Source organism: Methyloversatilis sp. RAC08 (assembly GCF_001713355.1).
GTDB lineage: Bacteria > Pseudomonadota > Gammaproteobacteria > Burkholderiales > Rhodocyclaceae > Methyloversatilis.
This window is the reverse complement of sequence record NZ_CP016448.1, coordinates 2,666,904-2,897,589: the sequence shown is the minus strand read 5'-3', so window position 1 is coordinate 2,897,589 and position 230,686 is coordinate 2,666,904. Positions and strand designations below refer to the sequence as shown.

At 64.9% G+C, this 230,686-nt stretch carries 200 protein-coding genes and 1 pseudogene (1 of these 201 running past the window's edge); 79 read left to right on the top strand and 122 right to left on the bottom strand.

Annotated features, from left to right (window positions below; genetic code table 11):
* Positions 1-50: 50 nt before the first annotated feature.
* The 11 genes and pseudogenes from BSY238_RS13300 to BSY238_RS13250 all read right to left on the bottom strand — a co-directional run bounded on the left by BSY238_RS13300 (position 51) and on the right by BSY238_RS13250 (position 14,098).
* Complete coding sequence (locus tag BSY238_RS13300; protein WP_069039565.1) at positions 51-2,453, bottom strand: methyl-accepting chemotaxis protein; 2,403 nt, start codon at positions 2,451-2,453, stop codon at positions 51-53.
* Positions 2,454-2,461: 8 nt separating this feature from the next.
* Positions 2,462-2,971: a chemotaxis protein CheW gene (locus tag BSY238_RS13295; protein ID WP_069039564.1), complete on the bottom strand. Its 510-nt coding sequence runs from the start codon at positions 2,969-2,971 to the stop codon at positions 2,462-2,464.
* 212 nt (positions 2,972-3,183) lie between these two features.
* Positions 3,184-5,414 (bottom strand): annotated as a pseudogene (locus tag BSY238_RS13290) (chemotaxis protein CheW).
* Between the two features lie 43 nt (positions 5,415-5,457).
* Positions 5,458-5,823 carry a response regulator gene (locus BSY238_RS13285; RefSeq protein ID WP_069039563.1) on the bottom strand — a complete coding sequence of 122 codons (366 nt, stop codon included), beginning with the start codon at positions 5,821-5,823 and terminating at the stop codon, positions 5,458-5,460.
* Positions 5,824-5,835: 12 nt separating this feature from the next.
* Complete coding sequence (locus BSY238_RS13280; protein ID WP_223300135.1) at positions 5,836-7,026, bottom strand: methyl-accepting chemotaxis protein; 1,191 nt, start codon at positions 7,024-7,026, stop codon at positions 5,836-5,838.
* A gap of 84 nt (positions 7,027-7,110) precedes the next feature.
* Positions 7,111-8,052, bottom strand: a complete 942-nt coding sequence (gene motB, locus BSY238_RS13275; protein ID WP_069039562.1) for a flagellar motor protein MotB — start codon at positions 8,050-8,052, stop codon at positions 7,111-7,113.
* A gap of 80 nt (positions 8,053-8,132) precedes the next feature.
* Positions 8,133-8,990: a flagellar motor stator protein MotA gene (motA, locus tag BSY238_RS13270; protein ID WP_069039561.1), complete on the bottom strand. Its 858-nt coding sequence runs from the start codon at positions 8,988-8,990 to the stop codon at positions 8,133-8,135.
* Between the two features lie 226 nt (positions 8,991-9,216).
* Entirely contained in the window at positions 9,217-9,756 is a 540-nt protein-coding gene (gene flhC, locus BSY238_RS13265) for a flagellar transcriptional regulator FlhC (protein WP_069039560.1), read from the bottom strand.
* Between the two features lie 18 nt (positions 9,757-9,774).
* Entirely contained in the window at positions 9,775-10,092 is a 318-nt protein-coding gene (gene flhD, locus BSY238_RS13260) for a flagellar transcriptional regulator FlhD (RefSeq protein WP_069039559.1), read from the bottom strand.
* Positions 10,093-10,296: 204 nt separating this feature from the next.
* Positions 10,297-12,021: a putative bifunctional diguanylate cyclase/phosphodiesterase gene (locus tag BSY238_RS13255; protein WP_223300134.1), complete on the bottom strand. Its 1,725-nt coding sequence runs from the start codon at positions 12,019-12,021 to the stop codon at positions 10,297-10,299.
* 148 nt (positions 12,022-12,169) lie between these two features.
* Positions 12,170-14,098 carry a diguanylate cyclase gene (locus BSY238_RS13250; RefSeq protein ID WP_069040676.1) on the bottom strand — a complete coding sequence of 643 codons (1,929 nt, stop codon included), beginning with the start codon at positions 14,096-14,098 and terminating at the stop codon, positions 12,170-12,172.
* A gap of 166 nt (positions 14,099-14,264) precedes the next feature.
* On the opposite strand from BSY238_RS13250, the gene BSY238_RS13245 reads away from it, so the two are divergent.
* On the top strand, positions 14,265-14,807 hold the full coding sequence (locus tag BSY238_RS13245) for an NUDIX hydrolase (RefSeq protein WP_069039558.1): 543 nt from the start codon (positions 14,265-14,267) through the stop codon (positions 14,805-14,807).
* Here BSY238_RS13245 and BSY238_RS13240 read toward each other — a convergent pair.
* Complete coding sequence (locus tag BSY238_RS13240; RefSeq protein ID WP_223300133.1) at positions 14,779-17,277, bottom strand: MASE1 domain-containing protein; 2,499 nt, start codon at positions 17,275-17,277, stop codon at positions 14,779-14,781. The two genes, BSY238_RS13245 and BSY238_RS13240, sit on opposite strands and share 29 nt — an antisense overlap.
* A gap of 86 nt (positions 17,278-17,363) precedes the next feature.
* On the opposite strand from BSY238_RS13240, the gene BSY238_RS13235 reads away from it, so the two are divergent.
* Positions 17,364-18,062 carry a hypothetical protein gene (locus BSY238_RS13235; protein ID WP_223300132.1) on the top strand — a complete coding sequence of 233 codons (699 nt, stop codon included), beginning with the start codon at positions 17,364-17,366 and terminating at the stop codon, positions 18,060-18,062.
* A gap of 16 nt (positions 18,063-18,078) precedes the next feature.
* On the opposite strand, the gene BSY238_RS13230 is transcribed toward BSY238_RS13235, so the two are convergent.
* Positions 18,079-18,723 (bottom strand): hypothetical protein, encoded by a 645-nt coding sequence (locus tag BSY238_RS13230; protein ID WP_069039557.1) that lies wholly within the window; start codon positions 18,721-18,723, stop codon positions 18,079-18,081.
* Between the two features lie 117 nt (positions 18,724-18,840).
* Here BSY238_RS13230 and BSY238_RS13225 point away from each other — a divergent pair, with 117 nt between their 5' ends.
* Positions 18,841-19,488 carry an HNH endonuclease gene (locus BSY238_RS13225; RefSeq protein WP_223300131.1) on the top strand — a complete coding sequence of 216 codons (648 nt, stop codon included), beginning with the start codon at positions 18,841-18,843 and terminating at the stop codon, positions 19,486-19,488.
* Between the two features lie 75 nt (positions 19,489-19,563).
* Here BSY238_RS13225 and BSY238_RS13220 read toward each other — a convergent pair whose 3' ends face one another.
* Positions 19,564-21,708, bottom strand: coding sequence for an HDOD domain-containing protein (locus tag BSY238_RS13220; protein ID WP_069039556.1), 2,145 nt, complete (start codon positions 21,706-21,708; stop codon positions 19,564-19,566).
* Between the two features lie 327 nt (positions 21,709-22,035).
* On the opposite strand from BSY238_RS13220, the gene BSY238_RS13215 reads away from it, so the two are divergent.
* On the top strand, positions 22,036-22,635 hold the full coding sequence (locus BSY238_RS13215; RefSeq protein ID WP_069039555.1) for a Spy/CpxP family protein refolding chaperone: 600 nt from the start codon (positions 22,036-22,038) through the stop codon (positions 22,633-22,635).
* 18 nt (positions 22,636-22,653) lie between these two features.
* Here BSY238_RS13215 and trpC read toward each other — a convergent pair whose 3' ends face one another.
* The 6 genes from trpC to rpe form a co-directional block, all read right to left on the bottom strand.
* Positions 22,654-23,496 (bottom strand): indole-3-glycerol phosphate synthase TrpC, encoded by an 843-nt coding sequence (gene trpC / locus BSY238_RS13210; RefSeq protein WP_069039554.1) that lies wholly within the window; start codon positions 23,494-23,496, stop codon positions 22,654-22,656.
* Positions 23,497-23,551: 55 nt separating this feature from the next.
* On the bottom strand, positions 23,552-24,583 hold the full coding sequence (trpD, locus tag BSY238_RS13205; RefSeq protein WP_069039553.1) for an anthranilate phosphoribosyltransferase: 1,032 nt from the start codon (positions 24,581-24,583) through the stop codon (positions 23,552-23,554).
* On the bottom strand, positions 24,580-25,158 hold the full coding sequence (locus tag BSY238_RS13200) for an anthranilate synthase component II (protein ID WP_069039552.1): 579 nt from the start codon (positions 25,156-25,158) through the stop codon (positions 24,580-24,582). The genes trpD and BSY238_RS13200 overlap by 4 nt, the downstream gene beginning before the upstream one ends.
* A gap of 1 nt (position 25,159) precedes the next feature.
* Entirely contained in the window at positions 25,160-26,650 is a 1,491-nt protein-coding gene (gene trpE / locus BSY238_RS13195) for an anthranilate synthase component I (RefSeq protein ID WP_069039551.1), read from the bottom strand.
* Positions 26,651-26,819: 169 nt separating this feature from the next.
* Positions 26,820-27,515 (bottom strand): phosphoglycolate phosphatase, encoded by a 696-nt coding sequence (locus BSY238_RS13190; protein ID WP_069039550.1) that lies wholly within the window; start codon positions 27,513-27,515, stop codon positions 26,820-26,822.
* Positions 27,512-28,165, bottom strand: coding sequence for a ribulose-phosphate 3-epimerase (gene rpe, locus BSY238_RS13185; RefSeq protein ID WP_069040672.1), 654 nt, complete (start codon positions 28,163-28,165; stop codon positions 27,512-27,514). The genes BSY238_RS13190 and rpe overlap by 4 nt, the downstream gene beginning before the upstream one ends.
* Before the next feature lie 200 nt (positions 28,166-28,365).
* Between rpe and apaG the strand changes: the two genes are divergently transcribed.
* Together apaG and BSY238_RS13175 are read left to right on the top strand one after the other, a co-directional pair.
* Positions 28,366-28,749 carry a Co2+/Mg2+ efflux protein ApaG gene (gene apaG / locus BSY238_RS13180; protein ID WP_069039549.1) on the top strand — a complete coding sequence of 128 codons (384 nt, stop codon included), beginning with the start codon at positions 28,366-28,368 and terminating at the stop codon, positions 28,747-28,749.
* A gap of 16 nt (positions 28,750-28,765) precedes the next feature.
* The gene (locus BSY238_RS13175) at positions 28,766-29,356 is read left to right on the top strand and encodes a class I SAM-dependent methyltransferase (protein WP_069039548.1); all 591 of its coding nucleotides are present in this window, start codon (positions 28,766-28,768) and stop codon (positions 29,354-29,356) included.
* 155 nt (positions 29,357-29,511) lie between these two features.
* Here the strand turns inward: BSY238_RS13175 and BSY238_RS13170 are convergent, their stop codons facing one another.
* The 5 genes from BSY238_RS13170 to BSY238_RS13150 form a co-directional block, all read right to left on the bottom strand.
* Positions 29,512-30,090 (bottom strand): NAD(P)H-dependent oxidoreductase, encoded by a 579-nt coding sequence (locus tag BSY238_RS13170; RefSeq protein ID WP_069039547.1) that lies wholly within the window; start codon positions 30,088-30,090, stop codon positions 29,512-29,514.
* A gap of 197 nt (positions 30,091-30,287) precedes the next feature.
* Positions 30,288-30,926, bottom strand: coding sequence for a DUF1294 domain-containing protein (locus BSY238_RS13165; RefSeq protein WP_069039546.1), 639 nt, complete (start codon positions 30,924-30,926; stop codon positions 30,288-30,290).
* A gap of 40 nt (positions 30,927-30,966) precedes the next feature.
* Entirely contained in the window at positions 30,967-31,197 is a 231-nt protein-coding gene (locus BSY238_RS13160) for a DUF3565 domain-containing protein (protein WP_069039545.1), read from the bottom strand.
* Positions 31,194-32,030 (bottom strand): DUF4824 family protein, encoded by an 837-nt coding sequence (locus tag BSY238_RS13155; RefSeq protein WP_069039544.1) that lies wholly within the window; start codon positions 32,028-32,030, stop codon positions 31,194-31,196. The genes BSY238_RS13160 and BSY238_RS13155 overlap by 4 nt, the downstream gene beginning before the upstream one ends.
* Complete coding sequence (locus BSY238_RS13150) at positions 32,027-33,091, bottom strand: DUF2157 domain-containing protein (RefSeq protein ID WP_069039543.1); 1,065 nt, start codon at positions 33,089-33,091, stop codon at positions 32,027-32,029. Before BSY238_RS13150 ends, BSY238_RS13155 begins: the two co-directional genes overlap by 4 nt.
* 95 nt (positions 33,092-33,186) lie before the next feature.
* Here BSY238_RS13150 and BSY238_RS13145 point away from each other — a divergent pair, with 95 nt between their 5' ends.
* A complete protein-coding gene (locus tag BSY238_RS13145; protein ID WP_223300129.1) occupies positions 33,187-33,393 on the top strand; it encodes a DUF2970 domain-containing protein in 207 nt (68 codons plus the stop codon).
* A 219-nt stretch (positions 33,394-33,612) separates the two neighbouring features.
* Here the strand turns inward: BSY238_RS13145 and BSY238_RS13140 are convergent, their stop codons facing one another.
* The 4 genes from BSY238_RS13140 to argJ all read right to left on the bottom strand — a co-directional run bounded on the left by BSY238_RS13140 (position 33,613) and on the right by argJ (position 39,516).
* Positions 33,613-34,752: a methyltransferase gene (locus BSY238_RS13140; RefSeq protein WP_069039542.1), complete on the bottom strand. Its 1,140-nt coding sequence runs from the start codon at positions 34,750-34,752 to the stop codon at positions 33,613-33,615.
* Positions 34,753-35,548: 796 nt separating this feature from the next.
* On the bottom strand, positions 35,549-37,195 hold the full coding sequence (locus BSY238_RS13135; RefSeq protein ID WP_069039541.1) for a flavin-containing monooxygenase: 1,647 nt from the start codon (positions 37,193-37,195) through the stop codon (positions 35,549-35,551).
* Between the two features lie 354 nt (positions 37,196-37,549).
* Positions 37,550-38,182 carry a UPF0149 family protein gene (locus BSY238_RS13130; protein WP_236952599.1) on the bottom strand — a complete coding sequence of 211 codons (633 nt, stop codon included), beginning with the start codon at positions 38,180-38,182 and terminating at the stop codon, positions 37,550-37,552.
* Between the two features lie 92 nt (positions 38,183-38,274).
* A complete protein-coding gene (argJ, locus tag BSY238_RS13125) occupies positions 38,275-39,516 on the bottom strand; it encodes a bifunctional glutamate N-acetyltransferase/amino-acid acetyltransferase ArgJ (protein ID WP_069039539.1) in 1,242 nt (413 codons plus the stop codon).
* A gap of 283 nt (positions 39,517-39,799) precedes the next feature.
* Here argJ and BSY238_RS13120 point away from each other — a divergent pair, with 283 nt between their 5' ends.
* The 5 genes from BSY238_RS13120 to BSY238_RS13100 all read left to right on the top strand — a co-directional run bounded on the left by BSY238_RS13120 (position 39,800) and on the right by BSY238_RS13100 (position 46,306).
* On the top strand, positions 39,800-41,053 hold the full coding sequence (locus BSY238_RS13120) for an esterase-like activity of phytase family protein (protein WP_069039538.1): 1,254 nt from the start codon (positions 39,800-39,802) through the stop codon (positions 41,051-41,053).
* 79 nt (positions 41,054-41,132) lie between these two features.
* On the top strand, positions 41,133-42,407 hold the full coding sequence (locus BSY238_RS13115; RefSeq protein WP_069039537.1) for a glycerophosphodiester phosphodiesterase family protein: 1,275 nt from the start codon (positions 41,133-41,135) through the stop codon (positions 42,405-42,407).
* Between the two features lie 66 nt (positions 42,408-42,473).
* Complete coding sequence (locus BSY238_RS13110; protein WP_069039536.1) at positions 42,474-43,691, top strand: glycerophosphodiester phosphodiesterase; 1,218 nt, start codon at positions 42,474-42,476, stop codon at positions 43,689-43,691.
* Positions 43,692-43,709: 18 nt separating this feature from the next.
* A complete protein-coding gene (locus tag BSY238_RS13105) occupies positions 43,710-44,885 on the top strand; it encodes an esterase-like activity of phytase family protein (RefSeq protein WP_069039535.1) in 1,176 nt (391 codons plus the stop codon).
* A gap of 26 nt (positions 44,886-44,911) precedes the next feature.
* Positions 44,912-46,306, top strand: a complete 1,395-nt coding sequence (locus BSY238_RS13100; protein WP_069039534.1) for an endonuclease/exonuclease/phosphatase family protein — start codon at positions 44,912-44,914, stop codon at positions 46,304-46,306.
* 25 nt (positions 46,307-46,331) lie between these two features.
* On the opposite strand, the gene BSY238_RS13095 is transcribed toward BSY238_RS13100, so the two are convergent.
* From BSY238_RS13095 to hemN, 4 genes are all read right to left on the bottom strand, one after another.
* A complete protein-coding gene (locus tag BSY238_RS13095) occupies positions 46,332-47,780 on the bottom strand; it encodes an HDOD domain-containing protein (RefSeq protein WP_069040670.1) in 1,449 nt (482 codons plus the stop codon).
* 122 nt (positions 47,781-47,902) lie between these two features.
* A complete protein-coding gene (locus BSY238_RS13090; protein WP_069039533.1) occupies positions 47,903-48,328 on the bottom strand; it encodes a universal stress protein in 426 nt (141 codons plus the stop codon).
* 28 nt (positions 48,329-48,356) lie between these two features.
* On the bottom strand, positions 48,357-49,082 hold the full coding sequence (locus tag BSY238_RS13085; protein WP_069039532.1) for a sulfite exporter TauE/SafE family protein: 726 nt from the start codon (positions 49,080-49,082) through the stop codon (positions 48,357-48,359).
* Positions 49,083-49,234: 152 nt separating this feature from the next.
* Positions 49,235-50,620, bottom strand: coding sequence for an oxygen-independent coproporphyrinogen III oxidase (gene hemN / locus BSY238_RS13080; RefSeq protein WP_069039531.1), 1,386 nt, complete (start codon positions 50,618-50,620; stop codon positions 49,235-49,237).
* Positions 50,621-50,693: 73 nt separating this feature from the next.
* Here hemN and fnr point away from each other — a divergent pair, with 73 nt between their 5' ends.
* Entirely contained in the window at positions 50,694-51,428 is a 735-nt protein-coding gene (fnr, locus tag BSY238_RS13075; RefSeq protein ID WP_069039530.1) for a fumarate/nitrate reduction transcriptional regulator Fnr, read from the top strand.
* Positions 51,429-51,575: 147 nt separating this feature from the next.
* Here fnr and miaA read toward each other — a convergent pair whose 3' ends face one another.
* Both miaA and mutL read right to left on the bottom strand, forming a co-directional pair.
* Complete coding sequence (gene miaA, locus BSY238_RS13070) at positions 51,576-52,514, bottom strand: tRNA (adenosine(37)-N6)-dimethylallyltransferase MiaA (RefSeq protein ID WP_069039529.1); 939 nt, start codon at positions 52,512-52,514, stop codon at positions 51,576-51,578.
* Between the two features lies 1 nt (position 52,515).
* Positions 52,516-54,273: a DNA mismatch repair endonuclease MutL gene (gene mutL, locus BSY238_RS13065; protein WP_069039528.1), complete on the bottom strand. Its 1,758-nt coding sequence runs from the start codon at positions 54,271-54,273 to the stop codon at positions 52,516-52,518.
* Between the two features lie 89 nt (positions 54,274-54,362).
* On the opposite strand from mutL, the gene BSY238_RS13060 reads away from it, so the two are divergent.
* Positions 54,363-55,019, top strand: a complete 657-nt coding sequence (locus BSY238_RS13060) for a DedA family protein (protein WP_069039527.1) — start codon at positions 54,363-54,365, stop codon at positions 55,017-55,019.
* Here the strand turns inward: BSY238_RS13060 and BSY238_RS13055 are convergent.
* Positions 54,940-55,467: a hypothetical protein gene (locus BSY238_RS13055; RefSeq protein ID WP_069039526.1), complete on the bottom strand. Its 528-nt coding sequence runs from the start codon at positions 55,465-55,467 to the stop codon at positions 54,940-54,942. The genes BSY238_RS13060 and BSY238_RS13055 overlap by 80 nt on opposite strands.
* 211 nt (positions 55,468-55,678) lie before the next feature.
* Here BSY238_RS13055 and BSY238_RS13050 point away from each other — a divergent pair, with 211 nt between their 5' ends.
* The 8 genes from BSY238_RS13050 (at position 55,679) to BSY238_RS13015 (ending at position 63,312) form a co-directional block, all read left to right on the top strand.
* Positions 55,679-56,296: a hypothetical protein gene (locus tag BSY238_RS13050; RefSeq protein WP_069040669.1), complete on the top strand. Its 618-nt coding sequence runs from the start codon at positions 55,679-55,681 to the stop codon at positions 56,294-56,296.
* A gap of 59 nt (positions 56,297-56,355) precedes the next feature.
* Positions 56,356-56,997, top strand: a complete 642-nt coding sequence (gene purN / locus BSY238_RS13045; protein WP_069039525.1) for a phosphoribosylglycinamide formyltransferase — start codon at positions 56,356-56,358, stop codon at positions 56,995-56,997.
* Entirely contained in the window at positions 56,990-58,204 is a 1,215-nt protein-coding gene (locus BSY238_RS13040; RefSeq protein ID WP_069039524.1) for a DUF3108 domain-containing protein, read from the top strand. Before purN ends, BSY238_RS13040 begins: the two co-directional genes overlap by 8 nt.
* Complete coding sequence (locus BSY238_RS13035; RefSeq protein WP_069039523.1) at positions 58,201-59,502, top strand: RsmB/NOP family class I SAM-dependent RNA methyltransferase; 1,302 nt, start codon at positions 58,201-58,203, stop codon at positions 59,500-59,502. The genes BSY238_RS13040 and BSY238_RS13035 overlap by 4 nt, the downstream gene beginning before the upstream one ends.
* Entirely contained in the window at positions 59,492-60,097 is a 606-nt protein-coding gene (locus BSY238_RS13030; RefSeq protein WP_069039522.1) for a phospholipase D family nuclease, read from the top strand. The genes BSY238_RS13035 and BSY238_RS13030 overlap by 11 nt, the downstream gene beginning before the upstream one ends.
* Positions 60,098-60,102: 5 nt before the next feature.
* Positions 60,103-61,419 (top strand): mechanosensitive ion channel family protein, encoded by a 1,317-nt coding sequence (locus BSY238_RS13025; protein WP_069039521.1) that lies wholly within the window; start codon positions 60,103-60,105, stop codon positions 61,417-61,419.
* A gap of 76 nt (positions 61,420-61,495) precedes the next feature.
* A complete protein-coding gene (locus BSY238_RS13020) occupies positions 61,496-62,671 on the top strand; it encodes a DesA family fatty acid desaturase (RefSeq protein WP_069039520.1) in 1,176 nt (391 codons plus the stop codon).
* A 188-nt stretch (positions 62,672-62,859) separates the two neighbouring features.
* Positions 62,860-63,312 (top strand): universal stress protein, encoded by a 453-nt coding sequence (locus tag BSY238_RS13015; protein WP_069039519.1) that lies wholly within the window; start codon positions 62,860-62,862, stop codon positions 63,310-63,312.
* Positions 63,313-63,360: 48 nt separating this feature from the next.
* Here BSY238_RS13015 and BSY238_RS13010 read toward each other — a convergent pair whose 3' ends face one another.
* Genes BSY238_RS13010 through ccoN form a run of 7 tightly spaced genes read right to left on the bottom strand, consistent with a single transcriptional unit; the run spans position 63,361 to position 68,803 of the window.
* Positions 63,361-63,645, bottom strand: a complete 285-nt coding sequence (locus tag BSY238_RS13010; protein WP_069039518.1) for a hypothetical protein — start codon at positions 63,643-63,645, stop codon at positions 63,361-63,363.
* A complete protein-coding gene (locus BSY238_RS13005; protein WP_069039517.1) occupies positions 63,638-64,153 on the bottom strand; it encodes a FixH family protein in 516 nt (171 codons plus the stop codon). The genes BSY238_RS13010 and BSY238_RS13005 overlap by 8 nt, the downstream gene beginning before the upstream one ends.
* Positions 64,154-64,155: 2 nt before the next feature.
* The gene (gene ccoG, locus BSY238_RS13000; protein WP_069039516.1) at positions 64,156-65,565 is read right to left on the bottom strand and encodes a cytochrome c oxidase accessory protein CcoG; all 1,410 of its coding nucleotides are present in this window, start codon (positions 65,563-65,565) and stop codon (positions 64,156-64,158) included.
* A gap of 38 nt (positions 65,566-65,603) precedes the next feature.
* Positions 65,604-66,545, bottom strand: a complete 942-nt coding sequence (gene ccoP, locus BSY238_RS12995) for a cytochrome-c oxidase, cbb3-type subunit III (protein WP_069039515.1) — start codon at positions 66,543-66,545, stop codon at positions 65,604-65,606.
* Positions 66,542-66,718: a CcoQ/FixQ family Cbb3-type cytochrome c oxidase assembly chaperone gene (locus tag BSY238_RS12990; RefSeq protein ID WP_069039514.1), complete on the bottom strand. Its 177-nt coding sequence runs from the start codon at positions 66,716-66,718 to the stop codon at positions 66,542-66,544. Before BSY238_RS12990 ends, ccoP begins: the two co-directional genes overlap by 4 nt.
* 11 nt (positions 66,719-66,729) lie before the next feature.
* Complete coding sequence (ccoO, locus tag BSY238_RS12985; RefSeq protein ID WP_069039513.1) at positions 66,730-67,344, bottom strand: cytochrome-c oxidase, cbb3-type subunit II; 615 nt, start codon at positions 67,342-67,344, stop codon at positions 66,730-66,732.
* Between the two features lie 16 nt (positions 67,345-67,360).
* Positions 67,361-68,803 carry a cytochrome-c oxidase, cbb3-type subunit I gene (ccoN, locus tag BSY238_RS12980; RefSeq protein WP_069039512.1) on the bottom strand — a complete coding sequence of 481 codons (1,443 nt, stop codon included), beginning with the start codon at positions 68,801-68,803 and terminating at the stop codon, positions 67,361-67,363.
* A 358-nt stretch (positions 68,804-69,161) separates the two neighbouring features.
* Between ccoN and BSY238_RS12975 the strand changes: the two genes are divergently transcribed.
* Positions 69,162-69,494 carry an H-NS histone family protein gene (locus BSY238_RS12975; protein WP_069039511.1) on the top strand — a complete coding sequence of 111 codons (333 nt, stop codon included), beginning with the start codon at positions 69,162-69,164 and terminating at the stop codon, positions 69,492-69,494.
* 77 nt (positions 69,495-69,571) lie between these two features.
* On the opposite strand, the gene BSY238_RS12970 is transcribed toward BSY238_RS12975, so the two are convergent.
* The 5 genes from BSY238_RS12970 to fdxA form a co-directional block, all read right to left on the bottom strand.
* Positions 69,572-71,248, bottom strand: a complete 1,677-nt coding sequence (locus BSY238_RS12970) for a long-chain-fatty-acid--CoA ligase (protein ID WP_069039510.1) — start codon at positions 71,246-71,248, stop codon at positions 69,572-69,574.
* A gap of 73 nt (positions 71,249-71,321) precedes the next feature.
* Complete coding sequence (locus tag BSY238_RS12965) at positions 71,322-71,771, bottom strand: CBS domain-containing protein (protein WP_069040668.1); 450 nt, start codon at positions 71,769-71,771, stop codon at positions 71,322-71,324.
* 102 nt (positions 71,772-71,873) lie between these two features.
* Entirely contained in the window at positions 71,874-75,152 is a 3,279-nt protein-coding gene (locus BSY238_RS12960) for a UvrD-helicase domain-containing protein (protein ID WP_069039509.1), read from the bottom strand.
* Positions 75,149-77,806: a PD-(D/E)XK nuclease family protein gene (locus tag BSY238_RS12955; RefSeq protein ID WP_069039508.1), complete on the bottom strand. Its 2,658-nt coding sequence runs from the start codon at positions 77,804-77,806 to the stop codon at positions 75,149-75,151. The genes BSY238_RS12960 and BSY238_RS12955 overlap by 4 nt, the downstream gene beginning before the upstream one ends.
* A 43-nt stretch (positions 77,807-77,849) precedes the next feature.
* Positions 77,850-78,173 (bottom strand): ferredoxin FdxA, encoded by a 324-nt coding sequence (fdxA, locus tag BSY238_RS12950; protein WP_069040667.1) that lies wholly within the window; start codon positions 78,171-78,173, stop codon positions 77,850-77,852.
* Between the two features lie 509 nt (positions 78,174-78,682).
* Between fdxA and trxA the strand changes: the two genes are divergently transcribed.
* Both trxA and rho read left to right on the top strand, forming a co-directional pair.
* Positions 78,683-79,009: a thioredoxin TrxA gene (gene trxA, locus BSY238_RS12945; RefSeq protein WP_069039507.1), complete on the top strand. Its 327-nt coding sequence runs from the start codon at positions 78,683-78,685 to the stop codon at positions 79,007-79,009.
* Between the two features lie 100 nt (positions 79,010-79,109).
* Positions 79,110-80,369, top strand: a complete 1,260-nt coding sequence (rho, locus tag BSY238_RS12940; RefSeq protein WP_069039506.1) for a transcription termination factor Rho — start codon at positions 79,110-79,112, stop codon at positions 80,367-80,369.
* A 565-nt stretch (positions 80,370-80,934) separates the two neighbouring features.
* Here the strand turns inward: rho and BSY238_RS12935 are convergent.
* A complete protein-coding gene (locus tag BSY238_RS12935; RefSeq protein ID WP_223300128.1) occupies positions 80,935-82,008 on the bottom strand; it encodes a substrate-binding domain-containing protein in 1,074 nt (357 codons plus the stop codon).
* 172 nt (positions 82,009-82,180) lie between these two features.
* Here BSY238_RS12935 and BSY238_RS12930 point away from each other — a divergent pair, with 172 nt between their 5' ends.
* Both BSY238_RS12930 and BSY238_RS12925 read left to right on the top strand, forming a co-directional pair.
* Positions 82,181-82,780 (top strand): cysteine hydrolase family protein, encoded by a 600-nt coding sequence (locus BSY238_RS12930; protein ID WP_069039505.1) that lies wholly within the window; start codon positions 82,181-82,183, stop codon positions 82,778-82,780.
* A gap of 212 nt (positions 82,781-82,992) precedes the next feature.
* Positions 82,993-83,454 carry a MarR family winged helix-turn-helix transcriptional regulator gene (locus BSY238_RS12925; protein ID WP_069039504.1) on the top strand — a complete coding sequence of 154 codons (462 nt, stop codon included), beginning with the start codon at positions 82,993-82,995 and terminating at the stop codon, positions 83,452-83,454.
* 116 nt (positions 83,455-83,570) lie between these two features.
* On the opposite strand, the gene BSY238_RS12920 is transcribed toward BSY238_RS12925, so the two are convergent.
* The 3 genes from BSY238_RS12920 to ytfE form a co-directional block, all read right to left on the bottom strand.
* Positions 83,571-83,903: a YegP family protein gene (locus BSY238_RS12920; protein ID WP_069039503.1), complete on the bottom strand. Its 333-nt coding sequence runs from the start codon at positions 83,901-83,903 to the stop codon at positions 83,571-83,573.
* A 155-nt stretch (positions 83,904-84,058) separates the two neighbouring features.
* A complete protein-coding gene (locus tag BSY238_RS12915) occupies positions 84,059-86,344 on the bottom strand; it encodes a nitric-oxide reductase large subunit (protein ID WP_069039502.1) in 2,286 nt (761 codons plus the stop codon).
* Positions 86,337-87,029 carry an iron-sulfur cluster repair protein YtfE gene (gene ytfE, locus BSY238_RS12910; protein ID WP_069039501.1) on the bottom strand — a complete coding sequence of 231 codons (693 nt, stop codon included), beginning with the start codon at positions 87,027-87,029 and terminating at the stop codon, positions 86,337-86,339. The genes BSY238_RS12915 and ytfE overlap by 8 nt, the downstream gene beginning before the upstream one ends.
* Before the next feature lie 154 nt (positions 87,030-87,183).
* On the opposite strand from ytfE, the gene norR reads away from it, so the two are divergent.
* From norR to BSY238_RS12895, 3 genes are all read left to right on the top strand, one after another.
* Positions 87,184-88,710: a nitric oxide reductase transcriptional regulator NorR gene (gene norR, locus BSY238_RS12905; RefSeq protein WP_069040665.1), complete on the top strand. Its 1,527-nt coding sequence runs from the start codon at positions 87,184-87,186 to the stop codon at positions 88,708-88,710.
* Between the two features lie 176 nt (positions 88,711-88,886).
* Positions 88,887-92,264 (top strand): transglutaminase family protein, encoded by a 3,378-nt coding sequence (locus tag BSY238_RS12900; RefSeq protein ID WP_069039500.1) that lies wholly within the window; start codon positions 88,887-88,889, stop codon positions 92,262-92,264.
* Positions 92,265-92,589: 325 nt separating this feature from the next.
* Positions 92,590-92,967 carry a YbaN family protein gene (locus BSY238_RS12895; protein WP_083224043.1) on the top strand — a complete coding sequence of 126 codons (378 nt, stop codon included), beginning with the start codon at positions 92,590-92,592 and terminating at the stop codon, positions 92,965-92,967.
* A gap of 4 nt (positions 92,968-92,971) precedes the next feature.
* On the opposite strand, the gene BSY238_RS12890 is transcribed toward BSY238_RS12895, so the two are convergent.
* Both BSY238_RS12890 and BSY238_RS12885 read right to left on the bottom strand, forming a co-directional pair.
* The gene (locus tag BSY238_RS12890) at positions 92,972-94,066 is read right to left on the bottom strand and encodes an alkene reductase (RefSeq protein ID WP_069039498.1); all 1,095 of its coding nucleotides are present in this window, start codon (positions 94,064-94,066) and stop codon (positions 92,972-92,974) included.
* Between the two features lie 138 nt (positions 94,067-94,204).
* A complete protein-coding gene (locus BSY238_RS12885) occupies positions 94,205-94,468 on the bottom strand; it encodes a hypothetical protein (protein ID WP_150123943.1) in 264 nt (87 codons plus the stop codon).
* A gap of 103 nt (positions 94,469-94,571) precedes the next feature.
* Between BSY238_RS12885 and BSY238_RS12880 the strand changes: the two genes are divergently transcribed.
* Positions 94,572-95,498, top strand: coding sequence for a LysR family transcriptional regulator (locus BSY238_RS12880; RefSeq protein WP_069039496.1), 927 nt, complete (start codon positions 94,572-94,574; stop codon positions 95,496-95,498).
* Here the strand turns inward: BSY238_RS12880 and BSY238_RS12875 are convergent.
* The 5 genes from BSY238_RS12875 to BSY238_RS12855 all read right to left on the bottom strand — a co-directional run bounded on the left by BSY238_RS12875 (position 95,465) and on the right by BSY238_RS12855 (position 98,990).
* The gene (locus BSY238_RS12875) at positions 95,465-95,776 is read right to left on the bottom strand and encodes a DUF3253 domain-containing protein (RefSeq protein ID WP_069039495.1); all 312 of its coding nucleotides are present in this window, start codon (positions 95,774-95,776) and stop codon (positions 95,465-95,467) included. The two genes, BSY238_RS12880 and BSY238_RS12875, sit on opposite strands and share 34 nt — an antisense overlap.
* Positions 95,740-96,573: a sulfurtransferase gene (locus tag BSY238_RS12870; protein ID WP_069039494.1), complete on the bottom strand. Its 834-nt coding sequence runs from the start codon at positions 96,571-96,573 to the stop codon at positions 95,740-95,742. The genes BSY238_RS12875 and BSY238_RS12870 overlap by 37 nt, the downstream gene beginning before the upstream one ends.
* A gap of 5 nt (positions 96,574-96,578) precedes the next feature.
* The gene (locus BSY238_RS12865) at positions 96,579-96,929 is read right to left on the bottom strand and encodes an STAS/SEC14 domain-containing protein (RefSeq protein WP_069039493.1); all 351 of its coding nucleotides are present in this window, start codon (positions 96,927-96,929) and stop codon (positions 96,579-96,581) included.
* 19 nt (positions 96,930-96,948) lie between these two features.
* Positions 96,949-97,797: a DMT family transporter gene (locus BSY238_RS12860; protein WP_069039492.1), complete on the bottom strand. Its 849-nt coding sequence runs from the start codon at positions 97,795-97,797 to the stop codon at positions 96,949-96,951.
* Positions 97,798-97,886: 89 nt separating this feature from the next.
* Positions 97,887-98,990, bottom strand: coding sequence for an aromatic ring-hydroxylating oxygenase subunit alpha (locus BSY238_RS12855; protein ID WP_069039491.1), 1,104 nt, complete (start codon positions 98,988-98,990; stop codon positions 97,887-97,889).
* 193 nt (positions 98,991-99,183) lie between these two features.
* On the opposite strand from BSY238_RS12855, the gene BSY238_RS12850 reads away from it, so the two are divergent.
* From BSY238_RS12850 to dxs, 3 genes are read left to right on the top strand one after another with little or no spacing between them, the layout of a single operon-like run.
* On the top strand, positions 99,184-99,438 hold the full coding sequence (locus BSY238_RS12850; RefSeq protein WP_069039490.1) for an exodeoxyribonuclease VII small subunit: 255 nt from the start codon (positions 99,184-99,186) through the stop codon (positions 99,436-99,438).
* Positions 99,431-100,327: a polyprenyl synthetase family protein gene (locus tag BSY238_RS12845; protein ID WP_069040664.1), complete on the top strand. Its 897-nt coding sequence runs from the start codon at positions 99,431-99,433 to the stop codon at positions 100,325-100,327. The genes BSY238_RS12850 and BSY238_RS12845 overlap by 8 nt, the downstream gene beginning before the upstream one ends.
* A gap of 2 nt (positions 100,328-100,329) precedes the next feature.
* Positions 100,330-102,219 carry a 1-deoxy-D-xylulose-5-phosphate synthase gene (dxs, locus tag BSY238_RS12840; RefSeq protein WP_069039489.1) on the top strand — a complete coding sequence of 630 codons (1,890 nt, stop codon included), beginning with the start codon at positions 100,330-100,332 and terminating at the stop codon, positions 102,217-102,219.
* A gap of 92 nt (positions 102,220-102,311) precedes the next feature.
* On the opposite strand, the gene rplS is transcribed toward dxs, so the two are convergent.
* The 7 genes from rplS to pyrF form a co-directional block, all read right to left on the bottom strand.
* Entirely contained in the window at positions 102,312-102,695 is a 384-nt protein-coding gene (rplS, locus tag BSY238_RS12835; protein WP_069039488.1) for a 50S ribosomal protein L19, read from the bottom strand.
* A 123-nt stretch (positions 102,696-102,818) separates the two neighbouring features.
* Entirely contained in the window at positions 102,819-103,460 is a 642-nt protein-coding gene (gene trmD / locus BSY238_RS12830; RefSeq protein ID WP_236952629.1) for a tRNA (guanosine(37)-N1)-methyltransferase TrmD, read from the bottom strand.
* Between the two features lie 71 nt (positions 103,461-103,531).
* Positions 103,532-104,053, bottom strand: coding sequence for a ribosome maturation factor RimM (rimM, locus tag BSY238_RS12825; RefSeq protein ID WP_069039487.1), 522 nt, complete (start codon positions 104,051-104,053; stop codon positions 103,532-103,534).
* Between the two features lie 20 nt (positions 104,054-104,073).
* On the bottom strand, positions 104,074-104,310 hold the full coding sequence (rpsP, locus tag BSY238_RS12820; protein ID WP_069039486.1) for a 30S ribosomal protein S16: 237 nt from the start codon (positions 104,308-104,310) through the stop codon (positions 104,074-104,076).
* An 88-nt stretch (positions 104,311-104,398) separates the two neighbouring features.
* Positions 104,399-106,324 (bottom strand): ATP-binding protein, encoded by a 1,926-nt coding sequence (locus BSY238_RS12815; protein ID WP_069039485.1) that lies wholly within the window; start codon positions 106,322-106,324, stop codon positions 104,399-104,401.
* Positions 106,321-107,241 (bottom strand): ABC transporter substrate-binding protein, encoded by a 921-nt coding sequence (locus tag BSY238_RS12810; RefSeq protein ID WP_069039484.1) that lies wholly within the window; start codon positions 107,239-107,241, stop codon positions 106,321-106,323. The genes BSY238_RS12815 and BSY238_RS12810 overlap by 4 nt, the downstream gene beginning before the upstream one ends.
* 142 nt (positions 107,242-107,383) lie before the next feature.
* Positions 107,384-108,124: an orotidine-5'-phosphate decarboxylase gene (pyrF, locus tag BSY238_RS12805; RefSeq protein WP_069039483.1), complete on the bottom strand. Its 741-nt coding sequence runs from the start codon at positions 108,122-108,124 to the stop codon at positions 107,384-107,386.
* Positions 108,125-108,287: 163 nt separating this feature from the next.
* On the opposite strand from pyrF, the gene BSY238_RS12800 reads away from it, so the two are divergent.
* Complete coding sequence (locus tag BSY238_RS12800; RefSeq protein ID WP_069039482.1) at positions 108,288-109,739, top strand: hypothetical protein; 1,452 nt, start codon at positions 108,288-108,290, stop codon at positions 109,737-109,739.
* Here the strand turns inward: BSY238_RS12800 and BSY238_RS12795 are convergent.
* A complete protein-coding gene (locus BSY238_RS12795; RefSeq protein WP_069039481.1) occupies positions 109,736-110,581 on the bottom strand; it encodes a YihY/virulence factor BrkB family protein in 846 nt (281 codons plus the stop codon). The two genes, BSY238_RS12800 and BSY238_RS12795, sit on opposite strands and share 4 nt — an antisense overlap.
* A gap of 100 nt (positions 110,582-110,681) precedes the next feature.
* Here BSY238_RS12795 and wrbA point away from each other — a divergent pair, with 100 nt between their 5' ends.
* Together wrbA and BSY238_RS12785 are read left to right on the top strand one after the other, a co-directional pair.
* Positions 110,682-111,275, top strand: coding sequence for an NAD(P)H:quinone oxidoreductase (gene wrbA / locus BSY238_RS12790; protein WP_069039480.1), 594 nt, complete (start codon positions 110,682-110,684; stop codon positions 111,273-111,275).
* A gap of 1 nt (position 111,276) precedes the next feature.
* On the top strand, positions 111,277-111,636 hold the full coding sequence (locus tag BSY238_RS12785; protein WP_069039479.1) for a DUF2069 domain-containing protein: 360 nt from the start codon (positions 111,277-111,279) through the stop codon (positions 111,634-111,636).
* Between the two features lie 33 nt (positions 111,637-111,669).
* On the opposite strand, the gene BSY238_RS12780 is transcribed toward BSY238_RS12785, so the two are convergent.
* The 5 genes from BSY238_RS12780 to BSY238_RS12760 form a co-directional block, all read right to left on the bottom strand.
* Positions 111,670-113,214, bottom strand: a complete 1,545-nt coding sequence (locus BSY238_RS12780) for a 2-isopropylmalate synthase (RefSeq protein ID WP_069040662.1) — start codon at positions 113,212-113,214, stop codon at positions 111,670-111,672.
* A 237-nt stretch (positions 113,215-113,451) separates the two neighbouring features.
* Entirely contained in the window at positions 113,452-114,219 is a 768-nt protein-coding gene (gene pssA, locus BSY238_RS12775) for a CDP-diacylglycerol--serine O-phosphatidyltransferase (RefSeq protein WP_069039478.1), read from the bottom strand.
* Between the two features lie 186 nt (positions 114,220-114,405).
* The gene (gene ilvC / locus BSY238_RS12770) at positions 114,406-115,422 is read right to left on the bottom strand and encodes a ketol-acid reductoisomerase (RefSeq protein ID WP_069039477.1); all 1,017 of its coding nucleotides are present in this window, start codon (positions 115,420-115,422) and stop codon (positions 114,406-114,408) included.
* 71 nt (positions 115,423-115,493) lie between these two features.
* Positions 115,494-115,985 carry an acetolactate synthase small subunit gene (ilvN, locus tag BSY238_RS12765; protein WP_069039476.1) on the bottom strand — a complete coding sequence of 164 codons (492 nt, stop codon included), beginning with the start codon at positions 115,983-115,985 and terminating at the stop codon, positions 115,494-115,496.
* A gap of 152 nt (positions 115,986-116,137) precedes the next feature.
* Positions 116,138-117,847 (bottom strand): acetolactate synthase 3 catalytic subunit, encoded by a 1,710-nt coding sequence (locus BSY238_RS12760; RefSeq protein WP_069039475.1) that lies wholly within the window; start codon positions 117,845-117,847, stop codon positions 116,138-116,140.
* 196 nt (positions 117,848-118,043) lie between these two features.
* Here BSY238_RS12760 and BSY238_RS12755 point away from each other — a divergent pair, with 196 nt between their 5' ends.
* From BSY238_RS12755 to BSY238_RS12740, 4 genes are all read left to right on the top strand, one after another.
* Positions 118,044-118,610 carry an RNA polymerase sigma factor gene (locus tag BSY238_RS12755; RefSeq protein ID WP_069040661.1) on the top strand — a complete coding sequence of 189 codons (567 nt, stop codon included), beginning with the start codon at positions 118,044-118,046 and terminating at the stop codon, positions 118,608-118,610.
* Complete coding sequence (locus BSY238_RS12750) at positions 118,607-119,029, top strand: DUF3619 family protein (protein ID WP_069039474.1); 423 nt, start codon at positions 118,607-118,609, stop codon at positions 119,027-119,029. The genes BSY238_RS12755 and BSY238_RS12750 overlap by 4 nt, the downstream gene beginning before the upstream one ends.
* The gene (locus BSY238_RS12745; RefSeq protein ID WP_069039473.1) at positions 119,029-119,481 is read left to right on the top strand and encodes a DUF3106 domain-containing protein; all 453 of its coding nucleotides are present in this window, start codon (positions 119,029-119,031) and stop codon (positions 119,479-119,481) included. Before BSY238_RS12750 ends, BSY238_RS12745 begins: the two co-directional genes overlap by 1 nt.
* A gap of 86 nt (positions 119,482-119,567) precedes the next feature.
* The gene (locus BSY238_RS12740) at positions 119,568-119,999 is read left to right on the top strand and encodes an RDD family protein (RefSeq protein ID WP_069039472.1); all 432 of its coding nucleotides are present in this window, start codon (positions 119,568-119,570) and stop codon (positions 119,997-119,999) included.
* A gap of 30 nt (positions 120,000-120,029) precedes the next feature.
* Here BSY238_RS12740 and lptG read toward each other — a convergent pair whose 3' ends face one another.
* Both lptG and lptF read right to left on the bottom strand, forming a co-directional pair.
* Positions 120,030-121,103, bottom strand: coding sequence for an LPS export ABC transporter permease LptG (gene lptG / locus BSY238_RS12735; protein WP_069040660.1), 1,074 nt, complete (start codon positions 121,101-121,103; stop codon positions 120,030-120,032).
* Positions 121,104-121,105: 2 nt separating this feature from the next.
* Positions 121,106-122,188 (bottom strand): LPS export ABC transporter permease LptF, encoded by a 1,083-nt coding sequence (gene lptF, locus BSY238_RS12730; protein WP_069039471.1) that lies wholly within the window; start codon positions 122,186-122,188, stop codon positions 121,106-121,108.
* A gap of 127 nt (positions 122,189-122,315) precedes the next feature.
* Between lptF and BSY238_RS12725 the strand changes: the two genes are divergently transcribed.
* From BSY238_RS12725 to BSY238_RS12710, 4 genes are read left to right on the top strand one after another with little or no spacing between them, the layout of a single operon-like run.
* A complete protein-coding gene (locus BSY238_RS12725; protein WP_069039470.1) occupies positions 122,316-123,809 on the top strand; it encodes a leucyl aminopeptidase in 1,494 nt (497 codons plus the stop codon).
* Between the two features lie 4 nt (positions 123,810-123,813).
* Entirely contained in the window at positions 123,814-124,242 is a 429-nt protein-coding gene (locus tag BSY238_RS12720) for a DNA polymerase III subunit chi (RefSeq protein WP_069039469.1), read from the top strand.
* On the top strand, positions 124,239-124,991 hold the full coding sequence (locus BSY238_RS12715) for a hypothetical protein (protein WP_069039468.1): 753 nt from the start codon (positions 124,239-124,241) through the stop codon (positions 124,989-124,991). Before BSY238_RS12720 ends, BSY238_RS12715 begins: the two co-directional genes overlap by 4 nt.
* 29 nt (positions 124,992-125,020) lie before the next feature.
* Positions 125,021-127,996, top strand: a complete 2,976-nt coding sequence (locus BSY238_RS12710) for a valine--tRNA ligase (protein ID WP_069039467.1) — start codon at positions 125,021-125,023, stop codon at positions 127,994-127,996.
* A gap of 324 nt (positions 127,997-128,320) precedes the next feature.
* Here BSY238_RS12710 and BSY238_RS12705 read toward each other — a convergent pair whose 3' ends face one another.
* Entirely contained in the window at positions 128,321-128,548 is a 228-nt protein-coding gene (locus BSY238_RS12705; protein ID WP_069039466.1) for a sulfurtransferase TusA family protein, read from the bottom strand.
* A gap of 68 nt (positions 128,549-128,616) precedes the next feature.
* On the bottom strand, positions 128,617-130,068 hold the full coding sequence (locus BSY238_RS12700; RefSeq protein WP_069039465.1) for a M48 family metalloprotease: 1,452 nt from the start codon (positions 130,066-130,068) through the stop codon (positions 128,617-128,619).
* Between the two features lie 190 nt (positions 130,069-130,258).
* On the opposite strand from BSY238_RS12700, the gene BSY238_RS12695 reads away from it, so the two are divergent.
* The 4 genes from BSY238_RS12695 to BSY238_RS12680 all read left to right on the top strand — a co-directional run bounded on the left by BSY238_RS12695 (position 130,259) and on the right by BSY238_RS12680 (position 133,361).
* On the top strand, positions 130,259-130,729 hold the full coding sequence (locus tag BSY238_RS12695; RefSeq protein ID WP_069039464.1) for a response regulator: 471 nt from the start codon (positions 130,259-130,261) through the stop codon (positions 130,727-130,729).
* Positions 130,730-130,741: 12 nt separating this feature from the next.
* Positions 130,742-131,239, top strand: coding sequence for a cyclic pyranopterin monophosphate synthase MoaC (gene moaC, locus BSY238_RS12690; RefSeq protein ID WP_069039463.1), 498 nt, complete (start codon positions 130,742-130,744; stop codon positions 131,237-131,239).
* A gap of 94 nt (positions 131,240-131,333) precedes the next feature.
* Complete coding sequence (locus tag BSY238_RS12685) at positions 131,334-132,821, top strand: CYTH and CHAD domain-containing protein (RefSeq protein WP_069039462.1); 1,488 nt, start codon at positions 131,334-131,336, stop codon at positions 132,819-132,821.
* A gap of 78 nt (positions 132,822-132,899) precedes the next feature.
* Positions 132,900-133,361, top strand: a complete 462-nt coding sequence (locus tag BSY238_RS12680; protein WP_069039461.1) for a SixA phosphatase family protein — start codon at positions 132,900-132,902, stop codon at positions 133,359-133,361.
* Between the two features lie 217 nt (positions 133,362-133,578).
* Here BSY238_RS12680 and BSY238_RS12675 read toward each other — a convergent pair whose 3' ends face one another.
* The 14 genes from BSY238_RS12675 to BSY238_RS12610 all read right to left on the bottom strand — a co-directional run bounded on the left by BSY238_RS12675 (position 133,579) and on the right by BSY238_RS12610 (position 152,205).
* Complete coding sequence (locus tag BSY238_RS12675; protein ID WP_150123942.1) at positions 133,579-134,967, bottom strand: O-antigen ligase family protein; 1,389 nt, start codon at positions 134,965-134,967, stop codon at positions 133,579-133,581.
* A gap of 4 nt (positions 134,968-134,971) precedes the next feature.
* Complete coding sequence (locus tag BSY238_RS18990) at positions 134,972-135,433, bottom strand: pilin (RefSeq protein WP_069039459.1); 462 nt, start codon at positions 135,431-135,433, stop codon at positions 134,972-134,974.
* A 196-nt stretch (positions 135,434-135,629) separates the two neighbouring features.
* Positions 135,630-137,261 (bottom strand): HD domain-containing phosphohydrolase, encoded by a 1,632-nt coding sequence (locus tag BSY238_RS12665; protein WP_069039458.1) that lies wholly within the window; start codon positions 137,259-137,261, stop codon positions 135,630-135,632.
* Between the two features lie 28 nt (positions 137,262-137,289).
* Positions 137,290-139,665 carry a GspE/PulE family protein gene (locus tag BSY238_RS12660; protein ID WP_069039457.1) on the bottom strand — a complete coding sequence of 792 codons (2,376 nt, stop codon included), beginning with the start codon at positions 139,663-139,665 and terminating at the stop codon, positions 137,290-137,292.
* Between the two features lie 69 nt (positions 139,666-139,734).
* Positions 139,735-140,502, bottom strand: coding sequence for an MBL fold metallo-hydrolase (locus tag BSY238_RS12655; RefSeq protein WP_069039456.1), 768 nt, complete (start codon positions 140,500-140,502; stop codon positions 139,735-139,737).
* Between the two features lie 21 nt (positions 140,503-140,523).
* Entirely contained in the window at positions 140,524-142,761 is a 2,238-nt protein-coding gene (locus tag BSY238_RS12650; RefSeq protein ID WP_069039455.1) for a CHASE2 domain-containing protein, read from the bottom strand.
* Positions 142,762-142,878: 117 nt separating this feature from the next.
* Positions 142,879-143,691 carry an FHA domain-containing protein gene (locus BSY238_RS12645; protein WP_069039454.1) on the bottom strand — a complete coding sequence of 271 codons (813 nt, stop codon included), beginning with the start codon at positions 143,689-143,691 and terminating at the stop codon, positions 142,879-142,881.
* 12 nt (positions 143,692-143,703) lie between these two features.
* Positions 143,704-144,477, bottom strand: coding sequence for a Stp1/IreP family PP2C-type Ser/Thr phosphatase (locus tag BSY238_RS12640; protein ID WP_069040659.1), 774 nt, complete (start codon positions 144,475-144,477; stop codon positions 143,704-143,706).
* A gap of 113 nt (positions 144,478-144,590) precedes the next feature.
* Positions 144,591-147,197 (bottom strand): CHASE2 domain-containing serine/threonine-protein kinase, encoded by a 2,607-nt coding sequence (locus BSY238_RS12635; RefSeq protein WP_069039453.1) that lies wholly within the window; start codon positions 147,195-147,197, stop codon positions 144,591-144,593.
* Positions 147,198-147,410: 213 nt separating this feature from the next.
* Positions 147,411-148,364, bottom strand: coding sequence for an ornithine cyclodeaminase family protein (locus BSY238_RS12630; protein WP_069039452.1), 954 nt, complete (start codon positions 148,362-148,364; stop codon positions 147,411-147,413).
* Between the two features lie 6 nt (positions 148,365-148,370).
* Positions 148,371-149,114 (bottom strand): TerC family protein, encoded by a 744-nt coding sequence (locus BSY238_RS12625; RefSeq protein WP_069039451.1) that lies wholly within the window; start codon positions 149,112-149,114, stop codon positions 148,371-148,373.
* Between the two features lie 127 nt (positions 149,115-149,241).
* Entirely contained in the window at positions 149,242-150,135 is an 894-nt protein-coding gene (gene sucD, locus BSY238_RS12620; RefSeq protein ID WP_069039450.1) for a succinate--CoA ligase subunit alpha, read from the bottom strand.
* Positions 150,136-150,149: 14 nt separating this feature from the next.
* Positions 150,150-151,316, bottom strand: coding sequence for an ADP-forming succinate--CoA ligase subunit beta (sucC, locus tag BSY238_RS12615; RefSeq protein ID WP_069039449.1), 1,167 nt, complete (start codon positions 151,314-151,316; stop codon positions 150,150-150,152).
* Positions 151,317-151,506: 190 nt separating this feature from the next.
* Positions 151,507-152,205 carry a fumarylacetoacetate hydrolase family protein gene (locus BSY238_RS12610; protein WP_069040658.1) on the bottom strand — a complete coding sequence of 233 codons (699 nt, stop codon included), beginning with the start codon at positions 152,203-152,205 and terminating at the stop codon, positions 151,507-151,509.
* A 211-nt stretch (positions 152,206-152,416) separates the two neighbouring features.
* Between BSY238_RS12610 and BSY238_RS12605 the strand changes: the two genes are divergently transcribed.
* Positions 152,417-154,570, top strand: a complete 2,154-nt coding sequence (locus tag BSY238_RS12605; protein ID WP_069039448.1) for a type IV pilus assembly protein FimV — start codon at positions 152,417-152,419, stop codon at positions 154,568-154,570.
* Between the two features lie 16 nt (positions 154,571-154,586).
* On the opposite strand, the gene BSY238_RS12600 is transcribed toward BSY238_RS12605, so the two are convergent.
* Entirely contained in the window at positions 154,587-155,333 is a 747-nt protein-coding gene (locus tag BSY238_RS12600) for a Nif3-like dinuclear metal center hexameric protein (RefSeq protein WP_069039447.1), read from the bottom strand.
* 27 nt (positions 155,334-155,360) lie between these two features.
* Between BSY238_RS12600 and BSY238_RS12595 the strand changes: the two genes are divergently transcribed.
* Entirely contained in the window at positions 155,361-156,563 is a 1,203-nt protein-coding gene (locus BSY238_RS12595) for a Do family serine endopeptidase (protein WP_069039446.1), read from the top strand.
* Here BSY238_RS12595 and tatC read toward each other — a convergent pair whose 3' ends face one another.
* The 10 genes from tatC to hisB form a co-directional block, all read right to left on the bottom strand.
* A complete protein-coding gene (gene tatC, locus BSY238_RS12590) occupies positions 156,564-157,310 on the bottom strand; it encodes a twin-arginine translocase subunit TatC (protein ID WP_069039445.1) in 747 nt (248 codons plus the stop codon).
* A 10-nt stretch (positions 157,311-157,320) separates the two neighbouring features.
* Positions 157,321-157,776 (bottom strand): Sec-independent protein translocase protein TatB, encoded by a 456-nt coding sequence (tatB, locus tag BSY238_RS12585; protein ID WP_069039444.1) that lies wholly within the window; start codon positions 157,774-157,776, stop codon positions 157,321-157,323.
* An 81-nt stretch (positions 157,777-157,857) separates the two neighbouring features.
* Positions 157,858-158,082, bottom strand: a complete 225-nt coding sequence (tatA, locus tag BSY238_RS12580) for a Sec-independent protein translocase subunit TatA (protein WP_069039443.1) — start codon at positions 158,080-158,082, stop codon at positions 157,858-157,860.
* 2 nt (positions 158,083-158,084) lie between these two features.
* Positions 158,085-158,444, bottom strand: a complete 360-nt coding sequence (locus tag BSY238_RS12575) for a histidine triad nucleotide-binding protein (protein WP_069039442.1) — start codon at positions 158,442-158,444, stop codon at positions 158,085-158,087.
* Positions 158,445-158,516: 72 nt separating this feature from the next.
* Positions 158,517-158,840, bottom strand: coding sequence for a phosphoribosyl-ATP diphosphatase (locus tag BSY238_RS12570; RefSeq protein WP_069039441.1), 324 nt, complete (start codon positions 158,838-158,840; stop codon positions 158,517-158,519).
* A complete protein-coding gene (hisI, locus tag BSY238_RS12565) occupies positions 158,837-159,226 on the bottom strand; it encodes a phosphoribosyl-AMP cyclohydrolase (RefSeq protein WP_069039440.1) in 390 nt (129 codons plus the stop codon). The genes BSY238_RS12570 and hisI overlap by 4 nt, the downstream gene beginning before the upstream one ends.
* The gene (gene hisF / locus BSY238_RS12560; protein ID WP_069039439.1) at positions 159,223-159,993 is read right to left on the bottom strand and encodes an imidazole glycerol phosphate synthase subunit HisF; all 771 of its coding nucleotides are present in this window, start codon (positions 159,991-159,993) and stop codon (positions 159,223-159,225) included. Before hisF ends, hisI begins: the two co-directional genes overlap by 4 nt.
* Positions 159,994-160,026: 33 nt before the next feature.
* On the bottom strand, positions 160,027-160,773 hold the full coding sequence (gene hisA / locus BSY238_RS12555; protein ID WP_069039438.1) for a 1-(5-phosphoribosyl)-5-[(5-phosphoribosylamino)methylideneamino]imidazole-4-carboxamide isomerase: 747 nt from the start codon (positions 160,771-160,773) through the stop codon (positions 160,027-160,029).
* 76 nt (positions 160,774-160,849) lie between these two features.
* Entirely contained in the window at positions 160,850-161,485 is a 636-nt protein-coding gene (gene hisH / locus BSY238_RS12550) for an imidazole glycerol phosphate synthase subunit HisH (RefSeq protein WP_069039437.1), read from the bottom strand.
* A gap of 57 nt (positions 161,486-161,542) precedes the next feature.
* Positions 161,543-162,130: an imidazoleglycerol-phosphate dehydratase HisB gene (hisB, locus tag BSY238_RS12545; protein ID WP_069039436.1), complete on the bottom strand. Its 588-nt coding sequence runs from the start codon at positions 162,128-162,130 to the stop codon at positions 161,543-161,545.
* Positions 162,131-162,280: 150 nt separating this feature from the next.
* On the opposite strand from hisB, the gene hisC reads away from it, so the two are divergent.
* The 3 genes from hisC to BSY238_RS12530 all read left to right on the top strand — a co-directional run bounded on the left by hisC (position 162,281) and on the right by BSY238_RS12530 (position 164,953).
* Positions 162,281-163,357: a histidinol-phosphate transaminase gene (hisC, locus tag BSY238_RS12540; RefSeq protein ID WP_069039435.1), complete on the top strand. Its 1,077-nt coding sequence runs from the start codon at positions 162,281-162,283 to the stop codon at positions 163,355-163,357.
* Positions 163,354-164,043 (top strand): hypothetical protein, encoded by a 690-nt coding sequence (locus BSY238_RS12535; protein WP_223300127.1) that lies wholly within the window; start codon positions 163,354-163,356, stop codon positions 164,041-164,043. Before hisC ends, BSY238_RS12535 begins: the two co-directional genes overlap by 4 nt.
* A 181-nt stretch (positions 164,044-164,224) precedes the next feature.
* Positions 164,225-164,953, top strand: coding sequence for a hypothetical protein (locus BSY238_RS12530; RefSeq protein WP_069039433.1), 729 nt, complete (start codon positions 164,225-164,227; stop codon positions 164,951-164,953).
* A 26-nt stretch (positions 164,954-164,979) separates the two neighbouring features.
* Here the strand turns inward: BSY238_RS12530 and BSY238_RS12525 are convergent, their stop codons facing one another.
* From BSY238_RS12525 to BSY238_RS12465, 13 genes are all read right to left on the bottom strand, one after another.
* Positions 164,980-165,789 (bottom strand): DUF2189 domain-containing protein, encoded by an 810-nt coding sequence (locus BSY238_RS12525; RefSeq protein WP_069039432.1) that lies wholly within the window; start codon positions 165,787-165,789, stop codon positions 164,980-164,982.
* Between the two features lie 101 nt (positions 165,790-165,890).
* Positions 165,891-167,195: a histidinol dehydrogenase gene (hisD, locus tag BSY238_RS12520; RefSeq protein ID WP_069039431.1), complete on the bottom strand. Its 1,305-nt coding sequence runs from the start codon at positions 167,193-167,195 to the stop codon at positions 165,891-165,893.
* Complete coding sequence (gene hisG / locus BSY238_RS12515) at positions 167,192-167,833, bottom strand: ATP phosphoribosyltransferase (protein WP_069039430.1); 642 nt, start codon at positions 167,831-167,833, stop codon at positions 167,192-167,194. The genes hisD and hisG overlap by 4 nt, the downstream gene beginning before the upstream one ends.
* A gap of 32 nt (positions 167,834-167,865) precedes the next feature.
* Complete coding sequence (murA, locus tag BSY238_RS12510; protein ID WP_069039429.1) at positions 167,866-169,128, bottom strand: UDP-N-acetylglucosamine 1-carboxyvinyltransferase; 1,263 nt, start codon at positions 169,126-169,128, stop codon at positions 167,866-167,868.
* Positions 169,129-169,135: 7 nt separating this feature from the next.
* Positions 169,136-169,369, bottom strand: a complete 234-nt coding sequence (locus BSY238_RS12505; protein ID WP_069039428.1) for a BolA family protein — start codon at positions 169,367-169,369, stop codon at positions 169,136-169,138.
* 1 nt (position 169,370) lies between these two features.
* Positions 169,371-170,129, bottom strand: a complete 759-nt coding sequence (locus BSY238_RS12500) for an ABC transporter permease (protein ID WP_069039427.1) — start codon at positions 170,127-170,129, stop codon at positions 169,371-169,373.
* Complete coding sequence (locus BSY238_RS12495) at positions 170,126-171,040, bottom strand: ABC transporter ATP-binding protein (RefSeq protein WP_069040657.1); 915 nt, start codon at positions 171,038-171,040, stop codon at positions 170,126-170,128. Before BSY238_RS12495 ends, BSY238_RS12500 begins: the two co-directional genes overlap by 4 nt.
* 48 nt (positions 171,041-171,088) lie before the next feature.
* Positions 171,089-171,385 (bottom strand): STAS domain-containing protein, encoded by a 297-nt coding sequence (locus BSY238_RS12490; protein ID WP_069039426.1) that lies wholly within the window; start codon positions 171,383-171,385, stop codon positions 171,089-171,091.
* Positions 171,382-172,002 carry an MlaC/ttg2D family ABC transporter substrate-binding protein gene (locus BSY238_RS12485; protein WP_069039425.1) on the bottom strand — a complete coding sequence of 207 codons (621 nt, stop codon included), beginning with the start codon at positions 172,000-172,002 and terminating at the stop codon, positions 171,382-171,384. Before BSY238_RS12485 ends, BSY238_RS12490 begins: the two co-directional genes overlap by 4 nt.
* 90 nt (positions 172,003-172,092) lie before the next feature.
* Positions 172,093-172,956 (bottom strand): MlaA family lipoprotein, encoded by an 864-nt coding sequence (locus BSY238_RS12480; RefSeq protein WP_069039424.1) that lies wholly within the window; start codon positions 172,954-172,956, stop codon positions 172,093-172,095.
* 32 nt (positions 172,957-172,988) lie between these two features.
* Positions 172,989-173,465: an outer membrane lipid asymmetry maintenance protein MlaD gene (gene mlaD / locus BSY238_RS12475; protein WP_069039423.1), complete on the bottom strand. Its 477-nt coding sequence runs from the start codon at positions 173,463-173,465 to the stop codon at positions 172,989-172,991.
* Positions 173,462-174,250: a lipid asymmetry maintenance ABC transporter permease subunit MlaE gene (mlaE, locus tag BSY238_RS12470; RefSeq protein WP_069039422.1), complete on the bottom strand. Its 789-nt coding sequence runs from the start codon at positions 174,248-174,250 to the stop codon at positions 173,462-173,464. The genes mlaD and mlaE overlap by 4 nt, the downstream gene beginning before the upstream one ends.
* Positions 174,247-175,068, bottom strand: a complete 822-nt coding sequence (locus tag BSY238_RS12465; RefSeq protein ID WP_069039421.1) for an ABC transporter ATP-binding protein — start codon at positions 175,066-175,068, stop codon at positions 174,247-174,249. Before BSY238_RS12465 ends, mlaE begins: the two co-directional genes overlap by 4 nt.
* Before the next feature lie 104 nt (positions 175,069-175,172).
* Here BSY238_RS12465 and BSY238_RS12460 point away from each other — a divergent pair, with 104 nt between their 5' ends.
* The 13 genes from BSY238_RS12460 (at position 175,173) to BSY238_RS12405 (ending at position 189,642) form a co-directional block, all read left to right on the top strand.
* Positions 175,173-176,624 (top strand): sigma-54-dependent transcriptional regulator, encoded by a 1,452-nt coding sequence (locus BSY238_RS12460; protein WP_069039420.1) that lies wholly within the window; start codon positions 175,173-175,175, stop codon positions 176,622-176,624.
* 1 nt (position 176,625) lies between these two features.
* A complete protein-coding gene (locus tag BSY238_RS12455; protein ID WP_069039419.1) occupies positions 176,626-178,101 on the top strand; it encodes an ExeA family protein in 1,476 nt (491 codons plus the stop codon).
* A 115-nt stretch (positions 178,102-178,216) separates the two neighbouring features.
* Positions 178,217-179,965 (top strand): pilus (MSHA type) biogenesis protein MshL, encoded by a 1,749-nt coding sequence (locus tag BSY238_RS12450; protein WP_069039418.1) that lies wholly within the window; start codon positions 178,217-178,219, stop codon positions 179,963-179,965.
* On the top strand, positions 179,962-180,645 hold the full coding sequence (locus BSY238_RS18810) for a hypothetical protein (protein ID WP_223300126.1): 684 nt from the start codon (positions 179,962-179,964) through the stop codon (positions 180,643-180,645). Before BSY238_RS12450 ends, BSY238_RS18810 begins: the two co-directional genes overlap by 4 nt.
* A 3-nt stretch (positions 180,646-180,648) precedes the next feature.
* The gene (locus BSY238_RS18805; protein ID WP_223300354.1) at positions 180,649-181,206 is read left to right on the top strand and encodes a tetratricopeptide repeat protein; all 558 of its coding nucleotides are present in this window, start codon (positions 180,649-180,651) and stop codon (positions 181,204-181,206) included.
* Positions 181,207-181,210: 4 nt separating this feature from the next.
* Complete coding sequence (locus BSY238_RS12440; RefSeq protein ID WP_150123941.1) at positions 181,211-182,950, top strand: GspE/PulE family protein; 1,740 nt, start codon at positions 181,211-181,213, stop codon at positions 182,948-182,950.
* Between the two features lie 2 nt (positions 182,951-182,952).
* The gene (locus tag BSY238_RS12435; protein ID WP_069039416.1) at positions 182,953-184,155 is read left to right on the top strand and encodes a type II secretion system F family protein; all 1,203 of its coding nucleotides are present in this window, start codon (positions 182,953-182,955) and stop codon (positions 184,153-184,155) included.
* Positions 184,155-185,678, top strand: a complete 1,524-nt coding sequence (locus BSY238_RS12430; RefSeq protein WP_069039415.1) for a hypothetical protein — start codon at positions 184,155-184,157, stop codon at positions 185,676-185,678. The genes BSY238_RS12435 and BSY238_RS12430 overlap by 1 nt, the downstream gene beginning before the upstream one ends.
* Positions 185,675-186,277 carry a hypothetical protein gene (locus tag BSY238_RS12425; RefSeq protein WP_069039414.1) on the top strand — a complete coding sequence of 201 codons (603 nt, stop codon included), beginning with the start codon at positions 185,675-185,677 and terminating at the stop codon, positions 186,275-186,277. Before BSY238_RS12430 ends, BSY238_RS12425 begins: the two co-directional genes overlap by 4 nt.
* Positions 186,274-186,678 carry a hypothetical protein gene (locus tag BSY238_RS12420; protein WP_069039413.1) on the top strand — a complete coding sequence of 135 codons (405 nt, stop codon included), beginning with the start codon at positions 186,274-186,276 and terminating at the stop codon, positions 186,676-186,678. Before BSY238_RS12425 ends, BSY238_RS12420 begins: the two co-directional genes overlap by 4 nt.
* Positions 186,675-187,601 (top strand): hypothetical protein, encoded by a 927-nt coding sequence (locus tag BSY238_RS12415; protein WP_069039412.1) that lies wholly within the window; start codon positions 186,675-186,677, stop codon positions 187,599-187,601. The genes BSY238_RS12420 and BSY238_RS12415 overlap by 4 nt, the downstream gene beginning before the upstream one ends.
* Positions 187,598-188,323 carry a type II secretion system protein gene (locus tag BSY238_RS12410; protein ID WP_069039411.1) on the top strand — a complete coding sequence of 242 codons (726 nt, stop codon included), beginning with the start codon at positions 187,598-187,600 and terminating at the stop codon, positions 188,321-188,323. The genes BSY238_RS12415 and BSY238_RS12410 overlap by 4 nt, the downstream gene beginning before the upstream one ends.
* Positions 188,320-189,642: an adenylate/guanylate cyclase domain-containing protein gene (locus BSY238_RS12405; protein WP_069039410.1), complete on the top strand. Its 1,323-nt coding sequence runs from the start codon at positions 188,320-188,322 to the stop codon at positions 189,640-189,642. Before BSY238_RS12410 ends, BSY238_RS12405 begins: the two co-directional genes overlap by 4 nt.
* Before the next feature lie 43 nt (positions 189,643-189,685).
* Here the strand turns inward: BSY238_RS12405 and BSY238_RS12400 are convergent, their stop codons facing one another.
* From BSY238_RS12400 to folE, 4 genes are all read right to left on the bottom strand, one after another.
* On the bottom strand, positions 189,686-190,084 hold the full coding sequence (locus tag BSY238_RS12400) for a type II toxin-antitoxin system VapC family toxin (protein WP_069039409.1): 399 nt from the start codon (positions 190,082-190,084) through the stop codon (positions 189,686-189,688).
* Complete coding sequence (locus BSY238_RS12395) at positions 190,084-190,308, bottom strand: type II toxin-antitoxin system Phd/YefM family antitoxin (RefSeq protein ID WP_069039408.1); 225 nt, start codon at positions 190,306-190,308, stop codon at positions 190,084-190,086. The genes BSY238_RS12400 and BSY238_RS12395 overlap by 1 nt, the downstream gene beginning before the upstream one ends.
* A 117-nt stretch (positions 190,309-190,425) precedes the next feature.
* On the bottom strand, positions 190,426-191,559 hold the full coding sequence (locus tag BSY238_RS12390) for a porin (protein ID WP_069039407.1): 1,134 nt from the start codon (positions 191,557-191,559) through the stop codon (positions 190,426-190,428).
* 599 nt (positions 191,560-192,158) lie between these two features.
* Positions 192,159-192,764, bottom strand: coding sequence for a GTP cyclohydrolase I FolE (folE, locus tag BSY238_RS12385; protein ID WP_069040656.1), 606 nt, complete (start codon positions 192,762-192,764; stop codon positions 192,159-192,161).
* Between the two features lie 298 nt (positions 192,765-193,062).
* Here folE and BSY238_RS12380 point away from each other — a divergent pair, with 298 nt between their 5' ends.
* Positions 193,063-194,574, top strand: a complete 1,512-nt coding sequence (locus BSY238_RS12380) for a DegQ family serine endoprotease (RefSeq protein ID WP_069039406.1) — start codon at positions 193,063-193,065, stop codon at positions 194,572-194,574.
* A gap of 40 nt (positions 194,575-194,614) precedes the next feature.
* Here the strand turns inward: BSY238_RS12380 and BSY238_RS12375 are convergent, their stop codons facing one another.
* From BSY238_RS12375 to BSY238_RS12360, 4 genes are all read right to left on the bottom strand, one after another.
* Positions 194,615-195,580: an IS110 family transposase gene (locus tag BSY238_RS12375; RefSeq protein ID WP_069039405.1), complete on the bottom strand. Its 966-nt coding sequence runs from the start codon at positions 195,578-195,580 to the stop codon at positions 194,615-194,617.
* Between the two features lie 361 nt (positions 195,581-195,941).
* A complete protein-coding gene (ribD, locus tag BSY238_RS12370) occupies positions 195,942-197,036 on the bottom strand; it encodes a bifunctional diaminohydroxyphosphoribosylaminopyrimidine deaminase/5-amino-6-(5-phosphoribosylamino)uracil reductase RibD (RefSeq protein WP_069039404.1) in 1,095 nt (364 codons plus the stop codon).
* Positions 197,037-197,516 (bottom strand): transcriptional regulator NrdR, encoded by a 480-nt coding sequence (gene nrdR, locus BSY238_RS12365; protein WP_069039403.1) that lies wholly within the window; start codon positions 197,514-197,516, stop codon positions 197,037-197,039.
* An 85-nt stretch (positions 197,517-197,601) separates the two neighbouring features.
* Positions 197,602-198,498 (bottom strand): flagellar brake protein, encoded by an 897-nt coding sequence (locus tag BSY238_RS12360; protein ID WP_069039402.1) that lies wholly within the window; start codon positions 198,496-198,498, stop codon positions 197,602-197,604.
* 383 nt (positions 198,499-198,881) lie between these two features.
* Between BSY238_RS12360 and aceE the strand changes: the two genes are divergently transcribed.
* The 11 genes from aceE to BSY238_RS12310 all read left to right on the top strand — a co-directional run.
* Positions 198,882-201,557 carry a pyruvate dehydrogenase (acetyl-transferring), homodimeric type gene (gene aceE / locus BSY238_RS12355; RefSeq protein ID WP_069039401.1) on the top strand — a complete coding sequence of 892 codons (2,676 nt, stop codon included), beginning with the start codon at positions 198,882-198,884 and terminating at the stop codon, positions 201,555-201,557.
* Between the two features lie 96 nt (positions 201,558-201,653).
* Positions 201,654-202,991: a dihydrolipoyllysine-residue acetyltransferase gene (gene aceF, locus BSY238_RS12350; RefSeq protein ID WP_069039400.1), complete on the top strand. Its 1,338-nt coding sequence runs from the start codon at positions 201,654-201,656 to the stop codon at positions 202,989-202,991.
* Positions 202,992-203,001: 10 nt separating this feature from the next.
* Positions 203,002-204,813: a dihydrolipoyl dehydrogenase gene (lpdA, locus tag BSY238_RS12345; protein ID WP_069039399.1), complete on the top strand. Its 1,812-nt coding sequence runs from the start codon at positions 203,002-203,004 to the stop codon at positions 204,811-204,813.
* Positions 204,814-205,070: 257 nt separating this feature from the next.
* On the top strand, positions 205,071-205,811 hold the full coding sequence (locus BSY238_RS12340) for a hypothetical protein (protein WP_223300125.1): 741 nt from the start codon (positions 205,071-205,073) through the stop codon (positions 205,809-205,811).
* 170 nt (positions 205,812-205,981) lie between these two features.
* Entirely contained in the window at positions 205,982-206,110 is a 129-nt protein-coding gene (locus tag BSY238_RS18935) for a hypothetical protein (RefSeq protein WP_257784846.1), read from the top strand.
* Entirely contained in the window at positions 206,107-207,024 is a 918-nt protein-coding gene (locus BSY238_RS12335; RefSeq protein WP_069039398.1) for an HprK-related kinase A, read from the top strand. The genes BSY238_RS18935 and BSY238_RS12335 overlap by 4 nt, the downstream gene beginning before the upstream one ends.
* Positions 207,021-208,121: a nucleotidyltransferase domain-containing protein gene (locus BSY238_RS12330; protein WP_223300124.1), complete on the top strand. Its 1,101-nt coding sequence runs from the start codon at positions 207,021-207,023 to the stop codon at positions 208,119-208,121. Before BSY238_RS12335 ends, BSY238_RS12330 begins: the two co-directional genes overlap by 4 nt.
* A 68-nt stretch (positions 208,122-208,189) precedes the next feature.
* A complete protein-coding gene (gene rpiA, locus BSY238_RS12325) occupies positions 208,190-208,861 on the top strand; it encodes a ribose-5-phosphate isomerase RpiA (RefSeq protein WP_069039397.1) in 672 nt (223 codons plus the stop codon).
* A gap of 55 nt (positions 208,862-208,916) precedes the next feature.
* Positions 208,917-209,618: a phosphate signaling complex protein PhoU gene (gene phoU, locus BSY238_RS12320; protein ID WP_069039396.1), complete on the top strand. Its 702-nt coding sequence runs from the start codon at positions 208,917-208,919 to the stop codon at positions 209,616-209,618.
* Between the two features lie 322 nt (positions 209,619-209,940).
* A complete protein-coding gene (locus BSY238_RS12315; RefSeq protein ID WP_236952598.1) occupies positions 209,941-211,392 on the top strand; it encodes a ShlB/FhaC/HecB family hemolysin secretion/activation protein in 1,452 nt (483 codons plus the stop codon).
* A 163-nt stretch (positions 211,393-211,555) separates the two neighbouring features.
* Positions 211,556-230,686 carry the 5' portion of a filamentous hemagglutinin N-terminal domain-containing protein gene (locus BSY238_RS12310; RefSeq protein WP_069039395.1) on the top strand. The gene runs 1,524 nt beyond the window's last position, so only the first 19,131 of its 20,655 coding nucleotides appear in the window; it begins with the start codon at positions 211,556-211,558; its stop codon lies off the right edge, out of view.

The following is a 230,686-nucleotide window of genomic DNA, read 5'->3' as shown; positions in this document are numbered from 1 at the left end:
TCTCCAGAAGCTGTGCTGCTGAAAATGTTTTCTGCTTGCGGCCGGGTGGGTCAGAACTCTTCCCACTCTTCCTCGTCGACCGCTGCTGCGGCGGCCGGCTGAACCCGCCTCACCTTGCCCAGTGCGCCACCGCGCGAACGCGGCAGCACCGGCTCGCTGTTCGCCGCCTCGCGCTGCGTCAGCGATGCCCCGTCGAACGCCACCCCACCGCGACCGCTGCCCTCGTCCAGCCTGAACTGGCCCACCGCTCGCATCAGCGAGCGCGCCTGCTCTTCCAGACTTTCCGCCGCCGCCGCCGCCTCTTCCACCAGCGCCGCGTTCTGCTGCGTCACGCCATCCATCTGGCTCACCGCCTGCGTCACCTGCGATATCCCGCTCGCCTGCTCCTGGCTCGCCGATGCGATGTCCGTCACCAGCCCCGTCACCTGCCGGAAGCTGTCGACCACCTGCTCCATCGTCGCCCCCGCCTCGGCAACCAGCTTCGCGCCCCCGTCGACCCGCTCCACCGAGTCGGCGATCAGCCCCTTGATCTCCTTGGCCGCCTGCGCGCTGCGCTGCGCAAGATTCCTCACCTCGCTCGCCACCACCGCAAAGCCCCGGCCCTGCTCGCCCGCTCGCGCCGCTTCCACCGCCGCATTGAGCGCCAGAATGTTCGTCTGGAACGCGATCGAATCGATCACGCCGATGATGTCCGCGATCTTGCGGCTCGAATCCTGGATGTCGCTCATCGTGCTCACCACACGCTTGACCGTCTCCGCTCCGCGCATCACCGCCTCGTTGCTCTGACGACCCAGCTCGTTCGCCTTCAAAGCACTTTCCGCGTTCTGCTTCACCGTCGCGTTCAGCTCTTCCATCGAACTGGCCGTCTCCTCCAGCGAACTCGCCTGCTCTTCCGTGCGCGAACTCAGATCCGAATTACCCGCCGCGATCTCCCGCGCCGCCGTGTTGATCGACTCGCTCGATTCCTTGATCCGCCCTATCACCTCGCGCAGCTTGTCCACCGTCGTGTTCGTGTCTTCCTTCAGACGACCGAACGTGCCCGCGTAATCGCGCTCGATCTTTTCGGTCAGCACACCGCGCGAAATGGCATTCAGTACGCGAGCCGTGTCTTCGAGGCCGCCGGCCACGACCGCGACCAGCTCATTCATGCTGACGGCCAGCGACTTGAAGAAGCCCTGCTTGCCGTGGACATCGATGCGGTGGGTGAAGTCGCCGCTGACGGCGGCCGAGATCATGCTTTCCACCTCACGCTCAACGACAAGTTCCTGCGTGCGCTCGGTCCATTCAGCGACCAGCCCGATGCGCTGTCCGGCGTCATCAAGGATGGGCGTGGTGACGACGTCGAAGGTGCGTGACCCGATGACCAGTTCGCTGTGCTGCACAGTGCCGACCTGTTCGGACCTGCGGACGAATGCGGGGTTGTTGCACAGCGAGGCGACGTTGCTGCCGATGATGCGGTCCACCGAGAACGACGGAACGCTCGCCCTGACATCACCCTCGATCTCGCGCAGCGTCTTCATCATGGTGCGGTTGGCGTAGATCACGTTGCCATCCGAATCGGCGATGCGCACGTTGCGGCTCACGAAATCGAGTGCGGTGCGGACGCGCAGGTTCTCGGCGGACACCGCATGATCAAGCTCAGTGCGCTGCTTCAGGTCGGCGCGCATCTTGTCGAGCGCCTGCAGCAGGTGGCCGATCTCGTCCAGCGCACCGGCGTCGATCGACCGGTCCAGCATGCCTGTCGAGATCGCATCGGCATGGCGTCCGGCGTCACGCAGCCGCGACGCGATGCTGCGCCCGAGCCGTATGCTCGGCACGCCGATCGCAAGCGCAACGACCATCACGCCGAGGACCACCCACAAGGCCTGGTCGAGAATCAGCGCATCGACCTCATCCACATAGATACCGGAGCCAACGATCCAGCCCCAGGGCGCGAAAGCACGTACATACGAAACCTTGGCCACGGGTTCCGTCGAGCCGGGTCGGGGCCACATGTAGTCGACGAAGCCGGCTCCTTCGGCCTTGGCGACAGCCACCATTTCGAGAAACAGGGCCTTGCCGCTCGGATCCTTGGAGCCGCCCAGATCCTTGCCTTCCAGTTCCGGCTTGGTCGGGTGCATCACCATGCGCGGACCGAAGTCATTGATCCAGAAATAGTCCTCGCCGTTGTAGCGCAGGGTGCGCAGCGTCGCGATGGCCTGCCGGCGCGCCTCGTCCTGCGTAAGCTCGCCGGACGCGGCGCGCTTTTCGAAGGATTCGATCACACCCCAGGCGGACTCGACCGCAAAGCGCGCTGCGCTCTTGCGGTCATCCAGCATGTTGTCGCGCATCGCGAACAGCAGTATTGCGGCAAGCGCAACGAAAGCCGCAAGCGTCACGGTAACCATCATCATGAGCCGGCGCTGCACGGTCAGGTTGCTGGAGCCAGACGAAATAATCGATGTCTTTGACATTTTGATTTTCAGTGCAGAGGGTTTTCGACAAGCGCCATGTCGGCCGAAAGCATCAGCTTTTCGATATCGACAACGATGAGCATGCGGTCATCGATCGAGCCGAGGGACTGGATGTAGCGGGTATCCAGGCTGGAAGCGAATTCCGGCGGCTCGCACAGTTGCGCAGGATCGAGCGACAGCACGTCGGACACGGCATCGACCACGATGCCGACGACTCGACCGCCGACATTCAGGATGATCGTGACGGTAAAGGGTGTGTAGTCGACGACACCGACACCGAACTTGATCCGCAGATCGACGATCGGAACGATGATGCCGCGCAGATTGATGACGCCCTTGATGAAAGGCGGGGAGTGGGCAATGCCTGTGACCGCATCGTAGCCACGGATCTCCTGCACCTTGAGAATGTCGATGGCGTATTCTTCACCACCGAGCGTGAAGGTCAGGAATTCCTGGGAGTAACCGCCATCGACGGTACCGCTTTGTTTCGGGTGCGCTGATCGCGCCAGTTGGGTCATTGCGTGCTCCGCAGCGTCTATCACTTTTGCTATATCGGCTGGAACCCTGCCTGCCTTGAGGACGCGCAGCGCCTGAAAGCAAGCTTGTTTGCAAACTGATGTGCGGTATCAGGCGTCGATGCGACCGGACGGCTCCGCACCGGAGGCAGCCGGAAAGCACTGGACGACGTCGTGAACGGCGACGCTGGAAGCGAAGGCTCTGCGACGACCGCCTAAGCGGCCACCGCCATGCCGACGCGGGCCGTTTCGACCAGCGCCTGCACGTCAAGGATCAGTCCGACGTGCCCGTCGCCCATGATGGTTGCACCGGAGATGCCCACCACCTTGCGGTAATTGGCTTCCAGGCTCTTGATGACGACCTGGTGCTGGCCGACCAGGGCATCGACGAACAATGCAATCTTGTCGCCGTCGGATTCGAGCACGACAAGAATGCCGCGCTCCAGATCGGTCGTTCCGCCGGCCAGGCCGAAGGCATCGCGCAGCGTCAGGATGTTCAGAAACTCGTTGCGCACCTGTACCAGGCGAGGCATGCCACCGATGCTCTTGATCATGTCGGCAGCCGGCTGAAGCGACTCGACAACGTAGTTCAGCGGGATGATGTAGGTTTCGTCGCCGACGGCCACCGACATGCCGTCGAGGATGGCGAGCGTCAGCGGCAGACGTACCGTCATGCGCGTGCCGACGCCGGTCATCGATCGATGTCGACGCGGCCACCCATCGCCGAAATGTTTCGCTTGACGACATCCATGCCGACGCCGCGCCCCGACACCTCGGTCACCTGATCGGCGGTCGAGAAACCCGGTTCGAAGATCAGCGCCCACACGTCCTGGTCAGTCATCGAATCGCTCACCGCCAGCCCGCGCTCACGCGCCTTGGACAGGATGCGGTCACGACTGAGGCCGGCACCGTCATCACCGACTTCGATGACGATGTTGCCGCCCTGATGTGAGGCCTTCAGCGTGATCGTGCCTTCTTCCGGCTTGCCGCGCGCCGCCCTTACCTCGGGCGTCTCGACACCATGGTCAAGACTGTTGCGCACGAGATGGGTCAGCGGATCGGCGATGCGTTCGATCAGCCCCTTGTCGAGTTCGGTCGATTCACCCGCCAGTACGAGCCTGACCTTCTTGCCCAGCTTCTGCGACAGGTCGCGCACGACGCGCGGAAAGCGCGAGAACACGGTGGACATCGGCAGCATGCGGATCGACATCACCGATTCCTGCAGGTCGCGCGTATTGCGTTCGAGCTGCTGCACGCCGCTCATCAGGCGTTCGAACTCGACCGGGTCGAGTTTCGACGCGGCCGACATCAGCATGGCCTGCGTGATCACGAGTTCGCCGACCAGATTGATGATCTGGTCGACCTTGTCCACGCCGACGCGTATCGACGTCTCGGCTGCTGCGGCGGGCTTCGCATTACGCGGCGCTGCAGCCTTGGGGGAGTCGCTCGATGCCTCTACCGGTGCATTGACTGCAGACTCCACCGGCGTTGCGGCGACCGGTGACACGATCGACAATCCCGCAGCCTCGCCCGGCGTGTCGATGACAGCCTGCGCGGCAGGCGGCGGATCGAAGAAACCGTAGGAGGGATCGCCCGCCTGGTCGTTGTCGGCTGTCAGCGCAACGGGAACGGCGTCGAACAATCCGAAACTGTCATCGACCGCGTTTGCCGCGACCGGCGACGCCTCGTCGAACAGACCCCACGCGGCATCCCCCTCGACCGATGATTCGGGCATTGCATCGAACAAGCCGTAAGCATCGTCGGCATCGGCATCGGCGTCCGGTACGGTCATCGCGAAGCTGTCGGAGACCGCGACGAAATCGACCAGCTCGCGCAGTGCCTCAGCGTCGACTCGCCCCTCGAACACGCCGTGCCAGCGCCCGTCCGCTCCCAGGGAAAGGTCAAGCAGGCGGCGACCGAGTGCCCCGGCCTCGCGAGCAAGGTTCTCGATCACGCCGGCTACGTCGGCCTGGTCGGAAGAGAGCAGAAAGCTGAAGCGGAAGGTTGATTCGTCTGGCGGCGGCGTTGCTGCATCGGGCGCGCCTGCCGGCTCAACTGCCTCGGAGTACAGGGCCTTGAGCGCGGCGCATACCTGCGCCACACGCTGCAGATCGGCGTCGCCGATGCCACGGTGTGCCGCCACCAGATCGCGCAGCAGATCGCCGGCTTCGAGTGACGCATTGACCATGGCAGGCGTCATGACGACTTCGTGCTTGCGCACGCGATCGAGCAGGGTTTCGAGCTCGTGCGTGACCTGCGCGAGGTCGTTGAAGCCGAAGGTGCCGGCGCTGCCCTTGATCGAGTGGGCGGCGCGGAAGATCGCATTCATCTCTTCGTCATCGATGCTGTCGAGATCGATGTCGAGCAGCATCTGTTCCATGTTCGACAGGTGTTCCGCGGCCTCTTCGAAGAACACCTGGTAGAACTGGCTCAGGTCCATGGTCATGAACGGTCTCCCGATTGCGGATATGGACGCACGTCGCGTGCGCTCAGCCGATCACTTTTTTCACCACCTCGACCAGCTTCTGCGGGTCGAAGGGCTTGACCAGCCAGCCGGTCGCGCCGGCGGCACGGCCCTGTGCCTTCATCGCATCGGACGATTCGGTGGTCAGCATCAGGATCGGCGTCGCCTTGTACTGCGCCAGGCTGCGCAGATTGCGGATCAGCGTCAGTCCGTCCATGCGCGGCATGTTCTGGTCGGTCAGCACGAGGTTGACCGATTTCGACTTCGCCTTGTCCAGGCCGTCCTGTCCGTCCACCGCTTCGATCACGTCGTAGCCGGAGCTTTTCAGGGTGAACGCCACCATCTGGCGGATCGACGCCGAATCGTCAATTGCAAGCACAGTCTTTGCCATTACGTATCTCCTTCAGAACAGTTCAATTTCGCCTTCCCGGAAGGCTTGCTGCGCCACCGGGTTCTTGCTGTCGGCAGCTCGAAGCTGTTCCAGCACCTCATCAACCCGTCGGGCATGACCTTCTGTCGCACGGCCCTGCGCCGCAGCTTCACTCAGCTCGCGCGCCGCCTTCATGACCTCGTCGACATTGCCGATACGCAACTGAACGTGTCCGATCAGCTGCGACGTCATGTCCTGGAACTGCAGGGATGTCACCGCAGTCGCCACCGCGCTATCGACACGTTCAACCGATTCACCCAGCGTCTCGATCGAGCGCTGACGTCGCTGGTGCAGCGTTTCCAGCCCGCGCACCACGCTTTCGACACGCTGCTTCGATTCGAGCGCAAATGTCATGTCCTGACCGGCCAGAGCGGCCAGCGCGTGCTCTGTCAACTTCACGTTGGCCTGTACACGATCGACCAGCGTGACGATTTGCTGGCTGAATTCACTGGTCCGCGACGACAGCGTGCGCACCTCGTCAGCGACGACGGCGAACCCGCGCCCGGCCTCGCCGGCCCGCGCCGCTTCGATGGCGGCATTCAGCGCCAGCAGATTGGTCTGCTTGGAAATGCCACCGATTTCGCCGAGCAGCGAACGCACACTTTCGGTTTCGCGCGCGATGCCTTCGGTCAGTTCGACCAGTTCCATGCCCAGCTTGCTGTTCTGCACGACACTGTCGACGACGCGCTGCATCGTGCCCGACGTTTCCTCGACAAAGATTTCGAAATCGAACTGCCCGTCGCCGCCGCCACTGGTCAGTGCGAGCGCGGTTGTACGCTGATCAGTAGTTTCGGCCTGCATGCTTTGAAAGCTGTTGGTCAGGCCATTGATCGCTTCGTGCGGGAGGGTCTGTACCCGGGACAGCTCCTCGGTCATCTGCCCGCACTGCGAGCTGACCTGAAGCGCACTGCCGGACAGCACGGCGTGGCCCGAATCCGCGTCATGCGTGCGCGCGGCCTGAAGCGTGTCGGCGGACAAAGGTGTCACCCGGCCGCGCAGCAGGACGATGGACGTCATGGTCCAGATGAGCGCCGCGAACAGCCCCAGCGAAAGCAGCGGCGCGATCGCATCGGGCCGGAGTACGACAGCCAGCACCGCACCGAGCACCGTGAGGCTCCATGCGGCGACAAGTGGTATCGAAATGCGATTCATGGCTTCGAGCATTCGGATTCAGGGTAGGAAGTTGAACGGTGTAACGGCGAACGCGATGGAAACTTTACCCATTACTTCTTCACAAATTGATGCGGATCAGGGCTCCGTCGGTTCCGCTTCGCCGCCGACGAGATTTTCGACGTCGACCGACCTGCCATCGGCGAGGAACAGCTCTTCGGTCTGCTTGTTGAGCACGATGATGCTGATGCGACGGTTGATCGGGTTGTACGGATCCTCCTTGTCGAACGACACGATGGACCCCATGCCTACCACGCGCAGCACCTTGTCCGGATCCATGCCGCCGGCGATCAGCTCCCGCCGCGAGGCATTGGCGCGATTGGCCGACAGTTCCCAGTTCGAGAAGCCGCCGATGCCGCCGGCGAATGGCGTGGCGTCGGTGTGACCGGACAGGAAGATGCGATTTTCGACCTGGTTCAGGATCAGACCGATCTCGCGCAGGATGACAGAGGTATAGGGCTGCAGCCGTTCGCTGGCCGATGCGAACATCGGCCGGTTCTGCTCATCGACGATCTGGATGCGCAGACCTTCCGAGGTCACGTCGAGCACCAGTTGATTGCGGAATGGCCGCAGGTCGGGATTGGCTTCGACGCGCGCTTCGATCTGGTTCTTCAGTTCGATCAGCTTGGCGCGTTCGATGCCTTCCGCCCTGGCCTTGGCGTCGTTCTCGGAATCCTTGCTGGCGGTGAGATTGAACGATCGCTTCTTTGCCTCGACCGTGCCGTACTTGACCTGGCCGGTCTGCCGCGTGAGATCGCGACCACCACCCTGGATGATGCTGGAACTGTCACCCGAGCCCGAGCCGCCCTGCTGGGCGACCTTGAGCGGATTTTCGAAGTATTCGGCGATGCCTTCGAGATCGCCTTGCGCGGTCGAGCCAAGCAGCCACATGAGCAGGAAGAAGGCCATCATCGCAGTCACGAAGTCAGCGTAGGCGATCTTCCACGCGCCGCCATGCGCGCCGCCGCCGCCTTTCTTGATCTTCTTGACGATGATGGGCTGCTGGGTATCGTCGGACATGGTTCAGTGATCCGGAACGGGTTTCAGGTCGGCGTTGCGCGGTCGTGACAGGGGAGTCGAGATCAGAACGGTGGTCGGGCCTACTTGCCCTTGCGGTTCTTCACTTCGTCTTCCAGCTCCTTGAAGCTCGGGCGGTCCGGCGAGTACAGCACCTTGCGGCCGAACTCGATCGCCACCTGCGGCGCATAGCCGTTCATGCTGGCCAGCAGCACCACCTTCATGCACTGATAGATCTTGCCGCCCTCTTCCATCTTCTGTTCGAGCTGCGCGGCGATCGGCGCAACGAAGCCGTAGGAAAGCAGAATGCCGAGGAAGGTACCGACCAGTGCGCCGCCGATCATCTTGCCGAGCACCGCCGGCGGCTGACCGACCGAGCCCATCACGTTCACCACGCCCATCACCGCGACGACGATACCGAACGCGGGCACGCTGTCAGCGACTTTGGAGACGCAGTGCACGGCCACGTGCTGCTCCGAGTGGTGGGTGTCGATCTCGGCATCCATCAGGCTTTCGATCTCGAATGCGTTCAGGTTGCCACCCACCATCATGCGCAGGTAGTCGGTCAGGAAATCGACCGCATGGTGATCGGCGAGGAATTTGGGGTACTTCGAAAAGATCGGGCTGGCTTCGGGGTTCTCGACATCGGCCTCGATGGACATCAGGCCTTCCTTGCGCACCTTGGCAAGAATTTCGTACAGCATCGCCAGCACGTCCACATAGAACGCCTTGTTGTACGACGATCCCTTGAACACCGACGGCAGGGCCCCCAGCGTGGCCTTGATTGCAGGCATGCCGTTGCCGGCCACGAAGCCGCCGATCATCAGACCGAAAATGGCCACGTATTCCGCCGGCACCCACAGAGCGGCCAGACTGCCATGAAGGGCGTACGTGCCGATCGAGGCGGCAAGGACGATTACGTAGCCAATGATCAGAAACATGGACTTTCCCTGTGTATGACGGATGTTCGGGGCATCAAGTACCCGGTGCCTGTTGGTGTAACGGCACCGCATTGCGAAACTTGATCGTGATTCCCCGACGACCGGCAACCACCGGAAACCGGCGCCCGTGGCGGCAGTACAAAAAAAAGCCGCCACGGGTTGCCCCGCGGCGGCGAGCCCCTTGCTTTCGCAAGGAGGAGGTCAGACAGGAGAGTAGAACGGGTTGTCAGGCGGCGATCAGGGCCTCGCGCGCGCGCCGTGTCTTGCCGGCGCGTGCCGGGATGTGGCACAGGCCGCAGACATAGCTGGATTTCGGATCGTAGGCATGGGCCACGAATTGGCCGCCGCAGCAGGTGCAGGGCGTACGCTGCAGCAGCTTGGCATCGAAGAATCGCACCAGGGTCCAGGCGCGGGTCAGGCTCAACACCTCTTCCATGTCGTGCGTCTGCACGTGTTCCTGGTACAGGCGGAAGGCCTTGACGATGCAGTCGAGCTGGGAGCGCTCGGTGTTCTGCTTGAAGAAGGAGAAGAAGGACATGAACAGCGAAGCGTGAATGTTCGGCTGCCAGGTCATGAACCAGTCGGTCGAAAAGGGCAGCATGCCCTTGGGCGGCGACACGCCCTTCACTTCCTTGTACAGCTTGAGCAGACGCTCGCGCGACAGGTGGGTTTCGGCCTCCAGCAGCTGCAGGCGTGCGCCCAGTCTGATCAGGTCTGCCGCCAGTGCAATTTCACGGCCTTCCGAAACGATGCTTTTGTTTTTCATGACCTTGAACCCCTTGAATCAGGAAACGGCTTCGACCGGCTGGGCGCAGGCCAGAATCGTGGCATGCAGATGGGACGTCGTTGCGTCGCGGCCGTGGCTCGACAGCAGACCGAGCAGCACGCGGTCGTCGAAGCGCAGGCGGCACAGCATCATGTTCGCGCTGGCCATCTTCAGGACCTGGGCCGGCGACAGCGACTCGATCATGTCAGCCACTTCTTCGCTGACACCGAGGCGGAACATCGCCGCATCGCGGTCTTCACGGATCATCTGCTGGGCAAGCATGAGATAGGAAAGATTCAGTTCTCTGATCTCGTTGAGCAAACCGGTCGTCTTCATCATGCAGTCCCTTCAGTCGGCAGGCACCGTGTGTTTCAGTGCATGGGATGCATTCTGCCCAGCAGGGGGCCATTGCCCAATCAGGACAAGACGTAAGTTTATGTACGTGAAGACGAGCGGATTCCTGTAGGAAGTTTTCCTACATGGCGGGACCGGGGTCGGGTTGTCGCGCCGGCCGACGGGCGCGCGGAGCAGGAAATCCGGCTAGATCAAGAGGGTTCCATCCAGGATGCGCTTGCTGAGCAGGTCGGCTTCCACCGGCCGCGAGAAGAAGTAGCCCTGAAAGCGGTCGCACTGTTCGCGTCGCAGGAAGCCCAGTTGTTCCGGTGTTTCGACCCCTTCTGCCACCGTCGTGAGACGCAGGCTGCGCGCAAGGGAAATGATGACGCGGATGATGGCGGCATCATCCTCGTCGTCATTGATGTCGCGCACGAACGATTTGTCGATCTTGACGATGTCGATCGGAAAGCGCTTCAGATAGGACAGCGACGAATAGCCGGTACCGAAGTCGTCCATAGAAATGCGCACGCCCATGTTCTTCAGCGCCTTGAGCATGCCGATGGTGGTTTCCGCGTCCTTCATCAGCACCGATTCGGTGATTTCGAGCACCAGCTTCTCGGCCGGGAATCCGGTGTCTTCCAGCGTCGTGCGCACTGTTTCCAGCAGGCGCGGCTGGGCGAACTGGACAGCCGACACATTGACCGACATCGACAGGTCCTGCATGCCCTGTTCGTGCCACTTCCTGCCCTGCAGGCAGGCTTCGCGCATGACCCAGGCACCGATCTCGACGATCAGGCCCGATTCATCGGCCAGCGGAATGAAGCGGTCCGGCGGGATGATGCCGCGCTGCGGATGACGCCAGCGCAGCAGCGCCTCGACGCCCGACGTACGGCCGGTCACGCCATTGAGTATCGGCTGGTAATTCAGGAACAGTTCGCCGCGCTGCACGGAGTGGCGCAGATGCGTCTCGAGCACCAGCTTCTCGGCCGAACTGGCGCTCATTTCGTGGGCGTAGAAGCTCAGGCCATTGCCGCCGGCGCGCTTGGCGCTCGACATCGCCGCCTCGGCATTCATGATCAGGGACTGCGCCTCGCTGCCGTCCTCGGGTGTCATCGCCACGCCAAGTGATGCGGTCAGGAACAATTCCAGACCGTCCTTGATCACCGGTGAAGCGAACGCTTCCAGCAAACGGTGCGCGAACACGCGTGCGTCATCGCGCGTGATGCAGGACGGCGCAAATACGCAGAAGCGGTCACCACTCAGGCGCGCAATCATCGCGCCCTGGCCGGCACGCTCGATCAGGCGCGACACCACTTCACGCAACACGACATTGCCGGCGTCATAGCCGAAGCTGGTGTTGATGCGAAGAAAGCGGTCGATGTCGATCACCATCAGCGTTGCATGGCGCGCTTCGGTGCTGCGACGCGCGGTATCGAGCCAGTCGTCGATCTGGGCGCGCAGCAAGGTCTGGTTCGGCAACGCCGAAAGCGTGTCGAAGAAGGCCAGCGCATGAATGCGTGCATCGGCAGTCTGCACCGCCCGGCGCGTTTCAACGCCGCGCAGCTCGCGTTCGATGACCGGCACGAGGCGCGCAATATTGCCCTTCTGAACGTAGTCGGCGACGCCGTTGCGCATGGCCGAGAACGCCATGTGGTCGGAAATCTTGCCGGAGTAGATGATGAACGGGATGTCGCGACCGCTGCGGCGCAGGACTTCCAGCGCGGAGGCGGAATCAAAGCCCGGCATCGCATGATCGGAAATGACCAGATCCCACTCGCGCTCCTCGAGGGCACGTGCGAGCTCGAGCGCACTGTCCACGCGCTCGGAATAGGTTTCGAGGCCGCGTGCGCTCAGCTGCGCATTCAGCAGGAAGACGTCGTCTTCATTGTCCTCGACCATCAACACCTTGATGGTTCTGAACCCTCCCATCCTGTCCGAGTGGCGATCCATCAACTTCATTCCAGGTCGTGTGCACGATCAACGAACCTTAACGACGGCAGGAATGGAGGGAACTTGAGCACCGCGAAACGCGCAGGCGGTAAAAATGCCGTTTCTTGGCCCGAAGGTCGGGGTCGCCTCAGCTGGCTGCGCGCACCCGTCCGCGGCCCGTGCTTTTGGCGCCCATGAGCGCCTGATCGGCCAGCGCAAGCAGCGCGTCTGCGTCCGGCATCGGCGAAAGTCGTTCGGCCACGCCTATGCTGATCGAGCTTTTCAGGCGCAGCTGTCCGGCCTGCAGCGGCACGGCCGCCACGCCGGCGCAAACGCGCTGGGCGCACGCCATGGCCTGTTCCAGCGTAGTGTCCGGGCAGATGATCAGGAATTCATCGCCGCCGGTACGGCACACCACGTCCTGCGCGCGCATGCATTCGCGGATGGCACGTGCCGTTTGTTCCAGCACCTGATCGGCCACGTCGTGCCCATAGGTTTCGTTGATCTGGCGGAAGTAGTCGACGTCGATCAGCATGCACGACAGCGGTCGTTCGCTGCGCAGCGCGATCGCCCATTCCTGTCCGATGCGCGCCATGGCGTAGCGCCGGTTCGGGAATCCGGTCAGCGCGTCGGTCAGCGCGACTTCCTGCAGGCGTCTGTTGCTGACGCCCAGCTCGGCCGCGTAGCGGCGGATTTCCTCACGTTCGGCCTCCAGATCCTTCTGCAGCCGGATCAGCCGCTGACCCGCACGCAGCCGGGCCTCCAGCACCCGCGGCTTGAGCGGCTTCACCATGTAGTCGTCGACACCTGCTTCGAAGGCCTCGACCAGGCGTTCCTCGTCCTCGTGACTGGTCAGCACGATGATGTAGATATTGCGGCCCATGCGGGTCTGGCGCAGCGTGCGCGTCAGCTCCAGCCCGTTCATTTCCGGCATGACCCAGTCGACCACCATGATCTGCGGCTGAAACTCGAGCGCGCGTTCCATGCCCGCCACACCGTTTTCGGCACACGTGACCTGATAGCCACCGCGCAGCAGCAGCGCCTGCAGCGTCATGCGGGTGGCGGCGTCGTCATCCACCACCAGTGCGCGCAGCGCGCCCGGGTCGGGTGCGTCGTTCGCAGCCTCCACCTCGATCGACGCGGGCGCCGGAATGGCCGGTTCGGGCAATGCGACGTCGTTCAGGTTGGGCAATGCATAGGCATCGACCGGCAGTATCTGCGACCAGTCCTTCCACTCGCGCGCGACGTCATCGCACAGGGTGCTGACCTGATCGGGCAGCCACGACATGCGCGCCGCCAGAGCGCGGGCGATGCCCATGTGCAGCGTGCGTTCCGCCTCGTCGCACAGGCAGGCGGCTTCGACCGCACGCGCCAGGCCGAGTGCCAGCGTCAGGCTGTATTCGCGCGATTCGGGCTCGCCCTGCACCGACAATGCAGATTCATGGCCGAGAACGGCGGCGATGAAGAAGCGCGGCATGCCCCAGTCGGCGAGCATGGCGGCGCTCAGTTCGACGTGGGTCATCGCGAATGCCTGTCGCTCGACATCGAGCAGCATTTCCGGCTCGCCACCTCGCACCTCGTCGAGTACGCGCGAGTACTGCGCCGGGAACACGCTGGCCAGCCCGAGCGCGCCGATGCCGGACAGCAGGCCGACGCTGAAGCTTTCCTCCACCCCGGCCGAACGCATCACGGTCATGATCTTCTGCGTTGCGATGGCGCGGATGACCGATCCGGTCCAGAAGCGCGAATACGGAAAACTTCGGCACAAACCCTTGCCATTGCTGGAAATCAGCGAAAAGCCCAGCGCCAGATTGCGTACCGCAGCCATGCCGAGTACCGACAGTGCGTCGCGCAGCGCCACGATGGGCCGCATGCCGGGTGCCAGCGTGCCGTTGGCCGCACAGACAAGGCGCCCGACCAGCGCCGGATCGCCCTGCACCAGGCGGGCGAGTTCGGCCAGCGAGGCGTCACCGCGTTGCGTGACGCGCGCAATCGCCAGCGCAATGCCGCGCGGGGAAGGCAGTTCGCCGGCCGCCTTGATTTCCTCGAACCGGCTTGTATCAATCAGGTCATTCATCGCTTTGCCATCGTCCAGGCCTGAACGGCGCGCCATGCGTCCGTTGCAGAATATGCCTCATGGCATCAGCTTACGGCGCGGGAGACACGGTTCTTGAGGGCAGGTACGCAGGCGACAGGCGGGGCGCTACACTCCGGACTCTTCATTTCGAACAGCCGGTGTACCCATGAATTTCTGCGCTGACTGCGGCAGCAAGGTTGAACAGCGCGTGCCGGTGGGCGACAACCGGCTGCGCCACGTCTGCCCGGCGTGCGGCACCATCCACTATCAGAACCCGCGCATGGTGGTGGGCACACTGCCCATCTGGGAGGGGCAGGTGCTGTTGTGCAGGCGCGCCATCGAGCCGCGCCTGGGTTACTGGACGCTGCCCGCCGGATTTCTCGAAAACGGTGAAAGCGCGGCCGACGGTGCATTGCGCGAAACGCTTGAGGAGGCCTGTGCGCGGGTCGCATTGATTGCGCCCTATACGATGGTCAGCGTGCCGCAGATCGACCAGATGCACATCCTGTTCCGGGCCGAGCTGATCGACACCGACTTCGCGCCCGGCAGCGAATCGCTCGATGTCAGGCTGTTCGACGAAGCCGACATTCCGTGGGACGAACTGGCGTTCCGCAGCGTGTCACTGACCCTGCGCACCTTCTTCGACGAGCGGCGCATGGGCGGCTTCGGCGTGCACCACTTCAGTCTGGACGTACCGGGCCGAAGCTGAAGCTGAAGGTTGCGCCCTGTCCAACCACGCCCTCGGCCGACACATGGCCGCCGTGCAGACGGATCACCCGCTGCACGATCGCCAGACCAATGCCGCTGCCGTCGAATTCGCGATTGTTGTGCAGGCGCTGGAAAGGCGCGAACAGCCGACCGACATAGGCCATGTCGAAGCCGACGCCGTTGTCGCGCACGTAGTACGCCGCCTGGCCCTGCAACTCCGTTTGCCCGATCTCGATGCGCGGCTGCGCCTGCAGACGGGTGAATTTCCATGCGTTGCGCAGCAGGTTTTCGAACACGACGCGCGCCAGTCCGGAATCGGTGTCGGCCCACAGACCTTCCGGAATGACCCAGTGGATGTATCGGTCAGGTGCTTCGGCCGTCAGTTCGCGCACCACGTCGCGCGCGATGTCCGACAGGTTGGTCAGTGAGCGGTGCACCTCGGCACGCGACACGCGCGACAGTTCCAGCAGGTCATCGATCAGTTCGCCCATGCGCTGGCTGTTGCGACGGATGCGCGACAGATACTCGCGCCCCTGTTCGTCGAGCAGATCGCCGTAATCCTCCACCAGCAGGCGTGAGAAGCCGTCCAGTGCGCGCAGCGGCGCCCTCAGATCATGCGACACCGAGTAGCTGAACGCCTCCAGTTCGCGGATCGCCGCTTCAAGCGCTGCAGTGCGCGCACCGACACGGCGCTCCAGCTCGTCGTTGAGTGACTGCACGCCCTGTACATGTTCGGCCTGGATGCGCTCGGCGTCGCGCTGCGCGGTCATGTCGCGCCGCACCGACACGATTCCGTTGAACTGGCCATCATCGTCGGTCAGCGGAATGACGCTGACTTCGAATACCCGCTCCTCGCCATCGGGCATGACGAGACGCTGCTCTTCCCGATGCGGCTTGCAGGACAGCGCCACCGCTTCGGCGATCTTGTGGTCCTGCTTCAGCACGTCGGCCATCGACGGCAGGTGCGCCGCGAGTTCCTCGCTGGTGGCGCCCAGCCAGGCCATCTTCTTCAGCCAGCGCGTATCGAGCAGCGAGCGGTTGGCCAGCCGCCAGCGCAGATGCCTGTCCTGCAGCACGATCAGTTCCGGCAGCGCATCGACCAGCGCGCGCAGTCTGAACTCTTCCTCGCGCAGCGCTTCGCGCGCCTGCATTTCGGCCGTGATGTCCCGACTGACGCCGCGGTAGCCCGAGAACGCGCCATGTGCGTCGAACACCGGCTCGCCGGACGAGGCCAGATAGCGCCAGCGTGAGCCGTCGCGGCGGCGCGACAGGAAGTCGCGGAAGGCATCGTGGCGCTCCAGCGTCTGGCGCAGCAGGCCCCACGGCAGGGTGAGCGCCTCTTCCCCGGCGATTTCCCAGGGTGCGCAGCCGTCCAGCGCGGTGTCGCCGAAATGCACGCCGGTCAGTTGATCCGGCAGGCGGTGGTAGCGCAGGTCGGCGTCGAGTTCCCAGTGCCAGTCGGCCGACAGCAGCGTCAGCGCACGAAAGTGCGACTCGCGTTCGCGCAGCGCCCGCCGCGCCGCCTGCTTCTCGAACATCGCGGCACCGATGAACAGCGCGGTCGCGGCGGTCAGCGTGATGAGCCCGTGCAGCACGAGAATCTGCACGCCCATCGCGTGCTCGTTCAGCAGCGAGAAGCCTTGTGCGGTGCCGGCCAATGCGGTCAGCGATGCGATCAGGAACACCGTCCAGCCGACCCGCGGCGGAAAGCGCAGCGCGATCCAGATCACCAGCGGCAGCGAGGCATAAAGCTGCAGGATGGGTTCGGCCAGCAGGGCGACGCCGAAGAAGGTCGCCGCCAGCATGCCGAGCAGCGTCAGGATGACCAGCACCTGTTCGATCAGCCGACGCGGCGACTGCACCGGCGAGCGATCGGTTGTCCAGGCCAGCAGCGGCAGCATGGACACGACGACGCCCAGTGCGTCGCCGAGCCAGATCGACGCACCGCTATCAAGCCAGCGGGCTGCGGGCAGCTCATGCGCCAGCGCCATGCCGAGGGTGGTGGCTGCGGCACTGATGATAGCCACCGCATAGGCCACCGCCAGCAGCTTGAAGGCGCCGTCGGTACGCTCCAGCAGATGCGCCGGTTCGCTGATCAGATGCCGCAGAATTCGCGCCCCCACCCACGGCGCGATTATCTGTCCGGCCGCGTGCAGCACGGCCATCGGCATGGGCATTTGTGCCAGAGCGGTTCCGGCGATGACGCCGATCAGCACGCCCGGCAGCGCACGGTTGCCGAAGCGCAGCAGGACGAACAGCGCGAGGCCGATCGGCGCCCACATCGGCGTGATGCCCGACGCGTCGCGCAGCTGCAGGTTGGCCGCCACGAGCACGCAGTAGCCAATCGCGATCAGGGCATTCAGCGGTAACGGGCCGGGCAGCGGCAGCGGCGCACCCGGCGGCACGGCTTCGGGCGCCGGCGCGCGGGTCTGCGGGTCTTGTTCGTGCATTTCGTCAACCGGACGGTTCATGTGAGGCACACACCCGCTTGACTATCGCAACAACAGTTTCTAGGTTTCAACGACCGCAGCACAAACCGTCCCTGTGGAGCATGAAAATGGAAAGACGCCACTTCATCGCGACCTGCAGCGCTGCGTGCGGCATGCTCGGGCTGAACCTTCCTGCGCAAGCCCGCATCATGCGAAGCTTTCCGCGCAGCATACTGACCAATAGTGACGGGCAACCGCTGCGAGCAGCCTCGCTTGAACCGGGCGTCAATTATGTTTTCCAGTGGCCCTACCCGGCCACGCCGTGCTTCCTGCTCGATCTCGGCCAGAAGGTGGCGGGCCGGAAAGACATCCGTACTGCGGATGGCCGCCGTTATGACTGGCCGGGCGGCGTCGGCCGGCGCCAATCGGTTGTCGCCTACTCGGCCATATGCTCGCACAAGCTCACCCATCCCACACGCGACATCAGTTTCATCGCCTATCGCGCTGACGCGACTCCACACAATGCGCGCGCCCGGGTCATACACTGCTGTTCCGAGCACAGCCAGTTCGATCCGGCCGCCGGCGCGCAGGTGCTCGAAGGCCCTGCCCCGCAACCGCTGGCCGCGATTGTATTGGAGTACTCCGCCGAGCGCGACGAACTGGCTGCGGTCGCCACCCTGGGCGCCGATGTATTCGATCGCTTCTTCAGCAGTTTCGGCTTCCGGCTTGCGCTCGAACACGGCGGAGACCGCGCCATGCAGCCGGTCGGCGAACGCACGCGGGTCGTTCCGATGGCAGAGTTCTGTCGCCAGCAGGTGCGCTGCTGAGCAGCCGCTCGGCGGTTCAGCCGGACGCGCGCGGTCGCTCATCCTGCCCGGCGTCGTCCTGCCCTGCGTCGTCCGACTCGCCGTCAAGTTCCAGTTCCACCGCGAAGCCGTGCGGCGGCAGATCGACCGACCTGACGGCGGTACTCGCCGCTGCCCTGAATGCAGCCAGCACCCTCGCATCCAGCGCGTCGTGGCCGCTGCTGCGCACGAGCGACACCGCGACGACACGGCGCGCATGCAGCCGCAGCGCGATCACCATGCGTACACCCCTTGCCTGCAGCGGCGCACCATCACGGGCAACGGAGCGCGCGATGGCGTAGCGAAATGCACGCAGCGAGGATTCCGCAACGACGGGTGACAGCGCGCCGCCATCCGGTCCAGGCGGGGCGGCCCGGCCGGCAGCGGTGAGCAGGGGCGACGGACGATCGATCGACAGGCTGGCTTGCGGAGCGGCCGGCAGGTTGCCCGCAACGGCGACCGATGCCGCTGCGGGCAGCGTCGGCACGAGCCGCAGCGCGCCGACCTGAGCAACAGGTCTTTCGGGTATCGAGCGCGGCAGCGGAAGCGGCCAGATCAGCAGCCCGTGCAGTGCCAGCGACAGCCCCGTTGCGGCCAGCAGATTCGGTGATGGAACACGCCGGCGACGCGGTTGCAAATTCATCTTCCTTTGCTAGAGTACGTGCGCGCTGCAGGCGGAAGGCCGTTACACTCGTTCGGCAGATGATCGCCCGCGCGCAAATCTGCGTTTCCGCGTTTCCTGCCTGTCAAGCTGGACACTATGGAGGTTGCCAAGGCCGTGTTCCCGTCGATGGAAGAGCACCCACCGCTGAGCTTAGCGCGGCAACGCCGCCGGCCGGCACATCCGTGGATACTGACGCTGGATGCCAACGGCGTGCCGCATCGCTGGGTGAGCTGGCAGCACGCCGTGTTCTATCACTCGAAGGATCTGGTGGCCTGGGTCGCCGGCAGCCACGAATTCGAAATCCGCGGCGGCATCAACCGGATGACCGGCGAACAGTCCTTCATCCGCACCAACAGCATCATCGCGATCAAGGGTCGCAGCCACGCGCACAAGCTGCAGATGGCCGTGCCGCCGCTGAACAATCGCGAGCTGTTCCACCGCGATCGCTCGATCTGTGCCTACTGCGGCGGTGACTTTTCGGCCCAGAAACTCACGCGCGACCACATCCTGCCGGTGTCGCAGGGCGGCCGCGACCTGTGGATGAATGTGGTCACCTGCTGCCGTCCGTGCAACCAGCGCAAGAGCGGTCGTACGCCCGAGCAGGCGCACATGCAGCTGCTGTACGCGCCCTATGTGCCGAACAAGGCCGAATACCTGATCCTGAGCAACCGCAACATTCTGGTCGACCAGATGGATTTCCTCTCCCAGCACGTGAATGCCAACAGCCGCTGGAAGGCGGCCTGAGCGCGGGTCGCATCTGATCCGCATGTCACGCGTGCAGCCGGCGCGCCGCGTCAGGTGCACACCCTGCGGTTTGCCCTAGGACTGCTCGGCAGCCGGCGCGCGTCGGCGCGTCTGGCGCGGCAGCAGCAGCTGGAATACCGTGCCCTGACCGATCGCGCTCTTGCACGACAGAGAACCACCGAGCGCCCGGATCTGCGCCAGCGCGTGCGCCAGCGTCGGTCTTGCCTGTCCTTCGCCGGCGGTCGAGGCGAACAGCGCGGCCACCCGTGCAGCGTCCATGCCGCGGCCGAAGTCGCGGATGCGGATTTCCGCGTGCAGCACACCGTTCCAGTTCACCCCATCCGCGCTGCTGACGGCGATGCGCCCACCGCTGCCGATCTGTTCGGCACTGACCGTGAGCAGCGCGGCCACGATGTCGCGCATCGCCGACAGCGGCAGGTGCAGCGGCGGCAGCGCCGAATCGAGGTGAAGTTCGGTCGTGATCGAGCGCGCGCGGAACGTCCGCTCGTCGGTCTCGGCCATGATCTGTTCGATCAGCTGGTTGACGTCGGTCCATTGCGCAGCTGCGGTGATGTCCGGCGGGCGGCTTTCGAACTGGTGCAGCACCGTGTCGATGCGGATCACCTGATCGTTGAACACCGACAGCTCGGATTCGAGCATCGAATCGGCGCCCATCTTCAGGCGCATCGACTTCACCTGGTGCTTCAGCAGACCGAGCGGCGTGTTCAGGTCGGCGCGCAGTTGCCGCGAATGCGCGGCGTACTGCTCGACCATGCTGCCGCGCAGCTCACCAAGGTTGCGTGCCTGGACACGCTGCGTGCGCAGCGCGCGTGCGGTCGCGCCGGTCAGTGCGTCGAGTCCGGCAGCGCGCTTGCGCAGGCCTGACAGCGCAGAAACAGGCATGCGATGCAGTGCCAGAGCTTCCACCCGACCGTCGCCGAGCAGCGGCAGCAGCAGGCAGGCTTCACCGCGCGCCGGGCGCAGCAGTCGCTGGACGCTGATCGGCAGGCGCGCCGCCTGCCGGGCATCCTCGCAGTACCAGGGCTGCCCGCGCAGCAATTGCTGCCCGATGTCGCCCAGCCCCGAATGCGCCAGATCGAGCTGGACGCCACCCGGCTCACCGGCCTCGTCAAGCACCGCAAAACGGGTTTCGCCGTGCGCCGGCAGCAGCATCTGCGGCATCGGCAGATCGAGCAGCAGGGCGCCGGCCAGCCGGTAGGCGCGCAGCACGTCGTTGTCCGCTGTGGGTTCGAGCACCTGCGCGAGCAGCCCACTGCGGGCGAGATCGAGCAGCACCGACTGCTGCGGATCAGCGCCGTACGCCGGGTTGAACGAGGGGTCGGGCGACACCTCGAAGAACGGGCGATACGGTGCGCCGGCGATCATCGGCGCCATCGGATCAAGCAGTTGCAGCGCATCCAGCCGGGACTGCGTACGTCGGCAGGCGGTCTGCCAGGCGTCGTTGAGCTGGTCCATCGGCAGGCCGGTCAGCGCATGCGCCAGCGCAGCGTGCTGCATCGCGTCGCCGCTGCCGCCGCCCGACAGCTCTTCGGCCGCGCGCGCGACACGCAGCAATTCAGGCGCATCGTGGAACAGCGCTGCGTCGGCGTGGTGGAAGCGCAAGGCGTCGGCCAAGTCGCCGGCCCACCCCTCTGGCAGCAGATCGGCGGCGAGTTCGGCGTGCGAAACACCCAGCTCGGCAGCTTCGAGGCCTGACAGCGCGGACTCGTCATGGCCTTGCGCCAGCAGGTTCAGGTACGGTGGGTTGTTCGACAGCAGCGGCATCGCCACATCGAGCAGCAGACCTGCAATGTAGGCCTCGTCGGGGTCGCTGTTGCCACAGCGCAGCGACAGTTCGCGCGCGGTTTCGGCGCTCAGCAGCGAATGTGACCAGTAGCGACGGTATCCATCCGGCACAGCACCGAGGCGGGATGACCACTGGTGGGTGTCGAGCAAGGCCGCGCGGATGAGGGCCTGCCCGCCTGCGTCGATCACCGCATCGATGCGACGCGCTGCGCTCAGGCCATTCGAGTGCTCGAGCGCTTCCGAGGCGCGCAGCACGCGCAGCACAAGCACCGGGTCGGCGCGCAGCAACGCCGACAGCGGCTGCGCCTCGCCCTGCTGCGAGCGCAGGCCGAGCGCCGTTCCGGCTATCACCGGAACGGAGGGCGCGCCAGACAGCACGGCACATTCGATCGCGCTTGCAGCGTTGGCTGACATGCTGTGCAGGAAACGGGATACGTCGGGGTGACCCCCGGCGCTGACCTTTTTTGATTGTTTATCGGCCGTTCTGACGGACGGAACCTGGTCGGATAATACCGCAGTGTTTTGGCACAGAACCCGCGCCAACACTGGGAATCATCACATCCCGACCGTTCATTGCAGGTCAGTGTCACCCGTTTCGGCCGCAACGCGAATCCCTGCCTTGAAAATGCCGAAACCCTGCGAATCTTACAAATCGTTACTGCGGTCGCGCAGCGGGTTTACAGCAGCCGCCGACACTGGCTTCGCTGCCGGAGCATTCCGGCAAATCAGAGGAGTCAGATCATGAATCACCCGAACGCTGTCACTGCCCGCCCCCTGCACGCTGCAGCATCCCGCGGCCGCTGGCTGGCTGCGCTCACCGCGGCCGGCGCACTGGCCGCAATGGTTGCCGCCGTTCCGCAGGCTTCCGCCGACGCGGGAGAACAGCGCGCACCGCACGCCATGAAGACCGCAGCGCATCACGGCCACGGTCATATGGAAAAGCGCATGGCAGAGCGTGTCGAACGCGTCTTCAGCAAGGTCGGCGCGACCGACGAGCAGAAGGCACGTGCTCGCGAAATCGTCCAGGCCTCGACCGAACAGATGAAGGCACTGCGCCCTGCCGATGGCGGCGGTCCGAAGGAAATGCTGGCCCTGTTGTCGGCCGAATCGATAGACCGCGACCGGATCGAACAGCTGCGAGCGGCACGCCATGCGCAGATGGACGAACGTTCGAAGCTGATGACGCGCACGCTGGCCGATCTGGCCGAAGTGCTGACGCCTGAACAGCGCAAGGACGCGGCCAAGTCACTGGCCCGTATGGGTGGCGGTCACCCGCACCACGGCAAGCGCCATGGTCATGGCGACGGTCCGCGCGGCGCCGACGGCGCAGTGCGCAGCTGAAGAACGGACTGCCGTGGCTCAGGCCACTGCAGTGCCGAACAGGCGGGCCAGTTCGGCCCCAGGGTCGGCGGCGCGCATGAAGGCTTCGCCGACCAGAAAGGCATGCACGTCGCGGGCCCGCATGGTCGCGACGTTGTCTGCCGTCAGGATGCCGCTCTCGGTGATCACGATGCGCCCGGCCGGAATGCGGTCGAGCTGTGACAGCGTGAAATCGAGCGACACCTCGAAGGTACGCAGGCTGCGGTTGTTGATGCCCATCAGCGGCGTATCCAGTTGCAGCGCCAGATCAAGTTCGCCCGCGTCGTGACTTTCCACCAGCACTGACATGCCCAGCTCTCCCGCGAGGGTTTCCAGGGCGCGCATGTCGGCCACGGCCTTCGCCTGCTGAGCGGCGTCCGCCTCGCCCGACGGCGGCAGGAAGGCTGCCACGATCAGCAGGATGCAGTCGGCGCCCATCGCACGCGCCTCGACCACCTGCCAGGGATCGATGATGAAATCCTTGCGCAGCACCGGCAACCGACAGGCGGCACGCGCCTCGACCAGAAACTCGGGCGCACCCTGAAAATACTGCCGGTCAGTCAACACCGACAGGCAGGCGGCACCGCCCGCCTCGTACGAGCGCGCAATCTCGGCCGGACGGAAGTCGGCGCGCAGCACGCCTTTCGACGGGCTGGCCTTCTTCACCTCGGCGATCACCGCCGGCTGGCGACGCGCCACGCGTTCGCTCAGCGCGGCGACGAAGTTGCGCACCGGCGGCTGGGCTTCGGCCCGGGTACACAGCGCGTCCAGCGTCTGCAATGCTCGGCCGGCGGCAATTTCTTCCCGCTTGGTGGCAAGGATTTTCTGCAGGATGTCGGACATTTCTTCTGACCCCATTGAATGTTTCGGACCTGCAGGGCGGGCGCCTGCAGGATCCTCAAGTGCCGAAGGTGCGCGTCAGCTCGACCAGCGTGTCGACACGCGCCCGCGCGGCGCCGGATTCGACCGCCTCGCGGGCACGGTCCACCCCGTCGCGCAGGCTGTCGGCCACACCCGCCACGTAAAGGCTGGCACCGGCATTAAGCAGCACGATGTCGCGCGCCGGGGCGAATCGGCCATCCAGCGCGGCCAGCAGCATGTCGCGCGAGGCCTGCACATCGGTCACGCGCAGCGTGTCGAGTGCATGCACCGGCAGACCGACGTCTGACGGATGCACCGTGTACTCGCGCACCTCACCGTCGCGCAGCTCGCCCACGAAGGTGTCGCCGCTGATCGACAGTTCGTCCAGCCCGTCGCGGCCATGCACCACCATCACATTGCGCGAGCCCAGCTCCTTCAGCACCCGCGCCAGAATACCGACCAGATCCGCGTGGAACACACCCATCACCTGATTGGCTGCGCCGGCCGGGTTGGTCAGCGGACCGAGGATATTGAACATCGTGCGCACGCCCAGTTCCCTGCGCACCGGTGCGGCGTGCTTCATCGCGCTGTGGTGGTTGGGCGCGAACATGAAGCCGACGCCGGCCTGTTCGATGCACATCGCGACCTGCGCCGGCGTGAGGTTCAGCGTCATGCCGAGCGCTTCCAGCACGTCGGCCGACCCGCTCTGCGATGAACTGGCCCGCCCGCCGTGCTTGGCCACGCGCGCACCGGCGGCCGCAGCGACGAACATCGACGCGGTGGAAATATTGAAGGTGTGCGCACCATCGCCACCGGTGCCGCAGGTGTCGACCAGGGTCTGGGTGTTGCCCACCGGCACCTTCATCGACAGTTCGCGCATCACCATGGCCGCGGCAGCAATCTCGCCCACGGTTTCCTTCTTCACCCGCAGACCGATCAGGATGGCGGCGATCAGCGTCGGCGACACCTCGCCGGTCATGATCTGGCGCATCAGCGCCGTCATTTCTTCGTGGAAGATTTCGCGGTGCTCGATGACCCGCTCGAGCGCCTGTTTCGGTGTGAAAGTCATGCGCCCACCCTCCACTCGTCGAGGAAGTTCTTCAGCATCTGGTGACCGTGTTCGGTCAGGATGGATTCGGGGTGGAACTGCACACCCTCGACCGCCAGTGTCTTGTGCCGCATGCCCATGATTTCGCCGTCATCCGTCCACGCGGTCACCTCCAGACAATCCGGCAAGGTGTCGCGCGACACCGCCAGCGAGTGGTAGCGGATGGCCGTGAACGGATTTGGCAGACCGCGGAACATGCCCTTGTCGGCATGGTGGATCGCCGCCGTCTTGCCGTGCATCACCACCTTGGCGTGCACCACGTCGCCGCCGAACGCCGCACCGATGCTCTGGTGGCCGAGGCACACGCCCAGAATCGGGTACTTGCCGGCGAAGGCAGTGATCAACGGTACCGATACGCCCGCCTCCTTCGGAGAACACGGCCCGGGCGACACCACGATGTGGTCGGGTTTGAGCGCATCGATCTGGTCGAGCGTGATTTCGTCGTTGCGGAACACGCGAACATCCTCACCCAGCTCGCCGAAGTACTGCACGAGGTTGTAGGTGAAGGAGTCGTAATTGTCGATCATCAATAACATGTCAGTTCCCCCGCCCGTCCGGGCCCGGCACCAGCCCCGCTTCCGCAAGTTCCGCCGCACGCAGCACGGCGCGCGCCTTGTTCAGCGTTTCCTGCCATTCGCCTTCGGGCGTTGAATCCATCACCACGCCGCCACCGGCCTGCGCGTGCAACTGGCCGTCCTTGATCACCGCGGTGCGCAGCGCGATCGCCACGTCCATGCCGCCGTTGAAGCCCAGGTAGCCGACGGCGCCCGAATAGATGCCGCGCTTGACCGGTTCCAGCTCGTCGATGATTTCCATCGCCCTGACCTTGGGCGCGCCACTGACCGTGCCGGCCGGGAAGGTGGCGCGCAGCACGTCCATCGCGGTCAGGCCCGACTTGAGCACGCCTTCGACATTGCTGACGATGTGCATCACGTGCGAATACTTTTCCACCACCATGCGGTCGGTCACCTCCACCGAGCCGATGGCGGCGACCCGGCCCAGATCGTTGCGGCCCAGATCGACCAGCATGATGTGTTCGGCACGTTCCTTCTCGTCCGACAGCAGGTCTTCCGCCAGCGCGCGGTCTTCGTCCGGCGTGGCACCTCGCTTGCGGGTGCCGGCGATCGGCCGCACGGTCACCTTGTCGCCTTCCAGGCGGGCGAGGATTTCCGGGCTGGCGCCGACGATGTGGGTGTCGCCGAGATTGAAGAAATACATGTAGGGCGACGGATTCAGCGCGCGCAGCGCGCGATAGACCGCCATCGGCGTCGTCGCCAGCGGCTTGCTCATGCGCTGCGACGGCACCACCTGCATGATGTCGCCGTCGAAAATGTAGCGCTTGGCGGTGTCGACCGCCGCGCAGTAGGCGTCATGGCCGAAGCCGGACACCGCGTCCACCGACACGCCGCGCGGCGTATCCGGCTCGCGCAGCGGCGATTTCAGTCGCGCCGACAGCGCTTCGAGCCGCAGATGGGCGTTCATCAGCGCGTCCGGCTGCGCCGGATCCGCATAGACGATGAAGGTGAGCCGACCTGACAGGTTGTCGAACACCGCGAGCTCGTCCGACAGCAGCAGATGGATGTCCGGCACGCACAGCGGATCGGCCTTGTTCCAGCCGGCTTCGAGACGGTGTTCGACATAGCGCACCACGTCGTAGCCGAAGTAGCCGACCAGTCCGCCGGAAAAACGCGGCAGGCCGGGCAGGTCGGGCACCCGGTAGCGGCCGATGAACTCCTGCACGAAGGCAAGCGGGTCGGCCGATTCGCAGTGCTCGATCTCGACCTCGTCGCGCAGCACGCGGATGTCGTTGCGACGCACGACGATGCGCGTCTGCGCCGGCAGGCCGAGTATCGAATAACGACCCCAGCGCTCGCCGCCCTGCACCGATTCGAGCAGATAGGAATACGGCGCGTCGGCCAGCTTCAGATAGGCGGACAGCGGCGTGTCGAGATCGGCCAGCGCCTGGCGCGCGACCGGAATGCGGTTGTAGCCGGCGCGTACGAGCGCCTCGAATTGATCGTGATTCATGGACAGACCGGAGTGCAGGATTTGAACGGGCGCCGCGGTGTCACCGCCTGCGCCGGACCGGAAGCGGACTCAGGCGGCTCGCCACAGGTACCCGTGCAGGGGCGCGGGCGCGCAGCTGCGGGCGGGTCTCTCCTTGGAAGTCGGGCTGTCCATTTTTTTGTCGGTACGCTCAGGGTTGATCGATCCGGTGGCCGGTCGACAGCATGACCCGATCGAGCAGGTCAGGGAGCGACGATAGTAGCCCATCGCAATCTTTTGCGTCCAGCACGCGCCCTTCGCAATAGCCCCAGGGCACGCCGAACACCGCCACCCCTGCGGCGCGGGCGCAATCGATGTCGTTGTACGAGTCGCCTATATGCAACAGCACGCCCGGTGCGCAGCCCAGTTGCGCGGCCGCGTAGTGCAGCGGCGCAGGGTCGGGCTTCTTCTGCGGCAGCGTGTCGCCGCTGACAACGCAATCGAAGTACTGGCGCATCTTCATCCGTTCGAGCAGCGGCTCCGTGAAGTCGGCCGGCTTGTTGGTGACGCAGGCCAGCCGGAAACCGGCGGTCTGCAAGGCGGCCAGCGTGTCGTGCGCGCCCGGGTAGGCGGTCGCATGCTCACCATTGCGCAGGCAGTAGCCGCGCCGGAACGCGTCAATCGCCTGCGCGAGCAATGCGGCGTCCTGCGCACGTTCGCCCAGGCAGCGTTTGACCAGGTCCGGAATGCCCCGGCCGACGAACATCCGTACCTCGTCCTCGCACCGCACCGGCAGGCCCAGTTCGAGCGCCATGTCGCGCGCGGCGGCGGCGAGATCGGGCACGGTATCGAGCAGCGTGCCATCGAGGTCGAAGCTGATCGCGGCGACCGCGCGCCGTGCCCTCATGCCGCGACGGTCGCGAGCTGGGCGCGCAGCGCGCCGATCACGCTGTCGTAGCGGTTCGGGTCGGTGTCGAGCCCGGCGCCGAACACGGCCGAGCCGGCGACGAAGGTGTCGGCGCCAGCGCGCGCGATGTCGGCGATGTTGTCCACCTTCACGCCGCCGTCGATCTCCAGCCGGATGCGCCGGCCGGTCCGCGCTTCATACTCGTCCAGCTTCGCGCGCGCGGCGCGCAGCTTGTTCAGCGTTTCCGGAATGAAGCTCTGGCCGCCGAAGCCCGGGTTCACCGACATCAGCAGCACGAGGTCGAGCCGATCCATCACATGGTCGAGATGGTGCAGCGGCGTGGCCGGGTTGAATACCAGACCGGCACGACAGCCATGGTCACGGATCAGCGCGAGCGAACGATCGATGTGTTCCGAAGCCTCCGGATGGAAGGTGATCACGTTGGCGCCGGCCTTCGCGAAGTCCGGAATGATGCGGTCGACCGGCTTCACCATCAGATGCACGTCGATCACCGCATCGGTGTGCGGGCGCAGCGCCTGGCACACCAGCGGCCCGATGGTCAGATTGGGCACGTAGTGGTTGTCCATCACGTCGAAGTGGATCCAGTCGGCACCCGAATCGATGACGTTGCGCACCTCCTGCCCGAGCATGGCGAAATCGGCCGACAGCAGGCTGGGCGCGATCAGGAAATCGGATGCGGATGAAGGGCGTACGGGCGAGTGGCTCACGGGCGTGCTCCGGATGGCAGGAACGCAATTGTATCGGCTCCCGTGCGCGGCCCCGATCATTGCCGGCTGTGTCGAGGCGGCTGCTGCTTGCCGCCCTGAAGGACTTCGGTTAAAAAGCTGCCATGGCCGAAGCGAAAAAACATGAAATCACGGTGTCGGTGCAGACACGCTATGTCGAAGAGCAGTCCGATCCCGACGAATCGCGTTTCGTCTTCGCCTATACGGTGACGATCGCCAATACCGGTAACGTGCCGGCGCAGCTGATCAGCCGGCACTGGGTCATCCGCGACGCCGCCGATTCCGAGCAGGAAGTGCGCGGCCTCGGCGTCGTCGGTCAGCAACCGCTGCTCAAGCCGGACGAGAAGTTCGAATACACCAGCGGCTGCGCGCTGACCACCCCGGTCGGTACCATGGGTGGCAGCTACCAGATGGTGGCCGAAGACGGCACGCAGTTCGAAGCCGTCATTCCCGAATTCACGCTCGCCATGCCGCGCGTGCTGCACTGAGGTCCGGGGCGGCGCGGTGTCACTCGACGCCTCCTATACCCGTCTCGCGCCGCTGTACGACGCGGTCGTCGATCTCGCCTCGCGCGGCGCGCGACGCGCCAGCCTGGACGCCCTGCCGCGTTCGCCGTCGGACATCCTGCTGTGCGGCATTGGCACTGGCCTCGACCTGCCCTGTCTGCCGCCCGATCACCGCTACACCGGACTCGACTTCAACAGCGCCATGCTGGCGCGCAGCCTGCCGCGCGCCGAGGGGCTCGATTACGCCGCGGTGCGCGGCGACGCGATGCGGCTACCGTTCCGCGACGCGAGCTTCGACTGCGTCGTGCTGCACCTCATCGTCGCCGTCGTGCCCGATGGCGCCGCCTGCCTGCGCGAAGCCGCACGCGTGCTGAAGTCCGGCGGCGCGGCATTGCTGCTCGACAAATTCCTGCCCGCCGGTCGACCGGCGCCGTTGCGCCGCCTGCTGTCGCCGATCGCGGGACGCATCGCCACCCGGCTCGACCTGGTCCTCGAAGACGCGCTGAAAGATCTGCCCTTCGGCGTGGTCAGCGACGAACCGGCCGCCTTCGGGGGCTGGTTCAGGCGAGTGCGCCTGCTGCGCGTCTAGGGTGCGACCCCCGGGAGCGGCGCGGATTTGTGGGAGCGGCGGCCTCGCCGCGATCAGTGCGGCGATGGTCGATGATCAACGCGCAGATCGCGGCGAGGCCGCCGCTCCCACAGGCCGCCGCTCCCACAGGCCGCCGCTCCCACAGCGCAGCCCCTTCAGCGGGCGGCGCGACCGAGGCTGCGCATCTGCGCATGGCAGCGGGCGCGTGCAGCGTCGTCCATGCTGTCCACGCTGCCGATCAGCGTCGTACGCACCGGCCGGATGCCGACGAAATTCAGTGCATTGCGTTCGAAGCTCTTCACGCCATGCGCAAGGTAGATCAGGCGGAACATCAAGGCCGGCATGCCCATGGTCACGATCAGCCGCGCCGAACGACCCTTCAGCAGCGGCTTGAACGGGTTCAGCCCGGTGCCTTCGCCGATCGCGAAACCCGGCCGGAGGATCTGCTCGAAAAAGGCCTTGAGCAGCGCCGGCAATGTGCCCAGCCACAGCGGGAAGAACACCGCGACATGCTGTGCCGCGGCCATCGCTGCCTGCGCGTGCGCGACATCGCCGTCGGCAGCGGCAGACCAGGCCGCCTTGTCGCGCAGCAGCGGAAAGTCGAGCCGGGTCACGTCGATCACCTCGACGTCGTGCCCGGCCGCCCGCGCACCTTCGACATAGCTGTCGGCCAGTGCGCGCAGCAGCCCCGCGCGCGTTTCGGGGTGCCCCTGGATAACGACGATGCGGCCCATGTCCGGACTCCTGCCATGCAAGTACGCCCATCCTGATCAAAGCCTGGGGCACGCACCTTGAGCGGGATCATCCGCCCGTGCATTTCGGGGGCGTGATCGCCGGTGCAACCGAGCGCACCGCGACTCCCGTCACGGCGGCGCCGTGCGATACCGCGGCTGCGCGGGGCGCGTGGCTTTGGCTGTGGGAGCGGCGATCCCTACCCCAGCCAGTGCGCGACGAGCGGCCGGCCGAGCGGGCTGGTGACGAACAGGAAAATCAGCACATTCAGCGCCACGGTGATCCAGAAGCCGCGCCGAAACGAGGCCTTCACCGACTTGTGGCGCAGGAACTGCTGCGCCAGCAGGCCACCTGGCCAGCCGCCGACCAGCGCCAGCAGATGCAGCCGGGCTTCGGGCACGCGCATGCCGTTGTTTGCAGCCTGCGCCTTGTCGACCGCATACAGCCCGAAGGTGACGACGCTCAACCCGAGATAGAGCAGGAACCAGCCGGCCGGCACCTGCCACAGCCAGGCCGCGACCAGCATGACGACGAGAAAGGCCGGAATGACGAACAGCGTGGCGCCGCCCCATTGCGCAGGGTGAGTATCGTCGCGACCCTGCGCGCGCGGGCGCGCCGTCTTGAGCGGCACGCCGTCGAGCAGCACCTGCTTTGCACAGCGCCGCCCCGTGCGGTCAGTGCCGACTGCGAAGCTCACGCGGTCGCCCGCCGACGGCCGGCGACCTTCGGCATTCACTTCGCTGATGTGGGCGAACAATTCATCGCCGCCGTCATCCGGCACGATGAAGCCGAAGCCCTTGTCATCCTTCCACGTCCTGATGCGGCCTGCGCTGCGCATGTCGTCTCCCTGAAATACGGGAGCGGAAGATAGCACCGCTTCAGTCGCGGCGCCCGGCCTGCGCGACGATGTGGTCCGGCCACTCGAAGGCATCGCAGCGCGGGCAGTCGAGCAGCGTGCCGAGATGGGCCGCACGACCTTGTTCCGTCACCACCCAGGCGCGGTTGATGAAAGGCGGCTGGTGGCGCACGTGCTGCCGATGCCCGCACGCCAGCCGGGCGACCCAGTCGCCTTCGTCGTCGGTGAGGTAACCGGTGATCGGCTGCTTCATCGGGCAACCGGCGCGAGCGTGCGCGCACGTACCGCCGTGATCCACGGCTCGAAGCGCCGGCCCCACGCAACATCAATGTCGAAGGCGGCGCGCCCGCTGTCGAGCGCCATGCGATCTACACCGTCCATCGCTCCGCGCAGCGCGTACGGCATGCTGATGCGGGCGACCGACGGTTCGCCGATGTGGCCGCTGAAGGTGGTCTGCTTGTCGATCACTGTCACCGACGGCGTCACCGTCGCCGCGACGATGGCGTAACGGCGCGGGTCGGGATGGCGCTGGCGCAGGGCAGCCGCATCCCGCCCGGCATCGACGGCGAACAGGCGCGACGCCTTGTCCTGTTCGTACTTCAGGGCCTCCTGCGCCGCCTTCAGCGCGTCGGCGTCCTGCTTGTCGGCGCTGCCGCGGGCGAGTGCGCGGTCCAGCCGGCGCTGCGCCTGGGACAGCGCGCGCTGCCAGGCCTCGCCAGCCAGTTCGAGCACGACGTACACCTCGCGCTTCTCGCGGTAGGCATCGCGCTCGTCCTTCAGGTCGAAACCCAGCTCGCGCAGCTTGTCGGCTCCCAGCCAGTCAGGACCACGGCCGTAGTGCATGTCATATGACGCATCCGCGTTGTCGTCACGCATCGGTGCGCGCCACAGCAGCGCCACGTCGATGCCGCCGCGCTCGCCGTCGAAGCCGAAGGCATAGGGCAGGCTCAGTTCGCGCTGCGTCAGCGTGAGCGCGCTGCCGGGCGCGCCCGAACGGTTCCAGGCCACGCCCGCCAGCACGAAGGCATTCACCGCAACGATGAGTGCCACGCCGCCCGCCAGCAGGACTTTCTGCGCGCGCCTCATTGCCCGCCTTCCACCGGTACGACCGCGCGCAGCCGCTTCAGCACCAGAATGACCAGCAGCGCCACCAGTCCGAGCACGAGGAAGAACAGGAACTTCGGCATCACCATCCACCACCAGTCGAACAGCTTGGTGTAGAGAAAGATGACGAAGAACACGACCGCGGTGTTCATCACTTCCGGCCAGCCGCGGCGCGCACCGAGCCAGGTCAGCAGGCCGCCGGCAACGAAGCCACCCACCTGATACAGGCCTTCGACCGCGTCTGCTTCGAACGGCAGGTAGCTCGCGCGGCCCCAGTTCGCCAGCACCAGCATGGGCAGGAACAGCGCGAGCAGCGCAACCAGCCGCCAGGTGGCATCGAAGCCCGGATGCCGCCGGTGATCAACGAAGAAGGGAACGCAGAACATGAGCAGCGCCGCCGGAAAGAAATGCTCCGGCCGCTCGCCCACGCTGAGCCAGTACATGCCCGACCAGCTGCCGACGCGAGCGGCGATGAAGCCGGTGACGCAGACCAGCCCGGCTACCAGCAAAAGACGCAGTTCGCAGGTGTAGGCGAGCAGCAGCGCGAAGGCCGCCCACGGCAGCAGCGCCTTGTCCGACGGGGTGATGTTGAAGCTCGCACCAAGCAGGCTCAGGTTCAGCACGAAGCAGGCGAAGGCCACCAGCGCCGCCAGCTTGGTGAAGTAGCCGGAAGCGTCGCGCCCGTGCAGCCAGGAAGTCAGCGCCAGCGTGCCGAGCGAGGCGCCGGCCAGCACGATCACCTGCACCGCCTCGGGAAACAGCGGCCAGTACTGACGGAAAAGGAAGAACACGCTGGCCGCCAGCGCGAGCGCACCGAGAAAGGAGGCGATGCGCAGGCCGAGCGTGAGCTGGCGCGCGCGCTGCGTGGTGTCGACGTCCGGACGCGCGGCGAGGCGCGTCAGCAGCGCATCGTGGTGCGCCCGGATCGCCGCCGCATCGGCCGTCGCCAGCCCGTCGGCCGCGAGTCGCGCCTGTTCGCGGCGGAAGGCATGGATGTCGTCGGCGCGTTGCTGCGCATCAGTGCGTGACAGGCTGTCGTCCATCGCTTCGTTTCCGGATGTCATCGCTGCATGATGCCACGGCCGTACCGGGCTGCCGACGGCCAGCGCAGCGCGGGCCGGTGAGGCACAATCGGGCGATGGATCAAGCCCCCGTCCCGCTGCTGCGCGGCAGCCTGCGCGCCCTCAAGATCATCCTGCTCACCTTCACCGGCATCGGTCGCACGCGCATGATCAACCGCACCACCGAAGGGCTCGGCCCGCAGCACTTCCTGCTCGGCGGCCTGTTCGCGGCGATCCTGGTCAATGTCGTGCTGATCAGCCTTGTGCTGTGGGCAACACGCTGAATCGTCCGGCAGCGGCGACTCACAGCCCAAGGGTGTGAGCCAGGCCTGTTGGCTTGGGCTGTGGGCTTGGGCCTGGGCTGTGGGAGTGATGAAGGTTTTGTGGGAGCGGCGGCCTCGCCGCGATCAGCACGCTGATCAACGATCATCGCTGCTCTGATCGCGGCGAGGCCGCCGCTCCCACAGGCCGCTGCTCCCGCAGGTTCCGCTCCCGCACAACCCTCAAGCGCCCTCTTTCGCCGCCAGCCGCCACAGTCGGGTCACTTCCTGCGAGCGTGCGGCGTGCAGCGGGTCGGACTCGTCACTCGCCTTGGGGTGACGCGGGCGGGCATCGAGGTGGCCGAGCACCTTCAGACCTGCGGCGTCGATCCAGCCCTGCAGTTCTTCCGCGGTGCGCAGGCCGAGGTGTTCGGCAAAGTCGGACAGAATGAGCCAGCCCTCGCCGTCCGGCCCGAGGTGTTCCGCCAGCCCCGACAGAAAGCCGCGCAGCATGCGGCTGTCCGGGTCGTACACAGCGTGTTCCAGCGGCGACGCCGGGCGGGCCGGCAGCCAGGGCGGGTTGCACACGATGAGCGGCGCGCGGCCATCGGGGAACAGGTCGGCCGCACGCACGTCGATCTGCGATTCGAGCCCGAGGCGGGCGACGTTGTCGCGCGCGCAGGCCAGCGCCCGCTCGTCACTGTCGGTGGCGACGATCTTCGACACCCCGCGCTTAGCCAGTACGGCCGCCAGCACGCCGGTACCGGTGCCGATGTCGAAGGCGCGCGACGCCTTCTTCAGCACTGCCGGCAGCGGTGCCTTCGCTACCAGATCGACATATTCGCCGCGCACCGGCGAAAACACGCCGTAGTGCGGGTGGATGCGCGCTTCGAGCGCCGGCACCTCGACGCCGTTGCGCCGCCATTCGTAGGCGCTGATCACACCCAGCAGCTCGCGCAGCGAGCACACATAGCCTTCGCGCGCCTCGCCGTGCGCCTGCGTGCAGGCCTCGGCCACATCGGGCGCGCGACGCAGCGGAATGACATGGCCGGCGTCGAACGGAATCAGCAGCATGCCCAGCGTGCGCGCACGTTGCGACTGCGCCAGCCGGTGCTGGTTGAAGGCATCGCGCATCGTGGCCGCCGGCTTGCGCGGCTTGCGATCCACCCGCCGCACCAGCGCCTGCAGCAGTTGCCGCGCGTTCTGGAAGTCGCTGCGCCACAACAGCGCCGTGCCTTCGCTCGCGAGGCGGAAGGCGCTGTCGGCACTCAGCGTGTCGTCGGCCACCACCACGCGCCTGGGCGGTGGCAGCCCGGCTTCGGATTGCCAGCGCAGGCTGCGCTCCGCATCACCTTCGGAAAAAACAAGTCTCGGGTCAGTCAAGGTTCGGGTACCGGGTAAGTCTGTGGTGCATATATATAGGTAAAAGCGATGGCGAGCCGGTCAGGACGCGCAGCTGCGGATGGCGGCGCATCGCGGGCAGGACCCGCCGGTCGGGTTCTCGACCACCGGAAGCCTGCTGGTTGACCGGTCACCGGAGAGGCAGCGGGCAGCACCTTGATCGATCGCTCCGCACCGGAACACGCTCGACAAGTCCCTCCGCAACCGTGTGCCGCGACGTCGCAGTCCGCGCCGGCGCAGCGCAGCACGCTGTCGCACCGCTCAGCACGCATCAGCGCCGAATACTATGACGTAGCGCGCAGACCTGCAGTGCGTCCGAAGCCTGTCGCGGGTTCTCGCGCGTCAAGCCATTGTCTTCTTGAGCTTTTTTTGCCGGGCGCATCGGGTTGCATGCGCATCCCCCATCCGCGCCGATGTTCATGCGATGAGAGCGCCGAACGATGACCGATGGCCGCACGCTGCACGGGCAGTCGCCCGACTCAGGCATGCCGCATCGACATGGAAATCACTTTCAGGCGCTGAAGCGCACCCGCCGGAGCACGCCCCCATGAGGTCGATGTGCGCCTTCAGAAAGGGGACGGGGTAAGGTCGGGACGGAATCGGGGACGTGACTGCAGGCAGGCAGCTGCCGCAGAACCGCACGCATGCCTGGAGATGAAGGAATTTGCCGACGCAGGATCCGGAATCGCTATCCGACGCCTGCCCGGCGGCCGCTCGGCCCGGCTCCACCGCTTCGGTGGAGCCGGGCACGACGGCCTGCGGTCAGGCCAATCGTCGTTCAGGCGAACGTGAAGCCGCTGTAGCCGCTGGCTGCGACGTCTGCACATTTCTGACGGTAGGTGCCGACGCCGCCGATGTAGGACAGCAGGCGACGCGGCTTGCCGCTCACGTTGGAGCCCATGTACCAGGAGTCGGTCTTCACCACGAGCGTCTTGTTGGCGATCTCGTCGTGATGGGCAACCCACTGATCCTGAATCTCCTTTGACGCTTCGATGACCTTCAATCCCTTTTCCCGCATGTCGCGGATGCAGTCGGATATCCAGCCGACCTGCTGCTGCAGGCAGGTGGTCATGTTGCACAGCGCAGCTGACGGCGCCAGCGGAGCACCGGTGGTGAAGAGGTTCGGGTAGCCGTGCACCTGCAGACCCATCGCGGTGCGGACTTCCTGGCCCCATTCTTCCTTCAGCGAGCGGCCGTCGCGGCCGCGGATGTCGATTCGGGTCAGCGCGCCGGTGCCGGCGTCGAAGCCGGTGGCGAGCACCAGAATGTCGAGTTCGTGCACCGTGCCATCGGCGGTCATCACGCCTTCGGGCACGATGCGCACGATGGGTGATGCCTTGACGTCGACGATCTCGACGTTGGGCTGGAGGAACGCCTCCAGATAGTTGCTTTCCAGCGGCACGCGATGTGTGCCGAAGCCGTAGCTGGTCGGAATGAGCTTCGCGCACAGCTCCGGATCCTTGATGCGCGCGCGCATTTTTTCGCGCACGAATTCGGACACCACGTCATTCACCTTCTCGTCGAAGAACATTTCGGCAAAGGAGGAGAGCCACAGCGCCAGCGAACCGTCTGCCCACAGGCGTTCCAGCACTTCGGTGCGCTGCGCCGGCGTGAGGTCGGCCCAGACGCCATTGTCGAAGTCGTATTCGAAGCCGGAGAAGGTGCCCTGCACGCGGTCACGGATCTCGCTGAATCGCTTGCCCTGCTGCGCCCAGTCCGCCGGGGTGTATTTCGGGTTGCGCATCGGAATGATGTACTGCGGCGTACGAAGGAACACCTTCAAGTGCCCGACCTGCGGCGCGATAGTCTGGATGACCTGGATGCCGGTCGCGCCCGTGCCCACGACGCCCACGCGCTTGCCGACGAACTCGACCCGTTCCTTCGGCCAGCGTGCCGTGTGGAAAATCTGGCCCTTGAAGCTCTCCTGGCCTTCGAAAATATTGCTCAGCGGCGCCGACAGCATGCCGGTGCAGCAGATCAGGAAGCGTGCGGTGACCGTGTCGCCGCGATCGGTTTCAACCCGCCACTGCTGTCCCGCTTCGTCATAGTGCGCAGCGGTCACGCGCGTATCGAAGCAGTAGTACTTGCGCAGGTCGGTGCGGTCAGCCACGTAGTTCAGCCAGCGCTCGGTTTCCGGCTGGGCCGGAAAGCGTTCCGTCGGCTGCCAGTTCTTGAACATGGCCTCGTCGAACCAGTACTGGTAGATCTCCGCTTCCGAATCGAAGCGCGCACCGGGGTAACGATTCCAGTACCAGGTGCCGCCCACGCCGGAGCCGGCTTCGATGCCAAGGACCGACATGCCCATCTCACGCAGGCGATAGACCTGATAAAGCCCCGCCACGCCCGCCCCGATCACGATCGCGTCATACGTCTTTGCGCTCCCGGTCGCCCCCGCCGCTTTCGCAGCCACAGATGCTTCGCTCATTTGTTTCCTCCGTTGTCGTATTTGAATGAATCCGCCACCGTCCCGGTCTCGCGGCAGCACACATGGCGACCGACGGCAACACACGGGCCAGACTCTAGGGAAGCGGGGAAACGGAGGCTTGAACGAACAGGGCGATCTTTTGTACGAATCGGGCGCGCGAAAACCTTAACCGACGAGCACGCGACAATCCTGCTCCGTGCTGCAGACTGAGCGACCCTGCCCGGGCCACCAGGCAATCAACGCGCTCTGAAATGATGAGACTTTCGACGGCAACGGCGTCCGGAGCAACCCGGATACCCTGCTGGCCTTGGCGTTTCAGCGTGCTCCGAGCGCACTGCGCCGGTCCTGCACACATCATTGCAACGACCGGTCCGCCGCGCCGCAGCACCTCTTGAACTTCTTTCCGCTGCCGCACGGACAGGCGTCGTTGCGGCCGATCTTCGGCTCCGGACGCACGTAAGGTTCGGCGGGCGCGTCATCGTCGACAGCGCCTTCGTAGCCGCTATCGAGCGCCGAGGTGCGCGCCTGCAGCCAGATTTCATGAATGGCGACAAGCATCGGCTGGACCAGCTTCATCCAGACCTCGGTTTCGCCGGCCTCGCGGATCATCGCTCGACCTTCGTCGGTTGCCAGGCGCATCAGGGGTGCGAACAGTGTGGGCTCCTCTTCCCACAGAGCTGCCCATTCGGCATCGCAGAACGCGGTGCCGGCCAGAAAGCCTTCACACCATTCCGGGGCACCTCGCTGTTCCCGCTGCCAGAAGATGGGCTGGAAAGCGCCCGGATCGTTCAGGAAGGTGTCTGCGATGCCATTCATGAAACGCATCAGCAGCGTGGTGATGCGCGCGGCCTGTCCGGCGTCGACGAAGGCGGGCGTCACGGATGCGTCGTACCGGTCCCACACCCGGGGCAGCCATTCGCCGGGCGTCACCATGTGCGGTCCGATGACGATGGCGGTCAGATAGCCCTCCAGCATCGGCACGTCCATCGACGTTTCCTGCAGATTCGCGGACGCGAGGAAGTTTTCGAGTGCGTCGAGCTCGGACTGCGACAGCGGCTGGTTCAACGCGTCCATCCGGGCTAGCTGCGGTAGTCCGCGTTGATCTTCACGTAGTCGTAGCTGAAGTCGCAGGTCCAGCAGGTGGCCTGCGCGGTGCCGCGGCCCAGTGCCACGCGGATCGCGATCTCGGACGGGGCCATGGCCGAGGCACCCTGTTCTTCGCGGTAGGCGGGGTTGCGGCCACCGTCCTTGGCGACCAGGAAGTCGCCGATCCACAGGCTGACTTTCGAGGTGTCGAGGTCTTCCAGCGGCGGGTGGTTCTGCGCGGCGTTGCCGACGGCGGCGAGGATGCGGCCGAGGTTGGGGTCTGAGGCGAAGAAGGCGGTTTTCACCAGCGGCGAGTGGGCGATGGCGTAGCCGACGGCCTTGCATTCGGCCACGTCGCGGCCGCCTTCGATGGCTATGGTGATGAATTTGGTCGCGCCCTCGCCGTCGCGCACGATGGCCTGGGCCAGTTCGGCGGCGAGCGAGGTCACGGCGTCGGCCAGTGCGGCGCCGGCTTCGCTGTCGAGCGCGGTGATTTCGGCGTTGCCGGCGGTGCCGGACGCGATCAGGATGAAGGAGTCGTTGGTCGAGGTGTCGCCATCGACCGTGATGCAGTTGAACGATCGGTCGGCGGCGTGCTTCACCATCGCCTCCAGCGCGGCCTGCGACACGGCGGCGTCGGTCGCCATGAAACCCAGCATGGTGGCCATATTGGGTTTGATCATGCCGGCGCCCTTGCTGATGCCGCTCAGCGTGACGGTGCGGCCATCGATCTGCACGGTGCGCGACGCCACTTTGGCGACGGTGTCGGTGGTCATGATGGCGTGCGCGGCGGCGTGCCAGTTGCCTTCGTCGAGATCGTCCATGCAGGCGGGCAGGCCGCGCTCGATGCGGTCGACCGGCAGCGGCTCCATGATGACGCCGGTGGAAAATGGCAGCACCTGCTCCGGTGCCACGCCGAGCACGCGGGCGACGGCGATGCAGGTGGCGTGCGCGGCGACCAGGCCGGGTTCGCCGGTACCGGCGTTGGCGATGCCGGTGTTGATGACCAGCGCGCGGATGTCGCTGCGCGACAGGTGGTCGCGGCACACCTGCACCGGCGCGGCGCAGAAGCGATTCACCGTGAACACGCCCGCCACGCGGGCGCCCGGCACCAGCGAAATCAGGCACAGGTCGCGCCGGTTGGCCTTGCGGATGCCGGCCTGGGCGATGCCGAGACGTACGCCGGCAACCGGCAGGATGGATTCGGCGGGCGGCGTCTGGTAATTCACGGGCATGGCGGGGTCTCGCGGCGGAAAAATGCGCAGTCTACCCGCGCCGGCGGATCGGCGGCAGCTGCCTCATGCTGCGGCGCCCGCGCACCGCGCGCACCCGGCTGCGGCAGGACGCCATTTGCATTGCACACACAGCAAAGCGGGCGACGGAAGCGGCCTCGATCAGGGTGCAGGCATCGATAGTCCATTCGGCGCAAACCCCTTCACGGCCTTGTCATTGCTGCGATCTAGCCTGCGGACCAGCGTCGGACCTTCGTCCGCACCCATCGTCAGACAGGGAGATCCCATGAAGCTTTCATCGCATACCCGCCCGCTCGCGCTTGCCTTCGCACTGTCGCTGATCAGCATTGGCGCACAGGCGGCCGCGCCGTTCCAGCTCGACTACATCGGCCAGCAGATCGTGCCCACGGGCACGCAGTTCGCCGGCACCACGGTCGGCGGCCTGTCGTCGATCGATTACGTGTCGGCCAGCGGCCGCTACATCGCGATCAGCGATGACCGCTCGGCGTTCAACCCGGCGCGCTTCTACGAACTGTCGCTCGACCTGAACGCCTTCACGCGCTCGGCCACACCGGGCATGGCCGGCGTGGGTTTCACAGGTGTGACCACGCTGCTCGACACGACCGGCCTGCCCTTCGCCACCAATCAGGTCGACCCGGAAGGCATGCGTTACGACGCGACGCGCAACCAGCTGTACTGGAGCAACGAAGGTCAGCGCTCGGGCGCGGGCTTCCAGAACCCGACGGTGCGCGCCGCCAATATCGATGGCAGCCACGTGCGCGACTTCGCGGTGCCGGCGCGCTACAACCCGGTCGGCAGCAACAGCGGGCTCGCAGCCGGTGACAGCGGCGTCTACAACAACCTCGCGTTCGAAAACCTCGCAATCTCGACCGACGGCAACACGCTGTACGCCGCCACCGAAAACGCACTCGCGCAGGACAGCCTGCCGGCGACGGCGTTCAACGGTTCGCGCAGTCGCATCGTGTCGTTCGACATCGACAGCGGCGCCGCCGGTGCGGAATTCATCTACGACGTGAGCCCGGTGGTGTTCGCGCCGAACCCGGCGAATGGTTTCGCAACCAACGGCCTGACCGACTTCATCGTCGTCGGTGACCGCCAGTTCATCACCATCGAACGCTCGTTCTCGCTCGGCACCCCCGCGAATGGCATTCCGGCGACCGGCAACACGATCCGTCTGTTCTACGCCGACGCGCGCAATGCCACCGACGTGTCGTCCTTCGATTCGATCGCCGGACAGACGATCACCGCCGTCAGCAAGACCTTGCTGCTCGATCTGTCGGACCTGAAGAATGACGACGGCTCGACCCTGTCGCTCGACAACATCGAAGGCCTCACCTTCGGACCGGCCTTCAATGGCAAGCAGACGCTGATCCTCGCGTCGGACAACAACTTCGGCGCCACGCAATTCACGCAGCTCATCGCGCTGGAAGTCACTGCCGTACCCGAACCCGAAACCTACGCGATGCTGCTGGCGGGCCTGGGCCTGATCGGCATGGCGGCACGCCGCCGCTTGAACTGAGTACTGCCGGGTCCGTGGGCAACTCTGCCCGCGGACCTGCCCCCCGCTCCGCCCGAAATCCAGCATGGAGGACTCCACGATGAAGCACACTGCCCTGTTTGCCGCACTCGCCGCTGCGCTTGGCGCCGCCCCGCTGCTGACGCCGTCCGACGCGCTGGCCGCTACGCCCTACAACACGCTCAGCGGCGCTGCGCCGCTGGTGATCGGCCACCGTGGCGCGTCCGGCTACCGTCCGGAACACACGATCGAGGCCTACACGCTCGCCATCGAACAGGGCGCCAACTACATCGAGCCCGACCTCGTCATGACGAAGGACGGCGTGCTGATCGCCCGCCATGAGCCGATGCTGGCGCGCGTCAATCTCGATGCCAGCGGCAATATCGTGTTCGGCACCGATGGCAAGCCGGTGCTCAACCGCACCGATACCAGCACCAATGTGTGGGAGCTCGAGAAATACAGCGACCGCCTGACCGTCAAGACGCTGGACGGCACGAAGGTCGGCGGCTGGTGGGCGGAAGACTTCACCGCGGCCGAAATCCGCACCGACATCCGCACCCAGGAACGCCTGCGCGACCTGCGCACCGGCAACAACGCGTTCAACAACCAGTACGTCATTCCGACGCTGCAGGAGGTGATCGATCTGGCCAAGGCGAAGAGCGTCGAAACCGGCCGCACCATCGGCATCTACCCGGAAACCAAGCACCCGACCTACTTCAAGAACTTCACAGACGCGAACGGCCTCACGCGCATGGAAGACACGCTGGTCGCCACGCTGCACGCCAACTACGGCAATACCGCCAGCGCGCCGGTGTACATCCAGTCGTTCGAAGTATCGAACCTGCAGTACGTCAATACGCAGACCGACATCCGCATCGCGCAGCTGCTGAGCAGCGGCGGCCGGCCGTATGACTTCACCGTGGCAGGCGACCTGCGCACCTACGTGCAGCTGGCCGAACTCGACGCCGAAGGTCTGCTGTTCATCGAAGGTTACGCCGACGGCATCGGCGCCAATACCAACCTGCTGATTCCGCTGGTCGGCGGCGTGCTCGGTACACCGACCAGCCTGATCGCCGACGCGCACAGCCTCGGCCTCGAAGTGCACGCCTGGACCTTCCGCGCGGAAAACATCTTCCTGCCGAACGAGTTCGATTCCAGCAGCGACCCGGCCGCCTTCGGTGACATGAAGGGCCAGATTCTGGCTTTTACCGCGCTCGGGCTGGATGGCTTCTTCACCGATCACCCGGACATCGGCGTGGCCGCCGTGGCGTCGATTCCGGAGCCGGAAACCTACGCCATGCTGCTGGCCGGCCTCGCGCTGACCGGATTCATGGCACGCCGCCGCAAGGCTGGCTGAGCCCCGGGGCGCGCTGTACCCGGCGCGCACCTCAGGAAGACCGCTGCATCTCCCGGAGACACACTCATGAAAAATCTGGTCACGCTTCGTCCCGCCCTGCTGTGCGTCGCACTGCTGTCCGCCTTCAACGCACCGGCGGCCTTCGCCTGGAACACGCTGTCCGGCGCCGCCCCGATCGTCATCGGCCACCGTGGCGCATCCGGCTACCTGCCGGAGCACACGCTGGCTTCGTATGCGCTCGCCATCGAACAGGGTGCGCACTTCATCGAACCCGATCTGGTGCTGACGAAGGACGGTCACCTGATCGCCCGCCACGAGCCGATACTGGATGGCACGACCAATGTGTCCAGCATGTTCGACGCCAGCCGCAAAACCACGCGCTTGCTCGACGGTGTGTCGACCACCGCCTACTTCGCCGACACCTTCACGCTGGCCGAGATCAAGACGCTGCGCGCCATCCAGCCGCGCGCCGACCGCGACCAGAGCTTCAACGGGCTGTACGACATCCCGACGCTTGACGAAGTGATCACGCTGGCGCAGTCGAAGGGCGTGGGCATCTATCCGGAACTGAAGCACTCGGTCTACATGAATGCACAGGCCGCGAACAACGGTTTTGCCGCGAATTACTTCGAGGACAAGCTGGTCAGCACGCTGCATGCCGCCTACGGCAACGCGGCCGCCGCGCCGGTGTTCATCCAGTCCTTCGAAGTGTCGAACCTGCAGTACCTGAATGGCAGGACCGACATCCGTCTGGTGCAGTTGATGGATGCCTGGGACGTGAATGCCGACGGCAGCATGGACCTGACGGTGCCGCCGTATGACCGCCCGTTCGACTTCGCCGAAGCGGGTGACCCGCGCACCTTCGGCGACCTGCTGACCCCAGCCGGCCTCGACTTCATCGCCTCCTACGCCGACGGCATCGGCCCGTGGAAGCCCTATCTGCTGAAGACCGTGGCCGACGGCGTCGAGCGCACCGGCGACGGCGTCATCGACGCACGCGACCGGCTGGTCGAAGGCAGCACCGGCATCGTCGAAGCCGCCCACGCACGTGGCCTGCTGGTGCACACCTGGACTTTCCGCGACGACTCGATCGGATACCAGCTTGGCTACGGCACACCGGAAGAGGAATACGCCGCGTTCTACGCCCTGGGCGTCGATGGCGTGTTCTCGGATCACCCGGACACCGCACTGGCTGCGCTGGCCGCCGTACCCGAACCCGAAACCTACGCGATGCTGCTGGCGGGCCTGGGCCTGATCGGCTTCGCCGCCCGTCGTCGCGCCTGATCACCCGGAGTCAACGAGATGAAAAAGACCTTGCTGGTGGCCCTGCTCGCCACCTTTGCCGGCCACGCAATGGCAGCCGACTTTTCGCTGCGCGTCATCGGCGAGCAGCGCATCGCGACCGGCACGCTGTTCGAGGGCGTCGAGTTCGGTGGCATTTCCGGGCTCGACCGCGCCGCCGATGGCCGCTACTGGGCGATTTCGGATGACCGCGGCGGCGAGCGCGGCACGCCGCGCTTCTACAACCTGTCACTGGACTACGACGCGGCCGGCTTCAATAGCGTCACCGTGAACAACCAGACCTTCATGCAGCGGCCGGACGGCTCGACCTTCCCGTCGAATGCGCGCACGGTCGATCCGGAAGGCATCCGGGTGGCGCCGAACGGCAACCTGTACTGGTCGTCGGAGGGCAACTGGAGCGCCAATGCGGCCAGCCGCTACCAGCCCTTCGTGCGGGAAATGACCACTTCGGGCGCCTTCGTGCGCGAGTTCGCCACACCGGCGATGTTCAACTACGTCGACAACGCCACCACCGGCGGGCGCAGCAACAAGCTGTTCGAAGCACTGACGGTGGCGCCGAACGGCACGATCTGGATCGCCAACGAAGACGCGCTGGTGCAGGACGGCCCGCTCACCTCGGTGAGCAACGGCAGCGTGGTGCGCGTCACGGCGATCGATCCGGTCAGCGGCGCATCAGGTGCGCAATATGTATACGCCTTGCCGCCGATTCCGGTCGATGCCGTGCCAGGCGCACCGTTCGGCCCGGACAACGGCCTGCCCGAGCTGCTGGCGATTTCCGACACGCAGTTCATCGCTGTGGAACGCGCCTTCGCCTTCGGGGTCGGCAACACCATCCGCCTCACGCTGGCCGAAATCATGCCTGACACGACCGACGTCAGCAGCTTCGCCAGCCTCACCGGTGCGACCTACACGCCGATGCGCCGCGAGCTGCTGCTCGACATGCCGATCACGTTCAACGGCATCACGCTGGACAACATCGAGGCGATCAGCTGGGGCCACACGCTGGCCAACGGCAACCGCACGCTGGTGCTGGCCGCGGACAACAACTTCAGCGGCACCCAGGTCACCCAGTTCATCGCACTCGAAGTGTCTCCCGTACCCGAACCCACCCGCATCGCGCAGTTTCTCGCCGGCCTCGGCCTGATGACGCTGACGCTGCGCATGCGCCGTCGCTGAGCCGCCCCTCTGAAAGGACACCCGACATGAAATACGCACTCACCCCGATCGCCCTTGCACTGCTGGCCACGGCCGGCGCCGCGCAGGCGGAAACCGTCCGTTTCGCCACCTTCAATGCCTCGCTGAACCGCGACGCCGCGGGTGATCTGCTGTCCGACCTCGCCAACCCGGGCGCGGTCGGCGTCAGCACCATCGTCGCGAATCGCATTCAGCAGGCGCGCAACGTGGCCGAAATCGCCCAACGCGTGCAGGCCGACGTACTGCTGGTGAACGAATTCGACTTCGATCTGAATGGCACACCCACTGCCAGCAGCGTGCCGATGGGCCTCGGTTATTCGAGCGAAGGCGCACGGTTGTTCCAGCAGAACTTCCTGTCGGTCGGCCAGGGCAATGGGGTGCGCGGCCTGACCAGCGGCATCGATTACGCGTATCGCTACACGCCGAACACCAACACGGGTCTGGCGTCCGGCTTCGACCTGAACAATAACGGCGTGATCGGTGGCGGCGACGATGCATTCGGTTTCGGCAACTACGGCGGCCAGTTCGGTTTCACGATCTACTCGAAGTACGAGATCGTCGGCGTGCGCAGCTTCCAGAATTTCCTGTGGAAGGACATGCCGGGCAATCTGCTGACCAATGACCCGACCGCCAATCCGCTCACCGACTTCTACTCTGCAGACGAAATCAATGCGCTGCGCCTGTCGTCGAAGAATCATGTCGATGTGACGGTGCGCATCAACGGTCAGGACGTGCATTTCCTGACCGCCCACCCGACGCCGCCCACCTTCGACGGCGCGGAAGACCGTAACGGCAAGCGCAATCACGACGAAATCCGCTTCTGGGCCGACTACGTCAATGGCGCCGGCTACATCTATGATGATCAGGGTGGCAACGGCGGCCTGGCTGCGGGCGCGAAGTTCGTCATCGCGGGCGACTACAACGCCGACCCGTTCGACGGCGACAGCTATCAGGGTGCGATCAACCAGCTGCTGGGCGACCCGCGGGTGAATACCTCGCTGACCCCGGCGTCGGCCGGCGGTACCGCCGCGGCGACCTACCCCAGCAACAACGGCACGGCGAACCAGTCGCACATCGGCGACCCGCAGTTCGATACCGCCGACTTCAGCGATTCGGCACCGGGCAATCTGCGCGTCGATTACGTGCTGCCGTCGGCCAACCTCGAAATGACCGATGCCGGCATCTTCTGGCCGGTCGATCCGGATACGTCGGTGCCGAACACCACCGGCGACCTGTTCGACCTCGTCGGCACATTCCGCGACCCCAATCTGTACGCCAATCTGGCGAGCTCTGACCACAAGGCGGTGTGGGTGGATGTGACGGTCGTGCCGGAACCCGAAACGTACGCGATGCTGCTGGCCGGTCTGGGTCTGATTGCCGCGGCGTCGCGGCGCCGGAAGTAAGGTGAGCTGACGGGGCGCCGCCCGGTCAGGACTTGCGCGAGGACGCTTCCAGGGCGATGCCGGCAAGCTGGGCGAAGGTCGCGAGCGCGTCCGGCGTGCCGGGCCGCATCGGCGGGCGCGTCGCGGCGCGATCGACGTACAGCACGCCCACGACGTGGCCATGGGCGTTGATCGGCACCAGCACCTGGTGTCGCTGGCCAAGTGCCGAACGCAGGCGTGTGATCGACGGCAATCCGGGGGCGGGCACATGTGACGCCTCGACGTCGATGACGCGTCCGTGATCGACCAGTTCGGTCAGCGCATCGCGCGCCGCGCCGGCCAGCAGGAAATTGAAATGGCGCATGAGTTGCTGCGCGCCGCGGCCGTGCGTGGCCCGGGCGGCGAGCTGCGAGCGGTTGGCGGTGACCAGCGCGAGCACGGCGCGGTCGGCGCCCAGCGAGCGGCCGGCGCCTTCGAGCGCCAGGTCGAGCACCGCGCCTGAAGCCGAGTGCGCGGCGATCAGCGCCACCATGCGGCGCGATATGTCGAACTGCAGCGCCGGATCGGGGTCGGCCAGGATGGCCGGTGCGCCGGTCTCGTCCTCTTCGTCCGGACGCGCCGGCACCGGGATGCGCGCTGCGGCTTCTTCGCAACCGTAAAAGCCAGCCAGGCAGGCCGCTTCGCGCGCGTGTGCGGCGACCACCGGCGCAACGGTCGCCACATCCTGCCGCAACAGTTTCGCGTAGTCGCGCACCGATTCCCGTGCCTTTTCGCTTTGCCATCCGGCTTCGGCAGCACTGGCCAGCCGGTAGCTGGCGATTACCAGCGCTTCGCGGCTGTCTGAGCGCGCGCTGTCCACACAGGCATTCGCCACCAGCCCGGGCAGCGCCCATTCGCGCGCCAGTAACTGGGTGAGCGAGCGCAGACGGAAGCCGAGCACTTCTGATTCGACCTTTTCCGGCACGACACCCGGCTTGCGCAGGGCGCGATCCAACTGCTGACCCGCTTCACCCGAAAAACACCAGAAGGCCAACTCGCCGATGCGCGACAGCAGTGTCGCGATGAACACCTCTTCGGGCGAGGCATCGCCGCGCACCGTGGCGGCATGCTTTGCATGGACGGCCGCGTGGAAGCAGCGCGCCATTTCGGCGCTGACCCGGTCGCGTACGCCGCCGGCCAGAAAGGCGTCGATCAGCGCGACCGAGATCGCGATGTTGCGCACGGTGTCGAAACCGAGCAGCACGATGGCGCGCGAAATGGTGTTGATGCGGCTGCCTTCACCGTGGAAGAACACGGAATTGGCCATGCGCAGCACGCGCGCGGTCATGCCGGCATCGCGCAGGATGATGCGTCCAAGCGCCGACGTCGGACTCGCGTCGTTCTCCGCGACCTCGCCAATGGCGGCCAGCGTCGCGCTGAAGATGGGCATGTCCTGATTGCGCAGCTTGTCCACCCAGACCTGCAGTGGATCGGTGGCAACGGGTGTGGCGCTCATGTGCGTATCCATTGCGGAAAAGTAGGGAACTCTTCCAGCTAACGGCGCGCCGCTGCGATTTCTTGAGCGAGCATAAAGCCCAGCGCAAGGCCCGGCGCGGATCGCAGCCGGGCAGGCAACAGTTATCGGACCAGCAGCACCGGCCGCTTCGAATGATGCAGCACACCGCTGGCGATCGAGCCCAGCGCGAAGCTGGCCAGTGCGCCGTGGCCGCGGCGACCCATGACGATCATTTCGCAGTCGTGCTGTTCCGCATAGCGGGCTATCGTTTCCGCCGGCGGACCGACGTGCAGGTGGAGGATGGGTTCGACCTTGGCATTGCGCAGTGTTTCCAGCGCAATGCGAGTCGCGTCCTCGCCTTCTTCGCGGTAGTAGTCGTTCAGCGCCTCTCGACTCACATGGTGCTGCAGCAGGCCGCTGGGCACTGCTGCGTGCACGAACAACAGGTGGATTTCCGGCACGCTGGTGAAATTGGCCGACAGGCGCAGCACTTCGGCGACGGCGCGCACGCCGTGTTCGGAACCATCGACGGCAAGCAGGATACGCATGGTGAAATCAGTCTCGTTGCAGGGACACTCAAGTATGGCAGATGAGCCCGTTCCACAGCCCATCGCCGAGGGTGGATGCGCGTGCCAGCCCGACCAGACCGAAGCCCAGCACCATCAGGCCGGCCACCCTGCGCAGCGCCGGATTTCGGGTCAGTGCGCGCAACCGGGTCAGCAGCATGCCGGCCAGCAGCAGGTTGGGCAGCGTGCCCAGCCCGAAAGCCAGCATGATCAGCGCGCCGCTGGCCGGCGAGCCGGAAAGCAGGGCCAGCCCGAGCATGCTGTAGACCATGCCGCACGGCAAAAAACCCCACAGCAGGCCGACGCCCAGCGCCTGCGCCGGCGTGCGCGCCGGCAGGAAACGGCCGGCGATGGGCTGGATGCGCGCCCACAACGGGCGGCCGAGCGCCTCGATGGGTGCGAGCACCCGTGTGTAGCCGGTGAGGTACAGACCAAGCGCGATCATCATCACATTGGCCAGCACATACAGCACTGTCTGCAGCGGCAGCGCGCTGCCGGCCAGCAGGCCAACGCCGCCGATGCCGCCGGCAACCGCCCCGGCAAAGGCATAGCTCGTGATGCGGCCGGTGCTGTAGGCAAGGTGCAGCGAGAGAGCTGGCAACTGCGCGCGCCAGCCGGGCTGGCGGACGTGGGGCACGCCGGCGGATATCGCCGATACGATGCCGCCGCACATGCCGGCGCAGTGCACGCCGCCGAGCAGGCCGACCAGAAATATCGCGGCAAGACCGAGACTCATGGGAAATCAATCACTTTTGAACGGGTAGGTGGCGCGATCGTGCGCTTCGCCCCGTGCGCATGCAAGGCGACGCCGCGCGAGTATCTGCTGACGTCACGCCGCTGACGGCATGCGCACCACAGACACGGTGCGCGATTTGAGGAGAACAGACCCTAGACGACCTTCGAGTAGCGAACCGTTTCCGAATCGAGGCGCAGATAGCGGTCGAACACCATGCATACGGCGCGCACCAGCAGGCGACCGCGCGGCGTGATGCCGATCCAGTCCGGCTCGATGGTCAGCAGGCCGGCATCGGCCAGTTCCTGCAGCTCAGCCAGCTCCGGGGCAAAATATTTTTTGAAATCAATTGCGTAACTGCTTTCTATCGCTTCGATGGACAGTTCGAAGTGGCACATCAAGGCGCCGATCACGGCGCTGCGCACGCTGTCGTCGGCCGTCATGTCCAGGCCGCGCATGACCGGCAATTCGCCGTCGTCGATCGATTTGGCCCAGCTTTCGAGGGTGCGGTGGTTCTGCGCAAAACTGGCGCCGACGCGGGAAATGGCCGACACGCCGAGCCCGATAAGGTCACAGCCGGCGTGCGTCGAATAGCCCTGGAAATTGCGCTGCAGCCGGCCGTGGCGTTGCGCCTGCGCGAGTTCGTCGTCCGGGCGGGCGAAGTGGTCCATGCCGACATGCACGTAACCGGCTTCGTGCAGGCGGTCGATCGCCAGCTTCAGCAGCTGCGGGCGCACGCTGACGTCCGGCAGCATGCTTTCGTCGATGCGCCGCTGCGGCATGAACTGCTTCGGCAGGTGGGCATAGTGATAGATGGCGACGCGATCCGGCGCCAGCCGGATCAGGGTGGCCAGCGTGGCGTCGAAACTGTCGAGCGTCTGCCCCGGCAGGCCATAGATCAGGTCGACGCCGGATGACACGAAGCCATTGGCGCGCGCCGCACGCAGCACGACTTCGGTCTCTTCCACGCTCTGCACGCGGTTCACTGCGCGCTGCACCACGGGGTCGAAGTCCTGCACGCCGATGCTGATGCGGTTGAAGCCGAGCGAGCCCAGATGCGCGATGCGGGCGGCGCTGACGCCGCGCGGATCCATTTCGATCGAGCACTGCGCCGATTCGGCGATGCGGAAGTGGCTGCGCAGGCCTTCGAACAGCCGGGTCATCTGCGCGTCGTTCAGGAAGGTCGGCGTGCCGCCACCCAGGTGAAGCTGGGCCACTTCGCGACTGCCCTTGACCAGCGCCGCCTTCATCGCCAGTTCGCGCAGCAGCGTATCGACGTAACTGTCGGCGCGCGCGTGATCCTTGGTAATGATCTTGTTGCAGGCGCAGTAGTAGCAGATCGTGTCGCAGAACGGGATGTGGATGTAGATAGACAACGGCCCGGCCGCCGCATTGCGCGCTTCGAGCCGCGCGCCGTGCGCCCGGGCGTCGTGCGAGAAGTTGAAGCGATCGGCCGTCGGATACGAGGTGTAGCGCGGGCCGGGCACATCAAAACGCCGCATCAGCTGCGGGTCGAACACGAGTTCTTTTGCGACATTCATGATTTCTTGGCACACTTTGCGGTGCGTGCATCATGCAAGCGCGTCCCCCACCGCGCATTGATCGACGTCAATAATGAGCAGCGTCCCGATACCCATCACGTCACACGGTCTTCAAGTAGCCTGTTCGGCCTGCAATCTGCGCGAGCTTTGCATGCCGGTCGGCCTGTCGGAACAGGAAATCGAACGGGTCGATGAACTGGTCGGCGCGCGCCGCAAGGTGGCGCGCGGCATGCCGCTCTACCTGTCCGGTGAGGCCTTTCAGTCGCTGTTCGCCATCCGCACCGGTTTTTTCAAGACCGAAGTCGTGTCGGAAGACGGCCGCGAGCAGGTGACCGGCTTCCAGATGGCGGGCGAACTGATGGGGCTGGACGGCATCGGCACCGGTCAGCACAACTGCGATGCCCGCGCGCTGGAGGACAGCGAGGTGTGCGTCATCCCGTTCAACCGCCTGTCGGAACTGTCGCGCGAGATCGACACCTTGCAGCACCACTTCCACAAGGTGATGAGCCGCGAAATCGTGCGCGACCAGAGCGTGATGATGCTGCTCGGCACGATGCGCGCAGAAGAACGTCTGGCCGCCTTCCTGGTGAATCTGTCGCAGCGTTTCATGTCGCGCGGCTATTCGGCGACCGAATTCAACCTGCGCATGACGCGCGAAGAGATCGGCTCCTATCTCGGCCTCAAGCTCGAAACCGTCAGCCGCGGCCTGTCGCGCCTGCAGGACGAAGGGCTGCTGTCGGTCAGCAACAAGAACATCCGCATCCACAAGCTGGACGACCTGAAGAAGGCGATGAGTCCGCGGTGTTGAGATTCAAGATCCAAGATGCAAGATGAAAGCAAAGGGCGTCGCGAGGCGCCCTTTGCGTTTCGGACGGTTTCAGGTGCGAGCTGCGGACTGCGGCGCTCGTCCGGTTTTCCTTTCATCTTGAATCTTGCGTCCCGGTGCTGGAGACCTTCACCCGCTCACGCGGGCGAAGGTCTCCAGCACCGCGTCCGCCGCGTCGGCGCGACAGCAATCGATGCGCCGGTCGATCGGCATCGAGCGCAGCCAGGTGATCTGCCGCTTGGCGAGCTGGCGGGTGGCGTAGATGCCGGTGTCGCGCATTGCGGTGGCGTCGATGTCGCCTTCGAGGTAGTTCCACACCTGCCGGTAACCGACGCAACGCATCGACGGCATGCCGGCGTCGAGCGCGTACTTTTCGCGCAGCCTGCGCACCTCGTCCACCAGCCCCTGCGCCAGCATCGCATCGAAGCGCGCCTCGATGCGCCGGTGCAGCCAGGCGCGATCCGAAGGTTCGAGCGACAGCACGGTCATCGGCGGCAGCGGCGCATCGACTTCACGCCGGGCATAGCTTTCGGCCAGCGGCCGGCCGGTCAGCGTGACGATTTCCAGCGCGCGCTGGATGCGCTGCGCGTCGTTCGGCTTGAGACGGGCGGCGGCGGCCGGGTCGCACGCGGCCAGCTCGGCGTGCAGCGCCGGCCAGCCCTGTGCGGCGGCACGGCGGTCGATGTCGGCGCGCAGATCGGCATCGGCTTCCGGCAGGTCGGACAAGCCGTCGCGCAGCGCCTTGATGTACAGCATGGTGCCGCCGGCCAGCAGCGGGATGTTGCCGCGACCCTGGATGGCGGCGATAAGCGTGCGCGCGTCGGCGGCAAAGCGCGCGGCCGAATACGCCTCCTGCGGCGACACGATGTCGATCAGGTGGTGCGGGCACAGCGCCCGCTCTTCCGGCGTCGGCTTGGCAGTGCCGATATCCATGTCGCGGAACACCAGCGCCGAATCGACGCTGACCAGTTCGACCGGCAACGCGCCGGCAATGCGGGCGACGGCGGCCGTCTTGCCGCTGGCGGTCGGGCCGAGCAGCACCAGCACGGGTGCGGAGGCGGGCGGCACGTCAGCGGCCGCGCATGAACAGGCGGTCCAGTTCGCCCATGGTCAGCTGCACCCAGGTCGGCCGGCCGTGATTGCACTGGTCGGCGCGCTCGCACGCTTCCATGTCGCGCAGCAGCGCATTCATTTCCGGCAGCGCCAGCAGACGGTTGGCACGCACCGCGCCATGGCAGGCCATCGTCGCGAGCAGTTCGTTGCGCCGCCGCTCGACCACCTGGCTGGCTGGCGCCTCGCGCAGCTCTTCCAGCAGCGCGCGCAACAATGCGGCGGTGTCGGCACGCGCCAGCAGCGCCGGCACGGCACGCACCATCAATTCGTTCGGCCCCGCCTGGCCGACGTCGAAACCGAGCTTGTCGAGCACGTCGGCGTATTCGAAGGCGGTCGCCACTTCGCGCGCGCTCATCGACAGCACGGCCGGAATCAGCAGCCGCTGCACCGCCGGCGCGCCTTCGAGCACCTTCTTCAATTGCTCGTACAGGATGCGTTCGTGCGCTGCATGCATGTCCACCAGCACCAGGCCGGCGCTGTTCTGCGCCAGCACATACACGCCCTGCAACTGGGCGAGCGCGAATCCGAGCGGCGGACCGGACTCGGATGGCGCGTCCGGCAGGCCCGCGGCATCGGGGCGGGCCGCAGCAGGCAGTGCGTCGTGACGGACGAAATCGAAGTAGCGCGCCAGCGGCTGTTCGACGCCCCGGCCCTGCTGCATCGACCAGCCGGTTTGCGAGGGCGGCGACCGGAAGGCATCCGGATCCGCAGTCTGCGACGCAACCGGCTCGGCCGTCTGCGTCGACAGCGCCAGTGCGCGCTCGACCGCGTGGAACACGAACTGGTGAATGCCGCGCGCCTCGCGAAAGCGCACTTCGGTCTTGGCCGGATGCACATTCACATCGACGGCGCGCGGATCGAGTTCAATGAACACGACGTAAGCCGGGTGACGCGCGCCGTGCAGCACGTCGGCGTAGGCCTCGCGCAGCGCGTGCGCCAGCAGGCGGTCGCGCACGAAGCGGCCATTGACGAAGCAGTACTGGGCGTCACGCCCGGCGCGCGAAAACGCCGGCTGGGCGACGAAGCCCGATATCCGGAGCGGGCCGGCGTCGGCCTCGACCGGGCGCGCGTGCTGCATGAATTCGTCGCCCAGCAGTGCGCGCACGCGGCTCGCCATGTCGGCCGCCGGCAGGCGCTGCGTGACGCGGCCGTTGTGCTGCAGTTGGAAGGCGACCTGCGGCACCGACAGCGCGATGCGCCGGAACACGTCGTCGCAGTGGCCATACTCGGTCTGTTCGGTGCGCAGGAACTTGCGCCGGGCCGGGGTGTTGTAATAGAGATCGGCCACGTCCACTACGGTGCCGGCATCAAGTGCGGCCGGTTCCGGCGCGCTGCCGGCATCGATCCGCCAGGCGTGCGGAGAACCGGTCTGCCGGCTGGTGATGACCACCCGGGCCACGCTGGCGATCGACGCCAGCGCCTCGCCGCGGAAACCCATCGTGGCCACCGCTTCGAGGTCATCGAGCGACGCAATCTTCGACGTGGCGTGGCGGGCGAGCGCCAGCGGCAGGTCTTCGGGCGGCATGCCGCAACCGTCGTCGGCCACCCTCAGGCGCTTCACGCCACCGGCTTCGAGCTGCACGCGGATGTCGCGGCTGCCGGCGTCGAGGCTGTTTTCGAGCAATTCCTTCAGCACCGATGCGGGGCGCTCGACCACCTCGCCGGCGGCAATCTGGCTGATCAGCAGGTCGGGCAACAGCTGGATGGAAGGCATGCGCAGGCAGAAAACGGGGGCGGGCGTCGATTTTACGGGCCGTCACAGTCATCCGCTATCATCCGGGCTCGATTTCAGCGCGACCCACCATGGAACTGCTCACCACCTTCATCGACATCATGCTGCACCTGGACAAGCATCTGGCCATGCTGGTGACACAGTACGGCGCCTGGGTCTACGCCATCCTCTTCCTGATCGTGTTCTGCGAAACCGGTCTGGTGGTGACGCCCTTCCTGCCCGGCGATTCGCTGCTGTTCGTCGCCGGCGCGATCGCGGCAGCGGGCGGCATGCACATCGGCCTGCTGATCGTGCTGCTGATCATCGCAGCCGTGCTGGGCGACGCGGTGAATTACGCGGTGGGCGCGTGGTGCGGCCCGCGGGTGTTCAAATGGGAAAATTCGCGCTTCTTCAACCGCACGGCGTTCGACCGCACGCATGCGTTCTACGAGAAGCACGGCGGCAAGACGATCATCATCGCGCGCTTCATGCCGCTGATCCGCACCTTCGCACCCTTCGTGGCCGGGGTGGCACAGATGAGCTACCCGCGCTTTGCGATGTTCAACATCACAGGCGCCATCATCTGGGTGGTGTCGCTGGCGCTGGCCGGCTACTGGTTCGGCAACCTGCCGTGGGTGAAGGAAAACCTGACGCTGGTGATTCTGGCGATCATCGCGATATCGCTCGCACCCCTGGTAGTCGCATGGGTGCGCGCAAAGTTCGGGCCGGCTTCGGGAAATCCAGTCTGATGCGCGGCCAGCAGGCTTCGAGCGCAAAACTGTAGCGTTCGGCACCGGCCACGATGACGACCACACCGGCGCGTTGCACGTCGGCCAGCAGACGCTCGGCGCGCAGGCTGGCCACCCCGCCGCTGACCCGGCCGAACGCGCCCTCTGCGCCATCCCCCAGATGAAGATAGAGCAGCGCAGCCTGCCGACGCGCCTGCTGCAGCGACGGCCGCCACTGTTCGGCGCTGATCGGCTCGTCGTTGGCGGCCTCGAGTTCGACGCGCATCAGCGGCTGATCGCGCAGCCGGGCGAGCGCCATCGCCAGCGCATCGCACTGGACGTCGCGCCCGCCGCACAGCAGCACGCCGCCGTGGTCGGCCCGCATCAGGGTGCGTAGCAGCTGGCCGAAGCGACGGCTGCCTGCCTTGACGCCCGGAGCGCGCACGCGCTCGAGTTGTTCCATCTTCATGGTTGATGTACGGAGGTTCTGGGACTTGCTCGTGCGCGCGCCGCGGGTGCGTCGCGCGCCCAAAGCGGGCCCGGGTTGTCGTACGCTGTCGGTCATGAGTGCTATGACAGCCTGTAAGACGATTGTGCGCGTGCTGTGTTGCGCCGCGATAGCCAACTGGATCACGGGCTGCGGCGGCACTGGCCAGAAACCCGCGCCAGTGGCTGATTCCATGCATCCGAAACAGATTGTTAAAAGTGATATCGACCGGGTACTCGAAGCGCATCACCGGGAGATATTCGCCAGTCTGGAACGGCTGGCCGACAAGCTGTACCGGCGCAACCCGCGCGAATGGCGGCGTGCCGGGCTGAACAGTCGGGAAGAAGCGCTGGCCAGACTGTTCAATGCCGATCGCGGATGGCAGCTGGCCGAATTCGACGGCAAGCGCGACATCGAGGTGATGCGGCTGGCCTTTTCGGCCGAATTCGCGGGCGACCGGGTGGCGGCGCTGATCGTCGGCATGGGCGGCATGATCCAGACCGCGTGGGCCGACCGGACCGAACTGTTCATCATGGATGAACTCGATCCGCAGGCGCTGTCGAACTGCGCACGCAACGTCGAGATTTCGGCGTGGAAGCTTGCGCAGTCGCGCGACGTCGCCGGCGAATTGCTGCTGCTGTCGAACGAAATCGGCCCTGACGGCATGCGCAACCTGAGCTTCGAGCGCGAAATGGGCAAAATGATCGGCTGGCTCGACATGAGTTCGCAGATCGTTGCGGACAAGAACCGGCGCGTGGTGACGCGCATCCTGCAGTCGCTGGCGACCGCGGTGTTCCTGCCGGTCAGATAGGCAGGCGCCGCGTCGGACGGCGATAATCCGCCCTTGATTCCTCCTACCGACAGCCCCGAATGACATCCGTCGTCATCCTGATTTCCGGACGCGGCAGCAATATGCGGTCCATCGTCGACGCCGGCCTGCCGGCGGACATCCGCGCCGTGATCAGCAACCGGCCGGACGCCGCCGGCCTCGCCTACGCACGCGATCGCGGCATCGCAACCGCGGTGGTCGACCACACCACCTACCCCGACCGCGCCGCCTTCGACGCCGCGCTGGCCACCTGCATCGATCGCCATGCCCCGAATCTGGTCGTGCTCGCCGGCTTCATGCGCATCCTGACGCCCGGCTTCGTCGAGCACTATCGCGGCCGCATGATCAACATCCATCCGTCTCTGCTGCCGGCCTTCACCGGGCTGCACACGCACCGGCGCGCCATCGAGGCGGGGTGCCGGGTGGCCGGCGCCACGGTGCATTTCGTGACCGGCGAACTCGACGGCGGCCCGATCATCGCGCAGGCGGCGGTACCGGTGCTGGCGGGCGATAACGAAACCACGCTGGCCGCACGCGTGCTGAAGCAGGAGCATGTGCTGTACCCGCAGGTGGTGCGCTGGTTTGTCGATGGCCGGCTCGCGCTGCACGACGGCCGCGCCGTGCTGCACGGTGACGCCACGCCGGACAGCGCTGCGCTGTGCGTTCCGAGTGCGGATGTCTGAACCGCTGAACCGATCCCGGCTGCTGTTCGCACTGGCCGTTTCGGTGCTGCTGCACCTTCTGCTGGCCGGCGGGCTGCGCAGCTTCGATCACGAGCGCCTGCCGGACGAGCGCAGCACGATACGTGCGGCGCTGATTGCGCCGCCCGCCCCGCCGCCACCGAAAGCCGAGCCGACGCCATCTCCGGTCGCCGAGGCGACGCCGGTGCCGGTGCAGGCGCCCAAGCAACCGCCAAGGCCGCGCAGCCCGAAGCCGGCGCCGGTGGCGCTGCCCGAACCCGAGCCTGCGCCCGAGCTGCCACCGCAACCCGCGCCGAGCGACGATCCGGTGGCGGATGACGGCGAAAACCAGGACGCCATTGGCGATCGCGAACTGCTGGACCGGGCGATAGCCGAAGGTGCGCTGCCCGATCGCGACGATACGGTCGGCCTGACAGCGCAGCGCGCCGTGGTCAGCGAAGCAAGACTGGAGTTCGCGGTGTTCCGCGGCGAACTGGCCATCGGCGAAACCCGCTATCACTGGGTGCACGACGGGAGTGATTACCAGATGGATCAGGTCACCGAAACGACCGGTCTGGCCGGCCTGCTCAAGCCGCTGCGCGTCGAACAGCGCAGCACGGGCGAAGTGACGGCGCAAGGTCTGAAGCCGCTGCGCTATGTGTCGCGGGCGACACAGGGCAAGGCGACCGAGGAGGAGGTGGTGTTCGACTGGGACGGCAATCGGGTTATGCTGCGCGCCGGTACCAAGCAGTCGGAACACGCGCTGTCGCCCGGTGCGCAGGACATGCTGAGCCTGTGGCTGGAAATCATCTGGCGCGCACAACACGGCGGCGACTTCGATTTCACGCTGGCCACCGGCAAGCGCTTCACGCCGCGCTGGTTCGTGGCCGACCCGGAGCTCGGCAGTCTCGATACCGCCGTCGGACGGCAGCTGGTCAAGCGGCTGCAGGCGCGCGCCCAGGCCGGCGACAATCAGATCGAAGTCTGGCTGGCACCGAATCTGCGCTGGCTGCCGGTGCTGATCCGCTTCACCGATCGCAAGGGCGATGTGTACGACCAGCGCGTGCGCCTGATCGAGTATGAAAACCTGAGTCTGCGTGCCGGCACTGCCGGTGCCGCTGCCGGAACGACCGCGCCCTTCGGCGATCCGGTCGATCCGCCACCCCGATACGAGCCGGCGGAAGAACCCGCCAACCCCTACCTGCGATGAAACCGACCGAAAAACTGATAGACAGCACCGCCGACGTCCTGAGCCGGATGCTGCGTTTCGAACACACCGCCGACAGCGTGCTGTCGGCCCACTTCCGCGATCAGCGCGCGCTGCAGTCGCGCGAGCGCGCCTTCGTCGCCGAGCATGCCTACCTGGTGCTGCGCCGTCTGCGCTGGCTGCGCGCCGTGGCGGGCGAGAACGCCGGTGCGCGCAAGCTGCTGATCACCGCGCTGGCGCGCATCGAAGGTCTCGGACACAAGTTTCTCGCACCGCTGATTTCGCGCAATGAGGCGCAGTGGCTGGAAACGCTGGCGCCGACCGCCGACACCGAACTGTCGCTGGGCGAACGCACCGACCTGCCGGACTGGGTGATCGAGCGCCTGCTTACGCAGATGGACGAAGCATCGCTGCTGTCGCTGGCGCGCGCGCTGAACACGCAGGCGCCGCTCGACCTGCGCGTGAACCTGATGAAGAGCGACATCGATGCGGTCACCGCGACGCTCACCAACAATGGTCTGACCGTGACACCCGGGCGCTTTTCGCCGTGGGCCCTGCGTCTGGGCGAACGTCCGTCGCTGACCAAGAATCCGCTGTACGAGAAGGGCATCATCGAGGTGCAGGACGAAGGCAGTCAGCTGCTGGCGCTGCTGCTCGCGCCCAAGCGCGGCGAAATGGTGGTCGATTTCTGCGCCGGCGCCGGTGGCAAGACGCTGGCGCTGGGCGCGATGATGCGGTCGACCGGGCGGCTGTACGCCTTCGATGTGTCGGAAAAGCGGCTGATCAAGATGCGCCCGCGGGTCGCACGTTCCGGCCTGTCCAACATCCACCCGGTGCTGATCGACAGCGAGAACGACATCAAGGTGAAGCGACTGGCCGGCAAGATCGACCGCGTGCTGGTCGATGCGCCGTGCTCCGGTCTGGGCACGCTGCGCCGCAATCCGGACCTGAAGTGGCGCCAGACGCCGACTGCGGTCGAGGAACTGGTGGTCAAGCAGGGCGCCATCCTGGCCGGCGCGGCGCGGCTGGTGAAACCGGGCGGCCGTCTGGTCTATGCGACCTGCAGCCTGCTCGACGCGGAAAACCGCGGCGTGATCGACACCTTTCTGGCCAGTCATCCGGACTTCGTGCGCGTGCCGGCGAATGAAATCCTGGCGGCCGGCCGGATCGATCTGGACACCGGCGTCGATCTCGAACTGCGCCCCGACGTGCATGGCACCGATGGCTTCTACGCTGCGGTGATGGAGCGCCGCGCTCCGGACAGCGCAGCCCGCAACCCGGAGACGGTCGATGAATCCTGAACGGCGCGCCCCCATCCTGGCCGTCGCGCTGCTGGCCGTCGGCCTGCTGGCGGGCGGCACCGTGCAGGCGGGCCCTGCGCTGCCGGCCGAAGGCAAGGTCGAAGTCGGCTTCGCGCCGTGGGACGACGTCGAGCGGCTGGTCATGGACCAGATCGACGGTGCGAAGCAGGCGGTGTATGTCCAGGCCTACATGCTGACCAGCCGGCAGATCGCGAAGACGCTGATCGCGGCGCACGAGCGCGGCATCAAGGTCGAAGTGATCGCCGATCGCGACAAGGTGCTGAAGGACGAATACAGCGCGCTGCCCCGGGTCGCAGGCGCCGGCGTGCCGCTGTGGCTGGATGGTGCCTACAGCGCGGCGCACAGCAAGGTGATGATCATCGACCCGGACGGCAAGGAGCCGGTCGTGGTGACCGGTTCCTACAACTTCAGCGTCGCGGGCAAGTCGAAGAACGCCGAGAACGTGCTCGTGCTGAGCGGCCAGCGTGCGCTCGCAGCTTCATATATGCAGAACTGGAAGCGCCACCGCGCGCAGTCGGTCAGCTTTGCCGATGCGGTGCAGGAAACCCTGCGCGGTGAAGCCGTCACGCCCTGACCCTCATGAACAACCTGTCTTTCGACGCACTGATGGCGTTGCTGGCGCTCGACAGCACGCGACTGGAACTGGGCGTCATCGCAGCCTGCCTCTTGCTGGCCGGCCTGTTTGCGCGCCACATGATCCGGCGCCAGCGCGCCGAGGTGCTGGCCAACGGCAACGAGGTATTGAGCAACGCGGCGCGGCTGGGTCGGGCCGGCATGCAGCGGCTGATGTTCCCGCTGGCCGGCATCCTGCTGCTGGCGCTGGCGCGCGGCGCATTCGCCCTGTTGCACCAGACGCCGGTGCTGATGCATCTGGTGATCGCCATGCTGGTGGCGATGGGGGTCATCCGGCTCATCGTGTATGCGCTGCGCCAGGTCTTTGCACCGGCCGGCTGGCTGAGCACCTTCGAGGTGTTGATCGTTCTGGCCATCTGGACCGCCTGGGCGATGCACGCGCTGGACATCCTGCCCGAAGTCATCGACTGGCTGGACAGCCAGCAGATCACGCTGGGCAAGCAGAAGCTGACGATGTGGACGCTGCTGCAGGGCGGTGCCTGGGTGCTGATGACGCTGATCGCGTCGATCTGGCTGTCGGGATCGGTCGAGCGCAAGCTGATGCGGGCGCCGATCGACAGCAATCTGCGCATCGTGCTGGCACGGGTGGCAAAGGTTGCACTGGTACTGCTCGGGCTGATCATCACGCTGCCGCTGGTCGGCATCGACCTGACCGCGCTGTCGGTGTTCGGTGGCGCGCTGGGCGTGGGGCTGGGCTTCGGTCTGCAGAAGATCATGGCCAACTATGTATCGGGGTTCATCCTGCTGCTCGACCGCTCGATCCGCATCGGCGACCTGATTTCGGTCGGCACCGACCGGGGCCAGGTCACCCAGATCACCACGCGCTATACGGTTGTGCGCAGCCTGTCGGGGGTCGAATCCATCATCCCGAACGAACTGCTGATCAGCTCGGTGGTGCAGAACGAAGGCCTGTCGGACCGGCAGGTGCGCATCGCCATCGCGGTGCAGGTCAGTTACAGCGACGACGTACCGGCTGCACTGGCCATCCTGCAGGACGCCGCACTGACCCAGGAGCGGGTGTTGAAATCGCCCGCTCCGGCGGCCTTTCTCCACTCCTTCGGCGACTCGGGCATCAACCTCGAGCTGGGCATCTGGATCGCCGACCCGGAAGGGGGGGCGCTCGGACTGCGCTCGGCCATCCAGCTCGAAATACTCGAACGTTTCCGTGCCGCGGGTATTGAAATACCGTTCCCGCAACGCGAACTAAGGATTATCCGCGACCGAAACGTTTCGACCCCGCCGGGCGATGTCGCAAACACTTGACGCGGCGCAAATTGACCGCGGGCCCGGCTCGCGTAGAATCCAAGGCTTGACCTTTGCTTTACCGAGAAAGACCTGAATGTTAAATGGTTTGATTGATCTGCCCTGGTGGGGTTACATCGTTGTAGCGCTGGCGTTTACCCACCTCACGATCGCAGGCGTCACGATCTACCTGCACCGCCACCAGGCGCACCGTGCGCTCGAAATGCACCCGCTGCCCAGCCACATCTTCCGTTTCTGGCTGTGGATGACGACCGGCATGGTGACCAAGGAGTGGGCGGCCATTCACCGCAAGCACCACGCCAAGTGCGAAACGCCCGAAGATCCGCACAGCCCGGTGGTTCTGGGCATCAAGAAGGTGCTGACCGAAGGCGCAGAACTATACCGCCTCGAAGCGAAGAACAAGGAAACCATGGCGCGCTACGGCCAGGGCACACCGGACGACTGGATCGAGCGCAACCTGTACACCCGCCACTCCGGGCTGGGCATCCGCCTGATGCTGATCACCAACGTGATCCTGTTCGGCCCGCTCGGCCTGACGATCTGGGCCGTGCAGATGGCCTGGATCCCGATCTGGGCGGCCGGCGTCGTGAACGGTCTCGGCCACTACTGGGGCTATCGCAATTACGACTGCACGGACGCCGCGACCAACATTTCGCCGTGGGGCATCCTGATCGGCGGCGAGGAACTGCACAACAATCACCACGCCTTCGCCACGTCGGCCAAGCTGTCGTCGAAGTGGTACGAGTTCGACATCGGCTGGATGTACATCCGCATTCTCGAGATCATGGGTCTGGCCAAGGCCAAGAAAACCATTCCGCAGCCGCGTTTCCAGGCTCGCGACGTGGTGGATACCCAGACGCTCGAAGCGATCATCACGCATCGTTACGACGTGATGACCCGCTACATGAAATCGCTGCGCTCGATCTACGCCGAAGAGGTTGAAAAGCTGCGGACGTCGCATGTTGCGCTGGCCGATGGCGACCGCTATCAGCGCTTCAAGCGCTGGCTCAGTCGCGGTGAAAACGCGCAGCCGGCGAGCGACGATGCCGAAATGGCATCCGTTCTGGCACACAGCAGCCGACTGGAAACGGTGCACACGATGCGCCATGAACTGATTGCACTGTGGGCGCGTTCCACCGCGTCGAGCGAACAGCTCTTGAAGCAGTTGCAGGATTGGTGTGCTCGCGCAGAGTCCAGCGGCATCAAGCAGCTGCAGGACTTTTCGAGGCGCCTGAAGACCTACGCGGTCTGACGCACCTCCCGTGTGGGCGAAAGCCGGAGGTGCTTGATTGCACGTCCGGCTTTTTCTTTGTGGTGCCGCGTTCCGCGGCACCTGATCAGCGCGTGCGACGGAACGCAACGACCCGCAGAGGCCGTGTGTTCGAACCGGCCGGATGCCGACGCGGCAGCCGGTCAATCAATACAGAGGAGTCATACAGGATGTTTCGCCACATACTCGTGCCGGTCGATGGATCAGACCTTTCAAAGGCTACGGTGACGCACGCCATCTGCTTTGCCAGAGATGTGTCGGGCCACGTCACCTTCCTGTACGTGATGAAGGATTACCCGGTATCGCTGCTGCACAGCGAGGCGGACGAGGAGAGCATCGATCCGATCGCGCCGAACGACTTCACGGACGCGATGCGCACGCACGCCGACCGCATCCTGCAGGCGGCACGTGCCGAGGCGGAAGCGGCCGGTGTCGCCGTCGACAGCATTGCGGTGACGCAGGACGAGCCGCACAAGGCGATCATCGAGATCGGTCTGTCGCGCAAGGCCGACGTGATCTTCATGGGTTCGCACAGCCGGCGCGGGCTGGCCAGCCTGCTGCTGGGCAGCGTCACGCAGAAGGTGCTGTCGAATTCGAAGATACCGGTACTGGTCTACCGCTGAGCGCAGCAGTGGCGGACGGCGACGCCCGCCACCCTGTACGGCACGCGATCAGCGTGCCGGCAGCTTTTCAGCCAGCCAGGCCGTCATCAGGCTGGATGCGCCGGTGACTGCCCAGAAGCCGAAGAACCCGATCGAATAGGTCGCGACCGGCGAAAAGCCGACCGGCTCGCCGAGCAGGTAAAGCTCCTGCGGATTGATGACGCTGAAGAACACCAGTTCGGCGACTGCAGCGACCAGAAAAGAGGGCCAGGACACGAGCGCGAACAATCGCGCTGCGCCCCCCGGCGTGCGGTGGGTATCGTGCGGATCTTCGTCGTTGAACGCTTCAGCCACGGTTCTTCCCCGCGTCGAGCAGCAGCGAATCCTGACGCCGCCAGTCGCGCACATCGTCTTCGATCACCAGCTTCCAGTGGGTCGGTGCAAGATCCTGCACCACACCCGAGTACAGACCACCAACGCCATCGAGCAGCAGTTCGCGATCAAGCTCGCTGCGCGTGGGGTGCGCGAGAAAGATCCGCAAGCGACCGGGCAGCTTCGCCGGATCGGTCATCGACAACCGGACGTCGAGCCTCATCGTGCCGTCACCGCTGCCCTCACCCTGCGGCAGTGCGGTGATCGCCACCTTGACGCCGAGTTCGTCGGCGCGCCGTTCGCGTTCCAGCGTGCGGTTGATCGTCAGGCCCTGCTTGTAATAGTCATCCGCGACCAGCGCGGTATTGCCGGTGGCGGCAAGCCAGGTCGTGATGACGCCGGCCACGATGACGGTGACCGGCCCGAGCATCAGCAGCCAGGGCCAGCGGTGGCGATACCAGGGCAGCTGCAGTGTCGAATTGTCTGACATGGTCACCTCGGTTGCAGGAAGGACGACTTTTCGTGCACCCGGACATCGGGTGCATCGACCGCCTGCAGATTGAAATACACGGTATGCGAACCCGGCGCCAACGACTCGGCATCGACCTGCACGCGCACGCCCACATCGCGCGATCCGGCTGCTTCGACTTCGATTTCGCGCAGTCCGGGTATGGCGGCGCCCGGCAGGCCTTCGACCTCAAGCACGAAGCGACGCGCCGATTCAGACGTGTTCATCACCCGTAACTGGTACACATTCTCGATCTTGCCGCCTTCGACCTCGCGCGCCAGCGAGGCACGGTCGCGCATCACGTTCATCTTGACCGGTGTGCGGGTCAGCAGCGCCCACGCGAAGCCGGACACGATGAACAGCAACAGGCTCGTATACAGGATGACCCGAGGACGGAGAATGTGCGCAAGCACTTCGCGCCAGCCTTCATGCGCCGGCTTGCCGGCAAGCTGGGCGCGTTCGGTCGAATAGGCGATGAGCCCGCGCGGCCGTCCGACCTTGTCCATCACCTGATCGCAGGCGTCGATGCACAGCGCGCAGCCGATGCATTCGTACTGCAGGCCGTTGCGGATGTCGATGCCGGTCGGACAGACCTGCACGCACCAGTCGCAGTCGACGCAGTCGCCGACCGGCTGACCTTCCTTCGCCTTCTTCTTGTTGCCGCGCGGCTCGCCGCGGTTCGCGTCATAGCTGACGATCAGCGTGTCGGGGTCGAACATGACGCCCTGGAAGCGCGCGTACGGACACATGTACTTGCATACCTGTTCGCGCATGTGACCGGCGAACAGATAGGTGAAGGCGGCGTAGAACAGCATCCAGAAGCCTTCCCACGGGCCCAGTCCGAAACTGCCGACTTCGGCCGCCAGTTCCTGGATCGGCGAGAAGAAGCCGACGAAGGTGAAGCCGGTCCACAGCGCCAGCGCGGCCCAGATACCGTGCTTGGCGAATCGACGGCCGAACTTCGACAGACTCATCGATGCGGCGTCCAGCTTCATACGCGCCGACCGATCGCCTTCGACGTGACGCTCTATCCACATGAAGATTTCGGTATAGACCGACTGCGGACAGGCATAGCCGCACCAGACACGACCTGCCACGGCGGTGACCAGGAACAGCCCGAGCGCGCTGATGATCAGCAGCAGCGTCAGGTACACCACGTCCTGCGGCCACAGCACCAGCCCGAAAATGTAGAACTTGCGTTCCACAAGATCGAACAGCACCGCCTGGCGACCGTTCCAGGGCAGCCAGGGCAGGCCGTAGAACACCAGCTGGGTGATCCACACCATGGCCCAGCGCAGCGAATTGAAGCGCCCCTTGATGCTGCGCGGCTGAATCTTCTTGCGCGCCGCATACAGATCGGATTCGTCAGCCGGCACTTCGGTGATCGGAATCACCCGTGCCGGCTGGCCCGCGGAAGCAGGTCTCGGTTCCATCACTGAGTCGTACTGCTACTGCTGTCGGCAGTCGCGGCCTTGGCGGTGTTGTTCGACAAGCCCCACACATAGGCGGTCAGCAGATGGATCTTGTGCTCGCCGAGCAATTCACCGTGCGCCGGCATGTGACCGTTGCGCCCTCGTGCGACGCTCTGCGCGACGATCGCTTCGGTGCTGCCGTACAGCCACACACCGTCGGTCAGGTTGGGCGCACCCATCGCCTGATTGCCACGCCCTTCAGCGCCATGGCAGGCCGCACAGTTGGTGGCGAACACCGGTTTGCCGCGCTGCACGCGCAGGTTGTCGGCAGTCAGGCCCGACAGCGAGCGCACGTAATGCACCACGTCACGCTGCGCCTCCGAGTCGAGCACGGCGGAGAAAGCCGGCATCATCGCGTTGCGGCCATGGACCAGCGTCGCCTTGATGGCTTCCGGATCGCCGCCGTAAAGCCAGTCGCTGTCGACCAGATTCGGGAAGCCGCGCGAGCCGCGCGCGTCGGTACCGTGGCACTGCGCACAGTTGTTCAGGTACAGGCGTTCGCCCATGGCGCGCGCCTCCGGATCGGCCGCCACCTGCATCGCGTCCATTTTCGAATAGCGCTCGAACAGCGGCGCAACCTTCGCGTCGGCCACGCTCACTTCGCGCTCGTAGGCGTTGACCGAGGTCCACTCCAGCTTGCCGCCGAAACGGCCCAGGCCCGGATAGGCGATCAGATAGACGATGGCAAAGACGATGGTGATCCAGAACAGCCACACCCACCAGCGCGGCAGCGGGTTGTTCCACTCGGCCAGCGTTTCGTCCCACTGGTGGCCGTGCAGTTCGACCGTACCGGTCGGTCGCGCACCGCGGTTGGACAGGATGATGAAGGCACAGAACACCAGGCTGGCGATGACGAGCACCACCACATAGACGTTCCAGAAATCGCTGATGAAGTCGCTCACTTTGTTTCTCCGCTATCGAGGTGCACGCGATCGTCGTCAGCGAAGGGCAGCATTGCCGCCTCGTGATGGGCACGCTGTGCGCCCGGCCGCCAGGCCATGATGACGATGACGATGAAGCAGGCGAATCCGGCAACCGTCACGGCCGCCCGCAGGGTATTGATGTCGTAGTCCATGATGGAATCCTTCAGTTGACGCGCTTGATCGCGGTACCCAGACCCTGCAGGTAGGCGATAAGCGCCTCCATTTCGGTCTTGCCCTTCAGCGATTCGGCTGCACCCGCCATCTGTTCCTCGGAGTAAGGCACACCGACGCGGGCGAGTGCGCGCATGTGCTGCTCGATGGTCGATGCCTTGACCGGGCGCTCCAGGAAGGCGAAGGCCGGCATGTTCGACTCCGGCACCACGTCACGCGGGTTGATCAGGTGCACGCGATGCCACTCGTCCGAGTAGCGGCCGCCGACGCGTGCCAGATCCGGGCCGGTGCGCTTGGAACCCCACTGGAACGGGCGGTCATAGACGAATTCGCCGGCCACCGAATAGTGGCCATAGCGTTCGGTCTCGGCGCGGAACGGGCGGATCATCTGCGAGTGGCAGTTGTAGCAACCTTCCCGCACGTAGATGTCGCGGCCGGCCAGCTGCAGCGGCTCGTAGGGCTTGACGCCCTCGACCGGTTCGGTCGTCGAGTGCTGGAAAAACAGCGGCACGATTTCGACCAGGCCGCCGACGGCGATCACCAGCACGGTGAGTATCGCCATCAGGCCAACGTTGCGTTCAATCAGTTCGTGTTTGGATGCAGCCATGATGATTCTCCGGTAATCAGGCGTGCGCGGCAGCAGGCGCTATGACGGGGGCGTTGTAGGCCTTCTGGCCGGCGATGGTTTTCCACACGTTCCACGCCATGACGAACATGCCCGCGAGGAACAGTGCGCCGCCAAGGAAGCGGATGAACCAGAACGGATAGGTCGCCTTGACGCTTTCGACGAAGGTGTAGGTCAGCGTGCCGTCGTCGTTGATGGCGCGCCACATCAGGCCCTGCATGACACCGGCGATCCACATTGCGGCGATGTAGAGAACCACGCCCAGGGTCGACATCCAGAAGTGGATGCTGATGGCCGGCACCGAATACATCTTTTCCTGGCCGAACAGGCGCGGAATCAGGTAGTAGATCGAGCCGATGGAAATCATCGCCACCCAGCCCAGAGCGCCCGAATGCACGTGGCCGATGGTCCAGTCCGTGTAGTGCGACAGCGCATTGACCGTCTTGATCGACATCATCGGACCTTCGAAGGTCGACATGCCGTAGAAGGACAGCGAAGTGATCAGGAACTTCAGGATCGGATCGGTGCGCAGTTTGTGCCAGGCCCCCGACAGCGTCATGATGCCGTTGATCATGCCGCCCCAGCTCGGCGCCAGCAGGATGAGCGAGAACACCATGCCGAGCGACTGCGTCCAGTCGGGCAACGCGGTGTAGTGCAGGTGGTGCGGGCCCGCCCACATGTAGGTGAAGATCAGCGCCCAGAAGTGCACCACCGACAGGCGGTAGGAATACACCGGGCGCTCGGCCTGCTTGGGCACGAAGTAATACATCATGCCGAGGAAGCCGGCGGTCAGGAAGAAGCCGACCGCATTGTGACCGTACCACCACTGGATCATCGCGTCCTGCACGCCGGCATAGGCTGAGTAGGATTTCCAGAAACCGGCCGGGATGGCTGCGCTGTTAACCAGATGCAGCATCGCCACCGCGAGGATGAAGGCGCCGTAGAACCAGTTCGCGACATAGATGTGCGGTGTCTTGCGCTTCACGATGGTGCCGAAGAACACGATCGCGTAGGACACCCAGACCAGCGTGATCAGGATGTCGATGGGCCATTCGAGCTCGGCGTATTCCTTGCCCTGCGTGTAGCCGAGCGGCAAGGTGATGGCCGCCAGCACGATGACCGTCTGCCAGCCCCAGAACACGAAACCGGCCAGCCAGGGCGCAAACAGCCTGGTGTGGCAGGTGCGTTGCACGACGAAGAACGAAGTCGCCATCAGCGCACAGCCGCCGAAGGCGAAAATCACCGCGTTCGTGTGCAGGGGCCGCAGGCGCCCGAAGTGGAACCACTCGCCGAAGTTCAGTTCAGGCCATACCAGCTGGGCGGCGATGATCACGCCGACCAGCATGCCCACGATGCCCCAGACCACGGTCATCAGCGAGAATTGCCTCACCACCCGGTAGTCGTAGGTCTCGCCGACCCCGCCCGTTGCCGCTGTTTTCATTTTTGACTACTCCACATTGAAATTCCGCTTCGCGCCCGTCAGCCCGCACGAGCCCGCATGATCCGGAACGAAGGGTATGTGCAGGGGCTCGCGACGATCTTGACCCACGTCAAGCGCCACCGCTTTGGCTGCAGTGCAACAAACCGGCGCAGATCGCCGGCCATGGCGCAACCGGAGTCATCCGTGAGCCCACGAACCTTCAGGTCCGGACACACGGTGCGATGCCGGACTTCTCTGCTGCATTCCGCGCCAGAATCACGATTCCATTCGTCTCCGGGATTGAAATTCGCTGAATCGATTTACCTTGATTGTCGAATCGGTCTATCATCCAATTTCATTACTCAATGGAGAAGTATCGATGTCCGGTCAAAGTTACGACGAATTGATGGCAAGAATCTCGGATCTTCAACAGCAGGCCGAGGTGGTGCGTCGGGCTGAACTCGAATCGGTTATTGCCGACGTCAAGGCAAAGATCAAGAAATACAATCTGTCAGCCGCCGACGTCGGTTTGTCCGGTTCTTCGGCGAAACGTGCCGCACGCCCGACTACCGGCGCCAAGGTAAAAATTGCTCCGGGCAAGTACCGCAATCCGGAAAACGGTGAAATCAAGGAAGTCGGCGCGGCCGGCCGCAAGCCGGGCTGGCTTGCCAGCATGACGGCCGACCAGTTGAACGCCGCACGCGTGAATTGAACGGTTGATCGGTTGCATGCACGACAAATGAAAAAGGCACCTGATGGTGCCTTTTTCATTCACTGGTGCCAGCTCGTTCAGGGACGCGTCTTCTGCGTCTCTTCCTTGAGCGCTCGGCGCAATATCTTTCCGACATTCGTTTTCGGCAGTTCGTCGCGAAATTCCACCTGACGGGGAATCTTGTACGCAGTCAATTGCGTCCGGCAATGCACGATGATCTGTTCCGTCGTGAGCGTCATGTCCTTGCGCACGACGTATGCCTTGACCACCTCGCCCGAATGCTCGTCCGCGACCCCGATCACGCAGCATTCAAGCACGCCCTCGCAATCGACGATGACTTCTTCCACCTCGTTCGGATAAACATTGAATCCGGACACCAGAATCATGTCTTTCTTGCGATCGACAATTTTCACGAACCCGGTTTCATCCACTATCGCCACATCGCCGGTCCGCAGATATCCATCCGGCGTCATCACTTTTGCGGTTTCTTCCGGCCGCCGGTAATAACCCTTCATCACTTGCGGGCCGCGCACGCACAATTCACCCGCCTCGCCCATCGGCAATTCGACACCCTCGTCATTCCTGATCGAGATTTCGGTCGACGGAACAGGCAGGCCGATGGCGCCGCTGAATTCCGCCTGGTCGGGCGGGTTGATGCACACGGCAGGCGATGTTTCGGTCAATCCATAGGCTTCGATCAGGGGCCGTCCGGTCACCTTCTTCCAGCGTTCGGCAACCGCCCGCTGGACGGCCATGCCACCACCCAGCGACACCCTGAGCGCCGAAAAATCGACCCGGGCGAAGTCTGCGTTGTTGAGCAGCGCATTGAACAGCGTATTGACGCCCGTGATCGCCGTGAAACGGTGCTTCGACAATTCCTTGACGAAACCCGGAATGTCGCGCGGATTGGTGATCAGCACATTCCTTGCGCCAAGCTTCAGGAATACCAGGCAATTCGCGGTCAGCGCGAAGATGTGATAGAGCGGCAGCGCAGTGATGACGATCTGCTGCCCGGTCAGAAAGGGCTTGATCCACGCATCGGCCTGCAACATGTTGGCGACGATATTGCGATGCGTGAGCATCGCGCCCTTGGCGACGCCCGTCGTGCCACCGGTGTATTGCAGGAAGGCGATGTCTTCATGCACCACATTGACCGGATTGAGCGCATGGCCGCGACCGAGTTTGAGCGCGTCGTTGAAGCGAACCGCATCCGGAAGTTCGAACAGCGGCACCATCTTCTTCACGTGGCGCACGACGAAATTCACCAGCCAGCCCTTGGGCGCCGGCAGCATGTCGCCCAGCGCGGTCACCACGACGTGGCGCACAGGCGTGCGGGCCAGCACCTGCTGCAGCGTCGAGGCGAAATTCTCCAGTACGACGATGACTTCGGCGCCGCTGTCGACCAGCTGGTGTTCCAGTTCGCGCGGGGTGTACAGCGGATTGCAGTTCACCACCGTATAGCCGGCGCGCAGCGCGCCGAACATGGCCACCGGGTACTGCAGCACATTGGGCATCATCAGCGCCACCCGCGAACCGGGCGCAAGACCAAGCACCGACTGCAGGTAGGCGGCGAAAGCGGCACTCAGCCTTTCGGTTTCGGTGAAACTGATCGCCTTGCCCATGCAGACATAGGCGTCACGATCGGCGAATTCGCGGCAGCTGCGCTCGAACACATCGCCGATCGACCTGAACTCCGATGGATCGATTTCGGCCGGCACGCCGGCCGGAAAGCTTTTCAGCCAGACCTTGTCCATAGCCCTCCCCCGTGTTCGACCGGCACCACCCTGCGTCTGCGCGCGCTCGGCGGCCGGCCGGCCGTCGTGTGGCCTAGCCCGACGCGTCGTCCATCGGCCAGTCGCGGATATAGCTCTTCAGCATGCGGTTTTCGAAACTCTGCTCTTCCAGCATGGCGCGCGCCACATCGTGAAAGGACAGCACACCCATCAGCGTGTCGCCTTCCATGATCGGCAGGTAGCGGCAGTGCCGCTCGAGCATGAGGCGACGCAATTCGTCCACTTCCATGTCCGGGTGGGCGGTTGCAGGATCACGCTGCATCACGTCGGCGACCGTGAGCGTCTGCCAGCCGCCACCGGCCGTTCGCAAGGCGCGCAACACTTCGCGAAAGCTCAGCATGCCGACCATCAGACCGTGTTCCATGACAACCAGCGAACCGACATCCAGATCGGCCATCGTGGCGACTGCGTTATCCAGCGACTGCGACGGGACGACGGTGTACAGCACCGTTCCCTTGATGCGCAGGATTTCATGTACTTGCATGACGGCCACCCCTTCTTGCTGCGCATGCGTGAAACGCACACCTCGGTTGAATATCGCAGATGGTAGTCAAAACCGCCAGCGGCGCAAAGTTTCGGACGGCGCTCAGAAGCGCACGTCGAGCGCGCCATCCGGCCGGATCAGCGCAGCATGCACCGCCTTGCCGGGCCGGATTGCTGCCACGGCCTCGGCATAGCCGGCAAGCTGCGCAGTGTAGGTTTCGGCAAAACGGTCACCCTGTCCGCTCTTGTAATCGAGTATCCAGATGTCGTCATCGAATTCGACCAGACGGTCGATCCGGCCCGGTTGGCCGTCCGGCAGCACGAATTCGAGTTCGTTGGCCGACCAGCGGTGCTGCGCCGGATCGAAAAAGCGCTGCAGCGAGTCACTTGCCACGAGGCGGCGCGCGATCGCTTCCAGATCGCGCCATTGCGCGGCATCGAGACCAGCTGGCCGCGCGGGCGGCGGTTCGCCGCCCGCCAGTGCCTCCAGCCAGCTGTGCAGTCCCACGCCCCACAGCTGGACCGGATCGAGCGCGACCAGCGGCCGTCGTTCGCCGATGGCGGGCAGCATGGGCGCATCGGCCATCACAACCGGGACGACCGGGTCGTCGGGTGCGTCGTCCACGCAGTCGGCAAGTACGCCATGTTCGAGCCGCATGCCACCGCCGTCCGTGGGGACTGCATCGACGCAGCCGCCCAGCGAAGCGGTGACCCGGTCAAGCCAGCTGCCCGCGCTGCTGCCCTTGGAAGGGCTGACACCACTGACATACAGCACTTGTCGGGCGCGCGTGAGCGCGACGTACAGCAGGTTCGCGTCTTCGCGCGCCGCAGCGCGAGCTTCGGCGTCGATGAAGGCGGCTCGGGCATGGCCCTGATTGCCCTTGTTCTGCAGCAGTGAAAGATGCCCGGGCGCTGCATCGCCGGGGGGCCACGCCAGCAGCACGCGCGCGCCGCTGTCGGTGCGCCCCCGCGCCACTGCGTCCGCCAGCCAGACGATCGGCGCTTCCAGCCCCTTGGCCGCGTGGATGGTGAGGACGCGCACCCTGCCGCGCGAAGGGTCTTCACCGAGGATGAGGCCTTCGTCCGGCGCTTCGTCGTCTTCGTTGCGCAGGCGTGTCAGCTCGTCGATGAAGCGCGGCAGGCTGGGGTAGCGGCCGCTGTCCACCTTGAGCGCCAGTTCGATGAAGGCTTCGAGATTGGCGCGCACGCCGGGCCAGGCCATCGCGTCGACGCTGGCGGCGTAACGCGGCATCAGCGCGCCCTGGTCGAATACCCGGTCCAGCAGATCATGCACCGGCAGGCGGGTCGCCGCGTCGAGCCAGCCCTCCAGCAGCGCGGCCGCGCGCGCATAGGCCTGATCGCTGCCGGCGCGTCGGGCGCGCAGCATCGGCCAGAACCGTGCGGCGCCATCGCGGGTCAGGTCGAGCAATTGCGCGTCGTCGAACGCGAACAGCGGACTGCGCAGCACATGAGCGAGCGACAGTGCATCGGCCGGCGCGGCGAGAAAGCGCAGCAGCGCGAGCAGATCGGACGCTTCGAGCGTATCGAGCAGGCGGCCGCGGCTGGCACCGAAGTAGGGAATGCCATGGGCGCGCAGTGCCGCCTCGTACACCGCCAGCCCGGTGCGCCGGCGCAGCAGGATCATCATGTCGCCGTAGCGCGCGGCGCGCGTGTCACCGGTGTGCGCATCGCGCACCGCGAGACGCCCGACCATGCCCTTGAGTCGCGCGCACAGCGCATCCGCCTCGCGCCTGCGACGGCTGTCCTCGATGGCCATCCGTGGCTGGCGCAGCGGATTGCGCAGGCCGGTCGCCGCAGCCTGTGCGTCGGCTTCCGCTTTGGCATCGGCTTCATGCCCGAAAGCCGGCAGCACTTCGACCCGGCCCGGCAGATCGGTCCGGGTCGTGCTGTGCGGCGCAAAGCCCTCGAACACGTCCATGTCGCCGAACACGGCGTTGACCACACTCACCACCGCCGGGCTGCTGCGCCGGGTTTCATTGCGCTGCAGCAGGATGGCGCCGAAGCGCTGTTCGAACACCCTGGCCGCATGCGTGAAGATGCGCGGGTCGGCGCGCCGGAAGCGGTAGATCGACTGCTTGGGATCGCCGACCACGAACACCACCGGCTGCACCTGACCCGGTGCGTAGGCGTCGAGCCAGTGCATCAGCACCTGCCACTGCAGCGGATTGGTGTCCTGGAATTCATCCAGCAGCAGGTGGCGGTAGCGCGCGTCCAGACGCGCCTGCACGAAGGGTCCGGTCTGGGCATCCGACAACAACCGTGCGGCATGCCATTCGAGATCGCCGAAGTCGAGCACGCCGGCGTTCTGCTTGATGCGGTCGTAGGCCTCGAGCAACGCCGCGGCGACCTGCAGGCCCTGTTCGTTGAGCGCCCACGCGGCCAGGTCGGACTGCGCGTTCAGGCAGTGCACCAGACGCGCCGCAACCTGCTCGTTCAGCGCGAGCACGGCGTCGGCAACACCGACCTTTTCGAGCGCCTTGCCCGGCTTGAAGCTCGCCGGCTCGCCATCCTGTTTGAGCAGCTGGGCGCGCAGGCCGGCGAAAAACAACTGCGCTTCGACCTGCACACACGCCTGTTCGATCGCCGTCGCCTTGCGCTGCTGCGCCTCCGTGCCCTGACCGAGCAGACGCGCGAGATCGAGGGCGCGACGGCGCAGCAGTTCGTCGCCGGCCAGCACGTCGACCGGTGCTTCGGCGTCGGCTCCGAAAAACTGCCGCAGGTGGTCCACAGCGCCGGCCAGGCCGCCCTGCGCCGCGAGCCAGGCTTCCCATTCGGCGCGGCGATCGACCAGTGCGCCCGCCAGCGCCCTGGTGCCCGCCACCCCGCACCGGCCGAGCAGGCTGCGCAGCGCCAGCGACAGCTCGCTGTCCGGCGCCCGCCCGGCGCGGCGCATCAGCGCAGCCCAGGCCTGATCGCGCAACTGTGCCGTGCGCTCCGACAGCTGCAGGCCACGCAAACCGCTGTTCAGCGGTGCGGCGCCCAGCAGTGACGAAAACCAGCCGTGGAAGGTGTTCACCGTCAGTCCGGGCCGCGCGTCGGCAACCTGCTCGAACAGCGCCCGCGCGCGCGCGATCAGCGCCGGATCGCGCTGCGCGTTCAGGCCGCGTTCGGCCAGGAAGGCGCTCACCCGCTGATCGTCGGCCACGGCCAGTTCCGCCAGCCAGTGCTGCAGGCGCTCCTCGATTTCGCGCGCCGCCTTGCGCGTATAGGTGATGGCGAGAATGTCACCCGGCTGCGCACCGGCCAGCAGCAGGCGGATCAGTCGCGACACCAGCGTCCAGGTCTTGCCGCTGCCGGCGCACGCCTCGACCACGACGCTGCGGGCCGGGTCGAGGGCGCGCAGATCATCTTCGCGGCTCATGCCAGCCAGTCCTTGCGGCACAGGCCGCGCATGTCGCAATGCAGGCAGGCCGCTTCGTCGCCGTGGGCCGGCAGGCTGGCGCCGTTGCGCAGCGCCGGGAACAGTTCGGACACCAGCGACAGCAGCGCCTGCGCGGCCGCTGGCGGATCGTCCTGGATGAACGCGACCGGCACATCCTCTTCCAGCGCCAGATAGGCCGCCTCGCTCACTGCGCCGCCTTCAAGCACGGTGTAGAACGCCAGTTGCACGTCATCGGCCTGCAGGGTCTTGCGGACGCGTTCGGCGCTGCGCAGCTTGTAGTCGAGCAGCGCGACATCGCCCTCTGCATTGCGGTCGATGCGGTCGATGCGGCCTTCGAGCGACAGCGCAGCCCCATCCGGCAATTCGAGCACATGCGCGCGCCTGGCCTCACCGCTGTCGAACAGCCAGCCGTCGGACTCGCGCTGCACGGCCCACGCGATGTAGGCGTCGGCGCGATCGTGCAGGCGATCCGCCCACGCATGTTCCTGAAAATTGCGCGCAATGGCGCCGTCGAAGGCAGCCGCGATCTGCGCGCGCAAGGCGTCGGCCAGTGCAGGTGGCGCAGCGTCGGCCAGCCGGGGGTGAGCGACGTGAAAGTCGTGCAGCACGCGATGCACCAGCTCGCCGACGCTGCCCTTGCCCATGGCGTCCTCGACTTCGTCGCCAGCGCCGAGGCCGAGTACGTGGCGCGCGTAGTAGCGATAGGGACAGGCCATCAGGTCGGCCAGACCGCTTGCCGTCAGCCGCGACGGCACGCGCGCCGGATCGAGCACCGGCGCACTGGAGACCACCAGTTCCGGAAGCGGCGGCGGATCGGCCAGCGACGGCGCGCTGCAAATGGCCGACGGCAGGCCGGCGCGCTGCAATACCAGATCGAGGCGCTGCAGATCCACGCCGGGCAGGTTCGCTTCACCGTTGCGTTGTGTCTGCCAGCTGAATACGGTCTGGTCGCTGCAGGCGATCAGACCGGCGAGATCGTCGCGCAGCTGCCCGGCGGCGACCTGCGAATCAGGCAGTCCAAGTTCGCGCCGAAGGCCCTCGTGGCCGAGCACGCCGCGCAGGCGCACCGGCGCGAGGTGCCGGCTGTCGGCACCGATTACGTACACGGCGTCGAAACGACGGAGCCGGGTCGCCGCCAGCGGGGTCAGTACCACCGGGCTGTCGATGGCGCTGTCGCGGAACAACGCCTGCTCGAACTCGCTGTTGAGCCACTTGCGCCAGTCCGCGAAGGACAGGTCGAGTGCCACGCCGCTGCTGTCGGCACGCAGTTGCTCCAGCAGATTGACCACCTGCGCGCCGGCTGCGTCCTGCGCCAGTGCAGCGCGTGCGCCCAGCGCATCGAGCGCTGCCAGCAGGCGCTCGACCCGGAAGCTGGCGGGTGCGTTGTGGGTGGGCATCAGCGCAAAGGCCCGCGACAGCGCGTCGATCAACCGGCCCGCCGGACAGCCGGCAAATTCGCGGCCGGCATCGGTGAGCAAGGCGTGCAGGCCATCGACGTGGTTGCGCCTGACCACCCAGTCGTCGATGGCCGCAATCGCCTGTGCGTGGTCATCGCGGTCGAGCGAGCCTGCCACGTGCGGCGAGTGCAGCAGATCGAGCAGGTCGCGGTGATAGCCGTCGGACGCGAAGCATTGCAGCAGGGCATCGACCGTGGCCGCCGCGCGCGTGGTCGACAGCTTCCAGCCGGTTTCATCGGCCAGCAACACCTGCCGGCGTTCCAGCAGCGCGCGGGTGCGACGCGCTGCCTCGCGGTCGAGTGCCACCAGCGCGATGTTGCGGCGGCCTTCAGACAGCCAGCCGGCAATGCAGGACGCGGCACATTGCGCTTCCTGTTCGAGCGACTGCGCACCGACGAGGCGCACGCGGCCAGCCAATTCGAGCGCATCGTCTCTGGATGGGGCGTGCGTCAGCACGGGTGGCGAAACGGGTGGCCAGGCGGCGTGAAGCACGCGGGCCACCGGTGTGTCGGTCAGCGCGCGGGTTGCCAGGACATTCAGCACCGGCACGCGCGCAGCGTGCAATTCGAGCCACGCTGGCGCTGGCTCGACCCGTGCGGAAAGATGGATGAGCGGACGGCGCGCTGCCCCTGCTGCGCGCATCAAGGCCTGCGTGACGGCGCGCGCATGACCGGGCGTTCCGGTGCAGTCGCTGTGCCATACCGCATGCACCAGACGCGCCTCCAGCGACAATGCAGCGCTGTCGGCCAGCCCGTGGGCGCGTTCGAAACCCTGCTGCAGGGCATTTTCGTCCGGCGGCGCCGGCAATGCGGCCAGCGCGTCGGCCAGTTCGAGCAGTTCCTGCGCGGCCGACCACGGATCGACGTCGCCCAGCCAGGTCTGCTGGCGCAGTTGCGCCACCAGATGCAGCAGACGGCGGGGGTGGGGATCGACCGGTGCATCGCCCTGCCAGCGCGCAGCCAGCAGAGCCGGCGTGAGCATGCGCGGCATGAACAGCGCGTGTCCGGCTTCAGCCAGCAGCGCACCACGCAGCACCGGCGCATGCGCCATGACGGGTAGCAGCAGGTCACAATCGGCGAGCGCATCGCCATGGCGATCGATCAGCAGGCGCGCAAGCCGGGCGAACAGTGCGGCGTCGGCCGGCAGGCACAGGGTTTCAAAGCCCGCCGTGCTCATGCTCGAGGACGCGACCTGGGCCGGCAGGCGCGCGGCGACGCGCTCAGCGTTCCAGCATGCCGAGCTTGTCCTTCACCTTGACCCATTCATCAGCATCGGCCGGTGCTTCCTTGCGCTCGATGATGGCAGGCCATTCGGCGGACAGTTCGGCGTTCAGCTTGATGAAATGGATCTGGTCGGACGGCACGTCGTCTTCGGCGAAAATCGCTTCGGCCGGACATTCGGCAACGCACAGCGTGCAGTCGATGCACTCATCGGGGTCGATCACCAGGAAATTCGGGCCTTCGCGAAAGCAGTCGACCGGGCACACGTCGACGCAGTCGGTGTACTTGCACTTGATACAGGATTCGGTGACGACGTAAGTCATGATTTCTCCGTGCGGTGGTTGCATTGCCCGACGGCAGGCGAACCACGGGATGGTTTGATCGGAATCTCGGGACGATGACAGTCCGGAAAACGGCATAGATTTTATCACCGCGGCCCGCGGCAAAGCCGTTCCATGCGGTGTGCAGAGGCGGCATGCCAGCATGAATTTTTGTCGGGCGTACATCCATCAGTCTGCGCAACACGGTGTTTTTTGTATTAGCATCATGGAAACAGCGTGAAAACAGCGTAACGAACGCGATCGCGCAGGTGTGCGGTCAGCGCGCTGCCAGAGTGATCTGCCCCGTGTCTGCCGCGGTGGTCTGCAACCCCCGCACACACCCGCTCACGAATTCCCGGCCTGCGCTGTGCGCGTCAGGCATTCAGCCCGGCTAACACAACAGCGTCCAGCCCACATCCGGTTTTCGACGGTATATCCGACCGATATACCCATATCCAAGAAACGATCCGGCATTCCAGGTCTCCCCCCAAGTCAAGCCCCGCGAGGAAACGATGAGCGAACACATCCACCACGTCACCGATGCCAGCTTCGAAGCCGAAGTGGTCAAAGCCGATCTGCCCGTGCTGGTCGACTACTGGGCCGAATGGTGCGGTCCGTGCAAGATGATTGCCCCCATCCTCGACGAGGTGGCGCGTGATTACGCCGGCAAGCTGCGCGTGGCCAAGGTGAATATCGACGAGAATCAGGACACCCCGGCACGCTTCGGCATCCGCGGCATTCCGACATTGATGCTGTTCAAGGACGGCAATGTCGAAGCAACTAAAGTAGGCGCCCTGTCGAAGTCGCAACTGACCGCATTCCTGGACAGCCACCTCTAATCAATTTTCCACGGCGACGGGTGCTGCGCGCACCCCGCCCGCCGGAGCCGGTTCCTGGCTCCGCCCCCCCCACCCCGCACGTCGCACAGACCCCGTCACCATGCATCTTTCCGAACTGAAAGCACTTCACGTCAGCCAATTGCTCGAAATGGCCCAGTCCTTCGAGATCGAAGGCGCGAACCGGCTGCGAAAACAGGAACTGGTCTTCGCCATCCTGCGCAACCGCGCGAAAAAGGGCGAAAGCATTTTCGGTGACGGCGCGCTTGAAGTGCTGCCCGACGGTTTCGGCTTCCTGCGCTCGCCGGAAGCGAGCTACCTGGCCGGCACCGACGACATTTACGTTTCGCCCAGCCAGATCAGGCGCTTCAATCTGCATACCGGCGACACCATCGAAGGCGAAATCAGGACACCGAAGGACGGCGAACGCTACTTCGCGCTGGTCAAGGTCGATCGCGTCAACAGCGAACCGCCGGAAGCGACCAAGCACAAGATCCTGTTCGAGAACCTGACGCCGCTGCACCCGACCGAGACGCTGGTGCTCGAGCGCGACATGCGCGGCGAGGAAAACACGACCTCGCGCGTGATCGACATGATCGCGCCGATCGGCAAGGGCCAGCGCGGCCTGCTGGTCGCACCGCCGAAGACCGGCAAGACGGTGATGATGCAGCACATTGCGCACGCCATCACCGCCAACCACCCGGAAGCCATGCTCATCGTGCTGCTGATCGACGAGCGGCCGGAAGAAGTGACCGAAATGCAGCGTTCGGTGAAGGGCGAAGTGGTTGCCTCGACCTTCGACGAACCGGCCACCCGCCATGTGCAGGTCGCCGAAATGGTGATCGAGAAGGCGAAGCGCCTGGTCGAGCACAAGAAGGACGTGATCATCCTGCTCGACTCGATCACCCGTCTGGCGCGCGCCTACAACACCGTGCAACCGGCGTCCGGCAAGGTGCTCACCGGTGGTGTGGACGCCAATGCGCTGCAGAAGCCGAAGCGTTTCTTCGGCGCCGCGCGCAACGTCGAGGAAGGCGGCAGCCTGACCATCATCGCCACCGCGCTGATCGAAACCGGCAGCCGCATGGACGACGTGATCTACGAGGAATTCAAGGGCACCGGCAACATGGAAATCCATCTTGACCGGCGCATGGCGGAAAAGCGCGTCTATCCGGCGATCAACGTGAACCGCTCGGGCACGCGCCGCGAAGAACTGCTGCTGAAGCCGGAAATCCTGCAGAAGATCTGGATCCTGCGCAAACTGCTGTACAACATGGACGATCTGGAAGCGATCGAATTCCTGCTCGACAAGATCAAGGCGACGAAGAGCAACGGAGAGTTCTTCGACGCCATGCGTCGAGGCTGACCCGGCGACGGAACACCGCCAAAGCTTCCGACCCGCGACGGTACCGCGCCATGAAGATGGTCGCAGTACCGTCGTTTGCGTTGGGCATCGCTGCGCTCACCCCAACCTACGAGATTCCCGTAGATTGGGGGAGCCAACGGCGATGCCGGACACCCACCCCGCGATCATCCACCACTCCGTTCATCAACGTGCCGCCGCCCGGTCCAGACCGTAGGTTGGGGTGAGCGCAGCGATGCCCGACTTCCATCCGTCCAGCCGCGCCTCCACCCCGCGATCATCCACCGCCCCGTTCATCACCGTGCCGCCGCCCGGTCCAGACCGTAGGTTGGCGTGAGCGCAGCGATGCCCAACGCCCACACGTACAGCCGCGCCGCGCCACCCGAACCCGGCGATCCTCCGCCACCCCGCTGATCACCGTGCCGCCGCCCCCGGTCCAATTGGACCGGGGAGAGCGCTCGATAAAGTCTTCCACTTCGACCTCCTTGCACGAAGGGAGACAACTCCGCGCGTCGTCGGGGGTAGTTTGTCGTGTCGACCAACACCGTGCGAAGTTTCCGATTGCGACTCAGCGCAATCCTTCGGTTACCGTCATCACGTCGCCCGGCGAATTGAGGGCATAGCCGGGCAGACCGGCGACCGCTGCGGCGAAGTCGGGCGAACGCAGCGCGTCGAGCATGCGCTGCATCGACGGCAGCTCGAGCGTTTCGACGCGGCAGGCGAGGAAGTACTGCTCCTGCGCAAGCGGCACAAAATTCAACCTGAACTGTGTGGCGGCCGCTTCGACGCCGAAGCCCGTATCCGCCATGCCGCTCGCGATGTGGGCCGCCACCGCGGCATGCGTGAATTCCACCGTTTCGTAACCGCTGATCCGGTCCGGATCCAGCGATTGCTCGGCCAGCAGCAGGTCGAACAGCAGGCGAGTGCCGGCACTCGCCTGGCGGTTGATGAAGCGCACGTCAGGCCGGATCAGATCCTTCAGCGAAGTGATGTTCAGCGGGTTGCCGGCAGCGACGAACAGCCCCTGCGTGCGCGTGACCAGCCGGATCACACGATGCACGCGCGGCTTCAGATATCGCCCGAGTCGTGCCGCGAGTTCCGGTGTGACCCGGCCGCTCGGCAGGTGAAAGCCACACAGGTCGCAGCTGCCGCGAGACATTGACGCAAGCGCGTCGACCGACCCGAGGTACTGCAGCTCAAGCCGCACGCCGGCGACGCGCTGTATCAGCTCGGGCATCAGCGCAATGGCATAGCCGTGGCTTGCGTGCAGGCGCAGCACCGGGTGCGTGTCCATCAGTGCGGCGTTGATTTCGCGGTCGATCTCGACCGACAGGTTTTCCAGCTGCGGCGTCAGCCGCGCCTGGATGCGCTGTGCCGCCCAGGTGAGCTTTTCGCCCAGCGGCGTCAGCTCAGCGCCCTTGCCTTGCGACAGTTCGACCAGCGGCGTGCCGAAAAACGCCGACCAGGTCCGGATCAGGTTCCAGCAGTGACGGTAGGAAAACCCGACATCGCGCGCCGCCTCGGTGAGCTTGCCGCTGCGCTGCACGGCGGCCAGCACGCGGAACAGCAGTGGATCGATCTCGCGTCCTTCTGCATTGCGGAAGCGCCACGCCGGTTCGATCTGGATACGCATGTCAGGCATTGGATTTCATATCCGGTGAATCGAGGACCACTGATAAGCTCTACGCAAAGGTCGTCATTGGACCTTCACACACCTTCATCTGCAATCATGCAATCCGTTTCCGGTAAGGCTTGTGTCCGGTCAGCGCATTGCCCGGCACCGCTCCTCACCGTCTCCCGAAAGGAATCTCCCGATGACCGCGATCACCACACTGCGTGACCTCACAGGACTTGGCCATGCACCGGGCTCGTTGCACCACGCCGCGCTGATCATGATCGATTGCCAGAACACCTATCGCGAGGGCGTCATGCAGCTCGCCGGCGTCGAGGCAGCGCTTGTCGAGGCGCGCCGTGCACTCGACCTGGCCCGCGCGCTCGGCCGCCCCGTCATCCATATCCGGCACGATGCCGGTCCCGGCACGCCCTACGATGTGAGCGCATCCATCGGCCAGATATCGGACATCGTTGCGCCACAGGCTGGCGAACTCGTCATCACCAAGAACTACCCGAACAGCTTTGTACAGACCTCGCTCGACGAAGAACTGAAGCGACTCGACATAAAGCAACTCGTGCTGGCGGGTTTCATGACGCACATGTGCATCAACTCGACCGCGCGCGGCGCGTTCAATCTCGGCTATTCGCCGACCGTGATTGCATCGGCCACCGCCACGCGCGATCTGCCGCTCGCAGGAGGCGGTGAGGTCAGCGCCGCGGCGCTGCAGGCCGCAAGCCTCGCGGCGCTGGGCGACCTGTTCGCGGTCGTGGCCTGCCGAGCGGACGATCTGGCGCACTGAGTCGTCGCGCTTGCAGACCCTATCCGTCTCCTTGTCGTCTGTTCATTGAACCGCGCGCAGCCAGTGCATGTCCTTGACGGCATCCCGAGCGTTTGACACATTCGGATCGACCGCAACCATGCCGCAGGAAGCAATCTGGCAACCGGCTCGAAAGCGGTCACGATGAGCAAATGGCAGTCCTGACTGCATCCCCAAAGCGACAACAGCGGACCATGACCCGATACCAGAACCTCAGGCTCGAACGGCAGCTCTGTTTTGCGCTCTACGCCGCCACCCACGGCATCACCCGCTCGTACCGGGTGCGGCTGAAGGCAGTCGGACTGACCTACCCGCAATACCTGGTGATGCTCGCGCTGTGGGAAGAGGATGGCCGTTCGGTCAGTCAGCTGGCGCAGCGCCTGCACCTCGACTCGGCCGCCATCACGCCTTTGCTGAAGCGCCTTGAAGTCGCCGGCTTTCTCGAACGGCAGCGCTCGCCGACCGAAGAACGAGTGGTTCAGTCCTTCCTGACTCCGGCCGGACGCGAACTGGAACACGCGGTCGCACGCATCCAGGGCGAAGTCGCCTGTCAGGCCGGCCTGCCCGAAGAGGCGTTCATGGCGCTGTGTTCGACGCTGCACGAACTGACGCAGCGCATGGCTGACGATCCGAAGGTGAAGCGCGTCGCGGCCTGAGCGGCAGGGCATTGAGTACGTGACTGCCGCAAATTGCATCCGCCATGCGAAACGGTTGTCAGGCGCGCGATGAAGGCGCGTCCCGCGCGCTGGCAGGACGCACCGCCTGCTTCAGCTCATCCGGCCTGATCATCCACGGTGGCGCCGGCAGCGCCGCCCTTCACTGCGGCGATTGCGGCTTCCATCGCGCCGGCGTTGTCGAACATCTTGCTCTGGCCGATCACCTGGCCGTTGCCTGCCTTCAGCACGTAGTAATCCTTGCCGTTCGTGGCCTTCTTGCGGTCGTAGCGGCCGTCGTCGGCCGCATTCTTCTTCACCGATTCGATGCCGTTCTCGGCGGACGCGCGCGTCTTGTACATTTCGCTCTGCAGCAGGGACTGGTCATCCGAGCCCAGCAGCGTGAAGTGGAATTCGCCGTTTGCAGCCTTTTTCAACTGAAACTTCGCCATGCTCCGCTCTCCTGTTTATTGAGTCGTCTGTGGGAACGCGCGGGTGCGCGGCGACAGTATAGCGACGAAGAAAAAAAGGAGCGCCGGCCTCGCGGCACGGCGCTCCAACCTTGCCGAAGCGTTGCGGCAAGTAGGACGGACGGGTTGCACTCAGTTCATCGACGGGCCCCTGCCAGCGTGCCGACCGGTTCCGGCGTGCGGCCGCTACGGCCGAACACGCCCGACACCACCTGCCAGGCCACCGCCAGCGCGCCCACGATGAACACCACGTCGCCGAAGGTGCGCACCCAGCGCAGCGTTTCCAGCAGCGGCTGCTGCATGAATTCCTCGCTGCGTGCGTACCACAGACCCTGGCTGACGCTGGCGTGAAACTGGATCAGGCCGATCGGCAGCAGGCTGGTCGCGATCATCAGCACCAGACCCGCGTTGAGCCCCCAGAAGCCGGTCTGCATCAGCCGCTCACCGAATGCCAGCTGCGGCCGCAGGTAGCGCAGCACCAGCAGCGTGAAGCCGAGCGCGAGGAAGCCATAGACCCCGAACAGCGCGGCATGGGCATGCACCGGCGTCGTGTTAAGGCCCTGCACGTAATACAGCGAGATCGGCGGGTTGATCATGAAGCCGAATACGCCGGCGCCGAGCATGTTCCAGAACGCGACCGCGACGAAGCACATCAGCGGCCACTTCAGCTTCGCCATCCACGCTGCGCGATCCTTCAGGCGCCAGTTCTCCCACGCCTCATGACCGAGCACGACCAGCGGCACCACTTCGAGCGCGCTGAACGAGGCACCGACCGCCATCACCGGTGTTGTCGTACCGGCAAAGTAGAGGTGGTGGAAGGTGCCGGGCACGCCGCCCAGCATGAACAGCGAAGCCGACGCCAGGCTGGCCGCCGTCGCCATGCGGGCAGAAACGAGACCGAGCGTGGAGAAGATGAAGGCCAGCGCTGTGGTCGCGAACACTTCGAAGAACCCTTCGACCCACAGATGCACGACCCACCAGCGCCAGTACTCCATCACCGTCAGGTGGGTGCGCTCGCCATAGAAGAAGCCGGCGCCATAGAACAGGCCGATCGCCACCACCGAAGCGGTGAGCAGCGCCAGCAGGTTCTTGTCGCCGCCGGGCGTGCGCAGCGCCGGCACGATGCCGCGCAGCATGAGCACCAGCCACAGCGCCACGCCGACGAACTTGCCGATCTGCCACAGGCGGCCGAGGTCGACGTATTCGTAGCCCTGGTGGCCGAGCCAGAAATTCAGTTCCGGCGGCATGATCTGCGCAATGGCCAGGTAGTTGCCGACGAAAGAGCCGGCCACCACCACGACCAGCGCCCAGAACAGCACATCCACACCGACCTTCTGGAACTTCGGGTCGCGCCCGCCGTGGATCAGTGGCGCAAGGAACAGCCCGGCGGCCAGAAAGCCGGTGGCGATCCAGAACAGTGCGCTCTGGATGTGCCAGGTGCGTACCAGCGAATACGGGAACCACTGCGATACGTCGATACCGTAGAAGGTCTGGCCCTCGACCGTGTAGTGCGCGGTGAAGCCACCCATCATGACCTGGAACACGAACAGCGCCACCACCAGGACGAGGTACTTGCCGAGCGCACGTTGCGATGGCGTCGGCGCGACGCGCGAAAGCGGGTCCTGCGCCGGCGCGGCCGGGTCGCTTTCATCCTGCCTGCGCAGGAAGGACCAGCCCCAGATGAGGAAGCCGACGCCGGCCATCATGACCACCACGCTGACGACGGACCACACCACGTTCTCCGCCGTCGGCGCATTGCCGATCAGCGGTTCGTGCGGCCAGTTGTTGGTGTAGGTGGCGCTGGTACCCGGCCGCTCGGTCGCGGCCACCCAGGCGGTCCAGAAGAAGAAGCCGGCCAGCTGCGCGCGCCGCTGCGGGTCGGGCAGCGTGTTGTCCTTCATCGCATAGCTTTCGCGCGAGCCCTGCAGCGCCGGCGCGTCGCCGAACAGCTGGACGTAGTAGTCGGCGGTGCGCTCGATCGCCCGGGCGCGCAAGGTGGATACGGTGGCCGCGCCGGTCGCCGCGTCATAGGTGTTGCGCCGGTACTCGCGCTTCAGACGTGCTGCCAGCAGCGCCTGCGCATCGGCATCCAGTTCGGCGTAGGGCTTGCCGTGCGCGTCCTGCGCGGCGAGGTCGAGCCAGGCCAGCAGTTCGCGGTGCAACCAGTCGGCGGTCCAGTCCGGCGCCTGGTAGGCGCCGTGGCCCCAGATCGAGCCCAGTTGCATGCCGCCGACCGACTGCCACGCGGTCTGGCCGTCGAGGATGCCGTCATGCGTGTACAGCACGCGTCCGTCTTCACTGACAATCTGCTGCGGAATCGGCGGCGCGTTGCGATACACCTCGACACCGTAGTAACCGAGCAGCGAAAAGGTGACGATGAGCACGCCGATCAGCGTGAACCACAGCTTGCGGTAATCACCCATGAGCGGCCTCCGACTCGGCCGGTGCCGCGTTCAGCCCTTCGAACAGGATGTTGTTCTCCAGGTGAATGTGTTCCATCAGGTCTTCGCGCAACGCCGCCAGACCGGTGTAGAGCGCGCGCCAGGTGTTGCACGCACCACGCGGCAGCGTGATGTCGTCGGTCAGCGCCTCGAGCCGCTGCAGCGCCTCGCCGTGCTGGTCGTGTTCGTTGCGCAGCACCGTGACCGGCCCCTGCAGCGCGCTTGCCTGGCCGCGCGCAAGCATCGGGAACAGCACCTGCTCTTCCTTCTGCATATGGCTTTCCAGTTCGTGCTGCATGGCGGTCAGATGGTCGGCCAGACCGGTCGGGCAGTCGGGGCGATCACCGTGTACCTGTTCGACGCGGCGCGCGAGGCGGGTCAGTTCCGGCAGCTGTTCGCGATGCCGGTCGTGGAAGCGGAACAGGATGTGTTCGATCAGCACCGCGGCCGGTACGGTGCGCCAGTCGCGCGCCTCGCGTGTGGCCTGCGACAGGAGCACACCCAAGCGTTCGACGATGGGCTGTGCGTCAATGCCCCGCTCGGCCGCGGCGTCCTGCAGGCTGTGCTTGCCGCCGCAGCAGAAATCGAGCTTGTGTTCGTGGAACACCCGGGTCGCACCGGGAATGCTGCGCGCAAGCGCGCCGAGGGATTGTTCGATCAGGTTCATGGCCAAGGCCTCGTGGGGAAGAAGACACCCTCACTTCGCAAGGTCCGCGCCATGCCTCTGAATCAAATAAAATCAACAACCTATAAAAAGTAAGGTATTTTTAACCCCAAGTTGAGATGGTCTTTGGAACCATAATCGGGTTATTAGCACCATGATGGAATCTCTGCTGCTGGCCGATCTGGTGTCGGACCTGCCGCCCGCCGTGCGCCTGCAACGCCTGGTATCGAGCTTGCGCACCCACTTCGGCTGTGGGGCGGTCGCGCTGCTGAAGCTCGAGGAAGACAGCCTGCGCCCGCTGGCGGTCGACGGTCTGGTGCGCGAAACGCTGGGGCGGCGCTTCGTCGTCGGCCAGCATCCGCGACTGGCGACCATCCTGTCGCGACGCGACATCACCGCCTTCGACCACGACAGCACGCTGCCCGACCCCTACGACGGCCTGCTCGACACCCGCGTCGGCGAACCGCTGCCGGTGCACGACTGCATGGGCACCAGCCTGCACGTCGAGGGCCAGACCTGGGGCGCGCTGACGCTGGACGCGCTGCAGACCGGCACCTTCACCGAGGCGGCGCGCGACGACCTGCGCCGCTTCACCTTGCTGGTCGAAGCCGCCGTGCGCGTGACCCGGCTCGAGCAGGATCTGCACGCGCTGCGACTGTCGCGTGGCGGCGAACGGGCCGACGCGCAGGGCGCCAGCGCGGACGAAGCAGAAATCGTCGGCCACAGCGAGGTGATCCAGCGCCTGCTGCACGAAATGAAGGTGGTGGCCGATTCGGAACTGTCGGTGCTTCTGCTCGGCGAAACCGGCGTCGGCAAGGAGTTGTTCGCCCGCCACCTGCACCGTCATTCGCGCCGCGCCGCGCAGCCGCTGGTACATGTCAATTGCGCCGCGCTGCCCGAATCCCTGGCTGAAAGCGAGCTGTTCGGCCACGTGAAAGGTGCGTTCTCCGGCGCCACCGCCGACCGACCGGGCCGCTTCGAAGCAGCGGATGGAGGCACGCTGTTTCTCGACGAGGTCGGCGAACTGCCGCTGACCGTGCAGGCCAAGCTGCTGCGCGCATTGCAGAACGGCGAAATCCAGCGCCTGGGCGCCGACCAGCCGCGACGCGTCGATGTACGCGTGATCGCTGCCACCAACCGCACCCTGCGCGACAGCGTGCGCGACGGCGCCTTCCGCGCCGACCTGTATCACCGGCTGTCGGTGTATCCGGTGCCGATACCGCCACTGCGCGAGCGCGGCAGCGACGTACTGTTGCTGGCCGGACGCTTTCTCGAACTGAACCGTGCCCGCCTGGGCCTGCGCAGCCTGCGTCTGTCGCCGGAAGCGGAAGATGCGCTGTGCCGCTACCCTTGGCCCGGCAATGTGCGCGAACTCGAGCATGTGATCAGCCGTGCCGCGCTGAAGGCGGTGAGCCGGGGTGCCGCGCGCACCGACATCGTGTCGCTGCCGGCCGAACTGCTCGATCTGGATGGCGTGACCACCCGCGCGGCAACACCGGAGACCTGCGACACGACGTCCGGCGCCATACTGCCGTCCATGCGCGAAGCAATCGATGCCACACAGCGCAGGCTGGTGCGCGCCGCGCTCGATGCCTGTGCCGGCAACTGGGCTGACGCGGCACGACGGCTGGATGTCGACCCGAGCAATCTGCACAAGCTGGCGCGCCGCCTAGGACTCAAATGACAGGCGACGCCCGCTGCGCGCGGAAACGTCATGCACCGGCGAGGTGCGTGCGCCCCTTACTGTGCAGGAGTCGCCGACAGGCTGAAACCAATGACATTGAAAATCATGAACTTGAGTCGCGCACACTAATTGCTTGAGCGCATCAACCCCTTCACTGCCCGCAACCGGAGTATTCCGTGTCCATCCACGTCGCACTGAATCACGTCACTCACTACCGCTACGACCGCCCGGTGCTGCTGAGCCCGCAGGTGGTGCGTCTGCGCCCGGCGCCGCACACCCGTACGCCCATCCTGTCGTATTCGCTGCGCGTCACGCCGGCCGAGCACTTCGTCAATTGGCAGCAGGACCCGCAGTCCAACTATCTGGCGCGGCTGGTGTTTCCGGAGCGCACGCGCGAGTTGCGCATCGAGGTCGATCTGATCGCCGAAATGTCGGTCATCAATCCGTTCGACTTCTTCCTCGAACCGGCGGCCGAGAAAATCCCCTTCGGCTACAACGAAGAGCAGACGCGCGAACTGTTTCCCTATCTGGTCACGCTGCCGCTGACGCGTGACAACGCGCCGAAATTCACCCGCTGGGTCGACGACGCCCGCATGCTGTTCGGCAGCAGCGGCAAGCCCAGCGTCGATTACCTGGTGGCGCTGATCCAGCAGATGCAGGGCGACATACGCTACCTGATCCGCATGGAACCTGGCGTGCAGACGCCGGAGGAAACCCTGCAGAAGGGCAGTGGCTCGTGCCGCGACACGACCTGGCTGCTGGTGCAGGTGCTGCGCCATCTGGGGCTGGCGGCACGTTTCGTGTCCGGCTACCTGATACAGCTCACCGCGGACGTGAAGTCGCTCGACGGCCCGAGCGGCCCGGAGAAGGATTTCACCGACCTGCATGCGTGGTGCGAGGTGTATCTGCCCGGCGCCGGCTGGGTCGGGCTGGACGCGACGTCCGGCCTGTTCGCCGGCGAGGGCCACATTCCGCTCGCCTGCTCGCCTGACCCGTCGTCGGCGGCGCCGATCAGCGGGCTGACCGAAAAGTGCGAAACCGAATTCGAACACCACATGAAGGTCGAGCGCGTGTGGGAAGCACCGCGCGTGACCAAGCCCTACACCGATGACGCGTGGTCGCGCATCGAAACGCTGGGTCATCGCATCGACACCGATCTGGTGCAGCACGATGTGCGGCTGACCATGGGCGGCGAGCCGACCTTCGTGTCGGTGGACGACCGCGACGGCCCGGAGTGGAACACCACCGCCGATTCGCCGCCGGACAAGCCGGTCAAGCGCCTGCTCGGCGCCGCGCTGCTGGCGAAACTGAAGGCGCGCTACGCGCCGGGCGGTCTGCTGCATTACGGTCAGGGCAAGTGGTATCCGGGCGAACAACTGCCGCGCTGGTCGCTGTCCTGCTTCTGGCGGCGCGACGGCGAGCCGATGTGGACCGATCCCGGCCTGATCGCCGATGAAGCGGTCGATTACAAGCTCACCGCTGAACATTGCGCAACCTTCCTGAACGCGCTGTCGAAGCGCCTTGAAGTGGACGGCAAGTACGTGTTTCCGGCCTTCGAAGACGTCTGGTACTACCTGTGGCGCGAACGCAAGTTGCCGGTGAACGTCGATCCGTTCGATTCACGGCTCGAAGACCCGCTGGAGCGCGACCGCATGCGCCGCCTGTTCCACGACGGGCTGGACAGCGAGGTCGGCCACATCCTGCCGCTGGCGCGCACGCCGGCCGGCAACGCCTGGCAGAGCGGGCCGTGGTTCCTGCGCGACGAACGCTGCTTCCTGATTCCGGGCGATTCGCCGATGGGCTACCGCCTGCCGCTCGACTCCCAGCCCTGGGTGTCGGCCGCCGAATATCCGTGGGTGCATGCACCTGACCCGGTGCAGCGGCAGGTGCCGCTGCGGCCGCAGATCGACATTGCCGTACGCATGCAGAAGCCGGAAGACGACGACACCACCGGGATCGACTTCGCCCCTGCAGGTCCGGCTGCGACCCGTGTATCGGCCCCCGACCGCAAGCCGGAAGCACTCGAATCCGCCGGCTGGATCACCCGCACCGCGCTGTGTGCACAGGTGCGCCACGGCGTGATGTACCTGTTCATGCCGCCGCTGCCGACGCTGGACGACTATCTCGAACTGGTCACTGCGGTCGAACTGACCGCGGCCGCCTGCGGCCACCCGGTGGTGCTCGAAGGCTACGAGCCACCGCGCGATCCGCGCGTCGAGGTGCTGCGCATCACGCCCGATCCGGGCGTGCTGGAAGTGAATATCCAGCCCTATCACTCGTGGGACGACATGGTGGCGGGCACCACCTTCCTGTACGAGGCAGCGCACGAAACCCGCCTCGGGACCGAAAAGTTCATGATCGACGGCCGCCACAGCGGTACCGGCGGCGGCAACCACTTCGTGCTGGGCGGTGCCACGGTGGCCGACTCGCCCTTCCTGCGCCGGCCCGACCTGCTGCGCAGCATGATCAGTTACTGGCACAACCATCCGGCGCTGTCGTATCTGTTCTCCGGCCTGTTCATCGGCCCGACCAGCCAGGCGCCGCGCATCGACGAGGCGCGTAACGATTCGGTGTACGAGATGGAAATCGCGTTCGCCGAAATCGAGCGCCGTTCGCGCGACGCCGGTTACACACCGCCCTGGCTGATCGACCGCATCCTGCGCAACCTGCTAGTCGATGCCACAGGCAATACGCACCGCGCCGAGTTCTGCATCGACAAGTTGTATTCGCCCGATGGCGCGACTGGCCGGCTCGGCCTGCTGGAAATGCGCGGCTTCGAAATGCCGCCGCATTCCCGCATGAGCCTGACGCAGCAATTGCTGCTGCGTGCGCTCATCGCCCGCTTCTGGCAACAGCCTTATGCACCGCCGAAACTCAAGCGCTGGGGCACCGAACTGCACGACCGCTTCATGCTGCCGTACTTCGTGTGGGAGGACATGCGGGACGTGGTCGATGACCTGCGTGCCTTCGGCTACCCGATGGAACTGGAGTGGTTCGCGCCGCACTTCGAGTTCCGCTTCCCGCGCATGGGTCAGTTCTCCGCCCGCAACGTGCTGGTGGAACTGCGCAGCGCGCTGGAACCCTGGCATGTACTGGGCGAGGAAGGTGGCGCAGGCGGCACGGTGCGCTATGTCGATTCGTCGGTCGAGCGCCTGCAGGTGAAGGTGCAGGGGCTGGTCGACGACCGGCATGTGCTGGCGGTCAACGGCCGGCGCGTGCCGCTGTCGCCGACCGGTCGTGTCGGCGAATACGTTGCCGGTGTGCGCTATCGCGCCTGGCAGCCGGCCACCTGCCTGCATCCGACCATACCGCCGCACGCGCCGCTGGTGTTCGATCTGGTGGACGACTGGATGAAGCGTTCGATGGGCGGCTGCCAGTATCACGTGGCGCACGCCGGCGGCCGCAATCACGAAAGCTTCCCGGTCAATTCCTACGAAGCGGAAGGCCGCCGTCTGGCGCGATTCTTTGCCATGGGCCACACGCCAGGCCACGTATCCGCCCCGCCGGAAGACCGCAACCCGAACTTCCCGTTCACGCTCGACCTGCGCCGGTAGCATCGGCGGAAGGACGCGTTGCCGCCGCGAGCGGGCGCCAGGGAGCTTGCTGTGGGAGCTTGCTGTGGGAGCTTGCTGTGGGAGCTTGCTGTGGGAGCTTGCTGTGGGAGCTTGCTGTGGGAGCTTGCTGTGGGAGCGGCGGCCTCGCCGCGATCAGTGCAGCGATGGTCGATGATCAGCGCTCGCATCGCGGCGAGGCCGCCGCTCCCACAGCGGTCGCTCCCACAGGGGTCGCTCACACGGGGATCGTTCGCTCGGGGGGCGTCGCAGGCACAATTGGATTTTGAATCCTGCGCCGGAACCGTTGATCCACTGGACCCGACAATTGCTGTGGCGGCTGCTGGCCGGAGTGGCTGTTCTGCTCGGCGTGATCGGTGCGGTGCTGCCGGTGCTGCCGACGGTGCCTTTTCTGCTGCTGGCAGCCTGGGCGGCCAGCCGGGGCTGGCCGGAACTTGAAGCCAGACTGCTGGCGCACCCGACCTATGGCCCCTACATCACGAACTGGCGCGAACAGGGTGCCATTCCGCGGCGCGCCAAGTGGCTGGCCAGTGCGATGATGCTGTTCAGCGCCACCACGCTGTGGTTCAGTCCGGTGCCGGGGTGGGTGCGCGGCAGCGTATATGTGATGCTGATGGTGGTCGCCGGCTGGATGTGGACGCGCCCCGAACCGGCGGTGCGCCCACTGCCTCAGGGCCCACCCTGAGCGATCAGGCTGCGCCCAGCGCCGGATAGTCGGTATAGCCCGCTGCACCGCCGCCGTACATCAGGTCGGCACGCAAGTCGTTGTGCGGCGCGTTGTCGCGCAGGCGACGCACCAGATCCGGGTTCGAAATGAAGGGCCGGCCGAAGGCCACCGCGTCGATGCCGCCCGATGCGACGGCATCCATCGCCATCTGGCGGTCGTAGCCATTGTTCGCGATCCAGCCACCGTTGAACCGTGCGCGCAGCGCCGCGTAGTCGATCGGCGGCTTGACGCTGGCCGGCGCACGTTCGCCACCGGTCTCTCCCTCGATCATGTGCACGAAGGCGATGCCCAGGGCGGACAGCCGGTCGAGCACGTGGCTGTGCAGCGCCTGCGGATTGCTGTCGAGCGGCGTGTCGCAGAACGTCGTGGCCGGCGACAGGCGAACGCCAGTGCGACCGGCGCCGACTTCCGCCACCACCGCTGCCATGATTTCCAGCAGCAGCCGGGCGCGGTTCTCGAGCGGGCCGCCGTACGGGCCGCTGCGGTCGTTGACGCTGTCGCGCAGGAACTGCTCCAGCAGATAGCTGTTGGCCGAATGCACTTCCACGCCGTCGAAGCCGGCGTCGATCGCATTGCGCGCAGCGCGGCGGTAATCGTCGATCAGGCCGGGCAGTTCATCGTCGCGCAGCGCGCGCGGTGCCGATACATCGACGAAACCGTCGCGGGTGAAGCACTGTGCATTCGGCCGACGCGAAGTGGACGACACCGGCGATGCGCCGCCCGGCAGCAGCGAGGTGTGCGAAATGCGGCCGACATGCCACAGCTGCAGGATGATGCGCCCGCCAGCGGCATGTACCGCATCGGTCACCTTGCGCCAACCGGCGACCTGTTCGGCCGAATGAATGCCCGGCGTATCGAGATAGCCCTGGCCCATCGCACTGACCTGCGTCGCCTCGGCGATGATCAACCCGGCGCTGGCGCGCTGCGTGTAGTACTCGACGGTCAGCGGCCCCGGCACCTGACCGGGCAGCGCGCGGTTGCGCGTCAGCGGCGCCATGACGATGCGGTTGTTCAGTGCGATGTCGCCCAGCTTCAGCGGGTCGAAAAGTGTTGTCATGCAGTACTCCCTTGAATGAAAAGGCCGAACTGCGGAGGCATGCTGCGCCGACCCGAAGCGATCTGCCTTGATCGGGTCTTGCAGCCATCCATACGCGGAACGGAATCAGAATTCTTGCAGCACGATCCTGCCGCGTGCCTAGCCGCTTTCCGGCAGTGCGTGCGCACGGCGCAGGTCGACCGTATTGATGGTGCCGACGTGCTCGCCCAGTGTGCTGCGCAGGCAGCCTGCGTCGTGCGTGCCGCCCGGGCCGTCGATCAGCGCCAGCCCGCCCTGCGGCACCCGCGCCCCGGCCCGCACGGCTGCATCATGCCCGTGCGCCTCGGACGGCGTCAGTTCGATATCGACCAGACAAGCTGCGCGATCCACCGGAAGGTTTTCGTGGAAGGCGACAACTTTCACGGCAATGGCTCGGATCGTACTTTGCGTGGTCACTATGTTAACGTCAGCAGAATCGGTTGATAATCCGCCTTAAACCCAATTCATATTCAAACGATTTTTGAAAATGAAGCTGCGTGATCTCAACCTTTCACAACTCGAACTGTTCATCCGCATCGCCGATGCCGGTTCGCTGAGCACCGCCGCACGCCAGCTCGATCTGACGCCGGCTGCCGCCAGCGCTGCGCTGAAGCGTCTGGAAGCGGTATTCGGCGTGCGTCTGATCGAACGGTCGACGCGCTCGATGCGCTTGACCGCCGAAGGCGAGTTGCTGCGCGACCATGCGCGGCGTGCGCTCGGCGATCTGGACGACGCACGTGCGCTGCTCGGTGCCGGGCGCGAGACCTTGACCGGTGACATCCACCTCGCGGCGCCGTCCGATCTCGGTCGCGGTGCGCTGTCCGCCATGCTGGACCGCTTCATCGCTCAGCATCCGGACGTGCGGCTGGCGCTGTATGTGTCCGACACCGTGCAGGATCTGGTGCGCGAGCGGGTCGATCTGGCAGTGCGCTACGGCGAGTTGCCGGACTCGTCCATGGTGGCGCGCCGGCTGCATGTGACGCGACGGGTCGTCGTCGCCTCGCCGGATTACATCGCGCGTCACGGCGCACCCTCTCATCCATCGGAACTGATGCAGCACAATTGCATTGCGCTGTACCGCAGCGGCCGGCCACATCTGACCTGGCGCTTCGAACACGGTGGCGTCGAGACGACGATCACGGTACGCGGCAACCGGCTGGCTTACGACGGCGCGCTGGTGCGCCAGTGGGTGATCCAGGGGCTGGGCATCGCGACCAAGGCGCGACTGGACGTCATTGAAGACCTGGCGAGCGGCCGGCTGATCGAACTGCTGCCTGACTGGCGCGGCGAGGATTTTCCGCTGCACGCGATGCGGCCTGCAGGCCGCCACATGCCGCTGCGGGTGCGCCGGCTGCTGGATTTCCTCGGTGAGCAATTCGCTCAGGTCGAGCCGGAGGAACGCGCGAGGCCCTGAGCAATACGGATCGGACCGCGCCATTCGCCATCGGCATCGCGCGTCTCACCGGCCTGCGTGATGACGACCCGGCCCTCGCGCGCCAGCCCGCGTGCCACCTCGCGCACGCGTGGCATCAGCGCGCGCCAGTCGGCGGCCAGCGCCCGCGCGACTTCAGACGGGCAGATCGACCGCCCGGCGCCACGCAAGGCGACCTGCGCCAGCAGTTCGCGCGCAATCGTCGCATCGTCGGCGGCGCCGTTCAGCGCGCCACCGGCCGCGCAGGATCGCTGCACCATTCGCTCCACGAACCCGGGTACAGGCGCGCACCGGACAGGCCGGCAAGCTCGAGCGCCAGCAGGTTGTGGCAGGCCGTGACGCCACTGCCGCACTGCATGACGAGGGTCGCCGGATCGCGTCCGTTCGCGATCGCGCACCACTCGGCGCGCAGCATGTCAGCCGGCTTGAAGCGGCCATCGTCGGCCAGATTGAGCTTGAAGAAACGATTGACCGCGCCCGGAATATGGCCGCCGACCGGATCCAGCGTTTCGTTCTCGCCGCGAAAACGGTCGGGCGCGCGCGCATCGACCACCAGCAGCGCGGCGCTGTCGAGGTTGGCCAGCAACGCATCGGCATCCAGCGTGGTTTCGACCGCGCCCTCCGGATAGCGCGTGGCCGGGCGGCTGTGCACGGTCTGGTCGAGCGCGCCACCCGAGGCGCGCCAGGCCGCGAGTCCGCCGTCAAGCACGGCTGCGTCGGCATGTCCGACCCAGCGCAACATCCACCACAGCCGGGCGGCGAACATGCCGCCAGCGTCGTCGTAGGCGACCACGGTGTGCTGCGGTGTGATGCCGCAACGGCCGAGCAGCGCGGTGAAGGCGGCCGGCGACGGCAGCGGGTGACGGCCGTTGCTGCCGGTCTTCGCCGACGACAGGTCGCGGTCGAGGTGCATGAACAGCGCCCCGGGAATATGGCTCTCGGCCCAGGCGGACTCGCCGGCGTCAGGTCGTGCCAGGTCATGCCGGCAGTCGATCACGACCAGGGCGTCGTCGCCGAGGCGACCGGCGAGTGCCTCGGCGCTGATCAGCGGGCCCATGGCGCTCACACCGTCTCGGCGAGCCAGGCGCGCGCGCTGGCCTCGTCGTCGAACACGGTCACGTCGGCATCGACGAACACCTGCGACAGCCAGGCCGTCCAGACCATCCACGGACTGCCTGCGATGACCGCGATACGGCCGAAATCGTGGCTGTGCGCGCGGGCGAAGCGCAGTTCCTCGAGCGCCATGTCGAGCGTGAAATCGGTCATCTGGCGCAGGTCGATCAGCAGATTGACCACGCCTTCGAACTTGATGCGGTAATTCACCAGGTCTTCGAACTCGCGGTAATCCGCCAGCGTGAATTCGCCGAAGGCGGACACCGTCACCAGATTGCCTTCGGACTCGGTTGCGATCATTTGAAATCTCCTTGTAGAACTATGACTTCACCGGCGGCGGCCTGAGCAGCGCAAGCAGGCCGCTGGCAACGATGAGCAGCATGCCCAGCCAGACTACTGCAGACGGCACCTCCTGCCATAGCAGGATGCCGTAAAGCGTCGAAAAGGCGACCGTCGTGTAGGCCAGACTGGCCGACACCAGCGTACGTCCCCCCTTGTAGGCGGCGGTCATGCACAGCTGAGCCGCCGTGCCGAACACGCCGACGCCGCCGAGCAATGCCCAGGTGCGTGCCGAATGGAAGTGGAAGCCGCCGTCGGCCAGTGCCCACAGCGCGCCCAGCACGGCCGAACAGGCCGAGAAGTAGAGCACGATGCGCCACTCGGGTTCGCCCAGACGCCCCAAATCGCGCACGCTCAGATAGGCGATGGTGGCGATCAACCCGGAGCCCAGCCCGAACAGCCCGCCGACCCACTGGTCGCTGCCCAGCGTCGGCTGCAGCACCAGTACGACACCGGCGAAACCGATGACCAGCGCCAGCATCAGCGGGCGTGACAATTCGCCCGAAGCGGTGAAGCCCAGCCAGGCGGCCATGAACAGCGGCGAGGTGTAGTTCAGCGTGACCGCAGTCGGCAGCGGCAGCAGCGAAATGGCCTCGAAGTACAGGATGAGCGACACGGCACCCGACACGCCGCGCTTCAGATGAACGCCGGCGTGCGGCGTGGCGAAGTCGGCGCCGCGCAGGCGCATCACCACGGCCACCAGCAGCAGTGCGATGAATCCACGGTAGAAAGCGATTTCCGACGCCGGCAGCGCATCGCTCGCCAGCTTCACGCACACGCCCATCGACGCGAACAGAAGGCTGGCCAGTACCATCCACAGCGACTGCATCGTCAGACCCTCAGCTGCACAAGGAAGCAGGGCACCGGTGTGCCCCGTCCCGCACGAGGCACCGACCAGGGCTCACGGGCATCCGGCCGTCACAGATAGTCGGCCATTTCGCGGCGGTACCACTCGTGGAAGTGCTGCATGCCATCTTCCATCGGCGACTGGTAGGGGCCGGTTTCCGAGCGGCCCTGCTTCATCAGCGCGCGCCGGCCGGCATCCATGCGTTCGCCGATTTCGTCGTCCTCGCGTGCCGTTTCCATGTAGGCCGCTCGTTCGGCTTCGATGAATTCGCGCTCGAACAGTACGATTTCTTCCGGGTAATAGAACTCGACCATATTGAGCGTGCTGTCCGGGCCCTGCGGGTACAGCGTGCTTACCACGAGCACGTGCGGATACCACTCGACCATGATGTTCGGATAGTAGGTCAGCCAGATCGCCCCATGCGGCGGAAGCTCGCCCTGGTAGTAGTCGAGCACCGCGCGGTGCCAGCGTTCGTAGGTCGGCGTGCCGGGCCGCGCCAGCCGATTGTTCACGCCGACCCGCTGCACCGAGTAATCGCGTGCAAATTGCCAGCTCAGGTCGTCGCAGGTGACGAACTTGCCCAACCCGGGGTGGAAGGGCTCGACGTGATAATCCTCCAGATAGACCTCGATGAAGGTCTTCCAGTTGTAGTTGCACTGGTGCATTTCGACGTGATCGAGCCGGTAACCGGAAAAGTCGAAATCCGGCGCGACCTGCATGCCGGCCAGATCGGCGGTGATGTCGCGCTGGCTGGAAAACAGCAACCCCTTCCAGTTCTGCAGAGGCTGTCGCTTCAGGTTCAGGCAGGGCGTATTCGGGAAATGCGGTGCACCCAGCAATTCGCCACGCGTGTCGTAGGTCCAGCGATGGACGGGACAGACGATGTTGGAAGCGTTGCCGCGCCCCTTCATCATCAACGCCTGGCGATGGCGGCACACGTTGGACAGCAGTTCGATGCCGGACGCGTTGCGTACCAGCATGAGTGCATCGTCGGCCCAGCCCAGGGTCTGATAGTCGCCCGCGTCGGGCACCATCAGTTCATGCCCCACATAGCCCGGCCCGTTGTCGAACAGCACGCGCTTTTCGAGTTCGAACAGCGATGCATCGACGTACCAGGACACCGGAAACTGAGTTTGCGCCGGTTCCAGACGGGTAATGGACTGCAGATCGGACATTCCCCAACCCCCGAAGTCAAAGTTGGAAAACCGCGCGCCGGCCTGCGCGGAACACACGGCACAAGAAAGTCTGTGCACGGATGTGCTAGGGCCGGGTGCGCGTGACAAAGCCGGTGAGTATAACCAGATGCAGGTTTGACCGCCCGGGGTGGATCAGCTATTTTTCGCGGTCCAGCCAGCGCCCGTACCCAGCATGATCCGAAAATCGGAAGCGGCGTCAGAACCCGCCAGCTTCGAGACTGCCATCGAAGAACTCGAATCCATCGTGCGTGCGATGGAAGACGGCAAGCTGCCGCTCGACAGCGCGCTGGAGCGTTACCAGCGAGGCGTTGATCTGGTGCGCCACTGCCAGTCGGCGCTGAACGCGGCCGAACAGAAGGTGCAGATACTCGAAGACGGGTTGCTGCGCGATTTTCCGGCCGATGCAGCCGCGCGTGGCGATGACTGACGCCGGACCGGTTTTTCGCGACTGGGTGAGCGCGGTACAGCAGCGCACTGAAAGCGCACTGGACCGATTTCTGCCGCCGGACACGATCGCCCCTGCCCGATTGCACGAAGCCATGCGCTACGCCGTGCTGGGCGGCGGCAAACGGGTGCGTCCGCTGCTCTGTCACGCGGCAGGCAGCCTGTCCGGCGCATCGCCGGACGTGCTCGACGCCGCCGCCTGTGCGCTCGAACTGATCCACGTCTATTCCCTCGTGCATGACGACATGCCGTGCATGGACGACGACGTGCTGCGCCGCGGCAAGCCCACCGTGCATGTGCAGTACGATGACGCGACGGCGCTTCTGGTCGGCGACAGCCTGCAGTCGCTCGCCTTTCTGCTGCTCGCGGAACACTGTTCGGTCTCCCCGGCCACGCGGGTCGCGCTGATCACGCAACTCGCCGTTGCATCCGGGTCGCGCGGCATGGCTGGTGGTCAGGCGATCGATCTGGCATCGGTCGATCTTGAACTGGACGTCGAAGCGCTCGAATTCATGCATATCCACAAAACCGGTGCGCTGATACGCTGTGCGGTGAAACTGGGTGCCGCCTGCGGGGAACTGGACGCAGTCGGCACGGCGAAGCTGGACCACTACGCGGCACGGGTCGGGCTGCTGTTCCAGGTGGTGGATGACCTGCTCGACTGTGAAGCGAGCACGGCGGCGCTGGGCAAGACTGCGGGCAAGGACGCCGCGGCGAACAAGCCGACCTATGTCACCACGCTGGGCATTGGCCGGGCGCGCGAACGCGCCCGCGAACTGCACGACGAAGCGCTCGACAGCCTCACCGGTTTCGGCAACAAGGCACAACGCCTGCGCGAACTCGCCGATTTCGTGCTGACACGGCAGAACTGAACATGGACAGATCCTTGCAAACGACAAGCGCCTACCCGCTGCTCGACACCATCGGCTCTCCGGCCGACGTGCGTGCGCTCGATGTGCGCGACCTCGCGCCGCTGGCGGCCGAACTGCGCAGATTTCTGCTCGAATCGGTATCACGCACTGGCGGCCACCTGTCGTCCAACCTCGGCACGGTGGAACTGACGGTCGCGCTGCACCATATCTACAACACGCCGCACGACCGCATCGTCTGGGACGTGGGCCATCAGACCTACGCGCACAAGATCCTGACAGGGCGGCGCGACCGCATGTCGACACTGCGTCAGTATCAGGGCGTGAGCGGCTTTCCGCGCCGCTGCGAAAGCGAGTACGACACCTTCGGCACCGCGCACTCCTCGACCTCGATCTCCGCGGCGCTCGGCATGGCCGTTGCCGCCCGAGCACAGGGGCTGAAGCGACACAGCATCGCGGTGATCGGCGACGGCGCGATGACAGCCGGCATGGCGTTCGAGGCGCTGAATAACGCAGGCGTGGAAGACGCAGACATTCTCGTCATCCTCAACGACAATGACATGTCGATCTCGCCGCCTGTCGGCGCGCTGAACAAGTACCTGACGCGCCTGCTGTCCGGCCAGACCTACAACGCGGCGCGCCGCGCCGGCGCGAAGGTGCTGGAGCTGGCACCGTCGTTGAAGGAATTCGCCAAGCGCGCGGAGGAACACGTCAAGGGCATGATCACGCCCGGCACGCTGTTCGAGGAATTCGGCTTCCACTACTACGGCCCGATCGACGGACACGATCTCGACGCACTCATTCCGACGCTTGAAAACCTGCGCGAACTGCCTGGACCGAAGTTCCTGCACGTGATCACGAAGAAGGGCTACGGCTACAAGCTGGCTGAAGCCGATCCCATCCTGTACCACGGCGTCGGCAAGTTCGACCATCACGCGGGCATCCAGGCGGCAAAGGGCGCAGGCAAGCTGACCTACACCCAGGTGTTCGGCGACTGGCTGTGCGACATGGCGGCGCTGAGCGACAGGCTGATGGCGATCACGCCGGCGATGCGCGAAGGCTCGGGCATGGTGCGCTTCGCCCAGGAATACCCGGCTCGCTACTTCGATGTCGGCATCGCAGAGCAGCACGCGCTGACCTTTGCCGCCGGCATCGCATGCGAAGGCATGAAGCCGGTGGTCGCCATCTACTCGACCTTCCTGCAGCGCGCCTACGATCAGCTGATCCACGATGTCTGCCTGCAGAATCTTCCGGTCATGATGGCCCTCGACCGTGCCGGTCTGGTGGGTGCCGATGGTGCGACCCACCACGGTGCATTCGACCTGTCCTACCTGATGTGCCTGCCTAACATCGTCGTGATGACGCCGAGCGACGAAAACGAGTGCCGGCAGATGCTGTACACCGCCTACCTGCACGAAGGCCCGAGCGCGGTGCGCTATCCGCGCGGCAGTGGCCCGGGCGTGCCGTTGCAGAGCGACATGCGCGCATTGCCGATCGGCAAGGGCGAACTGCGCCGTTCCGGCGACGGCGAAGTCGCCCTGCTCGCATTTGGCGCCATGGTCACACCGGCGCTGGCAGTGGCCGATGAGTTCGATGCCAGCGTGGCGAACATGCGCTTCGCCAAGCCGCTCGACACGGCGCTCGTGATCGAACTGGCACAGCGCCACGCGGTGCTGGTGACGCTGGAAGAGAATGCGCTGATCGGCGGCGCCGGCAGCGAGGTCGAGCGGGTGGTCAACGACGCCCGGCTCGCCTGTCGCGTGGTGCGCATCGGTCTGCCCGACCGCTTCGTCGATCACGGCGACCCGGCACAGCTGATGGCGGAGGTCGGTCTGGATGAGGCGGGCGTGCGGGCTCGGGTGCGGGCTGCGCTGCAGCCGCTGGATGCCAGCTGACATCAGCGCGAAGCCAGACGTGAAAAAGGGACCGCAAGGTCCCTTTTTCATTATCGCTGCGGGGGGCGCCGAAGCGCCCCGCAGGATGGCTGTCAGTCCTGCTTGGCAGCCGGTGCAGCGCGGCGAACAAGCTTTTCCTTGATGCGCGCCGACTTGCCCGAACGCTCGCGCAAGTAATACAGCTTGGCGCGGCGCACGTCGCCGCGACGCTTCACCTCGACCGATGCGATCAGCGGCGAATAAGTCTGAAACGTCCGCTCGACGCCTTCGCCGCTGGAAATCTTGCGCACGATGAAATTCGAGTTCAGGCCGCGATTGCGCTTCGAGATGACCACGCCTTCGTAAGCCTGGACGCGCTTGCGCTCGCCTTCGACCACGTTCACGTTCACGATCACCGTATCGCCCGGCGCGAAGTCGGGAATGTTCTTGCCCAGACGGGCGATTTCTTCCTGCTCGAGCTGCTCAATCAGATTCATTGCAAAAACTCCTGGTCAGTGGCGTTGCCTTGCCGCAGAGCACCTGTTCCGTGATGCGCGCATTTATTGAAGTGATCCTTACCGCAACCACCCTCTCTACTTCAACCGCCTTACTTCATCTTTCTACAGCAAGTCCGGACGACGCTTGCGCGTCAGTGCCAGAGCCTGTTCCGCCCGCCAGCGCCGGATGCGGGCATGGTCACCCGACAACAGCACCTCCGGCACCGTTTCGCCTTCCCACGTTTCCGGCCGCGTGTAGTGCGGACAATCCAGCAGGCCGGCAACGAACGAATCCTCGACTGCCGAATTCGCATCATTCAGCGCGCCCGGAAGCTGGCGGATGATGGCATCCATCAAAACCATCGCCGGCAATTCACCTCCGGACAACACAAAATCACCCAGCGATATTTCCAGGTCGACATGGCGATCGATCAGGCGCTGATCAACCCCTTCATAACGACCACACAACAGAACCAGTGCCTGCGCGCCCGCCAGTTCCATCACCCGGCGATGCGTCAGCCGCTCGCCCGCCGGTGAAAAATGCACCACTTTCACCGCGCCGCAATGGCGCGCCCGGCACGCCGCGATCGACTGCGCGAGCGGTTCCGCCATCATCACCATGCCGGGACCACCGCCATACGGACGGTCATCCACGGTACGGTGGGCGTCGGTCGCGAAATCACGCGGATTGACGTAATTCGCCCGCCACAACAGCCGTTCCATCGCGCGTCGCGTGATGCCGCTGCGTTCGATGGCCGCAAACATTTCAGGAAACAGCGTGATCACCTCGAAGGCGATGCCCGCCGTTCCGGCAGCTTCGACAGCGCCATCAGGGCCTACCACTGTGCATCCCACTCGACGCAAACCACTCCCGCTTCGCGATCGACATCGGTCACCACGGCTGACACAAAAGGAATCAGCCGTTCTACCGGTTCTTCGCCCGGCCGGGCATCGACCACGACCAGCACGTCGTCAGCACCGGTTTCCAGCAGCCGATCGATGTGACCGAGCGTCACGCCCGCACTGTTCACGACCATCAGACCGATCAGGTCGCCCCAGTAGTACTCATCCTCTCCGGTGTCCGGAAGTTCATGGCGCGGCACCGCTACATACAGGCCAACCAGCTTTTCCGACCCGTTACGGTCGTCGCAACCTTCGAACTTCACGACCGGCCCGGTATTCTGCAGTTTCAACGCGGCCAGCTTCAACGTGCTCCACTGCGCCACAGGCGCATCGGCATCGGCATGAACATGCCAGTCACGAATCCCTTGCCAGGACTGAGGGTCGTCACCGAAAGCATGCAACCTCAACCAGCCCTGCACGCCAAACGGCGCCGACAGCCGCCCGAGGACGACCATGGTGCTCGCCGAGCCGGAAATCAGGCGACCTTCTTGACCAGACGGGCGACCGTCGGGCTCAGTTGCGCGCCGACGCCAGTCCAGTAGGCCAGTCGTTCAGCGTTGACCGACAGGCCGGTGCCTTCCGGAGCGATCGGATTGTAGTAACCGACGCGCTCGATGAAGCGACCATCGCGACGATTGCGGGAATCGGTCGCAACGATATTGAAAAACGGGCGCTTCTTGGCACCCCCACGCGCGAGACGGATAACGACCATTGCACTTCCTTCGAAACGAGGAAAACCCGCGATATTAGCGAAGAACCCACTACGCAGCAAGACATTCACCACGCAAGCTCGATCGTCATCAGGCGACCGGGTTCTGTGACTGCGCAAGAACCTGCTGGATCAATGCGCGCAGCCGCGCCGGACGCACCGGCTTGTGCAACACCGGGTAGCCACGCGCCGTCGCCATGCGCCTCACTTGCGGATCGGTGTCACCGGTTACCAGCGCGGCGGCGATCTCACCCTTCTGCTCGGCGAGCAGCGTGTCGAGCACGTCGATACCGGTGGCAACGGCTGCGAGCCGAAAATCGCACAAGACAAGTGCCGGCGCCTTGTCGCGCTGCCGGATCGCATCGCGCGCTTCGGACAGGGTTCCGGCACACAGCACCTCGCAGCCCCATGAGGCAAGCAGACCGGCGATGCTGGTGCGGGACCCCGGATCGTCGTCGATGACGACAACGAACAGCGACAGCCGGTCGGGCATCACGTCCGGCACGTCTTCGGGCGTCGGGCGGTTGCCGCTTTCGACGCGAGGCACTTCGATCGCGAAGACCGACCCGACACCGGTCCGCGAGCGCACGGTCACCTCGTGGCCGAGCAGTCCGACCAGCCGCCGCACGATCGCCAGCCCGAGCCCGAGACCCTGGCCACGCGCGCGCGCCGGATTCTGCAACTGGTAGAACTCCTCGAAAATCATCTCGAGCGCCTCGTCGGGGATGCCCGGCCCCGAGTCGCGCACCTCGATGCGCAGCTGATCGCCGCGACGTCGTACGGCAATCAGCACGCTGCCTCGCTGCGTGTAGCGCACGGCGTTGGATACCAGATTGATCATGATGCGTTCAAGCAGCAGCGGATCGGTATCCGCCCATGCGTCGGTCGCGCGCAGCTTCAGGCGCAATCCGCGCTGCAGTGCATCCGCTGCGAAATCATCGACGATGCGGGACAACAGCGGTTGCAGCGCGAATTCCGAACGACGCGCCGTCACGCCGCCGGCGTCCAGCTTCGACATGTCCAGCAGCGCATCGAGGAGGTCTTCCATCGCGCCGACTGATTCCTCGATCTGCCTTATCAGGGAACGATGCTCCGAACCGCGCAAGCGTTCGGCCAGTTCGGCAACGAACAGTCCGAGCGCGTGCATCGGCTGGCGAAGGTCATGACTGGCCGCTGCAAGGAAGCGCGACTTCGCGTGATTGGCGCGCTCGGCATCATCGGTTCGGCTGCGCAGCTGGCGGGTCGCGTCGGCGACTCGCGCTTCAAGCTCGTCACGCGCACGAGTCAGCCGCTCGGCCATGTTGTTCACGCCTTCGCCGAGTATGCGCAGCGACCCGCCTCCCGCCACCGGCACACGTTCGTCGAGATGACCGTCGCCGATGCGCCGGACGACGCGCGATACTTCCCGCACCGGTCGGGTCACCGTATGGCTGATGCGGATCGCAAAGGCGCTGGCCGCCAGCAGCGCGCAGGCGATGACGATCGCACTCGTCACGGCGAAATCGGTCTTCAGCGCATCGACCCGCTTGCGCGACACTTCGACCAGTACCCACCCGGCGGGGCGATTGTCGACCGAGCCTTCGGTCAGTCCGTCGAACATGTCCTGATCCCCGATCACCGCACTGCGCACGATGGGCTCGATGAACAGGGTCGACGATTCAAGTTCGACCAGTGCCAATCCGGCCGGCCGGGCACCGGGCACATAGGCTTCCCGGCTGAGCAAACCGCCCGACACCACGAGGTCTCCGTCGCGATTCGATACCATGATGCCGGTGACGTCACGTTCCCGCCGCGCGGCCTCGATCAGCGCCACCAGTGCATCGGTGTTGCCGGAAAACACACCGTAGTCGGCGGACGCCGCAACCTGACGCGCAGTGGCGTGACCCCGTTCTACCAGAGCGCTTTCGAGCGCGGCCAGGCGATCCAGCACCAGCCACACGCCACCGACAAGGCCAGATACCAGCAGGGGCGCAAGTGCCACCAGCAGAACGCGGGATCGGATTCCCCAGTGCTTCATGGCGATTTCTCCTGCTGCACCAGCTGGTCGCGCAAGGCTTCGGCATCGGCGATCCGCAGGCCAAGCGAGCGTGCAACATGGGTATTCACCGACACCGTGAAGTGACGGGGAAAGCGCGCAGGCGGCCAGCTGCGTTCGCGTGTCCAGCCGATCATCGCGTCGGTGGCCTGTCTCGCCATCTGTTCGGGCGTCGAGTAAAGCGACATCACTGCGCCGGCACGTACGTAGGCGGCGGAAAATCCGACTACCGGTATGCGGGCACGGAAGGATGTAAGCAGCAGATTGCGCACGGTACCGGCGTTGTGCACGCGCGGATCCGGCAGTGCAAGAAACAGTTGAGACTGCTCGAGCACCTGTGTGAGCGACGAGAAAAGCGACGCCTCGCCGGTAAAGGACGCAGACACCAACTGGAGCGGCGTGCCGGTCATCGCCTCGCGCAGCGGCTGCAGGCGTTGCGGCGTATCGGCATCAGCGACCACGCCGATGCGCCGCACGTCGGGCAGTGCCAGACGGATCAGCGCCACCTGGCGCGAAAATGGCTGATCGATATGGATGGCCGACCACCTGCGCGCATCACCGGCAACCAGGGCTTCGTAGGCCGCCTTCGGCACCAGCGTGGACAGCACCGGTACCTTGACCTCGCTCTGCACAAGCGTGCGCAGCGCACTCGCACCGACCGCGACCACAAGATCATGCGGCTCGAGCGCTTCCGGCGAAAAATCTGCCCGCGACAGCACGGCGATCGAATAGCCGCCACGCGCGCCGCGCTCAGCCTTCAATGAATCGGCAAACTCCGCGTAGGCGCCCCCCGGTTCACTGAGCAGGACCAGCACGGACGCCGCGAACGCGGCTGGCGCACCAAGCAGGAGAAAGGCGCACAGCAGCGCCCTGGCCGCCCGGGAGAACCGGGAGCGCATGGACCACCGGGCGGGTGTAGGTGCCGACGCAAGCACGTGAACGCGGTACTGCCCCGACGCTGACTGAAGACACGATGAGTATGCTGCAAGGCTCACGCGCAAATCATCATCCGAAGGGCTGATGACGTGCGCAGGTTTTCTGTCAGCACACACCCAGCGCCTGTGCGATCTGCTGCTGCATCCGGCGCGCGGCCGCGGCCGGGTCGGACGCATTGCGGATCGGGCGCCCGACCACAAGGTAATCGGCGCCGTTGGCCAACGCCTGCGCGACATCGACGGTACGCTTCTGATCGTCCGACGGCCTGTTCTCGACCGGCCTGATGCCCGGCGTCACGACCAACACGCGCGAACCGAGTTCGGCGCGGATCGCCGGCGCTTCAAGACCGGACGACACGACACCATCGCATCCGGCGGCCAGCGCACGGCGCGCGCGCGACAGGACAAGTGCTTCGACATCACAGGCAAAGCCGAGGTCGTCCAGATCGCCGCGATCGAGACTGGTCAGCACGGTCACTGCGAGTATTTTCAATGCGCCCTTGTCGGCGCCGGCCGCTTCCATGATGGCCTGATTGCCGTGCACCGTCGCAAAGGTCGCTCCGCTGGAGGACAGCGCGCGGACTGCCGAACGCACGGTTTCGGGCACGTCAAAGAACTTCAGGTCGACGAACACCTTCTTGTCGCGCTTCACCAGCCAGTCGAGCAGCTCGAAGTAGTTGCCGGTCATGAACAGCTCCAGACCGATCTTGTAGAAGCGGACTGCGTCGCCCAGCTGGTCGACGACGGCGCGCGCCTGATCCGCACTCGGTACATCCAGGGCAACGATCAGCCGGTCGGCCGGGTCGATGATGGGGCGTTCAGCACTGGCAGGTCGAAAGTCGGTCATGATCAAGAATGAAGTGAGGCGTATGGCCTGCGCACTAAAAGCCCGAGTTTACTAGAATCATCCCTTCCTTCTTCCGCTGCAACGATCGCTCACGATGTCTTTTCCCGCTTCCGTATCGCCCGTACTCGAAGGGCTCATCCGCGATGCGCGGACGGGACAGGGCATGAGAACGGTGCTTGACTGGCTTGCGAAGCCGGCCGACGCCCGAGTCGCGGATGAATCGGCTGCGTTGTCCGCACACCTTGACATGCTCGACGAGGCGAACGTGGCACAGACTGCCCGCGTGCGCATCCTCGACATCTTCCACGACCGAGCACGAAACTGCGCAGCTGCGCTGAAGCCCGAACTTGCGGCGAGCGCCCTTCCAGTCGAACACGCGATGCGTGACACCGCGGAACTGCTCTGTTTGCTGCACATGCGGCTCGCCCGCGCCTATCTCGATGCACTTGCCGAGGGCGCGGCCCATCGGCCGGCACGTACCGCAGGCCATGCGATGGTGTGCGTACTCGACGCCTACGCACTCAATGTGCTGATCGCGGCCGACGACCCGCCGGGCATGTGGGGCACCGCCAATGCGCTGTTGATGCATGCGCGGACCGTAGCCGCGCCGATGACAAGCCGGCCGGGCTCTGCTGACGCGGAACAGCTTTACCGGCAACTGGTCGCGCTGGCGCTGGCCCAGCCGCCCAACCTTGCACCCGCCGATTTCTTCCGGGTGGCCGAATACGTGCGCAGCTACTCGGGGGCGGTGCAGATGCAGGTACAACCCCCGCATCGCGACCTGGATTCATGGTTCTGGCTCGACGACGAGATCGACCATGGTCCCACCGCGCTGTTGCGCACACCGGCCGACATGGAACGTACCGGGCACATTCTTTACTGTTCATGTCAGCGGCTGGGGCAGGTACTCGGCCAGCACCTCGACCTGATCGACGAAGGGGGCAGCGCTGGCGAACTGCACCTGCCTGCCTGTCTCGAACAACTGCCGACACGCCGGCTGATGCGCATGCTTCAGTCGCGCTGGATGTCGATGCCAAGACGCCAGCAGGCGCGCCGTGAGCGCATCCAGGACGTGCGCATGCTGATCGGGTTCGACGCGATATGGGCACTGCTCGAACGGCGCGATGCCTCGCCGGACTGGCAGAACTGCAGTTCGCACTGGATCATTCAGAACGACAGTGCAAGCGGCTTCGCTTTGAGCCTGGCAAGCGGCCAGACCGGACTGGTCCGCCCGGGAACGCCGGTCATGATCAAGGGCGTCGATTCGCGAAAATGGATGATCTGCGTGGTGCGCTGGGCACGCAGCGGTCAGGCGGACCGGATGGAAATCGGTGTCGAACTGCTCAGCCACGGCGCACAGGCGGCCACCGTGATATTCGGCACCGAGCGCGCATCCGGTCGCATGTCGGTCGCGGCACTGCGGCTGCCGCCGCTGACCTCGCGCCGACCGCAGCCGGCATTGATGCTGCAAACAGGGGCCGCGGTCGGGCGCGACATCCTCATCGCGCATGCCTCCGGCGAGCGCCTGCGGCTTGGCGATGCCCGGTTGTCGGACCTCACCCTGCAAACCCACGCCTTCGAACTGTTCGAACTTGAAGAACTGATGACGTCCTAGGGTCTGTTGCCCGAGCGCACGCCTGCGTGCAGCTCCGCCGTCAGGCTGGCGCCGAACAGCACGATGCTCCAGAACAGATAGAGCCACAGCAGGAAAACCGGCAAGGTCGCCAGCGCGCCATACACCAGCTCATAGCCCGGCACGTGATCGATATAGACGCTGAGTGCCTTCTGCATCAGCGACAGCAGCGCCGTGGCGACCAGCGCACCGGTCACCGCGTAGCGCAGCGATACGCGAGCGCGGGGCAGCGTGCCGTAAAGCAGCAGCAGGAAGCCGGCGGTGACCAGCGCGGCAGCCGTGCGCAGCGCCGCGAGCTTGAACCAGGTCGGCTCGTCGATCAGTCCGAGCGACGCTGTGACCAGATACAGGCTCAGCGCAGCACCGGTGCCAAGGGCAAGCGGTGCCAGAAGCGGCAGGCCGAGATAAACCAGAACGGTCTGGCGCAGCCTGCGGCGCGGCGCCTCTGACCACATCGCATTGAGCGCATGGTCCGCGGTGCGCACCCACACCCAGGCACTGACCAGCAGCACCAGCAGATCGGCCGGTGAAAGGCGGCGCGCCTTTGCGACGAATCGCATGGCGTGGCGGACCACGGATGCGCCGGTTTCATCCGGCAGCAGCGCTCCGGTCAGGTAGGCGCGCAGCGGCCTGGCAACGCGCAACGCGTCGGGCAACAGGTCGGCGAGCTGCTGCGCCAGCACCAGCAGCGGCACCAGCGCGAACAGCAGCGCCAGGGCCAGTGCGGCGGCGGATTGGGCCGCGTGGGCGTCCCGATGGCGTCGGGCTGCGGCCGCCAGTGTCCGAAAGATGCGGAGGAGCGAAACCTGGAAACGGAAAGACATGTCTTACGGGAGGAAGGACGGGGAAATTCGGTGACCGAGGCCGGGGCCTGTACACTCAGCCATCTCATTGTGCTGGATCACCTGCGTTGAAAGATATCCGGTGAAGGAAATTCTGGTTCTGTACTACAGCCGCAACGGCTCGGTTTTCAATCTGGCGCGCCAGATCGGACGCGGCATCGACTCGGTCGAAGGTACTGCGGCGCGGCTGCGCACCGTGCCTGCAGTATCGGCAGTGTGCGAGGCGATCGCCTCGGCCGTGCCGGACAGCGGCGCCCCGTATGCCGAAGCGTGCGACCTCGAAGAGTGCGTCGGCGTGGCGCTGGGCAGTCCGACCCGCTTCGGCAACATGGCCGCGCCGCTCAAGTACTTTCTTGATGGCAGCAGTCCGCAATGGCTGTCGGGCGCGCTGTCAGGCAAGCCGGCTGCGGTGTTCACCTCGACCACCTCGCAGCATGGCGGACAGGAAAGCACGCTGCTGACGATGATGCTGCCGCTGCTTCATCACGGCATGGTCATTGTCGGCCTGCCTTACTCCGAACCCGACCTCGCCACGACTCCCGGCGGTGGATCGCCCTACGGCGCCAGCCATGTGGCCGGGTCCGAGGGCAATAACCGGCTGAGCGAGCCGGAGGCACGCCTCGCCTTCGCACTCGGCCGCAGGCTCGCACTCACTGCACTCAAACTGGCCGCCTGACATGACCGCACGTCACTGGAACCTGATGGCCAGCATCAGCCTGGTCGCCCTCATCCTGCTCGGCCTGGCGTGGGAGCTGTGGCTTGCCCCACTGCGCCCGGGTGGGTCCGGGCTAGTATTTAAGATCGTGCCGTTGCTTGTCGCACTGTTCGGCATCCTGCGCGGCAAGCGCTACACGCATCAGTGGATGTCGCTGCTCAGCCTGGTCTACCTGACGGAGGGCATCGTGCGCGCGACGTCCGACAGCGGGCTGTCGGCACAGCTGGCGGCCGTCGCAACCGTGCTGACGACGACGCTGTTCTTTGGCTGCATGTTCTATTCCAAACTGACGGCGCCAAGCCGGATGCCAGCAGCCGAATGAAAAAGGCCGGCGCCCCTGGCGCCGGCCTTCAGGTCAGATCGGGCTTTCGCCCTGGGGATTCAGCTTCTGACCGCCGCGCAGCTTGTTCAGCGCGTTGATGTAGGCCTTGGCCGAAGCCACGATGATGTCGGTGTCCGCGCCCTGACCATTCACGATGCGGCCGCCCTTCGCAAGACGGACGGTCACCTCGCCCTGCGCGTCGGTACCGGTGGTGATCGCGTTGACCGAATAGAGCAGCAGTTCGGCTTTGCTCGCCGCCACCATTTCGATCGCCCGGAACGCCGCATCGACCGGGCCACTGCCCTTCGATTCGACGGTCGCTTCGCGGCCTGCATCGATCAGCGTCACTGCTGCGTAAGGCGTCTCACCGGTCTCCGAACGCACGCTCATGGCGACCAGCTTGTACAGCTCTTCTTCGGGCGTGACCGACTCGTCGCTCATCAGCGCCTGCAGGTCCTCATCGAAGATTTCGTGCTTCTTGTCGGCCAGCTCCTTGAAGGCGGCGAATGCGACATTCAACTGTTCTTCCGACTCGACCACGATGCCCAGATCGTTCAGGCGGGCGCGGAATGCGTTTCGTCCCGAATGTTTGCCCAGCACCAGCTTGTTGGTGTTCCAGCCGACATCCTCTGCGCGCATGATCTCGTAGGTTTCGCGGTGCTTGAGCACACCGTCCTGATGAATGCCCGACTCGTGCGCAAACGCATTGGCACCGACCACTGCCTTGTTCGGCTGCACCGGATAGCCGGTGATGGTCGACACCAGTCGCGACGCCGGCACGATCTGCGTGGCATCGATGCGCGTCTCAAGGCCGAACACATCACGCCGGGTACGCACGGCCATGACGATTTCCTCGAGTGACGCATTACCTGCCCGCTCACCCAGGCCGTTGATCGTGCACTCGACCTGACGTGCACCGGCCATCACCGCGGCAAGCGAATTGGCGACCGCCATCCCGAGATCGTTGTGACAGTGCGTCGACCAGATCACCTTGTCGGCACCCGGCACCCGCTCGATGAGCTGCTTCATGCGCTCGGCCCACTGCGCCGGCACCGAGTAACCGACCGTGTCCGGCACATTGATGGTCCGGGCACCCGCCTTGATCACTTCGGTAAAGACGCGGACCAGGAAATCGATGTCGCTGCGGACTGCGTCTTCGGCCGAGAACTCCACGTCATCCGTGTACTCGAGCGCCCATCCTACCGACTTGATCGCCTGCGCCACGACCTGATCGGGCGTCATGCGCAGCTTCTTTTCCATATGGATCGGGCTGGTCGCAATGAAGGTATGGATGCGCCCGCTGGCGGCCGGCTTGATCGCCTCGCCGGCCCGGCGGATATCGTTCTCGCTGGCACGGGCAAGCGAGCACACGGTGGATTCGCGGATGGTTTCCGCCACCGCGCGCACCGACTCGAAGTCGCCGTTCGACGCAGCCGCGAAGCCGGCTTCGATGACGTCGACACGCATGCGTTCGAGCTGGCGGGCAATGCGCAACTTCTCGTCGCGCGTCATTGATGCGCCGGGGCTCTGTTCGCCATCGCGCAAGGTGGTGTCAAAAATGATCAATCGTTCAGACATGACTTTCTCCGGTATCAGACTGGAATGTTCGGCGTACGGGATCGCACCGCGGTGGCGTTGGCGCACGGCGGGCAGACGTCAGCAAATTGTGGGGAGGAATTAGTGTGCGCGCGAGCGCAGCAGCGGCCGGGCCAGCAGCAGGCGGCGCAGCGAGAGGGAGGACGACGGAAGGCGGATCGCGTTCATGCACCCGAATATAAATGCAATTCCGCGGTCCGGCAATGTCCGTTGTCCGGTTCAGGCCGGAGGCGGGGTTGATTTCCGGGTGAAGAATTTCGCCAGCAGCATGACGTAGCCGGACAATGCATAGGCGACAAACAGGCCGAACAGCACGATCGGCGGGTTCACCGACACCGCAACGAAGGCAAGCACGAAACCGAAAATGACGATGAAGGGCACGCTGCGCCGCAGATTGATGTCCTTGCCGCTCCAGAATTTCACATTGCTGACCATTGTCAGGCCTGCAAACAGGGTGATCGCGAAAGCCGCCCAACGCATGTCGGGGCCGGTGTAGCCATTGTCGGTCGTGACCCACACGAGGCCGGCCACCAGCGCGGCCGCAGCCGGACTGGGCAAGCCCTGGAAATAGCGCTTGTCCACCGTGCCGAGATTGGTATTGAAGCGCGCCAGTCTCAACGCCGCGCCTGCGCAGTAGATGAAGGCAGCAATCCAGCCCCATTTTCCGAGGCCGCGCATGGCCCACTCGTAGGCGATCAGCGCAGGCGCGGCACCAAAGGACACCATGTCCGACAGCGAGTCGTATTCGGCACCGAACGCCGACTGGGTGCGCGTAAGGCGTGCCACACGTCCGTCCAGACCGTCCAGCACCATGGCCACGAAAATGGCGACTGCCGCGTACTCGTAGCGTCCGTTCATGGCCTGTACGATCGCGTAAAAACCGGCAAACAGCGATGCAGTGGTGAACAGGTTGGGCAGGATATAGATGCCGCGCCGACGTTTGAGCGGATCGGCCGGTTTCACATATTGCGGGTCGTACTCTGACATGCATTCACTCCTGCAATCCTCGTGCGACGGCTGCGCGCAAGGCAGAACACTGCGTTCAGGTCGATCGGTCTGCCTTCATGAACGATTCCGATCGCAACGCGCGACCGGAATCATCCCGTCCCGGAATGGAAAAGCCCGATCGGTCCGCGCACGCGCGCGGACGGATCGGGCTGCGCCGATACCGAATCAGTTCTTCGACTGATCGACCAGCTTGTTCTTCGCGATCCACGGCATCATCGCACGCAGCTCGGCACCGACCTTCTCGATTTCGTGATTGGCGGTCAGACGGCGGCGGGCCGTCATTTCCGGGTAGTTGGTGCGACCTTCGAGAATGAAGCGCTTGGCGTAGTTGCCGTTCTGGATGTTGTCCAGGCACTCCTTCATCGCGGCACGGGCTTCCGCTCCGATGATGCGCGGGCCGGTCACGTACTCACCATACTCGGCGTTATTCGAGATCGAGTAGTTCATGTTGGCGATGCCGCCTTCGAAGATCAGATCAACGATCAGCTTCACTTCGTGCAGGCATTCGAAGTAGGCCATTTCCGGCGCGTAGCCCGCATCGGTCAGCGTTTCGTAGCCGGCCTTGATCAGTTCGACCAGACCGCCGCACAGCACAGTCTGTTCGCCGAACAGATCCGTTTCGGTCTCTTCGCGGAACGAGGTTTCGATCACGCCACCCTTGGTGCCGCCATTGGCGGCCGAGTACGACAGCGCGAGATCGCGCGCCTTGCCAGACTTGTCCTGATACACGGCGATCAGCGACGGCACGCCGCCTCCGCGCAGGTATTCGGAACGTACCGTGTGGCCCGGGCCCTTCGGCGCAATCATCACCACGTCGAGGTCGGCGCGCGGCACAACCTGGTTGTAGTGGATGTTGAAACCGTGTGCGAATGCGAGCGTCGCGCCCTTCTTGATGTTCGGCTCGATGTCACCGTAGTACACCTGCGGGATGTTCTCGTCCGGCAGCAGAATCATGACCAGATCCGCACCCTTCACCGCTTCGGCCACTTCCTTCACCTTCAGGCCGGCACCTTCGGCCTTCTTCCACGATACACCGCCCTTGCGCAGGCCGACCGTGACCTTGACGCCGGAATCGGACAGGTTCTGGGCGTGGGCATGGCCTTGCGAACCATAGCCGACGATGGTGACTTTCTTGCCTTTGATGAGGGACAGGTCAGCGTCCTTGTCGTAGAAGACTTTCATGGGTTTTCCCTTATACGTGTGGGTTTGAGCGGTGGTGTGGTACGTGACGGTGATACGGATTCGGTTGCTGCCTACAGACGCAATATGCGGTCGCCGCGGCCGATGCCGCAGACGCCGGTACGCACGGTTTCCAGAATCAGCGACGCATCGATGGCGCCGACGAAGGAATCGAGTTTGGACGTATTGCCGGTCAGTTCGATGACATAGGTCGAGTCGGTCACGTCGATGATGCGGCCGCGGAAGATGTCGGCGACACGCTTGAGTTCTTCGCGGTCCTTGCCGGTCGCACGCACCTTGATCAGCATGAGCTCGCGCTCGACGTGAGCGGCTTCGGACAGGTCGACCACCTTGACCACCTCTATCAGCTTGTTCAGCTGCTTGGTGATCTGTTCGATGATGTCGTCCGACCCGGTGGAAATGATGGTCATGCGCGACAGCGACAGGTCTTCCGTCGGTGCCACGGTCAGCGATTCGATGTTGTAGCCGCGAGCGGAAAACAGCCCGGACACGCGAGACAGTGCGCCTGCCTCGTTTTCGATCAATACGGAAATGACGTGCCTCATTGCGAGCGCCTTGGTAGGGATTGCAGAGACCGCTGACGCGGAAACGGGCTGCCGGAGGCCGGTGCCCGGTGTCTGCCGGGCGGGTAATCCCGGCAGACGGAACTGGTCGGCTCGGCCGGCCAGTTCCGCGTACAGCAGCGTTCGAATTACGGTTACAGGTCTTCCGAAGACAGGATCATGTCGGTCAGACCCTTGCCGCCCATCACCATCGGATAGACGTTTTCGGTCTGGTCGACCTGGAAGTCGAGGAACACCAGATCATTCTTGCGCTTGAACGCCTCGCGCAGTGCGCCTTCGACATCGCCCGGCTTTTCGATGCGCATGCCGATGTGGCCATAGGCTTCTGCCAGCTTCGGGAAATCCGGCAGCGAATCCATGTACGACTCGGAGTAGCGGTTGCCGTGGATGATTTCCTGCCACTGGCGAACCATGCCCAGATAGCGGTTGTTCAGGCTGCAGATCTTCAAAGGAATGCGGTACTGCTTGCAGGTCGACAGTTCCTGGATGTTCATCTGCACCGAACCTTCGCCTGTCACAACGGCAACCGGCGATCCGGGGTGGGCGAGCTGTACGCCGATCCCGTAGGGAATGCCCACGCCCATCGTGCCGAGGCCGCCGGAATTCAGCCAGCGGCGCGGCTTGTCGAACTTGTAGTACTGGGCCGCCCACATCTGGTGCTGGCCGACGTCGGACGTCACGAAAGCATCGCCCTTGGTCACTTCCCACAGTTTTTCGATGACGAATTGCGGCTTGATGATTTCGTCGCTCTGCTTGTACTTCAGGCAGTCGCGGCGGCGCCATTCCTCGATCTGCTTCCACCACTCGCCGAGCGCTTCCTGATCGGGGCGGTCAGCCGAGCCGTCGAGCAGGCGAAGGATGTCGTCCAGCACGTCCGGCAGGTTGCCTACGATGGGCACGTCCACCTTCACGCGCTTGGAAATCGACGACGGATCGATGTCGATGTGGATGATCTTGCGGGCAATGCGCGCAAAGTCGGCCGGATTGCCGATCACCCGATCGTCGAACCGGGCGCCGACGGCAATCAGCACGTCGCAGTACTGCATCGCCATGTTCGCTTCGTAGTTGCCGTGCATGCCGAGCATGCCGACGAACTGCTTGTCGGTCGCCGGGTAGGCGCCAAGGCCCATCAGCGTATTGGTGCAAGGCGCGCCGAGCGTGCGCACGAGCTTCGTGAGCTGCTCCGAACAGTCCGACAGGATGACGCCGCCACCGGCATAGATCATCGGGCGCTTGGCATCGAGCAACAGCTGCACGGCCTTCTTGATCTGGCCCTGATGCCCCTTGATGATCGGGTTGTACGAACGCATCGTCACCGACTTCGGGTACTCGTACTCCGCCTTCGCGATTGTGATGTCCTTCGGAATATCGACCAGCACCGGGCCCGGGCGGCCGGTCTTCGCGATGTAGAAGGCCTTCTTGATCGTGCTGGCGATGTCCTTCGCGTCCTTGACCAGGAAGTTGTGCTTCACGCACGGACGCGTGATGCCGACCGTGTCGCACTCCTGGAAGGCGTCCTGGCCGATGGCGGCCGTCGGCACCTGACCGGAAATGATCACCATCGGGATGGAATCCATATACGCCGTGGCAATGCCGGTGATGGCATTGGTGACGCCGGGACCGGACGTGACGAGCGCAACCCCTACACGGTCAGTCGAGCGCGAGTAGGCATCAGCCGCGTGCAGCGCGGCCTGTTCGTGCCGGACCAGTACATGGCGTACCACGTCCTGCTTGAAAAGCTCGTCATACAGGTACAGGACGGCACCGCCTGGATACCCGAACACGTATTCGACCTTTTCTTCCGCAAGGCACCTGACTACAATTTCCGCTCCGGTCAATAGCATTGAAGCACCTGTATAAAATTTCCGGAAAAGCGCCAGAGGGTAGCCTGCACCTGTTGCGTGGTCAAGGCATTTGTCCGCCACCGGCCCGACAATCCGGGCAGATCATGGTACCCCGTCCGCCGGGAACCAAGCCCCCACCCGATCGATCCAGAACACACTGACCGTTCGGCGCAGATCACCCCGAGAAGGAATCAATCTGGCCTCCAGAGAAGAACTGTCGAGCTTTCTCGCCGCCGTAGAACGCCGCGCCTTCAAACAGGCTGTTTTCGCGTTGCGCAACGATGAATCTGCGCTCGATGCCGTGCAGGACGCAATGCTCAAACTGGCCGAAAAGTACTGTGACCGGCCGGTGGGCGAGTTTCCCATGCTGTTCCAGCGCATCCTTCAGAACGTCATCCGCGACGCATTCCGGCGGCGCAAGGTACGCTCGACCTGGACGACGCTGCTGTCTGCCTTCTCCGGCGCGGACGATGATGATGATTACGACCCGCTTGACACCATGGTGATCGACGACCCGTCGTCGCTCGGCCGCAGCCCGGAGCAGAACGTCGGGCAAGCGGAAGTGATGGCACTGATCGAGCGGGAAATTGCCCGGCTTCCGGGCCGTCAACGGGAGGCGTTCCTGATGCGTTATTGGGAAGAAATGGACATATCCGAAACTGCGGCGGTCATGGGCTGTTCCGAGGGCAGCGTGAAGACACACTGTTCGCGTGCGACGCATTCTTTGGCCGCCGCCCTGAAACTGCGCGGCGTCAAGCTATGAACAATTCCGTCACCCGACTCCGGCCAAGTGCGCTTGAAGAAGCGGCGATCGGCCAGCGCGCACATGCCGCACTGGAAGCCGCCAGTGCGGCACTGCCATCCGACATCGTGTTCCGTCTGGGCCAGTCGCGCGAGAAGGCGCTTGCGCTGCATGCATCGAAACGCCGGGCGCCGATCGCGCTGTTTCAGCTGGTCGGCTTTCCGGGCACCGGCCAGCACTGGCTGCGCGACGTCATCACTCCAGCGCTCGGCATCGTCATGCTGGCCGCGGTCGCCACCTTTGCCGGGCAATATGCCGCGAACGCGAATCACAGCGAGGTCATTGAAATCGACAGCGCACTGCTGACTGACGACCTGCCGATCGATGCCTACCTCGACCGTGGCTTTGCCGCCTGGGTCGCGCACCAGGGAGGCGTCTGATGCGCGCCCTGCTGTGCGTGGTTTCGGTCTTGCTGGCCATCACCGCAGCAGTTCCTGCACAGGCGGGCGAGCAGCCCGACTGGCAGCAGCTGAGCGCGGCGCAGCGTGATGTACTTGCCCCGCTGGGGGGTGACTGGAACCACCTTGACGATGACAGGCGCCGGAAATGGCTTGAACTGGCGCAGCGATTTCCGTCGATGACGCCCGATGAACAGGCACGCATGCGCGCACGCATGAGCTACTGGTCCAGCCTTACCCCGGAAGAGCGAGTCGAAGCACGCGAGCGCTACAAGCGCCTGCAGGCCATGCCGCCCGATCAGCGCGAAGCGCTGGCACGCAGGTGGGAAGCCTACGAAAGCCTGTCGCGCGAAGAACGCAAACGCTTCAATGACAGTCAACGCCCGGCAGAGAAAGCACCGGGCGCTGCCGCCGCGACCCCGGTACGCAAGTAAACTACGTATTCGTTTCCCGTGGTTCGCCAGCGGATTTCGCATTCCGCCAGGCCCTGGGTTGTCGTTCCACACTCGCTTACTGCCCGATGTCCGACCTCATCCGTTTTCCGGCCGCCGGCCTGCGCCGCCGCCTCGCCTCGCTGCTTTACGAATCCCTGCTGTTGCTGGGCGTACTGGCCGCTGGCTTCATGCTGCCGTATCTGGTGATAGGGCTGTTTTTCGAGGTTGCTCCACAGGGCTGGTTTGCCTGGCTGCACGCCACCTTGCTGCTCGGTCTGTATTTCGTGCATTACTGGCACAGCGGCGGCCAGACGCTGGCCATGCAGACTTGGGGCATCCGGGTGGTCGACGCGACGCAGGACAAGCCGCCGCACTGGCGCCGCGCGATGTTGCGCTATCTGCTGAGCTGGCCCTCTGTGCTGTTCTGCGGCGCCGGACTGATCTGGGCGCTGTTCGATCGCGAACGCCAGTTCCTGCACGACCGGCTGGCCGGCACGCGGGTGATCCGCGTCAAGTGAGGCACTTGAAACAGTGGCCCAGCTGGCGATTCAGCGTCGATCCTCCCACCACAGCATGGCGGCAGCGGCGAACATGAACAGCAGGCCCGGCGTCAGGGCTGCCGCATAGGGAGGCCACGAGTTGATGGCGCCCAGGTTGGAGAACAGCCCGTTCAGCATGTGGAAGAACACGCCGATCATCACGCCGGTGAACACCTTGATGCTGACCGCGGCATTGCGGTTGTGCATGTAGGCAAACGGCAGTGCGAGTGCCAGCATGACGATGCAGGCGAGCGGATAGGTGAATTTCTTCCACAGCGCAATTTCATAGCGACCGGTTTCCTGCCGGTTGTCGATCAGGTGCTGGATGTAGTACCAGAGCTTCCAGGCCGACATGCGTTCGGGCACGACCAGCATGACACTCATCACATCGGGGCTCAGACCCGACTGCCACACCAGGCTGTCCGATCGACTCACCCGCGCACCTCTGTCGGTGAATTCAGTGCGGGTGACGTCGGTCAGCGTCCAGCCCTCGGGCGGCAGATAGGCGGCTCCGGCGGCCTCCAGCACCGACAGCAGCACACGGCTGTCGTTGAACTCGAAGATGCGGAGCTCCTGCAGTTTGCCGTCGGGCGTCACGCTGCCCACGTTCACGAAATCGTTCTCGTCCTTGATCCAGAATCCGCTGCGGAATTCGCTGGTCAGCAGCTGCGAACGTGCGGCGAGCTTGAGTTCCTGCGCCGCCTTCTCGGCGGGCGGCGCGATGAACTCGCCGGTCACGAAGGTCAGCACCACAAAGGGCAGTCCAATGCGTGCAAGCAGACGCAGCAGTTGCGGCGTGGACACGCCCGACGCCCGCAGCACGGTGATTTCGGAATGGCGCGACAGCGTGGTCAGCGAATACAGCCCGCCGATCAACACCGCGATCGGCAGCGTTTCATACACCCGACCGGGCATGGTCAGTACGGTGTACATCACCGCGTGTTCCAGCCCGTAATTGCCGCGCCCGAGGTTGTCCAGTTCGTTGATCAGGTCGAAAAAGCCGAACAGCCCGAGAAAGGACGCCAGCACCAGCAAGGTGGCCAGCACGACTTCGCGACGCAGGTAGCGTTCGTGTATCAGCATGGTCAGCGGTTCGCCCAGGCCCGTGGCACATGAGCGTACGCACGCCACGCAAACAGGAGGGCGAGCAGCAGGAACATGCCGCCGTGCAACGACCAGAGCGCGCCGGAAAGCGACAGCTTGCCCTGTGCGACCCAGGCCTGTGTGATGCTCAGCAGGTTCGAATACATCAGATAGATCAGCAGCGCGGTGAGCAGATTGGTGGCGCGGCCCGCGCGCGGATTGACGAACGAGAGCGGAATCGCCAGCAGCGCCAGATTGAGCGCAGCGATCGGCAACCCGATGCGGAACGCGAGTTCGCCGTTGTTCGGCGGCGTAGGATCGGCCAGCAGTTCCTCGACCGTGCGCAGATAAGGCCGTGCCTCGACGCCCTGTGCCTCGCGTGTTTCGATGCGTACCGCGTAGCGCTCGAATTCCATCACGCGATACTCCGGACTGCCCGGAACGCCCTCATAGCGCCGCCCTTCGAGCATCACGACGAAGCGGTCGCCGTTTTCAACCGTCTGCGTGTAGCCGTCGCCGGCCACCATCACACCCAGCTTGCCCTTGTCGGTCGTGCTGACGAAGATGTTCTTGACCGCACCCTCCTTGCCCTCGCCGCTTTCGACGAAGAACACGCGGTCTGCCTGGGACGACTCGCGGAAGCTGCCAGGCGACATCTGCGCCACGTCATCCCGGTTGCTCATGCGGGTGCGGAATTCGGCGCTCTTGTTGAGCGCCCAGGGCGCCAGATAGAGCGACAGCACCGCCACCAGTACGGTCAGCGGCAAGGCAAACACCAGCACCGGGCGTATCCAGGCAGTCAGCGACACGCCGGTCGAAAACCACACGACCATTTCCGAATCGCGCCAGCTGCGCGACATCGACAGCAGGATGGCAATGAACAGCGTGAGCGACAGGATGACCGACATGTAGCGCAGCGCGCCGAAGCCGAGCAGCGCCATCACCGCTTCGGATGCCACCTTTCCGCCGGCCGCCTGTCCGAGCAGACGGACGAGCTGAGTGGACAGCACGATGGCAAACAGGGCCACGAAGACCGTCAAGGCTGTGCTGGCGAATTCGCGCAGGGCGGCGCGCTGGAAGATCAAGCCTGGGGCTCCGTGCGGAACGACTCAGCGCCGGGGCGCCTCGCAGCGTTCTTTTTTGACTCGTGTGCGGCTTCACGCCGATAATCAGGCGGTTTGAAGCGGCGCGAATTGACTTGAGGAGAAGCGGGTGGAATTTAGCATAAAGAGCGGCAGCCCCGAGAAACTGCGCACCGGTGCGCTGATCGTCGGCATCTACGAATCCCGCAAGCTCACTGCCGCCGCCGCCGCGCTGGACGCGGCGAGCAAGGGCCGCATCGGCGAAATCACCGGCTGTGGCGACATGGAAGGCAAGGCGGGCAGCACGCTGCTGCTGCACAAGCTGCCCGGCGTTGCCGCCGAACGCGTGTTGCTGGTCGGTCTGGGCAAGGAAAAGGAATTCGGTGCCCGCGAGTACCGCGACGCAGTGGCGGCAGCCGTGCGCGCGCTGCGCGACACGGGTGCAGCCGATGCGGTGTGCGCGCTGGCCGACGAGGCGCCGCGCAAGTCCGGCGGCGCGCGCGCGCTGCGTCAGGCGGCCAGCGCAGTGCTCGACGTGCTGTACCGCTACGACACGCACGCGCGCCACAAGAAGGATGAATCGCGCGCGCTGGCAAAGATGGCCTTCACGCTGCCGAAGAAATGCAGCGCCAGCGCAGCCGACGAGGCACTGGTGCAGGGTGCCGCCATCGGCCACGCGGTCGCCTTCACGAAAACCCTCGGCAACCTGCCGCCCAATGTCTGCACCCCGACCTATCTGGCCGAGCAGGCGCTGGAACTGGGCCGCAAGAGCGGCATCGCCGTGACCGTGCTGGAGCGCGCCGACATGCAGAAACTGGGCATGGGTTCGCTGCTGTCGGTATCGGCCGGCACCCGTCAGCCGCCGAAATTCATCGCCATGGAGTATCGCGCCGGCAAGAAGGCCGATGCGCCCGTGGTGCTGGTCGGCAAGGGTGTCACCTTCGACTCCGGCGGCATTTCGTTGAAGCCCGGCGAAGGCATGGACGAAATGAAGTACGACATGTGCGGCGCCGCCAGCGTGCTCGGCACGATGCAGGCCATCGCGGCGATGAAGCTGCCGATCAATGTGGTCGGTCTGATCCCGACGGTCGAAAACATGCCGGGCGGTGCGGCAACCCGGCCGGGCGACGTGGTCAAGTCGATGTCCGGCCAGACCATCGAAATCCTGAACACCGACGCCGAAGGCCGGCTCATCCTGTGCGATGCGCTGACCTACGCCGAGCGCTTCGAACCGGCCTGCGTGGTCGACATCGCCACGCTGACCGGTGCCTGCATCATCGCGCTTGGCCACGTCACCAGCGGCCTGATGGCGAATGACGACGCGCTGGCCGACGAATTGCTGGCCGCCGGCCAGAGTGCGCTCGACCGCGCCTGGCGGCTGCCGATCTGGGACGACTACCAGGAGCAGTTGAAGAGCAACTTCGCCGACATGGGCAATATCGGCGGGCGCCCGGCGGGCTCCATCACCGCAGCCTGCTTCCTGTCGCGCTTCACGAAGAAGTACAAGTGGGCGCATCTGGACATCGCCGGTACGGCCTGGAAGAGCGGCAAGGACAAGGGCGCGACCGGCCGGCCGGTGCCGCTGTTGGTGAATTTCCTGCTCGAACGCGCCGGCAAGCTCTGAGCCCATGCCCCGGGTCGACTTCCATCACGACGCGCCCGACAAGCTGCGCCACGCCTGCGAACTGGTCGCCGGCTGGCACACAGCCGGGCGCCGAGTGTGGATCCACTGCGCAGATGACCTGCTCGCGGCGCGCGTCGACCAGATGCTGTGGACCTTCGAGCACCTCGCCTTCGTGCCGCATGTACGCGACGGCCACCCGCTGGCCGACGCCAGCCCGGTGCGCATCGGTCGCGATCCTGCGCTGGCGCCGGCCGATGCGGTGCTGCTGAACCTGTCGGCCCAGGTACCCGAAGGCTTCGAGCAGCGCGAGCACATCGTCGAAATCGTCGGCCGCGACGCCGAGGACCGCGAAGCCGCCCGTGCGCGCTTCGTGCTCTACCGGCAGCACGGCTGCGACCTGCACACCCGACACGCCACGGCGGAGCCCGCATGAGTGATGATCTGCTTGGACGGGCGGACAGCCTGATGCGGCGCAGCCGCAGCTTCGTCGCCGGTCATGCCGCGCCGGCCCCGGTCGACGACGGCATTCCGCTGCTCACCGAAACCATTGATCTCGACGCGCTGATCGCCGAACCGGAAGACCGTACGGCGGAGATCACCGCACAGGTCACCAGCGAGGTCACGGAGCGCGTCACGGCCGAAGTGACTGCAGCCGTGACCGAACGTGTCACCGCCGAGGTCACGGCACGCGTCACCGCTGAAGTCACTGCTGCGGTGACGGCAGACGTGACGCAGCAGGTCAGCGCGCAGGTCGCCGAACAGGTCACGCGCGACGTCACCGAGCGTGTCACGCAGGAAGTCGCCGCGCAGACACGGCTGGATCTGCTGGACGAGGCCCGTCATGCGGTCCGGGCGGAGATCAACGCGGAAATCCGGGACGTGCTGCAGCAGAACACCTCACATGCCCTGACGGAACAGTTCGGCGATCTGGCGCCGCTGCTCCAGAGCCTGATCGACGACTGGAGCCGCACCACCTTGCCGGCGCTGGTCGGGCTTGAACTGCGTGCCGCGCTCGAAGCCGCGATGGGCGCCGCGGTCGACAACGCCACGGCGCGCATCCGCGAGCAGGCGGTACTTGACCTGCGTGACACCATCGCTGGCGAAATCGAGGCGCGCAGTGTGGCGGTGGTCACCGCCGCGCTGTCCCGCGACCCGTCGGAAGCACCGGACCAGCCTCTATAATCGACGGTTTGCTTTCACGCGAACCCGTCATGACGCTGGCCAAGAGCTTCGAACCGGCCGACATCGAGCGCCGCTGGTACCCCGAGTGGGAATCGCGCGGCTATTTCGCTGCCGGCCTGGACACAGACACCCCGAACAAGCCGAACTTCTGCATCCTGCTGCCGCCGCCCAACGTCACCGGCACGCTGCACATGGGTCACGGCTTCAACCAGACGCTGATGGACGCGCTCACGCGCTACCACCGCATGCGCGGTGACAACACGCTGTGGCAACCGGGCACCGACCACGCGGGCATCGCCACGCAGATCGTGGTCGAGCGCCAGCTCGACGCCCAGGGCATCTCCCGCCACGACCTCGGCCGCGAAGCCTTCGTGAAGAAGGTGTGGGAGTGGAAGGAGTTTTCCGGCTCGACCATCACGCGCCAGATGCGCCGGCTTGGCACCTCGCCCGACTGGACGCGCGAGCGCTTCACGATGGACGAAGGCCTGTCGAAAATCGTCACCGAAACCTTCGTCCGCCTGCATGAAGAGGGCCTGATCTACCGCGGCAAGCGTCTCGTGAATTGGGACCCGGTGCTGGGCACGGCGGTGTCCGACCTCGAAGTGGTACAGGAGGAAGAAGCCGGCTCGCTGTGGCACATCCGCTATCCGCTGGCAGACGGCTCGGGGCATCTGACCGTCGCCACCACCCGCCCGGAAACCATGCTGGGCGACGTGGCCGTGATGGTGCACCCGGAGGACGAGCGCTACGCCGCGCTGATCGGCAAGACGGTGAAGCTGCCGCTGACGAGTGTTGGAACCGACGCTCTCGACGCGCGCGGTTGGCGGGAAATCCCGGTCATCGCCGACGACTATGTCGACCGCGAATTCGGTACCGGCGTGGTGAAGGTGACCCCGGCACACGACTTCAACGACTACGCGGTCGGCCAGCGGCATGGTCTGCCGATGATTTCCATCCTCACGCTGGACGCGAAGATCAATGAGCACGCGCCCGCGAAGTATCAGGGCATGGACCGCTTCGCCGCGCGCAAGGCCATCGTTGCCGATCTCGAAGCGGCCGGCCTGCTGGACAAGACCGACAAGCACACGCTGAAGGTGCCGCGCGGCGACCGCACGAATGCCGTGATCGAGCCCATGCTGACCGACCAGTGGTTCGTCGCGATGAGCAAGCCGGGTGCCGACGGCAAGAGCATCACGCAGAAGGCGCTCGACGTCGTGGCCAGCGGCGAAATCCGCTTCCACCCGGAAAACTGGGTGAACACCTACAACCAGTGGCTGAACAACATCCAGGACTGGTGCATTTCGCGCCAGCTTTGGTGGGGCCACCAGATTCCGGCCTGGTACGACGACAGCGGAAACGTGTTCGTCGCGCATTCGGAAGCCGAGGCCTACCAGAAGTATTTCGAGCATCTGGCGCAATCGAACGCGGACCTGAAGCGCCTCGCCGTCGCCACCGCGATGGCGCGCGAAATGTCCGGCGACACATTGCCCGAAGTCGGCCGCAACTACGCCATCAAGGAAAACCTGCCGCTGCTCAAGCGCGACGAAGACGTGCTCGACACCTGGTACTCGTCGGCGCTGTGGCCGTTCTCGACGCTGGACTGGACACCGGACTGGGAGCCCGGCAATCCGGACAAGAGCAATCCGGCGCTCGACCTCTACCTGCCGTCGTCAGTGCTGGTGACCGGTTTCGACATCATTTTCTTCTGGGTGGCGCGCATGGTCATGATGACCACGCACATCACCGGCCGCATCCCGTTCCGCGACGTCTATGTGCACGGCCTGATCCGCGACGCGGAAGGCCAGAAGATGTCGAAGTCCAAGGGCAATGTGCTGGATCCGATCGACCTGATCGACGGCATCGCGCTCGACGAGCTGGTGAAAAAACGCACCACCGGCCTGATGAATCCGAAGCAGGCGGAACAGATCGAGAAGCGCACCCGCAAGGAGTTTCCGGACGGCATCCCTGCCTTCGGCACCGATGCACTGCGCTTCACCTTCGCCTCGCTGGCCAGCCCGGGGCGCGACATCAAGTTCGACATGCAGCGCTGCGAGGGCTACCGCAACTTCTGCAACAAGCTGTGGAACGCCACCCGCTTCGTGCTGATGAATTGCGAAGGGCAGGACTGCGGGCTGGCGCCGTGCAACGAAGACTGCGGCCCCGAAGGCGCATTGCACTTCCAGGCGCCCGACCTGTGGATCGTCAGCGAACTGCAGCGCGTAGAAGCCGAAGTCGAGAAGCAGTTCGGCGATTACCGCTTCGATCTGGTGGCGCAGGCCATCTACCGTTTCGTGTGGGACGAGTACTGCGACTGGTATCTCGAACTGGCCAAGGTGCAGATCCAGAACGGCACACCGGCGCAGCAGCGTGCCACCCGCCGCACCCTTCTGCGCGTGCTCGAAACCGTGCTGCGTCTGGCCCATCCGCTGATTCCGTTCATCACCGAAGAACTGTGGCAGACGGTCGCACCGCTGGCGGCACGCAAGGACGGCGACTCGATCCAGATCGTGCGCTATCCGCAGGCGGTGCCGAGCCGGATCGACGCGACGGCCGATGCCTGGGTGATCGAACTGAAGTCGATGGTCGACGCCTGCCGCAGCCTGCGTGGCGAAATGGGCGTGTCGCCGGCGCAGAAGGTGCCGCTGCTGGCCGCCGGCAATGTCGAGGCGATCACCGGCTATGCGCCCTACCTCGCGGCGCTGGCCAGACTGAGCGAGGTGCAGGCGGTCGGCGACGAGTTGCCGGCCTCGCCTGCACCCGTGCAGGTGGTCGGCGACTTCCGCCTGCTGTTGAAGATCGAGATCGACGTGGCGGCCGAACGCGAGCGTATCGGCAAGGAAATCGCGCGCGTCAGCGGCGAGATCGCCAAGTGCGAAGCCAAGCTGGGGAATGAAAGTTTCGTCGGCCGCGCGCCAGCCAATGTGGTCGAACAGGAGCGCAAGCGCATGACCGACTTCGGCGATCTGCTCGGCAAATTGAAGGAACAGCTCGGCCGTCTGGGCTGACGCGCAGATGCATGTAGACAGCGCCCCTGGACCACTCCTGCAGGGTCCGCACCGGGCAGCCGCTCACCACACTGGCCCTGTATGACCCGCCCGCTCTGCAGGCGGCCATCCGCGCGGGGATGGCGAGCGGTGGCCTTTGAAAGCGGCCCTGTGGTAGCGGCGGCGGTCTTGTGGGAGCGGCGGCCTCGCAGCGATACCACTCTGCACAATGAGGGTCACGGCACTATCGCGGCGAGGCCGCCGCTCCCACAGGCCGCCGCACCTGCGATTGGCAGATCGTCGCGGTCCTGGCTGGGGCGAGACCGCCCCAGCATGCGACGTGGCTTACTTGCGGCGCAGCAGGAAGGCGAATTCCTTGTTTGCGTCGCTGCTTTCGAGCAGCGTGTTGCCGGTCTGGCGAGCGAAGGCTTCGAAGTCGCGCACCGCACCGGGGTCGGTCGCGACGACGCGCAATACCTGACCGCTGCTCATTTCGGACAGCGCCTTCTTCGTGCGCAGGATGGGCAGCGGACAGTTCAGGCCGCGCGCGTCGAGTTCCTTGTCGAATTCCATGTCTGCTCCGGTCGCTCGGGTCGCGATGAAAGGAGCGCGAGTTTACACCGGTCCGCCCGACCCGGTGTTCACAGCCCGTCGCGCTTCAGTTCGGCCAGCTTTTCACGCAGTTCGCGCAAGCGCGCGTCGACCACCGACTGCTGATAGAAGTCGCCGTCGGCGGCGCGCTGTGCGATTTCCAGCTGTTCGATCGCCGCCTGATACTGCCCGTTGAGTGCGTAGGCCTCGGCCTGTGAGCGATGCTGCGCCAGCCGCTGGTCGAGCAGCGCATGACTGCGCGCCTGGTAGCGATACAGGCGCGGGTCCTGCGTATAGGCCAATACCTCGTCATTGATCAGGGCGAGCGCCTCGGCGGCACGCCGGTCGGCGAGCAGAGCCTCGATCAGGCCATAGGTGAGTGCGCGCGAGCGCGAACGCTTCAGACCGTCGCGAAAGCGCTCGATGGCGCCTTTGGCATCACCCGACTCGAGACTGATCAGGCCGGCAAGGTTATCGAGCATCGGCGATTCGAAGCGCTCGGCGCGCAGGCCATCCACCTCTTGCTGCGCTCGGGCGAAATCTCGCTTGCGCAATGCGGCATGCGCCAGGCCGAACCGCGTGGCAAGCCGGATACTGCCCTGCACGTCGCGCATCCGGTTGTCGAACTCGGCAAACGCCTCCCTTGCATCGCCTTCGTAGGCGCGCAGCTTGGCGCGCACCAGCAGAAAATCCAGGCTGTCCGGCACCTGCCGGTAGGCGGTTTCCTCGATGCGCGCACTGGCGTCGGTGATGCGTTCGACCGTTAGTGGGTGAGTGCGCAGATAGGCCGGCGAATTGCTCTCATAAAAGCGCGCCGAACGCTGCATGCGTTCGAAGAATGCCGCCATCGCTCGCGTGTCGAAGCCCGCGCTGTCGAGCATCTGCAGTCCGATGCGGTCCGCTTCGCGCTCGAAATCGCGGGTGTACGCAAGTTGCGACGCGACCGTCGCCGCCTGGCCCGCGATCATGGCGCCCTGCGCAACCTGCGAATTGCCGCGCGCCGCCAGCACGGCGATGACGAGCGACGCCAGCGCGATGATGGTCGACTGGCCGCGATTGGAAAACTGGCGCGCGATGTGACGCTGCGTCACGTGTGAAATTTCGTGCGCGATGACCGATGCCAGCTCGGATTCGCTCTGCGCGGTGACGATGAGGCCGCTATGCACGCCGATGAAGCCGCCCGGCCAGGCAAACGCATTGAGGCTCGGATCGCGCAGCGCGAACAGTTCGAAGTCCTGCGTCGATCCGGGCAGCTTTTCGGTGAGCCGGTCGGCGAGGTGATTGAGATAGCCGTTGATTTCCGGATCATCGATATACGCGCGCTCGCGCACCCGCATGTCGCGCCACAACGCAAGGCCAATGCGGTTCTCGAGCGCGGGTGACAGGTCAGCCTGGGCCGAATCGCCCAGATCCGGCAGCGGCTGCGCGGGGACGGAAAGCGGCAGCAGAAGCAGCGCAACGACTGCAGTGCGCAGGCTGCGGCGGGTGAAGAAGTGACTCATGGCGATGCTATGATAACGAAGCGAAGTGAACGATCGTTCGGTTCCGGTATCCGGGCCTGTAACGTCGCTGCGCAGCCCAGATGGCTCGCTGCACAACCGGCAGCGAGTCGGGCACCTGCAGGGCGTCGTCTGCCACGTGACGCAGGCATAGCCCGACAGCCATCCTCACCCATTCACGCCTACGCTCCCGATGTCATCGATTCCGGTTGGTTCGCACGCACTGCTGCTGATTGAAGATGTGCCCGAGGATGTGAAGCTCATCACCACGGCACTGCGTACCATCGTACCGGCCGATCAGATCAAGGTCGTCCCCTCGGGCGAGGAAGCGCTCGATTACCTGTTCGGGCGCGGCAACTACGCCGGACGCGACACGCGTTACCAACCCGCACTGATCATGCTGGACCTCACGCTGCCGCGCATCAACGGCATGGAAGTGCTGCGTCTGGTACGCGCCGACCCGCAGACGCACGTGTTGCCGGTGGTGGTCGTGTCCGCTTCCTCGCAGCAGCGCGACATACGCACCGCAGCCCAGCTTGGCGCCAACAGCTTCGTCCGCAAGTCGCTCGACTTCGTGAGCTTTTCCGAAACGTTGACCCTGCTGGCCCGCTACTGGCTCGAACTGAACATCCAGCCGCCGCATCCGTCGGCGATGGCGCGCTGAGAGCCTGACATCATGAGTACCGACATGCCGCTGCCCGCTCAACTCACCCACTTCGATGCCGAAGGCCAGGCCCACATGGTCGATGTCGGCGACAAGGCGCACACCGCGCGCGTGGCGCGCGCCGCCGGATCGATCACCATGCTTCCGGCCACGTTCGAACTGGTGCGCGATGGCACGGCGAAAAAGGGCGACGTACTGGGCGTGGCACGCATCGCCGGCATCCAGGCATCGAAGCGCACGTCCGACCTGATTCCGCTGTGCCATCCGATCGCACTGACCAAGGTCAGCGTGGATTTCACGCTCGATGCAGCCGGCAGCACCGTGCACTGCGAAGTCACCGCACGCACCACCGGCCAGACCGGCGTCGAGATGGAAGCGCTGACCGCGGTCAGCGTGGCCCTGCTGACCATCTACGACATGTGCAAGGCGGTGGACCGCGGCATGCAGATCGGTGGCATCCGCCTGCTCGAGAAGGCCGGCGGCAAATCGGGGCACTGGCAGGCGGACTGAATCGTGCCGCGCCGCCGCAAGGTGACGAAGCGGGGCCGTTTCGTTCTACCATCGGCGCCTTCCGGGCAGTGACGCCCGATGCGACAGGACAGTCATGGGCCGGGAAACGGAACTCAAGCTGGCGCTCGCCGAACACGGATGGCGTGCCTTTTCGCGGCACCCGCTGCTGCGTCAGGCAGCCGCCGCGCCGCAGACGCACACCCTGCGCAACCTCTATTTCGACACGCCGGATTTCCGGCTGCGCGAGCAGCGCGTCGCGTTGCGGTTGCGCCGCGTCGGCAGGCGCTGGCTGCAGACGGTGAAATGTGCCAGTGCGGCCAGCGCCGGCCTGTCCTCCCGACCGGAGTGGGAACAACCCTTTACCGGCCTGTTCGATTTTTCGCAGGTCGATGATGCGGCACTGCGTCGCCTGCTCGAAGGCCTGCGCGACCGCGGCTTGCTGGCGCAGGTGTTCGAGACGAATTTCGAGCGGCGCGAATGGCGTTTCGCGTCGGGTGATGGCGAACTGCTGTTGATGGCCGACCGCGGGATGATTGAAGCGGCCGGGCGACGCGACAGCATTTCCGAACTGGAACTGGAACTGGCCGGCGCGCCGATCGAAGCGCTGCTCGACCACGCCGACACACTGGTGCGCACGCTGCCTCTGCGCGCCGAATCGCGCAGCAAGGCAGAACGCGGGTACGCGCTGATCGAAGACAAGGCGTATCAGCCGGTGCGTGCGACGCGGTCGCCAATCGATCCGCACGGCGGCGCCCGGCATGCGTTCCGCGCCGTCGCGCTGGACTGCATTCAGCACTACCAGTCCAACGAAGTCGGTGCGCTGCAGTCCGATGCGCCGGAATTCGTCCACCAGATGCGGGTCGCGCTGCGCCGCCTGAGAAGCGCGCTGCGACTGTTCGCACCCGCGCTCCCGGAAGGCATGGCGGCCGATCTTGCCTTGCCGCTGCGCGCGCTCGCCGGTGACCTGGGCGAGTTGCGCGATCGCGACGTGCTGCAGTCCGAACTGCTCGCGCCGGTGCTCGCGCACAACGCTGCCGAAAATCTGCACGCACTCGATGCGGCGCTGCATGCCACCCGGCAGCAAGTGCGCGACCGCGTGCAGAAGGCGCTGCAGGACGGCAGGCAGGCCAGACTGATGATGGCGCTGCTGCGCGCGCTGCATGACCTGCCGCCGGATGACGAAGGCAATCTGCGCACGCTGGCGCACAAGCGCCTCGCCCGCGCCCATGCGCGCATGGTCGATGGCTGCCGGCACGCGGCCGATGGCGACATCGGTGCGCTGCATGCGCTGCGCATCGACATCAAGCGCTTGCGCTACGCGATCGAGTTCTTCGCGCCGCTGCTTGGCCCGCGCAAGACCAAACGGGCGATCGGTGCGCTGATGCAGGCACAGGAAGATCTCGGCTTCCTGAATGACCTGAGCCAGGCCGGCCCGCGCCTGCTCGCCGCCGCTGGCGACGACCCCGACCTCGTGGCGGCCGTGGCGCTGATCGCACGTCATCACCTGCCGCGCTACCGCAGGATAGTCAGCGACGCTCCGAAGCTTCTGAAACGCCTGTCGCGCATGCCGTTGCCGCGCTGAAATTGCCGTGCATTCATTCCACTGTCACGCCCGGCACCCACACTGCTGCGCGCCCTGAATATGATGGAGGAGACAGACATGGAATTGATACTGTGGCGCCACGCGGAAGCGGTCGACGCCCTGCCCGACGCCACGCGCCGCCTGTCCGGCCGGGGCGAACGCCAGGCAGCACAGATGGCTGCATGGCTCAAGCCCAGGCTGCCGAAACAGACGCGCATCCTGGCCAGCCCGGCCACCCGCTGCCAGCAGACCGCACAGGCACTCGGCCTCGACTTCGAGACGTCACGCCTGTTGTCGACCGACAGCTCGGTCGCCGATCTGATCGCCGCATCCGAATGGCCGACTGGTGGCGGCGCAGTGCTCATCGTCGGCCACCAACCCACGCTCGGGCGCCTCGCCGCCCTGCTGCTGTCCGGTCAGGAAGCGGACTGGACGGTGAAGAAGGGCGCGGTATGGTGGTTCAGCAACCGGGTGCGGGACGGTGAGACGCAGACGGTGTTGCGCTTGAGCATTTCGTCGGAAGCGACGGAGACAAACTGAGTGACGCAAGGTGGGCTTCCGCCTTGTTCACTGTGGCGACGAGTGGCACAGGGGGCTGAGCTGAGTTCGAAGTCATGAGGTTCAGCGACGCGTTGGTCCTGTCCGTGGATATCCGGCGGGAAATCGCCCAGCGCCGGACATCGCCGCCACGGGTTGCATCGGCCACCGCCTCTCGGCCCTTCAACGAGAGCTACAAGCTTCTTTCGGCTCGCCTCGGTTAGTCCCAGCCCGGGACGATCACGCCTTGCAGCCAGAAGCGCGGCTGATACATCGGAACGCCGGTCGCGGCAAGGCTTTCAGCCTCCCAGTCGAGAAAGCGCGACAGCTCGGGCCACATCAGGAATAACTGCGCAGCGGCAAGCGACAGAATGCCCACCGAAAAATAAAGGTGGCTGCCGGGCAGCCCGTTTCCAGCCGGCACCTTCTGCCCGGGCTGCAGCGAACAGAGCATGGCGCAAACCAGAACGAAACACACTTGGGAAAACGGCATTATCAGGATCCCGTCGACCTGGGCTTGCGCAAGTCCGCCCACGATGACCGCAAGCAAGGCAAGGTGCAGCGGATCCCTTCCATCATGGCTGATCGCGCGCCGAATCTGCAGCAGCAGCATCCGTGCGATCAGCGCAGCAATAACGCATGCCAGCGGAACCCCCCATTCGTACGCAACCTGGAGCAGCAGATTGTGGGGATGCCGCGCATAGGTATCATCGGTTATGGCGTAGGACATGGGTCCGTTACCGATCCAGGGTCGTGCCTCGATGCCATCCAGTGCAAACAGCCAGAGGGTGCCTCGACCCGAAGAATGCGCGCCCTCCAGCGCACGGCCCACGCCTGGCAGCGCTGTCTGGGTACTTCCGGTCATCCACGGCAGCAGCACGAACATCGCACCATAGGCGACGGTCCCGATTGCAATGCCGCGTATCAGTCGCGACGCGAAGGCCCGCCCGCCCTTTCCACAGCCGGCAACGGCGACTATCGCCAGCGCCAGAGCAATCCACGTCCCGCGTGTACCGGATGCCAGTGCAAAAGATATCCATGCGCCCATCGCAACATCGAGCACCCACGGCGAACGCGTGAGCGCGGCGAGGCGGTCGCGCGCCAGTACTACCATCGGGAGCGACAAGGTTACCCAGTGACCGAAGAAGCGCTGGTTTGAAAACCCGAAATAGAACTCCTGGGGGTGAAACGGCAAACCTTCAATGATGACGGCAGCCCAGCGCGGGAGCATCAGAACCAGATAGCACAGCGCAATGCCTGCATACACTTGAGGCAGTGCGGATTCCGGACGCTCACGGAGCGATGTCGTCCACACCGTGAACAGGGCGAGCAGCAGAACCAGATGAACGGATTCAATCAGCGCCCAGCGGCCGCATGCCAGCCCGTATCCCAGCATTGCCAAGACCACACCAACCCAGCGCCACGAGATGGCGACTTTGAGCTTGAGGGAATGGAATCCGGCCACCGTGAACAGCGCCCACTGACAGATGCGCTGCGCGTCGTGTTCTGACAGCCCGGTCGCGGGAAACACGAACAGCGGTACGACGGAAAACAATAAAAAAAAGCTCCCGACCATCGGGAGCTTTTTTCCATGCAGGAACCCCAGCAACAAATCAGGTGCCTACGCCGGTCTTGGAGCGACCACATCCGGCAACCTGTGCGTTGCTCGCAACCCACCGAACCGTTGCCACATTGGACGCTCCAGTAAGTAACACGCGGCAGGCAGGCGAACCCAACTGGCCCGTACCCGTAATCTGGATGGCCGGAGCGCCGCCTTCGCCAGCGATTACCGTCATCGAACCCGTGTTCGTTAGCACAGGATCAACGTTTGACGGAAAGAAGCCATTCGTGTTCAGTTCAGCAATCGAGTCGCAGTCAGCCTGAACTCCACCTCGATTCTGCAGACATTCGCCAATCGCCAGTTTGAGCGATGCAGCACTGGAAATGTTGTCCGACCAACGGGCACGCGTAACGTAGTCCTGATACTGCGGAATCGCGATCGCGGCCAGAATACCGATGATGGCAACCACGATCATCAGTTCGATCAGCGTAAAGCCTTGTTGAACCTTCTTCATATCACTCTCCTGAAATTTGAACGGAACGGGCGCCTGTGCGCTCAGGGTGAATATCGAGCAAGGCGGGTGCCAGCTTTAGCGATTTTTTACAAATCGTTGAATCATTGAGGTTTTTATTTCCGAACGTGCTGACACAGTTCGCAACAGATGCCTATGTGATGACGCGCACAGGCATCATGTGACGGAAATTGTCAGTTCAGGGCTGGAAGCCGGGGATGGCCGACAGATCGACGTCGTCGATCTGCTCCGGGTCGAGGAAGGTTTCGGCGTACTTGAGATAGACCTTGCGGCGCACGAACACATCGAACAGGTCGGGATCGATGTGGCCATTGAGGCGGAACTTGCCGAGGATGTGCAGGGCTTCGGACAGGCGCATCGGGCGCTTGTACGGCCGGTCCTTTGCGGTCAGTGCTTCGAAGATGTCGGCGATACCCATGACCCGCGCCTGCACGCTCATCTGGTCGCGCGCCAACCCGCGCGGATAGCCCTTGCCATCCATGCGCTCATGGTGACCGCCGGCGTACTCCGGCACATTGGTCAGGTGGCGCGGCCAGGGCAGCGCTTCGAGCATGCGTATCGTCGACACGATGTGGTAATTGATGATTTCCCGCTCGGCGCCAGTCAGCGTGCCCGCGCGTATGGTCAGGTTTTCGACTTCTTCATCGCTCAGGCAGGATCGTTCGGCGCCTTGTGAATCGGTCCAGCGCCAGCGGCGGGCGATCGCATGGACGCGCTCGACGTCGGCGTCGCTCATGCGTTCGGAACCGATGTTGGCGTGATGCAGGAAGGCACGGTCTTCGTCGATGTCACGCAGCCGGTCGGCACCGTGGCGCTCGATCTGGGCCAGCACGGCCGGCGAGGCATTGAGGCCGGCAGCGAAGCGGCTGTTGAGTGTCGCCAGTTCGATATCGCGCCGGATCAGTTCGAAGCGGGTGTCGATCAGTTCGATGCGGTCGAAAATGGTCTGCAGCTTGGTGGCCTTGTCGACCACATGCACCGGGGTCGTGACCTTGCCGCAATCGTGCAGCAGACCGGCGATCTTCAGTTCGTAGCGGTCGGCCTCGGTCATCGTGAAGCCGGCGAGCGGGCCATCCTGCGTGTCGTTCACGGCTTCGGCCAGCATCATGGTCAGCGTCGGCACACGCTGGCAGTGACCACCGGTGTAGGGTGACTTTTCGTCGATCGCATTGTTGATCAGCGTGATGAAGGATTCGAACAGCGCTTCGAGCTGGCTCACCAGTTGCCGGTTGGTCAGCGCGATGGCGGCCTGCGACGCGAGCGATTCGGCCAGCTGGCGGTCGGAACCGGAGAACACGCCGACCGCGCCGGTCACCGGATGCACTGCATTGATCAGCTGCAGCACGCCGATGACCGCGCCTTCGTGATTCATCATCGGCACGGTCAGGAAGCTGGTCGAGCGGTAGCCGGTGCGCGCGTCGAAGGCGCGCGTGCCGGAAAAGTCGAAACCTTCGGCGCGGTAGGCATCGGCGATATTGACCGTCTGCCCCTTCAACGCGCTGTAGGCCGCCACCATCGACAGGTTGGGCGAGCCGTCGTCGAGATGCAGCGGCAGCGGCGGAAAGGCGATCGGTTTGCCGGTGCTGCCGCCCATCGCTATGCCCAGCGAATCGGTGCGCAGGATTTCAAAGCGAAGGTGCTCGCCCGCTTCGTCGATGCGGTACAGCGTACCGCCATCGGCATGGGTGATGGTTTTGGCCGCCAGCAGGATCTTTTCGAGCAGCGCATCGATGTTGCGCTCGTTCGACAAGGCGCTGCCGATCTCGTTGAGCTGTTCCAGGCGCCGCAGCAGATCGTCTAGCGTGTCCATGGCGTGCGTTCCTGTCAGCGCCCGCGGCCTACTTGATGCAGACCGCGCGAACCTGCTTCATGTCGGTCGCACCCGACAAGACCTTTTCCATGCCATCCATCTTCAGCGTGCGCATGCCTTCCTGCAGCGCGGTCGCCAGCATGGTGGCCACGCGCTCGCGCTCCTGGATGTTCTTCTTGATTGCGTCGGTGCCGATCATCAGCTCGTGCAGGCCGAGCCGCCCGCGGTAGCCCGTCTCACCGCACTCCGGGCACCCTTTGGCACGGTAGAGCGTGAAGCGGCCCTTGTCGTCGGCGTATGCCTTTTTCCATTCGTTGAAGATGCGCGCCATCGCGCCTTCGGCATCGACCACGAAATCGGGCGTATTGCGCATTTCCTCGCAGTACTCCTGCAGAAAATGCTTCATTTCGTCGTCGCTCGGGTGCCAGGCTTCCTTGCACACCGGACACAGCCGCTTGGCGAGGCGCTGAGCGAGCACGCCGAGCAACGCATCGGCGAAGTTGAACGGATCCATGCCCATGTCGAGCAGGCGCACGATGGATTCCGGTGCGCTGTTGGTGTGCAGCGTAGAGAACACGAGGTGACCGGTGAGCGAAGCTTCGATGCCGATCGCCACCGTTTCCTTGTCGCGCATTTCACCGACCATGATCACGTCCGGGTCGGCCCGCAGGAAGGCGCGCATGATGGCCGGAAAGTCCAGCCCCGCCTTCTTGTTGATCTGTACCTGCCGCAGGCCCTTCTGCGTGATTTCGACCGGATCTTCGGCGGTCCATATCTTGGTTTCCGGCGTATTGATGTAGCCGAGTATGGAATGCAGCGTGGTGGTCTTGCCGGAGCCGGTCGGGCCGCAGACGAAAAACAGGCCGTAGGGCTTGCTGACCGCGTCCTTCAGCCTGGTGAGGTTGGCCGGCAGGACACCCAGCTTGTCCATCGGAATCGGCTCGCCGGCCGCCAGGATACGCATCACGACATCTTCGACGCCACCCGCTGAAGGAATGGTCGCCACCCGCAGTTCGATGTCGAGCGGACCGAACTTGCGGAACTTGATCTTGCCGTCCTGCGGCTTGCGACGCTCGGAAATGTCGAGATCGCACATGATCTTCAGTCGGGTGACCAGCGCACTCCGGTAGCTGGCGGGCACTTCGATGTAAGGGTGCAGCGTGCCGTCCTTGCGGAAGCGCACGTGAGTCTTGTCCTTGCCCGGACGCGGTTCGATGTGGATGTCGGACGCGCCCTGCTGGTAGGCATCGATGATGATCTTGTTCACCAGCCGCACCAGCTCATTGTCGGCGGCAGCGCTGACGTCGTCATTGCCGCCATCCTGCGCAGATTCGTCTTCGCCCAGCATGTCCGACAGCAGGTCGCCGACGCTGGTCTCGTCCATCGTCGAGCCGTAGAACTGATCGAGCGTCTGCACGAATTCCTTCGTCGTGGTGACGCGGAACAGCAGTTTGGACTTCGGAAAGATGTTGTTGACAACGCGCGCACCCTTGACTTTTTCCGGATCGAGCGCCATCACGACGATACCGTCCTTGCCCTCTTCCACCGGCACCCATTGCTGCTCTTCGAGGTACTCGCGCTTCAGGTTCTTGATCAGGTCGAACGGCTTGATGCGTTCCGGCCGGAAGGATTCGTAGGCGACGCCGAAGAACTTGGACAGCGACGCGCCGATCGCCTGCTGCTTGACCTGGAAATCGCGCGCCAGCACGTCCTCGACATCGACGCCCTTGCGCCTCGCAGCACGCGATGCCAGATCGAACTCCTGCGGCGACATGACGCCATCGACCACGAGGTAGTCGTATTTCGACTTCACGACGTGGGCGACTCGATTGCGTTGCTGGAAAGCGACTGCCAGCGTGTGCGCCATGCTCAGCAAGCCCTCTTCCGCGAGTGCCGAAAAAGGCTGGCCGGACTTGTTGTTGATCAGCTGGACGACCCCGAGCAGATCCTTCTTCTCCGGATCGAGGATGGGAGCGACCAGCATCTGCTTGGTGCGGTAGCCGGTCTTCTTGTCGACACCGTCGAGGAAACGCAGGCTGGGCGAATGCGACTTCAGTTCCTCTTCGTCGTACACGTCGCGCAGATTCAACAGCTGGCGGCTCATGCCGACGAAACCCGCCACGGACTGCTCGGTGAGCGGCAATCGCAGGTCCTTGAACGAATTCAGGCCGGTCTTGACCTTGGACACGATGGTGGACTTGTCGTCGCCCAGCACGTAGATGGTGAGGCGGTCGGCGTTGAACAGCGCAGAAATCTCCTGCGACAGCTCAAGCATGATTTCGTCGATGTTCGTGGTGGCGTGAATCTTCGTCGTGACGCCCTGAAGATTCTTGAAGAAGGCCAGCCGGCTCGATACATCGCTCATGGCGCCCAGATCACTCGCCGGCGGCATCACTGCACTCATTCGATCACCTCGTTGCCGCCGGCCGGCGCACCCCGCGCGACGGCGTCGCGCAGAGGTGCTGAAAGCAGGTCAGAAGTCGAAAACATGATTGTTGCGCAACATGCGGGGTTGGAGTGCGCCCAATGTTTCGGCGATCTCGCGCATGGTCATGATCATCTGGCTTGGTTTCAGATGCGTGATGTAGATTTCGGCAGGATGTTCCAGTTTCTGGAGCTCGCTCGCCAGCATGTCCGGGCACAGGTGGCGCGACATCACCGCCAGTTGGCGGTCGCGGTCCGGAAAGGCGGTTTCTATGATGAGGTAGCGCAGGTCAGGCAACGCGTTCACCGCCGACCAGAATTCGTCGCATACCGTGGTGTCGCCGGAAAACGCCAGCGTGCCGCCGGCCGAACGCACGGCGTAGCCGACTGCCGGAACGGTGTGTTGCGCCGGGAGCACCCGGATGGCTCGGTCGCCCAACTCGATCTCGTCGCCGACACGAAGTTCGCGAAAGCGCAGGAAGGGCTTCTCGGCAGATGGAATCTCCGTGAAGTCTGGCCAGATCGACCAGTTGAAGATGTGGCGACGAAGGACTTCGAGCGTCGGGCCGGTCGTCCATACGGTCAGCGGCTTGTCGCGCAACTCGCCGACCGTATCGACCATCAGCGGCAGACAGGCGATGTGATCGAGATGACTGTGCGTGACGAACACATGGTCAATGCGCGAAAGCTCAGCGATCGACAGGTCGCCCACGCCGGTACCGGCGTCGATCAGGATGTCGTTGTCCACGAGCAGTGAGGTGGTGCGCAGATTTGCACCACCGATACCACCACTGCAACCGAGCACCCGTATCCTCATCAGTTCCTGATCCAGAAAACACTACTTCGTTTCAAATGTCCGTACGCCGTCCCAATCCTTGCCGGGCGGGTGGCGGCGGTAGTCGGCAATCTGTTCGGCGTACAGCCTGTACAGTCCGCAGTCCGGCGCGATGCGCTGCAGGTTGAACAAGGTCAGTTCAGCCTGATCCCACTCCTGGCCGCGGAACTGTCGCAATGCGAGATTCCACAATTTCAGTTCTTCGACCCGACTGCGGTCGAATTCGCTTTCGAAGGCGAGCGGTTCGAAAATCGATACCGGCTCGTCCTTGCCCTTCACCCGGACCCGGTCGATCTCGCGAAAGACGACATCCTTGACCGCGCGCCGCGTCGCTTCGCCAACCAGTACGCCAACACCGTACTGCTTCGTGAGCCCCTCAAGGCGGGACGCCAGATTCACCGCATCACCCATGACAGTATAGGCTTTGCGTACGGGTGACCCCATGTCGCCGACCGTCATCGGACCCGTGTTCAAACCCACGCCTATCTTCAGTTCCGGCCAGCCACGCGCCATCAGCGAACGGTTCAGATCGGCCAGCGCCGCATGCATGCGCAGCGCTGCGGCCACGGCGTGCCGGGCATGTTCGGGGTCATCGACCGGCGCACCCCAGAACGCCATGATGGCGTCACCGATGTATTTGTCGAGCGTCCCACGCTGATCCTGAATCACTGCAGTCATTGCGCCCAGGTAATCGTTCATGAGCTGTGTCAATTGTTTCGGTTCGAGCCCTTCCGAAATGCTGGTAAAGCCCCGGATGTCCGAAAACAGCACGGTCAGCTCGGCATTTCGCCCCTCCATGCTGTAGTGCTCAGGATTGCGGCTCATTTCCTCGACCAGTTCGGGCGGCACGTACTGCCCGAACATGCGGGTGAACTGGCGCTTCGAACGTGACTCGAAGAAGTAGCCGTACGACATGTTAAGCGCATAAATCCCGACCACGAGCAACACCGATGCCGCCAGCGGCAGAACGAAGTCGGCGAAATGCCAGAACGCGAAGTTCATGCCGACCAATGCGAGCAACGCGCCGCCGGCCAGCAGCGTCGCGTACTGAGGCGACAGCCGCGGCAGCGACCAGATGAGCAGGCCGCCGATCACGAGCAGCACGACCACATCGAACCCGGTGACGTACTGCGGGCGATGCTTGATGCGGCCATCGAGCATGCCGGCGATCAGGTTGGCGTGAATTTCCACCCCCGGGTAGGTGCTGCCGACCGGCGTGGCACGCAGGTCAAGCAGCCCGGGCGCGGTGGTGCCGAGCAGCGCGATCCGCCCCTTCAATGCATCGACTGGCGTGCGGCCGGCGAGCACATCGGCCAGCGAGTGATACGCAAAACTGCCTTGCAGGCCGCGATAGGGGATCAGCGCAGCCACGTTCTCGTCGACCGGTACGCGCAGCGTGCCCTTGCTGGTCGGCATTTCCAGCCATTCGAGTCCGGCATAGTCACGGCTGGACGTGGAGAAGAACCCGCTTTCGGCGTACCCGGGTGCCAGCTTCGGACTGCCCAGCAGCGTGCGGACGATGGCGAGCGAAAGCGATTCGTAATAGGCGCCCTTGTGCTCCACCAGCATCGGTACGCGCCGGTTCAGTCCATCGAAATCGGGCAGCGGATTGAAGTGGCCGGCGCCGAGCGCTTCCTGCTGGAAACGCGGCAGGTTGGCACCAAAGCTGTTGAAGGTCGCAAACGCGATGTTGCGGCCACGAAATGTACCGGCCGGCAAGACCGGTTCCGGCAGCGCGCCGCTGTTCAGACCGTCATCGCGGTTGCCGAAGTAATAGCCCAGTAGCACGGGTCGGTTCTTGAGGGAGGCGGCAAAACGCTGGTCGTAATCGAGTTGCGGCCTCAGCGCGTCGAGCGACGCACGAAAATCTGCGTTGTCGGCCAGCACGCCCTGCGCCAGGCCTTCCAGCGCCGGCAGGCCGGAACTGGTGTCCGGTTCCGCAAAAACAACGTCGACGCCAAGCAGGCTGACGCCGTAGCGGTCAAACAACAGGTCCATCAGCACTGCGAGCCGTTCCCGCCCCCACGGCCAACGACCGACTTCAGCCAGCGATTTTTCATCGATGTCGAGAATGACCACCCGGTCATCGATGCCCCCCGGCATCGTCAGCGACAGTTTGGTGTCGTAGGCGATGTGATCAAGATTGCCCAGCACCGGTATCTGGTAAAGACGGGCCGCATGGCCGAGCAGGATCAGCAGGAACAGCAGACCGATGCCGTAGCGCAGCGTGTTCTGGTTCATTGCGGACAACCGGCAACAAATCCGAACGCACGCTGCGCCTCATCCGGCACATGCCCCGGGAGGCGGCGGACGACAGGCGCCGGACGCGGCAGCATGACAGGCTCGGGCCGGAAGTCGTCAGCGCTTGATGAAGAACTCCATCTTCACACCGGCGATTTCGATCACGTCATGATCCTCGAGCGGATGCGCCTGGGCATCGAGCTGGCGACCGTTGACGACCGGCATGTTCGAGCCTTCGACGTGGGTGATGAAGTAACCCTGAGGGCGACGCGTGATGACTGCGACCTGCAGCCCCGGCTTGCCGAGTGTGGTCAAGGTCTTCGTCAATTCAAGTTCGCGCCCGGCGTTGGCGCCATTGAGGATCTGGATCGCGCCGACCTGATTGGCGCTCGCGGCCGGCGGCGGCGGCGGCGGCGGTGCCAGCGGCGGCGGCGGTGCCAGCGGCGGCGGAGGCGGCGGCAGATTCGAACCACCGAGCGACGAACCGGCCGGCATCGACTGACCTGGACGGAAACCGGTCTGCGTATCGGTCTGGGCGCGCACCGGAGCCGGCGCAGACGGTGCATCGGCCGGCGCCTTGCGCATCATGTCCGGACGCAACACCATGGTTTTCTCGAAATCAGGCGACTGCGCAACGGTCGGCGTCTCGTTGATGTACTTGAGCCGGTACTTGCCGAGCTCGACCACATCGTTGTTCTGCAGGAAGTGCTTCTTGATCGGCTGCCCGTTCACATAGGTGCCGTTCGTACTGTTCATGTCCTCAAGGAAGGAATCGTTGAGGATGGTGACGATGACCGCGTGTTCGCCGCTGATCGCAAGATTGTCGATCTGGATGTCGTTGTGCGGTTTGCGCCCAATGGTGGTGCGCTCCTTGGCGAGCGGCAACTCCTTGAGGACCAGTCCATCCATGCTGAGTATCAGTTTTGCCATTTTCCAGTCCCTTTACTTCAACCATGCAAGCAGGCGCGCAAGCCAGCCGCGTTCGGTGGCAGGAAAGGCCTGCAGCACCCTGACCAGTATCACCGACACATTGTCGCGTCCGCCGTTGTCGTTCGCCATCTGTACGAGTTGTTCGGCCGCCAGATCGAGGTTGGCGGACAAAGCCTGAAGCGTGAGCGCGATGTCGTCGTTCTCGACCATGTCGTTCAGTCCGTCGGAACAGAACAGATATACGTCACCGGGAACCACTTCGTAGGTGTGTATTTCGGGCTCGACTTCCGGGTCGACGCCCAGCGCGCGCGTCACGAGGTTCTTGTTCTGGGAACGGCGGGCGTCCTCTTCCGTAATCATGCCGCTGTCGATTTGCTCCTGCAACAGCGAGTGGTCACGTGTGACGCACTCGAAGGCGCCGTCGCGCAGCCGGTACATGCGCGAATCGCCGATATGCGCGACGGATATGTGATTGTCGCGGAAAACGGCCATGACCAGCGTCGTGCCCATGCCCGAATACTGCGGCTGGCTCTCGGCGGCCTGATAGATCGCGCTGTTGGCGCGGCCGATGACCGATTCCAGCAGTTGCGACACGCCGTGTTTCGCCTCCTGCAGGCCCTGCGCAAGCTCAGCGCCGATGACCGCTGTGGCCATGCCACTTGCCACCTCACCGGCGTTGTAACCGCCCATGCCGTCAGCCAGTATCGCGAGGCCGACACCGGGCTGCGTGAACACCGCGTCCTCGTTGTGTGTGCGCACCATGCCGGAATGGGTGCGACTGACCATCTGCAGCGCCTGACCGAGATCCCGGGTCATATCAGTACCGCCCGCGCAAGCAGATACACGGACACTTCCCCTCCGGGGACAGCAGGTGGTGCGGGCATGCGGGCTGTGTCATGTCAGATATCGAAATCAACTTGGGTGATGGATTGTGTCAGGTTGCCAGCGCAGGTTCGCAGGTCGGCCGCCATGTCTCCGCCCGACTGATAACGCGCCTCGACGTCCTTGGCCAGCGCGCGGTCGATGATGGCCGACAGGCAATCCGGCACGTCAGGACGGATGTCACGGATGTCCGGATGTGCTTCGTTCGCAATGCGAAACATCAACTGCGCCATGGAATCGCCTTCGAAGGGCAGCTTGCCGCACACCATCTGGAACAGCATGACACCGAGCGAGAACAGGTCGGAGCGGCCATCGATCTTCTTGCCAGCCAGCTGTTCCGGTGACATGTAGGACGGCGTACCGAGCACCATGCCGGTCTTGGTGCGCGACGAATCGGTGATGCGCGCGATGCCGAAGTCGGTCACCTTGACCTGGTCCGACTCCGCCTCGTACATGATGTTGGCGGGCTTCACGTCGCGATGCACGACCTGGTTGCCGTGCGCGTAGGCGAGAGCTTCGGCGACGCGCGCCACGACATCCATCACCTTCGGCAGCGGCAGGAGCTGACCCGGCTTGGTTTGCGGAACGAGGTCACGCCCCTTCAGGAACTCCATCGCGATATAGGCGAGGTCGTGCTCTTCACCGGCATCGAAGATGGTGACGATGTTCGGATGGTTCAGGCGCCCGGCGGTTTCAGCTTCGCGGAAGAAGCGTTCCTTCACGTCGGCCAGCTCTTCTTCGTCGAATTCCTGCGACAGGGCCATCGTCTTGATCGCCACGACACGGTTGATCTTCGGATCGCGCCCGAGATAGACCACGCCCATGGCGCCCTTGCCCAGTTCCTTCTCGACCTGGTAGCGCCCGAGCATCGGCTTTTCGACCGTGCCGTCCTCGAGGATGCTGGTATTCGTGCGGCCGCCGCTGCCGCCGCCGAGCATCACGGTTTCCGACATCGCCTTGGCGCGCTTCACCCGTGTTTCCAGATCGCGGAACTTGGGGTTGAACTCCGCCATGTGGCGGAACACGCTTTCCGCCTTGTTGAACTGGCGCTTGCGCTCGAAGTCGAGCGCCAGGTTGTAGAGGTTTTCCATCACCGCGTCGGACAGCGGCACCTGGCGGAACTTGTCCCACGCCATGTCGAGCTGGCCCTGTCCCTGGAAGGCCAGCGCCAGCATGCGGTTCGACTCGGCCGACTGCTCATCCGACTTCACCTTGCCGCGCTCGGTCACCAGGAAGCGCTTGGTGGTCAGCAGCAAGTGGCCGACCAGCAGCAGTGCGGCAGGCAACATGAGCTGCAGCCAGACGAGCTGGCTGGTCATCAGCACGAAGTGGGTTGCCAGCAGTGCAACAAAGATGGCAGCGGTAATGCCAGCACCCAGGCCGGCCTTCAAACGCGGCAGCAGCACGATGAGGTAAAGCGCCACCAGCAGGAATACGCCGAACTCGGCCGCCACCGACCAGGGCGGCGACACGAAGAAATGCTCCTGCAGGATGCTGGACAGGCCGTGCGCCATCACTTCGACCGACGACATGGCCGGCGACACCGGCGTGGCGTAGAAATTGCCGATGCCCGGTGCGGTCTGGCCGATCAGCACGATGCGGTCGCGGTACTTGTCGAGCGGGATCTTTCCGCTCATGACGTCAAAGAAGGAATCGACCGGAAAGGCCGGTTTGCCGCCTTCGCCGCGGTAGTAGAAGCTGTACATGCCCAGACTCGGGTCGGTGGCCACGTTCAGTCGGGCCAGCGACACCGACTCGCCCAGCGTGACCTTGATATCAGCGACGCCGAGATTCAGGCTTCTTGCCGCGATCAGCAGCGGCAGCGACGGGTAGAACTGGTCGAAATGGGTCATCACCAGCGGATGCAGCCGCAGGCCGCCGTCGCGGTCTATCGACGGATTCAGGTGACCGACCGCTGCGGCAACCGTACCCAGTTGTTCGATGACGCCCGCAGACACGTCCAGCGTCAATGGCGGCAGCGGCTCGCTACCACTGACATTCGTCAGCGCGGTGGCGCGCACGAACTCGGGCAGCGGCTTGTCCGGACGGCCCTGCGGCTCGCCGTCGAGAAACAGCATCGGCAGCGCGACATTGCCCGCCTTCTTCATGCTGTCGGCGAGCTGCCGGTCGGTGTTCAACGCCGCTTCGGCTTCGCGCAGGGTCGCCCCGAACGCGTCGAGCGGATTGACGGCCGGTGCCGACGGTTCGGCCATCGGATCAGCTTCGGCCGACGGCTCGATCGGCACGACAATCTGATCACGCGCCTGCTGCTCCAGTGCGAGCAACCTGTTTATATAGACAAGACCCGGGTCGAGCTGCGGTTCGGCGAAGAAGATCGTTGTTCCGACCACCTTTGCCTGTGCCTGGGCCAGCTTGTCGATCATGCGGGCATGCACATCGCGCGGCCACGGCCAGCGGCCGATGTTGTCGATGCTCTGCTGGTCGATCGCGATGATCGCAATGCGCGGACTGGGGCTGCGGTCGGTCGCTGCCACGCCGACGTCGTAGGCCTTTCGTTCGAGGCTCTGGATCAGGTCGGTCTGGGTGGAGAAAAGGAACAGCAGGCTGATGATGACGCCCAGGAACCAATCCGTCTTCCATACAGCGGCTTTGGCCACGCTCACCCCCGAAAATTTGTGGCCCCCTGAGTGCTGGATGCCGGCGACCTGCTCGTTCTTGTTTGATCCGCCTGTGCTTGCGCGAGCTCAAGTCTCGCGAGAAAACAGTCGTCTGTCACATATTCTTGCAGTTCAGCCTCAACTCCGTCAAACGGGGCTTCACCCTGCGCGGTGGAATATCACGCTGCGCACATTCAAATCGTCACATTGCGCAGGACTTCAGTACGGAAGCTCGCGCCCGAGGCCGGCAATCCTGGCCTTTTCAAGCAGGCGCGATGCCAGCGTGAGGTCCTGGATCGCCATGCCCTGCGATTCGAACAGCGTGATCTGGTCATCCGATTCGCGGCCCGGCCGCATGCCGTTCAACAATTCGCCCAGTTCCACCATTCCGTATTCGACCAGGCGCCCCTTTTCGAGCGCCGGCAGCAGGTCGCCGGATTCGCGCAGCGCCGTCGCGCGCGCGTCGACCGCAACCACGGCAGCCCGGCGGATAACGGTTTCGTCGATTTCACGACGGATGAGCGCGTTGGAACCGGCGCCCGTCACGTGCGCACCGGGCTTGAGCCAGCGCCCGTCGAACAGCGGTTCGCTGGCCGTGGTGATGGTCACCACGATGTCCGCCGACTTCACCATCTCCTCGGCACTTGCAGCCGGACGAATCTTACGGTCCAGCCGCGCCGACTGTTCGGCGCAGAAGGCTTCGAGTTTGTCGCGCTTGCGGGCGAACACCTGGATTTCGTCCAGGTCGCGCACCTCACACAGCGCAGCGATCTGGCTTTGCGCCTGCCATCCGGCGCCGAACACACCGGCGACTTTCGACGCCGGATTCGACAGCAGCCGGGCCGCCAGTCCGCCTGCAGCGCCCGTGCGCATCATGCCGAGGTAGTCGGCTTCGATGACCGCCAGTGCGCGGCCGGTAGCGGCGTCGAACAGATGGACCCAGAAACGCGCCGCCTCGCGGCTGGTCGTGTAGCTCTTGTAGCCGATCACGCCGAGCGGCAGCACGGCGCCATGCAGGATGTGCAGCGCCGAGGTCGGCGTACGACTGCGCGCGCGCGGCGTGTCGATGGCATCGCCGGTGGCATGCCAGCGGTGTGCGTCTTCCACCGCCGACAGCGCGTCCTGCAAGGTCAGTACCTGACGGATGTCGCCTTCGGTGAGGTAGAGCGCCATGGCGGGTTACTGGATCGGGTAGTCGACCGGCTTGTTGCGCGCGCCGAGGACCTTGCCGAGTGCCAGCACGAAGATCGCGCCGGCGATGCCTGCGCCGTAGCGCACGGCCGCAATCGCTTCCGGCGCCGCCGTCGGCGTAGCGGGCTCGATCAGCGGCAGATAAGGCGTGATCGCCGGATCGCCGACTGCCATGGTGCCGGCGATCCAGCCGAGCAACATTGCACCGAGCGTGATGATGATGGGGTATCGGGTCATCAGTCCCAGCACGATCTGGCTGCCCCACACGATGATGGGGATCGACACGACCAGGCCGAATACCACCAGCGCGAACTGGTGATCGGCACCGGCACCTTCGGCTGCGCCGGCGATGGCAATCACGTTGTCGAGGCTCATCACGAAGTCGGCCACGATGACGGTCTTCACTGCGGCCCACAGCTTGTCGCTGGGTTTGATGTTGGCGTGGTCATCATCATCATCGGCCATCAGCAGCTTGATGCCGATCCACAGCAGCAGCAGCGCGCCGATCAGCTTCAGGAAAGGCAGCTTGAGCAGCGTCAGCGCAAACATGATGAGCACCACGCGCAACACGACGGCCCCGGCGGTACCCCACATGATGCCCAGTCGACGCTGCGCCGGCGGCAGTTTGCGGCAGGCCAGCGCGATCACCACCGCGTTGTCGCCGCCGAGCAGGATGTCGATCATGATGATCTGACCGACAGCGAGCCAGAATTCGGGAGAACTGAAATCCATGATGGTCTTGCATTCGAATTGCGGAAGCGCGGATTCTACCGGTGCTGCCGCATGACGAGCACAAATGAAAAGGCCACCGCCCAGGCGGTGGCCTTCTTCGTCACCTCTGTCCGTCAGTGCGCCGGAATCAGAGCAGCCCCTTGAGCAGCTTGCCCATTTCCGACGGATTGCGCGTCACCGTGAAGCCGCACGCCTCCATGATTTCCAGCTTGGCATCGGCCGTGTCGGCACCGCCGGAAATCAGCGCACCGGCGTGGCCCATGCGTTTGCCGGCCGGCGCGGTGACGCCTGCGATGAAACCGACGATGGGTTTCTTCATGTTGGCCTTGCACCACTCGGCCGCTTCCGCTTCATCCGGACCGCCGATTTCACCGATCATGATGACCGCGTCAGTGTCCGGATCATCGTTGAACAGCTGCATCACTTCGATGTGCTTCAGACCGTTGATCGGGTCGCCACCGATGCCGACAGCGCTCGACTGGCCGAGGCCGATCTCGCTCAGCTGACCGACTGCTTCGTAGGTGAGCGTGCCGGAGCGGCTGACCACGCCTATGCGGCCCTTCTTGTGGATATGGCCCGGCATGATGCCGATCTTGATTTCGTCCGGCGTGATCAGACCCGGGCAGTTCGGACCGAGCAGTCGCGTGCGCTTGCCGCCGGCTGCCTCCTTGGCCTTCATCCGGTTGCGCACCATCAGCATGTCGCGCACCGGAATGCCTTCGGTGATGCAGATGACCAGATCGAGGTCGGCTTCGACCGCTTCCCAGATTGCAGCGGCCGCGCCCGGGGGCGGCACATAGACCACCGACACGGTGGCGCCGGTTGCCGCCTTGGCTTCCGCCACGGTGGCGTGGATCGGAATGCCTTCGAAGTCTTCGCCTGCCTTCTTGGGATTGACGCCGGCGACGAAGCAGTTCTTGCCGTTCGCGTAGTCGCGGCACATGCGGGTGTGGAACTGGCCAGTCTTCCCGGTGATGCCCTGGGTGATGACCTTGGTGTCCTTGTTGATCAGAATCGACATGTGTTGTGTTCCCCTCAGTGTCCGGCCACGGCGGCCACGATCTTCTGTGCCGCATCCGCCATGCTGTCGGCCGCAATGATGGGCAGACCCGAATCCTTCAGGATCTGCTTGCCCAGGTCTTCATTGGTGCCCTTCATGCGCACCACCAGCGGCACGGTCAGGTGCACTTCGCGCGCCGCGGCGACCACGCCGGTCGCAATGGTGTCGCAGCGCATGATGCCGCCGAAGATGTTGACCAGGATGCCGCGTACATTGGGATTGCGCAGCATGATCTTGAACGCCTCGGTCACCTTCTCGGTCGTGGCACCACCGCCGACATCGAGGAAGTTGGCCGGCTCGGCGCCGTACAGCTTGATCACGTCCATCGTGGCCATAGCCAGACCGGCGCCATTGACCAGGCAGCCGATGTTGCCGTCCAGCGACACGTAGGACAGATCGAACTTCGACGCTTCGATTTCCGCCGGATCTTCTTCGTCCAGATCACGGAAGGCCACGATGTCTTCGTGACGGTAAAGCGCGTTCGAGTCGAAATTGAACTTGGCGTCCAGCGCCTTGATGTTGCCGTTGCCTTCGAGAATCAACGGATTGATCTCCGCCAGCGAGGCGTCGGTTTCCATGTAGCAGGTGTACAACTTCCTGAAGGTGTCGATGGCCTGGGCCTGCGACGCCGCCGGAACGCCGATGCCATCCGCCAGTTCCTTCGCCTGCGCGTCGGTCAGTCCGACCAGCGGATCGACGAACACCTTGATGATCTTTTCCGGCGTGTTGTGGGCGACTTCCTCGATGTCCATGCCGCCTTCGCTGGACGCCATCAGCGCCACCTTCTGCGTGGCGCGGTCCGTCAGCGCGGCGACGTAGTATTCCTTCCTGATGTCGGCGCCTTCCTCGATCAGCAGGCGGCGGACCTTCTGGCCCGCCGGGCCGGTCTGGTGAGTCACCAGCTGCATGCCCATGATCTGATTGGCGAATTCACGCACCTCGTCGAGCGACTTGGCCACCTTGACGCCGCCGCCCTTGCCGCGGCCACCGGCGTGAATCTGCGCCTTCACCACCCATACCTTGCCACCCAGCGACTCGGCCGCTGCCACGGCCTGATCAGCTTCGAAGCAGGGCACGCCCCGCGGTGTCACTACACCGAAACGGCGCAATACCTCTTTCGCCTGATACTCATGGATCTTCATGCGTATTCCTCGCCTTGTTGTCCGCACTGTTGCTGGAATGCCTGCCCGGCGCGTTCCACCGGACAGGTCCTTCAGGCACGGGGCGCCGGTTGGCGCACCATCCAACGGGGCGGCGTGCGCACCGCCTCGTATAATCCATAATTATACAGCTCATAAGCTGCGCTGAAACCTCGCAACGGCAAAACGCCGATCAATCTTGCGGCGGCGCAATATCCACCCTGAGCTCGGCAACACCGTCTACGCGTGCGTCAACGCGGTCGCCGGGTTGCAGTGCCGCAACGCCCGCCGGCGTGCCGGTGAACAGCAGATCGCCCGCGCACAGTTCGACCAGCCGCGAAAGCCTGATCAACAGCGTGTCGACATCCAGAATCATGTCGGACAGGTCGCCCCGCTGACGCAACTGCCCGTTCACCGACAGTTCGATCTGCCCGACGCGCGGATGTCCGCACAACGTGGCCGGCACCAGTTGCGATACGGGCGCACTCTGGTCGAAGCCCTTGCCCATGTCCCATGGCTGCCCCTTGTCGCGTGCCGCACGCTGCAGGTCGCGCCGGGTCAGGTCCAGCCCGACGCCGTAGCCGAAGATGCAGGCGCGCGCCTGCGCACTGTCCAGGTTGCGACCACCCCCGTGCAGCGCCACCACCAGTTCCACTTCATGCTGCAGGTCACGTGTCGCAGGCGGATAGGCCACCGCAGCGGGCGCGTTTACAAGCGCATCGGCTGGCTTGGCAAAGAAAAAAGGCGCTTCGAGGGCCGGATCATGGCCCATCTCCCGCGCGTGCTCGGCGTAATTTCGCCCGACACAATAGATGCGCCGAACCGGAAAAAGGGCTTCTTCACCGCGTACCGGAAGCGTCGGTCGAGGCAGCGGAAACAGCAGCATCGGCATGGCAGGCACCTGCAGGATTGTCGTGACACACAAGTTTGCCTGCAGCGGCATCGCTTGGCACGGCGCGGCTCGGGCCGGATTGCGCCATTAAAGTAAAGTTTCCCCTCTTGCGGCCGAAAGAACTGACATCGATCAATTCTCTCAGGCGCATGCAGGTTCGGAGATCCTTGTGACCCCTCGACGTCCGCTACATCCACGCACGCTTCACTACTTGCGTCCGACCCTTCTTGCAGCCGCGTTGCTCGCTGCAGGTCTGCACGCACAGGATGCGTTCGCACTCGGATTGGGTGCGATCAGGACCAAATCGGTCATCGGCGAGCCGTTCCGCGCAGAAATCAACGTACTCGGTGAAGGTGAAGCTGTTCCGGCCAGCACCTGCTTTTCGATCGATGCGCCGGCCACGGCTGCGGCGGACGATCTGCCGTGGCTGTCGAGTGCCCGCATCCGCACGCAGGGGCGCACCGTTTTCATCAGCAGCGCGCAAGCCATCAACGAACCGATCCTGATGGTCGGCGTGCGGATAGGCTGTGGCTTCGAACTGGCGCGCGAATACGCCGTGTTGATGCAGCCGTCCGGCGCGCCGCAGATCGAGGACACCGTGGCGCCCGCACCGACTGCACCCGCAGTGGTTCCGGCACGCCGTGCTGCGGCCAGCCCCCCGATCAACGCCCCGACGGCATCCGTGGCCAATGAGCAGCCAGCGCAGCCGAAGCCGAGGCCGGAACGCAAGACGCGACGCCCGAAGGAAGCCGTGACTGTCGACCGCCTGTGGGTGGCGCCAAATGCCGATGCCGGGAACGGACTGAAAATGTCGGGTGGCCTGTCGCGCCGCGCCGAGGCCAGTGAAGCCCAACGCGAGGTGCTGCGCACGGAGCAGCGGCTGCTCGCCGCGCTCGACGAGCAGATCGCGACCCATCTCGCCATCGCCGACAAGGTCAAGCAGCTCGAGGCACGCATGGCCGAACTGCAGAAGCAGCTCGGTCGGACCGAAACATCGATGAACGCCGCCTTGCCGCCGGAGCAAGCCTCGACGCCCGTCACTGCCCGGCCTGACGTCACGCAGGCAGCGCCAGCGGCATCCACCGTCGAACCGGATGCCTTGATTCAGCAGGCGCCTGCCGAAGACAGCCCGACGATCGAATCTGACGCGGCCGAGGCACCATCAAAACCGGACGAGGTTGTCGCGCCGCCCGCCGGACTGACCAACGAACCGGTACGTGTCATCAACAAGCTGCCACCCGATACCGTGCCGGATGCCCCCGAGGCGAGCGGCGTGAACTGGCTGGTCGCAGCACTCGGTGCACTGGCCGCCGGTTCCGTACTGGCCGGCGCCTGGATATGGCGCCGTCGCGCCCGCAAGCTCGCGGCCACCGCAGCCTTGCGCAGCCGCCATGCCGAAGAGGCCATCACCCGCATGATGATGAGCCAGACACTGCCGCCGCTGACGGTGGACACGCAGGCCGCGCAGGATGATGCGGCTACGACGACCGGGATGCCGCCCCGGCAAAATGCCCCCGAATATCCGGTCCGGCCGACTGCAGGCGCGCCCGAAACCCCCTCGTTCGAACATTTTCCCGGCGAAGCACCCGCCGAGAACATTGAGGACCTGAATATTGCGCAGCACCGCCCCGTCGCGGACGCAACGACTTCCGCAGATGCGCACGCCGTTGATTTCGAACTGGGGCAGATCGACGGAAACGAAGCGGGGACGCCGATTCGGCTCGACCTCGAATTCGACAGCTTCACCGGTTCGACGAGCAGCCTTGGCGCAACCGCACCCAGCGCTGCACCGCTCGGGCCGAGGCTGGTCAGCAGTACGGCCACCACACCCACTGCCCTCAGTTTCGACCAGACCGCCCGGCCCGCCAATGAAGAGGCGCCGCCGTCCCCCGAGCACGTGCTCGAACTGGCCGAAATCATGATGTCCTTCGGTCGTGCCGAAGGCGCGGCGCAGACGCTGTCCGAATTCCTGCGCGATTACCCGAAGGAGTCGATCATTCCGTGGCTCAAGCTGCTCGATCTTTACCACTCGAGCGGCCGGCGCGGCGAATATGACGATCTTGCGCCCAAGCTGAATCGCGCATTCAACGCCAAGGTGCCGGACTGGGAGCATTTCAGCGGTCCCACTACGTCGGAATCGGTCGAGCAGTTCGGACACATCATGGCGCGCATCAATGCGAGCTGGCCGAACCAGGATTGTCTGGACTACCTGGTGGAGTTGCTGCGGGACAACCGCGCCGGTGCCCGCGTCGGCTTCCCGCTCGGTGTGATCGACGACATCCTGCTGTTGAAGGCCATGCTCGAATGGCTGATCGCCAACCCGTCGATCACCGAAACCCAGACGTCCCGGCTGGCACTGCTGTAAGACAGCAGTGCGCGGATCAAGCCGGATTGTCGATATCGACGAACTCGACGGTCACGCCGAAACGCTCGGCCAGATGAGCGCCCAGTGCCATGACGCCATAGCGCTCGGTCGCATGATGACCGGCTGCGATATAGGGCACGCCCGACTCGCGCGCGAGATGGGTGGTCGGTTCGGAAATTTCGCCCGATATGTACAGATCGACTCCGGCATCGATAGCCTGTTCGAAGTATCCCTGCGCCCCGCCGGTGCACCAGGCGACGCGATGCACCCTGCGCTGCGGGTCACCGACCAGCAAGGGCGTGCGCCCAAGCACGATCTCGGCACGTTTGCACAGTTCGCCAGCCGTAGCCGGCTGCCCGGGCTCCCCCAGCCATAGCAAACCCTGTTCTCCGGTCGTGCCGGTCGGCCGGAAACCGAGCAGGCGGCCGAGGCGCGCGTTGTTGCCCAGTTCGGGATGCGCATCCAGCGGCAGGTGATAGGCAAACAGGTTGATGTCATGCGCCAGCACGCGCGCGATCCGGGCGCGTCGGATACCGGTCACCCGGCCATCCTCACCGCGCCAGAACCAGCCGTGGTGCACCAGCAAGGCCTGCGCATCGCGCTCGATTGCAGCATCGATCAGGGCCAGGCTGGCACTGACACCGCAGACGATTTTCGACACCTCTGACGCGCCTTCCACTTGCAGTCCGTTTGGGCAATAATCCTTGAAGCGCGCGGCATCCAGCAGTTCATCGAGATGTCTTTGCAGCTGCGTCCTGTCCATTTTCCCCCCGGTTTCCATTTCCTGATTATGCAGCGTCTGTGGCTTGTCTTCGCTCAATCGGTCACGGCCGCACTGGCCGTGCTTTTCGTCATTGCGACGCTGCGCCCCGATTGGTTGCCGGCACGCAATGGCCAGTCAGGCGGCGGTGCGACGGTATCTGCCTCACAGGCAGCCCTGCTGCCGGATGTGGTGACGGCCCCCGCGCGCATCGAAGCCGCCAGGGTCGTGACCTACGCGGATGCGGCGCAGAAGGCGCTACCTTCGGTGGTACATGTGTTTACGACCAAGGCGGTGAAGACCCCGCAGCACCCGCTGATGAATGATCCGGTGTTCCGGCACTTTTTCGGCGACCGGCTCGGCAATCAGCCACAGCGCCAGATGGGACTCGGTTCCGGCGTCATCGTCAGCGAGGATGGCGTAGTGCTCACCAACAACCATGTGGTTGAGGCCGCCGACGAGATCGAGGTATCGCTGAACGACGGCGGCAAGTATCCGGCAACGCTGATCGGAAGCGACCCCGAATCCGATCTGGCAGTGCTGCGTGTCAAGGCGCCTAACAAATTGCCGGCGGCCAGTTTCGGTGAGACCGACGGTCTGCGCATCGGTGACGTGGTGCTGGCCATCGGCAACCCGTTCGACGTCGGGCAGACCGTCACGATGGGCATCGTGTCGGCGCTCGGCCGCTCGCAGTTGGGCATCAACACCTTCGAGAACTTCATCCAGACCGATGCCGCGATCAACCCGGGCAATTCGGGCGGCGCACTGGTCGATGCCGATGGCAATCTGGTCGGCATCAACACCGCGATCTACTCGCGCAGCGGCGGCTCGCTGGGCATCGGTTTCGCGATTCCGGTCAGCACGGCACGCAGCGTGATGGAACAGATCGTCGCCAACGGTTCGGTCACACGTGGCTGGGTCGGCGTGGAAGTTCAGGAACTGACGCCCGAACTGGCGGAAAGCTTCAAGGTCCCCGCGACTGGTGGCGCACTGATCGCCGGTGTGATGCGCGGCAGTCCGGCCGATCGTGGCGGCGTCCGCCCGGGCGATGTGCTGCTCGAAGTCGATGGCAGGAAGGTGAAGGACGCCTCGGGCATGCTGCAGCTGATCGCGGCCCTCGTGCCGGGTCAGCAGGCTACGCTGAAAATCTACCGCAGCGGCGGCGAAAAGGATCTCGGTGTGACGGTCGGCAAGCGCCCCGTCACCGCGCAGGTGCAGCGCCGCGACGAGTGATCAGGCGTCCTGCGCTGCCTTGCTGCGCTCGGGCGACGCCTTGATGAAGCGTGAAAAAAGGATGCCGAGCTCGTACAGAATGCACAGAGGTATCGCGAGCAGCAGCTGCGACACTACATCCGGCGGTGTGACGATCGCCGCCACGACGAAGGCTCCGACGATCACGTAAGGGCGAGCCTCCTTCAGTTGCGCAATCGTCACCAGCCCGAAGCGCACCAGCACGATGACCACGATGGGTACTTCGAACGTGACACCGAAGGCGGTGAACATGGTCAGCACGAAGGACAGGTATTGCTCGATATCCGGCGCCGGCGTGATGCTTTTCGGTGCAAATTCCGCGATGAAGCTGAACACGACGCCGAAGACTAGGAAGTAGCAAAAAGCCATGCCGGTGATGAACAGCAGCGTGCTGGCAATGATCAGCGGCAGTCCGAGCCGCTTTTCGTGCGCGTACAGACCGGGCGCGATAAAGGCCCATACCTGGTAGAGCACCACCGGCAGCGAAATCAGGAAGGCGAGCATCAGCGTCACCTTCACCGGCACGAAGAACGGCGTCACGACGCCGGTGGCGATCATCTTCGTGCCTTCCGGCAACGCCACCATCAGCGGATGGGCAAGGATGTCGTAGATGTCCGCCGCCCAGGGCATCAGGCACACGAACACCACAACCACCGCAATGACGGCGCGCAGCAGCCGGTCGCGCAGTTCGACCAGATGGGATACGAAGCTTTCGGTCTGTTCGTTCATACCCGACGTCTCATGCCTTTTCGCGATTCGCCGGCTCGATCGCGCCGGGCGGCGGGATGTCGAGCGACAGCTGGCCGGATGCAGGATCTTCGGCCGGCACGGCTGGGTTGGCCGGCGGGGGCGGGTCCATCAGGGTGTTTTCGACAGCGGCGTATTTGTCCTGCTCGGCCATCGCTGCGCGCATCTGGTCACTCAGCCCGGCCGCTTCGTTATTGACGCCAGCCGCAGTTTCATCGACCTGACGCTCGACATCGCGTACCTGCTGTTCAACCTGGGCTTGCAGCTTGCGCAGCTCGTCCAGTTGCATTTCGCGCGAAATGTCAGATTTCACATCGCTCACGTAACGCTTCAGACGACCAAGCAGATGCCCGGCCGTGCGCGCAGCGCGCGGCAGCCTCTCGGGGCCGAGCACCAGCAGCGCGACGACGCCGATGATCAGGAATTCGGAAAAACCGATGTCAAACATGGACTGGACGGATGAGGCACCGGGAACTGCGTCCCGGTGGCCGTGTGACGACGCGACCCGACAGGCGGCCGGTCACAAGGGTCAGGACTTGATCTTCTCTTCGGCCTTGACGTCGATGGTGCGACCAACCTGCGCGGCCGGCTGCTCCGGCGTGTCGGTGGTGTTTTCGCCCCCTTTCACGCCGTCCTTGAAACCCTTGACTGCACCACCAAGGTCAGAGCCGATGTTGCGCAGCTTCTTCGTGCCGAAGATGAGGAGCACGATGACCAGAACGATAAGCCAGTGCGTAATGCTGAATGAACCCATGATTACCTCTCGAAAACGAGCATGGGCGGCAGGGGATCCGGCCCGCCCACGACATGCATATGAAGATGATACACCTCCTGCCGACCCACCCTTCCGCAGTTGATCAGCGTGCGATAGCCATCGGTGCAACCGGCTTCGCGTGCCAGTTCGCCGACTTTGCCGAGCATGCGGCCCAGCGCCGCCTCATGCGCCGGACCGGCGTCAGACAGCGTCGGGATGTGGGCCTTCGGAATGATCAGGAAGTGCACCGGCGCGACGGGATTGATGTCGTGGAAGGCATAGATCAGGTCATCCTCGTACAGCTTGCGCGACGGAATCTTGCCGCTGATGATCTTGCAAAAGATGCAGTCGTTGTCTTGCATGGCGTCAGTGTGTCCGTGAGGGGCGCATTCTGGGATACGCGTATTACCGTATTGTGTGCCTGCAACAGCACGTCAGGTCGTGCGCGAACGTTTTTCGTCCAGACCGGAAATGCCTTCGCGGCGACGAAATTCGTGCAGCACGTCATCGACCGTCAGGCCGTGGTGCGCAAGCAGCACCATGCTGTGGAACCAGAGGTCGCACACTTCCTTCACCAGGTGACCGGCGTCGCCATCCTTCGAAGCCATGATGGTTTCCGCCGCTTCTTCGATCACCTTCTTGCAGATCGCGTCGGTGCCCTTGTGCAGCAGCGACGACACATACGACGAGCCGGGTTCAGCCAGCTTGCGTTCGGCGATGGTCTGCGCCACTCGATGCAACACTTCAATATCGATCATTTGTAGATGTCGTCCGGATTCTTGAGTACGGGCTCGGTCGTTTCCCAGCCGTCGTCCGTCAAGGCATGGAAAAAGCAGCTGTGACGTCCGGTATGGCAGGCGATTCCGCCTGTTTGTTCAACTTTCAGCAGCAGCACGTCGCGGTCGCAGTCGAGGCGAATGTCCAGCACCTTCTGCGTGTGGCCCGATTCCTCGCCCTTGTGCCACAGCCGGCCGCGCGAACGCGACCAGAAGACGGCTTCGCGCAGTTCAGCCGTGCGGGCCAGCGCTTCACGATTCATCCACGCGAACATCAGCACATCGCCGCTCGATGCCTCCTGCACGATGACCGGCAGCAGGCCGTTGGCGTCCCACTCGACTTCGTCAGCCCAGGCCGGCCCGCTCACAGCCTGACCTCGATGCCTCGGCTGCGCATGCGTTCCTTGGCCTCTCGCACCGTGTGTTCGCCGAAGTGGAAAATGCTGGCCGCCAGCACGGCGTCGGCGCCGCCTTCGAGCACGCCGTCTACCAGATGGTCGAGTGTGCCGACACCTCCCGAGGCGATGACCGGAATGCGCACCGCGTCCGACACCGCGCGCGTCAGCGCCAGATCGAAACCGCTCTTCGTTCCATCGCGATCCATGCTGGTGAGCAGGATTTCACCGGCACCGAGTGATTCGACCTTCTGCGCCCAGGCGATTGCGTCCAGCCCGGTGGCGTTGCGCCCGCCGTGGGTAAAAACCTCCCAGTGCGGCTGACCGTCGCGGTCGGCTACCCGCTTTGCGTCGATCGCGACCACGATGCACTGCGAGCCGACCTTGCCGGATGCCCGGGCGACCAGTTCGGGATCGTTGATCGCCGCCGTATTCATGCTCACCTTGTCGGCGCCGGCGTTGAGCAGGCGGCGCACGTCTTCTACCGCGCGCACGCCACCGCCCACCGTCAGCGGGATGAACACCTGATCGGCGACCCGCTCGACGACGTGCAGGATGATGTCGCGCGCGTCCGAGCTGGCGGTGATGTCGAGGAAGGTCAGTTCGTCTGCGCCCTGTTCGTCGTAGCGACGGGCAATTTCAACCGGATCGCCAGCGTCCTTGAGGGCGACAAAATTGACACCCTTGACCACGCGGCCGGCATTGACGTCCAGACAGGGAATGATGCGCTTGGCCAGCATGGAACTCCCGCGCCGCGCGCGACAAAAAGTGGATCAGGCGTCGCCGTTGAGACGGTCGACTTCGGCCTGGGCCGCCGCGAAATCGAGCGTACCCTCATAGATTGCACGTCCGGTGATGGCGCCCATGACGCCCTCGTCCTCGACCGCACACAGCGCGCGGATGTCGTCCATATTGGTTACTCCACCCGAGGCGATGACGGGAATGCGCAGGGCTTGGGCAAGCTTGACGGTCGCCTCGATGTTCACACCACCCAGCATGCCGTCTCGACCGATGTCGGTGTATACGACCGCTTCGACGCCCTGATCCTCGAACTTCTTCGCCAGGTCGACCACGTCGTGACCGGTCATCTTGGACCAGCCGTCGACCGCAACCTTGCCGTCGCGCGCATCCAGCCCGACGATGATGTGCCCTGGGAACGCACCGCAGGCGTCATGCACGAAACCCGGGCTCTTCACTGCCGCGGTGCCGATGATGACGTAACTGATGCCGTCATCGAGGTAGCGCTCGATGGTGTCCAGGTCACGAATGCCCCCGCCGAGCTGGATCGGGATTTCGTCACCCAGCTCACGCACGATGGCCTTGATGGCTGATTCGTTCTTCGGCTTTCCGGCCACGGCGCCGTTCAGGTCGACCAGATGCAGGCGGCGCGCGCCAGCGTCCAGCCAGTGCCGGGCCATGGCAGCCGGGTCTTCCGAAAATACGGTCACCACATCCATGTCGCCTTGCTTGAGGCGTACGCAGTGGCCGTCCTTGAGGTCGATGGCAGGAATCAGCAGCATGGCACGAGGTCGGGTCGGGTCAGAAAAGGGGTGTCTGTGGCGTTCATCGTCGGGCTGCGCTGCCCGGCTTCGTTCATCAGGGTGTCCAGTCGATGAAGTTGGCCAGCAGGCGCAGTCCGGCGTGTGCGCTCTTTTCAGGATGGAACTGAACGGCGAAAATATTATCCCGCGCTATGGCGCTGGTAAAGGGCGCGCCATAACAGGTTTCACCTGCAGTCACGGCAGCGTTCCGCGGCACCACATAGTAACTGTGTACGAAGTAGAAACGCTCTTCATCGGGAATTCCTGCCCAGAGCGGGTGTTTCACTGTCTGCCGCACGCCGTTCCAGCCCATGTGCGGCACCTTCAGGCGGGCGCCGCCAACCGGGTCGACCGGATTGTCGAAACGCCGGACTTCGCCATCCAGCACACCAAGGCCCGGATGATCACCCTCTTCGCTGTGTTCGAACAACATCTGCAGGCCGATGCAGATGCCGAGGAAAGGCTTCGTTGCGGCAGCATCGATCACCGTGCTGCGCAACTGGCGCAGATCGAGTTCGCGCATGCAGTCGGGCATGGCCCCCTGCCCCGGAAAAACGATCCGATCGGCCGCTGCGACATCGCGCGGGTCGCTGCTGACGACGACGTCAGCAGCCGGCGCAATGTGTCCGATCGCCTTGGCGACCGAACGCAGGTTGCCCATACCGTAATCGATGATGACAACGCGGGTCATGAGTGGCGCGGAAAGGAGTGGGACGCGGAATGGTGGGGCTCGAAATCAGGCGAACGCTCAGAGCGAGCCCTTGGTCGACGGCATCTGGCCGGAGGCGCGATCATCGCGCTCGCTGGCCGCACGCAAGGCTCTGGCAAAGGCCTTGAACACTGTTTCGCACTGATGGTGGGCATTGATTCCGCGCAGATTGTCGATGTGCAGTGTGACGAGCGCGTGATTGACGAAGCCCTGGAAGAATTCGCGCACCAGGTCGACGTCGAAATCTCCGATGCGCGCCCGCGTGTAATCGACGTTGTAGACAAGGCCCGGACGGCCGGACAGATCAACCACGACGCGCGACATCGCTTCGTCGAGCGGCACGTAGGCGTGGCCGTAGCGGCGCAGCCCCTTCTTGTCGCCAACCGCCTTGGCGTAGGCCTGACCCAGCGAGATGCCGACATCTTCCACCGTGTGGTGGGCATCGATTTCGAGGTCGCCCTTCGCACTGACTTCCAGATCGATCAGGCCGTGGCGAACGATCTGGTCGAGCATGTGGTCAAGGAACGGAATGCCGGTGTCGAGCTTGCCCTGGCCGCTGCCATCGAGATTGATGCGCACGCTGATCTGGGTTTCGAGCGTGTTGCGCGTGATGTCTGCTTGCCGCATGAATGGTCGGATCGCCGTCGGAAAATCGCCCCGGCGCAACGCCGGAATCGCAAGTGGCGAATGATAACATCGACTCGCACAGGGTCATTTGCGACGCCCGTCGCGCTGGCTGCCCGTTTTCCGTTTCAACATGTCACCGCCGCGATCATCATGAGCCAGTTCTGGAGCCCCGTCGTCCGCACCCTGTCGCCCTACACACCGGGCGAACAACCGAAAATCGAAGGCCTGATCAAGCTCAACACCAACGAGTGCCCCTACCCGCCGAGCCCGCGCGCCGTGGCGGCCATACAGGCCGAACTGGGCCGTGACGGCGACCGGCTGAAGCTGTACCCGGAACCGACGGGTCAGATGCTGCGCGAAGCGATCGCCGCACGTTTCGGTATCGGGCCGGATCAGGTCTTCGTCGGCAACAGTTCCGACGAGGTGCTGGCGCACACCTTCATCGGTCTGCTGAAGCACGACCGGCCGCTGGTTTTCCCGGACATCACCTACAGCTTCTACCCGGTCTACTGTCAGCTGTACGGCATCGCCTTCGAGCGCGTGCCGCTGGACGCTCAGTTCAAGATCCGTGTCGACGACCTCATCGCGCGCCGGCCCGGCGCGGTGATCTTTCCGAATCCGAACGCACCGACCGGCTGCCTGCTGCCGCTGGACGACATCGACCGGCTTGCTGCTGCAGTGCCCGATTGCCCGGTGGTCATCGACGAGGCCTACATCGATTTCGGCGGCGAGTCGGCGGTCGCGCTGATTGATCGCCACCCCAATCTGCTGGTCACGCAGACGCTGTCGAAATCGCGTTCGCTGGCCGGTCTGCGCGTGGGTTTCGCCGTTGGTCACCCGGCATTGATCGAAGCGCTGACGCGGGTGAAGGACAGCTTCAACTCCTACCCGCTCGACCGCCTGGCCCTTGTTGGCGCCACGGCTTCGATCGAGGATGTCGAATGGTTCGAACAGACGCGCCGGCGCGTCATGGCGAGCCGGGAAGTGCTGCGCGCTGACCTGTCCGCGCTGGGCTTCGAAGTATTGCCATCTGCGGCCAACTTCCTGTTCGCCCGCCATCCGGCGCACGACGCCGCCGCGCTGGCGCTGGCACTGCGCGAGCGGCGCATCCTGGTACGGCACTTCAAGGCCGCGCGCATCGACCGGTTTCTGCGCATCACGGTCGGAACCGATGCGCACTGCGCATCGCTGGTCGCAGCGTTGCGGGACATCCTCCAGGTTTCTTGACCGGCTTTCGCAACTGCGGAGCGCTTCTTGCTAGAGCCTTCGGGTACATTTTCTCCGGTCGTTCAGTCATGCATCGCTTTGCCCGCACCCTGCTCCAGTCCGCCCTGATCGCCGCACTCGCCGGCTGCACCGGCATTTCATTCAAGCAAGGCGCCGGCGGTGAGGACTTCCGCCGCGCTGAAGCCGAATGCAAGCGCACCACTTCGGAGCGCAGCGCCTTCTCCCGGTGCATGGACGAAAAGGGCTGGTGGACGCGGTCAATGGAAGAACTGTCGCAGCTCGGATTCGCGCCCGTGGATGAGGATGCAGTCGATGCCGAAGAAGCCGCTGCCGCGCCAGTGGCCGCGGCAGCGGCTTCTGCCGGGGCTGCGGGCGCCGCTGCAGATTCCAAGCCGGCTGCGGCCCCCTATTCCGGCGTTGCACCGGCAGAGAAGAAGGCCGGCGCAGCCCGTCCGGCAACCGCCGTCGCTGCCAAACCGGCGGTGCCGAAAGATCCGCTGTCACGCATCACCATTGCCATGTGGGCCAAGGCCGGCGCCGATGGCTCCGCACTGATGGCTTCACAGGCAGTCTGCCTGTCGACACTTGGCGCCGGCCACGAACCCGATCCGGTCGCCAAGACCGTCACCCGCGGCCTGTACGACTGCCTGCGCAAGGATGGCTGGACCGGCATGACCTTGCGCTGACTCCGCCCTACGTTGCCCGAAGCTACGGCGTTTGATCATTTCATCCGCATGGAATACTCTTGGGCCGGGTGTATGCACAATGAATAAATAGACAAGCAGCATTTGTAGGGCTGCCAGGGACACACCCGAAGAAATCCGCCCCCCACCGGGGCGGTTCGTCACATTTCCCGAGGAGAGTCCCATGTTGTCAGCACGCAAGCTTCTGGCTGTCTCGCTGTGCCTGTCGGCGCAGCACACATTCGCACTGAGTACCGGTGACATTGCGTTCACCGCACTGAATACCGATGAAGACGGCTGGGCGATCGTCGCCCTGGCCGAACTGGCTGCCGACAGCACGATCTACTTCACGGACAGCAACTGGGGCGGCGCCGCATTTTCAAGCGCCGAGGGCTTTCACACCTGGAGTATCGGCGCGGCAGCTATTTCGGCCGGCAGCGTGATCCGCTTCAGCCAGATCGATCAGGCCGGCCGCGCGGCATCGATCGGCACGCTGACCTCGTCAGGCAGCCGCGCGCTGAGCAGCACGGCCGAAACCGTGTACGCCTACCTGGGCACGGCTGCCAACAGCCCGACCACCTTCCTCGCCGCGGTGTCGTCCGAAGCAAACGCCGCGGCCACGATCGCGCTGGCTGCCGCCGGGCTGCAGGCCGGCGTCAACGCCGTCATTCTGCCGGCCAGCACCGACTTCGCCGAATACACCGGGCCGCGCAGCGGCGAAGCGGATTTCGCGGCCTATCGGCTGCTGGTCAATGCCGCATCGAACTGGACCGGCTTCACGGACGGCGACCACGCGAGCGCGCAACCAGACCTCGCAGCATTTTCGGTATCGGTGTCGCCAGTGCCGGAAGTGTCCGGAGGCTGGATGATGTTGGCAGGCCTTGCGCTGGTGGCCGCGCGCCTGCGCCGATAACGCACCGGCGCGCCGGGCGGGAGAGCTCAGGGCGCTGGCAGCGGTTCGACCAGCGCCCTGTAGGCATGCCATGTCGCGTGCCCGATCAGCGGCATCAGCACGATCAGGCCGAGGAACAGCGTCGTGAAGCCGGCCACGGTCAGCAATACGATCAGCACCGCCCACACCAGCATCGGGCCGGGGTTGCGGCCGAGCGCGATCAGGCTCGCCAGCATCGAAGTCACCGCGTCCTGCCGCCGGTCCAGCATCAACGGTATGGCGACCACACTGGCACCGAATACAAGTGACGCAAAGATGAAGCCGACCAGCGCATAGGCCATCAGGAACTCGACGTTCTGCAGGCTGACCACCTGTTCGACGAAGCGGCTGACGGACGGCATTTCAGAGGTATAGAACAGCGCGAAGACGACGAGCGACGCGCGCGCCCACACGAGAAAGATGATGATCAGTACCACGGCGAATACGCCGATTGCCCCCGCGTTATGCTGGCCAGCGGTGAGCGAATGCGCCAGCATGGGAGATTCACCGGCTTCGCGTCGGCGCGACAGGTCGTACAGGCCGAGCGAAAGGAAAGGACCCAGCAGCAGGAAGCCGCAGACCAGCGCCGAGGTGAGGTGATAGGCATGGCTGAACACGACTGAAAGCAGCACACCCATGAAGGCGAAGCAGCCGCCATAGAAAATGCTGGCGGCCGGATTGCCTGCTAGATCCGCAGCGCCCTTGGCAAGCCAGTCGAACGGCGCGAACAAACCCACTTCGCGGACGACCGGAAACGGAAGCCCCTGTGCATCACCCCGGGCCGGACTGTCTCCGGTCGGCAGTTCCGATGGCTGCATGCGCACTCCCCTCATCCGCATCACTGCATTGATGCGCGCCGACTACCCTGCCGACGCGTGACCCGGCGCCACTGTACGCCGAGTCACCGCAGTCGGGGGAATCAGTCCCTCAGGCGCATTTCCGCCGAACGAGCGTGCGCCTGCAGACCTTCGCCATGCGCGAGCACCGACGCGATGCGACCAAGCTTCTGCGCGCCTTCAGCGGAAATTTCGAGGATGGACGTGCGCTTCTGGAAGTCGTACACGCCGAGCGGGCTGGAGAAGCGCGCGCTGCGCATGGTCGGCAGCACGTGGTTCGGGCCGGCGCAGTAGTCGCCAAGTGCCTCGACCGAGTAGTGGCCAAGGAACATCGCGCCCGCGTGCCGGATGCGGTCCACCCAATCACGCGGCGTTTCCGTGCAGATTTCCAGGTGCTCCGGCGCGATCCGGTTGGCGATGTCGCACGCCTCGCCCAGGTCGCGCACCTTGATCAGCGCCCCGCGATTGGCGAGGGACGTGGTGATGGTGTCGCGCCGTGGCATGCCGGGCAGCATGCGGTCGATCGAAGCATGAACGCGATCGATGAACGCGGCATCGGTGCACAGCAGTATGGACTGAGCCAGCTCGTCATGCTCGGCCTGGGCGAACAGGTCCATCGCCACCCAGTCCGGATTGCCGTGGCCATCGGAAATGATCAGCACCTCGGACGGACCGGCCACCATGTCGATGCCGACCGTACCGAACACCCGGCGCTTGGCGCTGGCCACGTAGGCATTGCCCGGACCGACGATCTTGTCCACCTGCGGAATGCTTTGTGTGCCGTAGGCTAGCGCTCCGACCGCCTGGGCGCCCCCTATCGTGAACACGCGATCGACCCCGGTGATGGCGGCGGCCGCAAGCACCAGCGCATTGCGCTCGCCACCCGGCGTCGGCACGACCATGATCAATTCCGACACGCCCGCCACCTTGGCCGGCACGGCGTTCATCAGCACCGAACTGGGGTAGGACGCGCGGCCGCCCGGCACATACAGGCCGACACGATCAAGCGGCGTCACCTTCTGGCCCAGCTTGGTGCCGTCGGCTTCGGTGTATTCCCACGACACCTGCTTCTGGCGCTCGTGATACAGGCGCACGCGGTCGGCCGCCTCCACCAACGCCGCACGCTGCTCGTCGCCCAGGCTTGCATAGGCCTCGTCGAGCACGCTGCGTGGCAGTTCGAGTTCGACCATCGACGCCGCGTTGAGGCGGTCGAAGCGGCGCGTGCAGTCGAGTACGGCTTCGTCGCCGCGCGCGCGCACGTCGCGCAGGATGCCGGCCACGGCCGCTTCGATGGCGTCGTCGGTCGAAGCATCGAAGGCGAGCAGCGCATCGAGCTGTTCGATGAAATCCGGCGCGCCGGAATCCATGCGTCGGATGGCCGTACTCATTGCACCGCCCCGGCGATCGCCTCGAGTATCGGCGACAGCGCATCGTGCTTCACCTTCAGTGAAGCCTGATTGATGATGAGACGCGAGCTGATGTCCATGATGTGTTCGACCTCGACCAGATTGTTCGCACGCAGCGTGCCGCCGCTGCTGACCAGATCGACGATGGCGTCGGCCAGACCGACCAGCGGCGCCAGTTCCATCGATCCGTACAGCTTGATCAGGTCGACGTGGACGCCCTTGGCCGCGAAATGTTCGCGCGCCGTGTGCACATACTTGGTCGCCACCTTGAGGCGCGCGCCGCGGCGCACCGCCTGCTCGTAGTCGAAACCGGCCTGCGTTGCCACGCTCAGCCGGCAGCACGCAATCTTCAGGTCGATCGGCTGGTACAGGCCGGCGCCGCCGTGTTCCAGCAGCACATCCTTGCCGGCGATGCCGATGTCGGCCGCGCCGTACTGGACATAGGTCGGTGTATCCGACGCGCGCACGATGACCAGGCGTACATCCGGCCGGTTGGTGCCGATAATGAGCTTGCGCGACGTTTCGGGATCATCGGTCGGTTCGATGCCGGCTGCCGCGAGCAGCGGCAGCGTTTCTTCGAAAATGCGACCCTTGGACAGGGCGAGGGTGATGCCTTGCACGGTGTGCCTCTTGATGGGTGATTCGGCGGCGCTCAGGACAAACGTCTGACGGTGGCGCCGAGCGCGGTCAGTTTCTGTTCGATGCGCTCGTAGCCGCGATCCAGATGATAGATGCGTTCGATCACGGTTTCACCGCGCGCCACGAGGCCGGCGATGATCAGTCCGGCCGACGCGCGCAGATCGGTCGCCATGACGGTCGCCCCGTCGAGCTGCGCCACGCCCTGCACCACCGCAGTATTGCCGTCGATACGGATGTCCGCGCCCAGCCGGGCCAGTTCGACCGCATGCATGAAGCGGTTCTCGAAAATCGTTTCGCGGATGATGGACGTGCCTTCGGCCAGCGCATTGATCGCCATGAACTGTGCCTGCATGTCGGTCGGGAAAGCCGGATAGGGCGCCGTGCGGATCGACACCGCCTTCAGGCGCTGGGGCGCCCGCAGCACGATGGCTTCGAACGACGGCGACTTTTCGGTGCGGATGTCGCAGCCTGCATCCATCAGCTTGTCGACCACGGCGTCGAGATAGGCGGCCGACGTGCCGGTCAGACGGATTTCACCGCCGGTGGCCGCCGCCGCACACAGATAGGTACCGGTTTCGATGCGGTCCGGCATGATGCGATGCGTCGCGCCGTGCAAGCGCTCGACGCCCTGAATGCGGATCACGTCGCTGCCGGCGCCTGATATGCGCGCGCCCATGGCGACCAGACAGTTCGCCAGATCGACGACTTCGGGCTCGCGGGCGGCGTTCTCGATCACCGTTTCGCCTTCGGCCAGCACAGCCGCCATCATCAGGTTTTCGGTACCGGTCACGGTCACCATGTCGGTGAACAGCCGTGCGCCACGCAGGCGCGACGTGCGCGCGACGACATAGCCGTGTTCCACCGCGATGTCGGCGCCCATCGCCGTCAGACCCTTGATGTGCTGATCGACCGGTCGCGCGCCGATCGCGCAGCCGCCCGGCAGCGACACCTTCGCCTCGCCGCAGCGGGCGACCAGCGGGCCGAGCACGAGGATGGAGGCGCGCATGGTTTTCACCATTTCGTACGGCGCCAGCGGATTGTCCAGCCCGGATGCGTCCAGCGTGACGATGGAACCGTCGCGCTGCACCGCCACGCCCATCTGCGCCAGCAGCTTGAGCATGGTGCCGATGTCGTTGAGTTGCGGCACATTGGTCAGCGTCAGCGGCTCGCGTGTCAGCAGTGCGGCGCACAGGATCGGCAGCGCCGCATTCTTCGCACCCGACATTTCGGCCTCACCCTGCAGGCGATGGCCGCCTTCGATCAACAGCTTGTCCATCGTGCGTTCAGGCCTTCCACTCGGCCGGCGTCAGCGTCTTCATCGACAGCGCATGGATTTCCTCACGCATGCGATCGCCCAGCGCGGCGTAGACGAGCTGGTGACGACGGATGCGGGTCAGACCGTCGAACTCGGCGGACACGATGACCGCCTCGAAATGCTGGCCGTCGCCGGACACCTGACAGTGATCACAGGCGATGCCGGCCGTGATGGAGGATTCGATGCTTTGCGGAGTAACCATATCAATTTCTCAATTTGTAGCCGCGGGCCAGCATTTTCAGCGTGGCATAAGTCAAGGCCACGAAACTGCCGCCTGCGACGAGGGCACTGATCCACGGCGAAACATCCGACTGGCCGAAAAAGCCGTAGCGGAAACCATCGATCATGTAGAAAAATGGATTGACGTGCGACACCGTCTGCCAGAACGCCGGCAGCGAGTGGATGGAGTAGAACACACCGGACAGGAAGGTGAGCGGCATCACGACGAAATTCTGGAAGGCTGCCAGCTGATCGAACTTGTCGGCCCAGATGCCGGCGATCACGCCGAGGCTGGCCAGTATGGCGCCGCCCAATGTGGCGAAAAAAATTATCCACAGCGGATGCGCATAGGGCAGTTCGACGAACCACAGCGTCACCAGCCAGACGCCGGCGCCGACCACCAGCCCGCGGATGACCGCCGCCAGCACATAGGCGGCGTAGAACTCGCGATACGAAATCGGCGGCAGCAGCACGAATACGATGTTGCCGGTCACCTTCGACTGGATCAGCGATGAGGAACTGTTGGAGAACGCGTTCTGCAGCAGGCTCATCATCACCAGACCGGGTACCAGGAAGGCCGTGTAGCTCACGCCACCGTACACTTCGACCTGACGGTCGAGCACGTGCGAAAACACCAGCAGGTAGAGCAGCGCAGTCAGCACCGGCGCGCCGACGGTCTGGAAGCCGACCTTCCAGAAGCGCAGCACCTCCTTATATAGAAGGGTACGCAGCGCGATGCTCACGCGGCCTCCTGCATGATGGAAATGAACACGTCTTCCAGATCCGGACGGACCAGTTCGATCTCTTCCAGCCCGACGCCAGCTGCGTGCAGGCGGGCGAGGCAGGCGCTTACCGCATCGGCGTTGTCGAGCGCAAGCGCGACGCGCCCATCTGCGGTCACGCGCGCCGCGGCGCGCAGATCGACTGGCAGCGCAACGTCGCCGCGCAGGCGAAGACGCAGCGTCTGCTGGATAGGCCGCGCCAGCAGATCGGCGGTATTGTCGAGTGCAATCACCCGCCCCTGCTTCAGCATGGCGATGCGCCCGCACAGACTTTCCGCTTCTTCCAGATAGTGAGTGGTCAGCACGATGGTGTGGCCCTGCCGGTTCAGATCGCGCACAAAGGCCCACAGTCCCTGACGCAACTCGACATCGACGCCTGCAGTCGGTTCGTCGAGCACGATGACCGGCGGCCGGTGCACCAGAGCCTGCGCGACCAGCACCCGCCGCTTCATGCCACCGGACAGCGCGCGCATGTTCACGTCTGCCTTCGTGTGGAGATCGAGGTGATGCAGTATTTCGTCTATCCAGTCATCGTTGCGACGCAAGCCGAAGTAGCCGGACTGGATGCGCAGTGTTTCGCGCACTGTGAAGAAGGGATCGAATACGAGTTCCTGCGGCACCACACCCAGGTTGCGCCGTGCATCGCGATAGTCGGCAACGACGTCGTGCCCCATTACCTGTATCACGCCGGAGTCGGCGCGTCCAAGTCCGGCAAGCAGGGAGATCAGCGTGGTCTTGCCGGCACCGTTCGGGCCGAGCAGGCCGAAGAATTCACCCTGCCGAACGTTCAGGGATACATGATCAAGCGCCTGAAGCGAGCCGTATCGCTTGCAGACGCCATCGATCAGCAAGGCGGCGGAAGGATCAGACATGGACATGCATCGGGGCGGGCACCGCGGCGGTGCCGGGAATGACAGCGATCAGCGTGCGGACGACGCGGCGTCAAGTCCGCAGAACGACGACACTTCGTACAGATTGGACAGGCTGAGCAGTCCTTCGGGGGCACCGACGACCGGCAGCGGACCCGCCGAACCCGACGACGCACGTTCCCAGGCAAGCAGTACGGCGATCGCAGCCGAATCCACTTCGCTCACTCCGGACAGATCGATCGATCTGGCCGATCCGATCAATGCGAGACCGGCGTCGCGCAGACTGACCGCCTCGGCCAGGCGCATCGCGCCGGTCACCCGCAGTACATCTCCATCCAGCGCAATCATTTTGCCGCGGCTGCCGGCGGAGAATTCTTGGAGCGCAGGGACTTGACGAGACCGTCGACGCCGCCGGCACGAATTTCGGCGGCAAAGGTTTCGCGATAATTGGTCACAAGACTGACACCCGCGACGCTGACGTCATACACCTTCCAGCCTTCGCCGTTCTTCTCGAGCGCATAGTCGATCGGGATCGGACGTCCGCCTGCGCGAACGACCTTGGTCTTGACCGTCACGTCGGTCTGCTCGGGCGCCATGCGGAACGGATCGAATTCAACCGTCTCGTTCTTGTAGCTGGTCAAGGCATTCGAATAGGTGCGCACCAGCAGCGTACGAAACTCGGTGATCAGCTGACCCTTCTGCTCGTCCGACGCATTCGTCCACTCGCGACCCATGGCCAGCTGCGTCATGCGCGAAAAATTGAAGTGAGGGATCACCTGGGTTTCCACCAGTTCTGCCGCGCGCTTCTTGTCGCCCGCCTTGATGGCCGCATCGGTCCGCAGGGTGTTCAACACCTCTTCGGTCACTTCCTTGACGAGCGTATCGGGCGTCTTCGCGACGTTCGCCTGGGCGCTGGCGCTCAGGGCGAAAGTCAGCAGAAACAGTTGAAATATGCGTTTGAACATGGGTTCTCCCAGATGAAAAAGGCCTGTCGCCACGCGACAGGCCGTCTAGACCACACGGCCCCGCCAGACTGGCCGGGGGCACTGAAGCGGTCAGTTTGACGCTACTGCTAGCTCGGTCGAAGCCTGCGAACTCATGGCATCAACGCCCATGGTGGCAGGTGTGCCGACAAGCATGAAGCGCCAAGTTGCTTCAATCGGTAACATCGTCATCAGGTTTTCGCTCGGCGTGAGCTGTGCGAACGGGCTTTCGCGCGGTGCATTTCCGTCATAGATCAGGCTGCGGCGACGTTGCAGATATGCATCCCGCACGTAGGCGTACTTGTCGAGCGCGGCGGCTTCGATCGCGCTTTCGGCCTTCAGGAAATCGGCGCGCATATCGATGGCACGCAGTGCAAGCGCGGAATTGCGGACCGAGACCGGGTCGTGGTTGGCGACCGGATCGATCCAGACATCCACCAGGAAACCTCCGGTATCACGCAGCGTGCGCGGTCCGATGATCGGCAGCACGACATACGCGCCATCGCCAACGCCCCAGCGGCCCAAGGTCTGACCGAAATCTTCCTCGTGCTTTTCGAGACCCATGCCGGTGGCCACGTCGAACAGACCGACGATGCCGATGGTCGTATTGATCACAACGCGCCCGACATCGGACAGTGCTTCGCCCGGCTTGCCCTGGATCAGGTTGTTGAAACCGATCCACAGATCCGCGATGTTGCCGAAGAAGTTCGACACCCCGGTCTGGACAGGCGTCGGCGTGATGTAGTCATAGCCCTGCGCGACGGGCTTGATGAGCGCCTTGTCGACCGTTTCGTTGAACGAAAAGATCGCGCGATTGAACCCTTCGATCGGATCCTTCGGATTGCCCGAGGTCGCGCAACCAGTCATCAGCGCTGCAGCGATGGCTGCAGCGAGCACCGGACGCATATTCGATGTCTGCTTTTTTGTATGGGTCATCTGGAGAGCTTCCCGGCTATGCATTACGCACATCACTGCTCGGGAGCCTGCGGGCTCTCGGCAGCCTTGTTGAACATGAACTGACTTATCAGCTTTTCAAGCACTACCGCAGACTGCGTTTTCGTTATCGTTGCGCCGGCGGCGAGCATTTCCGTATCGCCACCGACTTCAAAACCGATGTACTGCTCGCCAAGCAAGCCTGACGTCAGGATGGTCGCAAACGTGTCACGCGGGAAAACATACCGCTTATCGACATCCATCTTGACCACCGCGACATAAAGAGTGGGATCAAAGGTGATTTCCGTCACCCGCCCGACCACAACGCCCGAACTTTTTACGGGCGCACGCGGCTTCAGGCCACCGATGTTATCAAAGTTGGCTTGCAGCCTGTATGTCTCGCCTATGTTAGCGGACGCAAGGTTGCCGACCTTTAGTGCCAGAAACAACACCGCGGCCACGCCGATCGCCACGAACACACCGACCCAGAGGTCGAGCACAGTACGGTTCATCCGTTACCCCTGAACATGAAGGATGTAAGCACAAAGTCCAGCGCCAGTATGGTGAGCGCCGAATTGACAACAGTTCGCGTGATCGCGCGTGACACGCCCTCGGCGGTCGGGGCCGAATCGTAACCTTCGAAAACCGCGATCAGCGACACCGCAAAGCCGAACACCACACTCTTGATGATGCCGTTCACGATGTCGTAGCGGAAATCGACCGATGCCTGCATCTGCGACCAGAAGGCACCATCGTCGACCCCGATGAACACGACACCGATGAACCAGGCACCGAACACGCCCATCATCGAAAACAGCGCGGCCAGCAGCGGCATCGAAATGACGCCGCCCCAGAAGCGCGGCGCCACGACACGCGCGATCGGGTCGACCGCCATCATGTCCATCGCCTTGAGCTGCTCGGTTGTCTTCATCAGACCGATTTCGGCCGTCAGCGCCGAACCTGCGCGGCTGGCGAACAGCAGCCCGGCGACCACCGGCCCCAGTTCGCGCACCAGCGACAGCGCCACCAGAATGCCCAGCGCCTCGCTCGAACCGTAGCGCTGCAGCGTTTCGTACCCCTGCAGACCGAGCACCAGACCGACGAAGAAGCCAGACACCATGATGATGATCAGCGACAGCACGCCGGTCGAAAACACCTCGCGGATGGTCAGCGAGAAGCGCGAAAAGGCCGTGCCCGAGCGCATCAGCACGGCGACGAAGAAGCGGCTGGCAAAGCCCAGCCGCCACAGTCCGTCCAGCGTGCGCGCGCCCATCGAGCGCAGCACCCGCGCGATCATGCGTGTGTCTCCATCAGGGTTGTCCTGTAGTCGTCGCCCGGGAAATGGAACGGCAGTGGCCCGTCGATTTCCGCATTGACGAACTGATGCACGAATGGATCGGTCGAGGCGCGAATGTCGTCCGGCGTACCTTCGGCTACCACCTTGCCGGCCGACAGGAAATACAGGTAGTCGACGATTTCGAGCGATTCGTGCACGTCGTGCGTCACCATGATCGAACTTGCTCCAAGCGCGTCATTGAGCCGGCGGATCAACTGGCCAACCACGGCAAGGGAAATCGGGTCAAGCCCGGCAAACGGCTCGTCGTACATGATGAGCATCGGGTCGAGCGCCACGGCACGAGCCAGCGCGACGCGACGCGCCATGCCTCCGGACAGTTCGGCCGGCATCAGCTTCCACGCACCGCGCAACCCGACTGCATGCAGTTTGGTCATGACCAGGTCGCGGATCATGTCGGGCGGAAGGTCGGTGTGTTCGCGCAACGGAAAGGCCACGTTGTCGAACACGTTCAGATCGGTGAACAGCGCGCCAAACTGGAACAGCATGCCCATGCGCCGCCTGGCGGCATACATTTCGCGGCGCGACAGCCGTGCAAGCTCCTGACCGTCCACCGTCAGGTGGCCCGCCGTCGGTTTGAGCTGGCCTCCTATCAGGCGCAGCAATGTCGTCTTCCCGCAGCCGCTGCCGCCCATGATGGCGACCAGCTTGCCGCGCGGAATGCGCAGATTGATGCCGGAAAGAATGGGCCGCGTGTCGTAGGCAAAGTCGACGTTCTTCAGGTCGACCAGGATGTCTTCGGCCGGTGGGGACAGTGACACGAGAACGGAGTATGCAGGTGGCAGGGAGCGTGATTGTAGCAGAGGCACTCCGCAGGCCGCAGCGACGCAGCTGGATGCGTGATCGGCGTGCGCTATCATCGGCCATGACCTTCGCGAATGCTGACCGCCCGACGAGAACCGAAGCGCCGCGGCCCGGACTGCTGATCGTCGATGACGATCCGCTGATTGCCGATTCACTGAGCTTCATGCTCGAGGCGGATTTTCTCGTCACCAGCCGCGCCTCGCGCAGTGCGGCCATCGCGTGGCTGCGCGAGCAGCCGGCGCCTCCGAAACTGGCGCTGATCGATCTCGGGCTGCCGCCCTGCCCGCATCGGCCGGATGAAGGTTATGCACTGATCGCCGACCTGTTGGCTCATGCGCCGGACACCCGAATCGTGGTGCTGTCCGGTCAGGGAGAAGACGGCCTAGCACGCCATGCCCGTGCCCTCGGCGCCATGGAATTCGTGTCCAAACCGGCGCAGCCTGCGGCACTGCATGCGCTGCTGCGGCAACTGGCCGACACCTGCAGCCCGCCGCCACCCGACCTGCCGGCGCTGATCGGAGACAGCGAGCCGGTCATCCGGCTGCGTGCGCAGATCGTGCAGTACGCCGACCTGCCGTATCCGGTGCTGGTAGAAGGCGAGTCGGGCACCGGAAAGGACATTGTCGCCAACTGCCTGCACGCCGGCACGACGCGCGGCGGCCAGCCTTTTCTGGCGCTCAACTGCGCCGCCATTTCGCCCAGTCTGGTCGAACCGACGCTGTTCGGCCATGCGCGCGGCGCGTTCACCGGCGCACAGACGGCACGTGCAGGCTATTTCGAGGAGGCCGCGTCAGGCAGCCTGTTCCTCGACGAAATCGGCGAATTGCCGCTCGACCTCCAGGCCAAGCTGCTGCGCGTGCTCGAGAACGGCGAGTACCAGCGGGTCGGCGAAACGCAGTTGCGTCGTTCAAGCGCGCGCATCATCGCGGCCACCAATCGCGATCTGAGCGAGGAAGTCCGTGCCGGGCGCTTCCGGTCGGATCTGTATCACCGGCTCAGCGTATTCACGATCACCCTGCCGGCGTTGCGCGACATGGGCAGCGACCGGCTGCAGCTGCTCGAGCACTTCCGCGGGCAGTTCTGCTCCCAACTCGAAAGACTGCCGTTTTCGCTGTCAGCCGACGCGCGAGCGGCCTGGCTGGCGTACGGATTTCCCGGCAACGTGCGCGAACTGCGCAATATCGTCATCCGGCTGTCGACCAAGTATCCCGGGCGCAAAGTGGAACTGGCCGATCTGCAGGCGGAATTCGACCCGGCCGGCAACACACCGGCCGGGCCGGCGCTGTACGACGCACCGGCGCGCGAGCTGTCGGATGTCGCACTCGACGAGCTGCGCGCCGGCGGCTTCCGGCTCGACGCCCGGCTGCGCGAATGGGAAAGCGCCTACATAGACGCTGCCATGCGTCTGGCGCGCGGCAATGTCAGTGCGGCGGCACGTCTGCTGGGCATCGCGCGCACGACGCTGTACCACCGCATGGACGCGCCGGATACCGACGCCGTACGCGGCGACTGACATGTACCTCGAACACTTCGGCCTGCGCGAGTCGCCGTTCCGCATCACCCCGCATGCCGATTTCTTCTTCGGCGGCGCGAACCGCCGGGCACTGCTCGACGCGCTGGTCTACGCGCTCGGACGCGAAGAGGGGCTGGTCAAGGTCAGTGGCGAAGTCGGCACCGGCAAGACCATGCTGGCGCGAGTGCTGATCGATCACCTGCCCGCCCATCTGCGCGCCATCTATCTTGCCGACCCGCTGATGAACCGGGGCGAACTGCTGGCCGTGCTGGCCGACGAGCTGGGCTGCGCACCGGCCACCGGCAGCGAGGGCAGCGCGCACCGGTTGCTGCGAGCGGTACAGGAGGCGCTGGTGGCCGAATTCGCCGCCGGCCGCCAGATCGTGCTGCTGATCGACGAAGCGCATGCGATGCCGGCGGAAACGCTGGAACAGATCCGCTTGCTGTCCAACCTCGAATCCGAACGCCACAAGCTGATCAAGATCGCGCTGTTCGGCCAGCCGGAGCTGGACGACCTGCTGGCGCGCACCGACATGCGGCAACTGAAGGACCGCATCACCCAGCACTTCCGGCTTGACCCGCTGCAGCCGGACGACGTCGGCACCTACATCGATTTCCGCATGCGCGCCGCCGGCTATCGCGGACCGAACGTATTCGACGCCGCCGCGGTGACGCGGATCGCGCGCGATTCAGGCGGGTTGACACGTCGAATCAACATCCTGGCCGACAAGGCGTTGCTGGCGGCGTTCGCACGCGGCGCGCACGGGGTCACGGCAGCCGACGCCGCGCGCGCGTTCGCCGACACCGAACTGCGCGTGCCGGCACCGGGCGGCGTCACGCCGACCCGGCTGGGGCTGGCCGTCGCGGCATCCGTCGCGCTGCTGGCTACCGGTTTTCTGCTTGGGCGCAACGTCGAGCGGCCGACGGCCGAGACAAGCCTCCGGGCGGCGACCGCCGGCGGTATGGCGGCAGCCCCCGTGACCGAGCGCGCACCGGAGCCGCCGCCAACGGCCACTTCGGAGACCGATCAGACCACCCCACCGGCAGCTGCGGTGGCCGAGCCGCCTGCCTTACCGGTTGCTGCACTGCCGGACGCCATCGCATCAGCCCCGCCCGCCGCTGCACCGGAGCCGGTCGTACCGCCCCCGACACCCGCCGACGACCTGACGTCGCTGCTGGCATCGAGCAAGTCGTGGACGACCTCGGCGCCCGACGACCGCTGGTTCATCCAGTTGATCTCGGCCCCGGCCGCCCAGGGCGAACAGGTCGAGCGCTATGTCCGGCGCGCCCGGCGTACGCTCGATGCACAGCAGTTGCGGGCCTATCGCGCCGACACCGCGGGCGGCACGAAGCTGGCGGTGATCTACGGCGACTTTCCGGATCAGCGAAGTGCGCAGCAGGCGCTCGCCACGCTGCCGGACTGGATCGCCACCGCACGGCCGATTGCGCGGCCGGTGCGCAGCCTGCGCCAGCCCTGAAAATGCCAAAGGCATTGACCAAAAGGCCTGTGCTGCGCATCATGTTGATCGACCGCGGATTCCGCGTACCATCCGAATTCAGTTTGATTCCGAGTCACCGTCCGTCTCCGTGCCCATGACCGCATTGCTGCGCCCCGTTCTGCCCTGCGCCGTGATCGCGGCCCTGCTTGCCGGTTGTGCGGCCCATACCCCCCAGCCGATGTCGGATGCGCACGTCGTGGCGAAGAAGGCTGACGGGGCCGCCAACGCAGCGCGCGAAGGCATTCCGCCGCCGGTCGCCCGCCCGCTGTCGCCGCCGCAGCCTCAGCCGCGGCACAAGTCGGAAACCTACAGCGTGGTGGTCAACCGGGTGCCGGTGAATGAGTTGCTGTTCGCGCTGGCGCGTGATGCAAAGGTGAATGTAGACATCCATCCCGGCATCGAGGGGGCGGTCACGCTGAACGCGATCGACCAGACGCTGCCGCAGCTGCTCACCCGCATCGCCACCCAGGTCGACATGCGTTTCGAGCTCGACGGACCGAATCTGGTCGTGATGCCCGACGCGCCCTACCTGCGCAGCTACCGGGTCGATTACGTCAACATGTCGCGCGATGTGACCGGTGCGGTATCGATCAACACGCAGATCGCCTCGACCAGCTCGGCGGCGGTCACCGGCACCGGCGGCACGGCGAACGTCGCAACGCAGACAGGCAATGCCGGCAACAGCTCCAGCACCCGCATCGAAAACGTCGCGAAGAACCGCTTCTGGGAATCGCTGGAACGCAATATCCGCGACCTGCTGCACGAAACCGACAAGCTGCTGCCGGACACGATGACAGAACCGGCAGCCGCGCCGGTTGCCGGCTCCGATCCGGCAACGACCGCCCCGCCGGTCGAGCGGCGCGCCACCTTCCGCGAGGCGGCGGCGGTCATCCTGAATGCCGAAACCGGCGTCATCAATGTGCGTGCCACCTCGCGTCAGCACGAAAAGGTGCAGGAATTCATCAGCCAGGTGACGCGCATCGCTCGCCGCCAGGTACTCATTGAAGCGACCATCGCCGAAGTGCAGCTGACCGACAACTACCAGCAGGGCATCGACTGGACCGCGTTTGCCGGCGGCGGCAAGCGCGGCGGCGCCACGGTGTCGCTCAACACCACCTCGACCGACCTGACGACCAATGCGCCGTTCGCCATCGGTCTGGGTCGCAACCGCGAGCTGGTCGACAGCATCAAGCTGCTGGAAACCTATGGCGACGTGAAGGTGCTGTCCAGCCCCAAGCTGTCGGTGCTGAACAACCAGACCGCGCTGCTCAAGGTGGTCAACAACATCGTCTATTTCGAAATCAAGTCGGACGTGGTCGCCAATACCAACACGCAGGCCGTGCGCAGTTTCACCGCCACGCCGCGCTCGGTATCGGTCGGTCTGGTGATGGCGGTCACGCCGCAGATCAGCGCCGACGGCTTCGTGCTGCTGAACGTGCGGCCGACCATTTCGCGCAAGGTGGGCGACGCGCAGGACCCGACGCCTGACCTGAGCTCGCCCAATCTGGTGCCGGTCATCCAGACGCGCGAACTCGAATCGGTCATGCGCGTGGCCAGCGGCGAAACCGCGGTGCTCGGCGGCCTGATGCAGGACGAACTGAACTACCGCCGCGACAGCATTCCGGGCGTGTCGGCGCTGCCCTTCATCGGCGCGCTGCTGTCGGCGCGCAACGAAACGTCGCGCAAGACCGAACTGGTCGTGCTGATCCGCCCGGTCGTGATCGAAGACGCCAGCCTCGACGGCGACTATCGTTCGCTGGTGGATTCGCTGCCGGACGAGCGCTTCATGAGGCCGACCTTCCCGCTGCCCGGCGCGAACCGGAAAACGGAGCCGGCGCAGTGAGCCTGCTGCTCGAAGCGCTGAAGAAGGCCGAGGCCGCCAAGCGGCGCGAGGAAGACCCGGCAGCCGAAAAGGAAGCCCCGCCGGCCGCAGCCCCACCGCCGGCACGCATCACACCGGCCCATGAACTGGAACTGATCGATGACGAATTCGCCCAGGCCGCGCGCTTTGCCGGGCTGGACGTACCCGAACCGCGCCTCGCCACGCCGCCGCCCCCTGCGCCCGGCGCCGAAGCGGCGCGCGTGCTGTTCGACGCGAAACGACCGGCGCCGCGCGGCAAGTCGCCACTGACCTGGCTGCTCGGTGTGGCCGGCGTGCTGCTGCTCGGCATCGTCGGCTGGGTCATGTGGCAGATCGGCCTGCTCGACAACGGTCATGCCGTCGCGCCGGTCGCCTCAACGCCGCCACCGGCGGCTCGCATCGCCGCATGGGTGCCCGCTGGCCCGTCCCAACCTCCATCCGCACCCGCCCCGGCAGTGACGCTGCCGCCCGTTGCCGGCAGCGCACCCGTAGCCGCACCCCTCGCAGCGGCAGTGCCCGAAGACGCCCTTGCGGCGGCGCCGTCGAGCCGCTTCCTGTCCGGCCAGCTCGCCGCCGATGCGCCGGCACCGACGCCACCGCCCGCAGCAGCGCCTGCTGCACCGCCGATCCGCATCACCCGCAATGCGCCCGTCATTCCGTAGGACATCAATGAAGGCTATGCCGCGTTCAACGCGGGCGAGTACGACCGCGCGCGCGTCGCGTACGAACGCGCGCTGCGAGCCGATCCGCGCAATCCGGACGCCTTGCATGGCCTGATGGCGCTGGCCGACGTGCGGGGCGACGCGCAACAGGCACGCATGCTGCTGCGGCGCATCGCCGAGATAGACCCGGCCGACCTGTCGGTGCAGGTCGCACTGAGCGAAAACGTCGATCCGGCTGCGCAGGAGGCTCGGCTGCTCAACATCGCCGCAGCGCAGCCGCAATCGGCAGCCGCGGCGTTCGCACTCGGCAATCTGTATGCCGGACAGGCACGCTGGCGCGAAGCGCAGCAGGCCTACTTCAATGCCTGGACGCTGGCACCCGACCAGCCCGACCACGCCTACAACCTTGCAGTGAGCCTCGATCAGTTGCGCCAGTCGAAGCTCGCCCTGCAGTACTACCGCGAAGCCCTGACCTTGCGCAGCCAGCGCTCGGCCGCCTTCGACGCGGACGCCGTGGCGTCCCGCGTGGCAGCGCTGCAGGCAACGCAGGATGGGCCCTGAGCACATGAACTCGCCGGCCAACGCACCGCGCCGCCCGCTCGGCCAGTTGCTGCTGGCGCAGGGGCTGGTGACCGAAGACCAGCTGCGTATCGCGCTGCAGGAACAGCAGAAGCTGAACATTCCGATGGGGCGCCTGCTGGTGCAGCTGGGCTTCGTCAGCGAAGCCACGCTGCGCGAGGCGCTCGGCGTCACGCTGGGCAAGCGTACGGTGGATCTGTCGCACGCGCTGATCGACGCCGACGCGCTGCGACTGGTACCGCAGGCGCTGGCGAAGCGGCACCGGCTGCTGCCGCTGAACTATCTGGTGAGTGCGCGCAAGCTGACGGTCGCCGTGTCCGACGTGAACGACATCGTGGCGCTCGACCAGCTGCGCGCATTGCTGCCCGAAGGCATCGAGCTCGAAACCGTCCTGGCCGGCGAGACCGAGATCGCGCATGCGATCGACCAGTCCTACGGCCACGAACTGTCGATCGAAGGCATCCTGACCGAGCTGGAGACCGGCGAGGTCGATTACCGCGCTCTGGCCTCGTCGGCCGACGAGTACAGCCAGCCGGTGGTGCGCCTGATCGACGCGCTGCTGACCGACGCGGTCAAGCGCGGCGCCTCCGACATCCACTTCGAACCGGAAGCCGGCTTCCTGCGCATCCGCTACCGAATCGACGGCCTGCTGCGCCAGATCCGCGCGCTGCACCGCTCGTACTGGCCGGCGATGGCGGTACGCATCAAGGTGGTGGCCGGCATGAACATCGCCGAAATGCGCGCGCCGCAGGACGGCCGCATTTCACTGACCATCAGCGGCCGGCCGGTCGATTTCCGCGTTTCGTCGCAACCGACGCTGCACGGCGAAAACATCGTGCTGCGCATCCTCGACCGGGCGCGCGGCATCGTCGCGCTCGACGAACTTGGACTGGCCGATTCGCAGCTCGACCAGCTGAAGCTGATGATCGCGCGCCCCGAGGGCATCATCCTCGCCACCGGTCCGACCGGCAGCGGCAAGACCACCACGCTGTATTCGGTGCTCAACCACATCAATTCCGAGGGCGTGAACATCATGACCCTCGAAGATCCGGTCGAGTACCCGATGGCGCTGATCCGCCAGACCTCGGTCGCCGAAGCGGTGAAGCTCGATTTCGCCAACGGCGTGCGTTCGATGATGCGGCAGGATCCCGACATCATCCTGGTGGGTGAAATCCGCGATGCCGAAACCGCCGAGATGGCCTTTCGCGCCGCGATGACCGGTCACCAGGTGTATTCCACGCTGCACACCAACTCGGCGCTCGGCGCCATTCCGCGCCTGCTCGACATCGGCATCCTGCCGGACATCATGGCCGGCAACATCATCGGCGTCATCGCTCAGCGCCTGCTGCGCAAGCTGTGCCTCTACTGCCGCCGGGCGCGACCGGCGGAAGCGCACGAACTGCATCTGCTCGGTCTGCGCGAGGACCGTGCGGTGCCGGACATCCACGATGCCGTGGGCTGCCCGGCGTGTGAATTCACCGGCTTTCGAGGTCGGCTGGCGGTGATGGAGCTGCTGCGCATGGATTCCGACCTCGACGAACTGGTCGCCCGGCGCGCCACCGCGCGCGAGCTGCGCAACGCCGCCCGCGCCAAGGGCTTCCGCTCGCTGGCCGAAGATGGGCTGCGACGCGTCATCGACGGCTCGACCTCGCTGGACGAACTGGCACGCGTCGTCGACCTCACCGAACGCATGGCCCAGAGCGGCCCGGACTGGTACGCGCGCTGACGATGGCGATGTTTTCGTACAAGGCGATGAACACGCAGGGCCGCATGGTGTTCGGCCGCATGGACGCCGCCAATCTGGTCGACCTCGAAATGCGCCTGAAGCGGATGCAGCTCGACTTCGTCAATGGCCAGCCGATGAAGCACGCGCAGCCGCTGTTCGGTCACAGCGTGCCGCGCCTCGAACTGATCAATTTCAGCTTTCACCTGGAACAACTGGTGCGCTCCGGCGTACCACTGATCGAAGCACTGACCGACCTGCGCGATTCGACCGAACACCCGCGCATGCGCGAAATCGTCGCCTCGCTGGTGGAAAGCATCGAAGGCGGACGATCGCTGTCGCAGGCCATGGCCGAACACCCGGCTGCATTCAGCAAGGTGTTCTGCGCACTGGTCCGTGCCGGCGAGCTGACCGGCAATCTGGCCGAGGTGCTGCGCGAACAGATCGACGCCTTCAAGTGGGAGGACGAACTGGTATCGCAGACGCGACGCCTGCTCACCTATCCGGCCATCGTCGGCACCTTCCTGCTGTTCGTCATCGCGGTACTGATGCTGGTGGTGGTGCCCGACCTCGCCCGCTTCTTCCGCAACACCGGGCTGGAGCTGCCGCTGCAGACACGCATCCTGATGGGCACCTCGGAATTCCTGCTGGCCTGGTGGCCGGCCCTGCTGGTGCTCATCATCGCGGGAGCCGTCGGCGCCGTTGCGCTGCTGCGCTACAACCCGATGGCCCGGCAGCGCTTCGATGGCTTCAAGCTGTCGGTGCCGGTGATCGGGCCGATCCTGCACAAGGTGGTGCTGTCGCGCTTCGCCAGCATGTTCGCGATGATGTATGGCGCTGGCATCCCGATCATCGACGCCGTGCGCACCTCGGAAGACGTGGTCGGCAATGAAGCCGTGCGCGATGCGCTGGCGCGTGCCGGCGCGCTGATCAGCCAGGGCCAGAACGTGACGGCCGCCTTCCAGAGCGTCGGGCTGTTTCCGCCGCTGGTCGTGCGCATGCTGCGCGTGGGCGAAAGCACCGGTGCGCTCGACCGCGCGCTGCGCGAGGTGTCCTACTTCTACACGCGCGACGTGCGCGAATCGATTGCACGCGCCCAGGCTGCGATGGAACCGACGCTGACGCTGGTGCTCGGCCTGCTGCTGATGGCCGTGGCCTTCGCCGTGCTCGGCCCGGTGTACGACATGTTGACGAAGTTGAAGACCTGATGCCGCGCCGCCACGTCCTCTATCTCGATGCAACACAGCTTGTCGCCTATGGCTGGCGCGCCGGCGAGGTGACCGAGCACGCCCGCTTCTCCAATACCCACGAAGGTGTGACGGCCTTCGCCGACTTCCTGCGCACGCACCGCGACGGCCTGTACCTGATGCTGTGTGATCTGGCCGACGAAGCCTTTGTCGCCGAAATGGTGCCTTTCGTGCGTGGCAGCGACCGCGCGGCACTGATCCGCCGCAAGCTCGGTCAGCATTTCTTCGGCACCCCGCTCACCTGCGCTCGGTCGCTCGGTCGTTCGCGTGCCGGCCGGCGCGACGAACAGATGCTGTTCTGCGCGCTGACCCGGCCCGCCCTGCTCGAGCCCTGGCTGGCCGCGCTGCGCGATGCCGATGTCGCATTGAGCGGCATACACAGCGTGGCACTGGCCAGCGAGCCGGTGCTCGAGCGGCTGCGCATCGCGCAGGGAAGCATGCTGCTGCTGGCCATCACCCGCACCGGCGTGCGGCAGAGCTTCTTCGAAGAGGGCCGCCTGCGCTTTTCGCGCCTGACGCCGCTCGGCGCGCTGTCGAGCAACGACCTGCCGCGCGCCTGCGCCGAAGAAGCCCGGCGGCTGCACCCCTATCTGCTGAGCCAGCGCCTGGTCACCCGCAACGCGCCGCTGAGCGTGCGCGTGCTCGTGCCGCCGGCGCGCATGGACGAGTTCTCGCAGGCCTGCCGCAGCAATGACATGCTGCAGTTCGAACTGATAGACAGTCATCTGGCGGCACAGCGCCTCGGGCTGCGCCCGGCGCCGGACGACCTGCACTGCGAAACGCTGTTCGTGCAGGCACTGATGCGCCAGCCGCCGGCCGAACAGTTCGCGCCGGCCGCCGAACGTCGCGCCTTCCGCGTCTGGCAGGCGCGCTTCGCGCTGATCGCCGCCGGCAGCGTGGCGCTCGCCGCCTGCCTGCTGATGGCCACGCACAGCGCGCTCGACAGCCTCGAACTGCGCGAGAAAAGCGCGCGCCTGCAGGATGACGCGAGGCGTGCCGAAAATGCCCGGCGCGACATCATCGCGCGCCTGCCGCCGACGCCGGTGCCGCTGGACACGCTGCGCGTCGTACATGAACGCAGTCTGCAACTGGAGCAGCGCAGCGCAGCGCCGGCCGGATTGCTGCAGGCGCTCGGCACCGTGCTGGAGCGTTATCCGCAGGTTGAGCTGGACCGGCTCGACTGGAAGTTGGGCAGTGCTGGCATGCCAGCGGCCGACGGACTGGCGACGGTCGAGGCGCAATTGCTGGTGCAGGCGCGACTGCCCGCCGAGTACGGCGCCCAGCAACGGCGGGCACTGGAACTGGTCGACGCGCTGGCAACCGATCTGGGCCGTGCAGCGAATGGCCTGCAGGTGAAAGTCACCCGCCCGCCGTTCGATCTGGAATCGGGTCAGGTGCTGCGCGGCGGGGTGCGCAGCGACCGCAGCGACGCCGACAGCACGCCGCAGTTCGCGCTGCTGATCAGCCGCAGGCTCGCGCCATGAACGCCGCCGACCTGAAAAAGCTGCGCGGCGCCGCCGTACTCGCCGTACTGATGGCACTTGCTGGCGCAGGTGCGCTGTGGGCGAGCGCCCGGCTGGCTGACGAAGCGAAGCAGGACCACACCCGGGCGATCGCCGCGCGTGCCATCGCACAGGGCGGGCTGGCCGCTGCGCAGGCCGAAGAGCAGGAAATCGCGCAGAAGATCGACCGCTACCGCCAGCTCGCCGCGCGCGGCGCGATCGGCGCCGAACAGCGTCTGGCATGGGTCGAACTGATCCGCGACATCCGGGCGCGACATCGCCTGGGCGCGCTCGATTATGAATTTTCGCCGCAGCGGCCACTCGATCGCACGATTGCGCCATCCGATGCCGGCCAACTCGAAGTCAGCAGCAGCACGCTGCGCCTGCGCCTGCCCTTGCTGCATGAAGGCGACCTGCTGACGCTGCTCGACGAACTGAGCCAGCGCGCGCCGGCCCTGGTGCGGGTGCGCGAATGCAGCATGATGCGGCGGGTCGTGACCGACGCCACCCCGGAAACGCTGCAGGCCGACTGCCTGCTGGACTGGATCACCTTCCGTCCGAAAGAGGGGGGAGCGTCATGAATCGCGCGCTGCTCCTTGTGCTGTGCGGCGTCGCGCATGCGGCAGCGGCAGAGCCGCTCGGGCGCCTGTTCTACAGCGAGGCGGAGCGCGCGCGGCTGGAACAGCTGCGCGGCCAGCCGGTTCAGGCAGCCACCGTGCCGCGTGCGTTCGGCATGGTGCGGCACGACGGCATCGTCGTCCGCTCGTCGGGCCCGGTGACCTGGTTCGTCAATGGCGGTGCGCTGGACGCGCGCGCACTGCCGTCGCTGCAGGCGCAGCCGGCGGGCACCGCACTGCAGCTGCCGGGCGACGCCGGTCAATCGGTCAGGCTGCGCCCGGGCGAGCGGACCGCCGTCGACGAAGCCGGTCAGGCGGCGCCGGCGTCGGGCGTGATCGATGTACAGCCGGGGCGCAGCCGATGAGCGCATGGCCGTCGACACGACAAAGACAGGGCGGCGCCGCGCTGCTGATCGCCATCGCCCTGCTCGGCCTGCTGGCCATCGCCACGCTGGCGCGCGCGCTGTCGTCGCCGGCCGGCACCGACAGCGAACTGGCCACCGAGCGCGCGCTGGCCCGGGCGCGCGATGCATTGGCCGCCTACGGTGCGCTGGGCAACAGGGGTGGCAATCAGCTCAATTCGCCGGGTGCGCTGCCCTGCCCGGACCTCGACAACGACGGCACGTCGGAAGAGCTGTCCTCGCTTTGCGACAGCCATATCGGACGCCTGCCCTGGCGCACGCTGGGCATGGGACCGGTGCTCGACGGCGCGGGCGAATGTCTGTGGTATGCGCGCAGCGCCACGTTCAGCAACAACATCCCGACCAGCCAGCGCGGCGACAGCGCGGATCGGCCAGCGCTCAACCCGGCGACGCCGGGCGGCATCGTCGAAGTCAGCGCGGCCGGCGCCGGCGCCCGGGTAGCGGCGGTGCTGATCGCACCCGGCGCGGCACTGCCCGGGCAATCGCGCAGCGGCGGCTTCGGCGAGTCCGGCTGTCGCGAAGGCAGCATCGAGCAGTTTCTCGAAGGCGTGACGGTGGCCGGCACCGCCTATACGCACACCGGCGGTGAGCACGCCATCGCGCTGCGCGCGCAGGACGACTTCAATGACCGCGTGCTCACGCTGACCACCAGCCGGTTGTTCGCCAGCGCCGGGGCGCGCGTGCTGGGCGAGATTTCGCTCGCCAGCGACGGCACACCGCCAGACGCCTGGTGGATCAAGAATCAGTGGTGCGCCCACGTCTGCGCGTCGGGCACACAGGGCGTCGTCACACTTGCCGACGGCTCACGCGTGGCGCGCGCGCTGTCGCTGCTGCCGGCCTGCGCCGGCGTATGCACCGGATCATGACGCGCCAGCGCGGCTTCACCCTGATCGAAATCGCGGTGGTGCTGACCATCGTCGCGCTGCTCAGCGTCGGAGCGATCGCCGCACTTCAGCTCGCCATGCTGCGCACGCGCATCGCCGACACGCAGGCGGCACTGCGCGAAGCGCGCGAGGCAGTCGTGGCGTTCGCCGTTGTCAACCGCTCGCTGCCCTGCCCGGCCGTGTCGGAGGTCGACGGCACCGAACAAAGCCGCGCCGGCGGCAACTGCGCCAACCGGCGCGGCCTGCTGCCCTGGCAGACGCTGGGCGTGCGCGGACTCGACGGCTGGGGCAACCGGCTCGGCTATGTCGTGTCGCAAAACACCACCGCGGCGCGCAGTCTGGTCGTCGCCCCCGGCCAGCGCATCGCATTGACCGGCGAAGGCGACGTCACGATCCTTAGCCGCGACGCAGCCGGCGCAGAAGTGACGTTGAACAGCCCCACGGCAGTCGCCTTCGCACTGTGGTCGCATGGCGAAAACGGACGCGGCGCCACGACGGCGGTCGGCAGCCTGATCCCCCACGATTCAGCCAGCAACGCCGACGAACAGGCCAACAGTTCCCAGCCGGGTACATCAGTCGCGCTGTACGCGCGCGACGGCAGCGTGAACAGCGCCGCAGGCGGCGGCGAATTCGATGACCTGGTGGTGTGGGAATCGCGCTTCGTGTTGTTCGGCCGCATGATGAATGCGGGGCAATTGCCGTGAGCGCAGCGGCACCCGGCTTCCTGTCGCGCCTGCGCAGTGGCGGCATCCTTCCCGGCGACAGCCCTGAAGAGCGGCTGAACAAGTCGCTTCTGGTGCTGGCGACCGGTCTGGTTTGCGTGGCTTCGATGCTGTGGCTGGCGGTGTATTGGTCGATCGGGCCGCAACTGTCCGCGACCTTGCCTTTCGCCTACCAGCTGCTGCTGGCCGGCAACCTGCTGCTGTACATCCGCAGCGGCAACTTCAAGCTTTTCCGCACGACCCAGCTCGGACTGTTCCTGTTCGTGCCCTTTGTCGCCCAGTGGGCCATCGGCAACTTCATCACCGCCAGCGGCATCCTGCTGTGGGGTTTGCTGGCGCCGGTGGGCGCCATCCTGTGCATCGGCGCGCGTGAGGCGCTGGCGTGGTTCTTCGCCTACGCCTTCCTGATCGTGCTGACCGGTGTGTTCGACTTCTATCTTGCAGACGCGAGCACCTACCGCAACGCCACCGTGTCGGTGGAAACCAGCGTGGTGTTCTTCGCGCTCAACTTTCTCGCCATTTCGACCATCGTGTTCATGCTGTTGCGCTTCGCGATAGAACAGAAACAGCGCACCGCCAGTCAGCTCGCCGAAGCGCATGCGCTGCTGGAATGCGAACAGGAACGCTCGGAACGGCTGCTGCTGAACATCCTGCCCGGCCCGGTCGCCGAACGCCTGAAGCAGAACGAAAAGAACATCGCAGATGGGTTTGCCGACGTCAGCGTCATGTTTGCCGACATCGTGAACTTCACCCAGGTCGCCGCCGGCATGACGCCGGCCCAAGTGTTCTCGATGCTCAACCGCGTGTTTTCACGCTTCGACGAGCAGGCGGGTGCGCGTGGTCTGGAGAAGATCAAGACCATCGGCGACGCCTACATGGTGGCCGGCGGCCTGAACGAAAACACGTCGGACTACACCGCCGCGCTGGCCGATCTGGCACTCGAAATGCGCGACTGGCTCAGGAACCAGACCACCGGCACCGGCGTGCTGCTCGATCTGCGCATCGGCATCGGCACCGGACCGGTCGTCGCCGGCGTCGTGGGCAAGAAGAAATTTATCTATGACCTGTGGGGCGACACGGTCAATCTGGCCAGTCGCATCACGACCGAAGGCGTGCCCGGCATGGTGCAGGTCGACACCACGACTTACCTTCGCCTGCGCAACCGTTTTGACTTCCACCCGCCGCAGACGCTCTATCTGAAAGGCAAGGGCGACACCGTGGTGTATCGGCTGATCGGACGCAAGGATCAACCGTCTGCGTTGGCCGGCGGCGGCGTCGATATCCTGCTCGATGCGCGATGAACCTGAATACCCCAGTTGTTCGGCGCAGACCCTCGCCTGTTCTTCAGCAGCGCAGCATGGTGACGCCGGCGTCCCCATACGCGTCGAATGCGTTGTCGGCCGTGGCGAAGCAGAGCGCCTCGCTGCGTGCCTGTGCAAACAGAAGACGATCGAACGGATCGTGGTGATGCAGGGGAAGTTCGGCCAGATGCCGGAAATGGTCGAGTGCAAGCGGTAGATCCAGCGCCGCCAGCTCAAGATAGGCCGCGCGGGCGAAGCCTGCAACGTCGCTGCCCAGATCGAGTTTTCCGATGCCGCACTTGATCGTCATTTCCCAGATCGATACCGGACTGATGTAGATCGTCGAGGCTGGATCGCTGATCCGCTCGCGGGTCCGAACTGCAACCTTCCCGGGCGCATGAGCCAGCCAGATGATCACATGGGTGTCGAGCAGGATGCGCATCAACGATAGCTGCTGAACGCGTCCAGCGGTGCATCGAAATCTTCGGCTACGCTGATCTTTCCAGTTGCCCAACCAAAGCGACGAACGGGCGCAACAGGCTCGACCGGAACCAGCCTGACCGCCGGTTTATTGGCGCGGGCGATCACAATCTCTTCGCCGCGCAATGCGGCCGCAACCAACTCCGACAAGGCTGTCTTGGCTTCCAGCATGTTGACTTGACGCATGGCGCCCTCCGACTTGACCAACTATTTAGTCAAGTTAATGGCTGCATGCCGCGATGTCAACGAAAAACGGGCGCCCGAAGGCGCCCGTTTCAACACAGCTTTCTGATCGGAAACCGATTAGAACGTGTGTGCGAGACCGATGTTGAAGCCGGTGTCGCCGTAGCCCGTACCGCCGGCACCGTTCGAACCCGTGCCGTTACCACCGGCAGCGTTCTTCGAGATGCCGCAGGTCGCGGCGCTGTCAGCACTCAGCTTGGCAAACGTTGCGTAAGCCTGGGTGCGCTTCGAGAACGAGTACTCGCCGCCAACGCCCCACTTCTTGCAGTCAGCGTTGTTGCGGGCATCGTCATTCGCCTTGACGTAGCTGGTCTTGATGGCGAAGTTGGTGGTGACGGGAACCGTCAGACCGATCAGCCAACCGTCAGCGTCCGAGATGGCTTCCGACGCGCTGTCGTCACCCTTCGTGTTTTCGTAGTATGCCGACAGCTTGGCGACGCCGAAGTCGTAGCTTGCGCCAGCAACCCACAGATCGAACTCGAGGTCGCGACCAGCGTTTGCGCGCTTGATCTTGAGGTTTTCGTAGTCGAGCGTGACGCTGATCGGGCCGTTGTTGTACAGGGCGGCCAGTGCGTACAGGGGGGTGTCACCGGTTTCGGTGTCCTGACCGGCGATTGCACCCGAACCGGCTTCCGACAGCAGCGAAGTCGTGTAGGCAGCCAGGAACTTCAGGCCAGGAGCGACTTCAGGCGTGATGTAGACAACAGCGTTGTCGGCACGGTCAGCCTGACCGAGGCCCGACGTCACACCGAACAGCGAACCGGCGTTGGCAACGGTCTGGTTCTTGAACGGGTCGTACTGGCCGACGAAGGAGTAACGCGCGCCATCAACACGGCCGCCGAGGACGGTACCGAAGGCACCTTCAAGACCGATCCAGCTGTGACGGTTCGACGTGGCACCGAACGACTGGCCGCTGTCACCCGAGAAACCGAATTCGAATTCGAAAATTGCCTTCAGGCCGTTGCCGAGGGCTTCGCTACCACGGAAACCGATGCGGTTCGTGCCCTGGATGCCATCTTCGAAGTCGTTCAGGCGACCTTCACGACCACCTTGCGACAGGCCACCGCTGTCACCACCACGCGACATGAAACCGTAGTCGATGCGACCGTACATGGTCACGTTCGATGCTTCGGCCAGAACGGCGGTCGGTACGAGTGCGGCTGCGATCGCAGCTGCAAGCAATTTCTTGGACATTACGCAATTCTCCTCTTGCGATGATAGTGGGTGCCCGGATCATGTTTGATCGCAGAGCGACTGTACTGCCGGGCTACACACCTTCGGACATTCAGAAGGTGGACCGCACTGTACCGAAGCATGAAAGCTCCCTGCAAGCCATGCGTAGAATTACGTATGCACCCGTCCGGTGCGTTGTGGTTTTCGTGCAACAGCCGGTCGCGGTCGTTCATGCCCGCATGCCGGGGTCAGGACCGGGTTGAGGTGTATTACGCGGATATCGCCTGATCGCCCTTCCGGGTTCACCCCGGTCCTCGCGCTGCATATATAAATAAGGCGTCCGAAGCTTCATGCGCCCGCGGCGTGAGCGGATCGCGCCTCGACGCTTCCGATCCGGGATCGAGCCGAACATCGGATCATCCGTGGCTGGAGACGCGATATGCCGTCGCCTGGAGTTCGCCAGGGCAGGTCGTGTATGGCAAACCTGGCTGGCAGTAATGAATCTGGACAGATGCCGCGATGCTGTCGATCCAAAGGCGTCGCGGCGAGGCCCGCCCCAGCGACCGAACACGGTGCGCTGGAGCGACGCCTCGCCGCGCTGCGCGACCTGACGCGCTGACTCAGTTTTCGCAGCCGCCCGCCGTCCGGCCGATCAGGTTGAAGAACTCGCGCCGCGTGCTGGCGTCGTCGCGGAAGGCGCCCAGCATGCGGCTGGTCACCATGGCGACGCCCGGCTTGTGCACACCGCGGGTGGTCATGCACTCGTGCGCCGCCTCGATCACCACTGCAACGCCGCGCGGCTGCAGCACTTCATACAGCGCATCGGCGATCTGCACGGTCATCTTTTCCTGGATCTGCAGACGCTTGCCGAACACCTCGACCAGACGCGCCAGCTTGGAAATGCCGACGACGCGCCGATCCGGCAGGTAGGCGATGTGCGCCTTGCCGATGATGGGCACCATGTGGTGCTCGCAATGGCTTTCGAAGCGGATGCCGGTCAGCGCGATCACCTCGTCGTAGCCTTCGACCTCTTCGAAGGTGCGTGACAGCACTTCGCGCGGGTCGATCGAATAACCGGCAAAGAATTCCTCGTACGACTTGACAACGCGCGATGGCGTATCGAGCAGGCCTTCGCGCGTCGGATCGTCACCGGCCCACTGGATCAGCGTACGGACAGCCGCCTCGGCTTCTTCCCGGCTCGGGCGTGTGGTGTCTGAATGGTTCATGGTCATCCTGTTCTTGCTTATATATATAGCGGCGCAATCATGGAGCGCTGCCGCTGCCTGACACCCGGACTGAGCATGGTGGCGGCGTGGCCCCCTGTTTTCAAGTGCGGTTCAGCAACTCGGACTCTTGATTTGGCAATTTAGCTCCCCAGATTCCCATCGAACCTGCGCGACGACGCCCATTGTTTCGGGATGTAAACCGTCGGAACAGCCCGTCACCCGCGCGGCTCCATCGTTCGCTCACGAGCCCTGCAGCGCTTCGCTGCTGCAGGCAATAACAGTCTGGAGAGGACATCAGATGAAGATCACCCTGTCACGTACGGCTCTGGCAATCATCGCCGCCACGACTTTCGGCCTTGGCGCGACAGCGACCACGGTCGACTGGATGCACAAGGCGCAAGCCGCTGCCGACAGCCCGCCGCTTCTGCTGGCTCAGGCGGCACCCGTCGCGGCCGCTCCGGTTGCCGGCAACCTCGTGACCGGCCTGCCCGACTTCACGACGCTGGTCGACCAGACCTCGGCCTCGGTCGTGAACATCAGCGTCGTCGGCAAGGCGGCGAAGGCGCCGGCCATGAACCCGAACGACCCGATGTACGAGTTTTTCCGCCGCTTCGGCATTCCGGTGCCGCAGGACCCGCGCGGCGGACAGGGACCGGGCAATGGCCAGGGCCCGACACCGCGCGGCATCGGGTCCGGCTTCGTGATCAGCCAGGATGGCTACATCCTGACCAATGCGCACGTGGTTTCGGAAGCCGCCGAAGTGACGGTGAAATTCACCGACAAGCGCGAACTGAAGGCGCGCGTGATCGGCAGCGACAAGCGCACCGACGTCGCGCTGATCAAGGTCGAGGCAAAGAACCTTCCGGCCGTGAAGCTGGGCAACGCCGACCAGGTTCGCGTGGGCGAGTGGGTGGCCGCAATCGGCGCGCCTTTCGGCTTCGAGAACACGGTGACCGCAGGCATCGTCAGCGCCAAATCGCGCGCGCTGCCGGACGAATCGCTGGTGCCCTTCATCCAGACAGACGTGGCGATCAATCCGGGCAATTCGGGCGGGCCGCTGTTCAACCTGAAGGGCGAGGTGATCGGCATCAATTCGCAGATCTACTCGCGCACCGGCGGCTTCATGGGCCTGTCGTTCGCCATTCCGATCGACGTGGCGATGCGCGTCGCCGACCAGATCAAGCAATTCGGCCGCGCCAAGCATGCGCGTCTGGGCATCAGCATCCAGCCGATCACGCGCGACCTGGCCGACAGCTTCGGGCTGGACCGTGCGCGCGGCGCGCTGGTCGCCAATGTCGAAAAGGACGGTCCGGCGGACCGGGCAGGCCTGCAGCCGGGTGACGTGGTGCTGTCGGTCGATGGCCGCGAGGTGGCGGATTCGTTCGACCTGCCCAAGGTGATCGGCAATCTGCCGCCCGGCAAGCCGGTGAAGCTCAAGGTCTGGCGCCAGGGCGCGGAACGTACCGTGACGGCGACGCTGGGTGAGCAGGGCGAAACCGAAGCCGTCGCCCAGGCTGATCCGGGGCGCGACGCGCAGCCGGCGCGCGACCGTCTGGGTCTGGTGGTGCGTCCGCTCACCGGCGGCGAAGCCCAGCAACTGGGCGTGAGCCGCGGTCTGGTCGTGTCCGATGCGGCAGGTCCGTCTGCCCAGGCCGGCATCCAGCCGGGCGACGCCATCCTCGCGGTGAATGGCCAGCCGGTCGGCAGCGCCGAAGAACTGGCGCGCCTGGTCGAACGCGCAAAGGGCCGCGTCGCCCTGTTGATCCAGCGCGGCGACAACCGGTTGTTCGTGCCGATTCGGGCGGGTTGATCGCGTCGGACGCCGTGCAGCCGACCGGCTGTGGGAGATTCTATGTCTGAGCACAAGTGTTTTTGAGCCCTCCGGGTTGGTATTGAGTGCCGGTTTTCATCAGAGAGAAGGCAACGCGAGCGATCTTTCGTGCCAGGGCGACAAGGGCCTGGGTGCGGGAGAAGCCGCGGGCGATGAAGGCTTGGTAGGTAGGCTTCCAGGTGTCGGATCGGCTGGCTGCCATGGCGGCGTTGTGCAGGAGTCGGCGTAGCTCGGGGTCGCCCTTTTTGCTCAGGGTGCCGCGGGCGTGCTGGTTGCCCGATTGGCGCACGCACACATCGAGGCCGAGATAGGCGATGAAGGCGTCTGCACGGGTGAAGGCGCCCCGATGGAAGGTCGCGCACAAGGCGGCGGCGGTGAGTGGGCCGACGCCTTCGATGCCCTGGCAGCGGCGGTGATCGTCGATCCAGTCGCTGGCTTTGAGCTTTTCCACGATCTGGGCCTGAATCTGCTGGGCGAGCCGGTCGGCCTTGGCCAGCAAGGCGCGCACCTCGCGCTTGAAGCCGGGCAGATCGGACAGGCTCTGGCGCAAGATGACGGCGGTCCGGACCAGGGTGGCGCGACGACGCAGCAGTTGCTGCACGCGTTGCGTGGCCTCGGGCGGCAGCGTGTAGGGGCGCAGGTGCGTGCCCTCTTTGGCGACGTAGCGGGCGATGAGCCGGGCGTCGATCGGGTCGGTCTTGGCCCGCACGCTGGTGGCGCCGCGGTAGCGCGAGAGGCGGTAGCCGTCGATCAGGTAGAGCGGGTGCCCGGCCTTGATCACGGCGTCGCGCAGCGCGAGGTGGTAGGTGCCGGTGGCCTCGCAGCCGATGTGCAGCGGGCCGCTGGGCAAGGTGCGCAGCCAGGCCCGGATGGCTAGAGGGGTGTTGTCGATGCGCTGCACCGGGCCGTGCTCGCCCAGTGCGATATCGAGGCTGGCTTTGGATACGTCGATGCCGATGTGAATCGGCGAAGGCTGACTTGTCATGAACAGGCGCTCCCGACTAAGGTTTAGGGACTTGTCGGGACTCACCAGGCAATCGCTTGCAGGATATGGTCGATCAGGGCCGGCGAGGGCCGCGTCGATGGATTCCTCATGGGTGCTCGATGGTGAGGGGCGGGACGATATCTCCCACGGTCTGTGCAAAAGCCAGAAGCGGCGTTGGTCCCTCCACCCCGACAAGTTCTCACTACAACTCGCCGAGGCAGAACATACAAGCGGCGGCCTGTGGGAGCGGCGGCCTCGCCGCGATCCGTGCCGCGATGGTCGCTTTGCAAAGTGCGTATCGCGGCGAGGCCGCCGCTCCCACAGCCGCTCCCACAAAACCGTCGCCACTCCCACACTGCGTCTACGGAGATTGCCGCAACCGCGCCAATACGCGCCAGTCACGCCCCACGGCCCGGAGGTCGCGGATATCGACATCGATACGCTGATCCAGCGTGTCGAACGGGCCGAGGTTGAACAACCCCATGCCGCGGCCGAGCACGGTCGGCGCGACGTACATCAGCAATTCGTCCACGCAGCCTTCACGCAGCAACGAGCCATTGAGCTTGTGACCGGACTCGGCGTGCAGTTCGTTGATGCCACGCGCGCCAAGTGCCTGCAGCAGGGCCGGCAGGTCAACCTTGCCGCCGTCGTTCGGCAGCACCAGCAACTCGGCACCGGCATCGCGCAGCGCGCGGGCGTTCGGCACGTCGTCGGATGCGCACGCCACCAGCAAGGGCGCGCGGTCGATGTCGGCGAACAGCTTCGCAGCGGGTGACAGTGCCAGCCGGGCGTCGACGATGACGCGCAGCGGCTGGCGCTCCGTGGGCACCTCACGCACGGTCAGCGACGGATTGTCTTCCTGCACGGTGCCGATGCCGGACAGCACGGCACAGGCACGCGCGCGCCAGCGGTGACCGTCGCGGCGCGCCGCCGGGCCGGTGATCCACTGGCTGACGCCGTTGTCGAGCGCCGTCACGCCGTCCAGTGTCGATGCGGTTTTCAGCCTGACCCACGGGCGACCGCGCGTCATGCGCGATACGAATCCGATATTGAGTTCGCGCGCTTCCTGCGCCAGCAGGCCGCAGGTGGTCGCGATGCCTTCAGCAGCCAGCCTGGCCAGCCCCTGACCGGCGACCAGCGGGTTCGGGTCCTGCATGGCGGCCACCACGCGCGCCACACCGGCCCTGACCAGCGCGTCGGCGCACGGCGGCGTGCGGCCATGGTGACTGCAAGGCTCAAGCGTCACGTACGCGGTGGCGCCGCGCGCCGCATCACCGGCGGCTTGCAGCGCGTGCGCTTCGGCGTGCGGCTCACCTGCCCTGACGTGCCAGCCCTCGCCGACGACCTGTCCATCGCGCACGATGACGCAGCCGACACGCGGGTTGGGCGTCGTCGTGTTCAATCCGCGCGCCGCCAGCCTCAGCGCACGCGCCATGTGAAGAGCGTCGCCCGCCATTCAGCTGGCCGCCTTGCGCGGCGTTCGTGTCGGTTTGGTGACTTCGCGCACCACTTCCGAAAATTCGTCGACGTCCTCGAAATTGCGATACACGCTGGCGAAACGGATGTAGCCGATCTTGTCGAGCTTCTTCAGCTCGCGCATCACCAGCTCTCCCAGCCGGTCGGTCGCCAGTTCGCGCACGCCCATGGTGAGCAGGCGTTCCTCGATGCGATCCATCGCCAGATCGACCGATTCGGTCGTGACCGGCCGCTTGCGCAGCGCCAGCATCATGCTGGCACGCAGCTTTTCGCGGTCGTAGTCGGCGCGCCGGCCATCCTTCTTCACTACCTGCGGCATTTTCAGGTCGACCCGCTCGTAGGTCGTGAAGCGCTTGTCGCACGCCGCACAGCGGCGGCGGCGGCGGATGATGTCGCCGTCCTCGCTTTCACGGGTTTCGACGACCTGGGTGTCGGGCGAACTGCAGAAGGGACATTTCATCGGGGCGCTCCGTGCTTGATCCGCGGCGATGGTACGCCTAGCAGGACGCTACGGCACCCTGCACGAAGCCATCACGCCCCGCCAGTCAGCCCCCTTCGCTGAGCGCGATGATCCGGTTGTAGACGAAAGCCGTCAGCGCCAGTCGGTCCTGCTCCGGAATATCCGTGAATTCCACGCCGTGGTTCAGCATGGCCTGCTCGCTTTCCGGATCACTGGCGTGCGTGACCGAACGGATGACGCCGCCCACCTGCACGAACTGGTCGATGTCGTCGAACTGCAGGCGAAACTTGCAGGTGAAAGCGCTGCCGGTCGGGCCCAGCGCCGACTTGCCAGCCAGCAGCGCGCCGCCCTTGCTGATGTCGATCAGCGTCGCTGCGTGCGCCGCGCCGGCTGCGTCGGTCACCGCGGCAATGATCCGGACCGCCGCCCGCTGCGCCTGGCGCACGCGCATTCCGCTCACCTTCTTCGGATAGCTCAGGTGCAGATAGGGAAAGGGGGTGTTCGCCATCTTCAGCACATGCGCCGGAAAGGCATACACGCTCTTGCCGGAAAACAGGCGAACGACAAACGCGGCGTCCTGCTTGACGATCGCATAGCTGCCTTCGATCATCGGCGCAGTCACCATGACACTGCGGCCCTTCGAATGGCCGAGCAGCCTTACGGTATAGCGCTGCCCGTCGTCGCCGGTACCCTGAAGCTGGAAGATGTCGCCGATCTGCAGACGGATTTCTTCCAGATCGAGCTGCACGCCGGCTTTGTCGCCTTCCCGCCTGGGCTCGTTTTCCTGACCGGCGCGCGCCGTCACCGATGGCAGGCTGGTACTGACCTTGTCCCGGTAAAGTCCCCGTTCGCTCAGCACGTCAAGCTGGTTCTGCGTCTGCACGATCACGCCTGCCTTCAGCAGCAGCTTGTTGTTCTGGTCATAGAGGGAATACGGCAAGGGCCTGCCGATCGCGACGTCTGACTTTCGAACAGGAATCATCTGTCACTCCGAAAATGGATGGTCTGCAAACCTATCGACACCCCGCAGCAAAACTTGATGTCATCGAGAAACATTCCTGACGCGCCTTGTGCACCGGTTTGGCGTTTCGGTTATCCACGACTGGTCGCCGGTCCCGGGCGTGACCCATAATGTGGTCACGCTGACGCGGGCGATCCCTGCGTACGGCGCTGCCATGGCAGCTACCCGCTGCCGCTTCGGAGCTGTCGACACTTGCATCACCCATGCGCAGACGGACAGGCGCCTCGGACGAACATCTTTTCGCCCGGCACGCCGACCACCCCGGAAGGGCTCCATGCCCCGGTCGGGTTGTGCATCGGCAGTGCATTTGATCGAACAGTCGATCAAACAAGAGGAGAAGTCCTGTGTCTGCACTACCCCACCCCCTGCTGGTCTCGGATCCGGACGCCATCGAAACCCAGGAATGGCTGGACGCGCTTGAAGGCGTGATCGAGCACGCGGGCGAACAACGCGCGCATTACCTGATCGAACGGCTGACCGAACAGGCGCGACGCGCCGGCATCAACCTGCCGTATTCGGCGACCACCGCGTACATCAACTCGATCCCGGCCGGCAAGCAGGTGCAGGCACCCGGCGACTACGAAATCGAACACCGCATCCGCAACTACATCCGCTGGAATGCGATGGCGATGGTGCTGCGCGCCAACAAGCACACCAATGTCGGCGGCCACATCGCCAGCTTCGCGTCGAGCGCCACGCTGTATGACGTGGGTTTCAACTGGTTCTGGCGCGCGCCGAGCCCGACCCACGGCGGCGACCTCATCTATTTCCAGGGCCATTCGGCGCCTGGCGTGTACGCCCGCGCCTTCCTGCTCGACCGCATCAGCGCGTCGCAGCTCGACAACTACCGCCAGGAAGTCGGCGGCGAAGGCCTGTCGAGCTACCCGCACCCGTGGCTGATGCCCGATTTCTGGCAATTCCCGACCGTGTCGATGGGGCTCGGGCCGCTGCAGGCCATCTATCAGGCCCGCTTCATGAAGTATCTGCAGGACCGCGGCATCGCCAATACGGAAGGCCGCAAGGTGTGGTGCTTCATCGGCGACGGTGAAACCGACGAACCGGAAACGCTGGGCGAGATCGCCATGGCGGCGCGCGAGAAGCTCGACAATCTGGTGTTCGTCGTCAACTGCAATCTGCAGCGCCTCGATGGCCCGGTGCGTGGCAACGGCAAGATCATCCAGGAACTGGAAGGCGATTTCCGCGGCGCCGGCTGGAACGTGATCAAGCTGCTGTGGGGCGGCTACTGGGATCCGCTGCTGGCCCAGGACAAGAACGGCATGCTGGCCCAGCGCATGATGGAAGTGGTCGACGGCGAATACCAGACCATGAAGGCGCGCGACGGCGCCTATGTGCGCGAACAGTTCTTCGGCAAGTACCCGGAACTGGCGGCGATGGTCGCCAACTGGAGCAACGAGGACATCTTCCGCCTGAACCGCGGCGGCCATGATCCGCACAAGGTCTACGCGGCCTATGACGCGGCCGTCAAGCACACCGGCCAGCCGACAGTCATCCTGGCCAAGACCATCAAGGGCTACGGCATGGGCGGCTCGGGCGAGGCGCAGAACATTTCGCACCAGCAGAAGAAGGTCGACCTGGAATCGCTGCGCGCCTTTCGCGACCGCTTCGACCTGCCGATCAGCGACGCAGACATCGAAAGCCTGCCTTACCTGAAGTTCGAGGAAGGGTCGAAGGAACTGCAGTACATGCGTGAGCGGCGCATGGCGCTCGGCGGCTATCTGCCGAGCCGCCGCACGAAGGCCGAGCCGCTCGAGGTGCCGCCGCTGTCCGCCTTCGACGCCCTGCTCAAGGCGTCCGGTGACGGGCGCGAACTGTCGACCACGATGGCTTTCGTGCGCATCATGAACATCCTGCTGCGCGACCCGCACGTCGGCAAGCGCGTGGTGCCCATCGTGCCTGACGAATCGCGCACCTTCGGCATGGAAGGCATGTTCCGGCAGATCGGCATCTGGAATCAGGAGGGCCAGAAGTATGTGCCGCAGGACGCCGACCAGCTGATGTTCTACAAGGAATCGAAAACCGGCCAGATCCTGCAGGAAGGCATCAACGAAGCCGGCGGCATGAGCGACTGGATCGCGGCTGCGACCAGCTACTCGGTGCACGGCGTTGCGACGATCCCGATCTACCTGTTCTATTCGATGTTCGGCTTCCAGCGCGTCGGCGACCTGATCTGGGCGGCCGGCGACCAGCGTTCGCGCGGCTTCCTGATCGGCGGCACGGCGGGGCGCACGACGCTCAATGGCGAAGGCCTGCAGCATGAAGACGGCCACTCGCATCTGTGGTCGGCCGCTATCCCCAACTGCATCAGCTACGACCCGACCTTTTCGTACGAAGTCGCGGTCATCGTGCAGGACGGCCTGCGCCGCATGATGGCCGAGCAGGAAGACGTGTTCTATTACCTCACGGTGATGAACGAGAACTACGAGCACCCGGCGATGCCGGACGGGGCCGAAGCCGACATCCTGAAGGGCATGTACCTGTTCCGCCGCGGTGCGGCATCGAACGGCCCGCGCGTGCAGCTGACCGGCAGCGGCACCATCTTCCGCGAGGTGATCGCCGCGGCGGAACTGCTGCGCAGTGACTGGGGCGTCGAAGCCGACCTGTGGTCCTGCCCCAGCTTCACTGAGCTGGCGCGCAACGGCGCTGACTGCACGCGCTGGAATCTGCTCAATCCGCTGGAGGCACCGCGCATGTCGCACGTCGAGCACTGCCTGCGCGACACGCGCGGCCCGGTGATCGCCGCGACCGACTACGTGCGCCTGTTCGCCGAGCAGATCCGCGCCTTCGTACCGCGCCGCTATGTGGTGCTGGGTACCGACGGTTTCGGGCGTTCCGACACGCGCGAGGCGTTGCGCGCGCATTTCGAGGTGGACAAGCACTGGGTGACGGTCGCCGCACTGAAGGCGCTGGCGGACGACGGCGCGCTGGACCGTGCACGGGTGGCCGAAGCCATCGCGCGCTACGGGCTGGACGTGACCAAACCCAACCCGCTGTACGTCTGAGTCGGCACTGACCGGCAGGCCGACCCGAGCCGAGCCGCGGCAGGGCGCCTTCCCGGCCGCGCCGCGCGCGGCCGCACCTGAACAAGCGAGGCTGAAATGAGCACCATCAATATAGAAGTACCTGACATCGGCGACTTCGCCGATGTGCCGGTCATCGAAGTCCTGGTCAAGCCGGGCGACCGCGTCGCACTCGACGCTCCGCTGGTGACGCTGGAATCCGACAAGGCCACGATGGACATTCCGGCGCCCGCGGCCGGCGTGATCGGCCAGATCACCGTCAAGGTCGGCGACCGCGTGTCGCAGGGCGCGACGATTGGCACGATGGAAGCAGGCACATCGGAGGCAACGAACGCGTCGGCGGCCGCCCCGACCGCCCCCGTGGCAGCACCGCCGGTTGCGCCGCCCCCGGTCATGGCGGACGCCATCGCCGCGCCGGCCGCAGCGACCCAGCCAGCCTTCGGAGATTTCGCACTGGCTGCCACCAACTCCGCGGCACCACGGGTCAGCGGCAGCAAGGCACACGCCAGTCCGTCGATGCGCGCCTACGCCCGCGAACTGGGGGTCGATCTGACCCGCGTCGCAGCGAGCGGTCCGAAGAGCCGGATCATGCGCGAAGACATCAACGCCTTCGTCAAGGGTGCGTTGCAGACGCCGGCCGCCGCGCCGGCAGCGACCGGCGGCGGCACAGGGCTGGATCTGCTGCCCTGGCCCAAGGTCGATTTCACCAAGTTCGGCGAAGTCGAACGCAAGCCGCTGTCGCGCATCCGCAAACTGAGCGCGGCCAATCTGTCGCGCAACTGGGTCATGATCCCGGCGGTCACCTATCACGAGGACGCCGACGTCACCGACCTCGAAGCCTTCCGCCAGCAGATCAACGCGGAACAGGCCAAGGGCGGCATCAAGCTGACCATGCTCGCCTTCATCATCAAGGCGGTCTGCTCGGCTCTGAAGAAATTTCCGGACTTCAACAGTTCGATCGACCTGCAGGCCGAAGAACCGGCACTCATCCTGAAACAGTACTGCCACATCGGTTTCGCCGCCGACACACCGGGCGGGCTGGTGGTGCCGGTCATCCGCGACGCCGACAAGAAGGGCGTGGCGCAACTGGCCGCCGAATGCGGCGAACTGGCCGCCAGGGCGCGCGACGGGAAGCTGTCTGCCGCAGAGATGCAGGGCGCCTGCTTCACCATTTCCAGCGTCGGCGGCCTGGGAGGTACCGGATTCGCACCCATCATCAACGCGCCGGAAGTCGCAATACTGGGCGTCAGCCGCACCACGATGAAGCCGGTGTGGGATGGCACGGCCTTCCAGCCACGCCTCATCCTGCCCTTGTCGCTGACCGCTGATCACCGCGTGGTCGATGGCGCAGCGGCCACCCGCTTCAATGCCCATGTCGCGGCGCTGCTGGCCGACATGCGTCGCGTGCTGATGTAAGGAGACCGACATGAGCACATTGACTGTAAAAATCCCCGACATCGGCGACTTCAAGGACGTGCCGATCATCGAAATCATGGTGAAACCCGGCGACACGGTGGACGCCGACGCGCCGTTGATGTCACTCGAGTCCGACAAGGCCACGATGGACATCCCCGCGCCGCAGGCCGGCCGCGTCGTCGAACTGATGGTGAAGGTCGGTGACCGCGTGTCCGAAGGCAGCGTCGTGCTGACGATGGAGGCCGCGGCCGCTGCGGAAGCAGCGCCTGTGGAGGCGGCTCCTGTGGGAGCGGCGACCTCGCCGCGATCGATCACTGATCCCGCGCCCGCCCCCGCCCCACTTGCCGCCACCGGCAGTGCGCCCGCCAAGGCTGACGAAAGCTGCGCCGTGCTGGTGATCGGCGGCGGCCCCGGCGGCTATTCGGCTGCGTTCCGCGCCGCCGACCTCGGACTGGACGTGATCATCGTCGAGCGCTACGCCACGCTGGGGGGCGTCTGCCTGAACGTCGGCTGCATTCCGTCCAAGGCGCTGCTGCACGTCGCCGCCGTGGCCGACGAAGCCGAGGCGCTGGCGGCGCACGGCATCAAGTTCGGCGCGCGCGAGGTGGATCTCGGTGCGCTGCGCGGCTGGAAGGACAAGGTGGTCGGCAAGCTGACCGGCGGTCTCGCCGGCATGGCCAAGGGGCGCAAGGTGAAGGTAGTGCGTGGCATTGCGCGTTTCGTCGATCCGCATCATGTCGAAGTCGCACTGACCGGCGGCGACGGCAAGGCGGAAACCGGCGAGAAGTCAGTAGTTAAGTTCGGGCACTGCATCGTCGCCGCCGGCAGCCAGGCGGTGAAACTGCCCTTCATGCCGGACGACCCGCGCGTCGTCGATTCGACCGGCGCACTGCTGCTGGCAGACATTCCGAAGCGCATGCTGGTGATCGGCGGCGGCATCATCGGACTGGAAATGGCCACCGTGTATTCGACGCTGGGTGCCCGCATCGACGTGGTCGAAATGACCGGCGGCCTGATGCAGGGCGCCGACCGGGATCTGGCCAAGGTGTGGGAGAAGAAGAACACCCGGCGCTTCGATGCGGTCATGCTGAACACCCGCGTCACCGGTGCAGAAGTCACCGCCGGCGGGATCCGGGTGACGTTCGAAGGCGCGAAGGCGCCGGCTGAGCCGCAGGTCTACGACCGCGTACTGGTCGCGGTCGGCCGTTCGCCGAACGGACGCAGGCTGAACGCCGAAGCCGCCGGCCTGCGCGTGGACGAGCGAGGCTTCATTCCGGTCGACAGCCAGTTGCGCACCAATGTGGCGCATATCCATGCCATCGGCGACATCGTCGGTCAGCCGATGCTGGCGCACAAGGCGGTACACGAAGGTCATGTCGCGGCCGAGGTGATTGCCGGCCACAAGCGCCATTTCGACGCCACGGTGATTCCGTCGGTCGCCTACACCGACCCGGAAGTCGCCTGGGTCGGCCTGACCGAAGACGACGCCAGTGCGCAGGGCCGCAAGGTGACCATCGGCAAATTCCCCTGGGCAGCCAGCGGCCGCGCCATCGCCAACGGCCGTGACGAAGGCTTCACCAAGCTCGTGTTCGACGCGGAAACCCACCGCGTCGTCGGTGGCGGCATCGTGGGTGTGTCGGCCGGCGACATGATCGGAGAGATCGCGCTGGCGATCGAAATGGGCGCTGATGCGGTCGATATCGGCCACACGATCCATCCGCATCCGACGCTCGGCGAATCGATCGGGCTGGCGGCTGAAGTGGCGGAAGGGAGTTGTACCGATTTGCCCACCCCGGCCAGCCAAGTTCGGAAAGCGCCGTGAAGACAGCGGCTGACTGCCTTTCACCGCGATCACGCGGCTGTCGATGTTTTTGACAGTTTGAATCCGACCCCTTTGAAAAGACACAAAGTTAAGCTTTAAATCATTAAGAATCATGCGCTTGACTTTATCGGCTCGAATTTTGCTTCATCGTAATTGAAAGATTAGTGCGCGCGAAGAACGGGCGGACCGTCGGGTCCGTCACGGTGTCATCGCAGCGGCGATGCTAATCTCGCAATAAATGTGGAGAAACAAGTTAAATGAGCGTGCCCCTGCAGGATGAAAAAGTGTCGCTGGCCGCACAGGCACAGCCGGATGACGGTACGCCTGACGGAACCGTTGGCGTGGCCAACAGCGGACGGCGAAGGTTCGCGACCGCTGGCGCGGGTGCCTCGGGCGTCTTGATGGCGCTGAACACACGCTCCGCTCTTGGTGCTGGCTTCGGTACCTGCGGCTCCGAAAGCGCATCAGCCGCGATGTCGCGCCACGGCGAACTTGCCTCGTGCGGATGCAGCCCCGGATTCTGGTGGCGCAGCCCGCATGGGTTCAAGGTGTGGGAGGATCCTCAGAATTTTCCGATGGGCCCGACTCCCTCTACGTCGTTCAACGCATTCGTAGGACTGCCAATTTTCAAGGCGACAAAAGACCGCAAGTTGCGCGATCTGGGACCTGCGTCAGCCAAGATCGTTGACACAGATCTCACCGATACCTACAAGACGCGACTGGGAAGCTGCCTGAACAATCTGAACGTCATTTTCTATCACTTCATCGCGGCTTATCTGAATGCGTCGTACTACGGCGAGCGCTACCCGTCGATCTATAACACGCCTAGTGGTGTGATGACTGCCTTCAAGAACGCGATTGCGATGACCGGCAACGGCGCTGCATGCGCTGCGCTCAGGGATTTCAAGACTGCAGTCGATGTGTACGATCAGAATGGCGGTCTGTGGTGTTTCAACGGCAAGTCTTCCAGTGACGACTGGACCATCATCAACATTTGACCAAGTGACTACTGCACAAGCCGCGATGGTTCGTCTTGTTGATCACATACGCGGTCGGTAGAAGCGTGGCGCGTTACATACTGTGTGACGGGGTTCGTGTTCGCTGCTGGGGGGACGGGGTGGTCGTTTATTCACCAGGCAGCGCGGAAACGGTGCTACTTGCGCCGGTCATGGCTTCATTTCTGAAAACCCTTGTCACGTCCGACTCCGTTCAGTATCCCGATCTGGCCTACCCGGAAGTCCCCGGCGATCTCATCGCGAACCTGGTGCGTCAGCACGCCATCAAGGCCATTTCTTGACGCTGGGCTCTCTTTCTCCGGATGAGCTGAGTTCATTGCTCAAGAATGAGGGACTGCGCATACCATGCGGTCCCTTCGGCGTTGTCGTCCGCTCGTCGATCCCCGAAGTCGGCACCGGACTTTCAACGATGTACGGAGATTTTCCTGTTCTGTCCGATGAAGACTTCATCGATTTTGAAGTTGCCGTAGGCCCGCCCTCCACCCTTCGACGCATCATCAGGCCGCAGGCCGGATTCTTTTGCGATGGCCGCACCCCGTTCAAGCCGCTGCCACGCCATCAGGCTTTTCCCATGCTCGAATGGGGCCTCAACTGGGTCATTTCCACCCATGCCCACGACTATCTGGTGCTGCATGCGGCAGTACTTGAGCGGAACCAACGCGCGCTGATCATTTCCGCAGATCCGGGTTCGGGCAAAAGTACGCTGTGTGCGGGACTGGTGCATGCCGGCTGGCGCCTGCTGTCCGATGAACTGGCTTTGCTCGACCTGGCAACCGGCCACATCCGTCCGATTGCACGCCCCATCAGCCTGAAGAATCGATCGATCGACGTGATTCGCGCGCTCGGGCCTGACGTCGTATTGAGCGAAGTGTGCCCCGATACCACCAAGGGCGCAGTCGCGCATGTCCGGCCGCCAGCGGACAGCGTATATCGCCGCCATGAGACCGCGTTGCCGGCTTGGCTGCTCTTTCCGAAGTATTGTGAAGGCGGTCAGCTGTCCATGGACGCTGTGGGCAAGGCAACAGCGTTTATGGAAATGGTGCGGCACGCCTTCAATTACGGTTTCCTGGGCGCCGATGCATTCGATGCCCTTGCTGCGATGATCGATCGGTGTGACGTGCGTTACGCCGATTACGGCAGCCTCGATCAGGTCGTACCCGCGCTGGAAGCATGGGTGAGTGAATCATCGACATGACCTCGGTTCGTGAGATGCAGGCCCGCCACGTGAGCCCTGTAGCAAAGCTCATGAGGTGGCCGGCGGAGGCACCACAGCTTGACCTCCGCCAATGGAGCATCCTCATCGGGCAGGCCAGAAACGGCGAGCTCTTGGGCCAGCTCCGTTCAAGACTTGCCCATGCACACATGCTCGACAGCGTACCTGCCCCCGCCCGAAAGCATCTAGAAATCGCCTGGCAACTGTCCTTGCGACATCGGGAAGCCGTGGTGTGGGAACTGAAGCATATCCGGAATGCGCTGGCGCACCTCGACTTGCCGGTGGTTATCCTGAAGGGAGCCGCATATTGCCTTTCGGACAACGCTGCCGCACGAGGACGCGTATTCAACGATGTTGACATCATGGTGCCAGCCACCTCGATCCGTCAGGTCGAGGATAGCCTGGTGCATGCCGGCTGGATTCCGCAGATCACGAACGAATACGACCAGCGGTATTACCGTCGATGGATGCACGAGATCCCGCCACTCGAACACAAGTCGCGCGGCACGGTGATCGACGTGCACCACACAATCGTGCCGCCGACGTCCGGCATTGTTCCCGACCCGGCATCGCTGCTCGCCCACTCGATTCAGGTCGACAATACGGAGCTTCCCGGTTTTTTGGTCCTCTCACCGGAAGACATGGTGCTCCATTCGGCAGCGCATCTCTTCTTCAATGAATTCTACAAGGGTTTGCGCGATCTTCACGACCTGCACTGCCTGCTCGACAGTTTTTCGGGCACTGCGGGTTTCTGGGCTCGCCTTCTGCCACGCGCCGATGAGCTCTCACTTACGGTACCCCTGAACGATGCGCTGCACTACTGCAACATGATGTTCGGGACCCCAATTCCTGACGAGGTTCTTCATGTACTTCCCAGTCGCAGGCAATCGGGGCTGTCCGGCAGCCCAAGGGCATGGGTGCTTGACCAGATGTTCCTGCCAGATCACCCGAGCACGTCAAGCCCGGGCGTGAAGGCTGCCCGCTGGATGGCCTTCGTCCGCAGTCATTGGCTGCGCATGCCCATTCATCTACTGCTTTTTCACCTCATATCGAAATCCCTTCGGCGCGACACTGCGTAGAACGCCTGAGACCTGACCGCGCACAACGGCGCTACACTGCCACGCTGAAGGAATTCCAAGTTTCTCCCATGGATGCGAATGCACTGAAATTGATGGTTGCCCGCGCCGCCCTTGCCCATGTATTGCCGGGCGAACTGCTCGGCGTCGGAACCGGCTCGACCGCCAATCACTTCATCGACCTGCTGGCATCCGAAGGTTTGAGGATATCCGGGGCGATCGCCAGTTCGGAAGCGTCGGCCGCGCGGCTTCGCGGTCACGGCATCGCCGTACTGACGCTTGACGAGGCGATCGCTTCAGGGCGACGCATCCCGGTCTATGTCGATGGTGCGGACGAGATCGATCCCGGCCTGCACCTGATCAAGGGTGGCGGCGGTGCGCTGACGCGCGAGAAGATCGTGGCCGCGGCATCCGACTGCTTCGTGTGCATCGCCGATGCGTCGAAGTGCGTCGACGTGATGGGACGCTTCCCGCTGCCCGTTGAAGTGATTCCGATGGCGATTGCACTGGTATCCCGCGAACTGCTGCGTCTGGGCGGTGTGCCGAAGGTGCGCGAAGGCTTCGTGACCGACAACGGCAACCTCATCATCGACGTATCCGGCCTGTCCATCACCGATCCGGTCGGGCTGGAAACCGAGCTGGACCATCTGACCGGCACCGTGACCAATGGCCTGTTCGCCCGTCGCCGCGCGGACATTGCACTGATATCCTCGCCCGATGGCGTGCAAACGCTGCGCGGCTGAACACCCTGGCTCACACGCAGTCTCATCTGCATATCACCTTCCGGAACGCACTGACATGAGCGAGCACATTTCCAAGCGCTATGACCACGAGCTGGAAGGCCTGCGTACCGGCTTGTTGCAGATGGGCGGTCTGATCGAACAGCAGATCGAACACGCCATGCGCGGGGTGATCGAGCGCAATCTGCCCCTGCTCGAAGAGGTCATCGCCACCGAAAAACGGGTCAATGCGATGGAGATCGAGCTGGATGAGGCATGCAATCAGCTGATTGCCAAACGTCAGCCGGCTGCGAGCGACCTGCGCGTGATCATGTCGATGGTCAAGACCATCACCGATCTGGAGCGCGTGGGCGACGAGGCGAAGAAGATTGCCAAGATGGGACGGCACATTCTCGAGTCCGACGCCATTTTCGTGCCGCGCGTCGAGTTGCGCCACGCCGCCTCGATGGCAGTAGACATGCTGCGCCGCACGCTTGATGCGCTGGCCCGCCAGGATCTTGCCAGCGCCACAGAAGTCGTGCGTCAGGACAAGGAAGTCGACGCCGAATTCAAATCCATCATGCGCCAGCTCATCACTTTCATGATGGAAGACCCGCGCACGATTTCCTGCGGGCTGGACATGCTGTTCATCGCCAAGGCGATCGAACGCATCGGCGACCACTCGAAGAACATGGCGCAGTACGTCGTGTTCATGGTCAAGGGAACCGATGTGCGGCATGCCGGGCTGGCTGCCATGGAAGCGGCAGCGGCGGCTGATTGAGCACGTTATCAGCAGGCGTTTGCGGCGCCACGCACCCTGAGTTCGGCTCGACGGGTGCGCCTTTTTGCATCGAAGCAACGGCAAAACCCGTGACCGGACAACCTAGGCTGTTCGGCTGGGTGTAAATCCGCCGCAAACCCTCTAAACTCCGCCAGATACAAGAACTTAAGATGGACGGGGGTCGTCAGTGTCGATTGTCAGGGCGGGACTTGCATTCGCGGGCGTGGGCGTGGCCGTACTCGCATCTGCGGGTCTGCACGCGGAAGAATCTGCTGACGGTCCGCGATTCGAAGTTCGAAACTACACGGTTGCCGGCGGTTCGGTGTTTCGACCACCGGAAATCGATGCGCTGCTGACGCCCTATGTCGGCAAGGCCGTCGGATTTGCCGAGATCGAGGCGGCGCGCACAGCGCTGCAAACCGCCGACCACCGGCGCGGCTTCGGCGCAGCGCAGGTCAGCATTCCCGAACAGGAACTGAGCAGCGGCACGGTCACGCTTGAAGTGCTCGAGCCCAAGCTCGAAGCGCTGACGCTGCAGGGCGCAACGCACCACGACGACGAGAACATCCGGCGCAGCCTGCCCGCTCTGGCGGAAGGCAGCATGCCCAACACGGAAGCCGTCGGGCACCAGTTGGCGCTGGCCAACGAGAATGCATCGAAGCAGACCGACGTGACCTTTCGCTCGGCGCGCAAACCGGGCGAAATTGCCGCAACGGTTTCGGTCACGGACAGCAATCCACTGCGCAGATTCGTGACGGTCGACAACAGCGGTACACCATCCACCGGTACCCACCGCATTTCGGTCGGTCTGCAGCACAACAACCTGTTCAATCGCGACCACGTCGCAACGCTGCAATACACGACCTCGATCGAACAGCCGTCCGACGTGACCATCGTCGGCCTCGGTTATCGCATTCCGCTTTACGCAAGCGGCAACTCCATCGATCTGGTGGCCGGCTTCTCCAGCGTCAGCTCAGGTCAGGTGCAGGTACTCAATTCGACCGCCACGGTGTCGGGCAGCGGTCGCATCTTTTCCGCACGCTACAACTGGCATCTGCCGCGCATCGGCGAGTTGTCCCAGCGCATCAGCCTGGCCGCCGACTGGCGCGATTTCGACAGCAGCTTCCTGCTCGACAATACGCCCGGCAATCTCGTGCCGCGCGTCATCACGCATCCGATTTCCCTCTCGTGGAGCGGCAATTGGCGCGGCGATACGCGCGAGGCCGGCGTGCAGGTCAGCGTCGCACGCAACCTGCAGGGCGGCGAACATGGCCGCGACACAGACTTCAACACTTTGCGCGCGGGTGCCAATGCGCGCTTCGCGGTGATGCGCGCAAGCGCTTCGTGGTTCCAGTTGTTGCCGCGTGACTGGCGGGTGCGGCTGCAGGCTCAAGGTCAATACACACGCGACGAACTGGTGTCCGGCGAACAGTTCGGCATTGGCGGGGCCGAGTCTGTGCGCGGCTTGCGCGAGCGCGTGCTGGCCAACGACCGCGGCTGGCGGATCAGCGCCGACCTCGATACACCGGCCTGGACGGAAGATATATGGGTGATGCGAGGCGTGCTGTTCGGCGACGTTGCACATCTTTACAGAGTCAATCCGCAGCCGGGTGAAACTGCAGGGGATGGTGTGCTCTCGGCCGGCGTGGGCCTGCGCGTCAACTATTCCACATGGCTCTCGGGGCGGATCGACTACGCTCGTCTGATCGACGGCGCAGACCGTTACGCGTCCGGCAGTCACCGTGTTCATGCGTCGTTCAGCCTGAGTTTCTAGGCCGCAGCATCACAGGGGCGGAAACGGTATCGCTCATTTCAGACATTACGACATGCGGGGATGCAGTCGGAATTTTTGCGTTGGCCCGCGCGGGTCTGAACCGGATTACCTGAAGCAGCGGTAATCGTGTTTACGGCCTCGCGGAGAAGAACTTGAGGCCGAAATGAACAAGGGTCGCTACAGACTGGTTTTTTCCGAAGAGAAGGGCGGCTACGTCCCTGTGCCGGAAGAAACGAAGGCATGCGGCAAGGGCGGCGGCGCGCGCGCGCTGCGTCGTGTCGTCGCTGCGATGGCGGCCGCATTGCCCGGCCTCGCGATCGCCAACCCGACCGGTCATCAGGTGATCCATGGCAACGTGGGCGTTCAGGTCCAGGGCAGCACGCTGAACATCACGGCCAGCGACAAGGCCATCATCAACTGGCAGCAGTTTTCCATCCAGCCAGGCGAAACCACCCGCTTCATCCAGCCGAGTTCGACCGCCAGCGTACTCAATCGCGTGGTCGGTCAGGATCCGTCGAGAATACTCGGCAACCTGATCGCCAATGGCCGCGTCTTCCTGATCAACCCGAATGGCGTGCTGTTCGGCGCCGGCGCGAAGGTCGATACCGCCGGGTTGGTCGCGTCGACGCTCAACATCCGGAATGAGGATTTCCTCGCCGGCAGGATGAAGTTCGATGCCGACGGCAATGCCGGCAAGCTGCGCAACGACGGTACGCTGAAAACGACCGGCGGCCCGCTGATCCTGATCGCCACCGATGTCGAAAACACCGGACTAATCACCGCCGAGAACGGCGACATCGTGCTGGCAGCGGGCAAAAGTGTCGAGATTGCCGATCCGCATCAGCCCTCGCTGCGCGTCAAGATCGAAGCCGGTGGCGAGGCGATCAACCTCGGTCAGCTGATTGCACGCGGCGGCAGTGTCGGCATGTTCGGCGCAGCGCTCACGCAAGCCGGAAAGATTTCGGCCACCGGTGCGCACCGCACCGAAGACGGCCGCATCGTGCTGCGCGGCTCGAAATCCGTCACGCTCACCGCCCAGTCGGAAACGGTTGCACAAACCGCCGACGGCGCCGGCGGCGCGATCGACATCAGCGCGCCAGAAGTGCGCGTGGACGCCGGCGCGCAGGTGGATGCGAGCGGCACCGAAGGCGGCCGGATCGAAGTCAGCGCCGAACAGCGCGCAACCGTCGAAGGCACGCTGCGTGCGGTCGGCCGCGTCGATGCGCCCGCCGCTGCAGTCGCGCCCGCACCGGCCGCAACGACTGCCCCGGCATCCGTGGCCGGCGACGACCTCGACCTGCCGGTCACCGCTGCCGGCCCCGCTCCCGCGGCACCGGTCAGCGCATCGCTGGGCCAGGGCGGCGATATCGTCGTCACTGCCCAGACCGTCGTGCTCGATGGCGATGCCGTGCTCGATGCATCGGGCGATACCGGCGGCGGTTCCATCCTCGTCGGCGGCGACTGGCAAGGCGCCAATGCGGCCGTAAGCAACGCACACATCAGCTGGGTCGGACACGGCGTGAGCCTGCTGTCCGATGCGCTGCTGAACGGCGATGGCGGCAAGGTCGTCGTATGGGCCGACGAAGCCACCGCCTTCGCAGGCAGCATCTGGGCACGCGGCGGTCGCGACGGCGGCGACGGTGGACAGGTCGAAGTGTCCGGCAAGGTGGCCCTGCTCTATCGCGGCCGCACGGACACCCGCGCCGAGCGGGGCCGCAATGGCGAACTGCTGCTCGACCCGCTGGCCATCATCATCCAGGGCGGCACGGGCGACGGCAGCAATGACGGCAGCCTGATTTTCAGCGGCGGCACAACGCCGGGGACGATCACGGCAGACGCCCTCGGCCCCACGGTCATTTTCGAAAGCGAGATCGAAGAACAGAGCAAGACCACCGACATCATTCTGCGCGCACAGCGCTCAGTGACGGTGGGCAGCAACCAGTTCAACTACACCGCCAGCGGCAATGTCGCGGGAGAAACCGCCGGCCAGCTTGCGTTGGCCAGCAACAGCAGCCTTCTGATCGAAACACGCAATCTCGGCGTCGGAGAGGGCGGAGCAAGCGCCGGCATAGATCTGGTCACCGGCGGCGCACATGGCGCCGCGCTGCAGATCACCACCCGGGGCGATGGCGACATCACGCTGCAGACCGGGTACAGCAATGGTGAAAAGGTCGGCAACCAGATAGCGAACGTGCTGCTGCCGGTGCTGGGCAGCGCATCGGGCAGCATCCTCGTGCGCACATCCGATGGCTCGACCGTGCAACTGCTGGGCGCCGGCTACACATCGGGCGGCAGCATCCAGATCGTGGCCGCCACGGTCACCGGTGGCGCCACGCTGAGCGCGGCGGGCGGTACGCAGATTATCGGCAACTATGTCGCAAGCAGCGGCACGCTGGCCTTCCAGGGCGGGGCATCATCTATCAGCGGCACCCTCACCCTGACGGGCAATCTCGGCGGCGACGCAGCGCTGACACTGGGCGGTCTGGACTGGCGCGGTGGCCGGATGCTCGCTGGCGGCGCCGTGTCGCTGACCGGTGCCGGCGTCATCGATAACACAAGTGCCTACCGTTATCTGGCGCGGCGCCTGAATGTATCCGGCAGTCTTAGCCTCGAAAATTCGTCCGGCTATTATCTCGACGTGGAGGCGGGTGGCACCCTGCATCTGAACGCAGGCGGTGCGCTGACGACCGGCACCGCGAATGGCCTCATCTACCTGGCCGCCGGCAATGGCGGAACTGCCGCATTGAGCGCGGATGCCGGCGCAGTCGTCGACGTCGGCGGTGGGACGACGCTGAATCTTCGTGGCGACAGCACCACCGGCAATCTGATATCAGGCGTGTTCTCGCTGGCCGGCGATGGTGCGTTGCTGCTTGATTCCGGTTTGATCACCACCGGCGCAGACACGACAATTTCCGGTAGTGGCCTGCTGCGGATGACCAATGGCGGGGCACTGGGCGGTTCGCACCTGCTGACGATCGCCAGCGACTTCGAGTGGCTGGGCGGCGCGATGAGCGGCACCGGCACGACAGTGCTCTCCGGCAGCGCACAGATCGACAACACCAGCGCGTACAAGTACCTGAACCGCCGGCTCGAGCTCACCGGAAACCTCGCATTCGGAAACAACAGCGGCTACTACCTGCAGGTCGGCAACGGCGGCACGCTGCATCTGGGTGCCACCGGCAGCCTGACGACCACCACCAGCAACGGCCTGCTCAACCTGAGCGCCGGCAGCGGCGGCGTGGCAGCCTTCACGGCCGCAGCAGGTTCGGTCATCGATGTCGCGGACGGCACCTCGCTGACGCTGCGGACCGACGGTAGCGCCGGAAACCGCATGTCCGGCACCTTCGGCCTGTCGGGAGACGGCGCGATGGTGTTCGATTCCGGCCTGATCGATGTGTCGGCCGCCACCCGCTTCGAAGGCGCAGGTCGCTTCCGCTTTGCCGGCGGCACGATCACCGGCGCCGGCGCGCTGACGATAGACAGCCTGTTCGACTGGGCCGGCGGGACCTTCTCGGGTACCGGCGTCACGGTCGTGTCGGGTAGTGCGGTGATCGACAACACCTCTGCCTACAAATTCGTCAATCGCCGGGTCGAAGTGTCGGGCGACCTCACCTTCGGCAATTCCACCGGCTACTACCTGCAGATCGGCAATGGCGGCACGCTGCACCTGCTGTCCGGCGGGCAACTGGCCACTGCCGGCACCAGCGGCTTCATCTACATGGCGGCGGGCGCCAGCGGCGTCGCGCGTCTGAGCGCCGACGCCGGCTCTTCGATTGCCTTGAGCGCGAACACGCTGCTGACCATCCGCAGCGACGGCAATACCGGAAATCAGATCGGCGGCACCTTCGGCCTGACCGGCGCCGGCGCGACCTATTTCGACTCCGGCACTTTCGCCACCAGCGGTGCGACGAACTTCACCGGCGCGGGGCTTTTGCGCGTCGGCGGCGGGACCACGCTGAACCTGAATCACTCGACCGCATTCGGTTCGCCATTCCGTTTCGAGAACGGCGTGCTGGGCGGCTCAGGCGCGGTCGACATCGGCGGCGCGTTCACCTGGGCGGGCGGCACGATGTCGGGCACCGGCACCACCGTGCTGTCGGGCAACGGCGTCATCGACAACACGTCCTCCTACAAATTCCTGAACCGTCGGCTGGAACTGGAGGGGGGTCTCTCGTTCGGCAATTCAAACGGGTATTACCTGCAGATCGGCGATGGCGGCACCCTGCATCTGACGGCCAGCGGACAGCTGTCGACCGCGACCGTCAACGGGCTCATTTACCTCGCCGCCGGGGCGGGCGGAACGGCGCGGATTTCGGCCGATGCGGGTTCGGACATCAGCACCGCAAGCGACACCTTGCTGACCCTGCGCAGCGATAGCAATACCGGCAACCAGATTTCCGGCACGTTCGGCCTCACCGGTGCCGGCGAACTGGTGTTCGATTCCGGCCTGCTGACGACGGCCGCCGCGACCCACTTCACGGGTCCGGGATCCCTGCGCATCAGCGGTTCGAACATTGCGTTCAACCATGCCTCGACGGTGTCATCCGCGCTGCGATTCTCGAGCGGAACGATCAGCGGTTCCGGCAACCTTGCCGTCAGCGGCCCCTTCATCTGGGCAGGCGGGACGATGTCGGGCACCGGCACCACCCTGCTGTCCGGCAGCACCGTCGTCGACAACACCTCGGCCTACAAATTCGTCAACCGCAGCGTGGAGGTTAGCGGCACGGTCGCGTTCGGCAATTCGAGTGGCTACTACGTGCAGGTCGGCAACGGCGGCACGCTGCATCTGCTGGCAAGCGGCCAGTTGGCGACCGAAACCACCAACGGATTGATCTACCTGGCTGCGGGCAGCGGTGGTACCGCGGTGCTTAGCGCTGCCGCGGGCGCCGACATCAGCGTTGCCGACGGCACCGCGCTGATCTTGCGCAGCGACAGCAATACCGGGAACCTGATTTCCGGCACGTTCGCGCTTAGCGGCGCCGGCAGCTTTCATTTCGACTCCGGCGTGATCAGCGCCAACAGCGACACCACCTTCACCGGCAGCGGCGAACTGCTGATTTCGAGTGGCGCGACGCTCGCTGGCAGCGCCCTGGTGACCATCGCTTCCGGCTTCGACTGGACCGGTGGCATCATGTCAGGGACCGGTACGACCCGTCTGGTCAATGCCGTCAGCCTGACCGGCAGCGGCACCCGCTCGCTGAACCGTACTCTGGAGATCGCCGCCGGCGGCAGCCTCGACATCGGCGACAACGTGGTGATCCAGCGCTCGACGAGCAATGGCGGCACCGGCCGCATTGTCGCTCTGGGCACGCTCACCAAGTCCTCCGGCAGCGGCACAGCCTACATCCAGTATCTCGATCTGCAGGGCAATCTGGCGTCAAGCAGCGGCATCCTGTCGCTCTACGGCAACGCGGCCGGAACAACTCTGGGCAGCGCGAGCTTCTCCACGTCCGGAACCGGTCTGATGCGGATGGATTCCGGCCTGTTCACGCTGACCAACGGGCAGACAGCAACCGTCACTGCGGGCACGCTCGACCTGTCCGGTGCGACGCTGTCGACCGCCGGGACGTCGTCGATCATCGGAGCCGGCACCTTCCTGCTGTCGTCCGGCACGCTGGACGGCGCCGGCACGCTGAATATCAGTTCCGGTTTCAACTGGACGGCCGGCACGATGTCCGGCGCCGGTGTCACCCGTCTGGTCAGCGACGTCAGCCTGACCGGCAGCGGCACGCGCACGCTTAACCGCACGCTGGAAATCTCGGCGGGCGCCAGCCTGAACCTCGGCAACGACGTGCTGATCCAGCGCGCGACCAGCAATGGAGGCACCGGCGGCATCGTTGCGCTGGGTTCGCTCACCAAATCCAGCGGCACCGGTACCGCCTACGTGCGCTACCTTGATCTGCGCGGCAATATCTCGTCGAGCAGCGGCACGCTGTCGATCTATGGCAACACCGCCGGCAGCAGCATCAATGGCGCGGTGTTCTCCACGACCGGCAGCGGCGTGCTGAGCTTCGATTCCGGCCTCTTCACGCTGAACACCGGCGAATCGGCCAGCGTCGCGGCCGGCATTTTCGATCTGTCGGGCGGCACGCTGAGCACGACCGGCGACAGCACCTTCGGCGGCGCAGGCACACTGCGCTTCACGTCGGGCACGATCAGCGGCATCGGCAGACTGACCGTGAACGCGGGCTTCGACTGGAGCGCCGGCACGCAGAGTGGCTTGGGTGTGACCCGCCTGAACGGCGAAAGCCGCATTCTGTCCGGCGGCACCAAAGCGTTAAACCGGACACTGGAAATCAGTGGCAGCACGCGTGTCGACACACCGAGCGGGACAGTGCAGATACAGGACAGCGGGCGCCTTTCGGTGCTGGACACCGGGCAATTGGAGATCGTTGGCGGCTCGAGCATTTCGCACCTCGGCAGCGGGCGCCTCGACAATGCAGGCCTGATGCGCAAGACCGGTACGGCGGGGCTAACGCTGGCAATGCCGCTTACCAACATCGGCACGCTGCGCATAGAGAGCGGCACACTCACTGCCAGCGCCTTTCCGGTCAACGCCGGCACGCTTGATGTCTTCGACAGCGCAGCGCTGATCACGGCCAACAACAGCCTGCAGAACAATGGCGTGATTCAGGGTGGGGGTGCGATCAATCTTGGCGCCGGCACGTTGACCAACGCAGGCGCCCTGCGCCCGGGCAATGGCGCGGCAGCCGGTACACTTGCCATCACCGGCAATCTGATCCAAACCGCGGCAGGCTTGATCGAAGCTGACGTCCTGGGCACTACTGCGGCGCAGCAGGACCACGTCACGGTCACCGGCAGCGCGACGCTCGACGGCGACCTCGTGCTGTCGCCGTCACAGAGCCTGACATTCGGCGCGCAGGACCGCTACACGGTGCTGTCTTGTGGCGCCGAAGGATGCCTGTCGGGCAGCTTCTCCAGCATCGAGACGGGCGGTCTCGCTGCCACGGCAACGTTCTTTTCGAATGCGCTGAGCTTCGCGACCGGCACAATCGCTAGCACCTGGATTTCAACGACGTCCGGTTTCTGGGATGTTGCCGCGAACTGGGCAAACAGCCTGATTCCGGGTGAGGCGAACGACGTCATCATCGATCAGGCGGGTGATCTGACCATCACCGTACGGGCGACCGCTCCAGTCAGCAGCTTCCGGGTCAACAGCCTTTATTCGAATGAGAACATCACCATTGCCGGCAGCACACTTACGCTGATCGACGATTCGGTCATCAATGGGCGGCTGACGATGTCCGGCGGCACGCTGAACATCGGGACACAACTCGATACCGGATCGCTGGCGATCTCGGGTGGCACGATTTCGGGTGGCCGCCTGTTCGCCGCGGGCGGCAGCAACGTCATGACGGGCGGCACGCTCAATTCGCTGCAGATGATGATCGGCGCGCAATTCAACGCGAGTGGCGGCACACTGGCCAATGTCACGCTGTCCAAGTTGGGCAGTGGCATCGGCGCGGGACAGGTGCTCGTTGGCGCCAACGGCGACTTGCGCGTGGTCGGCGCACTCACGCTCGACAACGCCGATATCACCCTCGCCTCCGACGGCAGCTCCACCTTCCTGCGCAGCATCACAGGCCCCTGGTCCATCGGCGGCAATGGATCCATCCTGTTCGGCGGCTCACACAACGCCGTGCGCGCCAACAATTACCTCGGCTACGGCTCCGGCGCCTACTCCTTGTCCATCGGCTCCGGCGTCACCGTCGCCGGAGCCAACGGCGGATACATCTACTTCGGTAACAACGGCGTCAACGCCGGAACCATCTCCGCCAATACCGCCGGCAAGGAAATCTCCCTCAACAGCTGGGCCACCACCGACACCTGGACCAACTCCGGCACGGTGCGCGCCAATGGCGGCATCCTCAGCACCAACGACACCTGGTCCAGTACCGGAACGCTGCAGCTCGACTCCGGCATCCTGTTCCTCGGCGGAAGCTTCAACACCGCCTCCTTCAACACCCTGGTGAGGCCGGCCGACGCCGACCGCGGGTCGCTCAATCTGGTCGGCACGCTCAACAACGCCAACTCCACCCTGCTGCTCGATGGCTCAACCGGCACGCTCGCCTTCGGCGGCAACATCTCCTCCGGCACCGTGCGCATCAACAACGCCAATGGCGGCGCGCTCAACACCGGCTATGCCGGCTTCTCCGGCTCATCTTTCGGTGGCAGCAATACCGCAACACTGACCAACGTCACTCTCGGCAATATCGCCAACGTCGCCGACAGCGGACACCTGACCATCGCCAACAACGGCGACTTGCGCGTGGTCGGCGCACTCACGCTCGACAACGCCGATATCACCCTCGCCTCCGACGGCAGCTCCACCTTCCTGCGCAGCATCACAGGCCCCTGGTCCATCGGCGGCAATGGATCCATCCTGTTCGGCGGCTCACACAACGCCGTGCGCGCCAACAATTACCTCGGCTACGGCTCCGGCGCCTACTCCTTGTCCATCGGCTCCGGCGTCACCGTCGCCGGAGCCAACGGCGGATACATCTACTTCGGTAACAACGGCGTCAACGCCGGAACCATCTCCGCCAATACCGCCGGCAAGGAAATCTCCCTCAACAGCTGGGCCACCACCGACACCTGGACCAACTCCGGCACGGTGCGCGCCAATGGCGGCATCCTCAGCACCAACGACACCTGGTCCAGTACCGGAACGCTGCAGCTCGACTCCGGCATCCTGTTCCTCGGCGGAAGCTTCAACACCGCCTCCTTCAACACCCTGGTGAGGCCGGCCGACGCCGACCGCGGGTCGCTCAATCTGGTCGGCACGCTCAACAACGCCAACTCCACCCTGCTGCTCGATGGCTCAACCGGCACGCTCGCCTTCGGCGGCAACATCTCCTCCGGCACCGTGCGCATCAACAACGCCAATGGCGGCGCGCTCAACACCGGCTATGCCGGCTTCTCCGGCTCGTCTTTCGGTGGCAGCAATACCGCAACACTGACCAACGTCACTCTCGGCAATATCGCCAACGTCGCCGACAGCGGACACCTGACCATCGCCAACAACGGCGACTTGCGCGTGGTCGGCGCACTCACGCTCGACAACGCCGATATCACCCTCGCCTCCGACGGCAGCTCCACCTTCCTGCGCAGCATCACAGGCCCCTGGTCCATCGGCGGCAATGGATCCATCCTGTTCGGCGGCTCACACAACGCCGTGCGCGCCAACAATTACCTCGGCTACGGCTCCGGCGCCTACTCCTTGTCCATCGGCTCCGGCGTCACCGTCGCCGGAGCCAACGGCGGATACATCTACTTCGGTAACAACGGCGTCAACGCCGGAACCATCTCCGCCAATACCGCCGGCAAGGAAATCTCCCTCAACAGCTGGGCCACCACCGACACCTGGACCAACTCCGGCACGGTGCGCGCCAATGGCGGCATCCTCAGCACCAACGACACCTGGTCCAGTACCGGAACGCTGCAGCTCGACTCCGGCATCCTGTTCCTCGGCGGAAGCTTCAACACCGCCTCCTTCAACACCCTGGTGAGGCCGGCCGACGCCGACCGCGGGTCGCTCAATCTGGTCGGCACGCTCAACAACGCCAACTCCACCCTGCTGCTCGATGGCTCAACCGGCACGCTCGCCTTCGGCGGCAACATCTCCTCCGGCACCGTGCGCATCAACAACGCCAATGGCGGCGCGCTCAACACCGGCTATGCCGGCTTCTCCGGCTCGTCTTTCGGTGGCAGCAATACCGCAACACTGACCAACGTCACTCTCGGCAATATCGCCAACGTCGCCGACAGCGGACACCTGACCATCGCCAACAACGGCGACTTGCGCGTGGTCGGCGCACTCACGCTCGACAACGCCGATATCACCCTCGCCTCCGACGGCAGCTCCACCTTCCTGCGCAGCATCACAGGCCCCTGGTCCATCGGCGGCAATGGATCCATCCTGTTCGGCGGCTCACACAACGCCGTGCGCGCCAACAATTACCTCGGCTACGGCTCCGGCGCCTACTCCTTGTCCATCGGCTCCGGCGTCACCGTCGCCGGAGCCAACGGCGGATACATCTACTTCGGTAACAACGGCGTCAACGCCGGAACCATCTCCGCCAATACCGCCGGCAAGGAAATCTCCCTCAACAGCTGGGCCACCACCGACACCTGGACCAACTCCGGCACGCTGAGTCTGGCTGGCGGCCAGATGCATTCCGGCGACAGCTTCGTCAATGCCGGAATGATCCGCGGTATCGGCAACCTCAATCTGGGCAGCAATACGCTGACCAACGCCGGCACCCTGTTCGCGGACGGCGGTTTGCTGAACCTGACCGGCAATCTGGTTCTGACGGCCGGCAGCACGCTGCGCTTCGACATCGGCGGTCTTGATCGCGTGGTCGATCACGGTGCGCTGGACGTGAATGGCGCGGTCACCTTCGGCGGTACGCTGAGGGCCGATCATGTCAACGGTTATGTACCGGGAGGCGGCTCCGAAACCTTCCAGCTGATCCGCTACACCTCGCGCACCGGCAGCTCGCAGTTCGCCACGCTGAACGTGCCCAACGGTTTCGGATACGACAGTTACTACGGCGTCGGCACCTATCTGCTGGGCTTCGGCAATTCGCTGATCGGCATCAACGAATGGATCAGCAACACGAGCGGCGACTGGGCGACTGCCACCAACTGGTCGCTAGGCGTCGCGCCCAACAGCCCGGACATGGCCGTGCTGATCGACCGGGTCGGCTTCACGCCGACGATCACCATCTCTTCGGGCGACTGGACGATAGAGGAACTGATTTCCGAAGAGCATCTGACCATCAGCGGCGGCTCGCTCACCACCGCGTATGCCTATGTTGGCGGCAACCTCATCCTCAACGGCAGCGGCCGCATGACCGTCACGGATGAAATTGCACTCAACAACGTCACCCTCAACAACAGCAGTCAATTCATCGCCGACGGCGCCGGACAGATCGCGAATTACGTGCAGAACAACGGCACCAGCACGTTCAACGCCGCCAGTCTCGCCTTCGACGCCATAGACGTTCGTGGCGGTACGGTGAACTACAACGCTGCGCTCGCGCTGCCGTCGTCGCTGCTGAGGGTGGCCGGCTACACGGCCAACCTGAATGCCGATCAGGGCCAGACCCTGATCCAGGTCGTTTCCGGCACGCTCAACCTGAATCTGGCCAGCCTGACGTCGGACATCGAACTGAGCGGCAGCGGCGTGCTGAACGTGGCGAACAGTACGAGTGCCAGCGGCGACCTGACATGGACTGGCGGCAATATCGGCGGTGGCGGCACACTGACACTTGCCGGCGTGCTCGACGTCAGCGGTTCGAACTCCTTCGGACTTTCCAACACCGTGCTGGTCCATGCGAATGCCAGCGGGCTGAGCCGAATCGCCAAGAGCGGCGGCTACTTCTATCTGAACGGCACGAACGGGATACTGCGCAACAGTGCCGGCGCGTCGCTGACCATCGACACCACAGGCGGCAATTCCGGCACCTACTATTCCGGGGGCACCGGCGGCACGCTGCACAACCTGGGCACGCTGAACAAGACCGGCACCGGCACCTTCTTCATCTACAACCCGACGCATCTCGAGCAGGCCGGCGTACTGAACATCCAGCAGGGCGTATTCAACCTCGACAATGCGACGCACGCCCTGTCCGGACTGACCACGCTGGCCGCCGACAGCTCGCTTGACCTGAGCAGCGGGAGCTCGATCGCGGTATCCGGCACGGCCCGCTTCACCGGTGACGGCGTCGTGCGGCATAACAGTGCCACCGTGACGCTGGGCAACGGTGCGCGCATCGATGCCGACTACGCCCTGGCGGGCGGTACCCTGAACATCGGCGGCGCGGCGGTGATGAACGGTGATCTGGCCTGGACCGGCGGCATCATCACGGGTGACCTTGTCGCACCGGGCACGCTCACCCTGAATGGCGTGCTGAGCCAGACCGGCAACACCACGGTCTACCTGCGCAACGGCACACAGCTGGTACACGCCAACACCAGCGGCGCCAGCCGCATCTCAAATACATCGGGCAGCGGCTTCAACATCGAATTCGGTGCCACCTTCCGCAACACCGGTACGCTGACGATCGACATACAGAATGCCGGAAGCATCATGTACATCGATCACGACAGCGGTGCTGCCGGAACCTTCGAGAACACCGGCACGCTGACCAAAGTCGGCGCCGGTCGGGTCGACTTCGGCAACTTCGGCCAGTTGCAACTGGTGCAGCAAGGCAGTTTCCTGATCTCCGAGGGGCTGGTCACGCTGGGCAATACGGTGGCGCTGAATGGTACGGTGGACATCGCAGCCGATGCGACGCTGCGTGTGCTCGGCGGCACCACGACGATAGGGCCGAATGCCGACGTGACCGGTGCCGGCGTGCTTGATCTGGCCAGCGGCACGCTCAGCCTGGGCAACGGGGCAGACATCGACGCCCGTCAGGTCATCAGCGGCGGCACGCTGACGGTGGCCGCCGGCAGCAGCGCGACATTCAGCAATGCACTGTCGTGGACGGCCGGCACCATCAATGGCGGCGGCACGGTCAATGCAAGCGGCGTGTTCAACCAGAGCGGCAACACCACGGTCTATCTGCGCGACGGCACGCTGTTCCTGCACAGCAATGCCAGCGGCAACAGCCGCATCGCGAATACGTCGAGCAGCGGTTTCAACCTCGAGAACGGCGCGATCTTCCGCAACACCGGCGCGCTGACCCTGGATGTGGCGGGCGCAGCCAGCAACATGTACATCGATCAGGACAGCGGCCCGGCGATCGGACGTTTCGAGAATATCGGCACCCTGACGAAGACCGGAGCCGGCCGGCTCGACTTCGGTAATTTCGGAATCGTGCAACTGTTTCAGCAGGGCACGCTCGCGGTGAATCAGGGCCTGGTGACGCTGGGCGGCACCGGCTCCCTGTCGGGCACGCAGCAGATCGCCAGCGGTGCTGAACTGCGCGTGACCAGCGGCTCCATTTCGGCAGCGGCGAGCGCCGTGTTCGGTGGCACCGGAGTCCTGTCGCTGACCGGCGGCACGCTGGCCTTCGCAGACGGCCTCGATACCGGCATCACGCTTCAACAGTCGGGCGGCAACTTCGAGGGCACCGGCAACAACACGCTGTCGGGCCGCTACGAGTGGACCGGCGGCAATGTCGCCGGCAGCGGCGCCCTGACCGTCAGCGGCATCCTGCAATTGAGCGGAGCCAGCAGCTTCGGTCTTGCCGGTCGTTCCCTGGTGCATACCAATGGGTCCGGTTCGAGCAGCCTGTTCAAGACCAGTGGATATTTCTACATCGGGGGCGGCGCGAGCTTCACCAACGCGACCGGCGCCCGGCTCTACTTCGACACCGGAAGCGGCAATCCCGGCCTGTGGTATTCCACCGGCGCGGCGGGCAGCTTCATCAACCAGGGCACGCTGACCAAGGTCGGCAGCGGCACACTGTATGTCTACAACCCGGTCGGCCTGCAGAACCCGGGTACGCTGATCCTGGGCCAGGGCAGTGTGATCGGCGACGGCTTCAACCAGAATGCGGGCACGCTGCAGTTGCTGCCGGGTACGATCTTCAGCACCGCAAGTTCGCCCCTGACCAACACCGGCCTGATCGCCGGCCATGGCGTACTGATCACCGGCGGCACCGGCCTGCTCAACCAGGGCACTGTCAGCCCCGGCGGCGCCGGCAGCATCGGCACACTGAACATCACCGGCCGTTATGCCCAGGACGCGACAGGCACATTGCAGATCGAACGCGGCAACGCCGGCGCCGATGCCTTGATCGTCAGCAGCACGGCCACACTGGGCGGCACGCTCGTGGTCAGCGAGCTGCCGGGCTACATCGCAACCGGCGGCACGTCCGATGTGGTGACCGCCAGCGCGCTGAGCGGCAGCTTCTCTACCGTCACGCTGCCGAGCGGCTACAGCACGCAGACCGTCGGCAACCGTCAGGTGCTCAGTTACGCAGGCGCGATCTGCGGTGGCGTGTGCTGGGACGGCGGCGGCGGTTCGCTGCTGTGGACCGATGCAGCCAACTGGACCGGCGACCTGCTGCCCGGCACGAACGATCTCGTGTTCATCGACCTGGGTACGATCAGTGTCCAGCTGACCAACGGCAGCCACACGATACGCAGCCTGAATACCGCCTCCGGCAACACGCTGATCGTCTCCGGCGGCAGCCTCACGGTGACAGACGTGGCGACACTGGCCGGCGATCTGGTCATCAGCGGCGGCACGGCAAACTTCAACGGTGCGGCGCAACTCGCGCGACTGATGCTGTCGTCGGGCATCTTCGGCGGCAGCGGAGCGGTCACCTTCAGCCAGTCCGGTTCGACCTGGACTGGCGGCGATGTCGGCGGCACGGGGCGCCTCGTGTTTGCTGCTGGATCGACCTTCAACTACGCCGCCGGCACACGGACGATCACACGACGTCTGGATATCGAACAGGGTGGCCGGTTTTCGCTCGACAGCGGCTCGCTGACGACGACCGGTGGCGCCGGCAACGCCGGTGTGGTCAATGTGGCTTTCGGCGCCACCGCGCGCTACGGCGGCAGCGCGACCTACCTGCTTGATGCGACCGGCCAGTTCGACGGCGGCGGACGCATCGAATTCATCAACACGGCTCAGGTGACGAGTGCCACGAACGCGCCCGCCATCGCCGACAACACCTTCACCGTGCGCGTGCAGGATTCGGCCCGCTTCACGCTGAGCACACCGGGCGCCATCGCCAACCTCGAACTGGCCGACAGCGGCCAGGTCATCGCGCAGGCTGGCCTGCAGGTCGGTTCTGTGACACAGACCGGCGGCACGTTGACCTTGAACGCGGCGTCGGGCGCCAGCCTCTACAACTGGAATGGCGGCACGCTGGCCGGCAGCTCGACATTCAGCATCGTCGGCGCGGGCAGCTGGACGCGCGGCACGCTGATCGGCAATCTCGTCATCGCCAATGGCGCATCGCTGACCTTGAGCGGCACCGGCAGCGACGACGTGCAGTCGACCAGCTACAAGCGCTTCGGCGCTGGCTCACTGACCAACTTCGGCACGCTGAACTGGCTGGAAGGGCATATCGACGTCATCGGCGCCGGGCGCGTGGACAACCACGGCTTGATCGATCTGGCATCGGACTTCAGTTTCGGCGACCGCTCGACCGGTACCGGCACCTTCACACTGGTGAATCACAACAGCGGCGTCATTTCGAAAACGGCCGGTACGGGTGAGTTCGCAATCGGCACGCTGGGCATTCCGGGCGGCACAGCGAATTACACCAATTTCACCAACAATGGCCGGATCAACGTCTTCAGCGGCCGGCTGCGTTTCAACATCGGCTATTCCGGCGCCTCGGGCGGCGGCACCTTCACGCACAACAACTTCATCGCGATCGGCGCGGACTCGACTCTGGAAATAGGCGGTGCACTGACCTACAACGGCGATGCCGACCTCGGCGCCGGTGGCGTACTGCGCCGCCTCGGCGGCTTCACGATCAACAGTGGCGCCGACGTCTTCGGCAACGGCACGATCGACGTCGGTGCCAGCGGCACGCTGACCAACGCCGGCGCCCTGGGTACCCTCGAGTACGGCACGTTGAGCGTGACCGGCAACTTCGTGCAGACCGACACCGGCGTCCTCGACCTGTGGATTGGCGGCACCAGTGCGGGCACCTACGACCAGCTTGCGGTCAGCGGTTCGGTCACGCTCGGCGGCACGCTCGTGGTAACCGAAGATCCGTCCTACACGCGCGGTCCACTGTCACTCGCCCTGATCACCGCCGGTAGCGGCATCAGCGGCACATTTGCAACGATCGACACACCGGTCGCCGGCTATACGACGGCGGTAGATGGAAATGCCTTCCGCATCAGTTTCGGCAGCATCGTCTGCGGCGGCATCTGCTGGGACGGCGGTGCAGGCACAGCGCTCTGGACGGATGCCGCCAACTGGTCCGGCGACGCCCTGCCCGGCCTGAACGACCTCGTGTTCATCGCGCTGGACAACGGCAGCAGCGTCGTGCTGAACAGCGGCAGCCATACCATCGCCGGTCTGACGACGACAGCCGGGAACGCACTTTCGATCAGCGCCGGCTCGCTGACACTCACCGGCATGTCGGCGCTGGCTGGCGACCTGACGCTGAGCGGCAGCGGCACACTGGTCACCAACGGCCGGCTCGACGCCACACGCTTCACGCAGACCGGCGGCACGTTCAATGGCCCCGGAGACTTCTTCGTATCGACTGCATTCAGCCAGACGGGCGGCAGCCACACCGGCATCGGCCGCACCATGCTGGGCAGCGCGGTGTCCTTTGCGCCGGGCAGTTACACCTTCAACCGCGACTTCGACATCGAAGGCACGCTCAACCACACCAGTGGCACGCTCGTTGTGGCAGCGAACCGCACGGTGACGGTCGACGGCGCACTGAACTGGACCAGTGGTTCGACCATTACGGGCTCCGGTACGTTGCTGCTGGCTGAGGGCAGCGTCAGCACCCTGAACGCCAACACGAATGGCGGCCACCTCGTACTGAGCGGCATCACCGTGAACAACGCCGGTACCGTCAATTACACCAGCGAAGGCCGTCAGGTGCTGATCAACGACGGCACGACCTTCAACAACACCGGCCGCTTCAACTTCGCATCCGATGGCGTGGTCAGCGAAAACTCCGGCAACGGTGGCAACTTCAACAACAGCGGCACGCTGGCCAAGACCGGCGGCACCGGAACCAGCGGCTTCGCCAGCCAGGTACGCTTCAACAACCTTGACGGCGGAACCGTGGATTCAGGCACGGGCACGGGCACGATCAGTCTGCAGACGCAGGGCGCGCATGCCGGCGTGTTCAACCTCGTCGGCAACGGCGTGCAGTTCAACGCCGGCGCGCACAGCTTCGCCAATGGCGCAACGATCACTGGTAGCGCGAACTTCAGCGGTGCCGCGATCAGTTCCGGCAACACCACCTTCAACGGTCCGGTCAATCTCTCGGGCGGCACGATCACATCGACCGGCACATTGACGCTCGATGGCGGCCTGAACTGGAACCGACAGGCAACGATCACCGGTGGCACGCTGAATCTGGCCGCCGGCACAACGAGCACGTTCAACGCGAACACCAACGGGGGTCACCTCGTGCTGAGCGGCGTCACTTTGAACAACGCCGGCACCGTCAATTACACCAGCGACGGACGTCAGTTGCTGATCAACGACGGCACGACCTTCAACAACAGCGGCCGCTTCAACTTCGCCTCCGACGGCAACGTCAGCGAGAATGCCGGTTTCGGAGGCACGTTCAATAACAGCGGCACCGTGGCGAAGACCGGCGGCACAGGCAGCAGCGGCTTCGCGAATTTCGCCCGCTTCAACAACCTGAATGGCGGCATCGTCGATTCCGGAACCGGCACGATATTGCTGCAGACCGACGGCAGCCATGACGGCGTGTTCGATATAGCCGGCAGCAATGTGCGCTTCAACGCCAGTACGCACACCTTCGCAGCCGGCGCGACGATACAGGGTATTGCCAATTTTGCCGGTGCGACGATCAACACCGCCGGCGCCACCATCAACGGCCCGGTAAATCTGTCCGGCGGCTCGATCAACCAGAACAGCAACACCACACTGACGCTGAACAACGGACTGAACTGGACGAGCGGTGCCAGCATCGCTGGCGGCACGCTCGACCTGATCGCCGGCAGCACAAGCTCCTTCAACGCCCACACCAACGGCGGTAACCTCGTCCTCGCCGATGTCACGGTCAACAATGCTGGTACCGTCAATTACACCAGCGCCGGTCGCGAACTTCTGATCAACGGTGGCACACGCTTCAACAACAGCGGCCGCTTCAACTTCGCTTCCGACGGCAACCTCAACGAAACGGCGGGCTTCGGCGGTCACTTCAACAACAGCGGCACCCTGGCCAAGACCGGCGGCACCGGCGTCAGCAGCTTCTCGAACTTCGTCCGTTTCAACAGTCTCGATGGTGGTGTCGTCGATAGCGGCACCGGTTTGATCGTGCTGCAGACAGAGGGGAATCACGCCGGGGCGTTCAACATCGTCGGCAACGGTGTGCAGTTCAGCGCAGGCGTGCATACCTTTGCATCAGGTTCGACGATCAACGGTCGCACCCATCTCGCAGGCGCCACGATCAACACCTCGGGTGCCACATTCAACGGCCCGGTGTTCCTGAGCGGCGGCCTGATCAACATCGCCAGCAGCAGCACGCTGACGATGGGCAGCGGACTGAACTGGGCCAGCAGCGCGACGATCTCCGGCGGCACGCTTAACCTCGCGTCCGGCAGCGCCAGCACCTTCAATGCCAGCACCAATGGCGGCAATCTGGTGCTCAGTAGCGTCACGGTGAACAACGCCGGCACGGTCGATTACATCAGTGCCGGCCGCGAGTTGCTGATCAACGACAATACACGCTTCAACAACACCGGCCGATTCAACTTCGCGTCCGATGGCGTGGTCAGCGAGAATTCCGGCAACGGCGGCACCTTCAACAACAGCGGCACGCTGGCCAAGACCGGCGGCACCGGCAGCAGTGGCTTCGCCAGTCAGGCACGCCTCGTGGACGAGGGCGGCAGCTACCGCGGCGAAACCGGCACGCTGCAGCTTGCGTCGCTCGGCACCGTGAGCGGCGTCATGCATATTGCTGCCGGCGCCTCCATCACCACCGCCTCGGCACTGACCAACACCGGCGTCATCGAAGGCAGCGGCACGCTGGATGTCGGTGGCGGCACACTCACCAACAGCGGCACCGTGCGCCCGGGTGGCGACGACCAGATCGGCCGTCTGACCGTGCTCGGCAACGTCACGCAGACCGCTGCCGGACGTATCGAAGCGGAATTTGCAGGCACCGCGACCAACCAGTTCGATGTGCTCGACGTACGCGGCGACACTTTGCTGGATGGCGTGCTCGAGGTGCAGTCGCTTGGCGCAGCGGTTCCGGTCGAAGGCATGCAACTGCCTGTCATCACCGCAAGCGGTACGCTGGACACGGGCGCACTTCAGCTGGTGGCACCGACCGGCTTCACGACACGCACGCTCGGCAGTTCATTGAGTCTGGGCTACACCGCTTGCACCACCGGCATCTGCTGGGACGGTGGCGCCGGCAGCCAGTTGTGGACCGATGCCGCAAACTGGACCGGCGATGTGCTGCCCGGCGTAAATGACCTCGTGTTCATCACGCTCGCCGGCGGTGCGAACGTGGTGCTGAACGCGATCCCGACCGTCACGGTTGCCGGACTGACCATCGGCAACGCGAATTCGCTGACGCTGACCGGTGGCGTACTCAATGCACCGACCACCGTGCAGCCGGGCGGC

Coding starts and splice junctions, on each gene's coding strand:
- BSY238_RS13300 (WP_069039565.1), bottom strand. CDS start 2,453: ATGTCAAAGACATCGATTATTTCGTCTGGCTCCAGCAACCTGACCGTG.
- BSY238_RS13295 (WP_069039564.1), bottom strand. CDS start 2,971: ATGACCCAACTGGCGCGATCAGCGCACCCGAAACAAAGCGGTACCGTC.
- BSY238_RS13285 (WP_069039563.1), bottom strand. CDS start 5,823: ATGGCAAAGACTGTGCTTGCAATTGACGATTCGGCGTCGATCCGCCAG.
- BSY238_RS13280 (WP_223300135.1), bottom strand. CDS start 7,026: ATGCTCGAAGCCATGAATCGCATTTCGATACCACTTGTCGCCGCATGG.
- motB (WP_069039562.1), bottom strand. CDS start 8,052: ATGTCCGACGATACCCAGCAGCCCATCATCGTCAAGAAGATCAAGAAA.
- motA (WP_069039561.1), bottom strand. CDS start 8,990: ATGTTTCTGATCATTGGCTACGTAATCGTCCTTGCCGCCTCGATCGGC.
- flhC (WP_069039560.1), bottom strand. CDS start 9,756: ATGAAAAACAAAAGCATCGTTTCGGAAGGCCGTGAAATTGCACTGGCG.
- flhD (WP_069039559.1), bottom strand. CDS start 10,092: ATGAAGACGACCGGTTTGCTCAACGAGATCAGAGAACTGAATCTTTCC.
- BSY238_RS13255 (WP_223300134.1), bottom strand. CDS start 12,021: ATGGGAGGGTTCAGAACCATCAAGGTGTTGATGGTCGAGGACAATGAA.
- BSY238_RS13250 (WP_069040676.1), bottom strand. CDS start 14,098: ATGAATGACCTGATTGATACAAGCCGGTTCGAGGAAATCAAGGCGGCC.
- BSY238_RS13245 (WP_069039558.1), top strand. CDS start 14,265: ATGAATTTCTGCGCTGACTGCGGCAGCAAGGTTGAACAGCGCGTGCCG.
- BSY238_RS13240 (WP_223300133.1), bottom strand. CDS start 17,277: ATGAACCGTCCGGTTGACGAAATGCACGAACAAGACCCGCAGACCCGC.
- BSY238_RS13235 (WP_223300132.1), top strand. CDS start 17,364: ATGGAAAGACGCCACTTCATCGCGACCTGCAGCGCTGCGTGCGGCATG.
- BSY238_RS13230 (WP_069039557.1), bottom strand. CDS start 18,723: ATGAATTTGCAACCGCGTCGCCGGCGTGTTCCATCACCGAATCTGCTG.
- BSY238_RS13225 (WP_223300131.1), top strand. CDS start 18,841: ATGGAGGTTGCCAAGGCCGTGTTCCCGTCGATGGAAGAGCACCCACCG.
- BSY238_RS13220 (WP_069039556.1), bottom strand. CDS start 21,708: ATGTCAGCCAACGCTGCAAGCGCGATCGAATGTGCCGTGCTGTCTGGC.
- BSY238_RS13215 (WP_069039555.1), top strand. CDS start 22,036: ATGAATCACCCGAACGCTGTCACTGCCCGCCCCCTGCACGCTGCAGCA.
- trpC (WP_069039554.1), bottom strand. CDS start 23,496: ATGTCCGACATCCTGCAGAAAATCCTTGCCACCAAGCGGGAAGAAATT.
- trpD (WP_069039553.1), bottom strand. CDS start 24,583: ATGACTTTCACACCGAAACAGGCGCTCGAGCGGGTCATCGAGCACCGC.
- BSY238_RS13200 (WP_069039552.1), bottom strand. CDS start 25,158: ATGTTATTGATGATCGACAATTACGACTCCTTCACCTACAACCTCGTG.
- trpE (WP_069039551.1), bottom strand. CDS start 26,650: ATGAATCACGATCAATTCGAGGCGCTCGTACGCGCCGGCTACAACCGC.
- BSY238_RS13190 (WP_069039550.1), bottom strand. CDS start 27,515: ATGAGGGCACGGCGCGCGGTCGCCGCGATCAGCTTCGACCTCGATGGC.
- rpe (WP_069040672.1), bottom strand. CDS start 28,165: ATGCTCGGGCAGGAGGTGCGCAACGTCATCGATTCGGGTGCCGACTGG.
- apaG (WP_069039549.1), top strand. CDS start 28,366: ATGGCCGAAGCGAAAAAACATGAAATCACGGTGTCGGTGCAGACACGC.
- BSY238_RS13170 (WP_069039547.1), bottom strand. CDS start 30,090: ATGGGCCGCATCGTCGTTATCCAGGGGCACCCCGAAACGCGCGCGGGG.
- BSY238_RS13165 (WP_069039546.1), bottom strand. CDS start 30,926: ATGCGCAGCGCAGGCCGCATCAGGACGTGGAAGGATGACAAGGGCTTC.
- BSY238_RS13160 (WP_069039545.1), bottom strand. CDS start 31,197: ATGAAGCAGCCGATCACCGGTTACCTCACCGACGACGAAGGCGACTGG.
- BSY238_RS13155 (WP_069039544.1), bottom strand. CDS start 32,030: ATGAGGCGCGCGCAGAAAGTCCTGCTGGCGGGCGGCGTGGCACTCATC.
- BSY238_RS13150 (WP_069039543.1), bottom strand. CDS start 33,091: ATGGACGACAGCCTGTCACGCACTGATGCGCAGCAACGCGCCGACGAC.
- BSY238_RS13145 (WP_223300129.1), top strand. CDS start 33,187: ATGGATCAAGCCCCCGTCCCGCTGCTGCGCGGCAGCCTGCGCGCCCTC.
- BSY238_RS13135 (WP_069039541.1), bottom strand. CDS start 37,195: ATGAGCGAAGCATCTGTGGCTGCGAAAGCGGCGGGGGCGACCGGGAGC.
- BSY238_RS13130 (WP_236952599.1), bottom strand. CDS start 38,182: ATGGACGTGCCGATGCTGGAGGGCTATCTGACCGCCATCGTCATCGGA.
- argJ (WP_069039539.1), bottom strand. CDS start 39,516: ATGCCCGTGAATTACCAGACGCCGCCCGCCGAATCCATCCTGCCGGTT.
- BSY238_RS13120 (WP_069039538.1), top strand. CDS start 39,800: ATGAAGCTTTCATCGCATACCCGCCCGCTCGCGCTTGCCTTCGCACTG.
- BSY238_RS13115 (WP_069039537.1), top strand. CDS start 41,133: ATGAAGCACACTGCCCTGTTTGCCGCACTCGCCGCTGCGCTTGGCGCC.
- BSY238_RS13110 (WP_069039536.1), top strand. CDS start 42,474: ATGAAAAATCTGGTCACGCTTCGTCCCGCCCTGCTGTGCGTCGCACTG.
- BSY238_RS13105 (WP_069039535.1), top strand. CDS start 43,710: ATGAAAAAGACCTTGCTGGTGGCCCTGCTCGCCACCTTTGCCGGCCAC.
- BSY238_RS13100 (WP_069039534.1), top strand. CDS start 44,912: ATGAAATACGCACTCACCCCGATCGCCCTTGCACTGCTGGCCACGGCC.
- BSY238_RS13095 (WP_069040670.1), bottom strand. CDS start 47,780: ATGAGCGCCACACCCGTTGCCACCGATCCACTGCAGGTCTGGGTGGAC.
- BSY238_RS13090 (WP_069039533.1), bottom strand. CDS start 48,328: ATGCGTATCCTGCTTGCCGTCGATGGTTCCGAACACGGCGTGCGCGCC.
- BSY238_RS13085 (WP_069039532.1), bottom strand. CDS start 49,082: ATGAGTCTCGGTCTTGCCGCGATATTTCTGGTCGGCCTGCTCGGCGGC.
- hemN (WP_069039531.1), bottom strand. CDS start 50,620: ATGAATGTCGCAAAAGAACTCGTGTTCGACCCGCAGCTGATGCGGCGT.
- fnr (WP_069039530.1), top strand. CDS start 50,694: ATGAGCAGCGTCCCGATACCCATCACGTCACACGGTCTTCAAGTAGCC.
- mutL (WP_069039528.1), bottom strand. CDS start 54,273: ATGCCTTCCATCCAGCTGTTGCCCGACCTGCTGATCAGCCAGATTGCC.
- BSY238_RS13060 (WP_069039527.1), top strand. CDS start 54,363: ATGGAACTGCTCACCACCTTCATCGACATCATGCTGCACCTGGACAAG.
- BSY238_RS13055 (WP_069039526.1), bottom strand. CDS start 55,467: ATGAAGATGGAACAACTCGAGCGCGTGCGCGCTCCGGGCGTCAAGGCA.
- BSY238_RS13050 (WP_069040669.1), top strand. CDS start 55,679: ATGCATCCGAAACAGATTGTTAAAAGTGATATCGACCGGGTACTCGAA.
- purN (WP_069039525.1), top strand. CDS start 56,356: ATGACATCCGTCGTCATCCTGATTTCCGGACGCGGCAGCAATATGCGG.
- BSY238_RS13040 (WP_069039524.1), top strand. CDS start 56,990: ATGTCTGAACCGCTGAACCGATCCCGGCTGCTGTTCGCACTGGCCGTT.
- BSY238_RS13035 (WP_069039523.1), top strand. CDS start 58,201: ATGAAACCGACCGAAAAACTGATAGACAGCACCGCCGACGTCCTGAGC.
- BSY238_RS13030 (WP_069039522.1), top strand. CDS start 59,492: ATGAATCCTGAACGGCGCGCCCCCATCCTGGCCGTCGCGCTGCTGGCC.
- BSY238_RS13025 (WP_069039521.1), top strand. CDS start 60,103: ATGAACAACCTGTCTTTCGACGCACTGATGGCGTTGCTGGCGCTCGAC.
- BSY238_RS13020 (WP_069039520.1), top strand. CDS start 61,496: ATGTTAAATGGTTTGATTGATCTGCCCTGGTGGGGTTACATCGTTGTA.
- BSY238_RS13015 (WP_069039519.1), top strand. CDS start 62,860: ATGTTTCGCCACATACTCGTGCCGGTCGATGGATCAGACCTTTCAAAG.
- BSY238_RS13005 (WP_069039517.1), bottom strand. CDS start 64,153: ATGTCAGACAATTCGACACTGCAGCTGCCCTGGTATCGCCACCGCTGG.
- BSY238_RS12990 (WP_069039514.1), bottom strand. CDS start 66,718: ATGGACTACGACATCAATACCCTGCGGGCGGCCGTGACGGTTGCCGGA.
- ccoO (WP_069039513.1), bottom strand. CDS start 67,344: ATGGCTGCATCCAAACACGAACTGATTGAACGCAACGTTGGCCTGATG.
- ccoN (WP_069039512.1), bottom strand. CDS start 68,803: ATGAAAACAGCGGCAACGGGCGGGGTCGGCGAGACCTACGACTACCGG.
- BSY238_RS12975 (WP_069039511.1), top strand. CDS start 69,162: ATGTCCGGTCAAAGTTACGACGAATTGATGGCAAGAATCTCGGATCTT.
- BSY238_RS12970 (WP_069039510.1), bottom strand. CDS start 71,248: ATGGACAAGGTCTGGCTGAAAAGCTTTCCGGCCGGCGTGCCGGCCGAA.
- BSY238_RS12965 (WP_069040668.1), bottom strand. CDS start 71,771: ATGCAAGTACATGAAATCCTGCGCATCAAGGGAACGGTGCTGTACACC.
- BSY238_RS12960 (WP_069039509.1), bottom strand. CDS start 75,152: ATGAGCCGCGAAGATGATCTGCGCGCCCTCGACCCGGCCCGCAGCGTC.
- BSY238_RS12955 (WP_069039508.1), bottom strand. CDS start 77,806: ATGAGCACGGCGGGCTTTGAAACCCTGTGCCTGCCGGCCGACGCCGCA.
- fdxA (WP_069040667.1), bottom strand. CDS start 78,173: ATGACTTACGTCGTCACCGAATCCTGTATCAAGTGCAAGTACACCGAC.
- trxA (WP_069039507.1), top strand. CDS start 78,683: ATGAGCGAACACATCCACCACGTCACCGATGCCAGCTTCGAAGCCGAA.
- rho (WP_069039506.1), top strand. CDS start 79,110: ATGCATCTTTCCGAACTGAAAGCACTTCACGTCAGCCAATTGCTCGAA.
- BSY238_RS12935 (WP_223300128.1), bottom strand. CDS start 82,008: ATGCCTGACATGCGTATCCAGATCGAACCGGCGTGGCGCTTCCGCAAT.
- BSY238_RS12930 (WP_069039505.1), top strand. CDS start 82,181: ATGACCGCGATCACCACACTGCGTGACCTCACAGGACTTGGCCATGCA.
- BSY238_RS12925 (WP_069039504.1), top strand. CDS start 82,993: ATGACCCGATACCAGAACCTCAGGCTCGAACGGCAGCTCTGTTTTGCG.
- BSY238_RS12920 (WP_069039503.1), bottom strand. CDS start 83,903: ATGGCGAAGTTTCAGTTGAAAAAGGCTGCAAACGGCGAATTCCACTTC.
- BSY238_RS12915 (WP_069039502.1), bottom strand. CDS start 86,344: ATGGGTGATTACCGCAAGCTGTGGTTCACGCTGATCGGCGTGCTCATC.
- ytfE (WP_069039501.1), bottom strand. CDS start 87,029: ATGAACCTGATCGAACAATCCCTCGGCGCGCTTGCGCGCAGCATTCCC.
- norR (WP_069040665.1), top strand. CDS start 87,184: ATGGAATCTCTGCTGCTGGCCGATCTGGTGTCGGACCTGCCGCCCGCC.
- BSY238_RS12890 (WP_069039498.1), bottom strand. CDS start 94,066: ATGACAACACTTTTCGACCCGCTGAAGCTGGGCGACATCGCACTGAAC.
- BSY238_RS12880 (WP_069039496.1), top strand. CDS start 94,572: ATGAAGCTGCGTGATCTCAACCTTTCACAACTCGAACTGTTCATCCGC.
- BSY238_RS12875 (WP_069039495.1), bottom strand. CDS start 95,776: ATGGTGCAGCGATCCTGCGCGGCCGGTGGCGCGCTGAACGGCGCCGCC.
- BSY238_RS12870 (WP_069039494.1), bottom strand. CDS start 96,573: ATGGGCCCGCTGATCAGCGCCGAGGCACTCGCCGGTCGCCTCGGCGAC.
- BSY238_RS12865 (WP_069039493.1), bottom strand. CDS start 96,929: ATGATCGCAACCGAGTCCGAAGGCAATCTGGTGACGGTGTCCGCCTTC.
- BSY238_RS12860 (WP_069039492.1), bottom strand. CDS start 97,797: ATGCAGTCGCTGTGGATGGTACTGGCCAGCCTTCTGTTCGCGTCGATG.
- BSY238_RS12855 (WP_069039491.1), bottom strand. CDS start 98,990: ATGTCCGATCTGCAGTCCATTACCCGTCTGGAACCGGCGCAAACTCAG.
- BSY238_RS12850 (WP_069039490.1), top strand. CDS start 99,184: ATGATCCGAAAATCGGAAGCGGCGTCAGAACCCGCCAGCTTCGAGACT.
- BSY238_RS12845 (WP_069040664.1), top strand. CDS start 99,431: ATGACTGACGCCGGACCGGTTTTTCGCGACTGGGTGAGCGCGGTACAG.
- dxs (WP_069039489.1), top strand. CDS start 100,330: ATGGACAGATCCTTGCAAACGACAAGCGCCTACCCGCTGCTCGACACC.
- rplS (WP_069039488.1), bottom strand. CDS start 102,695: ATGAATCTGATTGAGCAGCTCGAGCAGGAAGAAATCGCCCGTCTGGGC.
- trmD (WP_236952629.1), bottom strand. CDS start 103,460: ATGTTTGCGGCCATCGAACGCAGCGGCATCACGCGACGCGCGATGGAA.
- rimM (WP_069039487.1), bottom strand. CDS start 104,053: ATGGTCGTCCTCGGGCGGCTGTCGGCGCCGTTTGGCGTGCAGGGCTGG.
- rpsP (WP_069039486.1), bottom strand. CDS start 104,310: ATGGTCGTTATCCGTCTCGCGCGTGGGGGTGCCAAGAAGCGCCCGTTT.
- BSY238_RS12815 (WP_069039485.1), bottom strand. CDS start 106,324: ATGAAGCACTGGGGAATCCGATCCCGCGTTCTGCTGGTGGCACTTGCG.
- BSY238_RS12810 (WP_069039484.1), bottom strand. CDS start 107,241: ATGCGCTCCCGGTTCTCCCGGGCGGCCAGGGCGCTGCTGTGCGCCTTT.
- pyrF (WP_069039483.1), bottom strand. CDS start 108,124: ATGACCGACTTTCGACCTGCCAGTGCTGAACGCCCCATCATCGACCCG.
- BSY238_RS12800 (WP_069039482.1), top strand. CDS start 108,288: ATGAGAACGGTGCTTGACTGGCTTGCGAAGCCGGCCGACGCCCGAGTC.
- BSY238_RS12795 (WP_069039481.1), bottom strand. CDS start 110,581: ATGTCTTTCCGTTTCCAGGTTTCGCTCCTCCGCATCTTTCGGACACTG.
- BSY238_RS12785 (WP_069039479.1), top strand. CDS start 111,277: ATGACCGCACGTCACTGGAACCTGATGGCCAGCATCAGCCTGGTCGCC.
- BSY238_RS12780 (WP_069040662.1), bottom strand. CDS start 113,214: ATGTCTGAACGATTGATCATTTTTGACACCACCTTGCGCGATGGCGAA.
- pssA (WP_069039478.1), bottom strand. CDS start 114,219: ATGTCAGAGTACGACCCGCAATATGTGAAACCGGCCGATCCGCTCAAA.
- ilvC (WP_069039477.1), bottom strand. CDS start 115,422: ATGAAAGTCTTCTACGACAAGGACGCTGACCTGTCCCTCATCAAAGGC.
- ilvN (WP_069039476.1), bottom strand. CDS start 115,985: ATGAGGCACGTCATTTCCGTATTGATCGAAAACGAGGCAGGCGCACTG.
- BSY238_RS12760 (WP_069039475.1), bottom strand. CDS start 117,847: ATGCTATTGACCGGAGCGGAAATTGTAGTCAGGTGCCTTGCGGAAGAA.
- BSY238_RS12750 (WP_069039474.1), top strand. CDS start 118,607: ATGAACAATTCCGTCACCCGACTCCGGCCAAGTGCGCTTGAAGAAGCG.
- BSY238_RS12745 (WP_069039473.1), top strand. CDS start 119,029: ATGCGCGCCCTGCTGTGCGTGGTTTCGGTCTTGCTGGCCATCACCGCA.
- BSY238_RS12740 (WP_069039472.1), top strand. CDS start 119,568: ATGTCCGACCTCATCCGTTTTCCGGCCGCCGGCCTGCGCCGCCGCCTC.
- lptG (WP_069040660.1), bottom strand. CDS start 121,103: ATGCTGATACACGAACGCTACCTGCGTCGCGAAGTCGTGCTGGCCACC.
- BSY238_RS12720 (WP_069039469.1), top strand. CDS start 123,814: ATGCCCCGGGTCGACTTCCATCACGACGCGCCCGACAAGCTGCGCCAC.
- BSY238_RS12715 (WP_069039468.1), top strand. CDS start 124,239: ATGAGTGATGATCTGCTTGGACGGGCGGACAGCCTGATGCGGCGCAGC.
- BSY238_RS12710 (WP_069039467.1), top strand. CDS start 125,021: ATGACGCTGGCCAAGAGCTTCGAACCGGCCGACATCGAGCGCCGCTGG.
- BSY238_RS12705 (WP_069039466.1), bottom strand. CDS start 128,548: ATGGAATTCGACAAGGAACTCGACGCGCGCGGCCTGAACTGTCCGCTG.
- BSY238_RS12700 (WP_069039465.1), bottom strand. CDS start 130,068: ATGAGTCACTTCTTCACCCGCCGCAGCCTGCGCACTGCAGTCGTTGCG.
- BSY238_RS12695 (WP_069039464.1), top strand. CDS start 130,259: ATGTCATCGATTCCGGTTGGTTCGCACGCACTGCTGCTGATTGAAGAT.
- moaC (WP_069039463.1), top strand. CDS start 130,742: ATGAGTACCGACATGCCGCTGCCCGCTCAACTCACCCACTTCGATGCC.
- BSY238_RS12685 (WP_069039462.1), top strand. CDS start 131,334: ATGGGCCGGGAAACGGAACTCAAGCTGGCGCTCGCCGAACACGGATGG.
- BSY238_RS12680 (WP_069039461.1), top strand. CDS start 132,900: ATGGAATTGATACTGTGGCGCCACGCGGAAGCGGTCGACGCCCTGCCC.
- BSY238_RS18990 (WP_069039459.1), bottom strand. CDS start 135,433: ATGAAGAAGGTTCAACAAGGCTTTACGCTGATCGAACTGATGATCGTG.
- BSY238_RS12665 (WP_069039458.1), bottom strand. CDS start 137,261: ATGGACACGCTAGACGATCTGCTGCGGCGCCTGGAACAGCTCAACGAG.
- BSY238_RS12660 (WP_069039457.1), bottom strand. CDS start 139,665: ATGAGTGCAGTGATGCCGCCGGCGAGTGATCTGGGCGCCATGAGCGAT.
- BSY238_RS12655 (WP_069039456.1), bottom strand. CDS start 140,502: ATGAGGATACGGGTGCTCGGTTGCAGTGGTGGTATCGGTGGTGCAAAT.
- BSY238_RS12650 (WP_069039455.1), bottom strand. CDS start 142,761: ATGAACCAGAACACGCTGCGCTACGGCATCGGTCTGCTGTTCCTGCTG.
- BSY238_RS12645 (WP_069039454.1), bottom strand. CDS start 143,691: ATGGCAAAACTGATACTCAGCATGGATGGACTGGTCCTCAAGGAGTTG.
- BSY238_RS12640 (WP_069040659.1), bottom strand. CDS start 144,477: ATGGTCAGTCGCACCCATTCCGGCATGGTGCGCACACACAACGAGGAC.
- BSY238_RS12630 (WP_069039452.1), bottom strand. CDS start 148,364: ATGGCGCTCTACCTCACCGAAGGCGACATCCGTCAGGTACTGACCTTG.
- BSY238_RS12625 (WP_069039451.1), bottom strand. CDS start 149,114: ATGGATTTCAGTTCTCCCGAATTCTGGCTCGCTGTCGGTCAGATCATC.
- sucD (WP_069039450.1), bottom strand. CDS start 150,135: ATGTCGATTCTGATCAACAAGGACACCAAGGTCATCACCCAGGGCATC.
- sucC (WP_069039449.1), bottom strand. CDS start 151,316: ATGAAGATCCATGAGTATCAGGCGAAAGAGGTATTGCGCCGTTTCGGT.
- BSY238_RS12610 (WP_069040658.1), bottom strand. CDS start 152,205: ATGCCGATGCTGCTGTTTCCGCTGCCTCGACCGACGCTTCCGGTACGC.
- BSY238_RS12600 (WP_069039447.1), bottom strand. CDS start 155,333: ATGGACAGGACGCAGCTGCAAAGACATCTCGATGAACTGCTGGATGCC.
- BSY238_RS12595 (WP_069039446.1), top strand. CDS start 155,361: ATGCAGCGTCTGTGGCTTGTCTTCGCTCAATCGGTCACGGCCGCACTG.
- tatC (WP_069039445.1), bottom strand. CDS start 157,310: ATGAACGAACAGACCGAAAGCTTCGTATCCCATCTGGTCGAACTGCGC.
- tatB (WP_069039444.1), bottom strand. CDS start 157,776: ATGTTTGACATCGGTTTTTCCGAATTCCTGATCATCGGCGTCGTCGCG.
- tatA (WP_069039443.1), bottom strand. CDS start 158,082: ATGGGTTCATTCAGCATTACGCACTGGCTTATCGTTCTGGTCATCGTG.
- BSY238_RS12575 (WP_069039442.1), bottom strand. CDS start 158,444: ATGCAAGACAACGACTGCATCTTTTGCAAGATCATCAGCGGCAAGATT.
- BSY238_RS12570 (WP_069039441.1), bottom strand. CDS start 158,840: ATGATCGATATTGAAGTGTTGCATCGAGTGGCGCAGACCATCGCCGAA.
- hisF (WP_069039439.1), bottom strand. CDS start 159,993: ATGCTGGCCAAGCGCATCATTCCCTGTCTGGACGTCAATGCCGGCCGC.
- hisA (WP_069039438.1), bottom strand. CDS start 160,773: ATGCTGCTGATTCCTGCCATCGACCTCAAGGACGGCCACTGCGTACGC.
- hisH (WP_069039437.1), bottom strand. CDS start 161,485: ATGACCCGCGTTGTCATCATCGATTACGGTATGGGCAACCTGCGTTCG.
- hisB (WP_069039436.1), bottom strand. CDS start 162,130: ATGCGGCAAGCAGACATCACGCGCAACACGCTCGAAACCCAGATCAGC.
- hisC (WP_069039435.1), top strand. CDS start 162,281: ATGAGCCAGTTCTGGAGCCCCGTCGTCCGCACCCTGTCGCCCTACACA.
- BSY238_RS12530 (WP_069039433.1), top strand. CDS start 164,225: ATGTTGTCAGCACGCAAGCTTCTGGCTGTCTCGCTGTGCCTGTCGGCG.
- BSY238_RS12525 (WP_069039432.1), bottom strand. CDS start 165,789: ATGCAGCCATCGGAACTGCCGACCGGAGACAGTCCGGCCCGGGGTGAT.
- hisD (WP_069039431.1), bottom strand. CDS start 167,195: ATGAGTACGGCCATCCGACGCATGGATTCCGGCGCGCCGGATTTCATC.
- murA (WP_069039429.1), bottom strand. CDS start 169,128: ATGGACAAGCTGTTGATCGAAGGCGGCCATCGCCTGCAGGGTGAGGCC.
- BSY238_RS12505 (WP_069039428.1), bottom strand. CDS start 169,369: ATGGTTACTCCGCAAAGCATCGAATCCTCCATCACGGCCGGCATCGCC.
- BSY238_RS12495 (WP_069040657.1), bottom strand. CDS start 171,040: ATGTCTGATCCTTCCGCCGCCTTGCTGATCGATGGCGTCTGCAAGCGA.
- BSY238_RS12490 (WP_069039426.1), bottom strand. CDS start 171,385: ATGATTGCGCTGGATGGAGATGTACTGCGGGTGACCGGCGCGATGCGC.
- BSY238_RS12485 (WP_069039425.1), bottom strand. CDS start 172,002: ATGTTCAAACGCATATTTCAACTGTTTCTGCTGACTTTCGCCCTGAGC.
- BSY238_RS12480 (WP_069039424.1), bottom strand. CDS start 172,956: ATGACCCATACAAAAAAGCAGACATCGAATATGCGTCCGGTGCTCGCT.
- mlaD (WP_069039423.1), bottom strand. CDS start 173,465: ATGAACCGTACTGTGCTCGACCTCTGGGTCGGTGTGTTCGTGGCGATC.
- mlaE (WP_069039422.1), bottom strand. CDS start 174,250: ATGATCGCGCGGGTGCTGCGCTCGATGGGCGCGCGCACGCTGGACGGA.
- BSY238_RS12460 (WP_069039420.1), top strand. CDS start 175,173: ATGACCTTCGCGAATGCTGACCGCCCGACGAGAACCGAAGCGCCGCGG.
- BSY238_RS12455 (WP_069039419.1), top strand. CDS start 176,626: ATGTACCTCGAACACTTCGGCCTGCGCGAGTCGCCGTTCCGCATCACC.
- BSY238_RS12450 (WP_069039418.1), top strand. CDS start 178,217: ATGACCGCATTGCTGCGCCCCGTTCTGCCCTGCGCCGTGATCGCGGCC.
- BSY238_RS12440 (WP_150123941.1), top strand. CDS start 181,211: ATGAACTCGCCGGCCAACGCACCGCGCCGCCCGCTCGGCCAGTTGCTG.
- BSY238_RS12435 (WP_069039416.1), top strand. CDS start 182,953: ATGGCGATGTTTTCGTACAAGGCGATGAACACGCAGGGCCGCATGGTG.
- BSY238_RS12430 (WP_069039415.1), top strand. CDS start 184,155: ATGCCGCGCCGCCACGTCCTCTATCTCGATGCAACACAGCTTGTCGCC.
- BSY238_RS12425 (WP_069039414.1), top strand. CDS start 185,675: ATGAACGCCGCCGACCTGAAAAAGCTGCGCGGCGCCGCCGTACTCGCC.
- BSY238_RS12420 (WP_069039413.1), top strand. CDS start 186,274: ATGAATCGCGCGCTGCTCCTTGTGCTGTGCGGCGTCGCGCATGCGGCA.
- BSY238_RS12415 (WP_069039412.1), top strand. CDS start 186,675: ATGAGCGCATGGCCGTCGACACGACAAAGACAGGGCGGCGCCGCGCTG.
- BSY238_RS12410 (WP_069039411.1), top strand. CDS start 187,598: ATGACGCGCCAGCGCGGCTTCACCCTGATCGAAATCGCGGTGGTGCTG.
- BSY238_RS12400 (WP_069039409.1), bottom strand. CDS start 190,084: ATGCGCATCCTGCTCGACACCCATGTGATCATCTGGCTGGCTCATGCG.
- BSY238_RS12395 (WP_069039408.1), bottom strand. CDS start 190,308: ATGCGTCAAGTCAACATGCTGGAAGCCAAGACAGCCTTGTCGGAGTTG.
- BSY238_RS12390 (WP_069039407.1), bottom strand. CDS start 191,559: ATGTCCAAGAAATTGCTTGCAGCTGCGATCGCAGCCGCACTCGTACCG.
- folE (WP_069040656.1), bottom strand. CDS start 192,764: ATGAACCATTCAGACACCACACGCCCGAGCCGGGAAGAAGCCGAGGCG.
- BSY238_RS12380 (WP_069039406.1), top strand. CDS start 193,063: ATGAAGATCACCCTGTCACGTACGGCTCTGGCAATCATCGCCGCCACG.
- BSY238_RS12375 (WP_069039405.1), bottom strand. CDS start 195,580: ATGACAAGTCAGCCTTCGCCGATTCACATCGGCATCGACGTATCCAAA.
- ribD (WP_069039404.1), bottom strand. CDS start 197,036: ATGGCGGGCGACGCTCTTCACATGGCGCGTGCGCTGAGGCTGGCGGCG.
- nrdR (WP_069039403.1), bottom strand. CDS start 197,516: ATGAAATGTCCCTTCTGCAGTTCGCCCGACACCCAGGTCGTCGAAACC.
- BSY238_RS12360 (WP_069039402.1), bottom strand. CDS start 198,498: ATGATTCCTGTTCGAAAGTCAGACGTCGCGATCGGCAGGCCCTTGCCG.
- aceF (WP_069039400.1), top strand. CDS start 201,654: ATGAGCACCATCAATATAGAAGTACCTGACATCGGCGACTTCGCCGAT.
- lpdA (WP_069039399.1), top strand. CDS start 203,002: ATGAGCACATTGACTGTAAAAATCCCCGACATCGGCGACTTCAAGGAC.
- BSY238_RS12340 (WP_223300125.1), top strand. CDS start 205,071: ATGAGCGTGCCCCTGCAGGATGAAAAAGTGTCGCTGGCCGCACAGGCA.
- BSY238_RS18935 (WP_257784846.1), top strand. CDS start 205,982: ATGGCTTCATTTCTGAAAACCCTTGTCACGTCCGACTCCGTTCAGTAT.
- BSY238_RS12330 (WP_223300124.1), top strand. CDS start 207,021: ATGACCTCGGTTCGTGAGATGCAGGCCCGCCACGTGAGCCCTGTAGCA.
- rpiA (WP_069039397.1), top strand. CDS start 208,190: ATGGATGCGAATGCACTGAAATTGATGGTTGCCCGCGCCGCCCTTGCC.
- phoU (WP_069039396.1), top strand. CDS start 208,917: ATGAGCGAGCACATTTCCAAGCGCTATGACCACGAGCTGGAAGGCCTG.